General features: G+C 51.0%; 237 protein-coding genes, 1 tRNA gene, 8 pseudogenes and 1 other annotated feature (1 of these 247 only partly in view). Of the genes and pseudogenes, 96 read left to right on the top strand and 150 right to left on the bottom strand.

Going from position 1 to position 228,888, the window contains the following annotated elements; translation table 11 throughout:
* From FDX09_RS11140 to FDX09_RS11115, 6 genes are all read left to right on the top strand, one after another.
* Positions 1-1,077, top strand: partial view of an MFS transporter gene (locus FDX09_RS11140; protein ID WP_137347207.1) — the 3' portion only. Its footprint begins 144 nt before the window's first position; 1,077 of the gene's 1,221 nt are visible here — the last part of the coding sequence; its start codon lies beyond the left edge, outside the window; its stop codon occupies positions 1,075-1,077.
* 238 nt (positions 1,078-1,315) lie between these two features.
* Positions 1,316-2,551, top strand: a complete 1,236-nt coding sequence (locus tag FDX09_RS11135) for an MFS transporter (protein ID WP_038640238.1) — start codon at positions 1,316-1,318, stop codon at positions 2,549-2,551.
* Positions 2,552-2,572: 21 nt separating this feature from the next.
* Positions 2,573-3,439, top strand: a complete 867-nt coding sequence (gene ydiB / locus FDX09_RS11130; RefSeq protein WP_069324249.1) for a quinate/shikimate dehydrogenase — start codon at positions 2,573-2,575, stop codon at positions 3,437-3,439.
* Between the two features lie 36 nt (positions 3,440-3,475).
* The gene (aroD, locus tag FDX09_RS11125; protein ID WP_085049445.1) at positions 3,476-4,234 is read left to right on the top strand and encodes a type I 3-dehydroquinate dehydratase; all 759 of its coding nucleotides are present in this window, start codon (positions 3,476-3,478) and stop codon (positions 4,232-4,234) included.
* 157 nt (positions 4,235-4,391) lie between these two features.
* The gene (locus FDX09_RS11120) at positions 4,392-5,987 is read left to right on the top strand and encodes an acyl CoA:acetate/3-ketoacid CoA transferase (protein ID WP_137347206.1); all 1,596 of its coding nucleotides are present in this window, start codon (positions 4,392-4,394) and stop codon (positions 5,985-5,987) included.
* 13 nt (positions 5,988-6,000) lie between these two features.
* Positions 6,001-7,152 (top strand): acyl-CoA dehydrogenase, encoded by a 1,152-nt coding sequence (locus tag FDX09_RS11115; RefSeq protein ID WP_038640230.1) that lies wholly within the window; start codon positions 6,001-6,003, stop codon positions 7,150-7,152.
* A 54-nt stretch (positions 7,153-7,206) separates the two neighbouring features.
* Here the strand turns inward: FDX09_RS11115 and FDX09_RS11110 are convergent, their stop codons facing one another.
* Positions 7,207-8,097, bottom strand: a complete 891-nt coding sequence (locus tag FDX09_RS11110; protein ID WP_038640228.1) for an AraC family transcriptional regulator — start codon at positions 8,095-8,097, stop codon at positions 7,207-7,209.
* A gap of 474 nt (positions 8,098-8,571) precedes the next feature.
* Between FDX09_RS11110 and FDX09_RS11105 the strand changes: the two genes are divergently transcribed.
* From FDX09_RS11105 to fadK, 5 genes are all read left to right on the top strand, one after another.
* Positions 8,572-9,336 (top strand): electron transfer flavoprotein, encoded by a 765-nt coding sequence (locus FDX09_RS11105; RefSeq protein ID WP_137347205.1) that lies wholly within the window; start codon positions 8,572-8,574, stop codon positions 9,334-9,336.
* Between the two features lie 21 nt (positions 9,337-9,357).
* Positions 9,358-10,293, top strand: a complete 936-nt coding sequence (locus tag FDX09_RS11100) for an electron transfer flavoprotein subunit alpha (RefSeq protein WP_137347204.1) — start codon at positions 9,358-9,360, stop codon at positions 10,291-10,293.
* A 55-nt stretch (positions 10,294-10,348) separates the two neighbouring features.
* The gene (locus FDX09_RS11095; protein WP_085049450.1) at positions 10,349-11,638 is read left to right on the top strand and encodes an FAD-dependent oxidoreductase; all 1,290 of its coding nucleotides are present in this window, start codon (positions 10,349-10,351) and stop codon (positions 11,636-11,638) included.
* A complete protein-coding gene (locus FDX09_RS11090) occupies positions 11,635-11,928 on the top strand; it encodes a ferredoxin (protein ID WP_038640220.1) in 294 nt (97 codons plus the stop codon). The genes FDX09_RS11095 and FDX09_RS11090 overlap by 4 nt, the downstream gene beginning before the upstream one ends.
* Positions 11,929-12,009: 81 nt before the next feature.
* Positions 12,010-13,647, top strand: a complete 1,638-nt coding sequence (fadK, locus tag FDX09_RS11085) for a medium-chain fatty-acid--CoA ligase (RefSeq protein WP_137347203.1) — start codon at positions 12,010-12,012, stop codon at positions 13,645-13,647.
* A gap of 67 nt (positions 13,648-13,714) precedes the next feature.
* On the opposite strand, the gene ppsA is transcribed toward fadK, so the two are convergent.
* A complete protein-coding gene (ppsA, locus tag FDX09_RS11080) occupies positions 13,715-16,093 on the bottom strand; it encodes a phosphoenolpyruvate synthase (protein WP_042308787.1) in 2,379 nt (792 codons plus the stop codon).
* Positions 16,094-16,421: 328 nt separating this feature from the next.
* On the opposite strand from ppsA, the gene ppsR reads away from it, so the two are divergent.
* From ppsR to FDX09_RS11040, 8 genes are all read left to right on the top strand, one after another.
* Positions 16,422-17,255 carry a posphoenolpyruvate synthetase regulatory kinase/phosphorylase PpsR gene (gene ppsR, locus FDX09_RS11075; RefSeq protein ID WP_038640212.1) on the top strand — a complete coding sequence of 278 codons (834 nt, stop codon included), beginning with the start codon at positions 16,422-16,424 and terminating at the stop codon, positions 17,253-17,255.
* A gap of 126 nt (positions 17,256-17,381) precedes the next feature.
* On the top strand, positions 17,382-18,428 hold the full coding sequence (gene aroH, locus FDX09_RS11070; protein ID WP_038640209.1) for a 3-deoxy-7-phosphoheptulonate synthase AroH: 1,047 nt from the start codon (positions 17,382-17,384) through the stop codon (positions 18,426-18,428).
* A 170-nt stretch (positions 18,429-18,598) separates the two neighbouring features.
* A complete protein-coding gene (gene hemP / locus FDX09_RS11065) occupies positions 18,599-18,787 on the top strand; it encodes a hemin uptake protein HemP (RefSeq protein WP_038640207.1) in 189 nt (62 codons plus the stop codon).
* Positions 18,788-18,861: 74 nt separating this feature from the next.
* The gene (locus tag FDX09_RS11060) at positions 18,862-20,847 is read left to right on the top strand and encodes a TonB-dependent hemoglobin/transferrin/lactoferrin family receptor (protein ID WP_137347202.1); all 1,986 of its coding nucleotides are present in this window, start codon (positions 18,862-18,864) and stop codon (positions 20,845-20,847) included.
* 47 nt (positions 20,848-20,894) lie between these two features.
* Positions 20,895-21,926 (top strand): ChuX/HutX family heme-like substrate-binding protein, encoded by a 1,032-nt coding sequence (locus tag FDX09_RS11055; protein WP_137347201.1) that lies wholly within the window; start codon positions 20,895-20,897, stop codon positions 21,924-21,926.
* Positions 21,923-22,744 carry a hemin ABC transporter substrate-binding protein gene (locus FDX09_RS11050; protein WP_087856698.1) on the top strand — a complete coding sequence of 274 codons (822 nt, stop codon included), beginning with the start codon at positions 21,923-21,925 and terminating at the stop codon, positions 22,742-22,744. The genes FDX09_RS11055 and FDX09_RS11050 overlap by 4 nt, the downstream gene beginning before the upstream one ends.
* The gene (locus FDX09_RS11045; RefSeq protein WP_085049456.1) at positions 22,744-23,736 is read left to right on the top strand and encodes an iron ABC transporter permease; all 993 of its coding nucleotides are present in this window, start codon (positions 22,744-22,746) and stop codon (positions 23,734-23,736) included. Before FDX09_RS11050 ends, FDX09_RS11045 begins: the two co-directional genes overlap by 1 nt.
* Complete coding sequence (locus tag FDX09_RS11040) at positions 23,729-24,508, top strand: heme ABC transporter ATP-binding protein (RefSeq protein WP_137347200.1); 780 nt, start codon at positions 23,729-23,731, stop codon at positions 24,506-24,508. The genes FDX09_RS11045 and FDX09_RS11040 overlap by 8 nt, the downstream gene beginning before the upstream one ends.
* Here the strand turns inward: FDX09_RS11040 and selO are convergent.
* From selO to thrS, 14 genes are all read right to left on the bottom strand, one after another.
* Positions 24,505-25,947, bottom strand: a complete 1,443-nt coding sequence (selO, locus tag FDX09_RS11035) for a protein adenylyltransferase SelO (protein WP_137347199.1) — start codon at positions 25,945-25,947, stop codon at positions 24,505-24,507. The two genes, FDX09_RS11040 and selO, sit on opposite strands and share 4 nt — an antisense overlap.
* Positions 25,948-26,008: 61 nt before the next feature.
* Entirely contained in the window at positions 26,009-26,722 is a 714-nt protein-coding gene (locus FDX09_RS11030; RefSeq protein WP_087856700.1) for an EAL domain-containing protein, read from the bottom strand.
* A 318-nt stretch (positions 26,723-27,040) separates the two neighbouring features.
* Positions 27,041-27,505, bottom strand: coding sequence for an NlpC/P60 family protein (locus tag FDX09_RS11025; RefSeq protein WP_038640189.1), 465 nt, complete (start codon positions 27,503-27,505; stop codon positions 27,041-27,043).
* 77 nt (positions 27,506-27,582) lie between these two features.
* Positions 27,583-28,332, bottom strand: coding sequence for a vitamin B12 ABC transporter ATP-binding protein BtuD (btuD, locus tag FDX09_RS11020; protein ID WP_137347198.1), 750 nt, complete (start codon positions 28,330-28,332; stop codon positions 27,583-27,585).
* Positions 28,332-28,883 (bottom strand): glutathione peroxidase, encoded by a 552-nt coding sequence (locus tag FDX09_RS11015; protein WP_038640185.1) that lies wholly within the window; start codon positions 28,881-28,883, stop codon positions 28,332-28,334. The genes btuD and FDX09_RS11015 overlap by 1 nt, the downstream gene beginning before the upstream one ends.
* Before the next feature lie 60 nt (positions 28,884-28,943).
* Positions 28,944-29,924 carry a vitamin B12 ABC transporter permease BtuC gene (gene btuC, locus FDX09_RS11010; RefSeq protein WP_042308812.1) on the bottom strand — a complete coding sequence of 327 codons (981 nt, stop codon included), beginning with the start codon at positions 29,922-29,924 and terminating at the stop codon, positions 28,944-28,946.
* Positions 29,925-30,079: 155 nt separating this feature from the next.
* Positions 30,080-30,379, bottom strand: coding sequence for an integration host factor subunit alpha (gene ihfA, locus FDX09_RS11005; RefSeq protein WP_003030571.1), 300 nt, complete (start codon positions 30,377-30,379; stop codon positions 30,080-30,082).
* Positions 30,380-30,383: 4 nt separating this feature from the next.
* The gene (pheT, locus tag FDX09_RS11000; RefSeq protein WP_137347197.1) at positions 30,384-32,771 is read right to left on the bottom strand and encodes a phenylalanine--tRNA ligase subunit beta; all 2,388 of its coding nucleotides are present in this window, start codon (positions 32,769-32,771) and stop codon (positions 30,384-30,386) included.
* Between the two features lie 15 nt (positions 32,772-32,786).
* Positions 32,787-33,770: a phenylalanine--tRNA ligase subunit alpha gene (pheS, locus tag FDX09_RS10995; protein WP_003832580.1), complete on the bottom strand. Its 984-nt coding sequence runs from the start codon at positions 33,768-33,770 to the stop codon at positions 32,787-32,789.
* 165 nt (positions 33,771-33,935) lie between these two features.
* Positions 33,936-34,060 (bottom strand) — a sequence feature (Phe leader region).
* On the bottom strand, positions 34,011-34,055 hold the full coding sequence (gene pheM, locus FDX09_RS23675) for a pheST operon leader peptide PheM (RefSeq protein WP_001386830.1): 45 nt from the start codon (positions 34,053-34,055) through the stop codon (positions 34,011-34,013). (Overlaps the previous feature by 45 nt.)
* 119 nt (positions 34,061-34,179) lie before the next feature.
* Positions 34,180-34,536, bottom strand: coding sequence for a 50S ribosomal protein L20 (rplT, locus tag FDX09_RS10985; protein ID WP_003030578.1), 357 nt, complete (start codon positions 34,534-34,536; stop codon positions 34,180-34,182).
* A gap of 54 nt (positions 34,537-34,590) precedes the next feature.
* The gene (gene rpmI / locus FDX09_RS10980) at positions 34,591-34,788 is read right to left on the bottom strand and encodes a 50S ribosomal protein L35 (protein ID WP_003030583.1); all 198 of its coding nucleotides are present in this window, start codon (positions 34,786-34,788) and stop codon (positions 34,591-34,593) included.
* A 96-nt stretch (positions 34,789-34,884) separates the two neighbouring features.
* Positions 34,885-35,427, bottom strand: coding sequence for a translation initiation factor IF-3 (infC, locus tag FDX09_RS10975; protein WP_048997935.1), 543 nt, complete (start codon positions 35,425-35,427; stop codon positions 34,885-34,887).
* A gap of 3 nt (positions 35,428-35,430) precedes the next feature.
* Positions 35,431-37,359, bottom strand: coding sequence for a threonine--tRNA ligase (thrS, locus tag FDX09_RS10970; protein ID WP_032939806.1), 1,929 nt, complete (start codon positions 37,357-37,359; stop codon positions 35,431-35,433).
* Between the two features lie 302 nt (positions 37,360-37,661).
* Between thrS and yniD the strand changes: the two genes are divergently transcribed.
* Positions 37,662-37,769 carry a small membrane protein YniD gene (yniD, locus tag FDX09_RS10965; RefSeq protein ID WP_087856702.1) on the top strand — a complete coding sequence of 36 codons (108 nt, stop codon included), beginning with the start codon at positions 37,662-37,664 and terminating at the stop codon, positions 37,767-37,769.
* 165 nt (positions 37,770-37,934) lie between these two features.
* On the opposite strand, the gene FDX09_RS10960 is transcribed toward yniD, so the two are convergent.
* Positions 37,935-38,693 carry a YdiY family protein gene (locus FDX09_RS10960; protein ID WP_038640176.1) on the bottom strand — a complete coding sequence of 253 codons (759 nt, stop codon included), beginning with the start codon at positions 38,691-38,693 and terminating at the stop codon, positions 37,935-37,937.
* 287 nt (positions 38,694-38,980) lie between these two features.
* Between FDX09_RS10960 and pfkB the strand changes: the two genes are divergently transcribed.
* Together pfkB and FDX09_RS10950 are read left to right on the top strand one after the other, a co-directional pair.
* Positions 38,981-39,910 carry a 6-phosphofructokinase II gene (gene pfkB / locus FDX09_RS10955; protein WP_061381454.1) on the top strand — a complete coding sequence of 310 codons (930 nt, stop codon included), beginning with the start codon at positions 38,981-38,983 and terminating at the stop codon, positions 39,908-39,910.
* A 270-nt stretch (positions 39,911-40,180) separates the two neighbouring features.
* Complete coding sequence (locus FDX09_RS10950; RefSeq protein ID WP_069324267.1) at positions 40,181-41,041, top strand: fructosamine kinase family protein; 861 nt, start codon at positions 40,181-40,183, stop codon at positions 41,039-41,041.
* Between the two features lie 56 nt (positions 41,042-41,097).
* On the opposite strand, the gene FDX09_RS10945 is transcribed toward FDX09_RS10950, so the two are convergent.
* Positions 41,098-41,634 carry a YniB family protein gene (locus tag FDX09_RS10945; protein WP_087856703.1) on the bottom strand — a complete coding sequence of 179 codons (537 nt, stop codon included), beginning with the start codon at positions 41,632-41,634 and terminating at the stop codon, positions 41,098-41,100.
* Between the two features lie 167 nt (positions 41,635-41,801).
* On the opposite strand from FDX09_RS10945, the gene hxpB reads away from it, so the two are divergent.
* The 4 genes from hxpB (at position 41,802) to tcyP (ending at position 45,581) form a co-directional block, all read left to right on the top strand.
* A complete protein-coding gene (gene hxpB / locus FDX09_RS10940) occupies positions 41,802-42,470 on the top strand; it encodes a hexitol phosphatase HxpB (protein WP_137347195.1) in 669 nt (222 codons plus the stop codon).
* 139 nt (positions 42,471-42,609) lie between these two features.
* Entirely contained in the window at positions 42,610-43,371 is a 762-nt protein-coding gene (gene kduD / locus FDX09_RS10935; RefSeq protein ID WP_137347194.1) for a 2-dehydro-3-deoxy-D-gluconate 5-dehydrogenase KduD, read from the top strand.
* 83 nt (positions 43,372-43,454) lie between these two features.
* Positions 43,455-44,054 carry a metal-dependent hydrolase gene (locus tag FDX09_RS10930; protein ID WP_087050648.1) on the top strand — a complete coding sequence of 200 codons (600 nt, stop codon included), beginning with the start codon at positions 43,455-43,457 and terminating at the stop codon, positions 44,052-44,054.
* Positions 44,055-44,189: 135 nt separating this feature from the next.
* On the top strand, positions 44,190-45,581 hold the full coding sequence (gene tcyP, locus FDX09_RS10925; RefSeq protein WP_006684833.1) for a cystine/sulfocysteine:cation symporter: 1,392 nt from the start codon (positions 44,190-44,192) through the stop codon (positions 45,579-45,581).
* A 64-nt stretch (positions 45,582-45,645) separates the two neighbouring features.
* On the opposite strand, the gene cedA is transcribed toward tcyP, so the two are convergent.
* Positions 45,646-45,909, bottom strand: a complete 264-nt coding sequence (gene cedA / locus FDX09_RS10920) for a cell division activator CedA (protein WP_071600734.1) — start codon at positions 45,907-45,909, stop codon at positions 45,646-45,648.
* Positions 45,910-46,100: 191 nt separating this feature from the next.
* Between cedA and katE the strand changes: the two genes are divergently transcribed.
* Entirely contained in the window at positions 46,101-48,359 is a 2,259-nt protein-coding gene (gene katE, locus FDX09_RS10915; RefSeq protein ID WP_087856705.1) for a catalase HPII, read from the top strand.
* Positions 48,360-48,396: 37 nt separating this feature from the next.
* Here the strand turns inward: katE and chbG are convergent, their stop codons facing one another.
* The 7 genes from chbG to osmE all read right to left on the bottom strand — a co-directional run bounded on the left by chbG (position 48,397) and on the right by osmE (position 54,309).
* Entirely contained in the window at positions 48,397-49,155 is a 759-nt protein-coding gene (gene chbG, locus FDX09_RS10910; RefSeq protein WP_038640162.1) for a chitin disaccharide deacetylase, read from the bottom strand.
* Positions 49,156-49,167: 12 nt separating this feature from the next.
* Positions 49,168-50,523 carry a 6-phospho-beta-glucosidase gene (locus FDX09_RS10905; protein ID WP_038640160.1) on the bottom strand — a complete coding sequence of 452 codons (1,356 nt, stop codon included), beginning with the start codon at positions 50,521-50,523 and terminating at the stop codon, positions 49,168-49,170.
* Positions 50,524-50,647: 124 nt separating this feature from the next.
* Positions 50,648-51,487, bottom strand: coding sequence for a transcriptional regulator ChbR (gene chbR / locus FDX09_RS10900; protein WP_003030617.1), 840 nt, complete (start codon positions 51,485-51,487; stop codon positions 50,648-50,650).
* Positions 51,488-51,500: 13 nt separating this feature from the next.
* Positions 51,501-51,848 carry a PTS N,N'-diacetylchitobiose transporter subunit IIA gene (gene chbA, locus FDX09_RS10895; protein WP_038640158.1) on the bottom strand — a complete coding sequence of 116 codons (348 nt, stop codon included), beginning with the start codon at positions 51,846-51,848 and terminating at the stop codon, positions 51,501-51,503.
* Between the two features lie 54 nt (positions 51,849-51,902).
* Entirely contained in the window at positions 51,903-53,261 is a 1,359-nt protein-coding gene (gene chbC, locus FDX09_RS10890; protein ID WP_006684840.1) for a PTS N,N'-diacetylchitobiose transporter subunit IIC, read from the bottom strand.
* 87 nt (positions 53,262-53,348) lie between these two features.
* Positions 53,349-53,669, bottom strand: a complete 321-nt coding sequence (gene chbB, locus FDX09_RS10885; protein ID WP_003030620.1) for a PTS N,N'-diacetylchitobiose transporter subunit IIB — start codon at positions 53,667-53,669, stop codon at positions 53,349-53,351.
* A gap of 301 nt (positions 53,670-53,970) precedes the next feature.
* Entirely contained in the window at positions 53,971-54,309 is a 339-nt protein-coding gene (gene osmE / locus FDX09_RS10875) for an osmotically-inducible lipoprotein OsmE (RefSeq protein WP_006684842.1), read from the bottom strand.
* Positions 54,310-54,508: 199 nt separating this feature from the next.
* Between osmE and nadE the strand changes: the two genes are divergently transcribed.
* Both nadE and cho read left to right on the top strand, forming a co-directional pair.
* Positions 54,509-55,339 carry an ammonia-dependent NAD(+) synthetase gene (nadE, locus tag FDX09_RS10870; protein ID WP_038640152.1) on the top strand — a complete coding sequence of 277 codons (831 nt, stop codon included), beginning with the start codon at positions 54,509-54,511 and terminating at the stop codon, positions 55,337-55,339.
* 126 nt (positions 55,340-55,465) lie between these two features.
* A complete protein-coding gene (cho, locus tag FDX09_RS10865) occupies positions 55,466-56,353 on the top strand; it encodes an excinuclease Cho (protein WP_069324271.1) in 888 nt (295 codons plus the stop codon).
* On the opposite strand, the gene ves is transcribed toward cho, so the two are convergent.
* The 7 genes from ves to FDX09_RS10830 all read right to left on the bottom strand — a co-directional run bounded on the left by ves (position 56,313) and on the right by FDX09_RS10830 (position 64,043).
* Positions 56,313-56,888 (bottom strand): environmental stress-induced protein Ves, encoded by a 576-nt coding sequence (ves, locus tag FDX09_RS10860; RefSeq protein WP_069324272.1) that lies wholly within the window; start codon positions 56,886-56,888, stop codon positions 56,313-56,315. The two genes, cho and ves, sit on opposite strands and share 41 nt — an antisense overlap.
* A gap of 296 nt (positions 56,889-57,184) precedes the next feature.
* The gene (spy, locus tag FDX09_RS10855) at positions 57,185-57,670 is read right to left on the bottom strand and encodes an ATP-independent periplasmic protein-refolding chaperone Spy (RefSeq protein WP_085049500.1); all 486 of its coding nucleotides are present in this window, start codon (positions 57,668-57,670) and stop codon (positions 57,185-57,187) included.
* A 348-nt stretch (positions 57,671-58,018) separates the two neighbouring features.
* Positions 58,019-58,984: a succinylglutamate desuccinylase gene (astE, locus tag FDX09_RS10850; RefSeq protein ID WP_085049501.1), complete on the bottom strand. Its 966-nt coding sequence runs from the start codon at positions 58,982-58,984 to the stop codon at positions 58,019-58,021.
* Positions 58,977-60,320: an N-succinylarginine dihydrolase gene (astB, locus tag FDX09_RS10845; RefSeq protein ID WP_137347193.1), complete on the bottom strand. Its 1,344-nt coding sequence runs from the start codon at positions 60,318-60,320 to the stop codon at positions 58,977-58,979. Before astB ends, astE begins: the two co-directional genes overlap by 8 nt.
* Positions 60,317-61,795 (bottom strand): succinylglutamate-semialdehyde dehydrogenase, encoded by a 1,479-nt coding sequence (gene astD, locus FDX09_RS10840; protein ID WP_137347192.1) that lies wholly within the window; start codon positions 61,793-61,795, stop codon positions 60,317-60,319. Before astD ends, astB begins: the two co-directional genes overlap by 4 nt.
* Entirely contained in the window at positions 61,792-62,826 is a 1,035-nt protein-coding gene (astA, locus tag FDX09_RS10835; protein WP_038640139.1) for an arginine N-succinyltransferase, read from the bottom strand. The genes astD and astA overlap by 4 nt, the downstream gene beginning before the upstream one ends.
* Positions 62,823-64,043, bottom strand: a complete 1,221-nt coding sequence (locus FDX09_RS10830) for an aspartate aminotransferase family protein (RefSeq protein ID WP_137347191.1) — start codon at positions 64,041-64,043, stop codon at positions 62,823-62,825. Before FDX09_RS10830 ends, astA begins: the two co-directional genes overlap by 4 nt.
* 444 nt (positions 64,044-64,487) lie before the next feature.
* On the opposite strand from FDX09_RS10830, the gene xthA reads away from it, so the two are divergent.
* From xthA to FDX09_RS10785, 7 genes are all read left to right on the top strand, one after another.
* Positions 64,488-65,294: an exodeoxyribonuclease III gene (xthA, locus tag FDX09_RS10815; protein WP_038640136.1), complete on the top strand. Its 807-nt coding sequence runs from the start codon at positions 64,488-64,490 to the stop codon at positions 65,292-65,294.
* Between the two features lie 223 nt (positions 65,295-65,517).
* Complete coding sequence (locus FDX09_RS10810; RefSeq protein ID WP_170973240.1) at positions 65,518-66,174, top strand: TVP38/TMEM64 family protein; 657 nt, start codon at positions 65,518-65,520, stop codon at positions 66,172-66,174.
* Positions 66,171-66,881 carry a TVP38/TMEM64 family protein gene (locus tag FDX09_RS10805; RefSeq protein ID WP_137347190.1) on the top strand — a complete coding sequence of 237 codons (711 nt, stop codon included), beginning with the start codon at positions 66,171-66,173 and terminating at the stop codon, positions 66,879-66,881. Before FDX09_RS10810 ends, FDX09_RS10805 begins: the two co-directional genes overlap by 4 nt.
* A 31-nt stretch (positions 66,882-66,912) precedes the next feature.
* Positions 66,913-68,082: an ABC transporter substrate-binding protein gene (locus FDX09_RS10800; protein ID WP_137347189.1), complete on the top strand. Its 1,170-nt coding sequence runs from the start codon at positions 66,913-66,915 to the stop codon at positions 68,080-68,082.
* Positions 68,055-69,590, top strand: coding sequence for an ABC transporter permease subunit (locus FDX09_RS10795; protein ID WP_137347188.1), 1,536 nt, complete (start codon positions 68,055-68,057; stop codon positions 69,588-69,590). The genes FDX09_RS10800 and FDX09_RS10795 overlap by 28 nt, the downstream gene beginning before the upstream one ends.
* Positions 69,590-70,222 carry an ATP-binding cassette domain-containing protein gene (locus FDX09_RS10790; protein WP_137347187.1) on the top strand — a complete coding sequence of 211 codons (633 nt, stop codon included), beginning with the start codon at positions 69,590-69,592 and terminating at the stop codon, positions 70,220-70,222. Before FDX09_RS10795 ends, FDX09_RS10790 begins: the two co-directional genes overlap by 1 nt.
* A gap of 87 nt (positions 70,223-70,309) precedes the next feature.
* Entirely contained in the window at positions 70,310-71,617 is a 1,308-nt protein-coding gene (locus FDX09_RS10785; protein ID WP_137347186.1) for a sulfurtransferase, read from the top strand.
* A gap of 44 nt (positions 71,618-71,661) precedes the next feature.
* On the opposite strand, the gene FDX09_RS10780 is transcribed toward FDX09_RS10785, so the two are convergent.
* Together FDX09_RS10780 and FDX09_RS10775 are read right to left on the bottom strand one after the other, a co-directional pair.
* On the bottom strand, positions 71,662-72,285 hold the full coding sequence (locus FDX09_RS10780; protein ID WP_137347185.1) for a CDP-alcohol phosphatidyltransferase family protein: 624 nt from the start codon (positions 72,283-72,285) through the stop codon (positions 71,662-71,664).
* On the bottom strand, positions 72,278-72,847 hold the full coding sequence (locus FDX09_RS10775; RefSeq protein WP_137347184.1) for a carboxymuconolactone decarboxylase family protein: 570 nt from the start codon (positions 72,845-72,847) through the stop codon (positions 72,278-72,280). The genes FDX09_RS10780 and FDX09_RS10775 overlap by 8 nt, the downstream gene beginning before the upstream one ends.
* A 79-nt stretch (positions 72,848-72,926) precedes the next feature.
* On the opposite strand from FDX09_RS10775, the gene FDX09_RS10770 reads away from it, so the two are divergent.
* Entirely contained in the window at positions 72,927-73,340 is a 414-nt protein-coding gene (locus tag FDX09_RS10770) for a pyrimidine (deoxy)nucleoside triphosphate diphosphatase (RefSeq protein WP_170973238.1), read from the top strand.
* On the opposite strand, the gene FDX09_RS10765 is transcribed toward FDX09_RS10770, so the two are convergent.
* Positions 73,300-73,575 carry a YnjH family protein gene (locus FDX09_RS10765; RefSeq protein ID WP_038640091.1) on the bottom strand — a complete coding sequence of 92 codons (276 nt, stop codon included), beginning with the start codon at positions 73,573-73,575 and terminating at the stop codon, positions 73,300-73,302. The genes FDX09_RS10770 and FDX09_RS10765 overlap by 41 nt on opposite strands.
* Before the next feature lie 237 nt (positions 73,576-73,812).
* Here FDX09_RS10765 and gdhA point away from each other — a divergent pair, with 237 nt between their 5' ends.
* Positions 73,813-75,156, top strand: a complete 1,344-nt coding sequence (gdhA, locus tag FDX09_RS10760) for an NADP-specific glutamate dehydrogenase (RefSeq protein ID WP_038640089.1) — start codon at positions 73,813-73,815, stop codon at positions 75,154-75,156.
* An 89-nt stretch (positions 75,157-75,245) separates the two neighbouring features.
* On the opposite strand, the gene topB is transcribed toward gdhA, so the two are convergent.
* From topB to FDX09_RS10745, 3 genes are all read right to left on the bottom strand, one after another.
* On the bottom strand, positions 75,246-77,192 hold the full coding sequence (gene topB, locus FDX09_RS10755; protein WP_137347313.1) for a DNA topoisomerase III: 1,947 nt from the start codon (positions 77,190-77,192) through the stop codon (positions 75,246-75,248).
* Positions 77,193-77,196: 4 nt separating this feature from the next.
* Positions 77,197-78,240, bottom strand: coding sequence for a selenide, water dikinase SelD (gene selD, locus FDX09_RS10750; RefSeq protein ID WP_085049511.1), 1,044 nt, complete (start codon positions 78,238-78,240; stop codon positions 77,197-77,199).
* 116 nt (positions 78,241-78,356) lie between these two features.
* Entirely contained in the window at positions 78,357-78,908 is a 552-nt protein-coding gene (locus tag FDX09_RS10745; protein WP_137347182.1) for an NAD(P)H nitroreductase, read from the bottom strand.
* A gap of 174 nt (positions 78,909-79,082) precedes the next feature.
* On the opposite strand from FDX09_RS10745, the gene sppA reads away from it, so the two are divergent.
* Positions 79,083-80,939: a signal peptide peptidase SppA gene (sppA, locus tag FDX09_RS10740; RefSeq protein ID WP_087856720.1), complete on the top strand. Its 1,857-nt coding sequence runs from the start codon at positions 79,083-79,085 to the stop codon at positions 80,937-80,939.
* On the opposite strand, the pseudogene FDX09_RS23920 reads toward sppA, so the two are convergent.
* From FDX09_RS23920 to FDX09_RS10730, 3 genes and pseudogenes are all read right to left on the bottom strand, one after another.
* Positions 80,936-81,205 (bottom strand): annotated as a pseudogene (locus tag FDX09_RS23920) (helix-turn-helix transcriptional regulator); the annotation flags it as partial. The gene sppA and the pseudogene FDX09_RS23920 overlap by 4 nt on opposite strands.
* Positions 81,206-81,217: 12 nt before the next feature.
* Positions 81,218-82,027: an AraC family transcriptional regulator gene (locus tag FDX09_RS10735; protein WP_249359995.1), complete on the bottom strand. Its 810-nt coding sequence runs from the start codon at positions 82,025-82,027 to the stop codon at positions 81,218-81,220.
* Positions 82,024-82,959, bottom strand: a complete 936-nt coding sequence (locus tag FDX09_RS10730) for a DMT family transporter (RefSeq protein WP_226809221.1) — start codon at positions 82,957-82,959, stop codon at positions 82,024-82,026. The genes FDX09_RS10735 and FDX09_RS10730 overlap by 4 nt, the downstream gene beginning before the upstream one ends.
* Positions 82,960-83,159: 200 nt before the next feature.
* Between FDX09_RS10730 and ansA the strand changes: the two genes are divergently transcribed.
* Both ansA and pncA read left to right on the top strand, forming a co-directional pair.
* Complete coding sequence (gene ansA, locus FDX09_RS10725; protein ID WP_038640081.1) at positions 83,160-84,176, top strand: asparaginase; 1,017 nt, start codon at positions 83,160-83,162, stop codon at positions 84,174-84,176.
* 8 nt (positions 84,177-84,184) lie between these two features.
* The gene (gene pncA / locus FDX09_RS10720; RefSeq protein ID WP_087856722.1) at positions 84,185-84,829 is read left to right on the top strand and encodes a bifunctional nicotinamidase/pyrazinamidase; all 645 of its coding nucleotides are present in this window, start codon (positions 84,185-84,187) and stop codon (positions 84,827-84,829) included.
* Between the two features lie 37 nt (positions 84,830-84,866).
* Here the strand turns inward: pncA and FDX09_RS10715 are convergent, their stop codons facing one another.
* The 8 genes from FDX09_RS10715 to FDX09_RS10680 all read right to left on the bottom strand — a co-directional run bounded on the left by FDX09_RS10715 (position 84,867) and on the right by FDX09_RS10680 (position 93,605).
* Entirely contained in the window at positions 84,867-86,225 is a 1,359-nt protein-coding gene (locus FDX09_RS10715) for an MFS transporter (RefSeq protein ID WP_069324290.1), read from the bottom strand.
* 140 nt (positions 86,226-86,365) lie between these two features.
* Complete coding sequence (locus tag FDX09_RS10710) at positions 86,366-87,124, bottom strand: DeoR/GlpR family DNA-binding transcription regulator (protein ID WP_032943120.1); 759 nt, start codon at positions 87,122-87,124, stop codon at positions 86,366-86,368.
* Between the two features lie 135 nt (positions 87,125-87,259).
* A complete protein-coding gene (locus FDX09_RS10705; protein WP_137347181.1) occupies positions 87,260-88,243 on the bottom strand; it encodes an aldo/keto reductase in 984 nt (327 codons plus the stop codon).
* A 9-nt stretch (positions 88,244-88,252) separates the two neighbouring features.
* On the bottom strand, positions 88,253-89,200 hold the full coding sequence (locus FDX09_RS10700) for a sugar kinase (RefSeq protein ID WP_069324292.1): 948 nt from the start codon (positions 89,198-89,200) through the stop codon (positions 88,253-88,255).
* Positions 89,201-89,204: 4 nt separating this feature from the next.
* A complete protein-coding gene (locus FDX09_RS10695) occupies positions 89,205-90,041 on the bottom strand; it encodes a ketose-bisphosphate aldolase (protein ID WP_137347180.1) in 837 nt (278 codons plus the stop codon).
* Between the two features lie 20 nt (positions 90,042-90,061).
* On the bottom strand, positions 90,062-91,105 hold the full coding sequence (locus FDX09_RS10690) for an NAD(P)-dependent alcohol dehydrogenase (protein ID WP_069324293.1): 1,044 nt from the start codon (positions 91,103-91,105) through the stop codon (positions 90,062-90,064).
* Between the two features lie 17 nt (positions 91,106-91,122).
* Positions 91,123-92,502 carry an MFS transporter gene (locus FDX09_RS10685; protein WP_137347179.1) on the bottom strand — a complete coding sequence of 460 codons (1,380 nt, stop codon included), beginning with the start codon at positions 92,500-92,502 and terminating at the stop codon, positions 91,123-91,125.
* A 26-nt stretch (positions 92,503-92,528) separates the two neighbouring features.
* Positions 92,529-93,605, bottom strand: a complete 1,077-nt coding sequence (locus tag FDX09_RS10680) for a zinc-binding dehydrogenase (RefSeq protein WP_137347178.1) — start codon at positions 93,603-93,605, stop codon at positions 92,529-92,531.
* 295 nt (positions 93,606-93,900) lie between these two features.
* Between FDX09_RS10680 and FDX09_RS10675 the strand changes: the two genes are divergently transcribed.
* On the top strand, positions 93,901-95,154 hold the full coding sequence (locus FDX09_RS10675; RefSeq protein ID WP_137347177.1) for a glycoside hydrolase family 18 protein: 1,254 nt from the start codon (positions 93,901-93,903) through the stop codon (positions 95,152-95,154).
* Between the two features lie 94 nt (positions 95,155-95,248).
* Positions 95,249-95,593 (top strand): HNH nuclease YajD, encoded by a 345-nt coding sequence (gene yajD / locus FDX09_RS10670; protein ID WP_003832478.1) that lies wholly within the window; start codon positions 95,249-95,251, stop codon positions 95,591-95,593.
* Positions 95,594-95,636: 43 nt separating this feature from the next.
* Here yajD and FDX09_RS10665 read toward each other — a convergent pair whose 3' ends face one another.
* Positions 95,637-95,912, bottom strand: coding sequence for a YeaC family protein (locus FDX09_RS10665; protein WP_137347176.1), 276 nt, complete (start codon positions 95,910-95,912; stop codon positions 95,637-95,639).
* 42 nt (positions 95,913-95,954) lie between these two features.
* A complete protein-coding gene (gene msrB, locus FDX09_RS10660) occupies positions 95,955-96,368 on the bottom strand; it encodes a peptide-methionine (R)-S-oxide reductase MsrB (RefSeq protein WP_006684886.1) in 414 nt (137 codons plus the stop codon).
* 341 nt (positions 96,369-96,709) lie between these two features.
* Between msrB and gapA the strand changes: the two genes are divergently transcribed.
* Both gapA and FDX09_RS10650 read left to right on the top strand, forming a co-directional pair.
* The gene (gene gapA, locus FDX09_RS10655; RefSeq protein ID WP_003030697.1) at positions 96,710-97,705 is read left to right on the top strand and encodes a glyceraldehyde-3-phosphate dehydrogenase; all 996 of its coding nucleotides are present in this window, start codon (positions 96,710-96,712) and stop codon (positions 97,703-97,705) included.
* A gap of 198 nt (positions 97,706-97,903) precedes the next feature.
* Entirely contained in the window at positions 97,904-98,788 is an 885-nt protein-coding gene (locus tag FDX09_RS10650; protein ID WP_085049519.1) for a D-hexose-6-phosphate mutarotase, read from the top strand.
* Positions 98,789-98,868: 80 nt separating this feature from the next.
* Here the strand turns inward: FDX09_RS10650 and FDX09_RS10645 are convergent, their stop codons facing one another.
* The 4 genes from FDX09_RS10645 to FDX09_RS10630 form a co-directional block, all read right to left on the bottom strand.
* The gene (locus tag FDX09_RS10645) at positions 98,869-99,723 is read right to left on the bottom strand and encodes an aldo/keto reductase (protein ID WP_137347175.1); all 855 of its coding nucleotides are present in this window, start codon (positions 99,721-99,723) and stop codon (positions 98,869-98,871) included.
* Positions 99,724-99,903: 180 nt separating this feature from the next.
* Positions 99,904-100,254 (bottom strand): hypothetical protein, encoded by a 351-nt coding sequence (locus FDX09_RS10640; RefSeq protein ID WP_042308899.1) that lies wholly within the window; start codon positions 100,252-100,254, stop codon positions 99,904-99,906.
* Between the two features lie 10 nt (positions 100,255-100,264).
* Positions 100,265-100,507 (bottom strand): hypothetical protein, encoded by a 243-nt coding sequence (locus FDX09_RS10635; protein ID WP_137347174.1) that lies wholly within the window; start codon positions 100,505-100,507, stop codon positions 100,265-100,267.
* Between the two features lie 572 nt (positions 100,508-101,079).
* The gene (locus FDX09_RS10630; RefSeq protein ID WP_038640047.1) at positions 101,080-101,826 is read right to left on the bottom strand and encodes a MipA/OmpV family protein; all 747 of its coding nucleotides are present in this window, start codon (positions 101,824-101,826) and stop codon (positions 101,080-101,082) included.
* A gap of 433 nt (positions 101,827-102,259) precedes the next feature.
* On the opposite strand from FDX09_RS10630, the gene yeaG reads away from it, so the two are divergent.
* The 5 genes from yeaG (at position 102,260) to FDX09_RS10605 (ending at position 108,456) form a co-directional block, all read left to right on the top strand.
* The gene (yeaG, locus tag FDX09_RS10625; RefSeq protein ID WP_038640044.1) at positions 102,260-104,194 is read left to right on the top strand and encodes a protein kinase YeaG; all 1,935 of its coding nucleotides are present in this window, start codon (positions 102,260-102,262) and stop codon (positions 104,192-104,194) included.
* Between the two features lie 202 nt (positions 104,195-104,396).
* Entirely contained in the window at positions 104,397-105,680 is a 1,284-nt protein-coding gene (locus FDX09_RS10620; RefSeq protein WP_038640041.1) for a YeaH/YhbH family protein, read from the top strand.
* Between the two features lie 154 nt (positions 105,681-105,834).
* Positions 105,835-107,325, top strand: coding sequence for a diguanylate cyclase DgcJ (gene dgcJ / locus FDX09_RS10615; RefSeq protein ID WP_137347173.1), 1,491 nt, complete (start codon positions 105,835-105,837; stop codon positions 107,323-107,325).
* Positions 107,326-107,369: 44 nt separating this feature from the next.
* On the top strand, positions 107,370-107,873 hold the full coding sequence (locus FDX09_RS10610) for a YbaK/prolyl-tRNA synthetase associated domain-containing protein (protein ID WP_038640035.1): 504 nt from the start codon (positions 107,370-107,372) through the stop codon (positions 107,871-107,873).
* 136 nt (positions 107,874-108,009) lie between these two features.
* Positions 108,010-108,456, top strand: a complete 447-nt coding sequence (locus FDX09_RS10605) for a DUF441 domain-containing protein (RefSeq protein ID WP_085049524.1) — start codon at positions 108,010-108,012, stop codon at positions 108,454-108,456.
* Here FDX09_RS10605 and FDX09_RS10600 read toward each other — a convergent pair.
* Positions 108,439-109,231 (bottom strand): annotated as a pseudogene (locus FDX09_RS10600) (helix-turn-helix transcriptional regulator); the annotation flags it as partial. The gene FDX09_RS10605 and the pseudogene FDX09_RS10600 sit on opposite strands and share 18 nt — an antisense overlap.
* 99 nt (positions 109,232-109,330) lie before the next feature.
* On the opposite strand from FDX09_RS10600, the gene FDX09_RS10595 reads away from it, so the two are divergent.
* Positions 109,331-110,518, top strand: a complete 1,188-nt coding sequence (locus FDX09_RS10595) for a CynX/NimT family MFS transporter (protein ID WP_137347172.1) — start codon at positions 109,331-109,333, stop codon at positions 110,516-110,518.
* Between the two features lie 37 nt (positions 110,519-110,555).
* Here the strand turns inward: FDX09_RS10595 and FDX09_RS10590 are convergent, their stop codons facing one another.
* A complete protein-coding gene (locus FDX09_RS10590) occupies positions 110,556-111,263 on the bottom strand; it encodes a CTP synthase (protein WP_085049526.1) in 708 nt (235 codons plus the stop codon).
* 198 nt (positions 111,264-111,461) lie between these two features.
* Between FDX09_RS10590 and FDX09_RS10585 the strand changes: the two genes are divergently transcribed.
* The gene (locus FDX09_RS10585; RefSeq protein WP_137347171.1) at positions 111,462-111,809 is read left to right on the top strand and encodes a DUF488 domain-containing protein; all 348 of its coding nucleotides are present in this window, start codon (positions 111,462-111,464) and stop codon (positions 111,807-111,809) included.
* A 7-nt stretch (positions 111,810-111,816) separates the two neighbouring features.
* Here FDX09_RS10585 and FDX09_RS10580 read toward each other — a convergent pair whose 3' ends face one another.
* On the bottom strand, positions 111,817-112,068 hold the full coding sequence (locus FDX09_RS10580; RefSeq protein WP_087857707.1) for a DUF333 domain-containing protein: 252 nt from the start codon (positions 112,066-112,068) through the stop codon (positions 111,817-111,819).
* A 186-nt stretch (positions 112,069-112,254) separates the two neighbouring features.
* Here FDX09_RS10580 and FDX09_RS10575 point away from each other — a divergent pair, with 186 nt between their 5' ends.
* Genes FDX09_RS10575 through yoaJ form a run of 3 tightly spaced genes read left to right on the top strand, consistent with a single transcriptional unit; the run spans position 112,255 to position 113,503 of the window.
* Positions 112,255-113,280: a sensor domain-containing diguanylate cyclase gene (locus tag FDX09_RS10575; protein WP_137347170.1), complete on the top strand. Its 1,026-nt coding sequence runs from the start codon at positions 112,255-112,257 to the stop codon at positions 113,278-113,280.
* Positions 113,281-113,327: 47 nt separating this feature from the next.
* Positions 113,328-113,426, top strand: a complete 99-nt coding sequence (locus FDX09_RS10570) for a YoaK family small membrane protein (protein ID WP_038640017.1) — start codon at positions 113,328-113,330, stop codon at positions 113,424-113,426.
* Positions 113,427-113,428: 2 nt separating this feature from the next.
* Positions 113,429-113,503: a protein YoaJ gene (gene yoaJ, locus FDX09_RS10565; RefSeq protein WP_099530266.1), complete on the top strand. Its 75-nt coding sequence runs from the start codon at positions 113,429-113,431 to the stop codon at positions 113,501-113,503.
* A 48-nt stretch (positions 113,504-113,551) separates the two neighbouring features.
* Here the strand turns inward: yoaJ and FDX09_RS10560 are convergent, their stop codons facing one another.
* Complete coding sequence (locus tag FDX09_RS10560) at positions 113,552-113,800, bottom strand: GlsB/YeaQ/YmgE family stress response membrane protein (RefSeq protein ID WP_005120370.1); 249 nt, start codon at positions 113,798-113,800, stop codon at positions 113,552-113,554.
* A 362-nt stretch (positions 113,801-114,162) separates the two neighbouring features.
* On the opposite strand from FDX09_RS10560, the gene fdhF reads away from it, so the two are divergent.
* Positions 114,163-116,310 (top strand): formate dehydrogenase subunit alpha, encoded by a 2,148-nt coding sequence (gene fdhF, locus FDX09_RS10555; protein ID WP_038640011.1) that lies wholly within the window; start codon positions 114,163-114,165, stop codon positions 116,308-116,310.
* A 52-nt stretch (positions 116,311-116,362) separates the two neighbouring features.
* Here the strand turns inward: fdhF and FDX09_RS10550 are convergent, their stop codons facing one another.
* From FDX09_RS10550 to FDX09_RS10505, 10 genes are all read right to left on the bottom strand, one after another.
* Positions 116,363-117,007, bottom strand: coding sequence for a hypothetical protein (locus tag FDX09_RS10550; RefSeq protein WP_085049529.1), 645 nt, complete (start codon positions 117,005-117,007; stop codon positions 116,363-116,365).
* 218 nt (positions 117,008-117,225) lie between these two features.
* A complete protein-coding gene (locus FDX09_RS10545; protein WP_003832433.1) occupies positions 117,226-117,408 on the bottom strand; it encodes a DUF1869 domain-containing protein in 183 nt (60 codons plus the stop codon).
* Between the two features lie 3 nt (positions 117,409-117,411).
* Positions 117,412-117,774 carry a DUF1971 domain-containing protein YeaR gene (gene yeaR / locus FDX09_RS10540; protein ID WP_038640001.1) on the bottom strand — a complete coding sequence of 121 codons (363 nt, stop codon included), beginning with the start codon at positions 117,772-117,774 and terminating at the stop codon, positions 117,412-117,414.
* Between the two features lie 173 nt (positions 117,775-117,947).
* Entirely contained in the window at positions 117,948-118,586 is a 639-nt protein-coding gene (leuE, locus tag FDX09_RS10535) for a leucine efflux protein LeuE (protein WP_032940118.1), read from the bottom strand.
* A gap of 138 nt (positions 118,587-118,724) precedes the next feature.
* A complete protein-coding gene (zinT, locus tag FDX09_RS10530) occupies positions 118,725-119,375 on the bottom strand; it encodes a metal-binding protein ZinT (protein WP_137347169.1) in 651 nt (216 codons plus the stop codon).
* Between the two features lie 88 nt (positions 119,376-119,463).
* On the bottom strand, positions 119,464-120,054 hold the full coding sequence (locus tag FDX09_RS10525) for an ATP-binding cassette domain-containing protein (protein ID WP_137347168.1): 591 nt from the start codon (positions 120,052-120,054) through the stop codon (positions 119,464-119,466).
* Positions 120,038-120,832 (bottom strand): ATP-binding cassette domain-containing protein, encoded by a 795-nt coding sequence (locus FDX09_RS10520; RefSeq protein ID WP_087857710.1) that lies wholly within the window; start codon positions 120,830-120,832, stop codon positions 120,038-120,040. The genes FDX09_RS10525 and FDX09_RS10520 overlap by 17 nt, the downstream gene beginning before the upstream one ends.
* On the bottom strand, positions 120,826-121,638 hold the full coding sequence (locus FDX09_RS10515; RefSeq protein ID WP_069324310.1) for an ABC transporter permease: 813 nt from the start codon (positions 121,636-121,638) through the stop codon (positions 120,826-120,828). Before FDX09_RS10515 ends, FDX09_RS10520 begins: the two co-directional genes overlap by 7 nt.
* The gene (locus tag FDX09_RS10510; RefSeq protein WP_085049564.1) at positions 121,628-122,602 is read right to left on the bottom strand and encodes an ABC transporter permease; all 975 of its coding nucleotides are present in this window, start codon (positions 122,600-122,602) and stop codon (positions 121,628-121,630) included. The genes FDX09_RS10515 and FDX09_RS10510 overlap by 11 nt, the downstream gene beginning before the upstream one ends.
* The gene (locus tag FDX09_RS10505; RefSeq protein ID WP_137347167.1) at positions 122,602-124,188 is read right to left on the bottom strand and encodes an ABC transporter substrate-binding protein; all 1,587 of its coding nucleotides are present in this window, start codon (positions 124,186-124,188) and stop codon (positions 122,602-122,604) included. Before FDX09_RS10505 ends, FDX09_RS10510 begins: the two co-directional genes overlap by 1 nt.
* 428 nt (positions 124,189-124,616) lie before the next feature.
* On the opposite strand from FDX09_RS10505, the gene FDX09_RS10500 reads away from it, so the two are divergent.
* Together FDX09_RS10500 and FDX09_RS10495 are read left to right on the top strand one after the other, a co-directional pair.
* Entirely contained in the window at positions 124,617-126,704 is a 2,088-nt protein-coding gene (locus FDX09_RS10500) for a TonB-dependent receptor (RefSeq protein WP_137347166.1), read from the top strand.
* 338 nt (positions 126,705-127,042) lie between these two features.
* Positions 127,043-127,333 (top strand): Bor family protein, encoded by a 291-nt coding sequence (locus tag FDX09_RS10495; protein ID WP_038643122.1) that lies wholly within the window; start codon positions 127,043-127,045, stop codon positions 127,331-127,333.
* A 128-nt stretch (positions 127,334-127,461) separates the two neighbouring features.
* Here the strand turns inward: FDX09_RS10495 and FDX09_RS10490 are convergent, their stop codons facing one another.
* Together FDX09_RS10490 and FDX09_RS10485 are read right to left on the bottom strand one after the other, a co-directional pair.
* On the bottom strand, positions 127,462-127,668 hold the full coding sequence (locus FDX09_RS10490; RefSeq protein ID WP_137347165.1) for a hypothetical protein: 207 nt from the start codon (positions 127,666-127,668) through the stop codon (positions 127,462-127,464).
* A 167-nt stretch (positions 127,669-127,835) separates the two neighbouring features.
* Positions 127,836-129,359: a cyclic diguanylate phosphodiesterase gene (locus FDX09_RS10485; protein WP_137347164.1), complete on the bottom strand. Its 1,524-nt coding sequence runs from the start codon at positions 129,357-129,359 to the stop codon at positions 127,836-127,838.
* 236 nt (positions 129,360-129,595) lie between these two features.
* Between FDX09_RS10485 and FDX09_RS10480 the strand changes: the two genes are divergently transcribed.
* The 4 genes from FDX09_RS10480 to yibB all read left to right on the top strand — a co-directional run bounded on the left by FDX09_RS10480 (position 129,596) and on the right by yibB (position 132,260).
* Positions 129,596-129,868, top strand: coding sequence for a hypothetical protein (locus FDX09_RS10480; RefSeq protein ID WP_085049536.1), 273 nt, complete (start codon positions 129,596-129,598; stop codon positions 129,866-129,868).
* 149 nt (positions 129,869-130,017) lie between these two features.
* The gene (locus FDX09_RS10475) at positions 130,018-130,557 is read left to right on the top strand and encodes a cytochrome b (RefSeq protein WP_087857715.1); all 540 of its coding nucleotides are present in this window, start codon (positions 130,018-130,020) and stop codon (positions 130,555-130,557) included.
* Between the two features lie 200 nt (positions 130,558-130,757).
* Positions 130,758-131,000 carry a DinI-like family protein gene (locus FDX09_RS10470; RefSeq protein WP_137347163.1) on the top strand — a complete coding sequence of 81 codons (243 nt, stop codon included), beginning with the start codon at positions 130,758-130,760 and terminating at the stop codon, positions 130,998-131,000.
* Positions 131,001-131,402: 402 nt separating this feature from the next.
* Entirely contained in the window at positions 131,403-132,260 is an 858-nt protein-coding gene (gene yibB / locus FDX09_RS10465; protein ID WP_137347162.1) for a protein YibB, read from the top strand.
* Between the two features lie 129 nt (positions 132,261-132,389).
* On the opposite strand, the gene FDX09_RS10460 is transcribed toward yibB, so the two are convergent.
* The 10 genes from FDX09_RS10460 to FDX09_RS10415 all read right to left on the bottom strand — a co-directional run bounded on the left by FDX09_RS10460 (position 132,390) and on the right by FDX09_RS10415 (position 140,173).
* Positions 132,390-133,349 (bottom strand): DUF523 and DUF1722 domain-containing protein, encoded by a 960-nt coding sequence (locus FDX09_RS10460; RefSeq protein WP_137347161.1) that lies wholly within the window; start codon positions 133,347-133,349, stop codon positions 132,390-132,392.
* A 13-nt stretch (positions 133,350-133,362) separates the two neighbouring features.
* Positions 133,363-133,893: a DUF3833 domain-containing protein gene (locus FDX09_RS10455; protein WP_137347160.1), complete on the bottom strand. Its 531-nt coding sequence runs from the start codon at positions 133,891-133,893 to the stop codon at positions 133,363-133,365.
* Positions 133,890-134,417: a hypothetical protein gene (locus FDX09_RS10450; RefSeq protein WP_137347159.1), complete on the bottom strand. Its 528-nt coding sequence runs from the start codon at positions 134,415-134,417 to the stop codon at positions 133,890-133,892. The genes FDX09_RS10455 and FDX09_RS10450 overlap by 4 nt, the downstream gene beginning before the upstream one ends.
* Complete coding sequence (locus FDX09_RS10445) at positions 134,417-134,899, bottom strand: DUF2878 domain-containing protein (protein ID WP_137347158.1); 483 nt, start codon at positions 134,897-134,899, stop codon at positions 134,417-134,419. Before FDX09_RS10445 ends, FDX09_RS10450 begins: the two co-directional genes overlap by 1 nt.
* Positions 134,896-136,116 carry a cyclopropane-fatty-acyl-phospholipid synthase family protein gene (locus FDX09_RS10440; RefSeq protein WP_137347157.1) on the bottom strand — a complete coding sequence of 407 codons (1,221 nt, stop codon included), beginning with the start codon at positions 136,114-136,116 and terminating at the stop codon, positions 134,896-134,898. Before FDX09_RS10440 ends, FDX09_RS10445 begins: the two co-directional genes overlap by 4 nt.
* Complete coding sequence (locus FDX09_RS10435; protein ID WP_069324320.1) at positions 136,113-136,835, bottom strand: DUF1365 domain-containing protein; 723 nt, start codon at positions 136,833-136,835, stop codon at positions 136,113-136,115. Before FDX09_RS10435 ends, FDX09_RS10440 begins: the two co-directional genes overlap by 4 nt.
* Before the next feature lies 1 nt (position 136,836).
* Positions 136,837-138,093: an FAD-dependent oxidoreductase gene (locus FDX09_RS10430; protein WP_137347156.1), complete on the bottom strand. Its 1,257-nt coding sequence runs from the start codon at positions 138,091-138,093 to the stop codon at positions 136,837-136,839.
* Positions 138,090-138,809, bottom strand: a complete 720-nt coding sequence (locus FDX09_RS10425) for an SDR family NAD(P)-dependent oxidoreductase (protein WP_087857722.1) — start codon at positions 138,807-138,809, stop codon at positions 138,090-138,092. Before FDX09_RS10425 ends, FDX09_RS10430 begins: the two co-directional genes overlap by 4 nt.
* Positions 138,806-139,240 carry a nuclear transport factor 2 family protein gene (locus FDX09_RS10420; protein ID WP_038639921.1) on the bottom strand — a complete coding sequence of 145 codons (435 nt, stop codon included), beginning with the start codon at positions 139,238-139,240 and terminating at the stop codon, positions 138,806-138,808. The genes FDX09_RS10425 and FDX09_RS10420 overlap by 4 nt, the downstream gene beginning before the upstream one ends.
* A 204-nt stretch (positions 139,241-139,444) precedes the next feature.
* Positions 139,445-140,173: a MerR family transcriptional regulator gene (locus FDX09_RS10415; protein ID WP_087857723.1), complete on the bottom strand. Its 729-nt coding sequence runs from the start codon at positions 140,171-140,173 to the stop codon at positions 139,445-139,447.
* Positions 140,174-140,211: 38 nt separating this feature from the next.
* On the opposite strand from FDX09_RS10415, the pseudogene FDX09_RS23915 reads away from it, so the two are divergent.
* Positions 140,212-140,367 (top strand): annotated as a pseudogene (locus FDX09_RS23915) (integrase); the annotation flags it as partial.
* A gap of 100 nt (positions 140,368-140,467) precedes the next feature.
* Here the strand turns inward: FDX09_RS23915 and icd are convergent.
* Complete coding sequence (icd, locus tag FDX09_RS10405; protein ID WP_038639915.1) at positions 140,468-141,718, bottom strand: NADP-dependent isocitrate dehydrogenase; 1,251 nt, start codon at positions 141,716-141,718, stop codon at positions 140,468-140,470.
* A 201-nt stretch (positions 141,719-141,919) separates the two neighbouring features.
* On the opposite strand from icd, the gene rluE reads away from it, so the two are divergent.
* The 8 genes from rluE to roxA all read left to right on the top strand — a co-directional run bounded on the left by rluE (position 141,920) and on the right by roxA (position 149,768).
* Entirely contained in the window at positions 141,920-142,543 is a 624-nt protein-coding gene (gene rluE / locus FDX09_RS10400; RefSeq protein WP_087857724.1) for a 23S rRNA pseudouridine(2457) synthase RluE, read from the top strand.
* A gap of 9 nt (positions 142,544-142,552) precedes the next feature.
* Positions 142,553-143,014 carry an NUDIX hydrolase gene (locus FDX09_RS10395; protein WP_038639907.1) on the top strand — a complete coding sequence of 154 codons (462 nt, stop codon included), beginning with the start codon at positions 142,553-142,555 and terminating at the stop codon, positions 143,012-143,014.
* A 53-nt stretch (positions 143,015-143,067) separates the two neighbouring features.
* The gene (gene mnmA, locus FDX09_RS10390) at positions 143,068-144,174 is read left to right on the top strand and encodes a tRNA 2-thiouridine(34) synthase MnmA (protein WP_003832402.1); all 1,107 of its coding nucleotides are present in this window, start codon (positions 143,068-143,070) and stop codon (positions 144,172-144,174) included.
* Between the two features lie 34 nt (positions 144,175-144,208).
* Positions 144,209-144,850: a high frequency lysogenization protein HflD gene (gene hflD, locus FDX09_RS10385; RefSeq protein WP_032940122.1), complete on the top strand. Its 642-nt coding sequence runs from the start codon at positions 144,209-144,211 to the stop codon at positions 144,848-144,850.
* A gap of 3 nt (positions 144,851-144,853) precedes the next feature.
* Complete coding sequence (purB, locus tag FDX09_RS10380; protein ID WP_038639900.1) at positions 144,854-146,224, top strand: adenylosuccinate lyase; 1,371 nt, start codon at positions 144,854-144,856, stop codon at positions 146,222-146,224.
* A gap of 196 nt (positions 146,225-146,420) precedes the next feature.
* Complete coding sequence (phoP, locus tag FDX09_RS10375) at positions 146,421-147,092, top strand: two-component system response regulator PhoP (RefSeq protein ID WP_042309337.1); 672 nt, start codon at positions 146,421-146,423, stop codon at positions 147,090-147,092.
* Complete coding sequence (gene phoQ / locus FDX09_RS10370) at positions 147,092-148,555, top strand: two-component system sensor histidine kinase PhoQ (protein WP_069323350.1); 1,464 nt, start codon at positions 147,092-147,094, stop codon at positions 148,553-148,555. Before phoP ends, phoQ begins: the two co-directional genes overlap by 1 nt.
* 91 nt (positions 148,556-148,646) lie before the next feature.
* Positions 148,647-149,768: a [50S ribosomal protein L16]-arginine 3-hydroxylase gene (roxA, locus tag FDX09_RS10365; protein ID WP_038639870.1), complete on the top strand. Its 1,122-nt coding sequence runs from the start codon at positions 148,647-148,649 to the stop codon at positions 149,766-149,768.
* A 96-nt stretch (positions 149,769-149,864) separates the two neighbouring features.
* Here roxA and pepT read toward each other — a convergent pair whose 3' ends face one another.
* On the bottom strand, positions 149,865-151,091 hold the full coding sequence (gene pepT, locus FDX09_RS10360) for a peptidase T (RefSeq protein WP_069323349.1): 1,227 nt from the start codon (positions 151,089-151,091) through the stop codon (positions 149,865-149,867).
* 250 nt (positions 151,092-151,341) lie between these two features.
* On the opposite strand from pepT, the gene potA reads away from it, so the two are divergent.
* On the top strand, positions 151,342-152,478 hold the full coding sequence (gene potA / locus FDX09_RS10355) for a spermidine/putrescine ABC transporter ATP-binding protein PotA (protein ID WP_038639864.1): 1,137 nt from the start codon (positions 151,342-151,344) through the stop codon (positions 152,476-152,478).
* Entirely contained in the window at positions 152,462-153,325 is an 864-nt protein-coding gene (gene potB / locus FDX09_RS10350) for a spermidine/putrescine ABC transporter permease PotB (RefSeq protein WP_137347155.1), read from the top strand. Before potA ends, potB begins: the two co-directional genes overlap by 17 nt.
* Before the next feature lie 171 nt (positions 153,326-153,496).
* Here the strand turns inward: potB and FDX09_RS10345 are convergent.
* Both FDX09_RS10345 and FDX09_RS10340 read right to left on the bottom strand, forming a co-directional pair.
* Positions 153,497-153,710: pseudogene (locus FDX09_RS10345) on the bottom strand (LexA family transcriptional regulator); the annotation flags it as partial.
* 3 nt (positions 153,711-153,713) lie between these two features.
* A complete protein-coding gene (locus FDX09_RS10340; RefSeq protein ID WP_137347154.1) occupies positions 153,714-155,273 on the bottom strand; it encodes an EAL domain-containing protein in 1,560 nt (519 codons plus the stop codon).
* 290 nt (positions 155,274-155,563) lie between these two features.
* On the opposite strand from FDX09_RS10340, the pseudogene FDX09_RS23910 reads away from it, so the two are divergent.
* Together FDX09_RS23910 and FDX09_RS10330 are read left to right on the top strand one after the other, a co-directional pair.
* Positions 155,564-155,686, top strand: a pseudogene (locus FDX09_RS23910) (DinI-like family protein); the annotation flags it as partial.
* Between the two features lie 280 nt (positions 155,687-155,966).
* Positions 155,967-156,266, top strand: a complete 300-nt coding sequence (locus FDX09_RS10330) for a putative quinol monooxygenase (RefSeq protein ID WP_137347153.1) — start codon at positions 155,967-155,969, stop codon at positions 156,264-156,266.
* 52 nt (positions 156,267-156,318) lie between these two features.
* Here FDX09_RS10330 and FDX09_RS23905 read toward each other — a convergent pair.
* Positions 156,319-156,633: pseudogene (locus FDX09_RS23905) on the bottom strand (recombinase family protein); the annotation flags it as partial.
* A gap of 323 nt (positions 156,634-156,956) precedes the next feature.
* On the opposite strand from FDX09_RS23905, the gene FDX09_RS10325 reads away from it, so the two are divergent.
* The 3 genes from FDX09_RS10325 (at position 156,957) to FDX09_RS10315 (ending at position 158,928) form a co-directional block, all read left to right on the top strand.
* Positions 156,957-157,568: a hypothetical protein gene (locus FDX09_RS10325; protein ID WP_137347152.1), complete on the top strand. Its 612-nt coding sequence runs from the start codon at positions 156,957-156,959 to the stop codon at positions 157,566-157,568.
* Between the two features lie 53 nt (positions 157,569-157,621).
* Entirely contained in the window at positions 157,622-157,909 is a 288-nt protein-coding gene (locus FDX09_RS10320; RefSeq protein WP_038641317.1) for a hypothetical protein, read from the top strand.
* Positions 157,910-158,196: 287 nt separating this feature from the next.
* A complete protein-coding gene (locus tag FDX09_RS10315; protein ID WP_038641319.1) occupies positions 158,197-158,928 on the top strand; it encodes an HNH endonuclease signature motif containing protein in 732 nt (243 codons plus the stop codon).
* Positions 158,929-159,841: 913 nt separating this feature from the next.
* On the opposite strand, the gene FDX09_RS10310 is transcribed toward FDX09_RS10315, so the two are convergent.
* The 22 genes and pseudogenes from FDX09_RS10310 to FDX09_RS10205 all read right to left on the bottom strand — a co-directional run bounded on the left by FDX09_RS10310 (position 159,842) and on the right by FDX09_RS10205 (position 180,529).
* Positions 159,842-160,426: a DUF4376 domain-containing protein gene (locus FDX09_RS10310; protein ID WP_038641321.1), complete on the bottom strand. Its 585-nt coding sequence runs from the start codon at positions 160,424-160,426 to the stop codon at positions 159,842-159,844.
* Positions 160,427-160,437: 11 nt separating this feature from the next.
* Entirely contained in the window at positions 160,438-162,405 is a 1,968-nt protein-coding gene (locus tag FDX09_RS24015; RefSeq protein ID WP_283204999.1) for a prophage tail fiber N-terminal domain-containing protein, read from the bottom strand.
* Between the two features lie 41 nt (positions 162,406-162,446).
* Positions 162,447-165,825: pseudogene (locus tag FDX09_RS10300) on the bottom strand (host specificity protein J).
* Between the two features lie 71 nt (positions 165,826-165,896).
* Positions 165,897-166,574, bottom strand: coding sequence for a tail assembly protein (locus FDX09_RS10295; RefSeq protein WP_137347151.1), 678 nt, complete (start codon positions 166,572-166,574; stop codon positions 165,897-165,899).
* Entirely contained in the window at positions 166,472-167,206 is a 735-nt protein-coding gene (locus FDX09_RS10290; RefSeq protein WP_137347150.1) for a C40 family peptidase, read from the bottom strand. Before FDX09_RS10290 ends, FDX09_RS10295 begins: the two co-directional genes overlap by 103 nt.
* A gap of 11 nt (positions 167,207-167,217) precedes the next feature.
* Positions 167,218-167,913 (bottom strand): phage minor tail protein L, encoded by a 696-nt coding sequence (locus FDX09_RS10285; RefSeq protein WP_038641325.1) that lies wholly within the window; start codon positions 167,911-167,913, stop codon positions 167,218-167,220.
* 8 nt (positions 167,914-167,921) lie between these two features.
* Positions 167,922-168,254 (bottom strand): phage tail protein, encoded by a 333-nt coding sequence (locus FDX09_RS10280; protein WP_038641327.1) that lies wholly within the window; start codon positions 168,252-168,254, stop codon positions 167,922-167,924.
* Complete coding sequence (locus tag FDX09_RS10275; protein WP_137347149.1) at positions 168,255-171,557, bottom strand: phage tail tape measure protein; 3,303 nt, start codon at positions 171,555-171,557, stop codon at positions 168,255-168,257.
* Positions 171,557-171,793 (bottom strand): hypothetical protein, encoded by a 237-nt coding sequence (locus FDX09_RS10270; protein WP_230592241.1) that lies wholly within the window; start codon positions 171,791-171,793, stop codon positions 171,557-171,559. Before FDX09_RS10270 ends, FDX09_RS10275 begins: the two co-directional genes overlap by 1 nt.
* Positions 171,794-171,807: 14 nt before the next feature.
* The gene (locus tag FDX09_RS10265) at positions 171,808-172,170 is read right to left on the bottom strand and encodes a phage tail protein (RefSeq protein ID WP_038641329.1); all 363 of its coding nucleotides are present in this window, start codon (positions 172,168-172,170) and stop codon (positions 171,808-171,810) included.
* Positions 172,171-172,231: 61 nt separating this feature from the next.
* Positions 172,232-172,714, bottom strand: a complete 483-nt coding sequence (locus FDX09_RS10260; protein WP_038641331.1) for a major tail shaft subunit — start codon at positions 172,712-172,714, stop codon at positions 172,232-172,234.
* Positions 172,715-172,747: 33 nt separating this feature from the next.
* A complete protein-coding gene (locus tag FDX09_RS10255) occupies positions 172,748-173,149 on the bottom strand; it encodes an HK97-gp10 family putative phage morphogenesis protein (protein ID WP_038641333.1) in 402 nt (133 codons plus the stop codon).
* The gene (locus tag FDX09_RS10250) at positions 173,146-173,535 is read right to left on the bottom strand and encodes a hypothetical protein (protein WP_038641335.1); all 390 of its coding nucleotides are present in this window, start codon (positions 173,533-173,535) and stop codon (positions 173,146-173,148) included. Before FDX09_RS10250 ends, FDX09_RS10255 begins: the two co-directional genes overlap by 4 nt.
* A complete protein-coding gene (locus tag FDX09_RS10245; RefSeq protein WP_003832373.1) occupies positions 173,504-173,854 on the bottom strand; it encodes a phage head closure protein in 351 nt (116 codons plus the stop codon). The genes FDX09_RS10250 and FDX09_RS10245 overlap by 32 nt, the downstream gene beginning before the upstream one ends.
* Positions 173,851-174,168 carry a head-tail connector protein gene (locus FDX09_RS10240; protein WP_003832371.1) on the bottom strand — a complete coding sequence of 106 codons (318 nt, stop codon included), beginning with the start codon at positions 174,166-174,168 and terminating at the stop codon, positions 173,851-173,853. Before FDX09_RS10240 ends, FDX09_RS10245 begins: the two co-directional genes overlap by 4 nt.
* The gene (locus tag FDX09_RS10235) at positions 174,149-174,526 is read right to left on the bottom strand and encodes a hypothetical protein (protein WP_137347148.1); all 378 of its coding nucleotides are present in this window, start codon (positions 174,524-174,526) and stop codon (positions 174,149-174,151) included. Before FDX09_RS10235 ends, FDX09_RS10240 begins: the two co-directional genes overlap by 20 nt.
* Before the next feature lie 97 nt (positions 174,527-174,623).
* The gene (locus tag FDX09_RS10230; protein ID WP_042309013.1) at positions 174,624-175,910 is read right to left on the bottom strand and encodes a phage major capsid protein; all 1,287 of its coding nucleotides are present in this window, start codon (positions 175,908-175,910) and stop codon (positions 174,624-174,626) included.
* A 73-nt stretch (positions 175,911-175,983) separates the two neighbouring features.
* Positions 175,984-176,904: a S49 family peptidase gene (locus FDX09_RS10225; RefSeq protein WP_038641339.1), complete on the bottom strand. Its 921-nt coding sequence runs from the start codon at positions 176,902-176,904 to the stop codon at positions 175,984-175,986.
* A 37-nt stretch (positions 176,905-176,941) separates the two neighbouring features.
* Positions 176,942-178,201, bottom strand: a complete 1,260-nt coding sequence (locus tag FDX09_RS10220; protein ID WP_137347147.1) for a phage portal protein — start codon at positions 178,199-178,201, stop codon at positions 176,942-176,944.
* A complete protein-coding gene (locus FDX09_RS23890) occupies positions 178,201-178,380 on the bottom strand; it encodes a hypothetical protein (protein ID WP_038641343.1) in 180 nt (59 codons plus the stop codon). Before FDX09_RS23890 ends, FDX09_RS10220 begins: the two co-directional genes overlap by 1 nt.
* A complete protein-coding gene (locus FDX09_RS10210; RefSeq protein ID WP_137347146.1) occupies positions 178,374-180,095 on the bottom strand; it encodes a terminase TerL endonuclease subunit in 1,722 nt (573 codons plus the stop codon). Before FDX09_RS10210 ends, FDX09_RS23890 begins: the two co-directional genes overlap by 7 nt.
* Positions 180,095-180,529 (bottom strand): phage terminase small subunit P27 family, encoded by a 435-nt coding sequence (locus FDX09_RS10205; RefSeq protein WP_038641346.1) that lies wholly within the window; start codon positions 180,527-180,529, stop codon positions 180,095-180,097. The genes FDX09_RS10210 and FDX09_RS10205 overlap by 1 nt, the downstream gene beginning before the upstream one ends.
* Positions 180,530-180,761: 232 nt before the next feature.
* Here FDX09_RS10205 and FDX09_RS10200 point away from each other — a divergent pair, with 232 nt between their 5' ends.
* A complete protein-coding gene (locus tag FDX09_RS10200; RefSeq protein WP_003841965.1) occupies positions 180,762-181,277 on the top strand; it encodes a hypothetical protein in 516 nt (171 codons plus the stop codon).
* Between the two features lie 135 nt (positions 181,278-181,412).
* Here FDX09_RS10200 and FDX09_RS10195 read toward each other — a convergent pair whose 3' ends face one another.
* The 9 genes from FDX09_RS10195 to FDX09_RS10155 all read right to left on the bottom strand — a co-directional run bounded on the left by FDX09_RS10195 (position 181,413) and on the right by FDX09_RS10155 (position 185,180).
* On the bottom strand, positions 181,413-181,775 hold the full coding sequence (locus FDX09_RS10195; RefSeq protein WP_003841963.1) for an HNH endonuclease signature motif containing protein: 363 nt from the start codon (positions 181,773-181,775) through the stop codon (positions 181,413-181,415).
* Between the two features lie 269 nt (positions 181,776-182,044).
* Positions 182,045-182,218, bottom strand: a complete 174-nt coding sequence (locus FDX09_RS10190) for an addiction module toxin, GnsA/GnsB family (protein ID WP_003841960.1) — start codon at positions 182,216-182,218, stop codon at positions 182,045-182,047.
* Positions 182,219-182,424: 206 nt separating this feature from the next.
* On the bottom strand, positions 182,425-182,655 hold the full coding sequence (locus FDX09_RS10185; protein WP_032941334.1) for a hypothetical protein: 231 nt from the start codon (positions 182,653-182,655) through the stop codon (positions 182,425-182,427).
* Between the two features lie 73 nt (positions 182,656-182,728).
* Positions 182,729-182,917: a cold-shock protein gene (locus tag FDX09_RS10180; RefSeq protein ID WP_072144007.1), complete on the bottom strand. Its 189-nt coding sequence runs from the start codon at positions 182,915-182,917 to the stop codon at positions 182,729-182,731.
* A gap of 10 nt (positions 182,918-182,927) precedes the next feature.
* Positions 182,928-183,140 carry a cold shock protein CspG gene (cspG, locus tag FDX09_RS10175; RefSeq protein WP_003841958.1) on the bottom strand — a complete coding sequence of 71 codons (213 nt, stop codon included), beginning with the start codon at positions 183,138-183,140 and terminating at the stop codon, positions 182,928-182,930.
* A 375-nt stretch (positions 183,141-183,515) separates the two neighbouring features.
* A complete protein-coding gene (locus tag FDX09_RS10170) occupies positions 183,516-184,043 on the bottom strand; it encodes a DUF2514 domain-containing protein (RefSeq protein WP_170973236.1) in 528 nt (175 codons plus the stop codon).
* A complete protein-coding gene (locus FDX09_RS10165) occupies positions 184,040-184,588 on the bottom strand; it encodes a lysozyme (RefSeq protein ID WP_038641350.1) in 549 nt (182 codons plus the stop codon). Before FDX09_RS10165 ends, FDX09_RS10170 begins: the two co-directional genes overlap by 4 nt.
* Positions 184,560-184,838, bottom strand: a complete 279-nt coding sequence (locus tag FDX09_RS10160) for a phage holin (RefSeq protein WP_003832349.1) — start codon at positions 184,836-184,838, stop codon at positions 184,560-184,562. The genes FDX09_RS10165 and FDX09_RS10160 overlap by 29 nt, the downstream gene beginning before the upstream one ends.
* 153 nt (positions 184,839-184,991) lie before the next feature.
* Positions 184,992-185,180 (bottom strand): hypothetical protein, encoded by a 189-nt coding sequence (locus FDX09_RS10155; RefSeq protein WP_038641352.1) that lies wholly within the window; start codon positions 185,178-185,180, stop codon positions 184,992-184,994.
* A 144-nt stretch (positions 185,181-185,324) separates the two neighbouring features.
* On the opposite strand from FDX09_RS10155, the gene FDX09_RS10150 reads away from it, so the two are divergent.
* Complete coding sequence (locus FDX09_RS10150) at positions 185,325-185,699, top strand: FlxA-like family protein (protein ID WP_050592505.1); 375 nt, start codon at positions 185,325-185,327, stop codon at positions 185,697-185,699.
* 754 nt (positions 185,700-186,453) lie between these two features.
* On the opposite strand, the gene FDX09_RS10140 is transcribed toward FDX09_RS10150, so the two are convergent.
* From FDX09_RS10140 to FDX09_RS10110, 7 genes are all read right to left on the bottom strand, one after another.
* Entirely contained in the window at positions 186,454-187,068 is a 615-nt protein-coding gene (locus tag FDX09_RS10140) for a hypothetical protein (RefSeq protein ID WP_038641354.1), read from the bottom strand.
* A gap of 13 nt (positions 187,069-187,081) precedes the next feature.
* Entirely contained in the window at positions 187,082-188,122 is a 1,041-nt protein-coding gene (locus tag FDX09_RS10135) for a DUF968 domain-containing protein (protein WP_038641355.1), read from the bottom strand.
* Positions 188,119-188,478, bottom strand: coding sequence for a RusA family crossover junction endodeoxyribonuclease (locus tag FDX09_RS10130; protein WP_038641357.1), 360 nt, complete (start codon positions 188,476-188,478; stop codon positions 188,119-188,121). Before FDX09_RS10130 ends, FDX09_RS10135 begins: the two co-directional genes overlap by 4 nt.
* Positions 188,479-188,480: 2 nt before the next feature.
* Positions 188,481-188,681, bottom strand: a complete 201-nt coding sequence (locus tag FDX09_RS10125; protein ID WP_038641358.1) for a hypothetical protein — start codon at positions 188,679-188,681, stop codon at positions 188,481-188,483.
* 129 nt (positions 188,682-188,810) lie between these two features.
* Complete coding sequence (locus tag FDX09_RS10120; RefSeq protein WP_071681812.1) at positions 188,811-189,056, bottom strand: hypothetical protein; 246 nt, start codon at positions 189,054-189,056, stop codon at positions 188,811-188,813.
* A 45-nt stretch (positions 189,057-189,101) separates the two neighbouring features.
* Positions 189,102-189,335: a DinI family protein gene (locus tag FDX09_RS10115; RefSeq protein WP_038641360.1), complete on the bottom strand. Its 234-nt coding sequence runs from the start codon at positions 189,333-189,335 to the stop codon at positions 189,102-189,104.
* 286 nt (positions 189,336-189,621) lie between these two features.
* Entirely contained in the window at positions 189,622-190,713 is a 1,092-nt protein-coding gene (locus tag FDX09_RS10110) for a permease (RefSeq protein WP_137347144.1), read from the bottom strand.
* Between the two features lie 100 nt (positions 190,714-190,813).
* Here FDX09_RS10110 and FDX09_RS10105 point away from each other — a divergent pair, with 100 nt between their 5' ends.
* Positions 190,814-191,110, top strand: coding sequence for a metalloregulator ArsR/SmtB family transcription factor (locus FDX09_RS10105; protein ID WP_038641364.1), 297 nt, complete (start codon positions 190,814-190,816; stop codon positions 191,108-191,110).
* A gap of 67 nt (positions 191,111-191,177) precedes the next feature.
* Here FDX09_RS10105 and arsC read toward each other — a convergent pair whose 3' ends face one another.
* From arsC to FDX09_RS10060, 9 genes are all read right to left on the bottom strand, one after another.
* On the bottom strand, positions 191,178-191,603 hold the full coding sequence (gene arsC, locus FDX09_RS10100; protein WP_137347143.1) for a glutaredoxin-dependent arsenate reductase: 426 nt from the start codon (positions 191,601-191,603) through the stop codon (positions 191,178-191,180).
* Positions 191,604-191,615: 12 nt separating this feature from the next.
* Positions 191,616-192,905, bottom strand: a complete 1,290-nt coding sequence (arsB, locus tag FDX09_RS10095) for an arsenite efflux transporter membrane subunit ArsB (RefSeq protein ID WP_038641369.1) — start codon at positions 192,903-192,905, stop codon at positions 191,616-191,618.
* A 46-nt stretch (positions 192,906-192,951) separates the two neighbouring features.
* Positions 192,952-194,703 (bottom strand): arsenite efflux transporter ATPase subunit ArsA, encoded by a 1,752-nt coding sequence (gene arsA / locus FDX09_RS10090; protein WP_137347142.1) that lies wholly within the window; start codon positions 194,701-194,703, stop codon positions 192,952-192,954.
* Between the two features lie 17 nt (positions 194,704-194,720).
* The gene (gene arsD / locus FDX09_RS10085) at positions 194,721-195,083 is read right to left on the bottom strand and encodes an arsenite efflux transporter metallochaperone ArsD (protein ID WP_038641374.1); all 363 of its coding nucleotides are present in this window, start codon (positions 195,081-195,083) and stop codon (positions 194,721-194,723) included.
* A gap of 47 nt (positions 195,084-195,130) precedes the next feature.
* The gene (gene arsR / locus FDX09_RS10080; RefSeq protein ID WP_038641375.1) at positions 195,131-195,484 is read right to left on the bottom strand and encodes an As(III)-sensing metalloregulatory transcriptional repressor ArsR; all 354 of its coding nucleotides are present in this window, start codon (positions 195,482-195,484) and stop codon (positions 195,131-195,133) included.
* Between the two features lie 123 nt (positions 195,485-195,607).
* Positions 195,608-196,153 (bottom strand): replication protein P, encoded by a 546-nt coding sequence (locus FDX09_RS10075; protein WP_127785720.1) that lies wholly within the window; start codon positions 196,151-196,153, stop codon positions 195,608-195,610.
* Positions 196,065-196,976, bottom strand: coding sequence for a DnaT-like ssDNA-binding domain-containing protein (locus tag FDX09_RS23885; RefSeq protein ID WP_038643236.1), 912 nt, complete (start codon positions 196,974-196,976; stop codon positions 196,065-196,067). Before FDX09_RS23885 ends, FDX09_RS10075 begins: the two co-directional genes overlap by 89 nt.
* Positions 196,977-197,228: 252 nt before the next feature.
* Positions 197,229-197,783 (bottom strand): toxin YdaT family protein, encoded by a 555-nt coding sequence (locus FDX09_RS10065; RefSeq protein WP_038643237.1) that lies wholly within the window; start codon positions 197,781-197,783, stop codon positions 197,229-197,231.
* 3 nt (positions 197,784-197,786) lie between these two features.
* Positions 197,787-197,999: a helix-turn-helix transcriptional regulator gene (locus tag FDX09_RS10060; RefSeq protein WP_003832309.1), complete on the bottom strand. Its 213-nt coding sequence runs from the start codon at positions 197,997-197,999 to the stop codon at positions 197,787-197,789.
* A 105-nt stretch (positions 198,000-198,104) separates the two neighbouring features.
* Between FDX09_RS10060 and FDX09_RS10055 the strand changes: the two genes are divergently transcribed.
* Positions 198,105-198,485, top strand: coding sequence for a helix-turn-helix domain-containing protein (locus tag FDX09_RS10055; protein ID WP_003832307.1), 381 nt, complete (start codon positions 198,105-198,107; stop codon positions 198,483-198,485).
* Between the two features lie 375 nt (positions 198,486-198,860).
* Here the strand turns inward: FDX09_RS10055 and FDX09_RS10050 are convergent, their stop codons facing one another.
* Positions 198,861-199,175 carry a hypothetical protein gene (locus tag FDX09_RS10050; RefSeq protein WP_071681809.1) on the bottom strand — a complete coding sequence of 105 codons (315 nt, stop codon included), beginning with the start codon at positions 199,173-199,175 and terminating at the stop codon, positions 198,861-198,863.
* An 84-nt stretch (positions 199,176-199,259) separates the two neighbouring features.
* Between FDX09_RS10050 and FDX09_RS23880 the strand changes: the two are divergent.
* The 8 genes and pseudogenes from FDX09_RS23880 to potD all read left to right on the top strand — a co-directional run.
* Positions 199,260-199,403, top strand: a pseudogene (locus FDX09_RS23880) (hypothetical protein); the annotation flags it as partial.
* 45 nt (positions 199,404-199,448) lie between these two features.
* Entirely contained in the window at positions 199,449-199,787 is a 339-nt protein-coding gene (locus FDX09_RS10045; protein ID WP_225624057.1) for an Rrf2 family transcriptional regulator, read from the top strand.
* Positions 199,788-199,928: 141 nt separating this feature from the next.
* Positions 199,929-202,400, top strand: a complete 2,472-nt coding sequence (locus FDX09_RS10040; protein WP_137347141.1) for an exonuclease — start codon at positions 199,929-199,931, stop codon at positions 202,398-202,400.
* 67 nt (positions 202,401-202,467) lie between these two features.
* Positions 202,468-202,731 carry an excisionase gene (locus FDX09_RS10035; RefSeq protein ID WP_115259961.1) on the top strand — a complete coding sequence of 88 codons (264 nt, stop codon included), beginning with the start codon at positions 202,468-202,470 and terminating at the stop codon, positions 202,729-202,731.
* Positions 202,706-203,824, top strand: coding sequence for a phage integrase Arm DNA-binding domain-containing protein (locus FDX09_RS10030; protein ID WP_115258738.1), 1,119 nt, complete (start codon positions 202,706-202,708; stop codon positions 203,822-203,824). The genes FDX09_RS10035 and FDX09_RS10030 overlap by 26 nt, the downstream gene beginning before the upstream one ends.
* Positions 203,803-204,012 (top strand): hypothetical protein, encoded by a 210-nt coding sequence (locus FDX09_RS10025; protein ID WP_115258739.1) that lies wholly within the window; start codon positions 203,803-203,805, stop codon positions 204,010-204,012. Before FDX09_RS10030 ends, FDX09_RS10025 begins: the two co-directional genes overlap by 22 nt.
* Positions 204,009-204,788, top strand: coding sequence for a spermidine/putrescine ABC transporter permease PotC (potC, locus tag FDX09_RS10020; RefSeq protein WP_006684943.1), 780 nt, complete (start codon positions 204,009-204,011; stop codon positions 204,786-204,788). The genes FDX09_RS10025 and potC overlap by 4 nt, the downstream gene beginning before the upstream one ends.
* A gap of 27 nt (positions 204,789-204,815) precedes the next feature.
* Positions 204,816-205,862 (top strand): spermidine/putrescine ABC transporter substrate-binding protein PotD, encoded by a 1,047-nt coding sequence (potD, locus tag FDX09_RS10015; RefSeq protein WP_121530002.1) that lies wholly within the window; start codon positions 204,816-204,818, stop codon positions 205,860-205,862.
* Between the two features lie 102 nt (positions 205,863-205,964).
* On the opposite strand, the gene cobB is transcribed toward potD, so the two are convergent.
* From cobB to lolC, 5 genes are read right to left on the bottom strand one after another with little or no spacing between them, the layout of a single operon-like run.
* Positions 205,965-206,786, bottom strand: coding sequence for a Sir2 family NAD+-dependent deacetylase (cobB, locus tag FDX09_RS10010; RefSeq protein WP_069323348.1), 822 nt, complete (start codon positions 206,784-206,786; stop codon positions 205,965-205,967).
* 15 nt (positions 206,787-206,801) lie between these two features.
* Complete coding sequence (gene nagK, locus FDX09_RS10005) at positions 206,802-207,713, bottom strand: N-acetylglucosamine kinase (protein ID WP_085048504.1); 912 nt, start codon at positions 207,711-207,713, stop codon at positions 206,802-206,804.
* Positions 207,714-207,731: 18 nt separating this feature from the next.
* Positions 207,732-208,976 carry a lipoprotein-releasing ABC transporter permease subunit LolE gene (gene lolE, locus FDX09_RS10000; protein ID WP_069323346.1) on the bottom strand — a complete coding sequence of 415 codons (1,245 nt, stop codon included), beginning with the start codon at positions 208,974-208,976 and terminating at the stop codon, positions 207,732-207,734.
* Positions 208,976-209,677, bottom strand: coding sequence for a lipoprotein-releasing ABC transporter ATP-binding protein LolD (gene lolD, locus FDX09_RS09995; protein WP_137347140.1), 702 nt, complete (start codon positions 209,675-209,677; stop codon positions 208,976-208,978). Before lolD ends, lolE begins: the two co-directional genes overlap by 1 nt.
* On the bottom strand, positions 209,670-210,869 hold the full coding sequence (lolC, locus tag FDX09_RS09990; RefSeq protein ID WP_038639847.1) for a lipoprotein-releasing ABC transporter permease subunit LolC: 1,200 nt from the start codon (positions 210,867-210,869) through the stop codon (positions 209,670-209,672). The genes lolD and lolC overlap by 8 nt, the downstream gene beginning before the upstream one ends.
* Before the next feature lie 262 nt (positions 210,870-211,131).
* Between lolC and FDX09_RS09985 the strand changes: the two genes are divergently transcribed.
* The 3 genes from FDX09_RS09985 to FDX09_RS09975 all read left to right on the top strand — a co-directional run bounded on the left by FDX09_RS09985 (position 211,132) and on the right by FDX09_RS09975 (position 216,875).
* A complete protein-coding gene (locus tag FDX09_RS09985) occupies positions 211,132-212,196 on the top strand; it encodes an acyltransferase family protein (RefSeq protein WP_137347139.1) in 1,065 nt (354 codons plus the stop codon).
* Positions 212,197-212,314: 118 nt separating this feature from the next.
* Entirely contained in the window at positions 212,315-215,761 is a 3,447-nt protein-coding gene (gene mfd / locus FDX09_RS09980) for a transcription-repair coupling factor (RefSeq protein ID WP_087857772.1), read from the top strand.
* A 148-nt stretch (positions 215,762-215,909) separates the two neighbouring features.
* Entirely contained in the window at positions 215,910-216,875 is a 966-nt protein-coding gene (locus FDX09_RS09975; RefSeq protein ID WP_137347138.1) for a L,D-transpeptidase family protein, read from the top strand.
* An 86-nt stretch (positions 216,876-216,961) separates the two neighbouring features.
* On the opposite strand, the gene bhsA is transcribed toward FDX09_RS09975, so the two are convergent.
* The gene (gene bhsA / locus FDX09_RS09970; RefSeq protein WP_137347137.1) at positions 216,962-217,219 is read right to left on the bottom strand and encodes a multiple stress resistance protein BhsA; all 258 of its coding nucleotides are present in this window, start codon (positions 217,217-217,219) and stop codon (positions 216,962-216,964) included.
* A gap of 243 nt (positions 217,220-217,462) precedes the next feature.
* On the opposite strand from bhsA, the gene comR reads away from it, so the two are divergent.
* Entirely contained in the window at positions 217,463-218,098 is a 636-nt protein-coding gene (comR, locus tag FDX09_RS09965) for a TetR family copper-responsive transcriptional repressor ComR (RefSeq protein ID WP_038639835.1), read from the top strand.
* A gap of 247 nt (positions 218,099-218,345) precedes the next feature.
* Complete coding sequence (locus tag FDX09_RS09960) at positions 218,346-220,526, top strand: TonB-dependent siderophore receptor (protein WP_038639832.1); 2,181 nt, start codon at positions 218,346-218,348, stop codon at positions 220,524-220,526.
* Between the two features lie 57 nt (positions 220,527-220,583).
* On the opposite strand, the gene FDX09_RS09955 is transcribed toward FDX09_RS09960, so the two are convergent.
* The 9 genes from FDX09_RS09955 to FDX09_RS09915 all read right to left on the bottom strand — a co-directional run bounded on the left by FDX09_RS09955 (position 220,584) and on the right by FDX09_RS09915 (position 227,140).
* Positions 220,584-221,123: a glycine zipper 2TM domain-containing protein gene (locus FDX09_RS09955; RefSeq protein ID WP_003030814.1), complete on the bottom strand. Its 540-nt coding sequence runs from the start codon at positions 221,121-221,123 to the stop codon at positions 220,584-220,586.
* 168 nt (positions 221,124-221,291) lie between these two features.
* Entirely contained in the window at positions 221,292-222,596 is a 1,305-nt protein-coding gene (gene ndh, locus FDX09_RS09950) for an NADH-quinone dehydrogenase (protein ID WP_038639829.1), read from the bottom strand.
* Between the two features lie 235 nt (positions 222,597-222,831).
* On the bottom strand, positions 222,832-223,374 hold the full coding sequence (ycfP, locus tag FDX09_RS09945; RefSeq protein WP_003030817.1) for an alpha/beta hydrolase YcfP: 543 nt from the start codon (positions 223,372-223,374) through the stop codon (positions 222,832-222,834).
* 21 nt (positions 223,375-223,395) lie between these two features.
* Positions 223,396-224,421 (bottom strand): beta-N-acetylhexosaminidase, encoded by a 1,026-nt coding sequence (nagZ, locus tag FDX09_RS09940; protein ID WP_069323339.1) that lies wholly within the window; start codon positions 224,419-224,421, stop codon positions 223,396-223,398.
* Between the two features lie 10 nt (positions 224,422-224,431).
* Complete coding sequence (gene thiK / locus FDX09_RS09935; protein WP_038639820.1) at positions 224,432-225,256, bottom strand: thiamine kinase; 825 nt, start codon at positions 225,254-225,256, stop codon at positions 224,432-224,434.
* Entirely contained in the window at positions 225,237-225,878 is a 642-nt protein-coding gene (gene lpoB / locus FDX09_RS09930) for a penicillin-binding protein activator LpoB (protein ID WP_042309113.1), read from the bottom strand. Before lpoB ends, thiK begins: the two co-directional genes overlap by 20 nt.
* 13 nt (positions 225,879-225,891) lie before the next feature.
* On the bottom strand, positions 225,892-226,266 hold the full coding sequence (locus FDX09_RS09925) for a YcfL family protein (RefSeq protein ID WP_038639814.1): 375 nt from the start codon (positions 226,264-226,266) through the stop codon (positions 225,892-225,894).
* Positions 226,267-226,268: 2 nt separating this feature from the next.
* Positions 226,269-226,628: a purine nucleoside phosphoramidase gene (gene hinT / locus FDX09_RS09920; protein ID WP_003030826.1), complete on the bottom strand. Its 360-nt coding sequence runs from the start codon at positions 226,626-226,628 to the stop codon at positions 226,269-226,271.
* Between the two features lie 436 nt (positions 226,629-227,064).
* Positions 227,065-227,140: transfer RNA gene (locus FDX09_RS09915), tRNA-Asn, on the bottom strand.
* Positions 227,141-227,300: 160 nt separating this feature from the next.
* On the opposite strand from FDX09_RS09915, the gene FDX09_RS09910 reads away from it, so the two are divergent.
* Positions 227,301-228,788, top strand: coding sequence for an EmmdR/YeeO family multidrug/toxin efflux MATE transporter (locus tag FDX09_RS09910; RefSeq protein WP_121528886.1), 1,488 nt, complete (start codon positions 227,301-227,303; stop codon positions 228,786-228,788).
* The last annotated feature ends 100 nt before the right edge of the window (positions 228,789-228,888 follow it).

The raw sequence follows: 228,888 nt of genomic DNA, 5'->3' as shown, positions 1-228,888 counted from the left end.
TCCTCGCTGGGCATCGGTCGTTTAAGTGTCTTATTAATGGCTGGCATGCTCTCCGACCGCTATGGCCGCCGACCGTTTATTATTTTCGGCATGATCTGCTACCTGATTTTCTTTGTTGGCATCATCAATACGCATAGTATTTTTATCGCCTATGCCTTTGGCTTTCTGGCGGGAATGGCCAACAGTTTTCTCGATGCCGGAACCTATCCCAGCCTGATGGAGGCGTTTCCCCGATCGCCCAGTACAGCCAATATATTAATAAAAGCCTTCGTCTCCAGCGGCCAGTTTCTGCTACCTATGATTATCAGTTTGTTGGTGTGGGCCGAGCTTTGGTTTGGCTGGTCCTTCCTGCTGGCGGCCGCCATTATGATAATCAACGGCGTGTTTTTGTTTCGCTGTCGCTTCCCGGCGCATCCAGGAAATCGAACTTCCATCAAGGCATTACCTGCTAAACGGGAAACACAACAATCTGAACATCGTTGTTCGATTCTCGATCTTGCCTGTTACACTCTGTATGGCTATATCGCCATGGCGACATTTTATCTGGTAAGCCAGTGGCTGGCGCAGTACGGACAGTTTGTTGCTGGCATGCCTTATACGTTATCTATCAAATTGTTAAGCATTTACACCTGCGGCTCTTTGCTGTGCGTATTGATTACTGCTCCACTGGCGCGCAAAGCGGAACGCGCGACATTGTTGTTGATGCTGTACACCTTTATTTCATTTATTGCGCTGCTGGTGGTTTGCCTGCACCCGACACCCTACGTGGTTATCACCTTTGCGTTTGTCATTGGATTTTCTTCAGCCGGAGGCGTGGTGCAAATCGGTTTAACGCTGATGGCGGCACGCTTTCCACATGCAAAGGGTAAAGCGACCGGCATTTACTACAGCGCGGGCAGCATTGCGACTTTCACCATTCCGCTGATCACAGCAAGAATCTCTGAGACCAGCATTGCTCATATCATGTGGTTTGATGCCGGTATCGCCGCGGTCGGTTTCCTGTTGGCGCTGTTTATTGGGTATCGCAGCCGCGCCGCATTAAAACATCAACTAAAAATGGCGACGGTCGCAGAATAACGGGGATGCAATATTGTTCATCCCTTCTGCAACATAATTGGCTGCCCTTTTAAATTATCAGCGAAAAGTCATCAGGAAGAATTAAATTCACAGTTTAAGATGCAAAATACCTGGTAAGTTAAACGCCATGCTATGTAGGTAATGTGTCTACTGAACGGTATATTAAGCACAAGGTCGCCGAAATTTAAAAATATCGTCAAGCACGAAATAATTTTAAAATCCGCAAGGAGTTGTGAAAATGTCTCAAAACAAGACCTTTAACACGCCATTTCTTCTGGCGATAATCTGTATTTATTTAAGTTATTTTCTCCACGGCATTAGCGTCATTACGCTGGCGCAAAATATGACGTCTCTCGCAGAAAAGTTCTCCACCGACAATGCCGGGATTGCCTATTTAATTTCAGGCATTGGTTTGGGGCGACTGGTGAGTATTTTATTCTTTGGTGTGCTCTCAGATAAGTTTGGCCGCCGGGCGATCATTCTGTTAGGCGCTATTCTGTATATGCTGTTTTTCTTCGGTATTCCCGCCAGCCCTAATCTGCTGATTGCCTTTATTCTGGCTGTTTGCGTTGGCGTGGCTAACTCGGCGCTGGATACCGGTGGCTATCCGGCATTAATGGAATGCTTCCCCAAAGCATCAGGATCGGCTGTTATCCTGGTTAAAGCGATGGTCTCGTTCGGGCAGATGCTCTACCCCATTGTCGTCAGCACCATGCTGCTCAACCATATCTGGTACGGCTATGCGGTCATTATCCCCGGCGTACTGTTCGTCGTTATTACCCTAATGCTGTTAAAAAGCCGCTTTCCCAGCCAGATGGTGGATGCCGGTATCGCCAAAGAGCTGCCACAGATGAACAGCAAACCGTTGGTCTGGCTGGAAGGAGTCGCTTCCGTGATGTTCGGTGTCGCGGCGTTTTCAACCTTTTACGTCATCGTGGTCTGGATGCCGAAATACGCCATGGCGTTTGCCGGCATGGCGGAAGCCGACGCCCTGAAAACGATCTCTTACTACAGTATGGGATCGTTGGTCTGCGTATTTATTTTTGCCGCCCTGCTGAAGAAAATGGTTCGACCGATATGGGCAAATGTGTTTAACGCCGCGCTGGCAACCATCACCGCAGCGGTCATCTATTTATATCCCTCTCCGCTGGTGTGTAACGCCGGTTCATTTCTGATTGGTTTCTCTGCCGCTGGCGGTATTTTACAGCTTGGCGTCTCGGTGATGTCAGAGTTTTTCCCCAGGAGCAAAGCCAAAGTCACCAGTGTTTATATGATGATGGGTGGCGTAGCCAATTTTATTATCCCATTAATCACCGGATACCTTTCTAACATTGGCCTGCAATACATCATTTTGCTGGACTTTGCATTTGCTCTGCTGGCCTTCATCACCGCCATCATCGTCTTTATTCGTTACTACCGCGTATTTGATATTCCCAAAAATGATGTGCGGTTGGGCGAACGTTATTTTCAATAAATTGTTTAGAAGGAGTATCAAATGGACGTAACTGCTAAATATGAACTGATTGGCTTAATGGCCTACCCTATCAGACATAGTCTGTCACCAGAAATGCAAAACAAGGCATTAGAAAAAGCGGGACTACCTTTTACCTACATGGCATTTGAAGTCGATAACTCAACGTTTGCCAATGCCATTGCCGGACTGAAAGCGTTGAAGATGCGCGGCACCGGGGTCTCTATGCCCAATAAGCAGTTGGCATGTGAATATGTTGATGAATTGACCCCTGCGGCCAAACTGGTCGGCGCAATCAATACCATCGTGAACGATGATGGTTACCTGCGCGGTTACAATACCGATGGCACCGGTCATATTCGCGCCATTAAAGAAAGCGGCTTCGATATTAAAGGTAAAACCATGGTACTGTTGGGCGCGGGCGGCGCATCGACAGCCATTGGCGCGCAGGCGGCCATTGAAGGCATCAAAGAAATTAAGCTGTTTAACCGTAAAGATGAATTCTTTGAAAAGGCGCAGGCATTCGCCAAACGCGTCAATGAAAACACCGATTGCGTCGTGACCGTTATCGATCTCGCCGATCGGCAAGCATTTGCCGATGCCCTCGCCAGCGCGGATATTCTGACCAACGGCACAAAAGTCGGCATGAAGCCGCTGGACAACGAATCTCTCGTGACCGACGTTTCCCTGCTGCGCCCGGAGCTGCTGGTGACTGAATGCGTTTATAACCCGCATATGACCAAATTATTGCAACAGGCGCAACTTGCGGGTTGCAAAACAATTGATGGTTACGGCATGTTGTTATGGCAAGGGGCTGAACAGTTCAAACTCTGGACCGGGAAAGATTTCCCACTGGAGTATGTGAAACAGGTTATGGGTTTTGCAGCCTGACGGGCACGCATTTGTAATATATTTAAAGGGTAATCAATGAAAACCGTAACCGTAAGAAACCTCGTGATTGGCGAGGGTGCGCCGAAGATCATTGTCTCGCTGATGGGTATAGACATCGCCACGGTAAAAAGCGAAGCGCTGGCCTATCGCGAAGCGGATTTCGACATTCTGGAATGGCGAGTTGACCATTTCAGCGATGTCTCTTCCACAGATGCCGTGCTGGAAGCGGCTCGCGCCATCCGCGATGTGATAGCGGACAAACCGCTACTTTTCACCTTCCGCAGCGCCAAAGAAGGCGGTGAACAGGCACTGTCTGTCGAAAACTATATTGCACTTAACCGTGCAGCAGTAGACAGCGGTCTGGTGGATATGATCGACCTGGAGCTTTTCACCGGTGATGAGCTGGTTAAAGCGACCGTCGAACATGCCCACGCGAAAAATGTCAGCGTGATTATGTCGAATCATGATTTCCATAAGACACCAGCCGCAGAGGAGATCATCCAGCGTCTGCGTAAAATGCAGGAACTTGGCGCGGATATTCCTAAAATCGCCCTGATGCCGCAAAACAAAACGGATGTGCTGACACTGTTGGGCGCTACGCTGGAAATGCAAGAGCGCTATGCGGACCGGCCGATAATTACCATGTCGATGGCTAAAACTGGGGTGATTTCACGTCTCTCCGGCGAGGTTTTCGGTTCAGCAGCCACCTTTGGCGCCGTGAAAAAAGCGTCGGCCCCGGGACAAATTTCGGTCGCCGATCTGCGTACTGTATTAACAATATTGCATCAGGCTTAATAGCAGAATATATCCACATCACTATTAGCAATGCCCTGCCCCAGATATTCGCTTAACCACGAATATCTGGCTGGCAGCTAGGCCTGATTAAATTAACTCACAATATTATTGTCGACTATAGCGACAGGTAGTCGCACGCATATAATCTGGAGTTTATATGAAATTTCTAAGACCAAACCGTATCGATGGTCGGGTACCTGTATTATCCGCAGCAGAAGCCATTAATTATATTCCTGATGAAGCAACACTCTGTGTATTAGGCGCAGGCGGCGGTATTCTTGAAGCAACCACATTAATTAATGCATTGGCAGAAAAATACAAAAATACGCAATCACCACGTAATTTATCATTAATTAGCCCAACGGGTTTAGGCGACCGCGCCGACCGCGGAATCAGCCCGCTGGCGCAGGAAGGTTTAGTCAAATGGGCGCTCTGCGGCCACTGGGGACAATCGCCACGAATCTCCGACCTGGCTGAGCAGAATAAAATCGCTGCCTATAACTATCCTCAGGGCGTATTGACCCAAGCTCTGCGAGCATCAGCAGCCCACCAGCCTGGCATTCTGAGTGATATCGGCATCGGTACGTTTGTCGATCCTCGCCAACAGGGCGGCAAACTGAATGAGGTGACGACCGAAGATCTGATCAAACTGGTGGAAATCGATAACAAAGAGTACCTCTATTACAAAGCCATTGCGCCAAACATCGCTTTTATTCGCGCCACGACCTGCGATAGCGAAGGCTACGCCACCTTTGAAGATGAAGTGATGTATCTCGATGCGCTGGTGATTGCTCAGGCCGTACACAACAACGGCGGCATCGTCATGATGCAGGTGCAAAAAATGGTGAAGAAAGCCACGTTGCATCCGAAAGCGGTGCGTATTCCGGGCTATCTGGTCGATATTGTGGTCATCGACCCCGACCAAACCCAACTGTACGGTGGCGCGCCGGTTAACCGTTTTATTTCCGGCGATTTTGTCCTCGATGACAGCCAGCAAACAGCCCTGCCGCTTAACCAGCGTAAACTGGTGGCCAGACGCGCGCTGTTCGAAATGCGTAAAGGCGCGGTCGGCAACGTTGGCGTGGGCATCGCCGACGGGATTGGCCTTGTCGCACGCGAAGAAGGTTGTGCCGACGATTTTATTCTGACGGTCGAAACCGGCCCGATTGGCGGCATTACGTCTCAGGGCATCGCGTTTGGCGCCAACGTCAACACCCGCGCCATTCTGGATATGACCTCCCAGTTTGACTTCTACCACGGCGGCGGGCTGGATGTGTGTTATTTAAGTTTTGCTGAAGTGGATCGGCACGGCAATGTCGGCGTACATAAATTCAATGGCAAAATCATGGGCACCGGCGGTTTTATCGATATTAGCGCCACCTCCAGGAAAATTATTTTTTGCGGCACGTTAACTGCCGGAAGTTTGAAAACGGAAGTTGCCGACGGCAAGTTAAATATCGTGCAGGAAGGTCGGGTGAAAAAATTCGTTAACGAATTACCTGAAGTCACGTTCAGTGGAAAAATTGCCCTTGAGCGTGGTCTCGATGTGCGTTACATCACCGAACGCGCTGTATTTACGTTAAAAGAAGATGGCCTCCATTTAGTTGAAATTGCGCCAGGGGTCTCCTTGCAGGAAGACATTCTCGACAAAATGGACTTCACTCCGATTATTTCCCCAGACCTGAAACTGATGGACGAAAGATTATTTATCGATGCCTCGATGGGCTTTGTATTACCCGACGCAGCCAATTAAAAGGAGTACCCTGATGGATTTTTCATTAACTGAAGAACAAGAACTGTTGCTTGCCAGCATTCGCGAACTGATTACCAGCAATTTCCCGGAAGAGTATTTCCGCACCTGCGATCAGACGGCGACTTATCCGAAGGAATTTATGCGAGCTCTTGCGGACAACGGTATTTCGATGCTGGGCGTTCCGGAAGAGTTTGGCGGCATCCCGGCTGATTACGTCACCCAGATGCTGGCGCTGATGGAAGTGTCAAAATGTGGCGCGCCCGCATTTTTGATCACCAATGGTCAGTGCATCCACAGCATGCGACGTTTTGGCTCCGCCGAGCAGCTGCGTAAAACGGCAGAAAGCACCATGGAAACGGGCGATCCAGCGTATGCGCTGGCATTAACCGAACCGGGAGCAGGCTCCGACAATAACAGCGCCACCACCAGCTATACCCGCAAAAACGGCAAGGTGTATCTCAACGGGCAAAAAACATTTATCACCGGCGCTAAAGAGTATCCGTACATGCTGGTACTGGCTCGCGACCCGGAGCCGAAAGATCCGAAGAAAGCCTTTACGCTATGGTGGGTGGATTCAAAGAAACCTGGCATTAAGGTTAACCCACTGCATAAAATCGGCTGGCACATGTTAAGCACCTGCGAAGTCTATCTTGATAACGTTGAAGTGGACGAAAGCGATATGGTCGGCGAAGAAGGCATGGGCTTCCTTAATGTAATGTACAACTTTGAAATGGAACGCCTGATCAACGCCGCGCGCAGCACGGGTTTTGCCGAATGCGCCTTCGAAGATGCCGCTCGTTACGCTAACCAACGCATCGCATTTGGTAAGCCAATTGGTCATAACCAGATGATCCAGGAAAAACTGGCTCTGATGGCAATAAAAATCGAAAACATGCGTAATATGGTGCTGAAGGTCGCCTGGCAGGCCGATCAGGAACAGTCGCTGCGCACCAGTGCGGCGCTGGCAAAACTGTATTGTGCACGTACGGCAATGGAAGTGATTGACGACGCAATTCAGATTATGGGCGGACTGGGTTACACCGATGAAGCACGCGTATCCCGATTCTGGCGCGATGTCCGCTGTGAGCGCATTGGCGGTGGTACCGATGAAATCATGATTTACGTCGCGGGTCGCCAAATCCTGAAAGATTATCAAAATAAGTAAGCGGTATAACTGACCGGATAGCGCGGATGCGCTATCCGGGACGGTGCGGGGGAATCAGACTTCAGGCATCAGGCATTCTTGCTCAGCAAGGTTATTTTTAAACTGCCTACGATAATCGCTGGGAGTACATCCCACATGCCGCTGAAAAAGTTTGGCAAAATGATCGACGTTTTCATACCCTACCCGCCACGAAATTTCCGCCAACGAGGCCTCGGTATTAGTCAGGGAAAATTTTGCCTCCGTCATTCGTCGCTGAATAACATAATTGATGGGTGAAATACGATACTCCTTGGTAAATTCATGGCAGATATAGCTCACGCTGGCGCGGAATTTTTTAGATAACTGTTCGAGAGTGATTTTTTCGCGGAAATTGTTATTTAAATAGACCAGTACATCTTTAATTAAGACATCTTTTTTAATATATCCTTGTTCAGAGCGGTAAGCATTTTTAAAGTTTTCGTAATATAACACGGTTAATGCATACGCGAATGCGTCATAAGCGGAAGAAGTCAGGTTGTTCTTGCTCTGCGGGAGCATCACCCCCAGTTCATTAAAAATACTCTTAATAACCTCTTTACCCTGACTGACGTTAATGACCGGACACGAGTGCGTCTGCAATAGCTGATTATCCTGCCAGCCTTTAAACCGGAAACCGTAGAGCGCGCAGGTGTAAGTGGTAGCCGGTGCGCTGGTATCAGATGCAACCGCATGTAATCGCCCTTGTTCAATCACCACAATGTCCCCGGCATGCGCGACATACAGCGAAGAGTCGATGATTAATCTTGCAACCCCCTTTTTAACATAGATAAGCTCCGTTTCATTATCATGAACATGATGGCCGGATTCCCAGTTAGGATCATCGCTAATGACGAATCGGGAAAGTCTCGGCGTTTTCCCCTGCTCAAAAAGGGTCTCCATGGCATTATCAAAGCAGCGTTGATACATGACAACCTCCACCTAAAGGCAGTAATTTTGCGAATAATTAATATCAGAAAGCGAAAACAATAATGATGTTATACAACGTTATTCCTTGCTGGCGAAACAAAATTATTTGCGTCGACTGCAAGATGATACCTCCGGCGCTATCTCGCTGTTCTCTACGATTATTCCCGTTTTATAAAAACTGATAAGAGTAAATGTTATTAATTCAACATTAACAATTTACATATCAGAAACAAATTAAGCGTAGAAACGATAAAAAACAGGATGCATTTCGCAATTATCCTTTCCTGGTGTGTTTGCTATTTTTTTTCTTCAGTACACAACCCCGAGCTCTCGTTTATGAAACAAGCATTCCCGCCGCACTTTTTTTTGCAAGATTGTTGGGAATGAAAACAGATTGCCCCGTCGAAAACAGTCCCCTCTCTGCCGCACACTATTTTCAGTTAATTTTCCCTACTGTGGATGACTGGAGATGCCATGAAAATAATAACCTGCTTTAAGTTGGTGCCTGAAGAACAGGACATTGTTGTTACCCCACAGCGTTCGCTTAACTTTGACCGGGCCGACGCCAAAATCAGCCAGTTTGATCTGAATGCGATTGAGGCCGCGGCGCAACTGAGTACGGAGGGTGATGAAATCGTCGCTTTAACCGTGGGCGGCTCGCTACTGCAAAATTCCAAAGTGCGTAAAGACGTGCTGTCGCGTGGACCGGACAGTTTGTTCATGGTGCAGGATCCACAGCTGGAGCATTCATTGCCCCGCGACACCGCTCAGGCGCTGGTCTGCGCGGCCAAAAATATAAATTTCGACCTGATGCTGTTCGGAGAAGGATCGGGGGATATCTACGCCCAACAGGTTGGCTTACTGGTTGGCGAACTGTTGCAACTCCCGGTGATTAGCGCCGTCAGCAACATCCAACGTAATGGCGACCGCATCGTTGTTGAGCGTACGCTGGAAGATGAAGTCGAAGTGATTGACCTGCCACTCCCCGCTGTACTCTGCGTAACCTCGGATATCAACACGCCGCGTATTCCCTCAATGAAAGCCATTCTCGGCGCGGGTAAAAAGCCCGTCACAACATGGCAAGCCAGCGATATTGGCTGGACGCCAGCGTCACCGTTAGCGGAACTGGTAAGCCTTACCGTACCGCCACAAACAGAACGTAAGCACATCATTCTGGAAAATGACTCGGCTGAAGCCATTGCCGAACTGGCGGAACACCTGAAAAAAGCCCTGAACTAAGCTCAACGGAGAGAAATTATCATGAGTAAATTAGCTAACGTATGGGTGTTCAGCGATAACGTAGAACGCTACGCAGAATTAATGGCCGGCGCGCGTCAGTGGGGTGAACACGTCCATCTTATTGTACAAGGCAGCGAACAAGCTAATCAGGTTAAACCTCTGGGTGCCGATGAGATAATCGTGCTCGAAGCCCCCTCCGGTTTACAGCGTGTTGAAAATTACGCCGAAACCATTGCAGCGCAGATGCAAGAACACGCCGGAATGCTGTTGATGCCCGCTACAAAGCGCGCGAAATCACTTGGGGCACGGTTAAGCATCCAACTCAATGCCGCGATGGTGAACGACGCAATATCGGTGACGCTTGAGGATGACACCGTGTTCGCAGAGCACCGCATGTATGGTGGTCTGGCATTCGGCAAAGAAAAAATCAAAAGCGCGCTGGCAATTATCACGCTAGCCCCAGGGGTGCTTGAACCCGTAGCGGAAAACGCATCGCACACCTGTCCTGTTGTCTCGGCAGCTTACATCGCACCGCTTCATGAAATTATGTGCAAGGAACGTCGCGCCAAATCCGTGAGCAGCGTGGACCTCAGTAAAGCCAAACGTGTGGTTGGCGTGGGGCGCGGCCTGGTTGCGCAACACGATCTGGAGATGGTGCACCAGTTGGCATCGGTACTGGGTGCAGAAGTGGGCTGTTCACGCCCGATTGCCGAAGGCGAAAACTGGATGGAGCGCGAACGCTACATTGGCGTTTCTGGTGTGTTACTGAAATCAGACCTTTACCTCACGTTAGGCATCTCAGGACAAATTCAACACATGGTCGGCGGTAACGGCGCGAAAGTCATTGTCGCTATCAATAAAGACAAAAAAGCCCCTATTTTCAATTACGCCGATTACGGCCTGGTAGGCGATATCTACAAAGTTGTTCCGGCCCTTATCGAACATCTCAGCCGCTAACCCCCCATTTAACGCACATCTCCCGCTGCTTCGCGGCGGGAAAGGAGCATAAAGCATGTCAGATGAAAAATTCGATGCCATTGTGGTCGGTGCTGGCGTGGCGGGTACAGTTGCAGGCTACGTTATGGCGCAGGCCGGACTGGACGTGCTGGTCATCGAACGCGGAAACAGTGCGGGCAGTAAAAATATGACCGGTGGGCGACTCTATGCGCATAGTCTGGAACGCATCATGCCGGGATTCGCGCAGGAAGCACCACTCGAACGTAAAGTGACCCGCGAAAAAATATCCTTCCTGACCGAAGAGAGCGCCGTAACGCTCGACTTTCATCGGGATAAAGACAACGCGCCAGCGCAGGATTCTTACACCGTGTTGCGCAACCGACTTGATCCCTGGCTGATGGAAAAAGCAGAACAGGCCGGCGCGCAGTTCATCCCCGGCGTCCGCGTTGATGCGCTGATCCGCGAAGGTAATAAGGTCACCGGCGTGCAAGCTGGTGACGATATCCTGGAAGCCAATATTGTCATCCTGGCCGATGGCGTCAACTCAATATTAGGACGGTCGCTGGGGATGGTCCCTCCCTCTTCTGCTCACCACTATGCCGTTGGCGTAAAGGAGTTGATCGGCTTACCTCCGGCTGTGATTGCAGATCGATTCAACCTCTCAGGCGATGAAGGCGCAGCCTGGCTGTTTGCTGGTTCACCGTCTGATGGACTGATGGGGGGAGGCTTTCTGTATACCAACCAGGACTCGGTCTCTCTGGGGCTGGTATGCGGGCTGGGGGATATTGCTCACGCGACGAAAAGTATTCCACAAATGCTGGAAGACTTTAAGCAACACCCGACTATTCGTCCACTGATTGCGGGAGGAGAACTGCTGGAGTATTCCGCACATATGGTACCGGAAGGCGGTCTGGCAATGGTACCCAAACTGGTTGATGACGGCGTAATGATCGTCGGCGATGCCGCGGGTTTCTGTCTGAATCTGGGTTACACGGTGCGTGGTATGGATTTAGCAATAGCCTCCGCAGAAGCTGCCGCCCAAACCGCCATTGCAGCCAAAGAACGCCAGGACTTCTCCGCCAGCAGCCTGATGGACTACAAACGCGCCCTCGAACAGGGCTGTGTGATGCGTGATTTACAGCATTTTCGCAAGATCCCGGCGCTGATGGAAAACCCGCGCCTGTTCACCCAATACCCTCGCATGGTCGCAGATATCATGAACGATATGTTCACCGTTGACGGACGCCCGAACCAACCGATTCGTAAGATGATGATGTCCCATGCGAAGAAAATTGGGTTGATGAACTTACTGAAAGACGGCATCAAGGGGGCAACTGCGCTATGAGTCAGGACAATACCGTTAACGTCGACGTCAAGCTGGGCGTCAATAAATTCAATGTCGATGAAGGTCACCCGCACATTATTCTGGCCGAACATCCCGATCTGAATGAATTTCGCAAACTGCTGAAGGCCTGTCCCGCCGGACTGTATAAGCAGGACGAGAGTGGGAATATTCATTTTGATTCTGCTGGCTGCCTGGAGTGTGGCACCTGTCGGGTGCTGTGCGGCGATACGATCCTCGAACAATGGGAGTATCCGGCAGGAACATTTGGCATTGATTTTCGCTACGGCTAACGGATTGAGCCGTTGTACCCCGGATCGGCCTCCACGGCCAATCCGGTCAGACGTATGCCGATATTATCCAGGGAATAACGAATGAGTATCACACTAACGTTTAACGCCGAACGTCGCGATGCCTGGCGACAACAAGGTTTATGGGGAGATGCTTCGCTTGGCGATTACTGGAACCAAACAGCCAGAGCCATGCCGGATAAAATCGCCGTGGTTGATAATCATGGCGCTTCATATACCTACGCCGCACTCGACAGTGCCGCCAGCAGTCTGGCGAGCTGGTTTTTAGCCTGCGGTATTCAACCCGGCGATCGCGTCGCTTTCCAGTTGCCTGGCTGGTGCGAATTTACCATTATTTATCTGGCCTGCCTGAAAACTGGAGCCGTTTCCGTCCCGTTACTACCCGCCTGGCGCGAAGCGGAGTTAGTATGGGTATTAAATAAATGTAAAGCGAAGATTTTTTTCGCACCTACCCTGTTTAAACAAACCCGGCCGGTCGATTTGATCCTCCCCTTACAAACCCAGTTACCGCATCTGCAACAGATTGTTGCCGTGGATAAACTGGCGCCGGCAACCACCTCGCAGGCACTCAGCCAACTGCTTTTAGCACCGCCGTTAAATCAAACGATTAACGTTCACGCGGATGAACTGGCAGCGGTACTGTTTACCTCCGGAACCGAGGGAATGCCGAAAGGCGTAATGTTAACCCACAACAATATCCTTGCCAGCGAACGCGCCTACTGCGCCCGTCTCAATCTCACCTGGCAAGATGTGTTTTTAATGCCCGCGCCGCTAGGACATGCTACCGGTTTTCTGCATGGCGTTACCGCACCGTTTTTAATCGGCGCACGCAGCGTGTTGTTGGATATTTTTACCCCAGACGCCTGTCTCGATCTGCTGGAGCAACAGCACTGCACCTGCGTACTCGGCGCAACGCCATTTGTCTATGACATGTTGTGTCGCATGGAAAAACGCGCCTGCGATCTCTCATCGCTACGCTTTTTTTTATGCGGAGGCACCACCATTCCGCAAAAGATTGCCCGTGACTGCCAACGGCTCGGCATTAAATTGTTAAGCATTTATGGTTCAACGGAGAGCTCGCCGCATGCGCTGGTCAATCTCGATGATTCACCTTCCCGCATGATGACAACCGACGGCTATGCTGCCGCAGGGGTCGAAATTAAAGTCGTTGATGAAGCGCGCAATACCCTGCCTGCAGGAGTAGAAGGTGAAGAGGCCTCGCGTGGCCCCAATGTTTTTATGGGCTACCTCGATGAACCCGAACTGACCGCCCGCGCGCTGGATAAAGAGGGGTGGTATTACAGTGGCGACTTATGCCGGATGGACGACGCGGGATACATCAAAATAACCGGGCGTAAAAAAGATATTATTGTGCGCGGAGGGGAAAATATCAGCAGCCGCGAGGTAGAGGATATTTTATTGCAACATCCACGCATTCATGATGCCTGCGTTGTCGCGATGCCGGACGAACGGTTAGGTGAACGGTCGTGCGCTTATGTGGTACTAAAAGCCCCGCATCATTCGCTGTCGCTGGAATCTGTCGTCGCCTTTTTTAGCCGCAAACGGGTGGCAAAGTATAAATACCCGGAGCATATCGTGGTTGTCGAGAAGTTACCTCGCACAGCGTCCGGTAAGGTACAAAAATACCAGTTGCGTCAGGATATTATTAAACGTTTGAGCATGGAGAGTATTGCAGGATAAAGTGCCGGATGGCGATGCTAACGCATCTTATCCGGCCTACGTTGAATAGGCCGGATAAGGCATAATGTTACTTGTTCAGTTCAGCCAGGCTCAGCCAGGTCTGTACGACGGTGTCCGGGTTCAGCGACAGACTGTCGATCCCCTCTTCCATCAGCCAGGCCGCGAAGTCTTCGTGGTCAGAAGGTCCCTGACCGCAAATACCCACGTATTTGCCCTGTTTCTTAGCAGCGCGAATCGCCATCGACAGTAGCGCTTTCACCGCGTCGTTACGCTCATCAAACAGTTCAGAAACCACACCCGAGTCACGGTCCAGGCCCAGCGCCAACTGCGTCATGTCGTTTGAGCCGATGGAGAAGCCATCGAAGTACTCAAGGAACTGTTCTGCCAACAGGGCGTTAGACGGGATCTCGCACATCATGATGATCTTCAGGCCATTCTCGCCGCGTTTCAGCCCCTGGCGCGCCAGCTCTTCAACCACCGCTTTCGCTTGGGCAACGGTACGTACAAACGGTACCATCACTTCAACGTTAGTCAGACCCATATCGTTACGGACACGTTTCACCGCGTCACATTCCAGTGCAAAACAGTCGCGGAAGCTGTCTGAAACGTAACGGCCCGCCCCGCGGAAGCCCAGCATCGGGTTCTCTTCGTGCGGCTCATAACGCTCACCGCCGACCAGGTTAGCATATTCGTTGGACTTAAAGTCCGACATACGCACGATGACGCGTTTCGGATAAAACGCCGCACCCAGCGTCGCGATCCCTTCCGTCAGACGGCCAACGTAGAATTCACGCGGAGAGTCGAAACCTTTCATCATGCCGCGGATTTCATTTTGTAGCTCAGGCGTCTGGTCATCAAACTCCAGCAGCGCACGAGGGTGCACGCCGATCATGCGGTTGATAATAAATTCCAGACGCGCCAGGCCGACACCTTCGTTTGGCAGGCAGGCAAAGTCAAAAGCCCGGTCCGGGTTGCCGACGTTCATCATCACCTTCAACGGCAGATCCGGCATGGTCTCCACGCTGGAGCTCTTCACGCTGAAATCAAGCATCTCAGCGTAAACATAACCGGTGTCGCCTTCGGCACAGGAGACAGTGACCTTCTCACCATCCTTCATGCGCTCGGTGGCATCGCCGCAGCCAACCACGGCAGGGATCCCCAGTTCACGGGCAATGATCGCCGCATGGCAGGTACGACCGCCACGGTTGGTCACAATCGCCGCCGCTTTCTTCATGATCGGTTCCCAGTCCGGGTCGGTCATATCAGTCACCAGTACGTCGCCGGGTTCAATACGGTTCATTTCGCTGATGTCGTGAATAACTTTGACCGGGCCGGCGCCAATGCGGTGACCGATGGCGCGACCTTCAGCAATAATTTTGCCCTGGGCGTGTAGCGTATACCGCTCCATCACCTGCCCGCGAGAACGCACGGTTTCCGGGCGAGCCTGAACAATGAACAGCTTGCCGGTATGACCGTCTTTCGCCCATTCGATGTCCATCGGACGACCGTAGTGCTTCTCGATCTGTACCGCCTGCTTCGCCAGTTCCTGCACTTCATCATTGGTCAGAGAGAAAATATCGCGTTGTTCCTGCGGCACATCCTCAATGGTCACCTGCTTACCGTGTTCCTGGGTTGGCGCGTAGACCATACGGATTTTTTTCGATCCCATGGTGCGACGAACGATCGCCGGACGGTTAGCCGCCAGAGTCGGTTTGTGCACGTAGAACTCATCCGGGTTAACGGCACCCTGCACCACCATCTCGCCCAGACCCCATGCGGAAGTGATAAACACTACCTGGTCGAAACCGGATTCGGTATCGATGGAGAACATAACGCCTGAGGACGCAAGGTCAGAGCGCACCATCCGCTGGACGCCAGCAGAAAGCGCCACGCCACGGTGGTCATAGCCCTGGTGAACACGGTAAGAGATCGCGCGGTCGTTAAACAACGAAGCAAATACGTGTTTGATAGCGACCAGGACAGCATCGAAGCCCTGGACGTTAAGGAAGGTTTCCTGCTGACCAGCAAATGACGCATCTGGCATATCTTCTGCGGTGGCGGAAGAACGCACGGCAAAAGAAGCATGGGCATCGTCTGCTGACAGCTGCGCGTAGGCATCGCGGACGGCATTTTCCAGCTCCGGCTGGAAAGGAGTGTCGATAATCCACTGGCGGATTTGTGCCCCGGCTTTCGCAAGCTCGGTAACATCATCAATATCCGTTTTATCCAGCAGCTCATAAATGCGCTGGTTTACACCGCTTTGGTCCAGAAACTGGTTAAACGCATCGGCGGTTGTTGCAAAACCATTCGGTACGGAAACTCCCATACCGGAAAGGTTAGTAATCATTTCACCCAGGGAGGCATTTTTGCCCCCAACTCTGTCTACATCATTCATGCCGAGTTGGTTATACCAAAGCACCAGCGGTGACGAGCCATTGTTGGACATCGAACAATCCTTATATATGAACGAGGTTAGGAAACTCAATTTTGCGTATTTATCTTTGCATATTTACCGCGGCGAAAAAAACGGTGAATCGTTCAAGCAACTTTATTTTTTATTTTTTAAGATTGTTTCCGCATTTGCGCAAACCCGCGAGCGACACGGGATCACCACAAAAACTACCGGTATAAACATTTGTTCCGAAAAATGAAATGCACTTTTCATTAAATATAAAAATAGCGTTTCACTTTATAAAAGTGATGGCGCAATATTCGCTTCTGGCGAATTTTAATTTATGCTTTCAGAGAATTATGTCTGCCCCAGGATGCGCAAAATGGATAATGCTGTTGATCGTCACGTTTTTTATATTTCTGATGGTACGGCCATCACCGCCGAGGTATTGGGCCACGCGGTAATGTCGCAATTTCCGGTCACTATCAACAGCATTACGCTGCCGTTTGTTGAAAACGAGAGTCGCGCGCGCGCGGTTAAAGACCAGATTGACGCCATTTACCAACAAACCGGCGTGCGTCCTCTGGTGTTTTACTCCATCGTCTTGCCGGAAATCCGCTCAATCATTCTGCAAAGCGAGGGGTTTTGTCAGGATATCGTACAGGCGCTGGTCGCTCCATTGCAGCAAGAGATGAAGCTCGACCCAACGCCGATTGCCCATCGTACCCACGGCCTGAATCCCGGCAACCTCAACAAGTACGATGCGCGTATTGCCGCTATTGATTACACCCTTGCCCATGACGATGGTATTTCGTTGCGCAACCTCGATCAGGCGCAGGTGATCCTGCTCGGTGTTTCCCGTTGCGGCAAAACCCCGACCAGTTTGTATCTGGCCATGCAGTTTGGTATCCGCGCGGCCAACTACCCCTTTATTGCCGATGATATGGATAATCTGGTGCTGCCCACATCCCTGAAGCCGCTGCAGCATAAACTGTTCGGTCTGACCATCGACCCCGAACGCCTGGCGGCGATCCGCGAAGAGCGACGAGAGAACAGCCGTTACGCCTCGCTACGCCAGTGTCGGATGGAAGTTGCCGAAGTGGAAGCGCTGTACCGGAAAAATCAGATCCCATGGTTAAACAGTACCAACTATTCGGTAGAAGAGATTGCTACCAAGATCCTCGACATTATGGGGCTGAATCGCCGCATGTACTAGAATGCTAGTGCATTGGTTCAATTTTTTGTTATTATGCTCGCCACCAGGCCGGATGAGTGTGATATTGTGATGCACATCACTTCCCGGTAGTCCTGCCGTTGAAGCAACAAATTTCTGAGACAAGTAATGAACAGAACCGATGAACTCCGTACTGCGCGTATTGACAACCTGGTCACTCCAGCAGAGCTTGCGCAGCGGCATCCTGTTTCGTCCGCCGTCGCCCGTCATGTTACGGACTCCCGACGCCGGATAGAAAAAATATTGAATGGCGAAGATCCCCGTTTGCTGGTGATCGTAGGCCCTTGCTCAATTCACGATCTCGATGCCGCCGTGGAATACGCGACGCGCCTGCAGGCGCTGCGCGAAAAGCACCAGACGCGTCTGGAAATCGTGATGCGTACCTATTTTGAAAAGCCACGCACCGTCGTGGGTTGGAAAGGCTTAATTTCCGACCCGGACCTGAACGGCAGCTACCGTGTGAACCACGGCATTGAGCTGGCGCGTAAACTGCTGCTGCAGGTCAACGAACTGGGCGTCCCCACGGCCACTGAATTTCTCGATATGGTGACCGGCCAGTTTATTGCTGATTTAATCAGTTGGGGCGCCATTGGCGCGCGCACCACCGAAAGCCAGATCCACCGCGAAATGGCGTCTGCTCTTTCCTGCCCGGTTGGGTTTAAGAACGGGACGGATGGTAATACCCGTATCGCCGTCGATGCGATTCGCGCCTCCCGCGCCAGCCATATGTTCCTCTCCCCGGATAAAACCGGCCAGATGACCATTTATCAGACCAGCGGTAATCCATACGGGCATATCATTATGCGCGGCGGTAAAAAGCCGAATTATTTTGCTGAAGATATTGCCGCCGCCTGCGATACCTTGCACGAATTTTCCCTGCCTGAGCATCTGGTCGTCGATTTCAGCCATGGTAATTGCCAGAAGCAGCATCGCCGTCAGTTGGAAGTGTGTGATGACGTATGCCAGCAAATTCGCAACGGTTCGACGGCGATTGCCGGGATCATGGCGGAAAGTTTCCTGCGTGAAGGCACGCAAAAAATCGTCAGCGGTCAGCCGCTGGTTTACGGTCAGTCGATTACCGACCCGTGCCTGAACTGGGAAGATACTGAACTACTGGTGGACAAACTCGCCTCGGCGGTTGATAGCCGTTTTTAACGCTGTACACCGGGTAACACCACGTTGCCCGGTGGTAATTCTTTGTTTTTTCCTTCATTGTTGTGCAAAAACTGTCCCCGTCACAATTATTTCACAAAAACGCTTGCCGCACATTTGCAGTTTGATGATAATGATTATCATTGTTACATTGATTGCTATTTTTAAACTCTATGTCACGTATGGATAACACAACAGCAACGCCTGCAAAAGAAAAAACACCGCCTGCCGTCGCCGCAACCGAGCGTCGCATTGACAGTAAAAGTTTGCTGGGCAAAGAAGGACGCGTGATTATAGAGCACGATGGCCAGCACTACCTGCTGCGCCAGACCCATGCTGGAAAACTCATTCTGACTAAATAAACGACACTTTTCGCCAGCCACCCAGGTGATACCCAGGCAGCCAGCGCTTTTCGATTTTCTAATGGAGAGTTGCTATGCCCCACCTGCACACCGCATCCTTGCGCCCGTCGCTCCTGGCGTTGGCGATTGTCAGTAATCTTCCCGTCGTTGCCTGGGCGGCAGTAGAGGATATGACCGTCACCGCCACCGGTAATCCCCGTAGCGCCTTTGAAGCGCCGATGATGGTCAGCGTTATCGACGCTACTGCACCTGAAAACCAGACAGCCAGCTCGGCAGCCGACCTGTTACGGAAGGTTCCGGGCCTGAGCCTTGACGGTACGGGGCGGACAAATGGTCAGGACGTCAATCTGCGCGGCTATGACCGTCGCGGCGTTCTGGTGCTGGTGGATGGCGTTCGCCAGGGAACCGATACCGGGCACCTGAACAGTACCTTCCTCGATCCGGCGCTAATCAAGCGGATTGAAGTGGTGCGCGGCCCTTCCGCACTGTTGTATGGCAGCGGCGCGCTGGGCGGCGTAATCGCCTATGACACTGCGGATGCTAAAGACTTACTGGAGGCGGGTCAGAATAGCGGTTATCGCGTGTTCGGTACCGCGGCTACCGGCGATCACAGCCTCGGTATGGGCGCCAGCGCATTTGGCCGCACCGATACCCTCGACGGGCTGCTGGCCTGGTCCAGTCGCGATCGCGGTAATTTGCGCCAGAGCGACGGCACTACCGCCCCGAACGATGAAGCGATTAACAATATGCTGGCGAAAGGCAGTTGGAAAATTGACAGCGCCCAGACGCTGGCCGGCTCGCTGCGTTATTACAACAATGATGCCCGGGAACCTAAAAATCCACAAACCAGCGCGGCGGATACCACCAGCAATCCGATGACCGATCGCTCAACCATCCAGCGCGATGCGCAACTGACCTACTCCCTCGCCCCGGCGGATAATGACTGGCTAAACGCGGATGCCCGCATCTACTGGTCCGAAGCGCGCATTAATGCACAAAACACGGACAGCACCGGCGAATTTCGCAAGCAGACCACCAAAGGCGGGAAAGTCGACAACCGTAGCCGCCTGTTTACCGATTCATTTGCTTCTCACTTACTGACCTACGGCGGTGAATACTATCGTCAGGAACAACAACCGGGCGGCGCAACCACCGGTTTCCCGGAGGCAAAAATCGATTTTAGCTCCGGCTGGCTACAGGATGAAATCACCCTGCGCGACCTGCCGGTTACGCTGCTGGGGGGGACACGGTATGACTCTTATCGCGGTAGCAGCGACGGTTATGAAGATGTCGATGCCGATAAATGGTCGTCCCGCGCTGGACTCACCGTTGCGCCTGCCGACTGGCTGATGCTTTTCGGTTCATACGCTCAGGCCTTCCGTGCTCCAACCATGGGCGAGATGTATAACGACGCGAAACACTTCTCGATTGGCCGTTTTTACACCAATTACTGGGTGCCAAACCCGAACCTGCGTCCGGAAACCAACGAAACACAGGAATACGGATTTGGCCTGCGCTTTGACGATCTGTTGATGGCGAGTGATGCGCTCGAATTTAAAGCCAGCTATTTCGACACCAAAGCCAAAGATTACATCTCCACCAGCGTCGATTTTGCCGCTGCGACGACCATGTCCTATAACGTACCCAACGCCAAAATCTGGGGCTGGGACGTGATGGCGAAATACACCGCCGATCTGTTCAGTCTCGATATGGCCTATAACCGCACGCGGGGTAAAGATACTGACACGGGCGAGTACATTTCCAGCATTAACCCGGACACCGTCACCAGCAAACTGAACGTGCCGATTGCGCACAGCGGTTTCTCCGTTGGCTGGATAGGTACATTTGCTGACCGCTCAACGCACATCAGCAGCAGCTACGCCAAACAACCCGGCTATGCGGTAAACGACTTCTACGTGAGCTATCAGGGGCAACAGGCGCTAAAAGGCATGACCACCACACTGGTCCTGGGCAACGCCTTCGACAAAGAGTACTGGTCGCCGCAGGGCATTCCGCAGGATGGCCGCAATGGCAAAATTTTCGTGAGTTATCAGTGGTAATCACTTTTCCCCGGTTCGCCGGGGCAGCAATCTGGAAGGAAGAAACAATGAATCACCACACACGCTGGCTGGAACTGAAAAAAGAAAACCCTGGCAAATACGCACGTGACATCGCGGCTATGATGCACATCAGCGAGGCAGAACTGACCTTCGCGCGCGTCGGTCATGACGCCTGGCGCTTACGTGGCGAAGTCCGCGAAATCCTCGGCGCGCTGGAAGCCGTAGGCGAAACAAAATGTATTTGCCGCAACGAATATGCGGTGCATGAGCAGGTCGGCGCCTTTACCAACCAGCACCTGAGCGGGCATGCCGGGCTGGTACTCAATCCACGCGCCCTCGATCTGCGTCTGTTCCTGAATCAATGGGCAAACGCCTTTCATATCAGAGAAACAACCGCTCACGGCGAGCGTCAGAGCATTCAGTTTTTCGACCATCAGGGTGATGCATTACTGAAGGTCTATGCCACACAAAATACCCTCGTTGAAGAATGGGCAGCGTTACTGAGCCGTTTCATCTTCACTGAAAACCCGCCACTGGCGCTGCAATCCGCTAAAAACCCTGCTCCTGCTACCGTCACCGTTGATGCACAGACCGTGGATCAAGAGTGGCGAGCCATGACCGATGTCCACCAGTTCTTCGGTCTGCTGAAACGCCACGATCTCACTCGCCAACAGGCGTTTAATCTGGTGGGCGATGATCTGGCCTGTAAAGTGACCAATGGCGCACTGGCGCAGTTACTCAATACCGCGCGTCAGGATGGTAATGAAATTATGGTGTTTGTGGGTAATCGCGGCTGCGTACAAATTTTTACCGGCGTGATAGAAAAACTGGTACCGATGAAAGGCTGGCTGAATATATTCAATCCAGCATTTACATTACATCTGCTGGAAGAAAGCGTGGCTGAAACGTGGGTAACGCGCAAACCAACCGCCGATGGACACGTTACCAGTCTGGAACTGTTTGCGGCCGATGGCACACAGATTGCCCAACTGTATGGTCAACGTACGGAAGGCGAACCGGAGCAAACGCAATGGCGCGCGCAAATTGACGCACTGACGCCGAAAGGGCTGGCCGCATGAACAAACTGCTGCTCCTGATTGCGTTGCTGCCCGTTACTGCGCTGGCGGTCCCCGAGGAAAGAGTCGTTACTCTGGGGGGCGACGTCACCGAAATTGTGTACGCGCTGGGGGCCCAGTCAACGCTTGTGGCGCGAGACAGTACCAGCCAGTGGCCTGAAGCCGCAAACGCCCTGGCTGACGTCGGCTATTTACGCCAGCTTAACGCCGAAGGGATCCTTGCCACCCGTCCGACGCTGGTCCTTGCCAGTGCGCAGGCGCAGCCTTCTCTGGCGCTAAAACAGGTCGAGCAGAGCAACGTCAGGGTTGTTACGATCCCGGCAAACAACGACCTTAACGCGATTGATGAAAAAATTCGCGTCATTGCCGAGGCGACTCACCGGGAGGCCGATGGCGAAACGTTGCGTGCAACCTTACGTCAGGAGCTGGCGGCGCTCCCGTCATCTGAACTTAACAAACGCGTCCTGTTTATTCTTAATCATGGTGGGATGACCGCCATGGCTGCAGGCCAGCAAACCGGAGCCGATGCCGCTATTCGCGCCGCCGGTTTGCGCAACGCGATGCAGGGGGTTAACCGTTATCAACCTCTTTCACAAGAAGGTGTGATTGCCAGCCAGCCGGACCTGGTGGTGATTTCACGGGAAGGTGTTAAGGCAATGGGTGGCGAGGCGAGCCTGTGGGCGCTGCCGGGGCTGGCGCAAACACCTGCGGGACGGAATAAACAGGTATTGCAGGTTGATGATATGGCACTGCTTGGCTTCAGTATCCGCACGCCGCAGGCCATTTTGCAGCTACGCGCGAAAGCAGAGCAATTGCCCTGATGTCCCGACGAATCACTTGTTCTTTGTGGGTCATGGCGCTAATGCTGGTCGTAATGACAATTTTGGCTACCGGTTTTGGCGCGTTGCGCCTGCCGGTAAGTCTGCTCTGGCGTGATGACAATGAAACTCTGCGTCAAATCTGGCTCACTATTCGCCTGCCCCGTGTTCTGCTGGCGCTGGTGATTGGCGGTTCTCTGGCGCTATCCGGCTGTGTGATGCAGGGACTGTTTCGCAACCCACTTGCCGACCCGGGATTACTCGGAATTAGCAGCGGTGCGGCCTGCGCCGTCGCCCTGTGGGTGGTACTGCCTGTCTCTTTGCCCGCGCTACTGATGCTGTATGCGCCAATGTTGGCTGCATTTGTCGGTGCACTGGCGGCAACCGTGGTGATTTTTATCCTCAGCCAACAGCGCGACGGTTCACTCTCGCGGCTGCTGCTGGTCGGTATTGCGATCAACGCGCTCTGCGGGGCGGCTGTTGGCGTTCTGTCGTGGGTCAGTAATGATGCGCAACTGCGCCAGCTGTCGCTGTGGGGGATGGGAAGTCTGGGCGCTGCGCAATGGTCCACGCTGCTGGCAGTTACCTCGCTGGCTATCCCGACGGTGCTGATCGTCTGGCGTCTGGCTTCGGCCCTGAACCTGCTGCAACTGGGCGAGGAAGAGGCGCATTATCTTGGCGTGAATGTGCGTACAATCCAGCGTATTTTACTGCTTTGCAGCGCCTTGCTGGTAGCCGCAGCGGTGGCAGTAAGCGGCGTAATTGGCTTTATCGGGCTGGTTATCCCGCATTTAATGCGTATGTGGCTCGGCGCAGACCATCGGGCCGTTATCCCCGGTTCCGTGCTGGCGGGCGCGTTTTTATTACTGATTGCCGACACGCTGGCCCGCACTTCAGTCGCGCCAGCGGAAATGCCGGTCGGTCTGTTAACCAGTCTGCTCGGCGCCCCATGGTTTTTATGGCTTATTTTTCGTCAGCGAGGATCGCATGGCTGAACATTTCGTTGCTGAAGGACTTCACTATCGCGTGGCTGGCAGGTCGGTGATTGCTGATGTATCGCTTGCCCTCGCAAAAGGTGAACTGGTGGCGCTCATCGGCCCAAACGGTGCGGGGAAATCTACCCTGCTGCGCCTGTTGACCGGTTTTCTCAAACCGATTACCGGGCGCTGCATGCTGGCGGGCAAAGCGCTGGATGAGTGGCATATGCAGACGCTGTCGCGCCATCGGGCGGTGATGCGTCAGCAAACGCAACTGGGATTTGACTGGCCGGTAGAGGCCGTTATCGCGATGGGCCGTGCGCCCTGGACCCAGCGTTCGGAACCTCGCCTTATCGCGCAGGTGATGGAGATGACCGGATGCGCGCCGTTGGCAGGTCGGCAATACGCCACGCTTTCCGGCGGCGAGCAACAGCGCGTGCAGTTAGCCCGCGCCCTGGCGCAACTCTGGTGCGACGGAGCGCCTCGCGGCTGGTTATTTCTTGATGAACCCACCTCGGCGCTGGATCTTTACCACCAGCAACATCTGCTGCGGTTACTGAAAACGCTTGTCGCTTCAGGAGAGCTGCATGTGTGTATTGTGCTTCACGATTTGAATCTGGCAGCTTTATGGGCTGACAGAATAGTGTTACTGCATAATGGCAGGCTGGCGTCGCAAGGGACGCCGGAGACCGTGTTACGGGCCGATGATCTGATGCGCTGGTACGGTGCTGAGGTTCACGTTGGCCATCATCCGGCCAACGTGTCCCCCCAGGTGTTTCTGGCGCCTTAGCTTGAACAGCTCACTTCCAGCCGTTTGCCCCACTCAGGCGGCCGGCTGACATAGTCATCATCGCGATCGACAAACGGGGTACGCAACGCCTGGTGCAGCCGATGTAGCTCGGCGTAATCTCCCTGCTCCGCCTGACTAATCGCCCGTTGCGCCAGCCAGTTGCGTAAAACCATCGCCGGGTTTGCCGCCTTCATCTGCGTTTGTCTGACATCGTCAACAACGCTGTCCTGTTCCAGGCGCGAGCGATACCGTGTGAACCAGTCGTCAAACGCCGCACGATCCACAAACTCATCGCGTAGCGGAGATAGCGCACTGTGTTGTTCCGTCAGACTGAGCATGCGAAACGTTCGCGTATAGTCGCTTCTTTCTCGCGCCATCAGGCTAAACAGTTCACTCAGCAGCTCGTTATCGTTTTTCTGCTCGCTAAAGAAGCCGAGCTTTTGCCGCATCCGTTGACCGTAACGCGTTAACAGCGCCAGTTGGTAATTGTCCAGCGCATCATTGAGCGCCTCGACCGGGATAAATGGCGACAGGGTTTGTGCCAGACGTTGCAGGTTCCACAGCGCGGCTGCAGGTTGATTATCGAAACTGTATCGTCCCTGATGATCGGAGTGGTTACAGATAAAATCCGGCACGTAGTCATCAAGAAAACCATACGGACCGTAATCCATCGTCAGCCCCAGAATAGACATGTTGTCCGTATTCATAACGCCATGCGCAAACCCTACCGCCTGCCAGTCGGCGATTAAGCTTGCGGTACGCATGACAATATCGCTAAACCACAGCTGATATTTATCGGCTTCTTCCTGCCAATGCGGCCAGTAATGACGAATCGCGAAGTCTGCAAGTTGACGGACTTTCTCCGGCTCGCGACGATAGTAAAAGTGTTCAAAATGGCCAAAGCGCATATGGCTTTGCGCCACGCGAATGAGCATCGCCCCATGCTCTACCGTTTCGCGATATACCGGCGTGTCGCTGGTGACAATCGACAATGCCCGCGTGGTGGGTATTCCCAGATAGTGCATCGCCTCGCTGGCCAGGCTTTCGCGAATGGTTGAACGCAGCACGGCGCGCCCATCCCCCATGCGGGAATAAGGCGTCAGTCCGGCACCCTTCAGGTGCCAGTCAAGCGTCGAGCCATCAGCAAGCTGTTGTTCGCCCAGCAGGATCCCACGTCCGTCACCAAGCTGACCGGCCCAAACGCCGAACTGATGTCCGCTATAAACTTGCGCTAAAGGCGACATCCCGGGAAGCAAGGATTCGCCTCCCCAAACGCCTGAACCCTCTGGAATAGTAAACAGCGCCGCAGGAATAGCCAATTGCTCAGCCAGAGCATCGTTATGCCAGATAAGATGCGCGTTTTTCAGGGGCGTAGGCGAGAGTGCTGTATAGGTTGCTGGTAATTCATCACGCCAGCGGGTGGTAAAAGACAGGGTCATAGGGCCTCCTGTCTCTAGTGTAGACTGTTAATAGCCTGTTAAACACCAGCAAATAAAAGGGTTATATCCTCGATAACGAAATTATCTGCGCGGGCGGTACCGCAGGCCACAGTCCTCCCTGCATGGCGCTGAAACCGAGGGGAAGTACTCGTGCCAACATTTCTTGCGTATCAATACCGCTAATGATGATTGACTCACAGCAGGGTGATATTTGCGCCTGGATAGCGCGCATAAATGGTTCAAATGAAATATGTGCAATCCTTTGTTGAACAAAGTTTTTATCCAACACCACACGTTTGAACAGGCCATCAAAAATTGCCCGCGTTGATATGCCGCCAGCGCCATAATTTTGCAGAATTAATGGAAATCTTGCCGCAAGTGCAGTCAGCGTTGGATTGTCTTTACCCTTGTTTAACTCTGGATAGCTTTCATTAATAGCCAGTTCCAGAAATGAAAATCGTTCAATTTGTGAAGCATATTCAGCGTCTGATAATAAAGTATGAGCAACTGCCGGGGTTAAATTAATCCAGACTGAGACTTTTCGCTGAATAAAAAAATGTTGGCACGTTTCGATTAATTCCAGTTTCTCTGTAAATAAACGACATTGTTCATCGTCCGACATCCGAGGTAAGACCAGCTCGGTTGGTATACGCACATCCCCCTGCAGGCTGGCAAAACTGGTGATGATATCTACGAATTCAAGATCGCCTTTTTCACTTCTCGCAGGAAGAAAAGACAACTCCGATTGATAAAGATTATCCAGTGAAACAATCATCGTACCAGCCCCTCTGCATAGGTGTTATCCGGCATCCTGTAGCAAAGGATGGAGAAATACGTTACTGCTGATGCAAGTAGAGGCTCTTTCATTTGTCCCTTTATAGCCAGTAAATCGAATCCTTTTTTTTAGCTTATCGTGATTATAAGCGAATATCCAGCTTTGCACTTTTTAATATCCCGGCATAAATCATATTTTTAGCAAGATACACTCGTAACACACAGGGTTATTGATCGGCTGGAAGCAGTAATAACAGTTAGCATTCAAATGAAAATGTCGAGGCTGCACAGTCGTTAGCAGCCTCGTCAGTTGTGAGGGTTAAATACGTCGAGCCTGCCAGAAGTTTTTACGCCAGTAGACATTATCCAGTGACGAGCGCATCACTCCGCGGCTGGTTGAGGCATGAATAAATTGATTATTGGTGTCGTAAATGCCGACATGCAGACCACTTTCTCCGGATCCGGTTTTAAAGAAAACCAGATCGCCTGGCAGCAAATCATCTTTATCGATTTCGGTACCAATCTTTGATTGCATGCGCGTGTCGCGCGGGAGCTGTAGATCGAATTTATCCCGCATCGTCATCAAAACAAACCCTGAGCAATCCACCCCGCTACGGCTCATACCACCATAACGATAAGGTGTGCCATGCCAGGTTTGTAGCTGGTCATTAAGACCGGCGATAACGGCGATAGAATCCGACAAATGGGCATTTGGCGCAGGAGCACGATGGCTGCTGCAGCCCGCCAAAAACAATGCTGTGATGAAAAGGAGCCAAAAGCGCATTCAGGACGAATCCTCTGGATTTTATTTTTATGCCAATTTAGCGTGGAAATTACAGGATTTTCAAGAACCCATTTAACTTAAGTGGTTGATATGAGCATTCTGTGGCCTTCGATATCCAAACGACGGAAGTTCACGCCGTAAGCCGCAGACAGATTAGCTGGTGTCAGGACCATATCACGTGAGCCACTGGCAAGCAGCTTCCCACGTTTGAGCAACCAGGCCTTATGCGCATGGCGCAAGGTATGATTGAGGTCATGGCTGCTCATCACAATCGCTATTCCCTGCAAACACAGCTGGCCCAACAACCTGTCCAGGGCGTTTTGTTGCGCGACGTCCAGGCTGTTCATCGGCTCATCCAACAGTAAAAGCTGACCGAATGGATTAGCTTGCGGGCAAATTTGCAAAATAACGGCCGCCAGGCGCACACGCTGCCACTCACCGCCGGAGAGTTGATTAACGCCACGCCCCAGCTTATCCCCCAGACCAAGCGCATCGGCGACCTCCTGTAACAGATCGGCACGCGCTTTGTCGGGTTGATGCAGCGTCAGAAAATGCCAGACCGGCATGGCAAAAGGCGGGTTTTGCTGTTGCGCAAGATAAGCACGATATTGCGCCAGCTTTGCTGCCGGCCACTCTTCAAGCGGCATGTCGCCGAAGGTGATGCTGCCCTCCCCGGTCGTCAAACCCGCCATACGCGCCAACAGCGTACTTTTCCCCGCACCGTTAGGCCCCACCAAATGCAGGATTTCCCCTGCTTTTATTTCACCAGAAAGCGGGCCGAGCCGGGTCGATTCCGCTACATCCTGTAGCTGCATCAATCGAGACATTAGTTTGCCAGCGCCTTCTTGATGCTTTGCACCAGCATCGGATCCTCAGGCGTCATATCCGGAGAGAATCGTTGCAGTACTTGCCCATCCCGTCCCACTAAAAACTTCTCAAAGTTCCACAGGATATCGTCCGGGTAGAGCGGCGCCCGGCCTTTACTGGCCATACGTTCATAGAATCCACTGTCTGCTGGCGCCACAGCCGTTGGCGCGGCATCAATCAGCTTCTGATACAGCGGATGACGCCCCTCGCCGTTGACGTCAATCTTGCTGAACATCGGGAAGGTAACGCCCCAGGTCATACTGCAGTACGTTTTTATTTCATCTTCGCTGCCCGGTTCCTGGCCCAGAAACTGATTGCAGGGAAAACCAAGCACATTGAAGCCCTGCTGATGCCAGGCTTTCTGCAGGTTCTCCAGTTGTTCGTATTGCGGCGTCAGTCCACATTTTGAAGCAACGTTGACGATTAACAGTACATTGCCGGAATACGGTTGCAGCGTAGTCGCCTCGCCGTCAATGGTCGTCACTTCGGTATTGAGGATAGTGTCTTGCATAGCATCTCCAGAACAACAGGTTGATTTTCAGTTTTTAATCATAGACCGAACCAACGCTTTCTAGCGCGCGGCTTTCAACAATAGCCAGATAAATACCGGTGCTCCCATGGTAGCCGTCACCACGCCGATGGGCAGTTCAGCCGAAGCCAACACCAAACGCGCGACAACATCAGCAAACAATAATGCGATTGCGCCAGCCAACGCGCAGCCAGGCAGGAGAACACGGTGATCGGTTAAACCACACAACCGCAAAATGTGGGGGATAACCAATCCAATAAAACCAATCGCACCCGCCAGAGCCACGCTTACGCCGACCATCCATCCTGTGGCGACCACCAGCAGATTGCGCCAGAACCATAATGGTAACCCCAGTTGGCGCGCAGAAGTTTCCCCCAGCGCCAGCATATTCATCGGCTGAGACTGACAGCAGATCCATATCAGTACGGGGATCAACGCCACCATCAGCCAGGCCTGATGCCAGTCGACGCCGCCAAAGCCCCCCATCATCCAGTACATCAGTTGTCGTAAGTCAAAAGAGGTGGAAAAATAGATGGCCCACGTCATCAACGCGCTACAGATAATGCCCAGCGCCACTCCCGCCAGCAGCAAGCGACTGGTAGACAAATGACGACGGGCAAAGCGTAACAGAATGAGAGTAATAATCAGCGCCCCGGCGATGGCACATAAGCCCAACGCCCAGCCGGGAAGCTGCCCCTGCCCGAGCAGCACAGCAGCAATGAGTCCTACACCTGCGCCGTTAGACACGCCCAGTAGACCCGGTTCCGCGAGTGGATTTTCAAAGAGGGCCTGCATTACCGCACCGGATAAAGCCAACGCAGCGCCTACCAGCAAAACGGCGAGGGTACGAGGAAAGCGGATTTGCCAGACGAACAGATCGCCGCGGGCGCTGAACCAGTCGCCGGGAGCGATCCACTGTTCTCCTGCGCACAGGCTTAAAATCGTTGCCAGTAACATCAGCACTGACAGTGACAGTATCCAGCGCACGTTTCGTCGCTGCTGTTGATGGGCGAAAGTCAGCATGTTTTCCATTCTGCTGAAAAGAGATGGGGGTGATTTTACGGTGCTGTTTCGGTAGTGAAAAGGAAAAAGGCCGCAGAGCGGCCTTTTTAGTTATATACGTCATGCTTTACGCTGCCGCTTTGATGGCAACGCAAGTGGTTTAACGAATCGTTAAATCACTCTTCTTTGGGCGTTGCGTTTTCAACCCGACTTTTTAACTTCTGTCCGGGTCTGAAGGTCACCACGCGCCGTGCTGTAATGGGAATATCTTCGCCCGTTTTCGGGTTACGTCCCGGACGTTGATTCTTATCACGCAGATCGAAGTTACCAAAACCAGAGAGTTTTACCTGCTCACCATTTTCCAGAGCACGACGAATCTCTTCGAAAAACAGCTCGACCAGTTCTTTGGCATCCCGCTTGCTAAGCCCAAGCTTATCAAACAGATATTCTGACATTTCAGCTTTTGTAAGCGCCATAGGTTCAATCCCTCAATGATGCCTGGAATCGCTCTTTTAATGCCTCTACACATTTGGCGACGGTAGCGGCAATCTCCTCTTCTTCAAGTGTACGGCTGGTATCCTGAAGGATCAGGCTGATAGCGAGGCTCTTATAGCCCTCCGCAACACCCTTACCGCGGTACACGTCAAATAAGTTTACGCCAACTACCTGATTTACGCCAACTTTCTTACACTCGGATAAAATATCCGCAGCGGGAACGTTTTCTGCCACAACGACTGCGATGTCGCGACGGTTCGCTGGGAAGCGAGAAACTTCACGCGCCTGAGGCACCACGCGGTCTGCGAGCTTGTTCCACTCCAGTTCAAACACCAGAGTGCGACCGTTCAGATCCAGTTTACGTTCCAGCTCAGGATGAACAACCCCAATGAAACCAATACGTTCACCTTTCAGATAAATCGCCGCAGACTGACCCGGATGCAGTGCTGGATTCGCTTCAGCTTTGAACTGAATGTCCGCCAGTTTGCCGGTCAAGTCGAGAACCGCTTCCAGATCGCCTTTCAAATCATAGAAATCAACGGTCTCTTTTGCCAGATTCCAGTGTTCATCATGACGATTACCGCAGATCACGCCTGCCAGCATCAGATCCTGACGGATCCCGAGGTTGGCCTGCGTATCCGGTACGAAACGTAAACCCGTTTCAAAAATACGCACCCGGTTCTGCTGACGGTTCTGGTTATACACCACCGTTGACAGCAAACCGGTCCACAGCGACAAGCGCATTGCCGACATATCAACAGAAATTGGGCTTGGCAGCAGCAGCGATTCTTCACCCGGATGCAGCAATGCCTGAATTTTCGGGTCGACAAAGCTGTAGGTGATAACTTCCTGGTAGCCTTTGTCATTCAGCATGGTTTTTACACGTTTCAGCGATAAATCCGCTTCACGATGCGTACCCATGATCAGACCTGCCTGAATTGGCGTATTCGGGATATTGTCATAACCGTAAACGCGGGCAACTTCTTCGACCAGGTCTTCTTCGATTTCCATATCGAAACGCCAGCTCGGCGCTACCGCTTTCCACTCATCCTGACCTTCCGTGACGTCACAACCCAGACGACGCAGAATATCACTCACCTGGTCATCAGCAATATGGTGTCCGATCAGACGATCCAGTTTGCTGCGGCGCAGCGTAATGGTCGCGCGTTTTGGCAGCGTCGCTTCGTTGGTTACATCAATAACTGGACCGGCTTCACCGCCGCAGATATCAATCAGCAAACGGGTTGCACGCTCCATCGCTTTGTACTGCAGCGCAGGATCGACACCACGCTCATAGCGGTGAGAAGCATCGGTGTGCAGGCCATGACGACGTGCGCGACCGGTAATAGACAACGGACTGAAGAACGCGCATTCCAGCAGGACGTTTTGCGTTTCATCATTCACGCCGGAATGTTCGCCACCAAAGATGCCGCCCATGGCCAGCGCTTTGTTATGGTCGGCAATCACCAGCGTATCCGCATGCAGTTTAGCTTCGCTGCCGTCCAGCAGAACCAGGGTTTCCCCCTCTTTTGCCATCCGGACAACAATCCCGCCTTCAATGCGGTCTTTGTCGAACGCGTGCATCGGCTGACCCAGTTCGAGCAGCACATAGTTCGTTACGTCAACCACGGCATCGATAGAGCGGATGCCGCAGCGACGCAGTTTTTCTTTCATCCACAGCGGGGTTGGCGCTTTAACGTTGATGCCTTTCACCACGCGCCCCAGATAGCGTGGGCAGGCTTCCACCGCGTCGACCTGAATCGGCAGGACATCGCTAATGGTTGCGGCTACTGGCGCCATTTCCGGTTCAACCAGCGGAGCCTGGTTCAGTACGGCAACATCACGTGCCACGCCGATGATACCCAGGCAGTCGGCGCGGTTCGGCGTAACGCTGATTTCGATAGTGTTGTCGTCAAGCTTCAGGTATTCGCGGATATCGGTGCCAATTGGCGCATCGGCGGGCAGTTCGATAATGCCGCTATGGTCGTCGGAAATACCCAGCTCGGAGAACGAGCACAGCATGCCTTCAGACGGTTCACCGCGCAGTTTCGCTGCTTTAATTTTAAAGTCGCCTGGCAGTACGGCGCCCACGGTTGCCACCGCCACTTTCAGGCCCTGACGGCAGTTCGGCGCGCCACAGACGATATCCAACAGGCGGTCACCGCCTACATTCACTTTGGTGACGCGCAGTTTGTCAGCGTTCGGGTGCTGAGCGCACTCAACCACTTCACCCACCACAACGCCGTTGAACGCGCCCGAAACAGGTTCCACACCGTCAACTTCCAGACCCGCCATCGTGATTTGGTTTGACAGCGCATCGCTATCAATCGCCGGGTTTACCCATTCGCGTAACCACAGTTCACTGAATTTCATTGTTTTATCCTGCCTTTATTTAAACTGTTTGAGGAAACGCAGATCGTTTTCGAAGAAAGAACGCAGATCGGTCACGCCATAACGCAGCATGGTCAGACGCTCCATACCCATACCGAATGCAAAGCCGGAGTAGATTTCCGGATCGATACCCACGTTGCGCAGCACGTTCGGGTGAACCATCCCGCAGCCCAGCACTTCCAGCCATTTGCCGTTTTTGCCCATCACATCAACTTCCGCAGAAGGTTCGGTGAACGGGAAGTAAGAAGGACGGAAGCGAACCTGCAGGTCTTCTTCAAAGAAGTTGCGCAGGAAATCGTGCAGCGTACCTTTCAGGTTGGTGAAGTTGATGTTGGTATCAACAATCAGCCCTTCCATCTGATGGAACATTGGGGTGTGCGTCTGATCGTAATCGTTACGGTATACGCGCCCAGGGGCGATGATACGGATCGGCGGCTGTTTTTCTTTCATGGTGCGGATCTGCACGCCGGAAGTCTGCGTACGCAGCAGACGGGTCGCGTCAAACCAGAAAGTGTCGTGATCAGCACGCGCCGGGTGATGGCCAGGAATATTCAGTGCGTCGAAGTTATGATAGTCATCTTCGATTTCCGGACCGGTCGCCACGGTAAAGCCCAGCTCACCGAAGAAGCTTTCAATACGATCGATAGTACGTGTTACCGGATGCAGACCGCCATTTTCGATACGACGTCCCGGCAGAGAGATATCGATCGTTTCTTCAGCCAGACGGGCATTCAGCGCAGCACTTTCTAATTCGGCTTTACGTGCGTTCAGCGCTTGCTGTACCTGCTCTTTGGCTTCGTTTATCACCGCACCTGCTGCCGGACGCTCTTCTGGCGGCAGCTCGCGCAGGGTTGTCATTTGAAGGGTCAAGTGCCCTTTCTTGCCCAAATATTCGACGCGGACATTGTCTAACGCGGCAACATCTGAAGCCTGGTTAATGGCGGCCGTTGCACTGGCAACCAGCTCTGCGAGATGTGACATGGTTTTCCTCGTTATGTGGCGATATTCACTAGTCGCTCGTCTATACGCAAAATCATTCAAGTTGTATCAAGGCGGCAAAAGAGCAAATCCTCAGGAGCGTACATCAGTACGTGACTGGGGTGAGCGAATGCAGCCAACACAGAGACAACTTGAAGGATGACGCGTATAAAAAAAGCCTCCACCAGGGAGGCTTTTAGGCGCTGTTTTCCGTTTCTTCTTTCACGCGCAAGCCTCCTGGATTCAGGTGCTAAAGTAAAAGAAGAAGCGGAAAATAGCAGCATTCATGCTTGCATTACCTTATGTGGTAAAAACCGGACAACCTTTATTGAAAAGGCTTACGGGTAAAATGTCAACTAATTGATTGCGCTACAATAAAAGAGAGGGAGCCAGGCTCCCTCTTTTCACCGGCTTATGCCAGAGCTGCTTTCGCTTTTTCGACCAGAGCGGTGAACGCTACTTTGTCGAATACTGCGATGTCAGCCAGGATCTTACGGTCGATTTCAACAGAGGCTTTTTTCAGGCCGTTGATGAATTTGCTGTAAGAAATACCGTTCTGACGTGCTGCTGCGTTGATACGCGCAATCCACAGTTGACGGAACTGACGCTTTTTCTGACGACGGTCACGATAAGCGTACTGACCAGCTTTGATAACAGCCTGGAAGGCAACGCGGTATACGCGAGAACGCGCACCGTAGTAGCCTTTAGCTTGTTTCAAAATTTTCTTGTGACGTGCACGGGCAACTACACCACGTTTTACGCGAGCCATATGTGCTCTCCTGTATCTATATTCTTAGTAAAAAATTAATTAAACGTTAACGGCTTATGCGTACGGCAGGCACGCGATAACCAGACCCAGATCGCCTTTAGAAACCAGGCCTTTTGGACGCAGGTGACGTTTACGCTTAGTAGATTTTTTGGTCAGAATATGACGCAGGTTTGCGTGCTTACGCTTAAATCCACCACCACCGGTTTTTTTGAAGCGCTTAGCAGCACCGCGTACGGTCTTAATTTTTGGCATTTTAATAACTTCCACTTCGCATTGTTAATAAACGAAACGTAGGCGAACAACAGCTGTGGAACCCGCAGGCTCCACAGACATTGCTACTTGAAGGCCTTACTGTTTCTTCTTAGGAGCGAGCACCATGATCATCTGACGGCCTTCGATCTTCGTAGGGAAGGATTCGACTACTGCCAGTTCACTCAGATCGTCACGGACGCGGTTGAGCACTTCCATACCGATCTGTTGGTGGGCCATCTCACGGCCGCGAAAACGCAGCGTGATCTTAGCCTTATCGCCATCTTCCAGAAAGCGTACCAGGCTGCGGAGTTTTACCTGGTAATCGCCATCGTCGGTGCCAGGACGGAATTTAATTTCCTTAACCTGGATAACTTTTTGCTTTTTCTTCTGTTCCTTAGAAGACTTACTCTTTTCATAAAGGAACTTGCCGTAGTCCATAATACGACAAACTGGCGGTTCGGCGTTAGGGCTGATTTCAACTAAATCTACTCCAGCTTCTTCAGCTTTTTCGATTGCTTCTCTCAGACTCACAATACCCAAAGCTTCGCCTTCCAGACCTGTTAAGCGAACTTCCAGGGCGCGAATCTCGCCATTAATACGATTCGGACGTGCCGTTTGAACTCGTTTTCCGCCTTTAATACCTTATTCCTCCAGTTGTTGAAGACTGCGGCTGCGAATCTCTTGTTGCAGCTTCTCAATCACTTCATTTACGTCCAGGCTGCCCAAGTCTTTGCCACGACGGGTGCGCACGGCAACTTTGCCTGCTTCAACCTCTTTGTCGCCACAGACCAACATGTAAGGGACACGACGTAAAGTGTGCTCGCGGATTTTAAAGCCAATCTTCTCATTTCTCAAGTCTGCTTTTACACGAATGCCCGCATTTTGTAGTTTCTGCGTTAATTCGTTAACGTATTCAGACTGAGAATCGGTAATGTTCATGACCACAACCTGAACCGGCGCAAGCCAGGTCGGGAAGAAGCCAGCAAACTCTTCGGTCAGAATACCGATGAAACGTTCCATCGACCCAAGAATTGCGCGGTGAATCATAACCGGCACCTGACGCTCGTTGTTTTCGCCAACATAAGAGGCGCTTAAACGGGACGGCAGAGAGAAGTCCAGCTGTACAGTACCGCACTGCCATGCACGATCGAGGCAGTCATACAGGGTAAATTCAATTTTCGGACCGTAGAATGCGCCCTCACCCAGTTGGAACTCAAACGGGATGTTGTTTTCTTCCAACGCAACGGCCAGGTCAGCTTCAGCACGGTCCCACATTTCATCGCTACCGATACGTTTTTCGGGGCGAGTGGACAGTTTGACGACGATCTTCTCGAAGCCAAAGGTGCTGTACATATCGTAGACCATACGAATACAAGCGTTAACTTCATCACGGATCTGTTCTTCAGTACAGAAGATATGCGCATCATCCTGAGTGAAGCCACGAACGCGCATCAGACCGTGCAGCGCGCCTGACGGCTCGTTACGGTGGCAGCTACCAAACTCAGCCATACGCAGCGGCAGATCGCGATAAGATTTCAGACCCTGATTAAAGATCTGTACGTGGCCCGGGCAGTTCATGGGCTTAATGCAGTATTCACGGTTCTCTGAAGACGTCGTGAACATCGCATCTTTGTAGTTATCCCAGTGACCTGTTTTTTCCCACAGCACGCGGTCCATCATGAACGGACCTTTAACTTCCTGATACTGATATTCTTTCAGTTTCGAACGAACGAAGACTTCCAGTTCACGGAAGATAGTCCAGCCATCATTGTGCCAGAACACCATACCCGGCGCTTCTTCCTGCATATGATACAGGTCAAGCTGTTTACCGATTTTACGGTGATCGCGTTTGGCGGCTTCTTCCAGACGTTGCAGGTAGGCGTTGAGGGCTTTTTTATCTGCCCATGCAGTACCATAAATACGCTGCAGCATCTTATTATTGCTGTCGCCACGCCAGTATGCCCCAGCGGTCTTCATCAGTTTGAAGTGATGGCAGAAACGCATGTTCGGCACGTGCGGGCCACGGCACATATCGACATATTCTTCATGATGGTACAAGCCAGGCTTGTCATCATGGGCAATGTTTTCATCAAGAATAGAGACTTTATAGGTCTCGCCACGCTTCACGAAGGTTTCACGCGCTTCGTACCAGCTGACTTTCTTCTTAATGACATCGTAGTTTTTCTCAGCGAGCTCGTGCATCCGCTTCTCGAGCGCGTCGACGTCTTCCTGGGTTAACGTACGGTCAAGATCGATATCGTAGTAAAAACCGTTGTCAACAACCGGTCCGATCGCCATTTTGGTGTGCGGCCAGAGTTGTTTGATCGCGTGCCCTAACAGGTGCGCACAGGAGTGACGAATGATCTCCAGACCTTCTTCATCCTTCGCGGTGATGATGGAGAGCTTCGCATCATGTTCAATCAGATCGGAAGCATCTACCAGCTCACCGTTAACACGGCCAGCAATCGTGGCTTTCGCCAGACCTGGACCGATGTCCAGCGCAACATCCATGGGGCTTACAGCGTGGTCGTAATGGCGTTGGCTGCCATCAGGAAGAGTAATAACAGGCATGTTATATCCTTATTTGCAGTGGTGCCCCACACGTAAGAGCACATACAAAGATTCAATATTTAAAATTATCAAAAAGGTGTGGGCTGATTCCCGCTTCACTCTGCGAAATATGTCACGGGTTGCCTTGGTGGCGACGCTGGACCTACGCCCTTTTTTTGATAACACCGTTGACAGTGTACACGGTGTTACGAGCCGATCAAAGCAGCAATCAACGCGCACTGTATGATGTAAATCAATTCACTGACACCCTGACGTCTTTGTTACACTTGCCGAAAGTCATCGAATATGAGCGGGAAAGAACTATGCCAACAAATCGCTTTGCGAAGAAACACTGGAAAATAGTTGTGATTCTGCTTGTTATTTGTGCGGCCATGCTGATGCTGCGTTGGGCCGCAATGATCTGGGGTTAAATTATTGGCACCGGCAGTACGGTTCCGTTTATTTATCTATTAAATAGAATTTACCTGAAAAATAGCGCGTTATTGGTACGTGGTAAAAATAAAACGTAGAGTAAATATTAAATAAACTTAACTTTAACTGGGAAAACCGGGCCAATTATTTGACCCGGCTTGTCATTACATACGATAACCGAGCGAAACAGTCGTTCGACGATCGGTATGCTCCGGCGCCGTTGCCGGCGGTTCAGAGTTCCAGGTCACGTTGTAAGCCACCTTTAACCCGAAGTGTTCATTGATGGCAACGTTCAAAGCCGTTTCAGAGTTGAGTGTCGTATCGTCAGCACCGAATACCGATACACCCTGAGTAAATTTGGTGTTATCCGTCATCTGCCACGCATACGCCCCGGACGCATAGCCCAACGGCTGCGTTTCGGTGGTGCCATCAGTGTGCTCGTCATAACGAACACCAGGACCGAATTCAAAACGGAAGCTGTGCACCGGCCCATTAAGGAACTGACGACCGTAACCTGCGGTCAGTACGTCACGCTCGCGATAACCGTTGTAGCGGTCGGTCAACCAGCTTGCCTGCCCAAAGAGATAGTCATAGTCGGTCATGTTGTAACGACTACGGCCCCCTACGGCATATTTCTCTGATGAACGCTCATCATTTGAGGAGGTGTTGCTGGCATTTCCCCACAGAGACCACGCCGTAGTTTGACCATACCAGGTCATGTTGGTGTCTGCAGTTAAAGAAGAACTTTTTGTGTTGCCTGACTGGGCGAGATATCCCGCGTTCAGGTTACCTTCAAAGGGTTTTTTCGCGCTGGAAGGATCATCCATGACAGTAAAAACGGAATCATCGGCGGCAGCATGCATTGACGCAAGCAGGCCTCCCATCAGCATGAATGCTGTGGGCACTGTCTTCAAAAGCTTCATTTATTAAGAGTCCGTACAACAAAAAAAGAGACCATAACGGTCTCGGAAACTTTCATATGGATCAATGACAAAAGACCCTTGAAAGGTAACAAATTATAAAAAGACTCGAATAACATAGCAATAAATTCTTATTTCATTTTTTGAATAAGAGCGTTCTTAAATCGATATTTTATTTATATAACTTTGACCCGATAATTTTAAATAAAGATATGAAAAATCATGTTGTTAATTACTTCACTTTCGGGATGTTAAGTGCCAGACTGAAGGCAGCCTAACAGGAGGTAAAGATGGTACGTATCTATACGTTAACACTTGCGCCCTCTCTCGATAGCGCAACAATTACTCCGCAAATCTACCCTGAGGGTAAACTTCGCTGTACCTCGCCGGTTTTTGAACCCGGTGGCGGCGGCATCAACGTCGCTCGTGCAATAGCGCATCTTGGCGGTACTGCGACGGCTATCTTCCCCGCGGGCGGGGCCACGGGAGAGCATCTTGTTGCATTGCTCGCCGACGAAAATGTTCCCGTCTCTACAGTCGAAGCCAAAGACTGGACCCGCCAAAATCTGCACGTCCACGTTGAGTCCAGCGGTGAGCAGTATCGCTTCGTTATGCCCGGGGCTGCGCTGACCGATGATGAGTTCTATCAACTTCAGGATCAGGTGCTGGAAATTGAGTCCGGCGCGCTGCTGGTGATTAGCGGCAGTTTGCCGCCTGGCGTACAACTTGAGAAGCTGACCCGACTCGTTACCTCAGCACAAAAACAGGGTATTCGCTGCATCGTCGATAGCTCAGGCGAGGCGCTAACGGCGGCGTTAGCCATCGGCAATATCGAACTGGTCAAACCCAACCTTAAAGAACTGAGCGCGCTGGTGAACCGCGAACTCACCCAACCTGATGACGTGCGTAAAGCCGCGCAGGAGATTGTGCAATCGGGTAAAGCACACCGCGTCGTGGTCTCTCTTGGGCCACAAGGGGCGCTGGGCGTTGATCGCGACACCTGCGTCCAGGTGGTTCCACCACCGGTGAAAAGTCAAAGTACCGTAGGCGCAGGCGACAGCATGGTCGGCGCCATGACGCTTAAACTGGCTGAGAACGCACCTTTTGACGATATTGTTCGTTTCGGGGTTGCCGCCGGTAGCGCAGCAACCCTGAATCAGGGGACGCGTCTGTGCGCTTTGGACGATACGCAAAAAATATATGCATACCTTGCGCAGTAATGCCACCGTCCCCCTTCTTACCAGGAAGGGGGATTTTCCGGTAAAACTGTCGGCATGGTTGTTATACGTCTATGATAAAAAATCACGTGATTACAAAGAAGTGAATCATGTGCAAACAGACGTCTCCACAACTGTGCGAGATGAAGAAGAACGACAAACATTAAGTGCCTTTCCAGCGATGACGCGTCCGTGGTGTGCGTCAGTTCGTGTTTTTTAACCGCATTCTTGCGCTAACCTTATGATCTGGCAGACAACATGGGGAGAGACATCATGTGGCAGGCTATCAGTCGTCTTTTAAGCGAGCAATTAGGTGAAGGCGAAATCGAACTGCGTAATGAACTGCCCGGCGGAGAGATCCACGCCGCATGGCATTTACGCTATGCGGGGCGCGATTTTTTCGTCAAATGCGATGAAAGAGAGCTGTTGACCGGCTTTACGGCGGAAGCCGATCAACTGGAGCTACTTTCCCGCAGTCAAACCGTATCTGTACCTAAAGTTTGGGCGGTAGGCGCAGACAGAGATTACAGTTTCCTGGTGATGGACTTCCTCCCTCCCCGTCCGCTTGACGCGCACAATGCATTTATCCTCGGCCAACAGCTTGCGCATTTGCATGAATGGAGCGATCAGCCGCAGTTCGGACTCGACTTCGACAATGCGCTCTCGACCACGCCGCAACCCAATGCCTGGCAACGTCGCTGGTCAACTTTTTTTGCCGAGCAGCGCATTGGCTGGCAACTGGAACTCGCCGCTGAAAAAGGTATTGCGTTTGGCAATATTGACGCCATTGTCGAGCATGTTCAGCAACGCCTCTCGTCCCATCAGCCGCAGCCGTCTCTCCTGCATGGGGATTTGTGGTCGGGAAACTGCGCGCTCGGCCCGAACGGTCCTTACATCTTCGACCCTGCCTGCTACTGGGGAGACAGAGAGTGCGATCTGGCAATGCTGCCGTTACATACCGAGCAGCCGCCGCAAATTTATGATGGTTATCAGTCCGTCTCGCCGCTCCCCCTGGATTTTCTTGACAGACAGCCTGTCTACCAGCTCTATACGCTGCTGAATCGGGCTATTCTGTTCGGAGGGCAGCATCTGGTTGTGGCGCAGAAAGCGATGGATAGGTTACTGGCGGCTTAACAACGCGCTTATCAGGCCTGACGTTACACAATGCGGCAGGCCTGATGTTTCAACGCTTACAAAAAGCCCAGTAATGAGAAGAAGAAGTAGCCGATGACGATAACGATCACCGGCAATATATACAGCGGAAAAATTTGTAAAAAGATCGTATGGTGCGGTACCACGATACGTGATTCAATTTGTGCGCGTGATAACCCTTCACTGCCTTTGGCCTGTTCCAGAATCAGTTGATCCTCAACACCTTCGCGTAAAAAACGCGCCTGACGGCTCATTCTTGCACCTGAATCCTGCAACGCTAAGCCGACAAAAATCAGGATGAAAATCAGCCAAAAAACGAAATTGAGTCCACTTTGAAAATCGGGTGTCGGCGAGTTATACCAAAATACGTTAAGAAAGGGGGTGTTCACCCGCATCATGTCGATCATTACATGGGCAAAATCGAGCATCACCGCATTAATCCCCTCCTGCTTTTCGCTGTGCGCATACATAAACTTCAGTACAGAAACCAGTGTTGAAATCAGCGCGGGAATGAAAATCACCCATCCCACCAGCCTTTTCAAGACGGCAATGCGTCCAGCTTGTTGATACGTCATGAGTTCCCCTTGATAAAGACGTGTCATTTTGGCCTAAGTTTACCCGTTGATAACCGTTTTCGCCTGATCTTTAAAGGCGGTATAATAGAGAATTAGCCATAATGAACGCTCAGAGCCTGTTATGACTGGCTCGAAATCCCTTTTATCACCCTAAAGGAGAGGTTGTGATGTCAACCCCGCGTCAAATTCTTGCTGCAATTTTCGATATGGATGGATTACTGGTCGATTCAGAACCGCTCTGGGATCAGGCCGAACTGGATGTGATGGCAAGTTTAGGCGTTGATATCACTCGCCGCCATGAGCTTCCCGATACCCTTGGCTTACGCATCGACATGGTGGTTGATTTGTGGTTTGCGCAGCAACCGTGGAATGGCCCCACACGTCAGGAAGTGACTGAACGTATCATCACGCGGGCTATTGCGTTAGTTGAAGAAACAAGACCGCTGCTGCCTGGCGTACGTGAAGCCGTGGCGTTGTGCAAATCGCAGGGACTTTTGGTCGGGCTGGCATCCGCATCACCGTTGCATATGCTGGAAAAAGTGCTGACCATGTTTGATCTGCGCGACAGCTTCGATGCACTGGCCTCCGCAGAGAAACTTCCCTACAGCAAACCGCACCCGCAGGTGTATCTCGATTGCGCAGCGAAACTGGGCATTGATCCTTTGAGTTGCGTTGCCCTGGAAGATTCAGTCAACGGCATGATCGCCTCGAAAGCGGCTCGCATGCGCTCTATCGTGGTGCCTGCACATGAAAATCAGGACGATCCTCGCTATGTACTGGCCGACGTAAAACTGTCCTCGCTCACCGAACTTACAGCCGTTCATCTGCGCGGCTAATCCTCTCACGGGCAATGCGAATCATTGCCCGTGAGATTGTTTTTTTAAAACAGCGTTTCATTTTTATTGTATTTCTGCTCAGCCTCTCCTATTCTTTCCGCATGGTAAAGTGTGAATGGAATGAATAATTGAGGTGAATATGATTCAGGATGCTTTTCGTCTCGCAGGTAAAGTTGCCATCGTTACCGGATGTGATACCGGCCTTGGACAAGGTATGGCACTGGCGCTGGCTGAAGCTGGCTGTGATGTGGTCGGAGTGAATCGTAAAACCCCGCATGAAACCGCAGAGAAAATTAACGCGCTCGGTCGACGTTTTATGGCGATTCAGGCCGATCTCAGCCAACAGGACGTACTCGCCAGCATTGTGACACAAACGGTGGAGGCATTTGGTCGGATCGATATTCTGGTCAATAATGCGGGCACCATACGTCGCCAGGATGCGCTGGACTTCAGCGAAAAAGACTGGGATGACGTGATGAACCTGAATCTCAAATCCGTGTTCTTTCTGTCGCAGGCCGTGGCGCGCCAGTTTGTGGCGCAGGGTAACGGTGGGAAAATAATTAATATTGCCTCAATGCTCTCATTTCAGGGCGGGATCCGCGTTCCTTCCTATACCGCATCGAAAAGCGGTGTACTGGGTATCACCCGCCTGCTGGCTAATGAATGGGCTGCACAAGGTATTAATGTCAACGCTATTGCGCCCGGCTATATGGCGACCAATAACACGCAGCAACTACGTGAAGACAGCGAGCGCAATCAGGAGATTATCGATCGTATTCCAGCCGGACGCTGGGGAAAGCCAGACGATCTGAAAGGCCCGGTCGTTTTCCTCGCAAGTTCAGCTTCTGACTATATTCATGGTTATACGCTGGCTGTGGATGGTGGTTGGCTGGCGCGGTAATGTCGCACTTGTGACAAAGGGTTACAACGTCACCTCTTCCGCCTACTGTATAAAACCCCTATACTGTATAAATCGACAGTTTATTGGGTTTTATCATGACGGCGGAAGGCCACCTTCTTTTTTCTATTGCCTGTGCGGTATTTGCCAAAAATGCCGAGCTAACGCCCGTTCTTGCGCAGGGTGACTGGTGGCATATTGTTCCTTCAGCCATTTTGACATGTCTGCTACCGGATATCGATCATCCAAAATCTCTGCTCGGACAGCGTCTGAAGTGGATATCGAAACCCATTGCCCGCGCATTTGGCCATCGCGGGTTTACGCATAGCCTGCTGGCAGTCTTTGCCCTGCTGGCCACGTTTTACCTGAAAGTCCCTGATACCTGGATAATTCCAGCTGATGCCTTACAGGGCATGGTTCTCGGTTATCTCAGCCACATTCTGGCCGACATGCTGACCCCGGCAGGCGTCCCCCTGCTTTGGCCCTGTCGCTGGCGCTTTCGCCTGCCGATCCTTGTACCGCAAAAAGGGAATCAACTGGAGCGATTCCTGTGTATGGCGCTGTTTGCCTGGGCCATCTGGATGCCACAGACCGTACAAGAAAACAGTGCAGTACGCTGGTCATCGCAAATGATAAATACGCTACAAATGCAGTTTAATCGTTTCATAACGCACCAGGTTGACTAATAAATCAGCCGAAATGTCATTTTTGGCATAAACAATTCCATTTGAATATAAGAGGCATGTCACAGTTCTGCTAATCTTGCGCCAACTGAATCACCATCGTACGGTGATCCGCATAATAAGATCAGGAGAACGGGGATGAACTTTCCATTAATCGCGAACATTATCGTGTTCGTAGTGCTGCTGTTCGTGCTGGCGCAAGCCCGTCACAAACAGTGGAGTCTGGCAAAAAAAGTACTGGTCGGTCTGGTCATGGGTGTGGTGTTCGGCCTCGCGCTGCACACCATTTATGGCTCCGACAGCCAGGTTCTTAAAGATTCCGTACAGTGGTTCAACATTGTCGGCAACGGTTACGTCCAGTTGCTGCAAATGATTGTTATGCCGCTGGTCTTTGCCTCTATTCTCAGTGCCGTTGCGCGTCTGCACAACGCCTCTCAGTTAGGTAAAATTAGCTTCCTGACCATCGGCACGCTGCTGTTTACCACGCTGATTGCCGCGCTGGTAGGTGTTCTGGTGACCAACCTGTTCGGCCTGACCGCCGAAGGTCTGGTACAAGGCGGGGCTGAAACCGCACGCCTGAATGCCATTGAAACCAATTATGTTGGCAAAGTAGCCGACCTCAGCGTTCCGCAACTGGTGCTGTCGTTCATCCCGAAAAACCCGTTTGCCGATCTGACCGGAGCGAACCCGACGTCAATTATCAGCGTGGTTATCTTCGCAGCATTCCTCGGTGTAGCCGCACTGAAACTGCTGAAAGATGACGCCCCAAAAGGCGAGCGTGTTCTGGTCGCTATCGATACCCTGCAAAGCTGGGTGATGAAGCTGGTTCGTCTGGTTATGCAGTTAACGCCGTACGGTGTTCTGGCGCTGATGACTAAAGTGGTTGCAGGCTCCAACCTGCAGGACATCATCAAGCTTGGCAGCTTCGTCGTCGCTTCGTATCTCGGTCTGGGCATTATGTTTGTGGTACACGGGATCCTGCTGGGAGTGAACGGCGTTAGCCCGCTGAAATACTTCCGCAAAGTATGGCCTGTCCTGACTTTCGCTTTCACCAGCCGTTCCAGCGCCGCATCCATCCCGCTAAATGTTGAAGCACAAACCCGTCGTCTGGGCGTACCTGAATCCATTGCCAGTTTTGCCGCCTCTTTTGGCGCCACGATTGGTCAGAACGGCTGTGCCGGCCTGTACCCGGCTATGCTGGCGGTGATGGTCGCCCCAACTGTCGGTATTAACCCGCTGGATCCCATGTGGATTGCCACGCTGGTAGGTATCGTGACCGTGAGTTCCGCAGGCGTTGCGGGTGTGGGCGGTGGCGCGACCTTTGCCGCGCTGATCGTTCTGCCTGCCATGGGTCTGCCGGTAACGCTGGTCGCGCTGCTGATCTCCGTTGAACCGCTGATTGATATGGGTCGTACGGCGCTGAACGTTAGCGGCTCCATGACTGCCGGTACGCTGACCAGCCAATGGCTGAAGCAGACCGACAAAACGATTCTGGACAGCGACGATAACGCCGAACTGGCGCATCGCTAAGCCTGTTTGCTGATAAACAAAAAACCGCCGGCGTGTCATGCTCCGGCGGTTTTTTTATATCCAGTTAATCGCTCAGTTCATTTTCCTGGCGAATCTGATTAGCCCAGCGTTGCGCTGATTCCGGAACCGTAAATGCAGGCGAACGCTGAAACGACTCCCCCATTAAGACAAAAGCGACATATTTACCGCGCAGTATCCATACGTCACGAAACGCATCCATTTTAACCGCATGCTCTGGCGGAGCAGGCTCCACACGGGGCACGTAGCTAATAACCGGACGATTTTGTTGGCGAAGAGGTTTCATAATCAGTTGTTTCACTAAAGACAAATTCTAAAAATCAGAAAACCGCTATCTTAGCCGATTTTCCCCTCCCGCGTCCTGCCTTGCGTGCGCGGTTTGCCTGTCTCATGCGCTTTACTTCCCCGGTATATTCCTGCAGGGCTGAGTGAGTGGTCTATAGTTAAAGCTTTTGACAGCAACAACGACCCTTTCAGCGATGAATACAGGAGACGAGTTTAATGTCACAGAAAGATAAGCATCCGCTCCATCACACTGCGCCGGTTCATGATGCCAGCGAGTCCAAACCCGGTCTTGATTCCCTGGCGCCAGCAGACGGTTCACATCGTCCAACGCCTGAACCCACGCCTCCGGGCATGCAACCCACCACGTCCGGCAGCTTAAAAGCGCCTGACATCAGAAGTGACAAACTCAACGCGCTGGACAGTTTTCGCAAAGGAAGCGAAGAATTTGCCCTGACCACCAATCAGGGCGTACGCATTGCAGACGATCAAAACTCGCTGCGCGCCGGAAATCGCGGGCCAACATTACTGGAAGATTTTATCCTGCGAGAAAAAATCACCCATTTTGATCACGAACGTATACCAGAACGTATCGTTCACGCTCGAGGGTCAGCCGCGCACGGTTACTTTCAGTCCTATACCGATTTAAGCGCAACGACAAAAGCCGATTTCTTGTCCGAAGAAAACAAGATAACACCCGTTTTTGTCCGTTTCTCAACAGTCCAGGGCGGCGCAGGCTCAGCGGATACGGTCAGGGATATTCGGGGATTTGCAACAAAATTTTATACTGAAGAGGGCATCTTTGATCTGGTAGGAAATAACACGCCGATCTTTTTTATTCAGGATGCACATAAATTCCCGGATTTCGTCCACGCCGTAAAACCGGAGCCACATTGGGCAATCCCACAGGGCCAAAGCGCGCATGATACCTTCTGGGATTATGTCTCATTGCAACCTGAAACCCTGCACAACGTGATGTGGGCGATGTCTGACCGGGGGATCCCGCGCAGTTATCGCACGATGGAAGGTTTTGGCATCCATACTTTTCGGCTGATTAATGCGCAGGGGAAAGCCACTTTCGTCCGCTTCCACTGGAAACCGCTGGCTGGCAAAGCTTCTTTGGTATGGGATGAAGCACAGAAACTAACGGGTCGCGATCCTGATTTCCATCGCCGCGATCTGTGGGAGGCAATTGAAGCCGGCGATTACCCAGAATACGAACTTGGCCTGCAGTTAATTCCGGAGGAAGATGAGTTTAAATTCGATTTTGACCTGCTCGACCCGACAAAACTCATCCCGGAAGAGCTGGTTCCGGTTCAGCGCGTCGGTAAAATGGTACTAAACCGCAACCCGGACAATTTCTTCGCGGAAAACGAACAGGCGGCATTTCATCCCGGTCACATCGTTCCGGGCATCGATTTTACCAATGACCCTCTGTTACAGGGCAGACTGTTCTCCTATACGGACACACAGATCAGTCGCCTGGGTGGGCCCAACTTCCATGAAATCCCGATCAATCGCCCTACCTGCCCGTACCATAACTTCCAACGCGACGGTATGCATCGCATGGATATTGATACCAATCCCGCCAACTATGAACCTAACTCCATCAATGACAACTGGCCACGAGAAACGCCGCCGGGGCCAAAACGTGGTGGATTTGAGTCGTATCAGGAGCGCATTGACGGGAATAAAATTCGTGAGCGTAGCCCCTCTTTCGGCGAATACTATGCCCACCCTCGCCTGTTCTGGCTAAGCCAGACACCAATAGAGCAACAGCATATTATTGGCGGATTCAGTTTCGAACTCAGCAAAGTGACCCGGCCTTATATTCGCGAAAGAGTGGTCGATCATTTGGCGCATATTGATACCACTCTGGCGCAGTCCGTGGCCAGCAACCTCGGTTTTGAACTGACCGAAGAGCAAACCCAGATCTCCCCTCCACCGGACGTCAACGGGTTAACCAATGCGCCTTCGCTTAGTTTATATGCGGGATCAAAAGGTGATATCAAAGGCCGCGTGGTCGCCATTCTGCTCAATGATCAGGTAAAGGCAGACGATCTGCTCACCATTATGCAGGCCCTGCAGGCGAAAGGCGTTCATGCCAGGTTGCTCTATTCCAGAATGGGTAATGTGGTTGCCGACGATGGCTCCGTCCTGACGATCGCGGGTACCTTTGCCGGCTCGCCGTCGCTGACGGTCGATGCGGTTATCGTTCCGGGTGGGAATATCGCGGATATCGCCATGAATGGCGATGCGAAATATTACCTACTGGAAGCGTATAAGCACCTGAAACCTATCGCCCTGGCTGGAGATGCTCGCCAGCTTAAAGCTGCATTGAATATCACAAATCAGAGTGAGGAAGGCGTGGTAGAAGCGGACAGTGCAGACGCACAGTTTATGGATACCTTACTGACACTGATGACTGCGCATCGTGTCTGGTCGCGAGCCGGAAAAATCGACGCGATCCCTGCCTAAAAAAATGCGGCGCATAATTGCGCCGCAAACTCAGGAATTACACGTTCAGAAAACTGCCAAGACGATAACCGCGCTCCGCAATAGCATATTTCAGTGACGAAGACGTCAGTACGTCAAGCTCAGTTAAGCGGGGGTAACAGTAGGCACTTTGACGAATAGTGTCATCGATAAAGGCTGGATGGCACATGACTTCCAGAGAGGACTCTCCCCGGTCTGCTGAGGCATCCAGCGTTTGTAAAAACAGCGCCTCAGAAATCGCTTCGCCATAAAACTCGCTGCTGAATCCCTGGGAAGAACGCAACGTGTCGGGTAAATCAGACGACTGGCACACCGCCTGACGATCGATACGCAACGCAATCCCTCGTTCGGCTGCAAAGCTCGCGACAATGGGGAAAATCTGCGGGAACATATGCACATGGTGATGGCTATCCAGATGCGTCGGTTCCCGCCCAAACAGGTCTATAAAACGCTGATACTGCGCGGCCAGCTCTTGCGAAATTTCATCCAGCGGCAAAGCATCTTCTTCTGCCATTTGCCAGATCCATTTCCCCAGCAATCCGTCACGCGTAAGGCCTGGCATTGGCGTCAACGGTCTGCCCAGCGTCAGAACAAAGTGCATCCCGACGGCAAGTGCAGGTATGTCACGACTCAGTTGTACCGCATGGTCAATCGCCGCGCCATTTACCAACGCCGTCGTCGAGGTGACCACGCCATTGCGGCAGGCTTCAACAATGCCGTAGTTTTGGCCTTTACTCAGGCCAAAATCATCCGCATTCACAATCAGTACGCGTTCCATAGCCGACCTCAGTTAGTGTTGTTCGCTTTTCAGTTTCTCAATACACCCGGCGAAATTTGGCAGCCATTGTTCATGCGCCAGAATCAATTCACGCGCCAGGACTTCAGCGTCGCGGTCAGAATGCACCAGCGGGCTAAGGTTCAGCGCCAGCAGCACATCATTTAGCTCTCCGCTCAATGCCGCATTGCTCGCCGCCACTTCAAAGCCTTTAATGGTATAGATAAGACCGAGGACTTTCTCATCAAAATGAGTAATACGTGGGTGTGGCGTGGCGCCGTTGCGTCCCAACGTGCAGGTCATTTCTACCGCCCAGTCCGCAGGAATGTTATCGACATGCCCATGGTGCGGAATGTTGACATAATGTTCGGTCTGCTTATCGTTGTAGATAGCGTTGATCACTTCACAGGCCGCGTCGGAGTAATAAGCGCCACCGCGCTGTTCCAGTTCCTTCGGCTTAACGTTCAGCTCAGGATTTTTATAGAGATCAAAAAGTTGTTTCTCAACTTTCTGTACCACCTGAGCGCGTGCCCCGCCCTTATAGTATTCACCCATCTCAATTGCCAGCATCTCTTTTGGCTTGAAGTAGTAGAGCAAGTAAGAGCACGGCAGTAGTTTCAGCGAACGAATCAGTCCTTCACTAAACGGCAGGTCAAAGATGTTCTTCACGGTAGACGCTTTCAACTCGCCCGATGCGACGCCGTCCAGCAGTTCATCAAAACGTGACACGCCGTTCACCAGCACATCTTTGATAAAGACCATATGGTTCAGACCGAACAGATCGATAGATAAATCATCGCTCTCTTTCAGCGCCAGCACATCGCTAATGAACATTTTCATGCCGACGGGAATATTACACACGCCGATGAATTTCTTAAAATTCGTATGGCGATAGACCGCTTCAGTCACCATCCCTGCCGGGTTAGTAAAGTTAATCACCCACGCATTCGGGCACAGTTCTTCCACATCTTTTACAATGTCAAAAATAACCGGAATGGTACGCAAACCTTTGAACAGACCGCCCGCACCGTTCGTTTCCTGTCCCAGATAACCGTGGCTCAGCGGGATACGCTCATCCTTCTCACGGGCTTTAAGTTGTCCTACACGCAGTTGGGTGGTAACGAAATCAGCATCTTTCAACGCTTCGCGGCGATCCAGCGTTTTATACAACTTCATCGGAACGCCAGCTTTGTCGATCATCCGCTGGCAAAGGTCAAAAATAATGTCCAGCTTCTCTTTACCACCCTCTACATCAACCAGCCACAATTCAGAAACCGGTAATTCATGATAGCGCTTAATAAAGCCTTCAAGTAACTCAGGGGTGTAGCTGCTCCCGCCACCGATAGTGACGACTTTTAATTTCTGGCTCATACGTTCTCCCTTCAGTGTCAAAACACTGACATGTATTATGCTCAACCCGTTTGTCAGGTATAGCGTGGCTGTCCCGACGCTATTTAGGGCAAGCTATAAAAAATGAGTTATTGGAAAATAATATCTACTGATTAAATTCAGTTAATTTCTTACGATAGCTATTTGGCGTAAACGACGTCAGCTTTTTAAATGTTTTAATAAACAGGCTTGGACTACTGTAACCAGACTCATAAGCAATATCCGTTACAGAATAGTTAGTCATTTCCAGCTGTTTTTTAGCAAAATTAATGCGAATTTCATTAATGATCTGCATCGGCGTTTTGCTGTAATAACGCTGGGTCGCGCGGGTCAGATACTCCTGGGATTTCGCGGACAGGTGTACCATATTTTCCAGCGCATTCTCGCTAAACTGCCGTTTATCATGCATGGTCTCGACGGTGGTTTTGAGCCACTGAGGAATATCATCCAGCACCTGCTCTTCGCGATGATGGCGCAGCCGATTAATAATATAGAAGGTGACCACTTCTACAAATTCATCGAGTCCGCTCTCACGAAAGTTCAGTGATGCAATAACCGTTTCAATGTAGGTAAGAAACGAGTTATTCGCCCGATAGACCTGCGATGCAACGAAACAAAACGGCAGCAGCGGGTGGTAGTGCTGTTCAAAAAAACGTTTACTGATACCGACGTTGAGGATCCTTGTCGCACCGAAATCATAGAAACTCTGGTGATGCGATCCCAACGGGATAAAAACAAAGTCCCCGCGCTCAAGCAATACGCGTTTACCGTTGATTTCCTGATAATAGCGTCCGGTTAAAACCAGCGTAAATTCATAGTAGTCATGTTGATGCAGCCCACTGATGCTCTCAGTTTTGTTATAGATGAACACATGGAAATTTTTGCCATTAAACAGCTGCTGTTCATAGACGGTTTTGATTTCCGGTGCGTTAATCTGTAGCTGCATTTTGCACTCCTCGCTATTTCAGCTTCTCGTGAAGTTCAATCAGTTCAGTGACCAACTCGCGCGCCAGCATCGAGGTCATCAGATGATCCTGTGCGTGGACCAGCACCAGGCTGACTTTCATTTTACCTTCGCCCTGATCGCCTTCAATCAGTTTTGTTTGCACGAGGTGCGCTTCGTTCAGCGCCAGGCGAGACTGGTCCATCATGGTCTTCGCTGCTTCAAAATCCCCCTGCTTGGCCATTTTGAGTGCGCCGTATGCCAGGCTACGCGCCTGACCAGAATTAATGATGAGCCCCATCACCACTTCTTCAAGTTCTTCTGCTTCTGACTGCGTGTCGACGATATTCTCGATATCCAACATACTTTTTTCCTCTGGTTCAGTCTGGCATGACCGCGAAGCCACGCCGGATTAAATTTAGAATTTCAATGCGTTAGCGATATCTTCTTCGCTTTCTTCTTGATCAATAACGTTCTGAGCTTTGTTGGCTACTACCACGAACGGCAGGTAAACCAGCGTTGCAATACCGAGGTTGAACAGCGCGACCAGCAGAGCGGCGACGCTACCGTTGGTGTTAAAGAACGCGCCCAAACCGGTTGGCATAGTCCACGGCGCGATGTTGGTAATCGGTGGAATAATGCCTGAGTAGTAAGCTGCCAGCGTAATCGCCGCCAGAATCGGCTGAACCAGAATGAACGGAATAAACATAACCGGGTTCATGATGATCGGCAGACCGAACAGGATAGGTTCGTTAATCTGGAAGAGACCTGACGGCAGTGCCAGCTTAGCAACCTGACGATAGTCAGGACGACGCGATGCCAGGAAGATAGCGATAATCAGACCCAGCGTTGCCCCGCTACCCCCAAGGAAAATATAGGAGTCGAGCATCGGTTTCGCCCAGACGTGGAACGTCTTACCGGCTTCCAGCGCAGCGTCTACGGAACCAAACTGTTGGTAGATAGAGATGTTTTCCAGCGCCCATGGCGTCATGATTCCGCTGTCCAGCGCGGTCAGCGCCAAAGAACCGTGAATACCAAAGAACCACAGCAGCGGAACAAAAATCACATAGGCCCAACCCACTACGCTACCCAGCGATGCCAGCGGCGTTGAAATGGAATCCATAATGATCTGATGGAAGTTGGTACCCCAGGTGTTCAGCGCCCAGGCGATGATCCCCATAATGGAGAGAATAAGAAAGCCAGGAATCAGCGCAGAGAAGGAACGCGATACGGATGTCGGTACGCTATCAGGTAATTTGATCACCCAATTACGATGGACCACAAAAGTGAACATTTCCGCGACCACCAGGCCGATAATAATACCGGAAATAATATTCGCGCCGCCCAGCCAGTTAGCGCCAACCGCATAAGCTTCACCCACGCTGTATGGCGTGACGGTCATAAATGCGGCGACAGATAACAACCCGGCAGCCAGTGAGTCGACCTTGCGTTCTTCTGCCAGCGCCATGCCGATAAAAAACGGCGCCATCAATGACATGATACCCAGCGTACCGTTATAGACGTTTCCACCAATGCCTTTCAAGCTATTCAGCGTTTCAATAGTTGAAGCATCAAGTCGAATGCCCATCGAATAAAAAAACGACCCCTCCCCAAAGCTCAGGAAAACGTTATTAATTAATACAAACATTGCCCCTGCGAGGGTTAACGGCATTAAACGAATAAAACCGTTTTTGATTGCATTAACGTGCGGCTGCTTTCCAATTTTTACAGCAAAAGGAAGGAGTACCTTTTCAAGTGAAGCAATAGCGTTACTCATAGAAAAATACCCTTAAATACCGCAATTAATAATTGCGGTGAATGTTAATGAAATAACTCTTTGACGGGAAAAATTAAAATAAAATAATTAATTTGCTGCGGCTTTTTTAATTGCTGCAACAGCAGCCTTAAGCACGCCTAAACCATCGACTTTGCCATACAGCAGCGAGTCAATCACTTCCACAGGCTTGTTGGGTAACAAACGCTGAATTTCGGGCAACATATAAGCAATTTGCGGACCTAATAACACAACATCGGCCGCTGGACCTTTTTCTCCGGCCAGCGTTTCAGGAAACGCTTCAATAATAACCGGCACTTCGTATTTTTCGGCCTGAGCACGCATCTTCGATACCAACAATGAAGTCGACATGCCCGCAGAACAAAACAGATAAATGTGTTTCTTTTCCATTAAAACGATCCTCATGTGCGATTATCTGTCAACCAGACACTCCGCAAGCCATAACCTGCATCCATGCTCTGGGTAACCTGCGTCAGCTAAATTACTTTTTTAGGTGGCTGAAACGAGTATACGGGATTGTACCGATGGATGGTATTTCCTTGACCAACTAAATTGTCTCTCCTTGACCTGTCGTTATGACCCCCCTCACATTTTATGCAAATAATTCGCGGCAATAAATAAGATCGTGCGGCACAAAAAAACCGGCGCGATGGCCGGTTGTTCAGAGTGCTCAGGCAATAAACAGTTGTTACTACTTCGCTGCCTGCGGGTCGGTGTCGTATTCTGCGCAGGTCTGGTAGCCAGAGTTAATCACATGACCAGTATCGTCTAAAGCAACGAAATAGGTTTCAGCTTTACCATCTCGTTGACCCAGGATGTAGGTCTGACAGGTCCCGCGCGCATGGATCATGCTCACTTCTGAAGAAGGCTTACCGGCAATCTGCGCGACCTGCGCCCTGCTCATCCCTTTCTTCACATCTTTCACTACGGGCTGAACAAATTGGTCTTTGGTACGATCATAGGCCGTACACCCCGCCAGCATAGTCAAAACAGCCGCTGCACCCAGAATTCCTGTTAGATTCTTGTTCATTTTTTCGTCCTCTTGTTTTTCAGCGTGTTATGTAAGCCTGGAGCACAACAACGCATTTTTCAAGCAATCAGATGATACTTAGGCCGTTTCGGAAAATTCTATTAAAACAAAATGATGTTATATCAGGCCTGCATCCCTTGTCGTTTGGGCCTCAACGCGTTAGCTTTAACATATCATTTTATTTTTCACAGGGGGTTGCATGACTCTGCAGCAAGAGATAATCAAAGCGCTTGGCGCAAAACCGCACATTAATGCAGAAGAGGAAATTCGTCGCAGCGTAGATTTCCTGAAATCATACCTGCAAACCTACCCCTTTCTGAAATCACTGGTGTTGGGCATTAGCGGCGGACAAGACTCTACCCTCGCCGGAAAACTCTGCCAAATGGCCGTTTCCGAGCTCCGCCAGGAAACGGGGAATGACGCGCTACAATTTATTGCGGTGCGTTTACCGTATGGCGTTCAGGCTGACGAGCAGGACTGCCAGGATGCCATCGCCTTTATACAACCGGACCGCGTACTCACCGTCAATATTAAAGGCGCAGTGCTGGCCAGCGAGCAGGCTTTGCGTGAGGCGGGAATTGAGCTGAGTGATTTTGTGCGCGGCAACGAAAAAGCCCGTGAACGTATGAAGGCGCAATACAGTATCGCGGGCATGACCAGCGGCGTTGTCGTGGGTACCGATCATGCAGCAGAAGCGATCACCGGTTTCTTCACTAAATATGGCGATGGCGGTACTGACATCAACCCAATATTCCGTCTGAACAAGCGCCAGGGTAAACAGCTGCTTGCTGCGCTGGGTTGCCCGGAGCATTTATATAAGAAAGCTCCCACCGCCGACCTTGAAGACGATCGCCCTTCTCTGCCGGATGAAGCCGCATTGGGCGTGAGCTATGACAACATCGACGATTATCTGGAAGGAAAAACGCTGGATGCTGAAATAGCTAAAAAAATCGAAGGTTGGTATCTGAAGACTGAGCACAAACGTCGCCCACCCATCACCGTGTTTGATGATTTCTGGAAAAAAGCATAATTTTTTCTGCCTAAGGCCGGGTAGCGCCCCTATTGCTGCTCTCCGGCCTTAGCAGCCTGATCATGCCGCTTTTTTAATCGCCCCTCAGCTGTTATACTGGATGGATAACCAGCAGCGGAGTGAAAAGTGGTACGGCGTCAATCAGCCCCTCGCCTGACATTAGAGGCAGCAGCAATTTATGAATACCCCGAGCATCTGCGCCCATTTTTGAGTGCGCTTCCCGCGGTGCCCGGCGTCTATCTGTTTCATAGCGAAAGCGACACCCTGCCGCTTTATATAGGCAAAAGCGTCAATATTCGCAGTCGCGTGTTGTCACACCTGCGTACCACGGACGAAGCGGCAATGCTGCGCCAGTCCAAACGCATTAGCTGGATTTGTACGGCTGGAGAAATTGGCGCCCTACTGTTAGAAGCGCGGCTTATCAAAGAGCAGCAGCCTCTGTTTAATAAACGGTTGCGACGCAATCGTCAGCTTTGCGCCCTGCAGCTTACCGACCAGACTGTTCAGGTTGTTTACGCACGAGATATTGATTTCTCCCATGCCCCCAATCTGTTTGGTTTGTTTGCCAATCGCCGTGCCGCGCTACAAACATTGCAAAGCATCGCCGATGAACAGCAACTGTGCTACGGCCTGTTGGGGCTGGAACCCTTGAGTCGCGGGCGCGCCTGCTTTCGCTCAGCGCTAAAGCGCTGCGCCGGAGCGTGCTGTGGGAAAGAGAGCCCGCAGGCGCATCATTCGCGCCTGCTTGAGGCGCTGGAAAGAGTACGCGTCATCTGCTGGCCGTGGAACAATGCCATTGCGCTGCAAGAAACCCGCGCTGAAATGACTCAGTACCATATCATCAATAACTGGTTTTGGCTGGGCGCCGTTGCAACGCTGGATGAGGCGACAACCCTGGCGAGAATGCCGGCTGGCTTTGACCATGATGGCTACAAAATTCTCTGCCGGCCTGTTTTGTCTGGCAAATACGACATTATTGAACTGAATCCGGAGAGTATCCCGGCATCCAGTTAATCTCGCTGAACAGCAGTTTTCCCTCGCGCTCCAACAGGCGCAGGGTGTGTTTACCGTCGTGCCAGCTCGCGCCCTGATCGGCCGTCAGCAGCTTCTCACCCAATTGCCAGGCGCCACTGATAACAAACACGACGCCGCCACGAGAACCAAAGGTCGTAAAAGTGCGATCGGCAACTCTGACTTTCGCCTGGCAAACATCTCGTCGGGTCATGATATTAAAATCCATCGACATCCGTCCTTCCGTCAGCTTTGCTTTTACTACCTTGTCACCAGCAAAAGTAAAAGGTTGATGCTGCTTCAGGGTGTGAGTGAAGATGTTCGCCTCTTCCAGGGTCACTTCACCTCCTTCCAGCAAGGTAATCACGCGTTCTACGCCCGGAAAAAGAGAAAACTCTCCGTTTGCTGCAAGGGAGGCGATACTCGCCCGCCAGTGAAAATCGCGTGTTGCTGGCGGAAAACAGCAAATCTCTCGCGTTTCTCCCGCCCCATTGCGCCACAGACTGACCGGCATTTTGCGGATATCGAAATATTCCATCACCCCTCCAGAAAGGCGTAGCACGTCAACCTGCCGTGAACAGCCAGCCATAAATCATCATTGTGATATTTACCCTGCAGAGTATCGTTATCGGCAACAGGGTTGATTTGCCTTAGTGCTGAATAGGGTATTTTGCAAAAAAATTAACGCTTCTCCTGGCGGGAAAGAAAAAACCGCCGATCCTGCCCACATCGTTAAACGTGTTGTGGACAAGAGCGGCGGTCTTGAGTTTGTTGCACACTGTGCGGCGCTGAACGCCGACACAGCATGACTGATTTAGTGTAGACGACTGGCGATTACTCGGCAGCTTCTGGCATTTTACCTTTCTGCGCCGGACGTTCTGTCAGACGCTTCTCAAAATTGGCATTAAACTGCTTTTTCTGTTCCGGCGTCAGAATGTTGTAAATCTTGTTCTGCGTTTCCATGTGCGCCAGCATGTTGGCTTTACGCTGTTCTTCCATCTTCGCAATTTGCGCTTCGGCTTTCGCTTTATCGAAGCTATCGCTGGCGATGATATCGTGCATGGCGCGGCGTTCTTCCAGCGGCGGACGCTTCATCTGATCGCGCTGGCCTTTCATAATTTCGCGAATCTGCTGTTTCTGCGCGTCGGTCAGGTTCAGGTCTTTGAACATCATGTCGTGATGCGGGGCGAACTTCCCGTTGTGATGCATCATTGGTTTGGCATCCGCTGGCGCAGTTGTTGTGGTGTCAGCAGCATGGGCCAGGTTTGCAGCGCCCAGCGCCAGGGTAGAGGCAACAAACAGAGCAGTCAGTTTACGCATAATTTCTATCCTTTCTTTCAGTTATTTTTACGACATTCATGCGATTCTTATGCAATGTGATGTCGTGTTGACGAGATTAACTTTACCGGCTTAAGCGTCAATTAATCAGAGCAACGGTAAAACAATGAAAGTGTAAAAAACAAACATTCATCGATTATGGAGAAAAAAAGAATAAATTGCGCAGAGTTGAAATAAAAAATTACAACCAGATGATTTTGAATGGATTATGAAGAACTATACCTGAACTGTGATTATTAAGAAAGCAACTTACCAGGAATAATCTGTAATAAATCTAAAGCGCACGTAAAAATAAGCCCTCAGAAATAAATCTGAGGGCGATTATATTTATCAAAATCTTTCGAGCATCAATCCGGCACGTAAACCACAGGCCACATTTGGGTTCGGAAAAAGAACGTATTCAACGTCATGGGTGACGATAAAACGTTCATTTCCGTCCTGCGCCAGTAACGTTCCCTCGGTAAAGGGGGTAAAATTGAGCGTCTGGTTATCCATGTGGAGAATAAAATCGTCGCTACGCCGCGTAATCTGCGAGACCACACGGTAGCGCAACGGAGATGTTTCTACCGTTGACACTCGCTCGCCCCGCAGCAGCTGCGCCATCGCATCTGCTGTGTGTGCAAACTGGGTCAGATCGTTTTGCCCGAACGGCAGCGCTTTACCCAGTTCCAGCGTACAGGCCAGCGCACCAAAACGTTCAGCGCTAAAATGGGTGAACGTACCGCCTGGGGTCTGATGGAAAACCAATGCCTCCAGCCCCGCATCCCCCAGCCAACCCAGAAAGTTTTCGTCCCAGGCAACATTGCGTTGTGGCAACACGCCAAAGCGCAAATGCTGTGAGCCGCGAATGGCGGTGTGAAGATCCAGATGCCAGCGCACAGGCTCTTTCGCGCGCGAGTAAAAATCTGCCAGACACAGTTCAAGCTCATGGGCTCTGTGCGTCTCTTCACTCTCGGCAAAACTCTGCCATCGGCCACCAAACATACGGTTCAGATCGCTATGACAATAACGTTTTCCCGCGGCCAGCGCCTGCGGGTTACCGAGAATGACCAGCAGCCGCCATGTTAGCGCCAGCTCACCGTTAAACAGCCTGGTCAGCAATGAATCAAGTATTTCTACCGGCGCGGTTTCATTGCCATGAATTCCCGCAGAAAGCACCAGCGACTGTTCAACCGGCGCAGTTGGTGTCAGTTCCAGTACCCCGTAACCAAGCCATTGCCAGACAAAACCGTGAATTGTGCCCTGCGTTTTCTCAGGTGCGCTACCTGCGAGCGTCAGGGCCAGAAAATTATCCATGGCTCGTTCTCTCCTGCTGGAAGGGATAAACAGAGCCGAGATTGAGCAATTGCGTCAGCGTATCCAACGCTTCACGCCCTTCGCGCAACAGCTGTGGATCCGCGAGGTCCGTTGCGACAAGGCGATCGCGATAGTAGCGGTCAACCCAGTTATTCAGCGTATTGAACAGCGTGTCGTTCATGATAACCGCCGGATTCACGGCCTGCAGCTCCTGTGGGGTAAGCACCACTCGCAGGCGTAAACAGGCCGGGCCGCCGCCGTTGGACATGCTTTCACGCAAATCAAAGACCCGCAGGTCATCGATCGGATTGTCATCTGCAAGCAAACGGCTCAGATATCGCCACACGCCAGCATGCTCCCGACACTCCTGCGGTAAAACCAGCATCATCGAACCGTCGTCACGACTCAGTAATTGGCTGTTAAACAGATAGGTCGTTACCGCATCCTGCACCGACACCTCCGCAGCCGGGACTTCCAGCGCGGTAAAACCGTCCACCTGACGGCGTAGTTGCTCTAACAACGTTTGCTGTCTGACAAACGCCTGCTGATGACAAAACAGCACCTGACGATTCGACACCGCAATCACATCGTTATGAAACACGCCAAGATCGATGACATCCGGGTTTTGCTGAGCAAAAACAAGCTGATGTGGATTGACCTGATTCAGCCGGGCTACGGCCTCGCTGGCTTCACGAGATTGTCTCGCCGGATAGCGCCTCGGCTGTGACGCATTCCCCTCTTCACGACCGTAAATAAACAGTTGTACGCCGGGATCGCCATAATCTCCACCAAGGCGGTTATGGTTTGCCGCCCCTTCATCACCGAACAACGCAACCTGAGGCAATGCGCCATGAATCGCAAAGGTATTTTCATCACGAAAAATCGAGCGTAACAGCGCTTCGGTCGTCGGCGCTTCCAGCGAACGGTGGAACTTATTATTCAGATTCGACACCGTTAAATGCACTTTCCCGTCCAGTGAATCTGCCGAAGGACAGACCGTTGCCGCATTCGCCACCCACATAGGTGATGCGGAGCTGGCGCTGGAGAGCCAGTGCGGCGCCTGACGCGCCACCTTGTCCAGAATCTGCTCATCACTGCCGCAAAAGCCCAACTGACGCAGCGCCGGGATATAGGGACGTTCATGAGGCGGGATCACCGCCTGAGGGAATCCCGCATCAGTCAGCGCTTTCATTTTTAACAAACCCTGCTTTGCCGCCAGACGAGGGTTCGACACCTGAAAACGGTGGCTGGTCGAAGCCTCATTACCAAATGACAGTCCCGCATAGTGGTGGGTGAGTCCCACCAGACCATCGAAATTGACCTCACGCGCTTTCATCGTTTATCCCCGCAAGAGAAATCCAGACCGGGGCTGAGCGCCGACGGCAGGGTTAAGGCCGGAGATTCCAGGCTCGCCATCGGCCAGGCGCAATAATCCGCGGCATACCACGCGCTCGCGCGATGGTTACCGGACGCGCCCACACCACCAAACGGTGCGGTGCTTGCCGCGCCGGTTAACGGTTTATTCCAGTTAACAATCCCGGCCCGCGCCTCCAGCAGGAGCTGATCAAACTGGCTGCGATCGGGTGAAACCAGCCCGCATGACAACCCAAAGCGGGTGTTGTTCGCCATACGAATCGCGTCATCAAAGCTGTCATAGCGCCAGACGCCGAGCAGAGGACCAAAAACCTCTTCATCGGGTACGTTTGCCACGTCGGTCAGTTCAATAATACCGGGGGTCAGCAGCGACGTTCCGGCTTTCACCATGCGTGGCGCCAGCAGCGTGCGCCCCCCCAACGACGCCAGACGTTGCCAGGCATCACAAACGTGCTGTGCGGCCTGTTCAGAAATCAGCCCGCCTAAAAACGGCTGCGGTTCCGCATCCCAGTGAGCTGGCATTAGTCGTTGGCTGACTTCCACCAGACGCGCGAGGAACGCATCCCCCTGCGCGCCGTTTTTAACCAACAGGCGACGGGCGCAGGTACAACGCTGCCCGGCGGTAACAAATGCGGATTGAATGGTCAGATGTACTGCCGCATCAATATCTTCCGGGTTCTCAATGATCAGAGGGTTGTTGCCGCCCATCTCCAGCGCAAGGATTTTTTCCGGCTGGCCGGATAACTGTCGATGCAGCTGATAACCGGTATTGGCACTGCCGGTAAACAGCAGACCATCCAGATCATCCAACGCGCTCAGCGCCTGCCCCGTTTCGCGTCCGCCCTGCACCAGATTCAGCACGCCCGGCGGCAATCCCGCCTGTTCCCACAGCTTTGTCACGGCTTCACCGGTCCACGGCGTCAACTCGCTGGGCTTGAAAATCAACGTGTTGCCCGCCAGCAGAGCCGGAACAATATGGCCATTGGGCAAATGGCCAGGGAAGTTATACGGGCCAAATACCGCCAGCACGCCGTGCGGCCGATGGCGCAACGTCGCCGCGCCATCCGGTAGTTCGCTGTGCTGCTCTCCGGTACGGGCATGGTAAGCTTTCACGGAAATAGCAATTTTATTGATCATCGCCGTCAGTTCAGTGGCGGCTTCCCAGCGCGGCTTGCCGGTTTCCCGGGCGATAATCTGGGTTAGCTCGGCTTTATTGCTTTCCAGCAATGAAGCAAATTTTTCGACAATAGCCTGACGCGCGCTAAAGGGGTGTTTAGCCCAACCGGCAAAGGCGGTGCGCGCAGCACGGCAAGCCTGCATCACCTGAGTCGCGTCGGCATCATTACCTTGCCACAGCACATCACCGCTTACCGGATTCGTTTTCACCCGACGCTCGCCAAGCCCCGTCACCCAGTCGCCGTTTATCCATAATGTCATGCTGTTTTCTCCTCTGCACAAAGACGCACAAAACGTACATGGTCGCCCGCGTGGCATTTCAGGGCGTCCAGTTGCGCCGCCGTCAGTACCAGACGTTGGGTATCCGGGTCAGCGCGAACCAACATGACGCGGAAGTTTTGATAGTTTTCATTAGCGACCAGACAGGCCGGGTAATCACCGATCGCTGGCTGACCTTCCGCCACTTCCACCAGCCTGCTTTTACGAATAGCGCGAACGCGGTCGATATCGCATTCCAGCGTCGGCCCGCCATCGAAAATGTCGACATAGTTACGGTAGCGAAATCCTTCTTTCTCCAGCACCGCCCGCGCCGGAGCGGTTTGCGGATGTACCTGACCAATTACGCTTTGCGCTTCCTCAGACAGGAAATGGGTATAAATAGGATGCTTGGGCATCAGTTCAGCAATAAAGGCTTTTTGTCCGGTGCCGCAGAGAAAATCCGCCCGGCTGAATTCCATGGAGAAAAAGCGTTTGCCGAGGCTTTCCCAGAAGGGAGAGTAACCGTGCTCATCGATTACGCCGCGCATCTCGGCCACGACCTTTTCATTAAACCGGTCACGAAATGCCGCCATAAACATAAAGCGCGATTTAGACAACAAATAGCCGTTGCCCTCTTTACGCCAGTCGGGATCGAGAAACAGAGAGCAAAGCTCGCTGCTGCCCGTGTGATCGTTACTCAGAAACAACGTCGGCAGCGCGTTATATACGTTCAGCTCTTTCGAGGCGTGCACCAGCGTGCCAACCCGATAGTTGTACCAGGGATCGTTAAGCCCTACCGCCACCTCGATGGCGCAAATCCCTGCCACGGTTCCGCTGGCGCTGTCTTCCAGTACAAAAACATAGCCTTGCTCACTTTTCGGCAACTCACCGCGCCAGGTTTGTAGCGAGCGTTCGATACGCGCCATCAGCGTGGCTTCATTGGCCGGTAGCGAAGTCAAACCACCGCCGGTCTTACCGGCCAGTTGCATCAGCGCGGTGATATCAGCGCGTTCAATAGGACGAATCACCATCATGATGAACCTCCTGCTTTAATTCGTTCGCAGGCCAGCGCAAAGCGATCCAGTCCGCTAGCAACCTCTTCTTCGCTGACGTTTAACGCTGGCGCAAAGCGCACCACGTTAGCGCCGGCGATCAGCACCATCACTCCGGCATTGGCCGCCTCTTGCGAGATGAGTTTCGCTTTCCCGGCAAATTCCGCGTTCAGTACGCAGCCGATCAGCAGGCCGAGCCCACGAATTTCACTAAACAGTCCAAAACGTTCGTTAATAGCGTTAATACGCTCCACAAACCAGTCGTGACGCTGCTTAACACCGTTGAGCATATCCGGGGTGTTAACAATCTCCAGCAGTTTGCCCGCCACCGCCGTGGCCAGCGGGTTTCCGCCGTATGTTGTACCGTGCGTACCAACCGTCATCACGCTGGCACAGTCTGCTGTCGCCAATAACGCGCCGATGGGGAAACCGCCGCCCAACGCTTTGGCTGTCGTCAGCAGGTCTGGCGTAACGCCATAGTGCATATAGGCATACAGTTCGCCGGTACGACCCACACCGGTCTGGACTTCGTCAAAAACCAGCAGCGCATTGTGGCGATCGCATAATTCACGCAGCCCCTGTAAGAAGTCATTTGTTGCCGGTACGACGCCGCCTTCCCCCTGCACCGGTTCAACGATGACCGCACAGGTGGTGTCATCAATCAGTTGGCGGGCGGAGTCGAGATCGTTATAGACGGCATGGCGGATATCCGGCGGCAGCGGCGCGAAATCTTGTGAATAAGCGGGCTGCCCTCCGGCGCTGACGGTGAACAGCGTGCGGCCATGGAAAGCATTTTTAAACGCCACGATGCCGCTCTTCTGGCTGCCAAAACGATCGTGAGCATATTTACGCGCCAGCTTTAATGCCGCTTCGTTAGCCTCCGCGCCGGAGTTACAGAAGAAAACACGCTCGGCGAAGGTGGCATCAATCAGCTTTTTCGCCAGACGCAGCACCGGCTCGTTGGTGTAGCCATTTCCCGTGTGCCAGAATTTGCTCGCCTGGTCGTTTAATGCCTCGCGCAATGCCGGATGGGCGTGCCCCAGCGCGTTAACCGCAATGCCTCCCGCGAAATCGATATACTCTTTACCCTGCTGATCCCACAGACGTGAACCTTCACCACGCACCGGAATAAAAGGAGCCGGGGCATATACGGGCATCATCCATTCATCAAAATTTTCACGCGTAATTGACAGAGACATAGCGACCTCAACGGTAAATAAAAGGTTATTTATATGTTAATAAATATAGTATTTGCGGTGTAAATGTAGATTGCAGGGTTCGTGCCAGCCAGCAAAAAAAGTGCATAAACAAAGGTCGGTGACGGAATATCAACAGGTTACAACGTGGCGATATTCACTTAATGTGCATATAAAGTGAATATGTTTGCGCACCAGGCGACTAAATAGAGGAAAAACCGCAGTTTTATTCAGTTGCCAAATATAATTCTGGAATTGTGATCGTATACGAAATTTATCGGAAATTATTGCTCTGTTCTGACGCGCTTCGCGCCAAAACGGTGCAGTTTTTGCTCCATCGTTAACACCATTGGCAATCATTGTTGGAATCAGGTGACAAGAAGCAGTCAGCCAGCGGAAATTCTGCTACCATCCTTGCACTATTCATCTTGCAAAACGGCAGCGACTATGAAATTTGTCTCTTTTAATATCAACGGCCTGCGTGCCCGTCCTCATCAACTGGCAGCCATTGTCGAAAAACACCAACCGGATGTGATTGGCTTACAGGAGACAAAAGTCCACGACGACATGTTCCCTCTCGAAGAGGTAGCAAAGCTGGGTTACAACGTCTTTTATCATGGTCAGAAAGGTCATTACGGCGTGGCGCTGCTAACGAAAGAAACGCCAATCGCAGTGCGTCGTGGCTTCCCGGACGATGGCGAAGAAGCGCAGCGTCGTATCATCATGGCGGAAATTCCCTCTCCTCTGGGCAGCATTACCGTGATCAACGGCTATTTCCCGCAGGGCGAAAGCCGTGACCACGAAACCAAATTTCCGGCCAAGGCCGCGTTTTACCAGAATCTACAAAACTATCTGGAGACTGAACTGAAACGCGACAATCCGGTCTTGATCATGGGCGATATGAACATCAGCCCAACCGATCTCGATATCGGCATTGGCGAGGAAAACCGTAAACGCTGGCTGCGTACCGGTAAATGTTCCTTCCTGCCGGAAGAGCGTGAGTGGATGGAGCGCCTGCTGGGCTGGGGCCTGGTGGATACCTATCGTCATGCTTATCCTGAAAAAAATGACCAGTTCTCGTGGTTTGATTACCGCTCCAAAGGCTTTGATGATAACCGTGGCCTGCGTATCGATCTGCTGTTAGCGAGCAACCCACTGGCGGAGCGCTGCGAAGAAACCGGCATCGACTATGAGATCCGCAGCATGGAAAAACCGTCCGATCATGCGCCGGTATGGGCAAAATTCCGCGTCTGACCTCCTGCGATTTGTCACTCTCCGGGCCTCGCCTGGAGAGTCTGTTTATTCTGTGTAAAATCAATAAATCGACGGTAATACATTGTTGTGTCCGGGAATTTATTATATCTTCGCGCGCACTTTTCGCTGACGAAAACGCTGCATTACACTCGGTTTTACAGGAGAACCCCCATGAAAAAGAAGTTCGCATAACGCAGAATATCGACTGCTGATTGTCACAGTCCTGTTCTGCGTTCTGGCGGGAGTTTTCCATTATTTCGGCCTGACCGACCTGATAACCAATTTCCATCATTTACAAAACGTCATCCGCCAAAGCGGTATGTTCGGCTATACGCTTTACATCTTGCTGTTTATCATCGCTGCGCTGTGTCTGATCCCCGGCAGTATTCTGGTGATCGTCGGCGGTGTGCTGTTTGGCCCTGTGGCAGGGACGCTTGTCTCGTTAGTGGCGGCAACCGTCGCCTCGGCGCTGTCGTTTTTGCTGGCTCGCTGGCTTGGTCGGGAACTACTGCTGAAATACGTTGGGCACACGGCGACTTTTCAGGCAATCGAGAAAGGCATTGCCCATAGCGGATTGGACTTTCTGATCCTGACCCGACTCGTACCATTGTTCCCCTATAATATTCAAAATTACGCCTATGGACTGACGGCGATTCCGTTCTGGTCATTTACGGTGATATCTGCGGTAACCACCTTGCCCGGCATCTTTATCTATACGCTGATGTCGCACGAACTGGCCAGCGAAGGCATGACTCTGGCATTTATCGGCAAACTCAGCGTTGCGGGCCTGGCGTTATTCATTCTTATTCAGGCGGCAAAAGCCTGGGCCAGATATAAACATATCGATCCGTCGTCCAGCCACGAGTGTGCAGGTAAATGACAAAGCTGAACAAAGCGCGATTAACCCACTATTACCGGGCAGGATTGATAGTTGTGCTGCTGCTCGCGCTGATGGCATGGGCGTGGATACCTGGCGTCAGTGATTTTCTCCGGGGCAGCCTGGCGGCGTTTACTACGCTGGATCAACACGCGCTCGAGAACTTCATTCGTTCGTATGGGACCCAGGCTGCGGTTGTATCGTTCTTCCTGATGATCTTACAGGCCATCGTCGCGCCGCTTCCCGCCTTTGTGATTACGTTTGCCAATGCCTCGCTGTTTGGCGCGTTTTGGGGCGGTGTACTGTCCTGGAGCAGCGCGATGGTCGGCGCAGCGCTGTGTTTTTTTATTGCCCGCGTTTTGGGTCGCAGTGCGGTGGAAAAGCTGACCGGGAAAACGGTGCTGAACAACATGGACGCTTTTTTCGAACGTTATGGCAAGCACACTATTCTCATCTGTCGCCTGTTACCTTTTGTGCCCTTCGACCCGGTAAGCTATGCCGCGGGCCTGACCTCGATTCGTTTTCGCCACTTTCTCCTCGCCACCGGCTTCGGTCAGTTACCCGCCACGATTGTCTATTCGTGGGCCGGTAGCCTGTTAACCGGCGGTACATTTTGGTTTGTTACCGGCCTGTTCATCCTGTTTGCCCTGAGCGTGGTGATTTCAGGAGCAAGAAGCCTTTACCTTGAGCGTCAACGGAAGAAAACCTGAGACATACGCCATTTTTAGCAATGGAGATATTATGCGTTACTGCTTATTGTGCCTGAGTTTGCTGCTCTGCCCGCTGGCGGCTTTTTCCCAGGACGCCAGCTGGCAGCAAATCAAAAATGACGCCCGCGGTCAGACGGTATGGTTCAACGCCTGGGGTGGCGATAACGCCGTTAATCAGTATCTCGACTGGGTTAGCGGCGAGATGAAAACGCACTATGCCATTAACCTGAAAATTGTGCGGCTGGCGGATGCCGCCGACGCCGTTAAACGCATCCAGGCCGAGGCGGCGTCCGGGCGAACAACCGGCGGATCTGTCGACTTATTGTGGGTAAACGGTGAAAACTTCCGCACATTAAAAGAAGCGGGTCTGCTGCAAACCCAGTGGGCGCAGGCGTTACCTAACTGGCGCTATGTTGATACCCGGAAACCGGTCAGTGAAGACTTTGCCATCCCCACGGAAGGGGCAGAATCGCCATGGGGCGGCGCACAGCTAACCTTCATTGCCCGGCGCGATCTCACCGCCCAGCCGCCGCAATCCCCGCAGGCGTTGCTTGAATTTGCGCAGGCACACCCTGGCACAGTTACCTACCCGCGCCCGCCAGACTTTACCGGCACGGCTTTTCTCGAGCAGTTATTGATTATGCTCACCACGGAACCGCAAGCATTGAAAGTTGCGCCCGATGCCGCCACATTCGCCAACGTTACCGCTCCGTTATGGCATTATCTTGACGCTCTACACCCTTCACTATGGCGTGAAGGCAAAGATTTTCCTCCCACGCCTGCGCGGATGGATGCGTTGCTGAATACCGGTACGTTGCGCTTATCATTGACCTTTAACCCAGCCCACGCGCAGCAAAAAATGGCCAGCGGCGAATTGCCTAAAACCAGCTATAGTTTTGGTTTCTCACAGGGCATGATCGGCAACGTGCATTTTGTCACTATTCCGGCGAATGCTCGCGCCAGCGCCGGAGCAAAAGTCGTGGCAAACTTCCTGCTTTCTCCCGAAGCGCAGTTGCGTAAAGCTGACCCTGCTATCTGGGGAGACCCTTCGGTACTTGATCCGCAAAAACTGCCCAACGAACAGCGTAACGCACTGCTGGCGTACACCCCGCAAGGACTCCCTGCCGTACTGCCGGAACCACATGCTGCCTGGATAAATGCACTGGAACAAGAATGGCTACGCCGCTACGGTACGCATTAATTCTGTTGCTGTGGGGCATCATGACGGCAGTTTATCTGCCGCTGGTGCCAGCAACGTTCTCTCTGCTAGCCCCAGCGCTTCGCACCACGCACTGGCTGGCGCTCTTTGACGATCCTCAACTCTCGCAGGCGTTGCTGGCAACAGTGGTTTCCGTAAGCCTCGCGGCTCTGGGTGCCCTGACCATTACGCTGTTGGCGATCCTCTTTTTGTGGCCTGGCGCTGGTTGGGCGCGATTGTGCACGCGCCTGCCCTTGCTGCTGGCGATCCCGCACGTCGCATTCGCGACCAGCATGCTGTTGATTTTTGCCGAAGGCGGCATGCTCTGGCAGTGGCTGCCCTTTCTCAACTCGCAACCGGACCGCTATGGGGTTGGGCTTGGCATAACGCTGGCGGTGAAAGAGAGCGCCTTTTTGTTGTGGATCCTCTCAGCCCTGCTGAGTGAAAAACAACTTTCACAGCAGGTTATCGTCCTGGATTCGCTGGGTTACAGCCGTTTGCAATGCCTGAACTGGCTGGTACTGCCCTCCATCGCCCCTGCGTTAGGCAAAGCCATGCTGGCCGTCGTGGCCTGGTCACTCTCCGTTGTGGATGTGGCCATCGTCCTTGGCCCCGGCAACCCGCCCACGCTTGCTGTGCTGAGCTGGCAATGGCTCAGCCAGGGCGATGCCGAACAACAGGCCAAAGGCGCACTCGCCAGCCTGCTGCTGGTGTTGCTGCTATTTATCTTCGCGCTGGTGGGCTATCTGTTCTGGCGTGGCTGGCGGCGCACAATTCCGGCAGTAAACGGAGTACGCCTGCGTTTTTCGTCCACAACAATCGCACGGCCGCTGGTACAACTTTTGCCCATCAGCGGAGTAGTATGCGCCCTGGTGCTGGCGCTTTCCGCCAACTCTTCATCGCTCAACAGCGACGCGCTCAGTAACAGTCTGCAACTGGGGCTCATCTCCAGCGTGCTGGGGTTACTGATGCTCTTTGCGTGGCTGGAATGGGGACCGCAAACCGGACACCGTTGGGTCTGGCTGCCCATTATCCTACCCGCGCTGCCGCTGGTCACCGGACAGTATCTGTTGGCATTATATACCGGACAAGATGGGCTGATGACGACCATCATCTGGGGCCACCTGCTGTGGGTGATGCCGTGGATGCTGTTTGTGCTCAAACCGGCGTGGCAACGCATTGACCCACGATTGATTTTGATTGCACAAACGCTGGGCTGGACACGGGGTCGCATATTTTGGCGGGTAAAATGCCCGTTGCTGTTACGCCCGGCACTGGTCGCCTTCGCGGTTGGCTTCTCGGTCAGTATTGCCCAATATATGCCAACGCTATGGTTAGGGGCCGGACGCTATCCCACCCTGACCACCGAGGCGGTGGCATTAAGCAGCGGCGGCAGCACGGCTGTTTTAGCGACACAGGCGCTATGGCAGCTTCTGTTACCGCTATTCGTTTTCGTACTGGCGGCGCTTTTCGCCGCGTGGCTCGGCCGCTTTCGACAAGGACTCCGTTAATGCTCATCGTTCAAAGCCTTTCAGTGTACCGGGGCGCGACAACGCTACTGAAAGATGTGAACTTCCAGGTTAATAAAAGTGACATTGTCACTATTATGGGACCTTCCGGTAGCGGTAAGTCTTCGCTTTTTTCGTGGATGGTCGGCGCATTGTCTCCTCAGTTTCAGGCTTCAGGCGAACTGTGGCTCAATGAACGGCGCATAGACACGCTGCCCACCGCGCAGCGCCAGATTGGCATCCTGTTCCAGGATGCGTTGCTGTTTGACCATTTCAGCGTTGGGCAGAATTTACTGCTGGCCTTACCCGCCAGCCTGCAAGGATCCGCCAGACGCCATACTGTTGAAAACGCCCTTACGCGCGCGGACCTGGCTGGATTTTATCATCGCGATCCGGCCTCGCTCTCCGGCGGCCAACGATCGCGTGTCGCCCTGCTGCGCGCCCTGCTGGCTCAGCCTCAGGCGCTGCTGCTCGATGAACCCTTTAGCAGACTGGATGCGTCGCTACGCGATACCTTTCGCCAGTGGGTCTTTACCGAGGTGCGCAAGCTGAATATTCCGGTGGTACAGGTTACGCATGACGCGCAGGATGTCCCGTCAGCAGGCCGTGTATTACAGATGGAAAACTGGGCGTGAATGTGGCGATATGCTGCGTTAACGCAAGGTTTTTACTTAACCGGCGGCACAGAATGTCGTCTTCTTTTTTCAACGTCGGGCTATTCGATGAAACGTGTTTCTCAAATGACCGCGCTGGCACTGGCTTTAGGGCTCGCTTGCGCTTCTTCCTGGGCTGCTGAAACAGCACAGACGCTCACCCTCAACCAGTTACAGCAAAAGCAAGGCGCGGCGATCGATACCCGTCAGAGCGCTTTTTACAACGGCTGGCCACAATCGCTCAATGGTCCTTCCGGACACGAACCCTCCGCACTGAATCTGTCTGCCGCCTGGCTCGACAAAATGAATGATGAACAACTCAATGCCTGGGTGAAGGCGCATCAGCTAAAAACCGATGCGCCGGTGGCGTTGTATGGTAGCGATAGCGAGATGCAGACCGTTAAATCCCGCCTGCAGAAAGTCGGTTTTAGCCATATTTCAACCCTCAGCGACGCCCTTGCGGATCCTGGCCGCCTGCAACGTCTGCCGCACTTCGAACAACTGGTTTACCCGCAGTGGCTGCACGACCTGCAGCAGGGAAAAGAAGTGACCGCTAAACCTTCGGGTGACTGGAAAGTGATTGAAGCCGCCTGGGGCGCGCCGAAGCTGTATCTGCTCAGTCATATTCCCGGTGCAGGATACATTGATACCAACGAAGTCGAGAGCGAACCACTGTGGAATAAAGTTTCCGACGCGCAACTCAAAGCCATGCTGGCAAAACATGGTATTCGCCACGACACCACGGTGATTTTATACGGTCGTGATGTCTATGCCGCCGCGCGCGTGGCGCAAATCATGTTGTATGCAGGCGTGAAAGATGTGCGTCTGCTCGACGGCGGGTGGCAAACCTGGTCAGATTCAGGTTTACCGGTGGAACGCGGAACGCCGCCGACGGTGAAAGCGGCTCCTGATTTTGGCGTTGCTATCCCTGCCCAACCACAACTAATGCTGAATACGGAACAGGCTCGCGGCCTGCTGCATCGCCAGGATGCGTCGCTGGTCAGCATCCGCTCGTGGCCTGAGTTTATTGGTACCACCAGCGGCTATAGCTACATCAAGCCAAAAGGTGAGATCGCAGGCGCACGCTGGGGCCACGCGGGGAGTGATTCCACGCATATGGAAGATTTTCATAACCCGGACGGCACCATGCGCAGCGCGGATGATATCGCCGCCATGTGGAAACAGTGGAATATCACGCCTGACCAGCAGGTTTCTTTCTACTGCGGCACCGGCTGGCGTGCTTCAGAAACGTTTATGTATGCCCGCGCGATGGGCTGGAAAAACGTCTCTGTTTACGACGGTGGCTGGTATGAGTGGAGCAGCAATCCGAAAAACCCGGTCGCCAGCGGTGAACGGGGTCCGGACAGCAGCAAGTAATATGGTCACCCTTGCCGGATAAGCGCATCCGGCAACACAAGACGTTACGCCTGACGCTGAACCGCTTTCAGCGTCACATATCCGCTCCAGATCCGAGTGAACGTCGTCATCCAGCACAGCGCGCCAAAGACCCACGCCAGCACGGCAAAAGATTCCGGGAACAAACAGCCCAAAACAAACAGCAAAATAGTCTCAGTGCCTTCGGTTAGCCCCCCCAGATAATAAAACGATTTATGCGCGTAGCCTGGGTTATCAATATCGTGTTTCGCTGCCAGGGCCGCGAAGGCGAGGAAGCTGCTGCCAGTGCCAATAAACGCAAACAACAGCCAGCCCCCAGCCAGTGCATTCTGCGCAGGTGCGGCAAGAATAAAACCAAACGGTACTAAGGCGTAAAACAGAAAATCGAGTGAGATATCGAGAAATCCTCCCGCGTCGGTTAGCCCTCTGCGCCGCGCCAGCGCCCCGTCCAGCCCGTCAAACAAGCGATTAAGCATAATGACCACCAGCGCCGCCAGATACCAGCCTAACGCCAGAAATGGCAGGGCCAACACGCCAATAGCAAAACCAACCAGCGTCAGGCCATCCGGGGTAATCGCAGGTTTATCAATAATGCCCACACAGCGATGCAACAGCGGTTTTAACCGTGGATGAAGATGACGGTCAAGCATGCGGGCGTCCTTTAAAACTGTCGCACAATCCTTGCGCAGGAATATCGAGGGCGGCATTAAAACGCGCCGAGAGATTTTGAAACGCAATCAGCGCGGTCATTTCAGTAATGACGTCATCGGTAAAATGCTGCTTCATTTGCGTTTTCAGCGCATCGTCAACCTGCGGTGGCGTGGCGGTCACCGCATCCGCATAGGCCAGCGCTATGCGCTCTTCTGCGTTAAACAGCGCTGATTCTTGCCAGTTGGCGACCTGCAAGACTTTATCCAGCGCGCCACAGCGTTCCGCCAGCCGTAAGCTGTTGGCATCAACACAGAAGGCGCAATGACATACCTGAGAAACGCGGGTCATTAACAATGCGCGCATCACCGGCGTTAAGCGCGCCTTTTTACGCTCCAGAAACCCGACAAACAGCGCCACGAGCCAGAACAGAAACGGCATCCGCCCCCACCAACGCGTGGGATGCAGCACATCGCCATAATGTTTTTTCTGCGTCGCGACGAGCGCTTGCAAACTGGAGGGAATACGCGTTAACGGACTTACCCACGAGTGAGGATCGTTCAACGATGACTCCTGAATACTTTAGATAACTCAAAGATAAATATAGTATGTTATTTTCTGCTGTTAGATCTTGATGAATATGATGAAAACCCTCGACGTGGTCGCCGCTATCATTGAACGTGATGGCAAAATTTTACTGGCTCAGCGTTCGCCGGATGCGGATCAGCCAGGCATGTGGGAATTTGCTGGCGGTAAAGTTGAGTCGGGCGAAAGTCAGCCTCAGGCTCTGGTGCGTGAACTGCGTGAAGAATTAGGCATCGACGCAGTCGTTGGGCGCTATATCGCCAGCCATCAACGTGAGGTTTCGGGCCGGCTGATTCATTTACATGCCTGGCATGTACCGTCTTTTCAGGGAGAACTGAATGCGTATGAACACCAGAATATGGTCTGGTGTTCACCCGAAGAGGCGCGGCGTTATCCGCTGGCGCCTGCCGATATCCCGCTGTTAGAAGCCTTTATTCTTTTACGCGCCGCCAGACCAGCGGATTCGTGCTGATCGTTTTATCATCGCGTTGGCACTGAAGCAGCACACCATCCGCTTTGATCACCGCCCCTTCGGAATAGTTTTGATCCTGATAAATACAGCACTGACTACAAGGCTGCGCTCGCTGCCCGCTGGAACTGAACACTTCCGGCGGCACATTCACCTGCACATCCGGGCGATAAAGCTGATTTGCCAGCGTCGCGCTGGACACCAGTACCAACGCTCCTGCCATGATTAAACGGCGCATATTCTTTCCTTTGTGACTGACAGTTATGCTCAGTATAACGGTATAAATCGGCAGAAACTTTAGTCCCGCCCGTCATCGTTTTTGGTTATGACCCACGCCGCGATATTAATTTACTTAGCGGGGTTAATTTTTTCTTGCGTCCCGTCACGCTGCTGGTGGTATAGTCAAAAACTGCAAAACACTTAACACAAATATCAAAAATATAACCATATCAATACATAAGAGGTTTTTATATCTATGGATCAGACATGTTCTCTGGAGTCGTTTCTTAACCATGTACAAAAGCGCGACCCAAACCAAACCGAGTTCGCGCAAGCCGTTCGTGAAGTGATGACGACGCTGTGGCCCTTCCTTGAGCAAAACCCACGTTATCGCCAGATGTCGCTGCTGGAGCGTCTGGTTGAGCCGGAGCGCGTGATCCAGTTCCGCGTAGTCTGGCTCGACGATCGTAATCAGGTGCAGGTTAACCGTGCGTGGCGCGTGCAGTTTAGCTCCGCCATTGGCCCATACAAAGGCGGTATGCGTTTCCACCCTTCCGTAAACCTGTCGATCCTGAAATTCCTCGGTTTCGAGCAGACCTTTAAAAATGCCCTCACCACGCTGCCGATGGGCGGGGGTAAAGGCGGGAGTGACTTCGACCCGAAAGGTAAAAGCGAAGGTGAAGTGATGCGTTTCTGCCAGGCGCTGATGACCGAGCTGTTCCGCCATTTAGGTCCCGATACCGACGTTCCGGCGGGCGATATCGGCGTGGGTGGTCGTGAAGTCGGCTTTATGGCCGGGATGATGAAAAAACTGTCCAACAACAGCGCCTGCGTCTTTACCGGTAAAGGTCTCTCTTTCGGCGGCAGCCTGATCCGCCCGGAAGCGACCGGCTATGGCCTGGTGTACTTCACCGAAGCGATGCTTAAACGTCATGGCCTCAGCTTTGAAGGCATGCGCGTGGCGGTCTCTGGCTCCGGTAACGTTGCACAATTCGCCATTGAGAAAGCCATGGAATTTGGCGCCCGGGTGGTGACCGCTTCCGACTCCAGCGGCACTGTGGTCGACGAAAGTGGATTTACCAAAGAAAAACTGGCGCGTCTGTGCGCGATCAAAGACAGCCGTGACGGTCGCGTGGCGGATTACGCCCGGGAGTTTGGCCTGACCTATCTCGAAGGCAAGCAGCCGTGGTCGGTTCCGGTCGATATCGCCCTGCCGTGCGCCACCCAGAACGAACTTGATGTCGACGCGGCGCGCGTACTGATCGCCAACGGCGTGAAAGCGGTCGCCGAAGGGGCCAACATGCCGACCACCATCGAAGCCACCGACCTGTTCCTCGAAGCGGGCGTTCTGTTCGCGCCGGGTAAAGCCGCCAACGCCGGTGGCGTAGCGACCTCCGGTCTGGAAATGGCGCAAAACGCCGCACGTCTGGGCTGGAAAGCGGAGAAAGTGGACGCGCGCCTGCACCACATCATGCTGGATATTCACCATGCCTGCGTTGAATACGGCGGCGAAAGCAAACAAACCAACTACGTACGTGGCGCCAATATCGCGGGCTTCGTGAAGGTTGCCGACGCGATGCTGGGCCAGGGTGTGATTTAATATTGTCTCTGTAGAACCGTAGGCCGGATAAGGCACGGGTGCCGCATCCGGCAAAGCCTGATGGCGCTACGCTTATCAGGCCTACAGACTTACACGCCTGCCTCTTCGGATGGCGGGCTTTTTTTCGCCGGGCGTTTACGCGGCGCGCTCTTTTTCTTATCGCCACCACTGCCACCCGGCGCGACAATTCCCCGGAAGCGCCGTACCGGCGTACTGCGCGCCTGATCGATAAGCTGATATAGCGTTCCCACCAGCGGCTGCATGAAATCCTGATAACGACACTGTTTTTCGCTGATTTGGGTCAGAATAGATTCCCAGTGCGCGGTCATATCCGGACGCGTCGCCATTTCCGGCAGAGAGTGAAACAACGCTTTTCCGGCATCGGTCGAATGGATATAGCGCCCTTTTTTCACCAGGAATCCGCGTTTAAACAGCAGCTCGATAATCCCGGCGCGCGTCGCTTCCGTACCTAATCCATCCGTGGCGCGCAGGATCTTTTTCAGATCTTTATCCTGCACAAAGCGCGCAATCCCGGTCATCGCTGACAGCAACGTCGCATCGGTAAAATGGCGTGGCGGCTGAGTCTGACGTTCAACCACTTCGCCTTTTTCGCACAGCAATTCATCGTCTTTAGCCACCACCGGCAACGGCGTCCCGTCGTTATCTTCATCGCGCTCCTTATTGCCAAGCAGCGTGCGCCATCCGGCCTCCGCCAGAAAACGCGCTTTGGCGACAAACTTGCCTTTGGCAATATCCAGCTCAATAACGCACTTGCGGAATACCGCATCCGCACAAAACTGCATCAGATACTGGCGCGCAATCAGGTTGTAAATTTTCGCTTCGTTGTCATTCAGGTTGATGGACGAACTGCGCGCGGTAGGAATGATGGCGTGGTGGGCATCCACCTTTTTATCGTCCCAGCAGCGGTTTCGCGTATCGGGATCCACCGCGGGTTGCGGAAGCAGATCCGGCGCATGAACGCTAATTGCGTTCATTACCGCATGACGTCCGGCAAAATGTTCTTCCGGCAGATAACGGCTATCCGAACGCGGATAGGTAATCAATTTATGGGTTTCATACAGTTTCTGGCAGATATCCAGAACGTTCTGCGCGCTCAAACCAAAGCGTTTCGCCGCTTCAATCTGCAACGCCGACAGCGAAAACGGCAGCGGCGCGGATTCTGATTCCCGTTTATCGTTATAGCTGGTAACGAGCGCCGGCTGGCCGTTAATACGGTTCACCACGTGTTCGGCCAGCGTACGATTCAGCAAGCGCCCTTCTTCGTCCTGATACGGCTCACATGCTTCGCTGGGCTGCCAGATAGCGGTAAACCGCTCATCGGCGGGCGTCACGATATGCGCTTTCACTTCAAAGAAATCTTTGGCGACGAAGTTTTCAATCTCTTCATCGCGACGCACAACCAGGCCGAGCACCGGCGTCTGTACGCGCCCGACCGAGAGCACACCCTGATAGCCTGCGTTTCGCCCAAGAATGGTGTAAGCACGGGTCATATTGATGCCGTACAGCCAGTCTGCCCGCGCCCGCGCCAGGGCCGACACGCACAGCGGGATGAACTCACTGTTGGCCCGCAGTCGCTCAATAGCGCGTTCGACGGCCTGCGGGTTGAGGTCGTTAATCAGACAACGTTGCACCTGCTGGCGCTTTTCGGGAGCCAGTTGCAGGTAATCCAGCACTTCATCCACCAGCAGTTGTCCTTCACGATCGGGGTCTCCCGCGTGAATAACCTCGCTGGCTTCATGTAAAAAGCGCTTGATAACGTTGAGCTGTTTGGTCACCGAAGGACGTGGCTGCAGTTGCCACTTTTCCGGGACAATCGGCAGATCGACCAGACTCCAGCGCGCATAACGGCTGTCGTAGGCGTCTGGCTGCGCCTGTTCCAGCAGGTGACCAATACACCAGGTCACCACTTGTCCGTTTCCGCATTCAATAAAGCCGTCACCTTTGCGATGCGGCTTTGGCAGCACATCGGCGATAGCGCGCGCCAGACTCGGTTTTTCGGCAATAAACAACCGCATCGAGTTAACGGATCTCAACCATGGCGCGACCGCCACGAGCTTCCACTAACTCACCAATCGCAGTGAGATCGATACCAAACTGCGCCGCTGCCGCTTTCACTTCGGCTTCCGCTTGCGGCGTTACCGCCAGCAGCAAACCGCCGGAAGTTTGCGGATCGCAGAGCAGGTCGCGAACCGGCTGCGGCATTTCACCCATCAGGTGTCCGTAGCTGGCAAAGTTACGCTGGGTACCGCCCGGCACCGCGCCCTGCGCGATGTACTCTTCAACGCCAGGAAGCTTAGGAATATCCTGGTAAACAATCTGCGCCTGAATGCCTGCGCCCTGACACATCTCGCTCAGATGTCCCAGCAGACCAAAACCGGTAACGTCGGTCATGGCTTTCACGCCCTCGATATCGGCAAATGCCGCACCGGCAATGTTCATCCGACACATCACTTCCGTCGCCAGCCCTTTGTGCTCCGGCTTCAGCAGCGATTTTTTCTCTGCGGTTGTCAGGACGCCAATGCCCAGAGGTTTGGTCAGGAACAGCTTGCATCCCGCCTCGGCGGTGCTGTTTTTCTTCACGCGTTCAGTCGGCACAACGCCGGTAACCGCAAGACCGAAGATAGGCTCCGGGGCATCGATAGAGTGACCGCCCGCCAGCGCGATACCCGCCTGACGGCAGGCAAAGCGTCCGCCTTCGGTCACTTCACGGGCGATTTCCGGCGCCAGCTTATCCAGCGGCCAGCCCAGAATAGCAATTGCCATAATCGGTTTGCCGCCCATAGCAAAAATATCGCTGATGGCGTTGGTGGCGGCAATACGGCCAAAATCAAACGGATTATCGACAATCGGCATAAAGAAATCGGTGGTGCTGATAACGCTGGTGCCATTACCCAAATCGTAGACAGCGGCGTCATCGCGGGTTTCATTACCCACGAGTAAGTTTGGATCAACGAACTTCGCCTGCTCGCTGTGCAGGATGGTTTCCAGCACTTTAGGGGAAATTTTACAACCGCAACCGGCTCCGTGGCTGTATTGCGTTAAACGAATAGCTTGCTCGCTCATGGACATCTCCTGTCATTGCAATTCGGATATGGTAGCGCTCATTCCATGATGTGGTAAGAGTGACTGTCTGAATTCAGGTGTCTTTGCTCATAATCCAGACAGTTTTGCCGTTGATATCAGAAATAACGAACAAAAGCGCTCGGATCGGCCAGGCTAATGGTCGTGGACGCTTTGAGCTGCGGCGTACCCAGATAGAGAAAACCGACGATCTTATCCTGCGGACGACAATCAAACGCTTCGCGAACTTCCGCGCTTTCCGTTAATGCGCCGCTACGCCAGATACCGCCAAAGCCCTGAGCAACAGCGGCCATCTGCATGGCCATTACCGCGCAACCGGCAGACATTTCCTGTTCCCACAGCGGAACCTTGTCGTTTTCTTCACATTTCGCGACGACGGTAATGATCAGCGGGGCGCGAAACGGCGCCGTCCGCGCTTTTTCCTGAGCTTTCTCGTCGCTGCCTGCGGCAATAGCGCCTTTTTCAAGCACGGCGCTAAAGCGCTCGCGTCCTTCGCCCTCAATGACAAAGAACTGCCACGGTTGCAGTGTTTTGTGGTCTGGCGCGCGCATTCCCGCCCGCAGAATGTTTTGCAGTTGCTCTCTCGCCGGTGCCGGTTCGACAAGACGAGAAGCGCTACGACGGGTGATGAGTAATTCGAGTGCATCCATTTGTTTAACTCCAACAATGAGATTTATTCACAAAATTAACACGTGAGCGGATTTTGTTACAGCACAGGCGGTGATTCCTGCTGACAAGTGCCCGTTGGGTCATTACGATAGCCACATCTTAACGCCTTTTTCGGGATAACCGGGTGGCGTGTTGTTAATCGGTAGGGAGAATACATGCGAACCCTGTGGCGATTTATTGCCGGATTTTTTAAATGGACATGGCGATTACTCAATTTCGTCCGTGAATTTGTGCTTAACCTGTTCTTTATCTTCTTGGTGCTTGTTGGCGTGGGGATCTGGATGCAGGTCAGTAGCAGCAACACCAGTGAACATGCTGAACGTGGCGCGCTGCTGTTGGATATCTCGGGCGTGATTGTCGACAAGCCTTCAAGCACCAGTCGCTTGAGCGCCATTGGTCGTCAACTGTTTGGCGCCAGTTCTGACCGACTGCAGGAAAACTCCCTGTTTGATATCGTGAATACCATTCGCCAGGCGAAAGATGACCGCAACATCACCGGCATCGTGATGGATTTGAAAAACTTTGCCGGGGCCGATCAGCCGTCCATGCAGTACATCGGTAAAGCGCTGCGGGAATTCCGCGACAGCGGCAAACCGGTCTTTGCCGTGGGCGATAACTTCAGCCAGGGGCAATATTACCTCGCCAGTTTTGCCAACAAAATTTACCTTTCTCCGCAGGGTTCCGTTGATCTGCACGGTTTTGCCACTAACGGTCTGTACTACAAGTCCCTGCTGGATAAACTGAAAGTCTCAACGCACGTGTTCCGCGTCGGTACCTATAAGTCTGCGGTAGAACCCTTCATCCGCGATGATATGTCCCCTGCCGCGCGCGAGGCCGATAGCCGCTGGATCGGCGAGCTGTGGCAGAACTATCTCGATACGGTAGCCGCAAACCGTCAGATCCCAGCCCAACAGGTGTTCCCCGGCGCGCAAGCGATGCTGGACGGTTTGACAAAAGTCGAGGGCGATACCGCAAAATACGCGCTCGACAACAAACTGGTGGATGCACTCGCCTCCAGCGCTGAAGTCGAAAAAATGCTGACCAAACAGTTCGGCTGGAGCAAAGCGGATAAAAACTTCCGCGCCGTCAGCTACTACGATTATTCGCTGAAAACCCCGGCGGATACCGGAGAGAGCATTGGCGTCATCTTCGCGAATGGCGCGATTATGGACGGAGAAGAAACCCCTGGGAATGTGGGCGGCGACACCACTGCCGCACAAATCCGCGAAGCGCGTCTTGATCCGAAGGTGAAAGCCATTGTTCTGCGAGTGAACAGTCCTGGCGGCAGCGTCAGCGCCTCCGAAGTGATCCGCGCTGAACTGGCTGCGGCCAAAGCAGCGGGCAAACCGGTCGTCGTGTCGATGGGCGGTATGGCGGCATCAGGCGGTTACTGGATCTCCACGCCAGCCAGTTACATTGTGGCTAACCCCAGCACACTGACCGGTTCAATCGGGATCTTTGGCGTGATCAACACCGTGGAAAACAGTCTGGATTCCATTGGCGTACATACCGACGGCGTAGCCACCTCTCCGCTGGCGGACATTTCCATTACTAAAGCGTTACCGCCTGAAGTACAGCAAATGATGCAACTGAGCATCGAGAACGGCTATAAGCGCTTTATCACGCTGGTCGCGAATGCACGTAAGACAACGCCAGAGCAGATTGACAAAATCGCTCAGGGCCACGTCTGGACCGGCCAGGATGCGAAAGCCAACGGTCTGGTCGACAGTCTGGGGGATTTTGACGACGCCGTCGCGAAAGCGGCTGAACTGGCCAAACTGAAACAATGGCACATTGAGTATTACCAGGACGAACCCACATTCGTGGATATGGTCATGGACAGTATGTCAGGTTCGGTTCGCGCCATGCTGCCCGCCGCCATTCAGGCAATGCTTCCGGCTCCGCTGGCTTCTGCGGCAAGTACGGTAAAAGCTGAAAGCGATAAGCTGGCCGCGTTTAACGATCCGCAAAACCGCTATGCGTTTTGCCTGACCTGCGCCAACGTTCGTTAACCGTCAAATGCTGCCCCGGATGGGGCAGCATTGATTCGGGTACTCCGACAATCCCCAGGCGTACAGCCAAATTCCCGACTAAACATGCGAATAAAGTGCGCGCAGTCGCTAAACCCCAGACGCAGCGCAATCTCCGTTACGCTCTCTCCAGAATTTATCAGTAGCCAATGGGCATAACGCAATCGGGCGCTACGGATAAACTCCCCCGGCGACTGAGAAAACTCAGCATTAAACAACCGGGTCAACTGCCGTGGACTCAGATTGACTTCTGCGGCAAGTCATTGGGTGGAGATAGGTTTAACCAACCCTTTCTCAATCAAAAATACGGCCTTACGTAAGCGGCTATCGCTCACATGCGTAAAGCCTATCGCTCTGGAAACCGCCACGGAAGTGCCGTCTATTCGGTTAGGCACTGACATCTGGAAAATGGCTTTTGTCGCTCTGTCGGGGCCACAGTGTCGGCGAATAAGCTCCGTCGCCAGTCCGATCGTTGAGATACCGCCCGGGCAAGTCAGTATCCCCTTTTCTTCATGGAAATCGACGCCGGTTCGGGCGGTCAACAGAGGAAATTGCGTCTTAAAATCGTTCAGATGCCAGGGATGAACCGCCGCAGTTAATCCCTGTAGAAAACCCTCCTGCGCCAGAACAAAGCTGCCCGTACAAACACCGACCAGCGGGATATTCCGCTGATGGGCAAGATGCAGATAACGCCGCGCGGCAGGGTCCGCTTTTGCCATACTGCGCAATAGCCCACCGATCACCACGATATAATCGAACTGCTCCGGGGTAACGAATGCACTATCCGGCATCATCGCCATGCCCGAACTGCTTAAAACAGGCTGTTCTGGCGTAGCGCTCATCAGACGCCAGGAACAGCGGATCTTCTGGCTGTCATCCCCCATATCCGCCGCGTGACGCAGCGCATCCGTCAACCCCGCCAGTGCCAGTAAAGGAAATTCAGGCCATAGTACAATCCCGACATTTAATTGCGGCCTGAGGGGCATCGCTGTCTGGTTCGCATCAATGGCGGTGATAATATCGCGATCCGCTTTTCCACCTGGGGGCAACGCAATGTTGTTTTTCTTCACTTCAGGCTCCGGTTTAAACCCGGGCGATGGCGCAAAATTGCCCGGGACGGTAATGACACACAAAGCAATCCTGTCAGTATCAACAGCGCCCCTACGATAAACGCAGGCTGTAGCGATTCTCCCAGAAACATCACACCGGCGATAATCCCCATCGCAGGCGTCATCAGAACCAGCGTTCCCAGCGAAGCAACATGATAATTACGCAGCAGAGTAAACCAGATTAGATAGCTTGAAAATGCGACGACCAGCGTCTGGAAAGTCAGACTAGCCATCAATGTCGAGGTCATATGTATCGTCGTTTCACCCAGCATCAAACCAATAAGCAATAACACAATACCGGTGATAGCGAGTTGATAAAACAACGTACACGATGAAGGGATGGTAGCAAGACGACTGCAGCGAATCACAACGCTGGACGTTCCCCAGGCAATGCCCGCAAACAGCCCGCACAAATCGCCTGCCAGACTCCACTGCGTATTCCCGTCATGCGCAACCCACATCACGGCGACGGCAATCCCGAAAAAGGCGATGCCCAACCCGCACCACTGCAGACGGCTCAGGCGTTCCTCAGGCAAAATAATATGTAACCCGACAGCGGAAAACAACGGCGCGGTGTACAGATAAAGCGCCATATGAGAGGCAGTCGTCAGCGTTATTCCGACAGAAACCAACACGAACTCAAGCGCAAAAAGCAGCCCAACGATAGTACCCATTCTGGCAATACTGCGCTCACGCAGGCGGCCAAATATATTATCCCGGCGGTGAAAAAGCAGTCCAATCAGCAGCGCGGCGATTGCAGAACGCAACCCCACCTGAAGAAACGGCGACATATCATCAGCCGCGGATTTAATCGCAACCTGTTGACTACCCCAGACACCGCAAATCACCACCATCAGCAAAATAGCGGCATTATCGATTCTCTTTCTGATCATTTCTCGATCCGTAAAAGTACGCGTAAAAGAAGGTCGATACTGTAGGACTGAGGGGGGAGAACCACACTGTATAATCGGGACAACGCACTGAACGTAAATGACATATTGATCAGACAACCGGTATGCGTCATTTGCGCTGTCTTTTTTCAGGAGGGACTTTATACTGCGCCTGTTCATGCACAACTTAATCTGTGACGCCCATGCAAAAGAAATCGATTTACGTTGCCTATACCGGCGGTACCATTGGTATGCAGCGCTCAGAACAGGGTTATATCCCCGTTTCTGGTCATCTTCAGCGCCAGCTGGCATTGATGCCAGAATTCCACCGCCCTGAGATGCCAGACTTCACCATCCATGAATACGATCCGCTGATGGATTCTTCCGATATGACGCCGGAAGACTGGCAGCATATTGCGGAAGACATTAAATCGCACTATGACGATTACGATGGTTTTGTCATTCTCCACGGCACCGACACCATGGCGTTTACCGCTTCGGCGCTCTCTTTCATGCTGGAGAATCTCGGCAAGCCGGTGATTGTGACAGGGTCACAAATACCACTGGCAGAATTACGCTCCGACGGACAAATTAATTTGCTGAATGCGCTCTACGTTGCAGCGAATTATCCGATTAACGAAGTGACCCTGTTCTTCAATAATCGACTGTTTCGCGGCAACCGTACTACCAAAGCGCATGCCGATGGTTTTGACGCCTTTGCCTCACCCAATCTTTCCCCTCTCCTGGAAGCGGGTATCCATATCCGTCGACTGGGAACACCACCTGCGCCACACGGTACGGGCGAACTGATTGTTCACCCTATCACGCCACAACCGATTGGCGTGGTGACTATTTACCCTGGGATTTCTGCGGATGTGGTACGCAACTTCTTGCGCCAGCCGGTTAAAGCGTTAATTTTACGCTCTTACGGCGTGGGCAATGCGCCGCAAAATAAAGAGTTTCTGCAAGAGCTTGAAGATGCCAGCTCACGCGGCATCGTGGTGGTTAACCTTACGCAGTGTATGTCCGGCAAGGTGAACATGGGGGGTTACGCGACGGGGAACGCGCTGGCGCATGCTGGCGTTATCGGCGGCGCGGATATGACGGTCGAAGCAACGCTCACCAAACTGCACTATTTGCTGAGTCAGGGGCTGGACACGCAGAGCATTCGTCAAGCAATGTCGCAAAACCTGCGTGGCGAGCTCACGCCAGACGAATAAAGGAGTTAATGCCCATGGCCCGAGCCTTACTGTTGGTCGATTTACAGAACGACTTTTGTGCCGGCGGCGCCCTCGCCGTCCCGCAAGGCGACAGCACCATCGATATTGCTAACCGCCTGATCGACTGGTGCGCCCCGCGCGGCGACACCGTCGTCGCCAGTCTGGACTGGCATCCGGCTAATCACGGTAGTTTTGCCAGCCAGCACCAGGTTGAACCTTACAGTCAGGGGCAACTGGACGGCCTGGCGCAGACGTTCTGGCCCGACCATTGCGTGCAAAACAGCGAAGGGGCAGCTCTGCATCCTTTGCTGAACCAGCGCGCGATAGCGCAAACCTTCACTAAGGGCGAAAACCCGCTGGTCGACAGTTATAGTGCGTTTTTTGATAATGGTCGTCGTCAGGCAACCGCACTGAACGCATGGCTGCTCGAACATCGCGTTGCCGAGCTCATCATCATGGGGCTGGCGACCGATTATTGCGTAAAATTTACCGTTCTGGATGCGCTCGATCTGGGTTACGCCGTCAGCGTCATTACCGACGGTTGTCGTGGCGTCAATATTCACCCCCAGGACAGTGCAAACGCCTTTATGGAAATGGCGGCGGCGGGTGCGACGTTGTATACGCTGGATGACTGGCTGGAAACCCAACCGTAAGCGACGCCGACAGGATCGCTCCTGTCGGCACGTTATTTCAGGCCAGGGTTGAAATCTCTTCCAGAGAAACTTTGCGTGTTTCGATGCCAAAGCACAACAGAATCAGTGCGCAGAGCACCAGCATAACGCCCAGCACGATAAAGACAGTGGTCGAGCCGTAGCGTGTCAACAGAATAGCGACGCCATAAGGCGTAAACACCGCGACAATCCTGCCCACCGCATTCACGAAACCCGAACCACGCAATCTCAGATGTGTTGGCCACAACTCCGGGACATATACCGCAGAGGCAAAGCAAACATACATATACAGAAAAAAGATCATCACCAACCCGTAGCTCAAAATGGCCCACTCTTCAGTTTGAATCGAATAGAAATATCCGAGCAGCGCGATAATAACGAGTAAGAATGAACCAAACAGCCTCCGTGGAAAACGATCGATAATCATCGCGGCAATAAATATTCCAACGGGCGCGCCAATCATAATTATCGCGGTCATAAAGATAGACTTCGTCACATCGATTCCCGAATTAACAAAAATCGTTGGGATCCATACTGTGATGGTATAGAGCGAAATATTCATCGCGATAAGCACAGTGATCGCCACCAGCGTACAGCGCAACATCGGCCCCTTGAACAGTAGCCAAAATGAACCACTTTCCACGCCAGAGTGCACCGCCAGGCACTGGCTCTGACAGGAGGGTAAGGTGATATTTTTCTCTGTCTCAATCTGCGACTCCACCAGTATCAGGTGTTTTTCAGCTTCACTTCTCTGTCCCTTACCAGCCAGCCAACGGGGAGATTCGATAAAGTACTTTCCGGACAGATACCAGGCCAACAGCATTGTCGCGCCACCGAGCAGAAACATCACCCGCCAGCTTAACCAGGCAATAACCACGACGCCAACAGCCGCGGACAGCATCGGCGACCAGTTACCAACAAATGACAGGCGGGCAGACCACTTTCCACGTACTGCAGGCGGAATAAATTCGGTAAACGAAGCATAGCCCACCATAATCAGCGCCCCCATTCCGATCCCCATCAGGCAACGGAAAAAAATAAGCCAGTACATGTTGGGCACAAACGTTGCCGCGCAAGCAGAGACCCCAACAATCAGCAAATTAATGCGGAATGCCTTGCGTCGACCGAGATAATCACCAATAAAGCCCCCGGTTAGCGAACCGACAAAATAGCCAAACATCAGCGCCGAGGTAAATGCTGCGTTGAGATAATTGTTAGACCAACCAGTACTGACTAATTTTGCCAATACCACATTCCCGGAATAACTGAGGAAACCGGTGACTAATAAACTAAAACTAATAATGCCAAAAATACGAAAATGAAATCGCGATAAGGGTAAACGATCTAATCTTGCACCGATAGGGTCACATTGTTCCATCTGGATGCCTCAAATTCAACTAAACAGAAAGTATGGCGATCGCGGCAGAGGTAATTTTGCCGCGCCATCCATCATCATTAGATTTTTATGGCATTATCCAGGTGCAAACTAAAATAATATCGACACGAGTAACGTTAAAATTAATAAACGAGTTGAATATTATTCTCTTTACAAAACGCAATCCACTCTGCACCCGGTGCCTTATTGGTTATAAGGTAGTTAATATGGCTAAAGTCCACGAGCTGGACGAAAGCTTTACGATCAAACTTTGAGTGATCAACCAACAGGGCCACCTCAGTCGCCTGGCGGATCATGGTTTTTTTGATTTCCGCTTCTGCTTCGTTAGAGTCAAGCGCCCCACTTTGCATATCCAGACCTTTGCAGCTCATCACCATAATATCAACATGATAGCGACTGATGATCTCCTTGGTGATCCTTCCCTGCAACGACAACGTATTCTTATTCAGCTCGCCGCCAGTAGAAACGACGTTAATTTCTGACTGCGCCAGTTCATGAAATGCTTCAGCCGAGTTGGTTAGCAGCGTCAGATCGTTTCTTTCCTTCAACAGCTTTAATAATTCCATCGCCGTACTGCTGGAGTCAGCGGCCATTGTGGTCTTATTTTTAATAAACGGTAATGCATTACGAGCAATGATCTGCTTCTCTTCAAAAAAAGACTTTGCACGTTTATAAAAATGAATATTGTCAGACAACGCGGTGGTATTAAGTACCGCACCACCATATGTTCGGGTCAAAAAACCTTCATCTTCCAGCTTCTCGAGATCGCGGCGAATTGTTTCCTCAGTTACCTGAAAGATGGAACTTAAATTAGATACCGCCACTTTCTTATCATTAGCCACCATTTGCTTAATGGCCTGAATCCTGTCTTTTGCCGCCACGATGACACCTCTGTTTCCTGCAAAGTAATAATAAGACCCTAGTATCTCACAGGCTATGTTTATTTTCAAAAGAACATGTCTGAATCACAGATTTAGTACTCTTTTACACAGAAACAGAGGTCATTGCCAGCTGGATTATTTTATATCCAACGCTTCTGCCATTTGTCTCATCAATGATGAATCGCCATCAGTCAGGGCAACGGTCAGCGCCTCGACGTTTTCGCGAACCTGTTCAGGCGCGGTCGCCCCGCTCAGTAAGGTGATTAAATCGCTTTGCTTCAAAATCCACGCCAACGCCAGCGCGGGGATCGTGCAACGGTATTTTTCACACAATGGCCGCCATTGCTCGAGCATATCAATCACCCGCAGCATATTTTCCCGTTGGAACCAGACTTTGTTGGCCCGTGCGCCGCCAGGAATATAATCCCGCGCGATTGTTCCAGTCAGTAAACCCTGTTCGAGCGGTGAATAAACCTGCACGACGATGCCATGCTGCTGACATAACGGCAACAATTCAGCTTCCAGTCCGCGATCAAGGATGCTGTACTTAGCCTGCACGATATCCAGCTCACCGTGTTTGAGATACTCCCTGATATGCCCTGCATCCACGTTGGCAGCACCGATAGATCGAATCTTGCCTTCTTTCTTAAGTGCGTTCAGCGTGTCTACGGTTTCCGCAATCGGTGTAAAACAGGGTTCGACCGATTGCCAGTGGGTCATATAGATATCAATGCTTTCTATACCCAACCTTTGCAAACTGGCATCGACCTCTTCACGAATCGACTCGGGCGTGAGGTTTTTATACAACTGGCGATCGCCCACTTTGTTAAAAAGGCTGCCTGTCCGCTCCCAGACAATGCCGCATTTAGTTTCAACCACGATATCTTTACGCGGTAACTTTTTCAGCGCCTGCCCAACAATGACTTCACTATTACCAAAGTTGTAGCCTGGAGCGGTATCAATCAGATTAATACCGCAGCGATGCGCCTCGACAATGGTATCGATACAAACCTGCAGATCGAGATCGCCGTTCCATGCCGGACCGCCACCAATGGCCCATGTCCCTAATCCCATGCGGGAAAGCATAATATCCGTACTGCCTAAAGGAATCTTTTTCATCTGCCGTTATTACCCTTCATATTCATCAAGAAGTTGTTCAACCAGCTTTCTGTTTTTTACGCCCGTTGTGGCGCCCACGCTCAGTACCGATATTGCTGCCGTTGCGTTAGCAAACAGTGCGCACTCGCGCAGCGACTTGCCTTCAAGTAACGCGGAGATAAATCCCGAGGCAAAATTATCTCCCGCGCCGATGGTGTCGATAGCGGTAATTCCTGAAACCGCCGGGACCTCCATTTTCATATCGGTACGCTTGATAAAGCAGCCTCTTTTACCGGTCTTAATCACTACCGTTTTTACGCCACAGCTCAGGAAACTGTCGGCAATTTCATCCAGCGTCTCTTTGCCGGTAAGCTGTTTTGCTTCCTCAAAATTAGGAAACAGATAGTCTACGTAGCTCAAAGCCTGGCGAATATCGTTCAGCGTTTCATTAAGTCGTGGCTTAATCATATCGGCACAAATAATTAACCGATGTGCTTTCGCCTGAGTGAAGATCGTCGTTAATGCTTCGCCGTCGAGTAGCGGGCTGTTAAAAATACTCGCCAGCGACAGCAGCTTTGCCTGAGAGAAGCGGTCAAAATCAACATCGTTTATATTCAGCTTCCACAGGCTACCATTGCGGTTGGTGACAAAGGTGCGTTCGCCATCAGCTGTAACCAAACCCACGTTAATAGAAGTATCAATATCCGCATCCTGTTTCAGACTTTGAATATCAATGTTCTCCCGACGACAGTGGTCGAGAATAAAATGACCTGCCGCATCATCCCCTACCCGACTAATTAACGCAGTACGATGCCCAAGGCGAGAAATAATAGTCGCTTCATTAATCGCGTCGCCCCCGATGGTCATCGTAATACGTTCTAACGGATAAGAATCTACATCAAAGATATTTTTACTCACTGGCTGTAAGGGGATATCAACAATTGCCGCCCCTATACAAATAACCTCGATATTATCCATATTATCATTCCGCTTTACCGTCAGAGCCAAACAGTTTGATTTTTTCCATCGCTCGCTCTTTTACTGCTTTACGAACTTCACGTTCAACATGCAGGAATGGCTGGTTCTGGTTCTCCTGCACCGCCACCATTGCCGCCTGACACAGTTCGGTATGAATATTGATTTTAGAGATGCCTAATGAGATGGCTTTTTTAATATCCGCATCGCTAATGCCGGATGCCCCGTGCAGCACCAGCGGAACAGAAACCGCTCGGCGTACGCGCTCAACCACCTCGAAATTAAGTTTCGGCTCGGAGGTATATACGCCATGCTGGTTGCCAATCGCCACCGCCAGAGAGTCACAGCCGGTACGCTCGACAAATTCCGCCGCCTGGCTCGGGTCGGTATAGTGATAACCCGCCAGCGCCTCTTCGTAGACCGTCTCATTGCCCACGTGGCCCAGCTCCGCTTCGACCGGAATGCCTAACGGATGAAAGAAGTCCACAGCCTCTTTGGTCAGACGAATATTCTCTTCAAAATCAAAGGCGGAGGCATCGCGCATCAGAGAGTTCATGCCATGAACCCAGGCGTTGTGAATAATCTCCATGCTACGTCCGTGATCCCAATGAGTAATAACCGGTACCGAGGCCTTTTTCGCCATCGAAACCATCATGTGCGAAAAATCTTCAAACGAGGTATTCCCCACAAATCCGGTGCCAAAAGAGATAATTACCGGCGATTTAGCCTCTTCTGCCGCATCAATGACCCCCATTAGCATTTCCGCATTCCACACGTTAAAGTGAGCAATCGCATAATGTTTATTCTGAGCATCGTTTTCCCAATATTTAATATCTGCCAGCATGGTGTTTCTCCCTATTTAAATTAATGGTTAATTTTAATAACGCCTTTAATAATCTCGCGTTTGTTATTGACGGATTCGTCAAACGCGCGCTGAACGTCTGCATAATCATAAATATGCGTCACCATCGACTTCACATCGAAACGCCCGGAGGAGATGGCTTCAATGGTGACCGGGTAGCGATTGGCATAGCGGAAAACAGTTTGTATTGAGACTTCACGATTAATTTTGAGGAAGTTAATCGCTGAATCGCCAGGCACCGTGCCCACGATCATGATTTTCCCACCGCGCATTACCAGATATGGCGCCTGCTTAACCGTGATGGCCGAACCGGCAGTTTCGAAAACAATGTCTGCCCCCATATCGCCGGAAAACTGTTGGCAGCAGGCAACGGTGTCCTCCTTCGCACCGTTAATCACGACCGTCGCGCCAAGCTGCCCGGCCATCGCCAGACGTTTATCCAGGACATCAACAACAGCGATGTCGGTAGCCCCCAAACATTTACAGGCTTGCAGGGTCATTAAACCAATACAGCCAGCCCCCAGAATGACGATTTTCTTGCCCGGCTTAACGTCCGCCAGCATTGCGGCATGCATCCCTACCGCCGCAGGCTCTACCAGAGCGCCTTCCATGGTGTCCATATTGTCCGGCAGCTTGTAAGTAAAGCTTTCCGGGTGGCACAGATAGTACGTTAGCGCACCGCGATAATTTGGCTGTGTGGCCATAAAATCGACGTCAGGACAGATGTTGTATTTCCCTTCCAGACAGTAGCGGCAGTGGCCACACGGCACGCCGGGTTCAATGTTGACCCGGTCGCCCGGTTTAAATTTACTAACGCGACTTCCCACTGCCACCACCGTACCGGCGCATTCATGCCCAAGACCTATTTCCTGATTGGGATCTTTCGGCGGAATAAAGGGGCCCGATTCAAAACCGTGAACATCTGAACCGCAAATACCAACATATTCAACTTTAATTAGCACTTCATGCTCTTTAGGTACCGGAATATCGGCGGCAATGATTTTCATCGTGCCCGGCGTTTTTAATATCGCTTTTGAATTTTTCATTTTATTTCCCGTCAATATTATTTGCTGGTAACGGCATCAATACCGAGACTCTCGACAGAGACGCCTTTTGTTTCAATTCCAATGGTGGCAATAGCAACAGCGACAATAATTGAGACTGCGCCCAGCAGTACAAATACGCCCGTCACGCCATAACTATTAAGTAATACAGCGACCGCATAAGGCGCGGCGATACCGCTGATACGCCCTATCGCGTTAGCAAGCCCAGACCCGCGCAGCTTCGCTTCAGTCGGCCATATCTCTGGAACATATACCGCGGAGGCATAGCAAACGTACATATACACAAAGGTAATCAGGAAGAAACCAATTAATGTGATTAGCAACATGCTGGTTTGCAGCGAATAGATATAACCCAGCACGGCAATTAACACTAATAACCCCACCCCTATCGTTTTCCTCGGAATTTTATCCATTACCAGCATGGCGATGAAAATTCCAAACGGCGCACCGAACATACTCATGGTATTTAAGACTATGGAGTCTTTCAGATTAATCCCCTGAGTCATAAATATTGTCGGTAACCAGTTAATTAAGGTGTACTGCACAACGTTCATGGCAATCAGAACAAAGGAGCCCAGAATCACCCGCTTTAATAAAACTCCCGTTAATAAAGCGGAGTACGGCACTGAACGCGGTTGTTTGTCATCATCTTCTGTCACGACCGGCGGTAGTGGCTTACCTGTCTGTCGAATGACACCGTCTTCAATGGCCCGCATCACCTGTTCAGCTTCCTGATAGCGTCCGCGAGACTCCAGCCAGCGGGGCGACTCCGGGAAACTGCGCCATGCAATAACGGTTGCAATGAGCGACAGCACAGCCGGAATCAACAACTGTACGCGCCAGTTCCATTCCGCGCTGATCAGTGGCGTTAACCCCATCGCAATCAGTGAACAGAGCGGATAAGACCAGTTGCCGATAAACGAGACCCGACTGGACCATGTGCCACGATTCCGTCCTGGCATATATTCGGTAAACCCGGCAAAAAGGGTTACCAGCAACGCGCCTAAACCAACCCCCATGACAAAACGACAGGCGATCAGAAAGGTCATATTGGGTGAAAACGCGCCAATTACCATGGATATAATATGAATCGCTTCATACAGGATAAACGCGTTTTTACGCCCGGTTTTATCACCGATAATTCCGCCACCCAGTGCACCAAGAAACATACCCGCCGTAGTAATGGCGGAAAACGTGGCGGTGGTAGAATTATCGGTCCAACCGAGTTCTTTTAGCTGCGCGAGAATTAATCCGCCAACGGCATTACTCCAGCAAACCAGTAATCCGAAGGCTACCATAGCGAACATCGACGTATGCCAGCGGCAGTCAGGCAGCCTGTCCAACCTGGCGCCGCAGTGCGGTTTTGCAATCTGTTCCATGCGATAACGTCCCTTTAATAAACATGTTATTCATCAAAGTCGTAAGTCATGATGACTTTAATCGCGGTTTTATCGACCATGGCGTCAAAACCTTCGCGCCATTGCGATAAGCCGATACGGTGAGTGATCATCGGTTTGACTTTAATCGCACCGCTCGCAAGCAGACGAATGGCGTTACGCCAGGAAGTGGAGTCGTAAGCCATATGACCAATAATGCTTTTGTTCCACGCGGTAATATCATTAATGGAGAAGTCGAGTGGTTTGAAACCCATCCCTACGCGGACAACTTCACCGTTGGGACGCAGCATTTCAATAGCTTGTTTCAGGGCAATATTGGCGCCGGAACATTCGATAACTAATCCCAGATTGTCTTTGCCGCAGATTTCCTGACAACGGGCGACCACATCTTCGCTCGAACCGTTGACGACCGCCGTCGCCCCCAACTCTTTGGCGATAGGAAAGCGCACCGCGACATCCTCTTCCAGCCCGACCATGACGATATTAACGGCCCCCATAATGCGTGCCATTTGCACGGAAAAGAGACCTAGCGGGCCAGTACCGAAAACCACCACGTCCTGACCTGGGAGAAATTTGGACTGTTGGGCGATAGATTTGTAGGCATTACAGATGGGGTCCAGGACTGCCGCCTCTTCATAATCAACACCAGGCGGGATTTCCCACAGCGCATGGCGGTGAATTTTGAGGATTTCCCCAGGAACCAGACAATATTTCGAAAACCCACCGCCCCAGGTATTGTTGTCCAGGCCTAAATTCACCTTTTCTGTACAACAAAGAAAATCACCTTGTTCGCAGGCAGGACAGACGCCGCAAACGTGCCCGCTGTTGTCAGAAACCACGCGCTGACCCACTTTCCAGTCCTTAACCTTGTCGCCGACCTGGACAATTCGACCGGCAAATTCGTGACCACGAATCGAATTAAACTGGTCGGAACCACTGTCAACGTTATAGTGCTTCATATCTGCGCCACAGATAGCAGCTGCCCTGATTTCAATCACAACGTCATCCGGACCACATACCGGCTCCGGAACATCAATCATCTTGTAGCCACCAAAGGCCTTGCCAAATCTTGCCAGTGCTTTCATTGAATTTTCCTTTGTGTTTAGTTTTGCATCAGTGGTCATCATACTTATCCATGTAATTTTTGAGGTCAACACAAAATCTTTAAAACACAGATTAAGATCTGCATTTCACAACTCAGATCACAAATAAGTGCAAAGATGTACTGAAACCTACAGAAACGTGGAGGCCGCTTCGCCTGTACGCCGTGAACCCCTTCGCATTTTTTCTGTTATGAAACGGTTAATCTGTAAGAGCTGTTTTTTTCGCCACGCCTTTCCGTGGCGTGTTTACTTGTTTAAATGTCAAAGAGGAACACCGATGAAACTATTGCCTTTGTTGGCAGCATTCCCCCTGCTCTGCGCCAGCGTTGTTTCCGCCAATTCACTGATGTCAGTTGGCTACTTTAATGGCGGTGGCGATGTCACTGCCGGTCCAGGCGGCGATATCAATAAACTGGATGTGCGCCAGATAACCCACCTCAACTATTCGTTTGGTCTTGTCTACAACAACGAGCAAGACGAAACCAATGACGCCCTAAAAGACGCCAGCAAGCTGCATCAGATTTGGCTTTCAGAGAAAGTGCAGGCTGATTTGCAGAAAATCCCGGAGCTGCGTAAGCAGAATCCGAATCTGAAAGTTCTGCTTTCTGTCGGGGGTTGGGGGGCGCGTGGATTCTCAGGCGCGGCAGCAACGAAAGAAACACGAGCGGTATTCATTCAGTCTGCGCAGGAAATTATTGAGAAATACGGTCTGGATGGCATCGACCTCGACTGGGAATATCCGGTCAATGGCGCATGGGGATTGGTCGAAAGCCAACCAACCGATCGCGCTAACTTTACCGCGCTGTTAAAAGAGCTGCGGGCAGCATTAGGGCATAAAAAGCTACTGACCATTGCCGTGGGTGCGAATGCGGAAAGTCCGAAAAGCTGGGTGGATGTGCAAGCCATTGCGCCATCACTCGACTACATCAATTTGATGACCTATGACATGGCCTACGGCACTCAATATTTCAACTCAAACCTGTATGATTCGACGAAATGGCCGACCGTCGCCGCCGCAGATAAGTACAGTGCGGATTTTGTGGTCAATAACTATCTCGCCGCCGGGTTAAAACCGAGCCAGATGAATCTGGGTATTGGTTTTTATGGACGCGTACCAAAACGCGCCGTTGAACCGGGAATTGACTGGAGCAAACCTGACGCGCAGAAGAGCCCTGCCACCCAGCCCTATTTCGAAGCAGCACAAATTGCGTTGTTCAAATCATTGGGCGTCGATCTGAGCAAAGATACCTATGTGAAGTACAACGATATCGTGGCGAAGCTGATCAACGATCCGCAGAAGCGCTTTAGCCAGCATTGGGATGATGAGGCGAAAGTACCGTGGCTGTCGGTACAGTCAGCAGACGGGAAAGCGCTCTTTGCCCTCTCCTATGAAAACCCGCGCTCGGTGGCGATCAAAGCCGACTACATCAAGAGTAAGGGGCTGGGAGGCGCCATGTTCTGGGAATACGGTGCGGATGACAACAATCAACTGGCTAAACAGTTAGCCGATTCATTGGGCATCAAACACTGATCCCAACGCCTGACACAATAGGTTATGATTACCGAATTACGCTGCGCCAATCTTTGGCGCAGCTATTCATTTTCTATTGGAGGCATGAGCTTTTATGGCTTTTATCCCTAAAAATTACGCTCGTCTGGAAGTTGGTTACCGGGAAAAAGCGCTTAAGCTCTTCCCCTGGGTCTGCGGACGCTGTTCCCGCGAGTTTGTCTATTCAAATTTGCGCGAGTTGACGGTACACCATATCGATCACGATCACTCCAATAACCCGGAAGATGGTAGCAACTGGGAAATGTTGTGCCTGTATTGTCACGATCACGAGCATTCTAAATATACGGAAGCGGACCAGTATGGTTCAACGGTGGTTGCCGGAGAAGATGCGCAGAAGGCTGTTGGCGAAGCGAAATATAATCCGTTTGCCGATCTGAAGGCGATGATGAACAAAAAATAACAGCGACTGCGGGCCCGACATCATGACTGCCGGGCCAGGATTATCAGGATTTGAACGTTGCTATAGGCTCAGGCGTAATACCAAATTCAACCTTTAGCTGCTGCTTGCTCTTCATCACCATCTCACCATTGGTATCAATCGTCATATGTTGCGCATCAATGTTGTTGCGCGCCTGCCATAACATCACCAGTTGTAAGCTGTTCTCTTTTTGTTCTGCCGTTAGCGCCACGCCATCCGGCCATTTTCCGAGTTCAACGGCGGTAGATAAGCGCAGATAAACTTCCGGCGTCATGCTGTTGATCATCTCATCAAGATTCATGTTAAATCCCCTCTCCGTAGAATAATTTGCTGAATCGTTTCTTCAACCCTTAATTTGTTCACCGTTTTCGCCATCGGTAAAGTTCAAAGAGGCTGAGTTGACACAGTAGCGCTCACCGGTAGGTTTTGGGCCATCCGGGAAGACGTGTCCCAGGTGCGCATCACAGTTCCCACAGCGGATTTCAATGCGCTGCATACCATGCGAGGTATCTTTTATGTAACGGATAGCCTCTTCGCTGACCGGCTCGTAAAAACTGGGCCAGCCGCAGCCAGAGTCATATTTTGTCTCGGAACGAAATAGCGGTTTATCGCAGATCAAACAGTGGTAGATGCCGTCACGCTTGTTATGCAGCAAACGCCCGGTAAATGGCGGTTCTGTCCCGTGATTCTGCGTCACGTAGAACTGCATTTCTGTTAAATTTTTTTTCAGTTCTTCTGGAGAAGGTTGATTAGCCATTTGCTCACATCTCACTTTATCTAAACTCACATCGCGAGACAGATTCTAACAAAACATTAACACCGGAGTGCGAACTTTTGTTCTAAACTTGATCCTTGCGAAATGGCAGCCTGCAATTCGTGATCAGAATCACGTTTTTATCTTGATTGCCCTTTAAAATTCGGGCCGCCGACCCCATGTGGTTTCAAGCCCAAAGGAAGAGTGAGGCGAGTCAGTTGCGCAAAGCTTAGGCAGCAGATTGATATGTCGCAATGATTGACACGATTCCGCTTGACGCTGCGTAAGGTTTTTGTAATTTTACAGGCAACCTTTTATTCACTAACAAATAGCTGGTGGAATATATGACTATCAAAGTAGGTATCAACGGTTTTGGCCGTATCGGTCGCATTGTTTTCCGTGCTGCTCAAGAACGCTCTGACATCGAGATCGTTGCAATCAACGACCTGTTAGACGCTGACTACATGGCTTACATGCTGAAATATGACTCCACTCACGGCCGTTTCAACGGTACCGTTGAAGTGAAAGACGGTCATCTGATCGTAAACGGTAAAAAAATCCGTGTTACCGCTGAACGTGATCCGGCTAACCTGAAATGGGACGAAGTTGGTGTTGACGTAGTAGCTGAAGCTACTGGCCTGTTCCTGACAGATGAAACCGCTCGTAAGCACATCACTGCTGGCGCGAAAAAAGTGGTTCTGACTGGTCCGTCCAAAGATAACACTCCGATGTTTGTTAAAGGCGCTAACTTTGACAAATACGAAGGTCAGGACATCGTTTCTAACGCTTCCTGCACCACTAACTGCCTGGCTCCGCTGGCTAAAGTTATCAACGACAACTTCGGCATCATCGAAGGTCTGATGACTACTGTTCACGCAACCACCGCTACTCAGAAAACCGTTGATGGCCCGTCTCACAAAGACTGGCGCGGCGGCCGCGGCGCATCCCAGAACATCATCCCGTCCTCTACCGGTGCGGCTAAAGCTGTCGGTAAAGTACTGCCAGAACTGAACGGCAAACTGACTGGTATGGCGTTCCGCGTTCCTACCCCGAACGTATCCGTTGTTGACCTGACCGTTCGTCTGGAAAAAGCTGCTTCTTACGAAGAAATTAAGAAAGCAATCAAAGCTGCTTCCGAAGGCCCGATGAAAGGCGTTCTGGGTTACACCGAAGACGACGTAGTATCTACCGATTTCAACGGTGAAGTTTGCACTTCCGTGTTCGATGCTAAAGCAGGTATCGCACTGAACGACAACTTCGTGAAACTGGTATCCTGGTACGACAACGAAACCGGCTACTCCAACAAAGTTCTGGATCTGATTGCTCACATCTCCAAATAAGTTGAGATGAAACAGTAATCTGTAAGAGCGACTATGGTCGCTCTTTTTTTTGCCTGAAGATACCCGTCATACTTCGAGTTGCAGGTGTGTTGGCTACGCTCTCTCACCCGAATCACTTACTACAGTAAGCTCATCGGGGTTCGTTCACTTGCCGCCGTCCTGCAACCCGAATTATTTAGGGTTAAAAAGGATTGCGTAATGATTAATAAAATTTTTGCACTTCCGGTAGTCGAACAAATTGCCCCGGTACTCTCCCGCCGTCAGCTTGATGAGCTTGAGGTCATTGTTGTCGATCACCCGCAGGTTAAAGCCTCTTTTGCGCTGCAGGGCGCACATCTTCTTTCCTGGAAACCAAACGGTGAAGAAGAAGTCCTGTGGTTAAGTAACAATACGCCGTTTAAAACCGGTGTTGCGCTGCGTGGCGGCGTACCGATTTGCTGGCCGTGGTTTGGCCCTGCCGCTCAGCCTGGCCTGCCGTCTCATGGTTTTGCACGTAACCTGCCCTGGACGCTGAAGGCGCATAACGAAGACGAGAAAGGTGTCGTACTGACGTTCGAACTGCAAAGCAGCGCTGAAACGCATCAGCTTTGGCCGCACGAGTTCTGCCTGCTGGCCCGTTTCAAAGTGGGCGCCACCTGCGAGATGGAGCTGGAAGCGCACGGTGAGTTTGAAACCACCTCCGCGCTGCATACCTATTTCAATGTGGGTGATATTGCGGCGGTGAAAGTCAGCGGTCTTGGCGATCGTCTGATCGATAAAGTGAATGATGCCAAAGAAGACGTACTGGCTGATGGTATCCAGACCTTCCCGGACCGTACCGATCGTGTCTATCTGAATCCGGAAGCGTGCAGCGTCATTCATGATGATGCGCTGAATCGCAATATTGACGTAATCCACCACCACCATCTGAATGTCGTGGGCTGGAACCCAGGCCCGGCGCTGTCTGTCAGCATGGGCGACATGCCGGATGACGGCTACAAAACATTTGTTTGCGTAGAAACGGCTTACGCCACGGCACCGCAGAAAACCACCGAAGAAAAACCGTCTCGTCTGGCACAAACGATTCGTGTTGCTAAGCGCTAACAGCTCTACGCACCATGCCGGATGCGGCTCACGCCTTATCCGGCCTACAAACCGCTCTCAGCCGTAGGCCATGCGGCAAATCAGGCCATATCCAGCGCCGTTTTACCTTTTGGCGCCGGATATTCCTTATCTAACTGCGTCAGCTCATCGGCAGAGAGCGTTATCTCCAGTGCCGCGGCATTCTGTTCGACATGCGCCACATTCGCGGCTTTCGGAATGGCTATCACCCCCGAAAGACGAATAACCCATGCCAGTAAAATCTGCGCAGCGCTGGCATTGTGGGCGCGCGCAATGTCATTGAGCACTGGGTTAGAAAGCAAGTTCCCCCGTAGCCGCCCTGCCTGAGCCAGCGGACTGTAGGCCATAACCGGCATCTGCTGTTGCTGGCACCATGGCAGTAAATCATATTCAATGCCGCGCGATGCTAAATGATAGAGCACCTGATTAGTTGCACAGTGTCGTCCACCCGTAACCTGCCATAATGCCTGCATATCATCGTAATCAAGATTAGAGACGCCCCAGCGGCGGATTTTGCCCTGCGCAATAAGCGTTTCCATAGCGTCAACGGTCTCAGCAAATGAAAAGTCTCCCGTCCAGTGCAACAAATAGAGATCCAGATAATCGGTTTTCAAACGACGCAGGCTGGCTTCGCAGGCGGCAATCGCTTTCTTGCCCGCGGCATTCCATGGATAAACCTTCGAAACTAAAAAAGCGCTATCACGCCGACCTGACAGCGCCTCGCCAACAACCTCTTCCGCTGCACCATCTGCGTACATTTCGGCTGTATCAATCAATCGCAGGCCAAGATCCAGCCCAGCCCGTAACGCGGCGACTTCATCCCGACGTCGGGCTGAATCCTCGCCCATGTACCATGTTCCCTGCCCAATCGCAGGAAGCGATACCTGCTCCGTAAACATCACCTGTTTCGCTGTCATCGCACCCTCCTGTGTTAATGCACCACAGTAAAGCAAAACAACAGACATGTGTCCTGTTATGGTGCACAAATTGCACCATCATAGTTTGGCGTGTCGCCCGTTAATGCGATTAAAGTAAAAGGCCCGGGATCTGATGCAGATCACGGACCTAAATAATGCAAAATTTTCACTAGCCAGCGCTTATTTCAACCGACCTAAATATTTGCCCTCTTTCATGGCGTTAATTTTTCCGTTTTTATAGACAATGACGGAAATCAAACCCGCACTGTAAGTTTGTGCATCGGCATTATTTTCATCATTTGCCGCAGGGTTGCCATTAATATATGCAATACCATCAGCGCCACGTTTAAAGTCCACGCCCAGCTTATTCACATGCACGGATGTGGTTTTGCTGGCGTGCACCGGGGCATTAGCGTCGCTGACCTGAGTTTTGTGTTCATGCTGTAATTGCTGACGATATGCTTCGCTGATAGCATAAGCAGGCGCAGCAGATGAAGCCACCAGCGCAGCGATAATAATCAATTTCTTCATGAGTTAAACCTTAGTATTTATCGTATTTGTGGTGATGGTCGGGATGGGTGCCATCAGAGCTATACAGATTTTGCGCGTTTTCCAGGGCCTGTTTTTCAGCCGCGGCATTGATTGTCGCCTGACGGTTTTGTTCGGCGATGTAGCAGGCATCGCGGCTGATCCCTTTGTTTTCGCATGCACTCATGCGTGAAGCCTCGCTGGTGCATCCAGCCAGGACCCCGCCCATCACAGCTATCATGATTAACTTTTTCATTATTTATACCAGGTTTTTACTCAAGATATCCCCGTGGCATATTTAAGGCCTTACCACGAGAGTTGCTATCACTACTTTTAAAGTTTAATGAATATCGGCAATAGGATATTTAATGTCAATTTTAATTTTTTCAGACAAATACCTAAAGGATGTAAAATAAAAACAAATGATTAATTTTTTATTTTTTCACCTGAAAGTTAACATTCGAAATAAGCCAAAATAGTTATCAGTTATCTTTATGCCACTTGAGAATAAATACCCGGCGCATCACAATACAATAAACCACAGTATTATCAATAAATTATGAACCCAGAAAACGACAACCCACAACAATAAATCATTAAGGCATGGCGATATTACCTCATGCAAAAAAACAATAGCTATCAGGCTAATCAAATGAGAGGTTTATTTTTAGTAACGGCAAAAGAAATACCTGGTTAAATAATCGTTGCGGCCAGGCGAAACATAAAACCACTATAAAAATGCAATCTCATGTTTTAGATCAATATTCATCCCCACGAAGCATAAAAAAGCCCGCATCTCTGCAGGCTTGTATTTGACACGCAATAGCATCAGAACTTGTAGGTCACACCCACCGAGAAGATGCCAGACCAGGATTTATCGACCATCGGGCTATCCTTCACTTCATCACTCAAACGCACATAACGGCCAGTGCCGTATACGTTCCAGTTGCCAAGGAAGTTATAGCTTGCAGTCAACTCCAGATATGGATCCCATCCATCGTCAGCGCTGTAGCTTTTCAGACCACTGCGGCGAGACTCGTGATTGGACACGCCATAATAATAGTCGTTGTAGTTTTCGCTGCTGTACTGCACACCGATACCCGGCGTCAAAGTCAGCGCACCGTTAGTGTAACGGTAGAGCCAGGCCAGATCCCAGATAAAGCCGTTGCTATTATCCAGGGTATCACCCGCCAGAGCGGTACGCAGGAAACCATACTGGGTGTTATGTACATACGAGAGGCCAGCCATCAGGCTGCTTTTACGCTTGTCGAGTTGGCGCAAAGCATGGCTGTCGCTGTCACCCGGCTTGAAATGCGTCGGATCATAGTACGCCATGATGGAGAGCTTATCTGCCGTATCATTCCACAGATAGTAGCCGCCACCCAGACCGTGGAACCAGACGTTATCGCCTTCATAGGTGACAACCGGAACGGGATAAACATCGCGGTCATACTGTTTGTACGGGCTGTTAATCACGCCGACACCTGCACCAACAGTCCACTGACTTTCCGCGTGTGCGGTGCTAACTGCGGTTGCGGCAAGCACGCCAAGTGCCAGAAGTTTGAGTTTGGTCACAATCCATAATTCCTTATTCAAATGTGTAGCGGTCAAAGTGTAACCGCCAATACGCTTCAGCCCAACTATTTTACGTATTAGTCCAGGAATGTAACCCCCTAATTTCTCAGCGAGTGATGACATTTTGCTTGCAGGATAGTGAACACCACATGAATCCCGCCCCATTTCTTTACATAAGATGTGCTTTTTTTGCTGATGAGTTATTGATATGCCATTGAAATTCATTTGCGCACCCAGGCAAGTTTTGCAAATGCCATCTACGCTTAATTTTAGAAGGTGTATCACCGAATACGTTGATCTCCTGACCATCAAAATGGCATGAGAGTTGCTTATTTCTTCAGCAGCGACGTCGTTCAGTTTACCTCTTCAGGGGCCTCTACTATTCATATGAACGGCTCTTAACATGTGCTAAAAAACGAAAGGACGGCATACCATGAATATATTCGATCACTATCGCCAGCGTTACGAAGCTGCCAAGGACGAAGAGTTCACGCTGCAGGAGTTTCTTACCACTTGTCGGCAAGATCGCAGTGCTTATGCCAACGCGGCAGAGCGGCTATTAATGGCTATTGGTGAGCCTGTCATGGTTGACACTGCCCACGAACCTCGTCTTTCTCGACTCTTTTCGAATCGGGTAATTGCACGCTATCCCGCTTTCGAAGAGTTTTACGGCATGGAAGATGCCATTGAGCAGATTGTTTCTTATTTGAAACATGCGGCTCAGGGGTTAGAAGAGAAGAAACAGATTCTGTATCTGTTGGGGCCTGTGGGAGGGGGGAAATCATCTCTCGCTGAGCGACTCAAGTCGCTGATGCAGAGAGTTCCGATTTATGTCCTGAGCGCCAATGGCGAACGTAGCCCGGTTAACGATCATCCGTTGTGCCTGTTTAATCCACAGGAAGATGCGCAGATCCTGGAAAAAGAGTATGGGATCCCGCGTCGCTACCTCGGGACGATCATGTCGCCATGGGCGGCGAAACGCCTGCACGAATTTGGCGGGGACATTACAAAATTCCGCGTCGTCAAAGTCTGGCCGTCTATTCTGGAGCAGATCGCTATCGCCAAAACGGAACCTGGCGATGAAAACAACCAGGATATCTCTGCGCTGGTCGGGAAAGTGGATATTCGTAAACTCGAACACCACGCCCAGAACGATCCTGATGCCTACGGTTACTCGGGGGCGTTGTGCCGCGCTAACCAGGGAATTATGGAGTTCGTAGAGATGTTTAAAGCACCGATTAAAGTGCTGCATCCTCTGCTGACCGCCACCCAGGAAGGTAACTACAACGGGACGGAAGGTATCTCTGCCCTGCCGTTTAACGGAATTATTCTTGCCCACTCGAACGAGTCCGAATGGGTGACGTTCCGCAACAACAAAAACAATGAGGCGTTCCTTGACCGTGTTTACATTGTCAAAGTGCCTTATTGCCTGCGGATCTCCGAAGAGATCAAAATTTACGAGAAATTGCTTAATCACAGTGAGCTGACCCATGCGCCTTGCGCGCCAGGCACGCTGGAAACGCTCTCCCGTTTCACCATTCTTTCTCGTCTGAAAGAACCTGAGAACTCGAGCATTTACTCGAAGATGCGCGTTTACGATGGCGAAAGTCTGAAAGATACCGATCCAAAAGCGAAATCCTATCAGGAGTATCGGGATTACGCCGGGGTCGATGAGGGAATGAACGGTCTGTCCACGCGTTTCGCGTTTAAGATCCTCTCTCGCGTCTTTAACTTTGATCATGCCGAAGTCGCGGCGAACCCGGTGCATCTGTTCTACGTACTGGAACAGCAAATCGAGCGTGAACAGTTCCCTCAGGAGCAGGCAGAACGTTATCTTGAGTTCCTGAAAGGCTACCTGATCCCTAAATATGCTGAATTTATTGGCAAAGAGATTCAGACAGCTTATCTCGAATCCTATTCCGAATACGGACAGAACATTTTCGACCGTTACGTCACCTACGCGGATTTCTGGATTCAGGATCAGGAGTACCGTGACCCGGATACCGGTCAACTGTTCGATCGCGAGTCGCTGAACGCAGAGCTGGAAAAAATTGAGAAGCCAGCGGGTATCAGTAACCCGAAAGACTTCCGTAACGAGATCGTCAACTTTGTTCTGCGCGCCAGAGCGAATAACAGCGGTCGCAATCCAAACTGGACCAGTTACGAAAAACTGCGCACGGTGATTGAGAAGAAAATGTTCTCCAATACCGAGGAGTTGCTGCCGGTTATTTCGTTCAACGCCAAAACCTCGACTGACGAGCAGAAAAAACACGACGATTTTGTCGACCGTATGATGGAAAAAGGCTACACGCGTAAACAGGTGCGTTTACTGTGCGAATGGTATTTGCGCGTACGTAAATCGTCTTAAGAGCATAAATGGCCCGGAAAATTTATCCGTTTACCGGGCCAATATTTCTTCTGTACGCGAAATCATTCAAGAGGTATCAAGGCGGCAAATGAGTGAATTCCCAGGAGCGTACATAAGTACGTGACTGGGTGAGCGAATGCAGCCAACGCGGAGACAACTTGAAGGATGAAGCGTAAGTTGGCAAATGCAGTACGGGGGGCTTATGACCTGGTTTATTGACCGGCGTCTTAACGGCAAAAACAAGAGCACGGTAAACCGCCAGCGCTTCTTACGCCGTTATAAATCGCAAATTAAACAGTCGATCTCCGAGGCCATTAACAAGCGTTCGGTGACTGATGTGGATAGCGGCGAATCTGTCTCTATTCCGACTGATGATATTAGCGAACCGATGTTTCATCAGGGGCGCGGTGGCTTGCGCCATCGTGTGCATCCGGGTAATGACCATTTTGTGCAGAATGACCGTATTGAACGTCCACAGGGCGGAGGCGGCGGTTCGGGAAGCGGACAAGGCCAGGCGAGTCAGGATGGCGAGGGTCAGGATGAATTCGTCTTCCAGATTTCTAAAGATGAATATCTCGATCTGCTGTTCGAAGATTTAGCTCTGCCAAACCTTAAACAGAATCAGCAGCGTCAGCTAACGGAGTACAAAACGCACCGGGCTGGTTTTACCTCTAACGGTGTGCCGGCCAACATCAGCGTGGTGCGCTCCCTGCAAAATTCACTGGCGCGTCGCACGGCAATGACGGCAGGTAAGCGTCGCGAACTGCATGCGCTCGAAGCGGATCTGGAGACCATCGCGAAAAGTGAACCGGCTCAGTTGCTGGAAGAGGAACGGTTACGCAAAGAAATTGCCGAACTACGGGCAAAAATCGAACGCGTGCCGTTTATCGACACCTTTGACTTACGCTACAAGAATTATGAAAAACGGCCCGATCCTTCCAGCCAGGCGGTGATGTTCTGTCTGATGGACGTCTCCGGTTCGATGGATCAGTCGACCAAAGATATGGCAAAGCGTTTTTATATTCTGCTGTATCTGTTCTTAAGCCGCACCTATAAGAACGTGGAAGTGGTTTATATTCGCCACCACACCCAGGCGAAAGAGGTAGATGAGCATGAGTTCTTCTACTCTCAGGAAACCGGGGGAACTATTGTCTCCAGCGCGCTGAAGTTAATGGATGAAGTGGTGAAAGACCGCTACGACCCTGCTCAGTGGAATATCTATGCCGCGCAGGCGTCGGATGGTGATAACTGGGCGGATGATTCACCGTTGTGTCATGAGATTCTGGCGAAAAAACTGTTGCCGGTAGTGCGATATTACAGCTATATCGAAATTACCCGCCGCGCGCACCAGACCTTATGGCGTGAATATGAACATCTGCAATCAACCTTTGAAAATTTTGCGATGCAGCATATCCGCGATCAGGATGATATTTATCCGGTATTCCGCGAACTGTTTCATAAGCAAAGTACCACCAGCAATAATTAAGTAACCACTTTCGGCCGAGGCTCAGGCTTCGGCTGATTACATTACCCTGTATCATGATCGTGACATTTTGCAATGGTTTATCCCGCCGCTTCGTTAGAGCGAATGTGGAGCATGTGGTAAAATCGCATCTCTAACCTATGGGCTGTAATTCATTATGAAGTTGCATCATAAAGCGCTCAGGCTCTTTATCTCAGTCAGCGTTGTTGTTTTGACATCTTCTTTTTTAGTTTATGAACTCATTGCCAGCGATAAGGCAATGAATGCCTATATGCGCTATATCAATGAGAAAGCCGACTCCTCCTTTCTCTATGATAAGTACACCAATCAGAGTATTGCAGCCCATCTGATGCGCACATTTTCATCCCCTAAGGGACCCGCATCTGTCGAACAACAAAAAGCGTTCTGCGATGCTTTCGATAGCGTTAACGGTACACATGGGCTCAATCTCACAGCGCATAATTATCTGCCATTACACGGTACGTTGCAGACCACCTCTACGAAATGTAACGGGCAACTTGAAGACGTATTCCTGTTACCCTCTTTTGACCGGGCGGTGAACGTCAATCGCCTGCAAAAGGATTATGGGCAGGGATTAGGGACGCTGGAGTATAAATTTCGCTACTACGTCGATCTGAAAAATAACTACGTCTATTTCTATGACCTGATCGATTCACGGAAATTTGCGATACACAACTGGACATTTTTGCAAAAAGGCTCGCTGGGAATCGATCAGAATGATATTGACGGTATTTTCACTGGTCGTACGGTGATCTCCAGTATTTATGAGGATAACCTGACCGAGAAAAAGGTGATGAGTTTTTTAACGCCGGTCTACTATGCCGGTAAGCTAAAAGGCGTGGTGATGGTGGATATTAACAAAGAAAATTTAAAAAATATCTTTTATACCAGCGACCGCCCTCTCGTCTGGCGTTTTCTTAACGTGACGCTCTCGGATATCAGCTCAGGAAAAGAGATTATTGTTCACCAAAGTGAGACCCATTTATTCCGCTACGTTCACTACGAAAAGGACATCCCTGGCGGCATACGCGTTACGTTATCTCTTGATTTTATGTACTTTATCGTCTCATCATGGAAAATATTCGCCTTTTATCTTCTGGCAACGATATTGCTGCTGAATATGGTCAGAACTCATTTTCGGTTGTATCACAACGTCACGCGGGAAAATATCAGCGATGCGATGACCGGACTCTATAACCGTAAAATTTTGACGCCGATGCTCGAACAGCGTTTGCAGCAGTTGGTCAACACGGGAACCCTCGTGACCTTTATCGCCATTGATTGCGATAAGCTTAAAGTCATTAATGACACATTGGGGCATAAGGAAGGCGATCGCATTATCACCCTTCTGGCTAAAGCCATTCAAACCTCGATTCGCAAAAGCGACTATGCCATCCGACTCGGCGGGGATGAATTTTGCATTATCCTCATCGATCATCCCAGTGAATTAACGCACCGCGTGCTGGAACGGATTCGCTACAACTTACAAATTATTGCGCAAGATATATCAATCAGCTTCTCTGCCGGGATTTATAATATGCAGCCAAACGACACCATTGATGATGCTTACAAAGCATCGGATGCCCAACTCTATCTGAACAAACAGAAAAAACGCACCGATGCGTAATCATTTTTCAGCCAGGATTTTCATTGTTGTACCAGGAGCAAGTCATGACGGAAGTGAACAAAGGTAACGCAACGCATCAGCGTTTAATTTCGTTATTATCAGAACAAGGCGCGACGTATCGCGTGGTTAGCCATGAAGCCGTCGGCAAATGTGAAGCGGTCTCTGAAATTCGCGGTACTGCACTGGGCCAGGGCGCAAAAGCGCTGGTCTGTAAAGTGAAGGGTAACGGCGTTAATCAGCATGTTCTGGCGATTCTCTCTGCCGACCAGCAGGCCGACCTGAGCCTGTTGGCCGGCCATATCGGCGGGTTGAGAGCGTCGCTCGCCAGCCCGGCGGAAGTCGATGAACTGACGGGTTGCGTATTTGGCGCCATCCCACCATTTAGTTTCCATCCGAATCTCAAACTGGTCGCCGATCCGCTGTTGTTTGAACGTTTTACTGAAATTGCGTTCAATGCCGGAATGCTGGAAAAATCCGTGATCATGGATACTGCTGATTACCTGCGAATTGCGCAACCGGAATTAATTTCGTTCCGCCGCGTTCAATAACAGCCGAGTTAGCAGTAAATAACGCCGCATCGTGCATTAGCTCAAAAAAATCATAATTATTAAATAAAGCCTGTTCCGTCACGCGTTTACGCGTACAGTAAGCAGGCTTATTTTTTCTTTTGGCAAGGAAACTACGATGTTTGATGTCACTTTGCTGATCCTCCTCGGACTGGCAGCTCTGGGCTTTGTCAGCCACAACACCACTGTCGCTGTTTCAATTCTGGTGCTGATCATCGTCCGTGTAACCCCTCTGAATACGTTCTTTCCGTGGATTGAAAAACAGGGACTGACCATCGGGATTATTATTCTGACTATCGGCGTAATGGCACCGATCGCCAGCGGAACGCTACCGCCCTCCACGCTCATTCACTCCTTTGTAAACTGGAAATCACTGGTCGCGATTGCCGTCGGCGTGGTTGTCTCCTGGCTTGGCGGGCGCGGCGTCACGCTGATGGGCAGCCAGCCCCAGCTTGTGGCCGGTTTACTGGTCGGTACGGTACTGGGCGTGGCGCTGTTTCGCGGCGTACCGGTGGGGCCGCTTATTGCAGCAGGTCTGGTCTCGTTGATTGTTGGGAAGCAGTAGCAAGTCAGCTCAGATAACGGCCTGGGGTCTGCCCCAGGCCTTTTTTGAACATCGTGATAAATGCGGTGGTTGAATCATAACCGAGCATTTGCGCGACCTGCTGCACATTATGACCATCGATCAGCGCCTGCAGCGCCAGAATCAACTGCAACTGATGACGCCAGCGGCGAAAGCTCAATCCCGTTTCCTTGACGACCAGCCGGGCAAGGTTGCGCTCACTCATCGCAAATACGTCGGCCCACTGCCCCAGCGTCTGCCATTGGGCAGGCTCTCGCGCCATTGTCGCGACCATTCTGCGGATTTTCGGATGATCGGAAACCGGTAACTGCAGTTGCTCCTGCGGCTGCTGCGGGAGTTCATCAAACAACACCTGCGTCAGTCGCTGAGTTGACGGTTCCAGTCGTTGGTCGTCCGTTTTCGACGCCAGCGAGAGAATGAGCTCCCGGCACAAGGGAGATATCTTTAGCGTACAACAACGCTCAGGCATCACGACGGCATGAGGTTCAATAAACAAGAAACACAATTGTGCGCCTACGGTTACATGGTTACTGTGCGGAATTTCACCAGGGATCCACACCGCATATTGGGGAGGTACCATCCACATGGCATTTTCGACCTCGCAGGTAATCGCGCCATGCAAAGCCAGAATCAACTGCCCCTTACGATGCTGATGCAGCGGACTAAAGAGTTCATCTTCCCGGGCCTGAATGCAGAACGCCACCGCGGCATCATGGTGAAGGTCAGGTTCATACCCATCCAATCTTAGTCCCAACATAAGAATGTCCGATTTTAGCGATAAACTGTCATTTTAGCTTGATTCACTCATGGCGTAAAAACGCTAAGGTATCGCCTCGCCTGACAAGATGAGAAAAAAATGATAAATACGCCTTCCTCCCGCGGTAAAAACGCTGCTTTGCTGATCGCGGGTATCCTGATGATTGCCACCACGCTGCGCGTTACCTTTACCGGCGCCGCCCCGCTGTTAGATGCAATTCGTGCCGACTACGGTCTGAGTACCGCCCAAACGGGACTGTTGACCACCCTTCCGCTGCTGGCCTTCGCGCTGGTATCCCCTCTGGCCGCAGCCGTTGCGCGCCGCTGGGGCATCGAACGCAGCCTGTTTGCCGCTATGCTGCTGATTTGCGCAGGTATTACGATACGCTCGCTGCCCTCACCGGGATTGCTGTTTAGCGGAACCGCTATCATCGGGTGCGGAATAGCCCTGGGAAATGTCCTGTTGCCAGGGCTGATTAAGCGTGATTATGCCCAGCATGTGGCAAAACTTACTGGCGCTTACTCGCTGACCATGGGCGCAGCGGCGGCGCTGGGTTCAGCCATGGTTGTTCCGCTGGCGTTAAATGGATTTGGCTGGCGCGGCGCACTGATGGTACTGATGGTTTTTCCGCTGCTGGCGCTGGTTATCTGGTTGCCCCAGTGTCGTCAGACGGGCAATGCCAGCCTGAGTAACTCACGCGCATTACATTCCCGTGCTATCTGGCGCTCCGGCCTCGCCTGGCAGGTGACCCTGTTTCTGGGAATCAACTCGCTTATCTATTACGTGATCATCGGCTGGTTGCCCGCCATTTTAATCAGCCACGGCTACAGCGAGGCGCAGGCCGGTTCGTTGCACGGTTTACTGCAACTGGCGACCGCCGCGCCAGGGTTATTGATTCCCCTCGTCCTGAACAGATTTAAGGATCAGCGTGCCATCGCCGCCCTGGTTTCAGTAATGTGCGCCGTTGGCGCGGCGGGATTTGCCATAATGCCCGACCAGGCTTTACTGTGGACCATTCTGTTTGGCTTTGGCTCAGGTGCGACCATGATCCTCGGCTTGACCTTCATTGGCCTGCGCGCAAGTTCCGCACATCAGGCCGCGGCGTTGTCCGGAATGGCGCAGTCTGTCGGCTATTTACTGGCCGCCTGCGGGCCGCCCTTGATGGGTAAAATTCACGACCTCAACGGTAGCTGGCTGATTCCATTAGCGGGTGTCGCCGTGTTAGCGATGCTGATGGCCATGTTTGGTCTGTGCGCTGGGCGCGATCGGGAGATCGCGAACGCATAATGTAGCGGGCAGGTTAGCTAACCTCCTGCCCGGCATTTTATCCCCGCGCCGCGCGGAGCATCGCCTGGACTAACGGCACGGGTTTTCCCGCCAGCGCGCCACGTTCATGTTGAAAGAGTGTGCCAACAAAGAAAGGATGCGTTACCAGTTCAATGGCGCGAATATCCCCGGCGTCATCCCAACCGGTCACCCGGAGATCGCCGCTCTCAAGCTCGGTGGCAAAAGCGTCCGACACACCATAGTTGCAGTGATACCCCTCCGTGATAGCATCGCGTCCATAGGCTTTCGCAATCAGCGTATTGGCCCGGAGCTCAATATCATCCGTTTTTTCAACCAACGAGCAGGTCAACGGCGCGATCACCATTCGCCCAGCGGTATCCGTTTCAGCATGCGCGGCATCACTCCAGCCCAGTACGTTTCGGGCATACTCCAGTATGGCGTGTTGGAAACCACCACAGGTGCCTAAAAATGGAATGCTGTTCTCGCGTGCGTAGCGTATCGCAATCAGCGCCCCTTCCGGGTGTCGATAGGGGCTGCCTGGCACGACCCAGATGGCATCATAGCCAATCAGGTCTTCACGGCTATTGATATCAGAAGTGGTTAGCCAGTCATAATCAGCCACTAACTCCAGCACGGCAGCAGCATCATCAATGGCAAGGGGAATCGCCTGGTGCGCCACAATATCGGGGTTGTAATCGCCCACCAGCGCAATGCGAAGCGTATCTTTTATCGGGGAAATGTCCATTAAGGTTTCCTTATGTCCAGACAATAAGAGACAACATAAGGAGCCTCAGCCTACCGACTTTTCATCGGTATCACAATCCCTTAAATTGGGAGTCCAGGCTGGCAAAATGCTATAATGGTCACGTTTTAGGATCTTATTTAACCGTCATAAAAATGATGCTAAATACCAACGCGGCGGCTTAATGGAGCGGATGAAAAGATGAATATTCAGTGTAAACGCGTGTATGACCCGGCAGAAACAAGCGATGGTTATCGCGTTCTGGTCGACCGGTTGTGGCCACGGGGGATAAAAAAGACCGACCTTGCTTTCAATGAATGGAATAAAGCGCTGACGCCGTCATCAGATTTACGTAAAGCATTCCACGCAGAGCTGATTGATTTTTCTCACTTCTCCCAGCAGTACCGTAGCGAACTGGCCCAACGGCAGCAGGAAGGGAAGCGCCTCGCAGAAATTGCCCGGCAGCAAACCTTAACGCTACTGTATGCGGCGAAGAATACTCAGCAAAACCACGCGCTGGTGCTGGCTGAATGGCTACGTCAATGCTAACAGTGGATCACTTTCCCGCTGCCGGATGATCTCTACGCCAGAGTTCCCATTCATCTATCACTTCCCCTCCGGGGAGTTTGCAGTCAGACCTTACCCCTTGCGGAGTCTGCACCGCAATCAGCGAGCCGCCCTTTTGTTCGCAATACACCGATGCCGGATTCGCCATACCAATTTTCGGCGGCATTGGCGCTTCCGGTTGTGGGGTACTACACCCTGCCAGTACCAGCATGCCGGGCAAAATAACAGACGCCAGTTTCATATCAACTCCTGCTAAGAACGTTATCCGGCAAGATTACCCCGACTCCTCATATATCTCCATGTTTTACCACCGGGTTTCAATTTTATGTTTACATTTTAACCGGGAGCACGTGTTTCATCTTTCACCTTGATGTTCTATCATGCGGGCAACGCCAGCCTTGTCATTACTCAGGAGTATTTACACCTCATGTCGGACATGATCCTCGCCAGAGTCTCACAATCCTTAGCCACGGAGCAGTCTGTTGAGAGTCTGGTTCGGCAACTTCTGGAGATGCTGGAGGTGGTGACAGAGATGGAATCAACCTATTTAACCAAGGTCGATTTAGATGCTCGCCTGCAGCATATTTTGTACGCGCGCAATAGCAAACAAATGCAGATCCCGGAAGGGCTGTCCGTCCCGTGGGATGAGACGCTATGCAAACGCGCCATCGAAGATAACTGTCTGTACAGCGACAACGTGCCCGCACGCTGGCCGGAATGCAGCGCAGCCCGTGCGCTGGAAATCACTACGTTTCTCAGCACGCCTGTTCATCTTCCGGACGGAACGTTTTACGGTACGCTCTGCGCCACCAGTCGCCGCCAGCAGGCATTGAGCGAGCGAGGTGAACAGGTGCTGAATCTGTTTGCCGGCCTGATCGCCCAGTCTATTCAAAAAGAGTCGCTGGTCGCTCAGTTACGCGAAGCCAACGCCGCGCTGATTGCGTATTCCTACACCGATGCGCTGACCGGGTTACCGAACCGGCGCTCGATTTTTGAAAATGTTGAAACCCTATTTTCGCTTGCCCGACATCTCCGGCAGAAGGTCGTCGTTGCCTATATTGATTTGGATGATTTCAAACTGATTAATGACCGCTTTGGTCATGAAGTTGGCGACCAGTTCCTGATCCAGATCGGACAGCGCCTGCTCCACGAATGCAGCGACAATGATATCCTTGGTCGACTGGGCGGTGACGAATTTTTAGTCGTTAGCCTGTCGCCGGAAGATGAAAGCGATCGGTGTGAGCGCCTGCAAAAGGTGAAAAATCAGCTGCAACAGCGCATTTGCGGCGACTATCACTTGGGCAGCGTCCATCTGTTTTATCCTGGCGCCAGCCTGGGCGTGGTGGAAATTGATCCGCATGAGACCGATGTAAACTGTGCGCTCCACATGGCAGACAGCGCAATGTACAAAGATAAAAAGCGACAGGGTAAAACCACTTTTGTCGTACATTAAGCCCTGCTATGCTGGCTCGTCTTTAAATAACTCTGGCAGATAATCCTATGCGACTCGGTATTATTTTCCCCGTCATTATTTTCATTTCCGCTGTCGTTTTCTTATCCTGGTTTTTTGTTGGCGGCTACGCTGCGCCGGGAGCATAACGATGAAAAAAACAACGCTCATTATGATTGGCGTGGCTATCATCGTGGTTCTGGGAACGGAACTGGGCTGGTGGTAACTAATAAAAAGGCCACATATCAGTGGCCTTTCCTCTCTGTATATTGAATTAGCTTTTGATCTTTCTGTAGATAAACAGCACCACGATCGCGCCGATAACCGCTACGACGAAACTGCCGAAGTTGAAACCATCAACTTTGCCAAAGCCAAAGAAGGTACTGATCCAGCCGCCAACCACCGCACCAACAACCCCCAAGATAATGGTCATAAAGAATCCGCCGCCATCTTTACCCGGCATAATCCATTTTGCCAAAATCCCCGCGATAAGACCGAAAATCACCCATGAAATAATGCCCATTATTTTCCTCACTTATGTTTTTAAGTTAACGATTGACTCGTTGTATAAAAGCATAGCATAGCGCTGAAAAATTATAATTTGTGATCGGCATCACCTGTAATTTTCATCTTTTTCTGATGTTTCATAGAGTTAGACCAACGACAAAAAGGTGATATTTATGACGCTTCTCGTCAATAGTGACGAATCGACAGTCATTCCTCTCTGCTCTCTGGGCAGCACCCCCTGCCAATGCTGGGTTTTCATTTTTGGCATGCTTTATGCTTTAACAACCCGTCACTACGACACATCGTAGCCCGTGATATCTATTCACGTGGCTTCGTCTACAATTCGCGCTATTTCAGCATTTAACAGGTCTGTTATTGATGAAAAAAATCACCAGTGTATGCCCATACTGTGGGGCCGGGTGCAAGCTCAAGCTTGTTGTTGAAAATAACAAAATCATCCGCGCCGAAGCCGCTGAGGGTGTAACGAACCAAAATCAGCTATGCCTGAAAGGCTATTATGGTTGGGACTTTCTGAACGACACCCGCCTTCTGACTCCCCGTCTGACTCGCCCGATGATCCGTTATGAAAAAGGTGGAAAATTCACTCCCGTTAGCTGGGATGAGGCCATTCGTTACACCGCTAAACGCTTATCTGAAATCAAAAATACTTATGGTCCTCGCGCCATCATGACGACAGGTTCCTCCCGGGGAACAGGCAATGAGACCAACTACGTGATGCAAAAATTCGCCCGTGGGGTGCTCAACACCAACAATGTCGACTGCTGTGCCCGTGTCTGTCACGGCCCTTCCGTTGCGGGTCTACAGGAAACGCTGGGCAATGGCGCAATGAGCAACTCCATCAGCGACATTGAAAACTCAAAATGCCTGCTCATCTTTGGTTATAACTGCGCGGACTCACACCCCATAGTGGCCCGTCGGGTGATTAAAGCTCGTCAGAACGGCGCGAAAATCATTGTTTGCGACCCTCGCCGTATTGAAACCGCCCGTATCGCCGATCAGCATTTGCAGTTAAAAAATGGCTGCAACATGGCGCTGGTCAACGCTTTTGGCCATGTGCTTATTGAAGAGCAGCTTTACGATCGCGAGTACGTGCATAAACATGCCGAAGGTCTGGAAACATACTGGGAAACCGTTAAGGACTATGCCCCTGAAGCCGTAGAACATTTAACCGGCGTCCCTGCACAACAGGTTCGTCAGGCGATGCGTACATTTGCCGCGGCGCCATCGGCAACCGTGATGTGGGGGATGGGCGTCACGCAGTTTGGCCAGGCCGTTGATGTGGTGCGTGGACTGTCGAGCCTGGCCTTACTGACCGGGAATCTGGGACGTCCAAACGTCGGCGTTGGCCCGGTACGCGGGCAAAATAACGTGCAGGGCGCATGTGATATGGGCGTACTGCCTAACCAGTTTCCGGGGTATCAGGACGTGACCGATTTTGCCGTCAGAGAGAAATTCGCCACCGCCTGGGGGATTGACGTTAATCAGATGGATGACAAGGTCGGAACGCGCATCACCGAAGTTCCGCATCTGGCGATTGAGGGCAAAATAAAAGCCTACTACATCATGGGTGAGGATCCGCTGCAAACCGAGGCTGATTTGGGGCTGGTCCGGGAAGGATTTAACGCGCTCGATTTTATCGTCGTGCAGGATATCTTCATGACCAAAACGGCAGAGATGGCCGACGTCCTGTTGCCTGCAACATCATGGGGCGAACACGGTGGTGTCTTTACCTGCGCCGATCGTGGCTTCCAGCGTTTTGAGAAAGCGATTGAACCCCACGGGGATGTTAAACGTGACTGGGAAATTATCAGTCTGTTGGCCAGCGAAATGGGCTATCCAATGCAGTATCAAAATAATCAGCAAATCTGGGATGAGATGCGCGAACTGTGCCCGCTATTCTATGGCGTGACCTATGAGAAAATGGGTGAGATGGGCCATGTTCAGTGGCCTTGTCCGGATCTCGATCACCCGGGCACACCGTATCTTTACGCACACAGCCAGTTTGATACCGCGAATGGCAAAGGCAAACTGTTTGCCGCTCCGTGGCGCGCTCCTGCTGAAGTCCCTGATGAGAACTATCCGCTGGTGTTGTGTACTGTGCGCGAGGTCGGACACTACTCCTGCCGCTCCATGACCGGCAACTGCGCGGCATTACAGGCGCTGGCTGATGAGCCAGGGTATGTTCAAATCAACACCGATGATGCAGAAAAACTGGGTATCCGTCATCGTGACCTGGTGTGGGTAAGCTCGCGCCGAGGCAAGGTCATCAGCCGTGCGGATGTATCTGAGCGTATTAATGCCGGCACAGTGTATATGACCTATCAATGGTGGATTGGCGCGTGTAATGAACTAACGCAGGATAACCTTGATCCGATCTCGAAAACGCCGGAAACCAAATATTGTGCTGTCAAAATTGAGCACATTACCGATCAGGGATGGGCGGAGAAGTATGCCGCACAAACGTACAGCGAAATGAAATCACGCTTGTGTGAGGCCATTGCGTAAATTATCGCCCTGACCGCCTGAGTCTGGCCTTCCAGACTCAGGCCTTTTCCAACTACTTCGCCAGATGCGGTTCACTGAAGCAAATAGCGGCAGACTCATGCTGTTTATCCCGCTGCATAAAACCGAGGTTCATCAGAAACAATCCCACCATAAACGGCAGTTCGTACAATTCTTCAATCAAATCGCCGTAACTGGCGTTATGCAAAAAGACAGGCGCCAGCAGGCGATGATGCTCCACTGTATCGGAAATCAAAAATGCGCAGACGGTAATCGCCAGTAGCCACAGCGGTAGGGGTTCATTACGCAAGCGCCGGGCAATATCCTGGCGTAAGTGCTTCGACAGCAGGACCGGCAGAATAATCATCGCAATTAACACGACTGAGATAGCTCTGAACAGCAGTTTAGGATGCTCCGGGAAGTAATCACGGCCCCAACTGGTGCTTCGGCCCAGTAATACCAGCCACCATACCGCCGCCCAAAGCCAAAATTGCTTCTCGCCTGCAGGACGCGATAAAGGCCGGATGTAGCAGAAAGTAAATACAGCACCAAACAATAACCATAGCGCCTGGCCATTTTCAATCCATGTGACAACCGCGCCATTGAGCAGAGGAAGATGCCAGTTTGCGGTGAACGGGATCGCGACGAGGACCAGTCCAAGAATGAATGCGGATAATGTAAGTCGGGTATTCAATTTCATAAGCGCGAAGTTCTGTATTGTTACTATTTCACGATCATAACCCCTATGAATGATCAACTATTAGCAAACGATGCGAATTTCTTAAGGTATTCTTAAGAAATCTTTTTCCGGACTGCGATCTATCCGACGCAAATAAAAAACCGCCCTGCGTTATCAAAATGCAGTGCGGTTTTCGAGTTAAGAATCAATCAGTTCAAGCGGTATCAGAAGTGAAAGCACTACCATCCGCAGACTTCATGCTCATTCTCGGTATCGTATGAACGGACGGTATTGACCAGGTCTTTGACCACTTCTGCCGCGACATCCGGAACCAATAATGTCATCGGCGCTTCGGTCTCGTAATCAACAGACACACCGTTGCTGTTATTGGTTACTGTGACGGTATAGGTTGCTTTGCCCATGATTTACTCCTTGCCAGTGCGCACGACTTTTCGTTGATTTGCACTCTCCATCAGTACTTCCGGGGCAACGAAAAAATCGATATTAAAGTAAGTGTCGTCGGTCATCACTTCGATGTTATGCCATTTTTCCGGCGGAAAAACGCCAAACTGACCGGCCTCAATAACCATCACCTCTACTGGCTCTGGGCTGTGTTCATCTGCGTAGCCGAGATATTTGACCGCCCCCTGCATAACTGACAGTCGAGGATAAACCCCGGCACGGGTGCCTTTATCAAGGTGGCGTTCGAAAATTCCGGCAGGTGCAGTTTGTTTGTTCCAGAACGGAGTTGAGCGTGTATGGATATGATTCTGTGGAATTTGAAGCATCTTTCTTCCCTTTTCCAGTCGACAACCAGCGAGTCTTATTGAACCGCTGCTGTGTACAGAGTACGCCTCAAAATATACATTTAAAATACCATTTATTGGTTATAACCATTAGCTGATATGTGTGGGGAAGAAAAGCTTAATATTGAAGCCCGCCATATTCAGCGGGCCAATGATTACGACTGAAGCGTCGCCAGACGGGCAGCAAAACCAACGAAAATCAGACCGATAAGGGAGTTACCCACCTTAGCCAACTTCTTCTTGGTACGAATGTACTGGGTCACAAACGCGCCGGAAAAAATAAGGAAACTCAGGTAGAAAAAGCTCACTATCTCAAGCGTTATAGCCAGAATAAAGAATGACAGCCCTGAGTGCGGCGCATTGACATCAATGAACTGCACGAAGAACGAAACATAAAACAGAATTGCTTTCGGATTAGTCAGGCTCAGAATTAAGGCGCGCTTAAAAATGGCGCCAAACGGGACTTCCTCAGCCGCGGCGTCGCTTGCCTTTGATTTCAGTGTGGCGTACAGGATCTTCGCACCGAGATACAGCAGATAAAAAGCGCCGAGATAACGAACGATATTAAATAAAACAGGCGTGGTTTTGATCAAGGCGGCAACACCGGCATAGGCCAAAAACATCAACACAGCATCACCGATAAACACACCGCTTGCGGCGAGATAACCGCCCTTCACTCCCCGACCAACGCTATTCTTCAACACAAATATCGTATTTGGCCCGGGAACCAGCACGATAAAAATAGCCCCCACCAGATATGTCCAGTAATTCAGAACTCCATACTCTGCAAACACGTTAACCTCTTCCTGAAAAAACACATGCACTTGCTGCAAGACAATATGCTAACGAATGCGCAAGGGGATGGAAAGAGAAGGTTGTTAATTAAAATACCCGCCACCAGCGGCGGGTATGTACCGTTAACTTAGGCCGGGTTAATGGTGCAGCATCTCATCCACCACCTCTTCGCCTTTCAACTGATAAGGATAGTAGGTAGGCCAGTTCTCCATTTCTTCGAGCAAGGCTGCCTGCGAGGTATTTCCCATAAAAATATGGAAGTGGCTTGACTTGCGCGGAGCAATGATATGATCGCTGAGCTGGACGTATTTAGGCGCTTTGCTATCAGCAGCTTTACACTCAAACAAATAACGTACACCTTTCTTGCCTGATTTATAGTGCAAGATTTTATATCCGGCATAATCGTATTTGCATGATGTAACCTGATTACCGGTATGAAATTCCATCACACCATTTTCAATGCCGATGGTGTCTACGTTAGTTGCATAGCCTTGACGGTAATAATCTTTAATATGTTCTGCCGTTTTGCTTTTATCTTTCTCCGCTTTCTTTTTGAATACCGGATCAAGTTCGCCACTGACCAGATACGGATAGACAGATTGCCACATGCCATCCCAGTCAGTCAGCGCTCTGTTCTGTACCTGATTATCATCAAACACGCCTTCTGACACCTTTTGTTCTGTTTCACTCATCGGAACACCATGGGAATGGTGACCGTGAGCCAAAACCTGACCACTGACCAAAATCATCCCCAGAGCGATTGCCAGTTTTTTAAAATGAATAGCCAAAATTTCACCCTCAAATCGTTTGCGAGTGAAATGTTATAATATAACATAACCATTTAATCAACATCGTAACTTACCGGAACGGGGAAAATCACGGCGTGGGTAGCGCTCGCGTGCAAATCTGATCAAGCAGCGCCTGCTGATGGCTGATAATCAGCATGCCTAACGAGCGACGCTGGCACTCTTCGAGCAGCAGCCCCCAGATATCTCTTTGAATGGAAGGATCGAGCTGAGCGGTAATCTCATCGGCAATAAGAAAACGGGTCCGCGGGTCCAGCGCGCGAAGTATGGCGATTCGCGCCAGTTCACCACCAGAAAGCTGTCCGGGGCGACGGGTTAGCCACTCCGGCTTGATATGCAGACGGATAAGGAGTTCCGCGCCGGGCCGCCAGGCGTCATAAACCGCATCACCGGTGCTACGCCGTGGGTTAAAAGTTAATTCCGGATGCTGCGGTACCAGTTGCACCGGGCAATATTGATGCATCGGTAGCGGCTGGTCATCGATAAGAATGTCGCCCGAGGTCGGCTTTTGCCAGCCCGCCAGCACGCGCCCCAACGTCGTTTTGCCAGTTCCGCTGGGCGCACAAATCCCAATACGCTCACCGGGGTGCAATGAGAAAGAAAGTTTTTGCCACAGCACCTTCCCTCCCTGACGAATCACGACATCACGACAGTACAGCATCGCGCACTCCAAATAATTGATTTCTTTCAGGCAGAGCCCGCCATTGACGTTGCAGATGCTCGCTAATTTCCCCGCGCAACAGCTGTTCACGACTAACATTATCCGACACGCTTCCCTGATACAGCGCGACGATGCGATCCGCATGCTGGGCCGCCAGCGTGAGATCGTGCGTCACCCATAAAACACCAGCCCCTTGCTCACATAAACCACGCAACTGCTCAAGCAGTTGATTAGCCAATGGCGCATCAAGCCAGGCGGTAATTTCGTCAGCCAGAATATAGCGGGCCTGACTCAGCGACGCGTGACAGGCCAGAACGCGTTTCGCCATACCGCCTGAAAGCTGACGCGGGAAGGCATCTAATACGCTGGTTTCCAGTTGACTACGCTGGAGCAATTTTTCTATTTTTCCGGCATTCCAGGTTTGGCCGGAGAGCTGACTTGCTCTGCGCAAATGCTTTTCAATTGAGAGCAGCGGGTTCAGGGCCTGAACGCCTTGCGGGACATAGCTGAAGGTATTGCCCCGACATTCGCGGATGTCATGACTGTTCAGCATTTTGCCATCAAGGGTTATGGCGCCGTGCAGACGCAAATTTTCCGGTAACAGATCGAGCAGACATTGCAGGAGCAGACTTTTCCCTTCACCACTTCCCCCAACTAAGGCCACCATCTGACCGGGCGCAACGTCGAAAGAGATATTCTGCAACATCGGAGACCATTTTCGCGCCCCGAACCAACGATAACGCGCCACGTCCAGCGAGACCTGTCTTAAACTCAACATATGTCACCTCGCAACCATAAACGATGCACTGCCCTCGCGAGCTGATCGAATAACATCACCAGGCTGAATAACATCAGCCCCGGAAACAGCACTAACCACCAGTCCCCATGACTGATAAACCTCAGCGCATCCGCCAGCAGCAGCCCCAGCGACGGTTCATGCGGCGCCAGTCCAAAACCGAGGAAACTCAACGCCGCGCTGTGCAGCACCGCATGAGGGAACATCAGCAATGTCCCCGTGAGCCATTGAGGTAATAATGCCGGTAAATAGTGATGTCGCCAGCAGTAAAAATGACCATGTCCCAGACGCCATGTCAGCGTCAGATAATCGCTATGGGCAACACGTTCGGCCTCTGCACGCAGAATCAGTGCGAGGCGCGGCCAGTGGGTTAGCGCCACTGCCATGATCACCCCACTTTTCCCACCGCCCAGCGTAAAACAAATCAAAATAAGCAGCAGCAGATGCGGCATCGACAGCATGGCATCAGTTATCAGACGCATAAGCACGTCCAGACGTGGATGCAGGCGTGACAACGCCGCCATCATTAACGCAATGAAGCCACTGCACAAGGCCGCGCCGATACCAATTTGCAGACTGGTTAACGCCCCCTGAAAGCAACGCACCCACAGATCGCGACCGAGGTTATCGGTGCCAAACCAGTACAGCGCATCAGGGGGCAGATGACGGGCAAGCAGATTCACATTCAACGGGTTATCCAGCGTGGCCGCGCCATAAACCGCAATGAATAGCAGACAACTAAAAGAGAGCACCAGACGAATAAGCGTCGGCGTCGGATTATAGAGCATCGGGTCGCTCCAGAGCACGGTTCAACACGTGAACAAACCAGGTAGAAAGTGAATTGCCAATAAAAACCAGCACGGTGCTAAACAAGACGATCCCCATCAGTAACGGTAGATCGCCCCGCAAGCCGGCATCAATGGTCGCCTGCCCAAGTCCAGGATAAGCAAAGACCTTTTCTGCCAGCAGCGCGCCCCCCAACAGTTCTCCCAGCGAGGCGAACTGCAGGCACAGCGCGGGCGTGATAGCGTGGCGCAGAACCTGATGGCGTAACAGTGACCAACCTTTGTCGCCCTGAGAGCGCGCAAAACGGACAAATTCGCTCTTCATTACGCTGGCGATACTTTCCCGCGTATGAAGCGTAATCTGCCCCAGCCCCAGTAAACTTAGCGCGCAAACGGGAAGCACCAGATGGCGCAGACGCTCGGTTAGTGTCGCCATATCGCTGTTGTTGCCCGGCTCCCACGCACAGCAGACCGGGAATACCGGCCAACGAACGGCAAATAACGCCAGCAGCAGCATGCCAATCCAGAAGGTCGGTAACGAGGAAAGCAGATAGCTGAGGCGACAAATTGCTTTGTCCGGCCAGCGATTCAGGTAGCGTCCGGCGACAAATCCCATTGCCGTCCCCACTATACCGGAGAGCAGCCATGCGCCGCTAAGCAGCGCAAACGAGGTAGCAAAGCGCTCCTTGATCACGCTGGCAACCGGCGCATTAAACAACATCGAGTACCCGAGATCGCCCTGCAATACCCGTATAAACCAGTTACCAAAACGCTCCCACAGCGGCTGATCCAATCCCCAGCGAGCGGCGATACGTGCATATTGTTCCGGTGGCACGTGCAGGAGATCGTTGCCAATATAAGCACGAATCGGATCGACCGGAGAAAAGCTGAGCAGCACAAAAGTGCCAGCCGCAACCAGCACTAATAACACCATCAGCCGGAGAAAATGGCCTACTACAGACTTCATCAACGGCAGGTCCAGGTCCATTCATCCAGATTATTGAGCAGTGACCAGCTCCCGTGAATTTCCGGTGCGCCTTTGCCTAAGTCAATACATGGATTTGCCAGGTAAGTGTGCTGAATATTCAATAACCATGCCCATGCGGCATCGCCCTGTACACCAGCGCCTTGCTTGCCATCCCACTCAACCTGTTGCCAGAAAGGCAGCGCTTTTTGCCAGTCCGGTGCATCAATAGCCTGTTTGAGATGCTCTTCAACGACAGAATTACTGTAGTAACCGGGGTTGTAATACTCCACGCCCGCAGCCTGATTGCTGTAATGATGGAACAGCTCCATGGGATCCAGGCTTCCCCAGCCAAACAGCGTCGGGTTGGCATGCATATGACGCTCAACGGTTTCCCAGCTTCCGGATTGCAATGATACCTGGATACCCACAGGCTCCAGCATCGCACGTACGGCTTCGGCTAAATCCCGACGCGTACTGTCACCGCTGGCATACCATAAAGTCAGGCGCGCCTCTTTGCCATCTTTCACTCGTACACCGTCTTTACCCACTTTCCAGCCGGCGTCTTCCAGAATTGTCCGTGCTTTTTCGCTGTCGCCATCTTTGAACGCGACTGACTGCCCCTGCCATGGCAGGCCCTGAACCGCGCTATAGGCGGGGATCGCATGACCTTCCATAACCTGATCGGCGAGCTGCTTACGATCAATGGCGTAATTGATGGCGCGTCTGATCGCGACATCGGCTGTAATATCGTTACCAATCGGATAACCATTGGCGTCTTTTTTACCTGCAGGAATCATCGGGAACACAATGCCCCGATTCTCCACGCTGTCGCGCACCCACAGTTTCAAATTCTGCTGCTGAGGGGCGACCGCCATCGAAGGCGCAATACGTACTAATCCCAGTTGCCCACTGCGTGCTGCGGCATAAGCGTTGTCTTCATCAAGGAAAACAAACACCAGCTTACTGAAATCATTTTTCTTACCGGCATACCAGGGATTAGCCTCCACAATCAGCTGCTGCCCAGGCTGGAAACTCACCAACCGATAAGGACCTGCGCCAATCGGATTTTTGGCGAATGTTTTTTCGTTATAAAGCTTTGCCGGAACAATCCCTAAAGATCCCAGCACATTCACAAAGGTGCTCTGCGGGCTGCTCAGCGTCACTTCGACCGTGCGGTTATCTTTCAAACTGGCATGAGCGAAGTTCCCCATGTCAATTTTTCCACCACTTTTTGCTGCTTTGTTATAAGTGAACACAACATCTTCAGCGGTTAGCGGCGACCCATCAGAAAATTTAAGGTCAGGTTTTAACGTCAGCGTCCAGGTTTTGCCGTCAGCACTGGTCACCACCTTCTCCGTCAGCAGGTTTCCCCAGCTCATATCTGCATTTTGTTTTAATAACGGCGCATGCAAAAGCAAATAGCTGCCATGACTCCAGCCCAACATTGGGTCAAACCCTTCCGTTGGCTCCGGTCCAATCGCCAGTTTTAACGTCTGACCTGCGCCCGCATTCTGCGCGGCGAGGAGTGGTGAGGTTAATGCGAGAGTTAATGCACACGTCAGGAGTGCCAGCTTGCCTTTGATCATTATTTTATCCAGATTTGCGTTATGTTTATGCCGCTTAACGATGCATTGTCGTTAAGCAGTCTCCTGGGAAAGGGATTATGGCGAAGAGAATTGGCGAAAAAAATGATGCGGCGCAGAAAAGTATGACGATTTTCTAAAATTATCATACTTTTTTCTGATACTCCGTTATGAGTACGATGTGAACCCCAGAAATTGTTTAAAATTCAACCATTCATTCAATAACATATTAATTCAATTCTAATAATTACCATTAAGACTATTGTCTTAACCACCATTCCCTTACGCTAAATCAATGACAATTTATGTATATTTATTCAAGAAAAACACCAGAAATGACAAGTTATGTAAATCCATAATGATAATTATTTGTATTATCATTTTCATCAATTATCTTACTGCCTTTGAATTTTAACAAAGGAAGTTTGACTATGCGTTTAAAACCGATTGCCTCTGTCGTTCTGTCCTGTATGGGTTTTACCAGCCCCCTGGTTTTTGCCGAAGATGTCATGGTAGTCACCGCCTCCGGTTACGAAAAGAAAATTACCAATGCAGCAGCCAGTGTTTCCGTGATTTCGCAGCAAGAGTTACAAACCAATAAATATAATGATTTAGGTGAAGCCCTGCGTTCAGTAGAGGGCGTGGATGTCGAAAGCAGCACCGGTAAAACCGGTGGTCTGGAGATCAGCATCCGTGGCATGCCTGCGAGCTATACCCTGATACTGATTGACGGTATTCGTCAAAACGGCAGCAGCGATGTAACGCCAAACGGCTTCTCTGCCATGAATACCAGCTTTATGCCCCCGCTGGCGGCAATCGATCATATCGAAGTGATCCGCGGCCCAATGTCGACGCTGTATGGCTCCGACGCAATCGGTGGCGTGGTGAACATCATTACCAAAAAAAGTACCGATAAATGGAGCACCTCCATCAATACCGGCGTTAACCTGCAAGAGAGTAATAAATGGGGTAACAGTACGGTGGCCAACTTTTGGTCCAGCGGTCCGTTAATCGCAGGCGTGCTGGATATGCAGGTTCGTGGGAGCACAACGCAGCGCCAGGGCTCAAGCGTCACCTCTTTGAGCGATACCGCCTCTACTCGCGTACCCTATCCAACTGAATCTGAGAACTATAATATCGGCACGCGCCTGGACTGGAAAACCAATGAGAACAACACGTTGTGGTTAGATCTCGACTCTGCCAGACAGCGCTATGACAATGACGATGGACAGTTGGGCAACCTGACGGGAGGTTATGATAAAACGCTGCGCTATGAGCGCAACAAAGTGACTCTCGGCCACGATACCGCTTTAACGTTCGGCACCTGGAAATCTTCCCTCGGCTGGAATGAAACCGAGAACAAAGGCCGACAACTGGTCTCCTCCGCGCTCACGCCGGAAAACGCGGGCCGTGCCGGTGATGCGCGAGAACTCAAGAACACTAACGTCATTCTGGACTCGGTGCTGCTGACGCCATTAGGTGACTCACACCTGTTAACCCTTGGTGGGGAATACTGGGATGCGCGAATGAAAGACGGTGTCGTACTGGCCAATACCGGCGAGACGTTCCACCAAAAAACGTGGGCTGCCTATGCGGAAGATGAATGGCATATTCTAGACTCACTGGCGTTAACCGCAGGTACACGTTATGAACATAATGATGTCTTTGGCGGCCACCTGAGTCCTCGCGCCTATATGGTTTGGGATGTCTCCGATGAGTGGACGCTCAAAGGCGGTGTTACTACAGGTTATAAAGCGCCCTCACTCAGCCAGTTGCATAACGGCATTAGCGGCGTAACTGCGCAAGGAACTGTTAATACTGTCGGTAACCCTGACCTCAAGCCGGAAGAAAGTATCAGCTACGAAACCGGGCTATATTATGAAAACGAGGCCGGACTGAACGCCAACATTACCGGCTTCTATACCGAATATAAAAATAAAATTGTCTCGTATTCTATCGATGATAATACCAACAGCTATACCAATAGCGGTAAGGCAAGGACCGATGGTGTTGAATTCGCCAGCACCTTCCCTCTCTGGTCGGACGTACTGAGTTTATCTCTTAACTATACCTACACACAGAGCAAGCAAAAAGATGGTGATAATAAAGGCGCACCGTTGAGCTATACCCCCAAACATATGGCTAACGCCCGCCTGAACTGGCAGGCTACAGAAGATATGAACGCTTGGTTGAGCGCCCGTTATCGCGGTAAGGCGCCACGCTTTACCGAAAATTATGAGAACCTCAGCGCGGTACAAAAGGCGGTGTATGACGACAAAGGCGCGAATTTAAAAGCCTGGACCGTTCTCGATATGGGAATGTCTTATAAGCTGACCAAAGACCTGACGCTGAATACGGCAGTCAATAACGTACTGGATAAAGACTTCAGCGAAGTTAAACTGTATCAGGTTGGTCGCAATAGCACCTACGCAGGTGACTACTATCAGACTGCACAATCCACTACCGGCTACGTAAATCCGGGTCGTAACTACTGGGTTTCGTTAAACTATCAGTTCTAATTGTAAAATGTTTTATTGGCAGGACTATCTCTGATAGTCCTGCCAATATGCAACTGATATCATTCTCGCGTACATGAATTCGATATTCCCGTCTCAACAACATTAACACACCCCTATTTTTGTGCGTGCTTAATGTTGATATTAATAAAATGTGAGTTGATACCGTAAGTTATCAACAATGACCTACAAAGCATAAACAAAAAAATTAATTATTTATCTAACTAAATAATAGATAAACAGCCAGCACAATACTGTCATGCATAAACGCTGGTCGGATATGTACCAGCGACATTAAAGAAGATCATTTTCTCACTATCCAACAGTTGAGAATGGTAAAAATGAAAAAGTTAATGATTGCGATTATTGCTGCAACAGCTTTATCCGGTTGCGCTCAGCAAACCTTTAAAATCAACAACGGTATTGCAGAAAAACCCACACAGGAAACCAGACAGAATTTTTTTATTAATGGTATTGGCCAGTCACAAACCATCGATGCAGCTTCTGTTTGCGGCGGTGCAGACAAGGTTGTTCGCACTGAAGTTCAGGAGTCGGGTATGGATGTTTTCTTGCGCATCATCACGATTGGCATCTATACCCCTCGTGAAGCCAGAGTGTATTGTTCTAAGTGATATTTTAAGCAGGTATTTTCAGGAATACCTGCTTAACTTAATTGATGGTTAATAATATTGAACATTACTGAGAGATGGTAGTACCGAGTCAATATACGCCTTAATAAAACATAAGAAAAATTAAACAATCAGTACAGAAAAACGCCCTCCTGCATCATTAAGTACATTGCCAAAACAATAGCTCCGGCGATACCGCCTAAAAACAGAACAGCGGCAATTGCTAGTTGGTCGCGGTTTGTGTACTTAGTATTACTGCGCACATCCACCATTTTCTTATGTACTACCTTCACTCCACGATTTGAATCGCGTGCCCTGGTAAATGCTATATCTGTCATGCTGTTATCCGTTTGCTGTATGTAAAAATGCAAATAACCACCACATGACTAAGGATATATTTTTTGAATAGCGCGATCTGAGATTTATCTCACGATAAAGAAAAACACAGGATTTCTACGGCCGATTCTCCCCCATTCTCACCTTTATCAACAAGATTTCTCCCGTTTTATTCGACAAAAACCTTCACTTTGGGTTTTGAAAGCAGAATAAGGATAAACTCAGTAAAAGTGACCGGTTTATAGAAGTAGTATCCTTGCAGAAAAACAATGTTGTTTTTGTTAAGATAATCAAGCTGCGCTTTCGTTTCTACTCCTTCTGCAACAATGCTTAAAGACAGCTTACGCGCCAGATCGAGTACACAATCTAAAATTCGGGTTGAGTCGGGAAGGTCATTTACCCGTCCCACAAAACTCTGATCGATCTTGATATAATCAATGTGCAGATCATGCAAGTAAGAAAGTCCAGAATAACCTGTACCAAAATCATCTAACGCAATGACAAAACCATTTTCATGTAGCGTATTAAGCCTCTGCACAAGATCATCATCCACATGCAATGGTTCTCGTTCAGTCACTTCGATCACCAAATTTAGATCATCACGACTGAAACTACCTCTGTAGCGCAGGCACTCCTCCACAAACGCAGGGGAAGTAATATGGGATGCGCTGAAGTTAATTCCGACATGGAAACCGGATGGTAATTTGCTGGCGATGGAGTTCATATTCGCAGAGACCTGCTTCATCAAGTTTTGAGTAAGCGGTACTATCAGACCTGATTTTTCGGCAACCGGAATAAAAGAGGCAGGAGAGATATATCCAGCCCTTGGGTGCTTCCATCTTGCCAGCACCTCAACACCGCGTAACGTTCCATCGCGACCATTTACGATTGGTTGATAAAAAGGCACTATCTCCCCTTTATCTATCGCTCGGCGCAACGTTTCTTCAGGGGTATCGTTCTTATTCAAATATTTATCGATAGCATACGCTACAGCTGCCGAGATCAGCAGGATGAAAATCAGTATTCCCAGACCATTAGTGACAAGCCTTTTTAAGCTAAATAATGGAGGCTGATCGAAAATAATGCTGAAGGGATACTTTGCAGAATCCACCTGACCAGACTGCGGCGCGTTCGCCTTGATGACTTTCACTTCCGCCGATGAACCGAGTACTTTGTCGCCCACCCGCAACGAATAGGACAGCCCTTTTATTGGGACATTCAATGCGCCCCGGATATGCACTCCACTTATTGTGATAATGATACTACTTGTTTGAAAATGAGTTTGGTAAAGCAGAACAGGTATCTCATTCACCGTATATTGCGCAGGGGCCAGCAGCAAATTTGTATCAGGTATAACGGGTATTTGCTTCAGCAGGATCCGATTACCAGGCAGTGAGGTGCACCAAACCTTCCCTTGCCGAATAATAATCAACGTTCGTAGATGAGGCCGAAGCGCGGCTTCAGTTCCGAGCTGATATTGGCTCTCCAGATCGCATTTCTTTTCAGCGATGCGCTTAGCTGTGCCCGTTGCCTGGAAAGCTTCATTAAGTATGTTGTCCATATTTTTCGCAGCATATCGAGCGCCCCCCAAAGCTTCCTGCGATGAGGAATACCAAAGTTGCATATTGAGAATAAAAACGCCGATTACGAACAGACATATCGCAGCAAATATCGGTAACAGTGCTTTGCGCATTCTTATATCCTGTGGCGAAAAATGAACTCGTAAAACGAACGTTGACTGGGTCAAGTTTGTCTCTACAGAGCATGGTAGACAGCAACATAAATCGCCATGGAACCAATCACATTTTTTAAATCACATCATAACATATTGATTAATAGTAAATAATCATTGAACATTTTCAGTGCAATACCAGTATTGCACCACATTTAATTTGCTATCATATGTAGGCATAACGAGGAGGTGAGCCAATGAAAATTTTTATTACTGACGATGGCGGAAATCTGATCCCTGTCGATGGAAAAAGCGTCGTCATCGAACTAAATAATGGCAAAACGATTGAGATAGCCGAGGAATACGGCAGAGACGACATTCCTGAAGGGATCAATCTTTGGGGTGGACGGGAACCGTCTCCTTCACTCCCTTTTGAGGAAATCAAAGCCAGAACTGAAAGCCTCGGCGTTTACCCATTAGCAGCCAATGCTCTACACGTTTTCCCGTACAAAATCTCGTCGAAAAATTGAATCCTGACAAACTCGCAGTGAACACCAATCAACTATCCGATCGTGTTACCCGAAGCAGACATAACAAAACCCTAATCTCTTAATGAAAATAAGGATTTGTTAAGCTTAATACGATACGGTTGTGGTGGCGTATCATTCGAGGAAAAATAATGAACAGATTCTCAAGACTTCAGATTCGCTTGCACTGGTTAACTCTGGTGTTAATCGCGATAACCTATGCCGCAATGGAATTTCGCGGTTGGTTTCCCAAAGGCAGTACCCTCTATCTGTTGATGAAAGAAACACACTATAATGCAGGGGTATTTGTCTGGTGTTTAATGATAATACGTTTAATTCTCAAACATAAGTATGACGATCCAGCGATCGTACCTACGCCACCCCAGTGGCAGAGGATATCAGCCAAATTAATGCATATCATGCTCTATGTCTCTTTTCTGGCGCTACCGTTATTAGGTATCTTGACGATGGCTTACGGCGGAAAGAGTTGGTATTTTTTAGGGCTAAACATTCCCGCTTTCTTTCATAGCAACGGTGAAATAAAGGCCGTCGTAAAAACTATTCATGAAACTTTGGCAAATGTAGGGTATTTCCTGATTGCAGCCCATGCTGGCGCGGCATTATTTCACCACGCCATACAGAAGGACAATACCCTGTTGCGAATGATGCCTGAGCATAAACACCTGAAATGATAATCTTAGAAACATAGGCACTAAAACACCAAGAAAGCATTAGTTTATTTATCAGTCATCATAATGCTTATGTTTCTTTCTCTCTCCTCATTACATTATCATCACCAGGCGACGTCAATTCGTATTGACGTCGCCCCTTGTATATCAGATAAAAACACAGTATAAGTACTGTATGTTTATACAGATAAAGGCAAGTAACAATGTTCGTGGAACTCGTTTATGACAAAAGGAATTTTGATGGTCTGCCAGGCGCAAAAGAGATCATTCTGGGCGAATTGAGAAAGAGAGTGCAGCGGATCTTTCCAGATGCTGATGTCCGGGTTAAACCGATGCTGACTCTACCAGCGATCAACACTGACGCCAGTAAGCACGAGAAAGAACAGATTAGTCGCACTGTTCAGGAAATGTTTGAAGAAGTCGATATGTGGCTGCTTTCAGATTAAATACCCTAATTTGCTGTGACTTAAATTCCTGAAAGATTGCCGGCTAACCGCCGTTATGTTCTGGCATACGACTCCGTCACGGCAACACTCATCACTGAGCAAATATCATTTGTCCTGTCCGGGCATCTTTGCTTCTGTAGCTTAATTATTCCAGATGCCGGAAGATAAACCAATAAGAAATAATAACATTATATATTATGACACTTTAAATAATAAACAGCTGCAATATATAATTTTACAGCTCGATAAATCCAATCTGTTGTTTATCATTTCAGATATCAAATTATGCTTTCCGACCCATGTTGATACTGATAGAATACCGGGATATTACAAATTGTAAAAAAATATATTGCTAATATTTTGGTGGTTTTTGGACAAATATAGAAAAGGGACTACATAGAAATGAATTCATCTATTACCATCGTTACAGCATTTTTCGATATAGGACGAGGAAACTGGACGAGTGATAAAGGTTTCTCTTCTCATCTAGAGAGAACATCTGATACCTACATCAATTATTTTAAAAACTTGTCTGAGTTAGATAATGACATGGTTATATTTACATCCTGCGATCTCAAACCAAAAATAGAAAAAATTAGAAATGGTAAACGTACTGTTGTAATCCCCTTAGATATTAATAAAAAATTCCAACACATTAAAAACAGGATTTCTCAGATCCAGAGAAATGATGAGTTTAGAAATAAGCTTGAAACTCGCCAACTAATAAACCCTGAATACTGGTCCTCAGACTACGTACTAGTTTGCAACCTGAAGACATACTTTGTAAATAAGGCAATAGAGTTAAACCTTGTAAATAATAATATGGTTGCATGGGTTGATTTTGGTTACTGTCGTAATGCGAAAGTAATAGATGGATTATCTCGCTGGGATTATCGTTTTGACGTCAACAAAGTTAACTTATTCACAGTAAAAAAAGGGTTAACTGTCAAAACGCTTCATCAGGTTTTCGATCACATGATTAATAATCGCTCTTATATTATTGGCGGTGCCATTATTGCAACACAAAATAAATGGAAAGAATTTTATGAATTGGTTTGTCAGTGCCAAATGACAACGCTTAAAAACAATATTGTGGATGATGATCAGGGTATTTTTATAATGTGCTACCATTATAAACCTCAATTAATCAAACTAAATCATCTCGGTAAGAACCGATGGTTCAATTTGTTTAAACTGTATGGCAGGAATGATTTTGTTTCTTTTTCACGAAGGTTAAAAGTAACACTTATCGGGAAATAAGATTAAATTGTAGACATACACAATACCGATAAAGGTAAAGCTGACGTCTACTATGAGCGAAGAGCGGTAATTAAAGATTCGAACACGACATAAATTATCACTCTGCTCGGTTCTGTTTATCAGTCATGATCATTTAACAGTCAGTCGCAATGCTAATTCTTGCGGGTAGGGATCAAAGTAATTCTGCGTCAGCAGATAATCGTCCGGGTATTCCGCCAGATAATGTTTCAGCAACGTCATCGGGGCCAGGATGGGCAGTAGTCCTGCGCGGTAATGAAGGATCACCTCGCGCAACTCGCCGCGCTGACGCATTGTTAACTGATTACGGAAGTACCCCTGAATGTGCATAAGCACGTTTGTGTGGTTTTTACGTGAGGCGGGTTTCTTCAGAATTGTCATTAAATTATCCCGGTAGACCGCAAAGAAAGCCTCCAGATCCTCCCATTCATGCAGTGATGCGACAAATGGGCCAATTTGCCTATATCCGGCCTGATGGTGAGCCAGCAATTGCAATTTATAACGGCTATGAAAATCCAGTAGAGCCCGCCGCGTCAGGCCATTTTTGCGCAGCATATTGAGCTCATGTAGGGCGAAAACCCTTTCGACGAAGTTTTCGCGTAGGACCGGATCGTGCAACCTCCCGTCTTCTTCTACCGGTAGCCACGGATATTTCTTCATCAGCGCGGCGGTAAACAGTCCCACCCCGTCTTTACGCCCACGATTGCCTTTATCGTCATATAAGCGCACACGTTCCATGCCACAACTGGGGGATTTTGCACAGACGATAAAACCGGACAGTGTGTCCAGCCCTGCCAGATACCGCTGGCAGAAGTCAGCCATTTCGTCGGTCACGTCTTCGTGAGGTGCGTGACTAAAACGCATGCGAATATCCCCGACGGTCGTTTGCACCAGGCGCAGCGCTGGCCGAGGGACAGGCAAACCTATCGCCATCTCCGGGCAAACAGGCTGGAAAGTCACCCACTGGGCTAGTTTCTCCATCGCAAATTCTGCCCGTTTATGCCCGCCGTCAAAGCGGACGGCAGAACCCGTTAAACAGCCGCTGATCCCAACGATGGGTTGCATTTTCATGACCTCTTCCTCACTATCGCGTTTTACGGGAGAAGAAAAGCGTCACCGTACCGACGGTGAGGCCAAATTTCTTCATCTCCGTTTTATTAAACAGATGGTTAGCATCCTGCATGTACATCCAGTCGTCAAAATTCAGCAACCAGGTTCTGCCTCTGGCTTTCACATTCATGCTGTAATGCCAGTTGAACGCGTTGCCCGCTGCTTGCCCCTTCGCCACGCCTTCAATGTCACCGGCAGTACCTTCGTAACGATCGGCGCTAACTTTACGGATATGCCACACCCGCTGCTGTTTCTCTCCATCGTCGTACACAAAGCGTTCGTTGAGGGTCAATGTGTCTCCCACCACATCGCCGTTAATATCGACATGGAAGCGACGAAGCTGTTTACCGCTGCGGTCCTGAATCATCCCCCATGCTTGCGTTTCTCCCTGAAAATACTGAAAGATATCCAGCGTCGGCTGCTGTTGCCGATAGTCGGCAATTTCAGCGCTACAACCAGCCACCTGCATCAGCAAGGGCAGGCTCAGGGCCAGTAAACGTTTCATTTTTCACCTCCAGTAAGCTGCTGACGCAGCTCAGGATATTGCGTGCGGGAACCCAGCCAGACAGAGAGAAAGTTTTCGCTGAACGCCGCCGACTGCGGTGGGCCAAGCGGGATAAAGTGCCTTTGAGCCGCTGAAGCGCGATACCAAAACTTCCCCTGCTTATCTTGCAATACAAAAGCCAGTTGCGTACCTGGCGCGACGTCTGGCCATATCTCACTCAACATGCGAAGCCAGGACTCACTCTGCGCTTCCCGCCCGAGAATACCCTGCGCTCGCCACTGTTCGCGGGTGGCATTAACCAGTTCTTGCCGTTCAATATTGCGCTGATAGGTGATAATCAGTGCTTGATCCTCTTTCAGCCCGCGATAGCGCCCATCCGGCGTGCGCAGTTGTGAGGTATAGATCGTGAATGGTCCCCATGAGAGCGTCGCATCGCCGACTTGCCGCCAGCTTAACCAGTCAGCGGCACCGGCAAAAGGCGTCGTCGCCATGACGCCCAGCAGTATCAATAAGGCAGGTTTCATTAGTGTTTCCCCATGAAAATATGAAAAAACAGCATCAACACCAGCCAGCCCGTCGCCATTAAGCCAACAACAATAAATGTTGGTTCCAGAAAAGTAATGGCCCCCAAACGCTCTCCTATCACATAGGCGATCGGCCCACCACCGGTGGCCATTATGGCCAGCAGCCATCCCGGCAAGGTAGTCGAGCAGGTAAGGTGCGTCCACAGGACAGCGAACATGAGCCAAAGCGCAACCATCCATAACGGCAACAATGCTTCGCCGTGAAAATTAATCAACCCCGTCAACGCCCACAGCGCATCCAGACCACTACCCACCGCTGCCAGCATTAACGCGTACAGACGTTGCGCAGACGGCAGCAAGAAGCAGGCCAGAATAGCCAGCCCAAGCCATAACGCCAGGCCGCGCTCACGAAATAACACCACCATGAGCCAGTACAGATCGAACCCGACAGCCAGGAAAAAGACCTGTAAATGGCGGTTCATGGACGTTCCGCCGTCAGTTGCACCACGCTGATCGTGCGGGCGTTAAAACCGGCTTCGCAGTAGCCGAAGTAGTACAGCCACATACGGCGAAAACGCTCATCAAATCCCAGTTTTTCAATGTCATGCCAGGCGTGAACAAATCCTTGTCGCCAGTGCGCAAGCGTCCGGGCGTAGTCGGGCCCCATATCGAACAGATTACGAACCACAAAGTCAGTATGCTTTGTCATCAGGCCGCTCATCGCGGTGATACTGGGTAAAAAGCCCCCTGGAAAGATATAGCGCTGAATAAAATCAACGCTTTTGCTGTATTCGCGATAGCGCTGATCCTGAATGGTAATGGCCTGAATCGCCAGTTTTCCCCCACGACGCAGTCGCGCCTGGCAGGTACGGAAAAACGTCGGCAGATAACGCTGACCAACCGCTTCGATCATTTCAACCGACACCAGTTTGTCGAATTCCCCGGTCAGGTCGCGGTAGTCGCACAGCAGGACGTTGACTCTCTCCTGTAAACCTGCGCGGGCAATCCGCGCTTTCGCCCAGGCAAACTGTTCCTGAGACAGGGTCGTGGTGGTTACACGGCAACCGTAGTGGCGGGCGGCGAATTCCGCCATCGCCCCCCAACCAGTACCAATCTCCAGCAGGTGATCATTTGCGGTCAGTGCCAGTTGCTCGCAAAGCCGCGCCATTTTGGCCTGCTGAGCCTGCGCTAAAGACTGCTCGGGGCAGGTGAATAATGCGCTGGAATAGAGTAAATCCTCATCAAGAAAGTGCGCGTAAAATGCATTGCCGAGATCGTAATGCGCGGCAATGTTTTCTCTTGCTTGTTGCCGATGGTTGCGACGCGTCCAGTGACGCAAACGCTCGGCAGGTCGGCCAAGCAGGCGAAAACCGCTTTCCAGGCGTCCCAGTAGGGTGCTGTTAAGCGCAAATATTTGCAGTAACGGCGTGAGCTGTTGCGTTTCCCACTCTCCGTCCATCCAGGCCTCAGCCGCTGCAAGACTTCCGCCTATAAGCACCCGCCAGTACACCCTGGGCGAGAGAATATGTACGTCAGCGCGTAATTCAGCTGAAACATCACCAAAATGTAAGGTCTGCTCCCCTTCCCGCACCGTGACAGAACCCTGGCGAAGGCCGCTCAGCATGCGGAAAAGAAGCCAACGCGCCACACGCAGGTTGCGCGGAACATCAGGTTCAAGCGCAAAGACGGGATCGGTCATGATCGTTCACTCCTGCTGACGGGATGGTTGTAGAGAGGGACTCGCTTGAGCCACAGGCGTAGCGCCTGCCAGTAAATCGCGAACACCGTTTTCAGCGTCATCAACGGCAGTCGTAGCAGCAACGCGCGTAAACTCGCCTGCGTCAACGGCTCGCGTTTGAGCATCAGGCTGGCATCAAAAATCTTCTCTGCCTGGTGGTTTTCGATATGCATATGCAGCGTTTTACCCGGCGGGTTAAATCGCCAGTGATAGACCATATCCATCGGGTTAAATGGCGATACATGGAACGCTTTTTCCGACGGACGCTTTTCCTGTGCGTCTACAGCGTAGTAATGTCGCTCATTCCATGGTGTATTGCGGACTTCCGCCAGTACCCAGCGCAGACGCTGTGAACGGTCATAGCAGTAGTAAAAATTGACCGGGTTAAAATGAAAACCGAAATAGCGCAGCTGTGTCAGAAGCATTACACGCCCCCCGGGATGTTCGCCCGTCAGGCAGGCAAGCTTATTCAACACGCTCTCTCTTAACGGTGCCCCCAGCGGGTAATCCGCATCATGAAAAGCGGCCGCGGCGAAGCGATTACATTTCACGCCCACGCCCGGAAGCTGTGCGAGTTCATCTAAATCGAGCCACGCCATAAACACCTGATAACTAAACTGGTGTGTTGCTGGCTGGAGGCGGCGATGGCGCAAAACACCGTGGTACAGGCAGCTGTTCATCTTAGCCCCCCTCTCCTGCGGCAATGCCGTGTACTACATCGAGCGCGCTGCGCACGCCATCCTCATGAAAGCCGTTGTACCAATAAGCCCCGCAGAACCAGGTCCGACGCAGGCCGTTGATCTCAGTGCGGCGCGCCTGCGCGCGCCAGCTGTCGGGATTAAACAATGGGTGCTCGTAGACAAAGCGTCGCCAGACGAATCGCTCGTCAATAGGGGTGTCCGGGTTGAGGGTCACGCAGAATAGCGGGCTTCCTTCGGGTAATCCCTGGAGAATATTCATGTTATAGGTGACGCAGGCGCTGGCGCGATCTTGCCCACTCAGGCGGTAATTCCAGCTTGCCCACGCGCGTTCGCGTACCGGTAACCAGCGGCGATCGCTATGCAATACGACCTCGTTACGCTGCCAGCTAATTGCGCCCAGCACGTCGCGTTCTGCGGGGGTGGCATCACCAAGCACGACCAGAGCCTGCGAAGAATGACAAGCGAAGATCACCTGATCAAACGTCTGTACTGATCCTGCCAACTGGATTTTGACGCCGCTGTCGTGACGAATAACCTGCTGAACAGGCGCATTGAGGTGCAATGCCAGACGCTCACCCAGCTTCGCCAGCATAACGCGAATGTACTCGCGCGATCCGCCTGGCACCACGAACCACTGCGGACGATGCCAGATATCCAGCAGGCCGTGGTGTTCAAAGAAGCGCAAGAACAGCGGCAACGGAAAACGGCGCATCTCCTGTAGCGAAGATGACCAGATGGCTGCGCCCATCGGCAGAATATAATGACGCGCAAAGAACGTACTGAAATGGTGCTGGTCGAGGAAGGTCTGTAGCGTGGCGTTTGCATCGACATCATTCAATGCCCGTTTAGCCAGACGATTAAAACGGACAATCTCTTTCAGCATTCCCCAAAATGCGGGTTTGAGCAGGTTCTGACGTTGGGCGAACAAGGAAGTCAGCGTATGACCGCTGTACTCCATACCGCTTTGCGTATTATGCACCGAAAAACTCATCTGCGTTTTTTGCCCCTGAATACCGAGTTCACTCAGCAAGCCCATAAAACGCGGATAAGTTCGGTCGTTGTAGACGATAAAGCCGCTATCAATTGCGAAATTCCCCTGTGGAGTCGCTATATCTACCGTCGCAGTATGGCCGCCCGGGGTCGACGCCGCTTCAAAAAGCGTCACCTGATGATGTCCGGCCAGACGCCAGGCGCAGGTTAATCCGGCAATACCACTGCCAATGATAGCAATTTTCATGAACGCACCATCCTGCGCAGCAACGCGCGCTGGAGACTCTCAGGCAGCCCGGCCAACAGACGCAGCAACACGCCAAAACCTGTCGGGAAGGCAATACTATTTTTTCCTTTCGCCAGGCCACGGCGAATAGCCTTCACCGCCTGCTCTACACTCACCTGCCCGGGCATAGGAAAATCGTTTTTACGGGTAAGCGGGGTATCAACAAATCCTGGCGAAACGACGGTCACGGCAATACCTTTTGGCTCCCAGTCCAGACGCAAACTATTGGCAAACCAGGTTAGCGCGGCTTTAGACGCACCATAGGCTTCCGCCCGTGGGAACGGCAGCCAGTGCGCCATCGAACTGACCAGCACCACGCGGTTACCGGAAGTTAACTGCGGCTGAAGCGCTGCCAGGCAGTTGATGGGGCCGTGATAATTCGCCGCCATCACCCGTTCAACCTTCCCTGCATCTATCCAGCCGTGGTCGAGATATTCGCAAGTTCCGGCACAGAGAATAACCAGTTCGGGTTTGCAGTCCGCCAACGCCTGGCGACAGGCGTCCCTGTCTGTCATATCGAACAGGCGTACTGTGATGTTGGCGTGGGATTGGCGCAGTTGTTCCAGCCTTTCGGGATTGCGGCCACAGGCAATCACGTGACAGCCGTCATCGGCCCATGATTTTGCAAGCCCGGCGCCAATCCCAGAACTTGCGCCAGTAATGAGGACAGTCATCATGCGCGCACCCTCCTTTTAACGTGGCGAACGGCCCAACCCAACAGAGGCAGATGCTCATAGAGCATCTCACCGGCATCGTAATAATCACGCTGGCGAAAAATCTTCTCGCCATGTGTCTCGACCATTGAACATCCCGGCAAAGATCGTATTTCTCCGCCAGCAATACGCGGATGCGACCAGTACATTGTCCACGTCACGGCAAACCGCCCGGTCTCACACAGTGGAGGGTCAATGGCAAAACGGCAGGCATTCACATTCGCCAGGAGATGCGAGAAATAGCGCTGAATGGCAAACAGCCCGTTATGTTCCCCGAAGGGATCGACAAGTACCGCGTGCACGTCGTACAACCCGGCAAGCGCGGGGACGGGCTGGCGATCCAAACTGGCGTAGTAATCCACAAACCTGTCGATAACGGATGGCGGTGCGCGCATAGCTCTTACCCTTGTGTGAACCACATTACGTAGACGGTATAATTAAAACTTACACAAACACTTTAATTTGTCCAAGTTTATACTAAAAAATAATTATAAATTCATTTAATTCAACAAATTAAAATTTAGTATTTTTGAAAGAATTTATTCGTAAGCCACTAAGGTAGTGGCCAATCAACACACAAGAAAGGTAATGACAGAGGATTAAAGCGGGATCACTTCGAGGGAGTTGACCTGCTGTTGCCAGAGGTCTATCTGTTTTTTGCGCGCTACGGTGAGTTTGCCGGACGTCACCAACAGCCATTTGCGATCGGGGAAAATTTCAGGCGCAAGCATCGCGGGCGGTACAGGAAGCACATCAATGCGATGTCCTTGTCCAGTGCGACCAAGCGCTTCAAGCCAGATCTCGCAGGGGTCGGTAAGATGCCAGCCTGTAATCAGGTAGTTATCGCCCGGCGCACGCTTATCCCCTTCCAGGCAAAACGAGGTGTAAGAAATAATAATACCATCGAGGATTTCACGCAGCGTTATGATAGCCGGCACGTTAGCTGATACCTGGCTTCGCAGAGGACGCAGCACCTCGCTCACCAGTTCAGGGCGGGGATATTCGCGGCCGGCATCATAAATAAGCTGGCGCAGAGATTCTATCTTCCCTTCGTTCAGGCGCTGCAGCATACTCTCTTGCAGAGCGAGCCAGTTATTCGTTCGCCGGGCACCAGGGCGGGACAGCAACGGTTTAACCTGGCTTATCGGTACGCCTTTTTTCACCCAATCGAGAATTTTAAGCGCCTGTTGGATATCGTCATCGCTATACAACCGGTGCCCACCATCCGTACGCTGTGGTTTGAGAAGTCCATAACGACGTTGCCAGGCGCGCAGCGTTGTGGCGGTTATTCCACAAAGCCGCGCAAATTCACCGATGGAATAGGACATACAGAGCACCGAATAACCAAGAATACTTTCAATATACTACGAACCACGAGCAACAATCACTTTCAGAAAGAAGATATAAAACACAAGGGATTGATATCCAGAAATTATTGGAACGTAAATCAAGAGAAATGACAGACAAATATCACGACGACAGGGGTAAGGATTGGACTGTTGTCGAAGTAAAAACAGGGTGAGCACGCCTGGTTTTTGGGGAAATGTTTTGGGGAAACAATGTTGCAGGCATAAAAAACGGGAACCTCTCGGCTCCCGTTCTCACACAACCCAGAATCTGGATTACATGTTTTCGATGATCGCGTCACCAAACTCTGAACATTTCAGCAGCTTAGCGCCGTCCATCAGACGTTCGAAATCATAAGTTACGGTCTTGGCATTGATTGCGCCTTCCATACCTTTAACGATCAGGTCAGCCGCTTCAACCCAACCCATGTGGCGCAGCATCATTTCAGCAGACAGAATGATAGAACCTGGGTTCACTTTATCCTGGCCTGCGTACTTCGGCGCAGTACCATGAGTCGCTTCGAACAGCGCACATTCGTCACCGATGTTCGCGCCCGGCGCGATACCAATACCACCCACCTGTGCTGCCAGCGCATCAGAGATGTAGTCGCCGTTCAGGTTCATACACGCAATCACATCATACTCAGCAGGGCGCAGCAGGATCTGTTGCAGGAATGCATCGGCGATAACGTCCTTAACCACGATTTCTTTGCCGGATTTCGGGTTCTTGATTTTCACCCACGGGCCGCCATCGATCAATTCACCACCGAATTCTTCACGCGCTAACTGATAACCCCAGTCTTTGAACGCGCCTTCAGTGAACTTCATTATGTTACCTTTATGTACCAGGGTAACAGAATCGCGATCGTTCGCGATGGCGTATTCAATCGCCGCACGAACCAGACGCTTAGTCCCTTCTTCAGAACACGGCTTGATACCAATGCCGCAATGTTCCGGGAAGCGAATTTTCTTCACGCCCATTTCTTCACGCAGGAATTTAATCACTTTCTCAGCGTCTGCGGAGTCCGCTTTCCACTCGATACCCGCATAGATATCTTCGGAGTTTTCACGGAAGATAACCATGTCGGTCAGTTCAGGGTGTTTTACCGGGCTTGGCGTACCCTGGTAATAACGCACCGGGCGCAGGCAGACATACAGGTCAAGTTCCTGACGCAGAGCAACGTTCAGAGAGCGAATACCGCCGCCAACTGGCGTGGTCAGAGGGCCTTTGATGGCAACACGATACTCACGAATTAGATCAAGGGTTTCAGCAGGCAGCCAGACGTCCTGACCATAAACCTGAGTGGATTTCTCGCCGGTGTAGATTTCCATCCAGGAGATTTTACGCTCGCCTTTATAGGCTTTCTTGACAGCAGCATCGACAACTTTGATCATCGGTGGGGTTACATCAACGCCGATACCGTCGCCTTCAATGAACGGGATAATCGGATTTTCAGGAACGTTGAGTTTGCCGTTTTGCAGGGTGATCTTCTTACCTTCCGCCGGAACAACTACTTTGCTTTCCATTCACCTCTCCTTCGAGCGCTTCTGGTTTGCTCGTCTGTCATCGCGCTGCATGTGCATTGGCGTCCTGCTGCACGACTGCGTTAGAGCAATTTTTTGTTAATGATTTGTAATGAGCGTGTCAATACTACCCTATTGTTCGTCGCCATGAAAGACACTCGTTCTTAGGCTATAATGCGGCAATTGATATAATCTGAAAATACCATGCAAAAAACTTCTTTTAGAAATCACCAAGTTAAGCGATTCAGCTCACGACAAGTCACTAAACAGCGTAAAGAAAGCCAGCCAAAACGCGTGGTTTTGTTCAATAAACCCTACGATGTTTTGCCACAATTTACTGACGAAGCCGGACGCAAAACGTTAAAAGATTTTATTCCCGTGCAAGGCGTGTATGCTGCGGGTCGTTTGGATCGGGACAGTGAAGGGCTTTTAGTGCTGACCAACGATGGCGCATTACAGGCGCGGTTAACGCAGCCCGGCAAGCGCACGGGGAAAATTTATTATGTTCAGGTTGAGGGAGAACCTACGCCCGAGGCGCTGGAAGCCCTGCGTACTGGCGTAACGCTCAACGATGGCCCTACACTGCCCGCAGGAATTCAAATGGTAGAAGAACCTGCCTGGCTGTGGCCGAGAAACCCGCCCATTCGTGAACGGAAGAATATTCCCACCAGTTGGCTAAAAGTCACCTTATATGAAGGCCGCAACCGTCAGGTACGTCGGATGACGGCGCATGTTGGGTTTCCTACGCTGCGCCTCATACGCTATGCCATGGGCGATTACACACTGGAAAATCTCGCTAACGGCGAATGGCGGGATGCAACTGTATAAGGAAGCTGTATGTTCAAACCACACGTCACGGTCGCCTGCATTGTGCATGCAGAAGATAAATTTTTAGTGGTTGAGGAAACCATCAACGGCAAAGCTTTGTGGAATCAACCTGCCGGGCACCTGGAAGCGGACGAAACTCTGGTGCAGGCCGCCGCTCGTGAGCTATGGGAAGAGACAGGCATCAACGCACAACCGCAGCATTTCATTCGAATGCATCAATGGATTGCGCCAGACAAAACGCCCTTTTTGCGTTTTCTGTTTTCTATCGAACTTGCCAATATGTGCGCTACTGAACCTCATGACAGTGATATAGATTGCTGTCGCTGGGTCAGCGCAGAAGAGATTCTTTCAGCGCCAAATCTGCGTTCGCCGCTGGTTGCCGAGAGCATTCTCTGTTACCAGAGTGGAGAGCGCTATCCGCTGGCAACGATCGGCGAATTTAACTGGCCGTTTACAGAGGGTGTCAAGTAAAGGGCTGCGTGCTAGAATATGCCGCCTTGAAGTTCAATGTCGTGAGTATTCCTATGTCTGAAAGCCCAAAAAAAGTGATCGTCGGCATGTCCGGCGGTGTCGATTCTTCCGTATCAGCCTGGTTGTTGCAACAACAGGGTTATCAGGTAGAAGGCCTGTTCATGAAGAACTGGGAAGAGGACGATGGTGAGGAATATTGCACAGCGGCTGCCGACCTCGCGGATGCGCAGGCTGTTTGCGACAAACTCGGCATTGAACTGCATACCGTTAACTTTGCTGCAGAATACTGGGACAACGTCTTTGAACTGTTCCTGGAAGAGTACAAAGCGGGTCGTACGCCGAACCCGGATATTCTGTGCAATAAAGAAATCAAATTTAAAGCCTTCCTTGAGTTTGCCGCCGAAGATTTAGGTGCCGATTACATCGCCACCGGTCACTACGTACGCCGCGCGGATGTCGACGGAAAAAGCCGCCTGCTGCGAGGGCTCGATGGCAATAAAGACCAGAGCTATTTCCTCTACACGCTCGGCCATGAGCAAATCGCGCAAAGCCTGTTCCCGGTTGGCGAACTGGAAAAACCACAGGTGCGTAAAATTGCCGAAGATCTCGGACTAATTACGGCCAAGAAAAAAGACTCCACCGGTATCTGTTTCATCGGCGAACGCAAGTTCCGCGAGTTTCTTGGTCGCTACCTGCCGGCTCAGCCAGGTAAAATCATCACCGTTGACGGTGAAGAGATTGGCCAGCACCAGGGGCTGATGTACCACACTCTGGGCCAACGTAAAGGTCTGGGCATTGGCGGTACAAAAGAAGGGACGGAAGATCCATGGTATGTGGTGGATAAAGACGTTGAGAACAACATTCTGGTTGTCGCTCAGGGTCACGAACACCCACGTCTGATGTCCGTTGGTCTGGTGGCGCAACAGCTGCATTGGGTCGATCGCGAACCGTTCACCGGCACCATGCGCTGCACGGTGAAAACCCGTTATCGTCAGACCGACATTCCGTGCACCGTTAAAGCGCTGGATGCTGAACGTATTGAAGTCATTTTCGACGAACCTGTCGCGGCGGTAACGCCGGGTCAGTCGGCTGTCTTTTACAATGGCGAAGTCTGCCTCGGCGGCGGAATTATCGAACAACGCCTGCCTTTGCCGGTCTAATTATTTACACATTTGATACAAGGAAGCAGTGAACGTGGCAAAGAACTATTATGACATCACCCTCGCCCTGGCAGGTATATGCCAGTCGGCACGCCTGGTGCAAGAACTGGCGCACCAGGGGCATTGTGATGCCGATGCGTTACACGTTTCGCTCAACAGTATCATCGACATGAACCCCAGCTCTACGCTTGGGGTTTTTGGCGGGAGTGAAGCTAACCTGCGACTTGGCCTTGAAACGTTGCTGGGCGTGCTCAACGCCAGCAGTCGTCAGGGGCTAAATGCGGAACTCACCCGCTACACGTTAAGCCTGATGGTACTGGAGCGTAAGCTGTCAGCTGCCAAAGGCGCTATGGACACGCTGGGAGACCGTATCAACGGCTTGCAGCGCCAGTTGGACCATTTTGATTTGCAGTCAGAAACGCTGATGAGCGCAATGGCCGGCATTTATGTTGACGTCATCAGCCCACTCGGCCCGCGTATTCAGGTTACGGGTTCTCCTGCCATCCTTCAGAGCCCGCAGGTTCAGGCCAAAGTACGCGCTTCGCTACTGGCTGGCATTCGTGCAGCAGTGCTCTGGCATCAGGTTGGTGGAGGCCGTCTGCAACTCATGTTTTCTCGTAATCGCCTGACGACTCAGGCAAAACAAATTCTTGCTCATTTAACCCCGGAGTTGTGATCTATGGAATTATCCTCACTGACCGCCGTTTCCCCTGTCGATGGACGCTACGGCGATAAAGTCAGCGCGCTGCGCGGGATTTTCAGCGAATACGGTTTGCTGAAATTCCGTGTACAGGTTGAAGTACGCTGGCTGCAAAAACTGGCCGCGCACGCAGCGATCAAGGAAGTTCCTGCTTTTGCTGCCGACGCAATCGGTTTCCTTGATGCGATCGTCGCTAACTTCAATGAAGAAGATGCTGCGCGCATCAAAACCATTGAGCGTACGACCAACCATGATGTGAAGGCAGTTGAGTATTTCCTGAAAGAAAAAGTGGCTGATATCCCGGAGCTGCATGCCGTTTCCGAGTTTATTCACTTCGCGTGTACGTCAGAAGACATCAACAACCTGTCTCACGCGCTGATGCTGAAAACCGCTCGCGACGAAGTGGTCCTGCCGTACTGGCGTAAGCTTATCGACGCAGTGAAAGATCTGTCCGTACAGTATCGCGATATCCCTCTGCTCTCCCGTACCCACGGCCAACCCGCCACCCCATCCACGCTGGGCAAAGAAATGGCGAACGTGGCCTACCGTATGGAGCGCCAGTACCGCCAGCTTAACCAGGTCGAAATTCTCGGTAAAATCAACGGCGCCGTCGGTAACTATAACGCCCACATCGCCGCTTACCCGGAAGTTGACTGGCATCAGTTCAGCGAAGAGTTTGTTACGTCGCTGGGCATCCAGTGGAACCCTTACACCACGCAGATTGAACCGCACGACTACATTGCCGAGCTGTTTGATTGCATCGCCCGTTTCAACACTATCCTGATTGACTTTGACCGCGATGTCTGGGGTTACGTGGCGCTGAACCATTTCAAACAGAAAACTATCGCCGGTGAGATCGGTTCCTCCACCATGCCGCACAAGGTTAACCCAATCGATTTCGAAAACTCCGAAGGTAACCTGGGTCTGTCTAACGCGGTTTTGCAACACCTGGCGAGCAAACTGCCGGTGTCCCGCTGGCAGCGCGACCTGACGGACTCTACCGTTCTGCGCAACCTGGGTGTCGGTATTGGCTATGCGCTGATCGCATATCAGTCCACGCTGAAGGGCGTGAGCAAACTGGAAGTCAATCGCGAGCATCTGCTTGATGAACTGGACCATAACTGGGAAGTGCTGGCCGAACCTATTCAGACCGTAATGCGTCGCTATGGCATTGAAAAACCGTACGAGAAGCTGAAAGAGCTGACGCGCGGTAAACGCGTTGACGCCGAAGGTATGAAACAGTTTATCGATGGCCTGGCCCTGCCGGAAGACGAGAAAACTCGCCTGAAAGCGATGACACCAGCCAACTATATTGGTCGCGCCATCACCATGGTTGATGAACTGAAGTAATCTGGTTTGTGCCGGACGGCGGTTTCGTCAGTTCCGGCCTCCAGTTGATGTTATATTGAAGCCGGATAAGCGTCAGCACCTTCCGGCTTTTTTAGCCAGTGATAGCCTCCCTTCCCCCGGTTTATTAAATGTTTATCCCCACGGACACATAATCAGCGTTAAACTATTCATACCTTTCACATAGGGAGTAACGATGATGCGCGTACTGGTTGTCGAGGATAATGCTTTATTACGCCACCACCTCAAGGTTCAGTTACAGGATTTAGGGCATCAGGTGGATGATGCAGAGGACGCTAAGGAAGCAGACTATTACCTTAATGAACATCTGCCGGATATCGCGATCGTTGATTTAGGGCTCCCTGATGAGGATGGCTTGTCGTTGATCCGCCGTTGGCGCAGCAATGATGTTTCACTCCCCATTCTGGTATTAACCGCCCGTGAAGGCTGGCAGGACAAGGTGGAAGTGCTCAGCGCCGGCGCCGACGATTACGTCACCAAACCGTTTCACATTGAAGAAGTGGCTGCGCGCATGCAGGCATTGATGCGTCGCAACAGCGGTCTGGCATCGCAGATTATCTCCCTTCCACCTTTTCAGGTGGACCTCTCTCGCCGCGAGTTATCCGTCAATGATGAGGTTATCAAGCTCACGGCGTTCGAATACACCATAATGGAAACACTCATCCGCAATAACGGCAAAGTGGTCAGTAAAGATTCGCTCATGCTGCAGCTTTATCCGGATGCCGAGCTGCGTGAAAGTCATACTATTGATGTTCTGATGGGACGTCTGCGCAAAAAAATACAGGCGCAATATCCTGACGACGTCATCACCACCGTGCGTGGCCAGGGATATCTTTTTGAATTGCGCTAATGAATAAACTATTGCGTCATTTTTTCCCGTTATCGCTACGGCTACGTTTTTTACTGGCAACCGCTGGCGTGGTGTTGGTGCTCTCACTGGCCTACGGCATCGTTGCCCTGGTGGGTTATAGCGTCAGCTTTGATAAAACCACGTTTCGCCTGTTGCGCGGCGAGAGCAATCTGTTCTATACCCTGGCGAAATGGGATAACGGTAAAATTAATGTCGAGTTGCCCGAAAATCTCGACATGCAAAGCCCCACAATGTCGCTGATTTATGATGAAAACGGCAAGTTGCTGTGGGCGCAGCGCAACGTCCCGTGGTTGACCCAGAGTATTCAACCCGACTGGCTTAAAACGAACGGCTTTCATGAAATTGAGGCCAATGTCGACGCCACCAGCACATTGCTGGGTGCAGATCACTCCGCCCAGCAGCAGTTAAAAGAAGTCAGAGAAGACGACGACGACGCTGAAATGACCCACTCGGTAGCGGTAAATGTCTACCCAGCCACCGCCAGAATGCCCCAACTGACCATTGTGGTTGTCGATACCATTCCTATTGAGTTAAAGCGCTCGTATATGGTCTGGAGCTGGTTTATTTATGTGCTGGTCGCTAATCTGTTGTTGGTCATCCCACTATTATGGGTGGCCGCCTGGTGGAGCCTGCGGCCTATTGAATCGCTGGCGCGTGAAGTTCGTGAGCTTGAAGAACATCATCGTGAGATGCTGAATCCCGCCACCACGCGTGAACTGACCAGTCTGGTCCGCAACCTCAACCGGCTGTTGAAAAGCGAACGTGAGCGCTACGACAAATACCGCACCACGTTAACCGATCTCACGCATAGCCTGAAGACACCGCTGGCCGTATTGCAAAGTACGATGCGCTCGATGCGTAACGAAAAAATGAACGTAAGCGACGCGGAGCCCATCATGCTCGAGCAAATCAGCCGTATTTCCCAGCAGATTGGCTATTATCTGCATCGCGCCAGCATGCGTGGCAGTAGCGCCCTTCTCAGCCGGGAACTGCATCCTGTCGCGCCGTTGCTGGATAAACTTACTTCGGCGCTGAATAAAGTGTATCAGCGTAAAGGCGTTAACATTAATCTCGACATCTCACCTGAAATCAGCTTTGTAGGCGAGCAGAACGATTTTGTCGAAGTGATGGGAAACGTGCTGGATAACGCCTGTAAATATTGTCTGGAGTTCGTCGAGATTTCAGCGCGACTATCAGAGGATCAACTGCATATTCTGGTTGAAGATGATGGCCCCGGCATTCCGCATAGCAAACGCGAAGTGGTGTTTGACCGCGGACAACGTGTCGATACGCTACGACCAGGACAAGGTGTCGGGCTGGCGGTAGCGCGTGAAATCACCGAACAGTATGACGGGCAGATTATTGCAGGTGACAGCCTGTTGGGCGGCGCGCGCATGGAAGTTATTTTTGGTCGCCAGCAGCCGGGGCAGAAAGACGAGTAATCGTCGCATGTAATAAATATGTACTGACTTCACGCTTGAGGTTAAGTATCCGTTATAATCGGTTGCAGATACCAGCCTGCGGATGCTCATTATGGAATACCAACTCACACTTAACTGGCCCGATTTTCTGGAACGCCACTGGCAAAAACGCCCGGTGGTCTTAAAACGCGGGTTTAACAACTTTATTGACCCACTCTCTCCTGACGAACTGGCTGGACTGGCAATGGAAAGCGAAGTCGACAGCCGACTCGTCAGCCACCAGGACGGTAAATGGCAGGTTAGCCACGGTCCGTTCGAAAGCTATGACCATCTTGGCGAAAACAACTGGTCGCTGCTGGTGCAGGCGGTCAATCACTGGCATGAGCCAACCGCGGCGCTGATGCGTCCGTTTCGCGAGCTGCCGGACTGGCGTATTGACGATCTGATGATCTCCTTCTCCGTACCCGGCGGCGGCGTTGGCCCGCATCTGGATCAGTACGATGTGTTTATTATTCAGGGTACCGGGCGTCGTCGCTGGCGTGTGGGCGAAAAACTACAGTTGAAGCAGCACTGCCCTCACCCGGATCTGCTGCAAGTCGACCCGTTTGAAGCCATCATTGATGAAGAGCTGGAACCCGGCGATATTCTGTATATTCCGCCAGGGTTCCCACACGAAGGCTACGCGCTGGAAAACGCCATGAACTATTCGGTGGGCTTCCGTGCGCCAAACACTCGCGAACTGATTAGCGGATTTGCCGATTACGTTTTGCAGCGTGAACTGGGCAGCACGTATTACAGCGATCCGGATCTGCCGCCACGCGATCATCCGGCTGACGTTCTGCCGCAGGAGATGGACAAGCTGCGCGAAATGATGCTGGGGCTGATTAATCAACCTGAACATTTCCAACAATGGTTTGGTGAGTTTATTTCTCAGTCTCGTCATGAACTGGATATTGCCCCGCCAGAGCCACCGTATCAGCCTGACGAAATCTACGACGCCCTGAAGCAAGGGGATGTATTAGTGCGTCTGGGTGGATTGCGTGTATTGCGCATCGGCGACGATATCTACGCCAATGGTGAGAAAATTGACTCGCCGCATCGTCCTGCCCTTGAAGCCCTTGCCAGTCATATCGTACTGACGGCCGAGAATTTTGAGGATGCGCTGGAAGATCCATCCTTCCTTGCCATGCTGGCCGCACTGGTTAACAGCGGGTATTGGTTCTTCGAAGGGTAAATCATTGTGACTGCGCCGGATGGCGCTTCGCTTATCCGGCCTACAAATATCTCATCCCGTAGGCCGGATAAGCGAAGCGCCATCCGGCATCTACATTTATTTTTGTTTCGCCGCCAGCTCCGCAATACGTACAATGACCTGCACCGCTTTTTCCATCCCTTCCAGAGTCACAAATTCATGTTTGCCATGATAGTTGTAGCCGCCGGTGAACAGATTCGGACACGGTAACCCCATAAACGACAGCTGCGCGCCGTCGGTTCCGCCACGAATAGGCTTCAGCACAGGTTCAATATCGCAATCGCGCATCGCCTTCTGGGCAATATCCAGCACGTGCGGATGCTCAATCACTTTTTCGCGCATATTGTAATAGCTGTCTTCGATCACCAGCTCGATGTAGCAGTCCGGGTGTAACCCTTTGCCAACCTTCTTGGCGATATCCATGATCTTGCGTTTACGCGCTTCAAACTGCTTGCGGTCAAAATCACGGATGATGTAGTGCATATCCGCCCGATCAACCGTCCCTTTCATGCTCGCCAGGTGATAAAAGCCTTCATAGCCTTCCGTCGTTTCCGGGCTTTCATCGGCCGGAACCTCCGCGTGAATACGCGCAGCCAGCGACAGCGCATTCACCATCACCCCTTTTGCAGTGCCCGGATGCACATTGTTGCCCACGATCTTGATATTAACCGACGCGGCGTTGAAGTTTTCAAACTCCAGCTCCCCCACGCCACCGCCGTCAACGGTATAGGCCCACTGCGCATCGAATGCCGCAACGTCGAAATGCTTCGCCCCTTTACCGACCTCTTCGTCCGGCGTAAAGGCCACGCGAATATCACCATGCGGGATCTCTTTTTGGATCAGCACTGCCAGCGCGGTCATGATTTCTGCGATGCCCGCTTTATCATCGGCGCCCAGCAATGTTTTGCCGTCTGTAGTGATTAGCGTCTGGCCCAAAAGCTGATGCAGTACCGGGAACATCACCGGCGACAGAACTTCGTCGCCAATACCTAACGCGATATCGCCCCCGCGGTAGTTTTCAACAATTTGTGGATTAACGTTTTTACCACTGCAATCCGGTGAGGTATCCACATGGGAAATAAAACCGATAGCGGGAATATTGCCAGCAACGTTAGCAGGCAACGTTGCCATCAGCGTCCCCTTTTCGCTGAGTGAAATATTGACCAGCCCCATCTCTTCGAGCTGTTGTTTGAGCAGTTGTAATAACTTCCACTGTCCTTCGGTGCTGGGTACTTGCCGCACGCCCGATTTGGATTGGGTGTCCAGCGACACGTAGTGTAAAAAACGCTCAAGTAGTTTATCCATGCAGTCACCCTCACTTTTTGTGACAACATTATCAATAAGCAATAAAAGACAAATATTGCGTCAGGTCACTTTTATCCCCGCAAGTAAGAATATTTCGCCATGACACCCACTCTGACTATAGGGCTAAGTCAGTAATTCGCAACAAGGATTGGCGATTACCATGGTTTGCCGTAGAATAACGGCCCTCATTAAGAGTCATCAAGGTGGTTAACCACAAACCCCGCATCGGTCAGCCATCCGTTGCGTTTACATGGGACAGAGTAAAAAATTGAATAAACAACCGCGTTCGCTTTCTCCACTGGTGCAATTAGCGGGAATTCGCAAAAGTTTCGATGGCAAAGAGGTGATTTCCAGCCTGGATTTGACCATCAAAAACGGCGAGTTTCTCACGCTGCTCGGCCCCTCTGGCTGCGGTAAAACAACCGTTCTTCGCCTGATTGCCGGTCTGGAAACGGTTGATTCCGGTCATATCATATTGGACAACCAGGACATCACTCACGTTCCGGCGGAAAATCGCTACGTGAACACCGTCTTCCAAAGCTATGCGTTATTTCCCCACATGACCGTGTTTGAAAATGTGGCCTTCGGTTTACGCATGCAGAAAACACCCGCTGCTGATATCCCTCCTCGTGTTACCGAAGCCCTGCGCATGGTACAACTGGAAGAATTCGCCCAACGAAAGCCGCATCAACTTTCTGGTGGACAGCAACAGCGCGTGGCGATTGCCCGTGCGGTGGTCAACAAACCTCGTTTGCTCCTGTTAGATGAATCCCTCTCTGCGCTGGACTACAAACTGCGCAAACAGATGCAGAACGAACTGAAAGCGCTGCAACGTAAGCTTGGTATCACTTTTGTTTTTGTCACGCACGACCAGGAAGAAGCGCTGACCATGTCCGACCGTATTGTGGTAATGCGCGATGGCAAGATTGAGCAAGATGGTACGCCGCGCGAAATCTACGAAGAGCCGAAAAATCTGTTTGTCGCCGGGTTTATCGGCGAAATCAATATGTTTAACGCGACGGTCATTGAGCGTCTGGACGATCAGCGCGTTCGTGCTAATGTGGAAGGTCGCGAGTGCAACATTTACGTCAACTTCGCGGTGGTGCCTGGGCAAAAACTGCACGTATTATTGCGCCCGGAAGATCTGCGCGTTGATGAGATCAACGACGATAATCATATTGAAGGTCTTATCGGCTACGTGCGTGAACGCAACTACAAAGGCATGACGCTGGAGTCGGTTGTGGAACTGGAAAATGGCAAGATGGTGATGGTCAGTGAATTCTTCAATGAAGACGATCCTGACTTCGACCACTCGCTCGACCAGAAAATGGCGATTAACTGGGTAGAAAGCTGGGAGGTCGTACTGGCTGATGAAGAACACAAGTAAATTCCAGAGTGTGGTGATCGTCACCATTGTCGGTTGGCTTGTGTTATTTGTCTTTCTGCCCAACCTGATGATCATCGGCACCAGCTTTTTGACCCGTGACGACGCTAATTTCGTCAAAATGGTCTTTACGCTGGAAAACTATACTCGCCTGCTGGATCCGCTCTATTTTGAGGTACTGGTTCACTCCCTCAATATGGCGTTGATTGCCACGCTCGCCTGTCTGGTACTCGGCTATCCGTTTGCCTGGTTTTTGGTAAAGCTGCCGGAAAAAGTGCGCCCGCTGCTGCTGTTCCTGCTGATTGTTCCGTTCTGGACCAACTCGCTTATTCGCATCTACGGACTCAAAATTTTCCTCAGTACCAAAGGCTATCTCAACGAGTTTCTGTTGTGGCTCGGCATTATTGATACCCCCATTCGCATCATGTTTACCCCCAGCGCGGTGATTATCGGCCTGGTGTACATCCTGCTACCGTTTATGGTGATGCCGCTCTACTCCAGCATTGAGAAGCTCGATAAACCGCTGCTGGAAGCCGCACGCGATTTAGGCGCCAGCAAACTTCAGACCTTTACCCGCATCATTATTCCGCTGACGATGCCGGGAATTATCGCCGGATGTCTGCTGGTTATGCTGCCGGCAATGGGGCTGTTTTACGTTTCCGATTTAATGGGCGGGGCGAAAAACCTGTTGATTGGTAACGTGATTAAAGTGCAGTTCCTGAACATTCGCGACTGGCCGTTTGGCGCAGCTACCAGCATAACGCTGACTATCGTGATGGGGCTGATGCTGCTGGTCTACTGGCGCGCCTCGCGCTTGCTGAACAAGAAGGTTAGCGACATAGACAGTTAGTTTATATTATTCAATAGGTTAACTTGCTTTTTGGCATGCTTTTTACCTTCAAGTAAACTGCATGCCAAACTCTGTAAAATCATGTAGTTGCACATGAGTTTTGGAGAACAATTTTTCGCTAATTATCCTGCTGATGATATTTGCCTACGATGGCATCTGCGGATTCTCACATCACCAGTCATCAAACTCCGCTTTCCTGGCATCATTAATGATGTACGTGATCACTCCGAATATTGCGTGTGAAGAATTGTAGCCATCACCTTCTTCTGGCAGAGCTTCCGCTCCCCGGATTAATCAGATGTGGTTGAGGATGTGTTCGGTAACGCTTGCTCCTGAATTCCCCGTCGATCGGGCATATCAGCAGTGAACCATCGCAGGAAAATACATATTAACACTCATTGACATCATTAACTAATTTTGTCAATTTATCAATAGAGAGTGGCTTCGAGTAATACCAGCCTTGGACACAGCACTCAGGGAACATTTCAGTTAAATATTTCACCTGAGTTGAAGTCTCGACACCTTCGAAAACGACTTTGTTAGTTATATCTTTAAAAATCTCCACCAATCCTGATACGATATTATTATTTACAGAGGGTTCACCAATAGAATCTGTAATTGACTTATCAATTTTAATTTCATCTATTTGTAAATTTGATAGCCAGTTTAAATTTGAATGACCAGTCCCGAAATCATCAATAGCTATTGATATACCTTTATTATTAAATAAAGAAATAACCTTTTGGAGGGAATTTATTTCCGCGCTCTGCCTTTCTGTTAACTCCATCATTATCATACCAGGTTTTATATTTGATTCATCAATCATCTGAAACACTTTTTCTTGAAATGATTCCGACAGAAGGTCTTGAGAACTAACATTAATGCTTATAAAAATATCAAATTCCTCAGAAAGAGACATGGTTTGCTTTACTACCATTCGAAATACAAAATCACTTATTCCCTGGATTAAACCATGCTTCTCTGCAATAGGGATAAAAATATCAGGAGGAATGCTACCAATATCATGATCATCCCATCTAATTAGTGCTTCCACACCAATAATTTTTCCGGTTTTTATTTTATAAATAGGTTGATACACAAGATATAATGATTCGCTTCTTATCGCATTTTTTAATCTTGAAACTAATGATTGCTTACGTGCAACTCTTTGATTATAAAAACCACCCAGAAGAACACCGGTCACAATAGATGTAAAGGAAATCAACAACATCGTTAACCAACTATCGAAACTCATCCACGGAAATTTAACTCCCCCCATGACACAGATATTATTATTTTTATTACAGCTTTGCGTGGTAATAAGTCCTAGTTGGTAGGATTTATCATGCTGAGCCTCTTCAAGAAGATCGACCTGCTCACCAAGTTTGAACAAATGAAGCGAATGATCTCTGTCACCTACAATTGCAGAAAACCCCTTCTCTTCATGGTCTGTAACAAATCTATTAAATGCAAATGGTGAAATCGTTATGGCTAATTTTTGATTGCTTAGCAAATCAGCTTTTACATTATTTTCCAGTAACACACCAAAAAACCAAGTTACATTGTCCTTTTCAACTTTTCTATCATAGATATTGAGAAGCAATGGTGCTGGCAACACTCCCCATAAAGCACTACATATGACTGCACCATTTGAAATAAATGATATATCTTTTATAAGAGCATAGGGCCATAAGGCCACTCTTAGAGCATGAAGTTGTAGTTCACTACAAGGACTATAAGCATTAAATATTTCATAACTATCATTTATTTTATCAATCTGTTGAATGAGACTAACGCTTCTATTCAAAACTCGTTCTGTATATGATGCAATCCTCTCCTTGTATATATAATACATTGAAATCTCAGACAATGAGAAAAAAATAAAAAATGAAAACATGATTGATATCACATAAGGCTTAATTCGTTTTAAATTGTGGTTATTCTTCACGCCGACCTCTTTATATGCCTGACCCTATGTAACAACATACATTCTACTATCTTTCGTGAATCAAATACATACAGTTAAAACAGATTATCGGCTAAAACAAATATTTCTTTATGTTTTTTATTAGAAAAGAACGTTATAAAATAACGCAAAACCACATCCAAGTTAGATTTGTGTTTGCATTTTAGCCAAATAAGTGGCACTTCATCTTGTATTCATAGGTCTAATGTAAAGGATGTAATTCTAAGGGAAATAAGTGTGAAACCGCGCCTTTTCCCGATACTGGTACTTGGGTAAAACCGATGATGACGCTGCCGGCGATCAACACTGACGCCAGCAAGCATGAGAAAGAACAGCTAAGCCGTACTGTTCAGGAAATGTTTGAAGAGGCTGATATGTGGCTGGTTCAGGACTGAAGCACTATTGCCCACGTACGTGGGCTTTGAGGAAAATCAGTAACTCCGCGACCAAGTCTTCAAATCAGGTTGGATACTCCATAGATAGTTGTATTAAGTGATTAGCGGTTACACGCATTTTGATGTATTAACTCAGACTTGATCTGACGGTTTTCACTGGCAGCACACAATCAAATCTGACAGGCTGCTTTGAGCGAGCAGCGGACATTCTGTTTGAAATAGCCCTTCAGGCTGGCATTATCCATCAAAAGCCCTGGACATTTTTAATGAAGGAGTTCGCATGCTAAAGGTCATTGCCGAAGATTTTATCAAACCCGAGTGCGTCGACACCGTTCTCCCTTTATACCGCGAGCTCATCGCAGCAACGAAACGAGAGCCTCTGTGTATTGCTTATGATTTGTATCGAGATGAAAAGGATCCGGGGCATTTTATTTTTATTGAAGAATGGCCTTACCGGGCGGCACTCGATGCACATTGCGCCAGCGAGCATTTCACTCGGCTTGTGCCTTTGATTGATCAATACGCGCGTAAAGCGGCGCAGTATATACTTATGGATGGTCTGGTGGACCCTGAGAGATAAGGTCCGCTTCTGGCACATAGCAACCGGTCCAGCCAAGCACTTAGAGTTATTGCTACCCTCCCTTTACCCGGAGTGTGGTTTGCCGGGTATTATTGGATCCCTGTGCGATGGCCCTAATACTAACTCCAGTGTGATTCCATATAGTAACCATAACTGACTGCTCTTCATTTAGTGCAGAAGGACGTCCAAACTGTTTACCGGCTGTTTTTACTCGCACACGTTCATGCCGCAATTAACTTTCAAATTCAGCAACAGCCGAGATAACTTGCATAGTCATTCTTCCGGCAGCGTTTGCCAGACCAATACCTTAGGGGGCCGGGCAATGAACTCGAATGTCTGACGCAGGCAGTAGTCCATTAGTTCTCCTTGGCTGTCTGTACAAAATAACTTTTATCGTATGATATTTTATGTTTCCTAAGCCATCAGATCGCAAGCAAAACCGGAGTAAGTGTAATCCGTGCTGAAGTGCTGGATAAAAACCCTACCATCTCTATCCCGGATGCAGTCAAGATGGAAGCTATTTCCAATGCTCGCTCGGTGTGCCATACGCAGCGGGTTTATTTTGACTTAACACTTAACTTTCTGATTTGTTGTAGTTACGCTATGATGATTATATTACATATATGAATACCAAAATTTCAGTTAAGTACAACAACAAGCATAATACCAATTAAAATTCGAGGGTTAACAATGAGCGTCAGAAGAGATAGCGACGGTAAATATGTGACAAGTGAACAGCCTTTTAAGCAGTATGATGAAAAGTGGCGCGCTGATAATGCTGCTACCTGGGAAGCTCCAAGCCAACCAAACCAGCCTGTTAACAACTCATGGGGTAGTATCCAGCAACCCACATCAACATCTACGTCAATGTCTTATGAAGACCAACTGGCTTTCGCCAGCGGCGCGCGAAAAGTTCTTGCCTTAGTTATTATCTGGTTTACGCTATGGGGCGTTATCTTAATACCAGGACTACAGGCTTCGCAAATGCTCATATATGCGGGTGGGCTTACCTCAATCCTGGGAAGAATAATTTTCTCGATCCTTTTCAGTGTTTATTCCATCCTGTTTGCCCCTCTTCAGTTTGCTTACCTCTTTGATGTAGACCTGGGAATGCGATTGCTCATTCAACTTGGGATGATAGTTGTACTGTCATTTCTGGTATTTAAATTCTGGCAGAAGTTAAAGAAAAAAATATTGTATAGTGTCGCTATTATTGCAGTACTGGCATATATAGCCGTTGGGCTAGTGTCACTTAATAGTGGACTTTGGGAATCATTTAAGTTTTTCCCGTATCTGAGTTAGTAGTTCCGTCTTTACCTTATTGTGGCACGTAGCATAATGAAGAAGAGAAACTGATGAAAAAATCGTTGCTGGTAATAGTTCTGCTTGGGTTAAGTGCATCGGCAGCAGCCGGGGAAGCACACTTTTGTGGCTCCCCTGAAGTTAGCGCGATCGAAACAGGGCGTCATGATGTTAATGACAGTACCGTTTTTACTTGCGGTGGAGGGATCAAAGGCACCCTGCCCGAACTAGCAAAACAGGGTTGGAAAGTTGTGCAAGTGAGCGATCAGATGGCATCATCATCTTCGTCTGATCCGAGTAAATCCACTGTCTATTCACGGTTGATAATACAGAAAGACTGACAACGCATGTTTTCTTAAGGACCAACCAAACTCCGTCAACTGGCAGAGTTTGGTTGTAACTCTGAGTTTCTAACTTGTGGTTTTCACCAGCATCGGAACCTGTTTTGCCACCTTGCTCGAAGCCACCTTCTAGTTCAGTCAAAAAACACTCTGTCTGTTTGTCTTATCTTAAATATATCTGAAATGCAGCCCAACCAATAACCCGTTTTAGTGATGTTAACTTTCCGATTTTCTGAGAAATAAAAATTGTCGGAGTAATCTATTAACCAACTAAAGAAATTGAATCAATGATGAGTTTACCTGTTCCGAAAAGAAACTTACGGATTTATGACCTGTTGATAATGGCTGGCATGTCATTAGATGACTGGCCACATGCTAATTCGCCCAACCACAACCAACGCTGGGCTTGGCTTGAAGGTGATATCGCAGTGGTTAATGTATGGACCGATAATATCCGGATATCGACCGGTCCGGAAGAGACATACATGACCAGCTACCGGGCTCGGGGCCGAGACAGGAAGGGGAAGGGAACCGATGACATTTATAAGGAGATTATTCGTCGGAGATTGCCGGTACACGTGCTGTTGAAGGTACGCAATACGAACAAGCGCATTCTTGATACAGAGCGGTGGTCTGCGGCCTACGACGATCTGACCGGCACATTAATCCTGACCCGGGGTAATGTCACTCACTACGAAGACCAGCATGGTGATTTTCGTGATGACAGCAGTGTAGAAGATTCAGAAGAAGTCCGCAGGAGCAGTGGGTTGCGACTGAAGGCGTTAAAAAGAAGCCGTGGGATTTGTGAGTATTGCGGCCAACCGGGATTTCTGACGCTCAAAGGTACACTCTTTGCTGAAGTGCATCATATTCAGCCTTTGAGCGAAGATGGTCCCGATACACTGGCTAATCTTGTTGTACTTTGTCCCAATGATCACAGGCGAGCACACCATTCAACCGAGAGCGAAAAAATGAGGATGTTTTTCAACGAGCTCCGTAATGCCTTGCCAGAAGTGTAATCAATCGGCAAGGATGCCACTCACAAAGGATTTTCTGCTCAATCGCGTGTTACTTGACTACACATTTGCATTTTACTTGGTGACAGTGTGTGATTTACAGCGGAGCAAAAAGCGGTCTCCAACCTTGTTGCATCCGCTCCTGATGAAGCGAACGAGCTGAAGGTCTGCTTTGAGCGAGAAACGGACGTTCATCTGATTATTTACATTGTGAATTTTCGAGTCGATTTCATTTCTTTCGCAGTAGAGTGTGGTTTGCACTTACCATAAATGATTGAGGAGTAACTGCGGCCAGTGTCATCAATTATCCGACAACAGCACTGGAAAGGCTCACCTGAGGCTGAGCGTTCATGCAACTGAGAGCGTTTAGGATTTACGTTAAAGTCGATCGTAATGCTAGCCCCGCTCACCCAAATGTCAGGAATTTGTTGCTTTCTTAACAAGTGACTGAGTATGTCGGCGTAGTGACGTACAATATAATGTCGCAGGCCAAAGTAGGAGTCGGCCTCTGGTGGGGTAAGAAAAAACTGCATTGTGGTTAGATTGTTATAGATAGCGAATAACTTTAACTGGCCAATAGCCCAGTATCCCCTAAAGTCGTTGTTACGACTAACAAAGCTCTTATTAAGAGCATTAGCTATTCCCTGTAGCTCAATTCGGCGTGCCACTGTTATTCTCCGATTGCTTGCCAATAACCATAATTAGCAACTGTAAACTTTACTGATACCCCAAGCCAAACTTAAGTATGTTTTTCGTGGTTATGAACCACCTTCAAGTATTAACATGCTGAGCAGTTTGCTATGTTCGCTACTGGCACAGACCTGCCTGTCACATTAGGTTCAGGTCTGTGCCATAGCTGTGTCAGGTCAAATCTGAGCTAATACAATTTAGACATTTAGAAAGGTGAACCAGCACATTACTTCCTCTCACTCCAGCCAACTGGATATCCAGCAATGGTATTAACATCTGTAAGTAACGCTACCTCCGATTTCATCTGCCTCTGCCGCTCGTGAACTCTGAAGCCGTGCATTACCATTGCCTGCAGCATCGCTGCCTCCAGCTGTTGCAGGAACTCAAAATTCACCGGAACATCGTGGTTATCCGCATCCGTCCAGAAGAATCCTTCCGGTAACTGACCTGCACTGCCAGCCATAACCACGGGCGCAAGACGCTCCTGCGATGCTTTGCCTCCATCCCATCGCTGACCATCAAATTCAAAAATAATGTTGGCGTTTTCCTGAACGTCCCGCCAGTTGCTGATTTCAGTCAGTTTCTGATTTCGTAAATCCTCCACCATCTTGTCAGTCATAATAAAAGGGGCTACAGGTCCATACTTTCCTGATTCAAGCTCGCTGTAGATACGGCGTCCATGCTCCTCAAAATCATTCTGACATGCTGTGAAAGGCAGAAACTCATCAAACTCTGCAAATTTAACCCTGCAGTTAATCGCTGTATGTTCTTTATTCGCCCACTCAGGAGCCTGAATGTCCTCAATATTCATACAATCTCCTGCTATGAAATTCGCTGAAAAAGACCGGCATAATATTGAAAATTATACCCAGATATACCATCCGATGAAGTGGTTATAACCCCACACGAACGCCATGTACCCGGCAAAGTGTATGTCTGGTTAGGACCCCAGATACAAAATGATGCTTCACGATTGCTGTTAGCTAGAATTCCACACGCCCGTAAGCTACTCCCTGCAAAATTTACACCGGGATTCAAAGGACTTCTGGATGGTTCCATCAATGCCAGCGCAAACGTACCTACAGCATGAAGAGCACCCGCTGGTGCACCTGCTGGTCCCTGCGGCCCTTGCGGCCCTTGCGGCCCTTGCGGTCCAGTTAACCCGGTATCCCCTTTGTCTCCCTTATCCCCTTTTGCGCCTGCCGGTCCCTGCGGACCTGCAGGGCCTGTTGGTCCTGTAGCCCCCGTTAGCCCGGTATCTCCTTTGTCACCCTTTTCACCTTTTGCACCTGCCGGTCCCTGCGGACCTGCAGGGCCTGTTGGTCCTGTAGCCCCCGTTAGCCCGGTATCTCCTTTGTCCCCCTTTTCCCCTTTTGCCCCTGCCGGTCCCTGCGGACCTGCAGGGCCTGTTGGTCCTGTAGCCCCCGTTAGCCCGGTGTCTCCCTTGTCACCCTTTTCGCCTTTTGCACCGGCAGGTCCCTGCGGACCAGCTGGACCAATTGGTCCTGTTGCCCCCGTTAACCCGGTGTCTCCCTTGTCACCCTTTTCACCTTTTGCACCTGCAGGCCCCTGCGGACCTGGCGGACCACTGAGGTCTTCACTTTCCTGTATCTCTTTAATGGTATCAGCGGCGGCTTTTGACGCTGCACTTCTGGCCTGTTCAGCAAGAAGCTGTGCTTCATCCCTTGCCTGTCCACTTTCTTTCTCACTGGCAGCAGCAGCCTGTGCGCTGTTCCGGGCATTCAGGGCATTTTCCTGAGCTTCATCGCGCAGCGTCAGGGCATCATCTCTGGCCTGTTCGGCTCTGGTGGCGCTCTCAGCGGCTTCATTTTTATGGTTCTCAGCCGTTTTGGCTGACTGCAGGGCTGACGCTCCACTTGAAGATGCCGATTCTGCACTGGCTGATGCCGCAGTCTCTGATTTAGCGGCCTTGTCGCTGGATTCCCTGGCATGCTGTTCACTTAGTGCTGCAGCTGCTGCGCTGTTATTACCCTGTTCTGCAGCCTGTGTAGCCGTGAGGGCGCTTTCACGCGCTGAGGTTTCAGATGCAGCTGCATTGCCCGCGTGCTCACCCGCTGTTTGTGCTGACGAGGCGGCACTTTTGGCACTTCCAGCTGCAGACTGTGCCGAAGTACCTGCCTCCTGCTGCGCTTTCTGTGCGGTATCAGCGGAAGTTTTTGCCACTCCGGCCTGTTCCGTCGCTGTCTGTGCAGACTTTGCCGCACTGTCCGCATCTGCACCGCTGGCCAGAACGTCCTGTGCTGTCTGCCGGGCAGAGTCTGTGGCAGATAGGGCAGACTCATCAGCAGCATCGGCAGAGAGCGCCGCCAGGCGCTGTGACTCTGCCGCAGCCGTTGCAGACAACGCTGTCGCGTCTTTACTCTGCTCTGCTGACTGTGCGGCCTGTTCGGCGCGTTCCCGATCCTTCTCTACCTCCTGGTACAGAGCTGCTGTGCGGTTTACCATTTCCTCAAAGCGTTTCATCACCTCCGGACGCAGGTCTGCATCCTTTGGTGCATCGAGAAACGCATTCAGGGTATCCGGCGAATCGGTCGGGGCCACGTAAATGTCGCCAGCAAGTACGGGAGGAAAACCTTCCCGCAACAGTGACACACTGTAATAACCCGGCTCAGCATCAATGCTGTAGTGACCGTCAGTGCCTGTAGGAGTGGATGAAGTCACCTCCACAACAACAGTCGCGCTGGTTTGCTTAGCACTCAGTTGAATAGTGCAGTCCTGTACGGGGTTTCCCGCACCATCTCTGAGAATGCCTGATATGAGTACCGGCATAGTACCTCCATAAAAAAACCGCCCGGAGGCGGTTTCTGTCATTAACTTATTGTTATCCCGGCTGATGACTTTTTCGTCACAATAACCAGCAGGTCACTGATTCGGGAAAATGGATAGCCGCTGCTGTTACCGTGTGTACTGACGCTGAAACTCAGCGTCATCCGTCCGCTCCCGGCAGGCATATCCAGTGTTCGCGTAAAAACGGCCGGTACACCTCTGCTTGTCTGCTTGTATATCTCCACCCCGTTTTTCCTGACAGTCAGCGTACAGTCATCCCATACGTCATTACTGGTCTGGCTGTCATACGCTGCACCCTGAAAGGTAATCCCAGGAATGGAAACCTGTCGGTCAAAAGACTGGTCATCTTCAATCACGACTGTCAGTGTCCCGTTGGCGTACCGTTTTTCACCGTTACTGGTTATGAAGTAAGGAAACTCCCTGCCCGCTGCCTTAACAATATCCCCAAGAATACGCTCGGCCCGGAGCGTCCCCTTTATGGTGCAGTTTTCCTCAATCGTCACATTGTTGAGAGCACCAGAATTCGCACTAATATGGCCGCTGATATCCGCATTACGGGCAGTCAGTTTTCCGTCAGTTCCCGCCGCTGGTGATAGTGGGAGCCGTCAGATACTTGAGGAACACCTCGTTCATAAATATCTGGTCACCCTGCATCACGAAGGCGGGAGTTTCATTGCCATTCGCCGGATTGATAAACGCGATACGGTCAGCGGCCACCAGGAACTGGCTTACCTTCCCTTCTTCCGTGTCTTCCATGCTCAGGCCCAGACCAGCCACATAGTGCTTCCCGTCTTTGGTCTGCTCTATCTTCACACCCCACATGGCATTCCATTTGCCGTTCGCGTCCTGCCATTCTTCCGAAAACTGATCCAGCCGGCTGGCGTTGTCTTCCGTCAGCTCCACCTTCTCCAGCAGCTCTTTACCCAGGTGGCTTTCGGTGATTTTCCCTTTGAAGAAATCCAGATAACCCGCCGCATCGTTGCTGGCCTGCCCTTTAGCCTCCACGAACGCCGATTTTCCGACCTGGTTCACGGCCCGGATATAGAAGTAATAATCCTTGCCGGGTTTAATATTCGCGTTTGCTGCAATCCAGTACAGCGCGGTGCCGAGATAACGCGCATCGGTTTCCACCTGGCGGATATCGGCAATCTGCGTATCTGTAAACCAGAATTCATACTGCACCGTGGGGTCATATACTGCCTGGCACGGGGTGGCGGTTATCTGGAAATAGCCGGGGGTCAGCTCAACATAAGACGGTACTGCGGGCGCGGCGATGCTGAAATCCGTGCTGGCAGGGTCACCCTGCTGGCCCTGGCTGTTCACCGCCCGTACCGTCAGGGTGTAACGTCCCGGCGTCAGGTTACGGAAAGTATGCTCCGTTTCGGTCAGGGTCAGGCTGCTGGCCAGACGGTCGCTGTTATCTTCCGCTTTCACCGTCAGGCGCAGGGAAAAGTTCACCCCCTTCACCACACGCGGGGTATCCCATCGCGCCCGCGCCTGATACTGCCCCTCCTCTGCCAGAATCTCTGTGGTCAGGTGCTGCACGGCAGGCGGCGTATTCGTGATACCGGTGTCCGGTAACGGATCAAACGTCGCCCCGTTATCCACGATGGCTTCTTTCTCCGGAACATGCTGTACGGCAGTAATAGCATACGTGCCGTCATCGTTTTCCCGTATGGCCACACAGCGAAACAGCCGCTGGCGCAGGTCCGGCAGTTTCAGCCCCCACACGCTGTACTCCGCCACGCCATCGGGTAACTGGCTGACGCTCACGCGGTCCGGAGCCGGATGTGCGGTAACTGCGACGGTAACAGGCTGGCCATTGCTGCCCACCAGGTTCAGCACCACATTGCCGCCTGCCGGTATCTCCACCTCACGGTCCAGCGTGAGCGTGCGCGTCAGGCTGTCGACCGACAGAATGCGTCCGCCCACGGTCACGCCAGCATAATCACTGTCGCAGACCTCAATGATATCGCCAGGAACATGTCGCAGCCCCTCAGCCCCTACGGAAAAATCCACCGTCTGCGTTTCCAGCAATTCGCTGGTGATGGCCCACAGTCCTGCGCGGTGCGCCTGCCCACGGCTGGTACAGGCGAACGCATCCATCTTCAGAACGTTGCGACCGTAGCGACGGATGGCAGCGTCGTTTTCCACCAGTTCGGTGGATGTTTCCCAGCCGTTGTTCGGGTCGGTGTAACGGACCTCGGCGGCATTGTGGCGCTCTTTCAGTGCGCTGAAGCTGTAGATGAACGGCGCACCATCAGCGGGCATCAACACATTACTCTGCGTATAGGTCCAGACTTTATCGGCGGGCCGGTCCTGCACAAACGTCAGGGTGCTGCCGTTCCAGACCGGCATACAGCGCATCAGGGAACAGAAGTCCCCCAGCACGTCCCACGCTTTGCGCTGGTCCGTCAGATACGCATTGCAGGTGATACGCGGCTCCGTCCCGCCGAAACCGTCAGGAACAGGCTGATCGCAGTACTGTGCAATGGCATACAGCGCCCACTTGTCCACATCGGCAACACCAATGCGGCTTCCCATGCCATAGCGCGGGTGAGTCAGCATATCCAGCACACACCAGGCCGGATTGTTCGTATATGCCGGTTTGAAAGTACCGTCCCATATCCCGGTATATGTACGTTTTAACGGATCGTAATTCGACGGCACCGGCACAATACGCCCGCGCAGGTGATAGTTTCGCGTGACCTGCTGGCTGCCAAACTGCTCCGCATCCACTTTTACCCCGATAACGGCGGTGTTCGGGTAGCACTGTTTCACATCGATGATTTCGGTATAGCCCGACCACACCGTTTTGTTCTGCAGCAGGTCTGTCGTGCTGTCATCAGTGAGGCGAAGCATGCGGACTTCAAACGGCCGGGGCGGTAAATCATCAATCACCACAGATGCCAGAAACTGCGTGGTCGTTTTCCCCGTAATGGTGATATCCCGCTCCACCTGCCACTGGCCATCCCGGCGAAACTGGATCAGCATCTGTACGCTGGTCGGGTTGCGGTCACCTTTGGTACTGGTGCTGACCAGCGACTGCACACCAAAGGTAAAGCGCAGACGGTCCAGCGTTTTGGTGGTAATGGTGCGGGTCACTGGCTCTGACTTCTTCACCTCCACACTCAGCAGGGTTTCCGCACCGGAGTCTTCGAACCCCTCCATCGCGGTCTGCTCATCCTCCCCCACGCGGTAAACCACGGTGACACCGTGAACCATCGCGTTACCTTCGCTGTCGAGGACCGGCGTTTTGTTAATTCTGACACTCTTTAGCCCGTCCACAGGACCTTCAATCGGTCCCTCGCAGATGGCATCAACTACCGTCAGCATCTGACTGGATTTCAGGTCGTCAGGAGCCTCATGCGGCGTTTTACTGCTGCCACCACCCTTACCCATAATCTGTTCCCTCTGAAACGACAAAACCGCCCGGAGGCGGTTCTATGTAAATACAAATATGCTGCAGTAAGTCAGCGACCGATGATCACCACCTGTCCCCCGCCACCTTCATCCCGTGTGCTGATTTCCTGGGAGATCGTGCGGGAACCGACCAGCATTTCACCGTATAACACCGGCAGGGCATTACCCTGCGCCACCATGTTGTCCAGTGACGAAAAATAGGTGTTCTGTCTGCCGTTGTCGGTCTGCCGGGAGGAGGGTATTTTTGCCTGGGGTGTCAGCATCTGCGCCACACCGCCCAGCATCATGGCTACCCCCATAGAAAAAAGGACCGAGGATGCCGAAATAGCACCGGCAGATAATGCGCTACCCCAAAGAGCAAGAGTTGCCCCGCCAGTTAAAAAGGATGCGCCGATTGCCACGGCACCCAGCACAACCTGGAACAGACCACCTTTTCCAGCCCCTGCCATACGCGGTACAATATGAATAATGGCCCCGTCCGGCAGTGACTCATGCAGACGGGCTGACACGCTGGTTTCATCCACATCCTGACCGGCGATGCGTATCTGATACCAGCCATCATTCATTTTCTGCCGGAAGCCCGGTATCTGCATGGCCAGCGCGTAAATGGCCTCGGCCCCCGTTTTTATACTGAGGCTGAAGCGGCGGCCAAATCGTTGTAAATCCCCGTGAAGGCAGATTCGTGCCATGCCCGGTGTCGCCATATCGAGTGTGTGCGGCGTTGCCATTTGTCGGTATACCTCTCGCGTTTACTGAGCTGTTCAGGAATATGGTGCAACAGTTCGCCGTCGCCACAATAAATTGCGGCATGGTTGGCAACCGATGAACCAAAACAGCAAATCAGGATGTCTCCGGGCTGTACCTCTGCGGCATTCACGCGGTAAAAACCGGTCGCCTCCAGATTATCCAGATAGAGATTATCTCCCTGCTTCCACCAGTCCTCCCCCCGCGCAAAATCCGGCATCTCAATCCCCGCCAGATGGTACGCATCGCGGAACAGGGTGTAACAGTCCGTCACACCATGCTCAAAAGCCCGCCCGGTGAGGAATGGCACGCAGCGAAATTTGTATATCCGGTCATCGCAGACCAGCCACCACGGCAGGCCACTCTGCACCTGCAGGCGGCGATCAACATCGCTGAGAAACGGCAGGCCATCGGGATGGCTGTGGACCAGGGCCACCACATCGCCCGCCGCCTGCGCCTGAAGGTAATCTGCCGGATCCATGCGGAAATACAGGGTCGATTCAGCGGAAAAATTCTGGCAGGGAAAATACCGCTCCCCGGCAGACGTGTTCACCACCCAGCCGCACGATTCAGCGGGCGCACACGCAGCAGCATGCGCCAGGAGTGTTTTTTTCATGGGTATATCCATCAGGAAAGACGGTTAATGGAGAGGAAACAGCCGATGCGCGGCAGGTTATTACGCAGCTCGCAGCCAGTACGGCATTTGCTGCAGGCATCTTTTTCCGGGTCTGTCGTGGGCTTGTCAAACTCGTCCGCCACAGGCGGACCGGCATAGCCACACTCATCAGAACGGTAGGTCCAGCTGCAGACATCAGCCAGCATGATCCGCGCCGGAAACACGCTACCGTCCGTTTCGGTCGGTGTGGCCAGCACAAACGTCGCCGTGGTGGCTTTCAGTTCGGATAACTGTTCTACCTTCCAGCGACTGACCACTTCCTGTTCCGGATCGGCCTCCGGGTTGCCGCCTGTAAAGTTCACCGCATCGAGAAAACGGGCGTATACAACATGCCTTACCACCGTGGCCCCGACGAGGCTCTGCATATCTGCCGCAAGTCCCGTAACCATGCCAAACAGGTTCGACACTGCCAGCGTCGGGCGGGCGGAAGTTCCTTTCCCCACCAGGTCGAATCCGGTTCCCTGTATCGGGTAAACGTCATACTTCCGGCCCTGCCAGGTGACCGGCTCGCCCTTCTCGTTCGCTTCATTTGAAAAATAGTAACGCTGGCCACCAAAGGCCGTCAGGTCGATTTCCCACAAATCAATGCGGGCCGACTGCTCGGTTTTCGTGGTTTCGTTGAGGGTGTTCAGAGGTATATCCTGCATAAGGATCCTTAAGCAATGACCTGCTCAAATTTACAGCTGAAATCAGAATACGTGACGTTGTCCGTAACAGACCATTCCCGGCAGACAACTTTAATCGTGCGGTTGTATTTTGGCGGTCGCCACAAAAAGGCTTTATATCCTCCGTGCTCGGTCAGAAACGCTTCAAGTGCGGTGCGGGAATTGACCGACGTGATACGGAAAACAGGCTGGAAATTAATTAACTGATGGTTAAGTCCGGTCGGGCGACGTTGCTCATAGCCATCCCCAAATTTAATGGTTGTCACCGAAGGGGAAACAGAAGACTGCATCCCCTCCCTGGGTGCCCAATGAAAGGTTTTCACTTATCCTCCCGCCAGCATGCCGCCATCGCGGCCCTGAGTTCTCAGGATACTCATGACACGCGTGTCGACCATTTTGACCAGCATCTGCGATGCCTGCGGCCCTATCTGCCCGTTTTGCCCGTCATTCTGAATGGTAATGTGATACTCAGGTGAATAAACAATCCCACCATTCATACCACCACCAGAGGAACCCGGGTCACCCAGCGCCCTGACACCCAGTGTACCGTCAGTCGTTTTTGCCAGAGGCATAATGGCTTCCGGACCTGCTTCACCAAACACGCCTGCCCCCTTTGCAAAAGCAAACAGGGTCGGGCTGTCATAGATGCCGTTACTGTAGGCACTTAATGAAGGTGAATCATAAACACCGCCTTTCTCGTTAAAACTAAAACTGCTGCCAAAACTGCTGATGGCCGTGCCGGTACTCGCGCTGGCTGCGCCGCCAAAAAGACTGCCGCCGATGCCCATAATGGATTTCAGGATGGTGTTGGTAATCAGCGCCTGCGTTGCCATATCGACAAGGTTTTTAATCACCGACTGAGTCAGGGAGGAAAATAACCCACTCATCCCGTCCCGGAGTGATTGGGTGTTTACCAGCATGCCGGTCAGCATGTTGGTGGAACGCTCCTGGGTGGTCTCTAACATGCCAATAGCGAGGCTGTTCAGGTTTCCCTGCGACTTATACAGCTCCACCGCCGTCTGGTACTGCGCATCAGCGGAATCTTTATCCGCCTTTTGCTTCAGCAGTTCGTACTGCTCTTTGTTGATTGCATCATTCTGGTAAAACGCCTGCAGCAGTGACTGACGCTCGGCCAGTTGATTGCGCAGTTCTGCCAGCGGATCAACCGTCCCGGCGATATCAATCAGAGGGGCAGACATTGCCGCTGCCTGTGCCTGTAACAGTTCGCGGGCCGTACTTTGTGCCAGCGTGATTCTGGCCGTCTGGTATTCCTTTTCATCCAGAAGACGGGCATCCAGGAGCGACTTCAGCTCCTGGCTCGCTTCGCGCTCTTTCGTAAGAGTTGCTCTGGCTGGCGCATACTGTTCTGCCAGTTCGAGGCGCTGTTTCTGATAGTTTTCAGCATTCAGCAGCAGCGTCTTCTGAATATCAGCCTCGCTGGCTCCGTCAGCGCGGGCGGCTTCAAGAAGTTTTCTGGCGCTTTCCTGCTCCTGCAGGTTGATACGTCCGAGACTGGAGGCATGCGCCGCTTCGATTTCACGCCGCAGTTGCTCATACTGGTTAACCTTCGACTTTTGCCCCTTACCAGTATCCCCGCCTTCCCCAGTCCAGGGGGTATCAGGTTTATCACTCCCTGTTTCATTCCCTGGTTTATCCGGCTTCGGTGTGGGATCGGTTTTCCCTGATTTAGCGTATTCTATGGCCTCTTTGACAATTTTTTGCCGTTCTTTGAGGAGTTTTAACCCCTGCTCAACGGCATCCAGATCCCCTTTGTAGCGGGTTTTATCGTTCTGTACGCCTTTAAGTTGTCCGAACGGATCGAAGCCACTCAATCCATCAATACGGCTTTCCGCATCCTGAATTTCTTTAATCAGTTTATTTCGCTGAATAACCTGATTCTCAAACTGTTCATCAATGTCCAACTGCTTCACGTTGAGCTGGTTAAGCGACAGTTTTTTTAGCTCTTCATTCGTTTCAACAACAGCATTTTTCAGGTCAATCGCTGACTGACGGGCATTTTTCGCCTGATTATGGAAATAGAGCAACGCCGAACCGGCCAGCATCGCTGCGCCCACTGGACCGCCCACCAGTGCCAGCGCCCCTCTGGCCATACCTACTGCTGCAGAGGCCGCGCGGGCTGAAACGGAAAGCTGTTTATTGGCGGCATTCAGCTGGCTCTTTGCCTGGGTGGAAAGCAGTGTCTGCTCGGTTTCCTGGCGGATTAAGCGGTTAAACTCGCTCTGGTAACTCACGTTAAGGCCAAATTGTCTGGCGCTTTTCTCCATTTCCCGATAACGCCCGAATTCTGCGTTATTCTGTGCCAGCGTAGCGGCGGTACTTTCCAGCGTTTTTCGCGCCATATCGGCCTGCGCCATCGCGCTGGCCCTGACTGCCTGCTGCTGCTCAACCCAGGCACCGATGTTCCCCCTGATACCTGCCGTCAGTTTTGTCGCCAGAACAGGAATCAGTGTATACAGCGCAACGTTGGCGACCGTATTAAAATTATCCGTCAGGCCATTAATGGCATCGGTAACGGTCTGAACACCACTGCGCAGCGGGCCGTTTCCGCTCTGTCCTACCTTAATAATCAGACCTTCAAAAGCAGAAGTCAGGCTGAGAAGATCGCCGTTCAGGTTATTTACCCTGATTTCGGCCTGCTCATGCGCGGTCTGCGTACCGGTCAGGGCGGCAGTCAGCGACTCCACCTTCTCGCGGTTCTGAACCAGGATAGATGCCGCGCTGAGGTTTTCCACCCCGAACAGCTTCACGGCCTGCCTGGTTGACAGGTTTTTTCCCGCCAGGTTCTCCAGCGCCTGGCTCAGCCCGACAACAGAAGGCTTCAGGGTCTTATCGGTTCCCTTCTCCAGATTCAGGATCACGTTACGCAGCGCGGTCCCGGCTTCGCCACCTTTCACTTCGCGCTCTGCCAGTACCTGTATGGCGGCATTGAGGGTTTCAAAACCCACGCCAGCCTGTGCCGCTGCTACCCCGCCATTTTTAATCGCGGCAGCAGTATCGGCTATCTCCGATGAGCCAAATTTCGCGCCAGCAGCCAGCACGTTGATATACAGGTCCGCTTCACTGGCTCCCGCCCCAAACTGGTTTAATGACAGGGCCAGCGTTCGGGTGGCATCCGGAAGCGTCGTCCCTGCCGCCTGGGCCAGCGTTAACGCGCTTTTGGTCGCCGCTGTCAGCCCCGCAGAGGTACTCAGCAGTTCAGGCTTTGCCGAAGCCATCAGTTTAATGGCCTCGGCGGCCTGTGATGCGCTGTATTCCGTTGAGCGGCCCATTTCCTGCGCCGCCTGATCGTACAGTTTCATCTGCGCACTGGTGGCACCGGTGATAGCCTGCAAATCCGACAACGACTGGCTGTACTGCCGCGTGGTGCTGATAATGGTGCCCAGCGATAACCCCGCCCCGGCAAAACCTGCCAGCCTGCCAGCCAGCCCTGATACCGAAGCAGAAACACGCTTATAGGCATCCTCCGTCTTTTTCGCATCAGCCCGGGCATTGCGGTTAAACTGGCGTGACTGACTCTCAGCGCTGCCGTAGGCGCTCATCAGCTGCGATTTAAAGTTCGCTGCATTCAGATGCAGCCCAACGGCAAGAGAGGCAACGTCACCCATTACATTAATACCTTCATGACTGCCGCACACTGCGCATCCAGACTCGGATTCACAGCGGCGGTGGTGGATTTAACAGGGGGCGGGTTATTGTCAGAACCTTCTGGCGAAGGCTTTTTGAAAATGCCCTGTTTGAGGAAGAAAGCACGCCAGTGGAAAAGCGTGTCAGCCGGAAGCGCCGCAATTTTTGACGGGTCAGGCTCGCCCCAGCGGTCGGCCAGCCAGAAAATCAGCTCCAACCAGGGCGAGTCACTCAGTTTTTTTCGGCGGTTTCCAGCTTACCGATGGCGTGCTTTTTCACTTTGTCGATGGCATCCAGAAGCACAACGTTATCGTGTGCCGCCAGCAGCTCCTTCGCCGTGGGTTTGTCTTTGGCTTTAATCGGCGAGCCGTCAGGTTGAACCAGACTGTCGATAACAATCTGTACGCTCAGCTCAGACGCCATGCGGGCATTGCCAGAGGCCTGCGCCTCGATGAGTGCATCTTCATGATCAATAAGCTCAGCCGCCGTCAGCCGACGCAGGTAAACCTTTGTGCCTAAAATTTCAGTTTCAGTAGGCGTGGATTTCGTTTTGAGCAGTGCATTTTTCAGTGCGGAGAGGCTAAATTCAGACATGGTGTATCCTGTTTTTCAGACGAAAAAAAACGCCCGGAGGCGGTGTGTTACGGGAAACGGATTACGCTCCGGCATCTGGCGCCGGGGCGGCGATCCCCCATTTAATGTTGTTTTGCTTACCCTGCACTGTAATCTGGATAACTTCACTGGCAGGCGCTGTGATTTCGTTCATCTGCCAGCCTGAAAGCGCGAGGATCATTGAGGCCGTTCGTTTGTTCGGCAGCTCAATATAAAACTGAACGGTCTTACGCTGCTCTGCAGCATTGAGGAACGCGGTGAAATCCTCGTTTCCCGGGTCGTCAATGAATCCCAGCGATTTCTCCGGCCCTTCCGGAAGGTCGGATATTGACTGCTTACTCTTGTCCAGCAGGGTGGTACAGTCGACAAATCCTCCCGTCTGACCTGTCGCGCCCAGCGCCTTACAGTTAATCAGGGGTTTGAGTGCCGCCACGGCGGCGTTTACTTCGCCAAACTTCACCACCGTCCCGGCAGGAAGCATTGCGTACTCAGGGGATGATTTTGGCGTGTTATTTTCATCAGCCATAATGATTCTCTCTTAAATAGTGGGCAGCGGTTGCTACCTGTTCTGAATGCCATTGCGGATTTCTACGGTCAGAATGCGCAGAACCTTCTGGACGTTGTAATCCAGTGCCGGACGGATGAACGGATCGGCAACCTGTTTAACCGTCCCGAACTCCTGGGCCAGCGCTTTCATGTAATGCTTTTTGCTGGGGCCAACCCGAAGGATTACCACCGTATTTCCGCGACCTTTCCGGGTGGAAGAGCGAATTTTGATGGAATCACGCATATGCTCTGCAGAGGACGCCTCGTCGAAGCCGGCATGTTGCTTCATGTCTTCTTCCACCACTTTCAGCGCCTCACGCCCTGCATCACGTAACACCTTCGTGCCGACCTTTTCACCGAGCGCAGTAAGCTGCCGCTCCAGTTCGTCCAGCCCTTTTACGTCCATAGTGATCATGGTGAGGCGTCCCGGTAGTGAAAGGTAAAATCCCGCACGAGCCGGTACTGAATATTGCCGCTGGTCAGCACCGTTTTACTCTGCTGTATTCCACCACGGACCACATTCTGCACGGGAAAACCCTCCAGCTGGCCATGCACGATAGCGGTCCATTCCGCGCTGATTTTCTTATCCAGCTGTAACAGGCGGGTGTAGTCATTAAGCAGATGAATCGCTATCTGGAAGCGGCCCGCAATCAGACCTGTGCGCAACAGTCCGGCGTACAGCTCCGGATCGGAAATACACTGGTAAGTAATCCCCTCCTGCAGCTCATCAGGCAGGAGCAGAGGATAAACATCCAGCCCGCTCAGGCGTTCAAGTGCTGTCTTTAATGCCAGCTCGATCATGACGTGCGTCTGCCTCCCCTGTGATGATGATGCGGTCCGCAAGACGTTCGACGTTACGAACGGTATAAACCCGGTCAGACGTCGTTATTTTCCAGTCGATATCAATATTCAGGTTCGGATGAGTGGTAAAAAGACACGTTTCAACAACCTGCTGTTGATCCAGTGTGCGGACCTTTCTGCCCGATACCAGCTCGCGCTTCGCCCAGGCTTTCCCGGTCGCGACCAGTTGTTCCGGCAGATGTTCACCCAGCGGCCCCCGGCCGGATTGCATATACCCAATCGAAAGACGGCAGGTCATTTCTTCCGGCTTCAGGCTCATACCGTGTTCTCCTGCAACGGGAAAAGAAGGTGCCGGACCGCAGCCGTCTCCAGCCACTGACCAGTGAAACCATTCAGATACGCATCCCCGACCAGATACTGCATGGCCAGCTGGATATCTTCATCCGCCACAAAACCGCGTACCCCTTCCGGCAGCGCCTGCAGTTCGTCATCGCTTCCCACCAGTTTGCAGTAGTAGTCACGCTCAATACTCTTCTGCGCTGCCGCCACCATTTTAGTGAGCATGTCGTCATGCTCCGTGAAATCCGGCTCCAGACGGAGCTGGGTTTTCACATCATCCAATGTCAGTATCATGGTCATCGGCTCCCTTGCGGGGACTCAGCGCCTTTTCCGCATCTTCTGGCCATACCGCAACATGGCGTTCAACCAGTTTCTCTGCGTACTCAGCATCAAAACAGGCCGTATCACCGCGTGAATAACGATGATAGGGTCCCAGGAAAAAAACCGCTTTCCGCGCCACTTCTGCTCCCGTCAGGCCCGTGGCCCCGTTTGTTTCACTTCCGGTCAGATCAACACCTGTATCACCTGAACCCGCTGCAGTATTCTGACCACCATCCCCGTCCACTGTATTTTCCGGCGTCAGTTCATCCGGCTTTTTCACATCACCGGATGCAGCCGCCGCTGCCGCTGCTTTTGCCGCTTTCGTCGTCATCGTTTTGCTCCTGAAAAGAAAAACCCCGCTGCTGCGGGCCTGGGGAATTACGTGCTTTTACGCTGTGCGACCGTGGTCGCACAGCGTGCAGGACCGGTTAAAACAGCACTTTTGTCCCGAGAACAAGACCTTCCGGATGACGGAAGCCGATATCGTGCTCCGTCACCACGCGGATCAACGACTGGTTACGGGAGAACGCGGAAACCAGATTGCCATCCCCGTCCTGGTAGGAGGCTTCCTGCGAGAACGACACCTTCATGTTGCCGTCTTCACCGATAACCACATCATTAAAGTCAGCGAAGTAAATTTCCGACTCTTTGCCTGCGTCACCGAGGTTTGCCGGGATAGCGCTGGTACGCTGAATCTGAAATCCCTTCAGGATCCCCTGCGCCATTTCCGGGTAGACCTTGTTACCATTACCGTCGCGCAGACCGAACAGTTTCATGTAGGTACGGTTCGACATACCCCAGCCGCAGCTGATCATGTTGCTGTTACCGTCCATAGCCATCAGGATGATGCTGTCGAGATAGGTATCAATCGTCTGCAGATTAACCTCTGCAGCAGCTTCCCACGGCAGCAGGCGGTTCCACTCAGTTGCCCGCGCTTTCATACCGACAGGCGTATCACCAGTACCGTCATCGCGCATAAAGGCTTTATCTTCACGAACAGAAATCGCGGTCAGAATATCCTGCAGGACCAGCTGCTCTACGTTGTAGCCAGCACGACCAATCAGCTGGTTGGAGATTGGCACCATCGCAATCATGGTTTTCGCAGTGAGTTTCACATCATCAAAGCGGGCTTCTGATACTTTCGCATCCTTGCCTTCCCCGGTGTAGCTCGCCGTCGCACCACCGGCCAGACGCGGCAGCGCCATATTGCCGTTCGGCAGCGGAATGGAGCGCGCGCCCAGCTTACGAACGATAGTGCGATCGCGCAGCAGTTCGATCACCTCGCTGTGCAGGTTTTGCGGAATAAGAACGCCACCTGACGCGGCGGCAGTGTTGATGGCCATCGAGACAGACTGGTCATTCAGTTCTTCAGCTGCAAATTTTGCAGCGTCCTGAACGTTACCCTGTGCTGCCGCAATCGACATCACCAGACGGGTCATGCCTGCGCCGGTATATTGCTTTGGCTCTGCCTTAATGCTGATACCAGGAGCCTGCTGTGTGGCTTTAACCGGTTTGGCGACAAGCGCTGCAGCACGTTCAGCCGCTTCCAGACGCTCAATCTTGGCGCTGATATCCGTGAACTGCTGCTGCAGGCTGGCAAATTCGGTTAACTGCTCCGCTGTCAGCGTACCGCCACCAGTTTCTACTGCCGCCAGTACCTGAACCTTCTGATTAATACCCGCACGTTCACGACGCAATTCTTCAATATGATCCATGTTTTTTCTCTCTTTTTGGCATAAAAAAAGCAGCCTGTTGGCTGCTTTCTGGTAATGACGCGTTAGCGCCGGGTTACATTCTGGTTTGCAGGTCCATCGCGGCTGCCTGCAACTTTATGGAAGTGGTTTGTTGAGGTTGTTTGTACTTTGCCGCAATGGCATTAATCGCGGACTGAGGATCCGAAACTTCATCAGCAAGACCAGCAGAAATGGCATCAGCGCCGAAGTAAAGTCCCGCCTGGGTATCGATTACGGACTGCTGTTTAAGGCCACGGTACTCAGCAACAGAGGAGATAAATGTCTCGTACATATCGTCGAGCATTTTGTTGAACATCGTCAGAGCCGATTCACTCAACGCGGCATGTGACGTGCCATTATTCTTGTTATCTCCCCGGTAGAGTGCAGTAAATTTTACGCCCATGATCTCTTCCAGCTTTGACGTATCAAGGTGCTCCATGATCACCCCGATAGAGCCAACGCCACTGGTCTGACTGGCGACAATCTTGCTGCAGGCCGACGCGATAAAATACGCGGCAGAGAAGGCATTAAAGTTCACAATAGCGGTGATCGGTTTCGTTTCTCGCGACTGATAAATATAATCAGCCAGCTCTTTGCACCCAGATGCTAAACCGCCGCCGGAATTAATATCCAAAACGATTTCACTGATGGATGGGTCATTTAATGCCGAATGCAGCTGGCTGCGGATTCGCTCATAGCTTGTCAGTTCGGTACACATCGCTGTAATTTGCCCTCGCCGGGGGACCAGTATCCCGTGAACAGGTATCACAGCAATACCACTGGCTGGCTGAAGCTCTTCCGGGGATGGCGAATCATCCGGATTTAGCGCCATCGTAATGACCGGATCCGTCACAGTTCCCTGAATACGGGGAAGCAATACCGCCTTCACGGCGTCCATCGTCTGTTGTGTAGCGTAATGAGGAACGCCAAAGACCATCTCTGCCAGATGCGGCAGATTAATTAATTTTGTTGTCATGAGAATATACCAGGTCAGCCCGCAGCGCGGGGGATAATCAGGCTCTGGCCAGAATAGTTTCGATTTCTGCCAGTTGTTTAGCTGTTGGCTCGTTATTGCCAGGTAAGATTTGTTTACTGTCGACCATATTCAGAGGCGTCAGGTATTTATCCCCTCCGGCGATAGGTGGAAGGTTCTCCATGCGGCGAATGTCGTTAACCGATAACCAGCCCCACTGGCGGCCTAAGGCATAAGATTCATAGCGTGACTTCTGATCCCCGCGCAGCGGGCCAGAAACATTGAATTCAATGTACAGATCACCGCGCTCGCTGGGTAAAAGCAGATCGCGCATTAATGCGCCTTCATGACGCTTCAGCCAGGCCAACAGCGTGTACATCACAAACTGCAGCCCCTGGTGCTCAATGTTGTTATTTGTGGCTTTCGCCAGCATCTGCACCATATGAGGCGGGATTTTATAGAGCCGGCACACTTCCTCCACGCCCCATTGACGGGACTGTAACAGCTGCGCTTTCTCATTATCCTGAGATAGCTGTTTGTAGCTCATCCCTTCCTGAAGCAATGCAACAGAGAATGCGTTCCTGACGCCGGAATACCTGTCCGTCCACTTTGCCAGCAGTCTGTCTATTGCATCCTGGTTTTTGATTGTCGCAGCTTCTTTTGGACGCTCAATAACACCGCTCATCGTCGTACCTCGACGAAAAACCTGAGCAGCATGTTCCTCCACAGCCAGGTTTAACCCAAGTACATCCGCATTTGTCTGGATTGGAGAACTGCCGATATAACCGTCGAGCGAAAATACTTTCACATGATGAATCATGCGCATTGGCAACGTTTCGCCAATTTCGGGGAGTTCATAATAGGGCATCCCGTCTGGCCCTTTCAGGACGATGACTTTTTGGGGATTAACCGGGATTAATTCCCTCGGGAAACCTTTCCCGTCCCTGTCGATAATCGAGTAACAATTGCCCTCCAGCCCTAACAAGCCCTGTTGTTGCTCAAAATACTCGAAAGAGGTGTCCTTTTTATTAGGCTGGGAATGTACAAGATCATAAACGGGGTGGTCAGTAGCTCGCTTACGGGCTCCGTTAGCACCTCGTCTGTAAAGCTCACACGGCAGTTGCGCTACAGATTCAGCCAGAAGAGTTACACATGCCCGAACAGCTGATAATGCCATCGCAGTTTCAGGAGTTATGATTATCCCAGCCTTACTCTGACTCGAACTCACTCCTCCCAGCATGGTTTCCCAGAATCCACTTCCTGATCGCGATTTACCCCGAAACATCTGGGGGATAAACATTACTCACCCCCTGGTTTGTGAAATCCTGTAGATAAGGATCTCGCAATTAAAAACGACCACAGCAGACAAATCAAACCGCCAGTAATAAAGCCGACGGAGGGTGAAATAAGCCAGGCACCGGTCGACAATAAGCCGACTCCAACGAGGCCGAGAATAAAACTCAGGACTGTGATTAACATGTAATATCTTCCTCATCATAAGCCGATTTACTTACTGTACTGTTCTGCATGGCCCGTCCGATCCCCATAAGTAATCCTACAGCACCATCAATTTTGTTTTGCTTCCCCTCCTTGCCGGGGCGGACAATATCATCGCTTCCAGGCAAATAACGCCCAATAACATTCTGGATGCACCAGTTCATGATAGGGTTGCCGTCATGATGAAAACGTCCTGATGCCAGCGCGGCCTCAATTTCACGCATAGGGTCACTCATGTTGGTGAAGTTTTGCCTGATCTCAACTGGCTCCAGCCCCTCCTCTTCAAGCATGTGTCGTAATGATGTTGCACCGTAAGGATCAATAGGACACTGAACGATTTTTACACGCTGACGTAATTGAAGGATTGACTCAAAAATAAGCCGATAGTCCACTTCCGCACCTTCTGTCGGTATCAGAACCTCTTGTTTAACAAATGACTGATAGCGGTCAGAAGTGGTTTTCAATGTGGGATCTGGTGAGTAAACCGTATCTTCAGGCACCCAGAACATCGGACTTACACAGTAGAAATGCGTAATACCATCCACTTCCCGTCTGAATACTGGTACGACCGCATTCAGGTCAACCTTGGACGCAAGATCTATCCCCAACCAGCAATCTTCATCGGCGAAATCAGACAACTTGAGACTATTGTCCGCTGCAGCCATCCATTTTTGCAGATCATAGAAAACCGTCTTGGCACTTACCCACCGGTTAAAATGCTTGGTAAGAATTTTGTTCGTCTGGCTGGGGTTAGATATTCCAAGCAATTGCTTTGCGCGCAGGAAGTGTTCTTTTACGGAAATGCCAAAGTTTGGATTTGCTTTGATTAATGCTTCAGGTTTTGTCCAGTCGTCATCATCATCAAGACCGTAAATAATACCGAAAATCGTTTCGTTTTCTTCTCCCACCCGATTCCGGCGTAGAATTTCCACCACCTGAGCACGTTTCTCATAACACGGAGAAGTAATGTCATAACCCGCAGTTGTAATGATCAGAGTGATAGGTTGTTCCCTTGCCCCCATTCCTGTTGTCATAGTCGTATAAAGAGTATCTGTTTGGTGCTCGTGATATTCATCAATAATTGCACATGAAGGGGAATCGCCGTCACCAGGATCGCCGATGACTGGCGCAAAAACAGAGCCATCCGGACGGGTCATTTTCTTTGCCCAGGGTTTGACTGAGTATTTTTGTCGCAATGCAGGGAGTTTTTTTACCATTTGTAAAGCGGGAGAGAAGACTTTCCAGGCCTGTTTTTCTGTAGTGGCGCCACAGTACACTTCTGCACCATGTTCTCCATCAGCGCAAAACATATAATTACCAACGGCAGCTGCAATTGCAGACTTCCCATTTTTCCTGGGAACCTCAATATATATTTCAGAAAAACGGCGGAATCCGGACTTCTTATTAACCCAACCAAATGGCACACCAAGAGCAAACTTTTGCCAGGGCTCAAATTCTATGCGTAGTTTCTTCCTGGCCCATTCACCAGCCGTATGAGGCATCTTCTGAGCAAAGCGCAAAAATCGCTCGGCCTTGTTTTTATCAAACCGGTAAGGCCAGGCAGGATCCTTCGCACGTTCCAAATCATCAAGGTGCCGTTGACAGGCAAGCACAGTTAACTGACAAGCAAGGATCTTCCCGCCAACAACGTCTCTTGCATACTGGTTCGCTGCATTGACGTTCGGATATGTAGCCATCAGTCAAACTCATCAAATTCATTCCCGTCATCGTCAGGAGCATTTCTGCCACTGGTCATTCTGATACGGCTGAGCGGATCTAACCCCAGAAGTGAGCCCAGACGGGCAATCTGGGAAACTGAATCATTTCGGACGTTAACTGCAGGATGTTTTTTTAATCCTCCCATTTCACTTTCAGTTGTCAGCCCTGAAGCCAGTAATTTTTCAGCTTCAAGCATGAGATGGAAGGCATTGCAGTAGGCTAAAAGTAAGGGGGCATCTTCAAGTTCAAATACGCCTCTTTCGATCAGGATTTTGCTCTGGGTCTTCCACATTCTTATAGCAGCCTCCCCCATTAACTCTGCAGGAGGTGCAATTCGGGTTAATTTACTTTTTTGCCCGGTGGGTAAGATGGGTTTTCTCCCCCCTCCAGACGATCGAATTCCACCAGCCATAACTCCTCTTTTAATAGGTGAAACCTACCGGAAAAAAGATCCTTATTTATGACGTGCAAAAATGGCCTTCAGGCGGCAGTCCTGAAGCGCGAAAGGGGGCAGGGATTTGATCCCCCCTCCCCCTTGAAGATGACAGCAAGAAAGCATGCAAAAGCAGATACTGGTCATCCATCAGGATGTTCAGCATAGTGTCTTCAGTTAATCTCAATAAATAAACGATGGAGTCTAAGAAATGGATAAAACTAGAAAATATGATAGAGCCTTACAACTTGAGATCCTCAACGCTCTTATAGATTGTGCTCCCAACTCTTTAAACAAGGCACAGGAGCGAGACCTCATTGAGAAGTTTGATAACTATGATCACTTTGTGGCGTGCATGCTATATCTTGAAATGCATAGTCTTGTTTCTACACCCTTCGTACGCAGCGAAACCATGGCTGGCGTTGATTTTATTTTCAACGCCCCATACTGCAACATTACAGAGAAAGGAATTGATTTTCTTCTTGATGATGGCGGCTTAAGTGCGATCCTTAAGGTTCAAACCGTTCGGTTACACAATGACACGATTGTTGCCCTTGAGGATATAATCCGTGTCGCAAATATATCTGAAGATCAGAAGAAGGGATTGATTTCAAAACTCCGAGAGCTTCCGGGAGACGCCATAAAACATTTGACCCTACAGTTACTGACTCAGGGGGTTCTGAATCTGCCGAACGCACTTCGACTAATTCAAACAACCCTCCAGTAGGGCTAAACTCGTCAGAGGGGCGAATTAACTCAAATTTGCCCCATCCCAGTGTTTTACTTAAAAACACCCAAAATTCCTTCCGGGTATCTGCATGAATGTAGAAACTGTTCTTATGCATTACAGCAGTGAATATTATCATCGAATACGTTCTCTTGCTGTCTTTGCTCTGTGGCATTCCCAGCACAACGACTCAAGGTTGGAATCGTCATCAGTACCGCCATGAGCTTTTGGGATTATGTGGTCAACGCTGGTCGCTTTCTTCGCTATCTTCTGCCGGCGATGGTTCTGACACAGGAATTGATCACGCTGTAGGATACGCTCCCGTATGATTTCCCAGGACCGCCCATAACCACGTTCTTGTCTGCTCTTTCCTGCCTGATAACTCCGCCAGCCGTCACCAGCATGCTGCTGTCGGTGTTGGTCACAATATCCGCTGACATCATTGGTGATTGCCGCACACCCTTTGTGTCGGCATGGGCGTTTAGCGCGTGCTGGCATCGGTATAATCCTGTTTATTAGATACAAATTTTTTAGTATGAGGAAAGAAAACGGAAACGGTCGTTAGCTGAATTTTTTCATAAATAGAAAGAGCCTCTGCGATTGTCGCCCGTTACAGCCGAGCTCGCCAGAAGGCCCCGTTAAAAGGAAGGCAGAAAATCTATTCATAGAAGCGAAGGCTTTGACAACGTTCTTAATTTTATGACAGAAATAAAAAAGCATTACCTTGAAAGGTAATGCTTTTTCACTCGAATTGAGTCTTATAACTATTAAATTAATGTAATTTTAATATCATAGCTTTCAAGCCCAGTCATTTTTTCACGGGCAGTAAACTGGATGTCGGAAACTTCTTTTCCTGTCTTTTTTTTGAGTTCAATAATTTTTTTCGTAATGAATTCAGAAATATCCGCTTCAGTTTTTCTTTTTAAATCTTCAACGTTCATTGTTTACCTCTCTTGATCTCTAACATATCCACGCAAGGCATGTTACATTCCCCATGGAGCACTTTTAAAAGCGCTGACATGCTTAAAAGATAGAATGGAAAGACCCAATAATCAAGAGGTTGCAGTACAATCCTCATACAATAATAGCTCACAAACCACACAAACCGCTGAGCTGAAATCTGGGTCGATAACGAAACCATCAGATATCATTTCAAAAGCTTCGATGCTGCTTCGAGAATCTCTTCGGAACTGACATCACGATCGGAGGCTACATAAACTATTTTATGGTCTCCTGTCAGAGATGGAAATCCCGCAGACATCACGGGTAGATGAGCTTTTTCCCCATTAGGAAACTCACGCATTATCGTTGTAATACCCTTCATTACGGATACAACTACTGCTGGTTCGGAGTTAAAAAAAACAATTACTTTTTTCATAATTATACCGTGATGGTTCTTACATAAATGAACGGTTAAGCATACAAAAAAGGCTCCATAAGGAGCCTGAAATTTATTTTCTAAAATCTAACGAAGTCTGACTAGAACGAATGTATAGTGCAACATTATCAAATGTTATCATTGTTGATTTGCAAAAAATACATTTTGCTCCGAAAGGATTTTTTTCAGTAACATCAAAGCTTGACGTTCTGTACTGAGATCCGTGACAACACGGGCATCTGAAGTGAATATTGTTAGTAATAACAGTACCCTTATACAGCCACGACATTAACTGCTGAGGGGCCTTTAGGTCCCTGTTCAACACTAAATTCTACTTCCTGATTCTCATTCAGTGTCTTGAAATCATTGCTCTGGATAGCAGAGAAGTGTACAAACACATCTTTACTGCCATCTTTAGGGGTGATAAACCCAAAACCTTTTTCAGGATTGAACCATTTAACTAAACCAGTCATTTTATTAGACATAATAATTACCTTAATTGAGTGAGCCCTTGGGCAGAATGGTCCGAAAAAAAATTATCAGAGAGAAAAGCTAACAAGGAAATCTCAACAGGAACAAGAAATAAAATTATTACAGTGACTGCTTCAGATAAATTCGTAACAAACCAGAGATTCATTAACGCATGATTAACCAAACATAGCAAGGTTTAGTTTTGTAAGTAAATCACCCATGATTTTGAACATAAAAATTATTTTAAATGGCTAAAATTGAAAATTATGCCATGCTGCTTAAGACCTTTATCTATCACCCTAAGTTGTCAGGGATTTTTGACTCACGGATGAGTCGTATTTCATTCATTGGACAATTCAAATGTAGTACCTATAAAAAGTACTAACCTCTTAATTTTTCGCTTTATTCAGCATATTTCTATGCGGTCCACTATTAGTATTCCTTATGGCCCCATAAATGCTTTCACAAGTCAATCCGGCATTGAAGCGGTCGTCAGCAATCTCAGCATAATATTTAGCTTCTGCTGCAATACTTCCGAGCATGTCGGCAAGCATTGTGGCGTCGGCTCCGGCTGTTTTGCTTCTGGCGGAAGCGGCAATATTTGTGGTGTGCTTTGCGGCGTCCAGGTGGATGGCAAGTTTGGTTGCTTCGTTGCGCAACTGGCTAACAGTAACAGACAGACTAGCAGCAGTAGCAGCTGCTTTAGCGGCTTGTGCTTGTGCATCTTTAACGGCCTCATCACGGGCAATAATTCGCCCCTGTTCAATAATGCGGGCGACAATTTGGACATTAGCTTCCTGAGAGGATTCAGCGCTGTCGCGTTCCGCCCATTTCTTCTGCCAGCCACGGTCGCTCCAGACGCTTCCGGCAAGAAACGCACCGGCCACCAGCAGCAACACAGCAAATATTTTATTCACTGGTCTATCCCCCAGCACGTCAGCGCACTTTCTTGATCCCGTCGCTCTACCTGACCGTAACAGCCATTTTTCTGACCTTTTGTCAGGCGACAATCGCGTCCGCCGTCTTTAATCCACCAGCGGATCGCTTCACAGGCTCCTTTTCGGTCGCCAGCATTGATCCGTTTGTAGAAAGTGGAAGGGAAGCATTTTCCGGGACCGATGTTATAAGGGCAGAAAGAAGCGATACCCGCTTTCTGAGGTTCACTCAGCGGGACTTGGATATTTTTCTCTACCCACGCCAGCGCCTTGTCGCGTTCTATGGCGTTCACCTGGGCGCATTTCTCAGCAGACAGCTTCATGCCCTGAACTACCGGCTTACCATCAACCATCGTGGCGCCACGGCAAATGGTCCAGAGTCCGCCACCGTCGCGATATGCCGTAAGGCTATTACCCTCTTTCTCATTAAGAAACTGATCGAGAATCACAGGAGCGGAAGCCCCGGCGAGAATCAAACCAACGACCGCTGCACTCAGTTTATTCTTCAGCTTTTGTGACATTGCCATTAAGCCGGTCCTCCCTTTCCTTTTTCCTGTAATACCAGTTCACAGCACAGGTGATAACAGTGCATGCGATCCCGACAATAATTGCCCAGTCGCTCAGGCTTAACCCTGCAATTCTGTCGGCCAACATCCAGGACACCTCTTTTGCTGTTTTTGCAGTTTCGGCATATGCCTTCGCTGATACACCGCAGCCGGTCAGCGTGGTGCCTGTTCCATATGAAAGTCTGCTGTAAATGGTGCTCATTCTGGTCATAGCCTCACCTCCGATTTTTCGGATGGCGCTTTGTGTGATTAAAGGGTAAGGCTACACGGGCTGGATTTATCAACAAAGCACGTAGCGGATGATTCCCGTGAGCCTGAAATGAAAAAGGCCGCCATGCGGCAGCCCCTAAGTAAAATAGATTGTTTACATTGGTGGAGTAAGAGGACCTACTAACACCTCTGCTTCACCATTATGGCAAATGTCATCGCCTCTGGTCAGATGCCAGACACCTGTGATTGTTTTACCCGATTCCAGATCATCAACAGTGTCATTCGTGTAGTACGCTACCTGTACAACTCCGACATGCTGAATCCAGTAATACCCTTCTTTCATAAACTCCTCCGCGATACTCAGCAGATAGTATAGAGCAGCACAAATAATGCTGTGGTGCAGGAAGCCACAACTTAACCTTTGCTAATAAAGTAATTTCGAAAGATGACGATAATGGGTAATAAATGTAAGGCCGGAGGAACCACCATGAGCATGACAGTTAGCACTTTGGGTCAGGACATACTGCAAAGCACAGTAAAACAAGCACCTTCAAGTACTGGCAACTCTGTTTCACAACAAATTCAAAACCTGAAAAAACAAATTGGTGAGTTGACAAAAGAACTCAGCGCCATGGGTTCAAAAATAAATGAAGTAACCTCCGAAGATGAGGCAAAACTGCTTAAACAGCAGATGGAGATGATTCAAAGGCAAATCGAGTCTATATATGCAAAAATTGCTCAATTACAAAAACAAGAAGCAGAAAAAAACCAAATGGCATCGGGAGCATTACCTACGGTAAGTGACAAATCAAGTTCGAACGTTGCAGGGAATAATACTAAAAATATTGATGTCTACGTTTAGCAGTTGCCCCCCTCTCATTTTTCCTCTGAGCTAGAAACGAAAAAGCATTGGAGCATTGTGAGAACTTGTTTTCAAGTTAACGATTTCAGCTCGGCGATATGACAGGGGTACTGGTGCAATGCACCTCGCGAATACCCCTGTCGTATCGCCGGAAAGCAAAAACCCCGCGCTGGCGGGGTTCTCGTTATATTCAAATTGTTCGCTTTTCGTCGCTGCCATCGTGGCGCAGCTCTGCCAAGCATGAATTAATTATTCACTTTGTTGGCCCGTTTTCAAACGTTTTTACATCACAAAGCACTTATAGCTAATTTCCATCAACGTTTTGTACGAATATCACTCAACAAATGAGATATTCGTTACAAAACGATCGTTTTGGACGATCGATAAATGAAAATCGATCTGTAATACCAATTTTAATTGTGTGGTTATCGCACGTAGACTCAGGGCCAAACCTAATAAATGGAATTATCATAAGCCTTTATCACTACTTGGCCATATATATCGCGGGCTTCATCGCAATGTTTGCTTTGTTAGTTCGTGGGGATCGAGTACACGGCCTCGAGTTTGACCTGGCTGATACGTTGATAACCTCCTTTCTATGGCCCTTCTATTCTGTGGCTATTATCTGTATTGAGATTTATGAGCGGTTTTAACAGAATCGTTGCTAATAACCAGCTACCCCGGCTACTAACCGGGTTTTTTGTTTCGGATTACTGACTCATCAGTCTCCCGCTCAGTTGCTCTTTTAGTATGATCAACCATCCTCTAACCCAGCTCTCATCTGGTTACGAACCGCAAGGAATGTTTTTGCTCTGAATATTTCCAGGCACCATCGCACGCGTTTTCTCGCCTCCCCGTCGGTTAACCATGGCGCAATCGCCTGCAGTTCGCGGGTTATGTCTGAGATTTTTTTTCGGGTGGTGTAATACTGAAGACCAACGACATAAACCGGATCGTTTATATCCAGTGCCTGCAGTACGCATTGTTCAACAAAATCGACATCATCATTATGCAAAGCTTCATCAATCACACTGGCAGTTGACTGTGGCCAGAGAATGCTATGTGCCCTGTTCATCGCCTGCTGTCCACGGAATCCCTCTTCACGAGCCTGATTCAACGCTGCGGTGAAGCGTTCTAACGCCTTATCTGACCAGTTCCGTCCCTTAAGCACATTCCAGCACGCGTGTCCTCGCGGCATACGTGGTGCTGTTTTTCCTCCCACACCTTCCCCCCAGGTAGTGAGCAAGGATTTAATCCATCCGGACTGGATCCCCGTAAGAAGGATACATTTACCCAGCCAGCTTTTACGCGGCGCAGCAGCTGCTTTACCAAGTGCTTCAAAATGATTGCGGCGTTGACGTGGTGTCATCCTGTTCTTCTCCTTACGCCAGAACGCCAAGCCCATAAGCCCGGTCCAGCACTCTGATTATCATTACCGGCTGAGGAACAAATTTTTGCTCAAACTTCACCGGGTCGTTATGTAGTTCTGTATGGCACTGACGACATAAAGGGATCGCGAAAATATCATGCGCCTTCGTTGCCATCCCTCCCTGCCCCCAGCCAATTAAATGGTGTGGGTCGTCGGATGGTTTGCCGCAGCATTCGCAGGGCTGTGTTTTAATCCATGCAAGATATCTGGGGTTCGCCCAACGGATCCTCTTCGGACGTTTCATATAGGTTTGCGGGGACTCGGGATCTACCAGGACACCGACTACGGGTTTAATCGCTGGAACTTGCGCTGGTGGCATGTTCACGGTTACTGCGTTGGCTCTGGCTGTAATGATGCTGGTGGCGGTTACACCCGGTTCGATATCGCATTCACGCATGACTGACTGATGTTCTTCCGAAGGAATACGAAGCGCCCGGCTGGCTGCTGATTCGGGAATTGCGTCGGTAGCACCCATACGAACAGCCCACCAGCAAAGCTCCGCCAGCGACAGTTCTCTGGAAGGGTCCAGATTCAGCGCCACCATTATGCTGTTAATAATCCAGTTAATAACATTACGTCTCGCCAGCTCTGAAAGTTGTTCGCTGTAGTGGTCACGCAAATGGTTATCACAATGTCCACACAGGAGAACCGATCCAGGTTCATGACGCAGAGTGGTTAGCTCGTGATAATGGTAATCGCTGTGTGGCCACTGGCAGCAGCTACCGCCATAACGCAGAAGCCAGTAATCAAGACCACTAAAACCACCAGCAGCCTTTATAACTTTTTCATCCAGGAAGAACGGCCACAGGGACTCGTCACTGGCCAGCGGCTGGCGAACGTCAGGAACACGGCCAGCAGGCAACCTTTCCATGCTTGCCGGCTGGCTTTCCACCAGCACACGTTCACAACTGAATAATGACATCAGCTCACTGCCCGGTTTGAGCAGTACAATTCCAAGCTCACGCGCAACCACCGGCTTCAGCAGCGCCCTCATTCTGCAATCTCCCCGATAATTATTTGTCCCTTCTCTCCCCATAATTTAGTGACGCGTGAATCCCAGATGTGAGCATCATCTTCGTAAATGGCATCCATCAGGGCTTTCACCATATTGTCGAAATCAGGTTTAGCCTGATGTGGTTTACCGTTTAACTCAGCTCGTTTCTTTTTGCTCCAGCTCGCTGGCATCGGAAGCATAAAGGTGACATGCGAACCGCTTTCCGGCAGCTCAACACCCTGCAGACGAACTTCATCACAGAAAGCCCGGTAACGCAGAACCTCAGGACGCTTTTTCCATTTGTCAGCGCGCGTCATTCGGGGCTTGCCCATTGGGGTGATATCGTAGACTTTCACATTCACCTCCAGATCCGCTGTTGCCAGGTTCTGTCCTGGCGAGGAGGCTTAGATGCTTCCGGCAAGAACGCGCTGATCGTCCAGTGAATAAAGTCATTATCCAGACTACGCTCGGTCTTAATCTGCTTTGCTTTATAGCTGGCTTCCAGTTCGTCAGCCTGCTCAGTGGTGAGATGTGTATGTTGAAACCAGCTTTTCTTCATAACGCACCTCTGGATGCGGCAAAAAGAAAATCGCTGGCGTTGGTTAACGTCAGTATGAGGGATTGCTTGAATTGATCTTGCGCCATGGGGCTTTTCTCCTGTGGCGCAGCAGGTATAGGTTGTTCAGGCCTATGACGGGAGTGTAACAGATTTTTGGGTAACGCGATAACCAGCCCTTTCCAGCATCTGGGTAAACAACGTAGGTGTACCAATAATTTCATTATCCTGAAGAGGCATGAAAGACACCATGCTACCGCGACGGTACATCAGGGCGCGCTCACACTCAGGAAATGATTGCAGCCTGGCAACGATGACTCCATCGTGACATCTGATGACTGCGTAGCCTTTTTTGGGCAATCCTAATTTTTCTTTCACTTAAACTCCCCCATGCAAACGGGATAAAAGTAACACCCAAAATAATTAATAAAACCAGTCGTCAGCACTTTCCCAGGTTTCCTGGAGGATAGTCTCAATTTTCTTTTTATCTTCCTTGTCACCACCAAACACACTTAAACCATCGGAGCCTGCACGTCGTATGCTCAAGCTGCAATTCTCATAGTGGTTTCCCAACCTTTTAAGCAATTCTTTCTCCAGCGCCGGAACTGCTCCCTTTGGAAGTTCTTTAGTACGATCAATGGTTAGTTCAACTTTCATATTAGCCTCCACTGCATATACTGTATATTTGTACAGTACACCGATACATTGAAATGATCAATGACTTAAGAGCACAAATTGTTAACCTTAGCCTATAAATGAGATGCAAAAAAAACCCGCCGAAGCGGGTTCAATCCAATGAGGACTTGTTGTTTTGACACCATTGTAAGTATTGAGATATCAACGTCCTTAAATTTGGATAACTGCTTTGATTGGGATTGATTGCGCAACTTTCATATGCTCGTCTCCCCCTGCAACTTTTTCAGGTTCTGTCTAACATACCCAATCAAAATAACAACTGTGTCAGGTATCCCATAATAATCGCCATGCCCAAAATAACGGTCAGAAATGCAGCAATCAAGGGTGTTTTGAACATTGATTTAAGCAGTATTACTTCCGTCAGACTAGCTCCTGCGCTACCAATAATCAGAGCCATTACTGCTCCCGTTCCCATGCCTTTATCCATCAAGACTGATGCCAACGGAATTACTGCCTCAGCACGTATATACAACGGTATTCCAATAATTGCACTTAGTGGAATCGCAAACGGATTATCATTCCCAGCATGAGCAGCAATCCACTCTGCAGGTATAAAACCGTAGATAAACGACCCTATAACAATACCTAACATCATATAAGGTAATACATCTTTAAATTGAGTCCAGGCATCCTGAAATGCCAGTCGTATCGCACCAGGCTCTCTTACTACACTTTTCGGGAAGAATTGTTTATTTGTTTGGCCCGTCTCGCAGCTCAATTCACAATTTGTGCCCCGAAATGCTGAGAAACTCTTAAACGTTTCTTGTGGTTTAGAACAACTATTAGCCCCTATGTCCTGTTGATTTGATACAGAGCAGCAAGCTGAAACACTCTGTAGTTTAGTTTCAGGAGTTTTTCCACTGCTAACACCACAACAGCTAGCCAGCGGTTTTGATGTTTCGACAATATGTCGGTCAAAACCAAGCACATCTAACAAAATACTTGCCAGTACGGAAACTGTTGCAGCTATAACAGCGTATAGCAGGGTAACTTTCCAACCAAAAGTAACCCACATCAGACCAGTGATTATCGGGTTAAGCAGAGGTGAAACAAACAAGAATGTAAGTGTTGGACCGAAGCCTGCTTTTGCTGATAACAGTCCGCGTAACATGGGAATTGTAGAGCAGCTGCAAAACGGTGTTACAGCTCCTAACAGCGATGCAAGTATGTAACCTCTCCCCTTTCTCGCCCCTAACATTCTTTGAATCTTTTGGTCCGGAATTTTTTGCCTGATAAGGCTAACACCCGCACTAATCAGAAAAAAAAGCGCAGACAACTCGACAGCAAGAAACAAGAACATCTCTGCCGCGTTAGTAAACATAGAAATCCAGCTATTCATGAAACCCCCTATAAACCATATTTCTAGAATAATCGAATTATTGAGGTTAGATCAACATATTTCTGGTATTATCGAAATATCAATAGATGAGGAAGGTACCATGCAACTAGAAGAAGTAGCTAAAGCTATGAAAGAATTAGGACATCCAACACGTTTGTTTATTTTCAAACACCTTGTTAAAGCCGGTGAACAAGGTTTACCTGTAGGTGATCTACAAAAACAACTTGCGATTCCATCTTCAACACTGAGTCATCATATATCCGCTCTTGTTTCCGTAGGTCTGGTCAAACAAAATCGCGAAAGCCGCTCCTTAATCTGCGTTTCTCAATATGACAAGTTAGAGTCGATTATTGATTTTCTACGCGAAGAATGTTGCATCAACAGTCCAAAGATTTAAATCGAGGCAATCCATTGTTTTTATTTGATAAAGGAGCCGCCTAAATAACAGGCGGCTCTCCTGTCGCTTATTTCAATTTTTTGCCTGCATCATCAACGACTTTCTCGCCATCTTCCTTGGCGAAAGCCCCTTTCTGAGCATCAGGAAGGATATCCAGAACAACTTCAGAAGGACGGCACAGTTTGGTTCCCAGCGGTGTTACCACGATGGGGCGATTAATCAGGATCGGATGCTGCAACATAAAGTTAATTAACTGGTCGTCAGTAAATTTATCTTCGGCAAGACCCAGTTCCTCATATGGCTCGACGTTCTTACGTAGTAACGCCCGGACGGAAATGCCCATATCAGCAATGAGTTTGACCAGCTCATCGCGTGAAGGTGGAGTCTCAAGGTAAAGAATAATGGTCGGCTCATTACCGCTGTTGCGGATCATCTCAAGCGTGTTACGCGACGTGCCGCAGGCAGGATTGTGATAAATGGTGATGTTGCTCATATCAGTATCTCATTACAAAGTGAAAGAGAGACGTAGCGCCAGCGCTGCCAGCGTTACAAACAGCACAGGCAGAGTCATGATAATCCCGGTGCGGAAATAGTATCCCCACGTGATGGTCATATTCTTCTGTGAAAGTACATGTAGCCAGAGCAGCGTTGCCAGGCTACCAATAGGTGTGATTTTCGGCCCCAGATCGCAGCCAATCACGTTGGCATAAATCATCGCCTCTTTGATGACGCCGGTTGCGGTACTGCCATCAATAGAAAGAGCGCCAACCAGCACGGTAGGCATGTTGTTCATGATGGAAGACAGGAAAGCCGTCAGGAAGCCAGTACCCAGCGTCGCGGCCCAGAGTCCTTTATCAGCCAGCACGTTCAGAACACCTGAAAGATATTCGGTTAGCCCTGCGTTGCGCAGACCGTAAACTACCAGGTACATCCCCAATGAGAAGATGACGATCTGCCAGGGTGCACCATGTAGCACTTTACCAGTGTTAATGGCATGGCCTCGTTTCGCCACTGCAAACAGAATTATCGCCCCAACCGCTGCAATCGCACTAACGGGAATACCGAGCGGCTCGAGGACGAAGAAACCAACAAGCAGGAGAATCAGAACTATCCAGCCAGTGCGGAATGTAGCCGTATCTTTTATTGCCTCTGTTGGTTTCTTTAGGAGGGCCAGATCGTAAGTTGGCGGGATGTCCTTGCGGAAAAACAGATGCAGCATAATTAGTGTGGCAATAATGGCGGCGATATCGACCGGTACCATCACCGATGCATATTCGGTGAATCCCAGACCAAAGAAGTCCGCCGAAACAATATTCACCAGGTTCGACACGATAAGCGGCAGGCTGGCAGTATCGGCAATAAACCCGGCTGCCATGACGAATGCCAGCGTGGTACCTTTGCTGAATCCTAATGCCAGCAGCATAGCAATAACGATTGGTGTCAAAATAAGTGCCGCACCATCGTTGGCAAACAGTGCCGCCACCGCTGCGCCGAGCAGGACGATATAGGTAAAGAGCAAACGGCCACGACCGTTACCCCAGCGTGAAACATGCAATGCCGCCCATTCGAAAAAGCCTGATTCATCGAGCAGCAGGCTGATGATAATCACCGCAATAAAGGTCGCTGTCGCGTTCCAGACGATATTCCACACCACCGGAATATCGCCTATATGCACAACGCCAGAAATCAAAGCCAGGCCCGCGCCCAGCGTTGCACTCCAGCCGATCCCTAATCCTTTCGGTTGACAGATAACCAAGACAATGGTCAGGACAAAAATAGCGCCTGCCAGTAACATACACCCTCCTGACAGGGCGGATCTGCCGCCCTGTATAAACAAAAAATTAACTCGCCAACTCTCTGAGTTTTTCAATACCTGTTGGCTCAGAAGCCAGTACCGGAACGAGCGCTATATGGTCAGCGTGCTGATTCTTAACAGCCTCAATCTGAGGCTGTTCCTGCTGAGCGCGCTGGCAAAGCAACGGAGAACGCGTATCCGCGATGGAAAGGCTGTTATTGATAATCCAGCCCCATGGATGAATCCCCGCTCTTTCAAGGTCAGCCTGTAGGCTTGCCGCTTCCAGTACCGGTGTGGTTTCAGGCAGAGTGACCAGCAGAACTTTGGTTCGTTCCGGATCCTGAAGCTGCATCATTGGGGTAGTAAAATGACCTTTCTCCCCCATTTTTTTGGCAATCTCTCGGTGGTAAGCCCCGGTAGCATCCAGCAACAACAGCGTGTGCCCAGTGGGAGCTGTATCCATGACAACAAACCGCTTACCTGCTTCACGAATCACTCGGGAAAAAGCCTGGAACACGGCAATTTCTTCAGTACAGGGAGAACGTAAATCTTCTTCCAATAGCCGTTTCCCTGCTTCGTCCAGATCTTTTCCCTTCGTCTCAAGAACATGCTGGCGATAGCGTTCGGTTTCATCGTGAGGGTTGATGCGGCTGACCTGCAGGTTTTTGAGGCTGCCGTTCAGCGTTGTACTCAGGTGCGCAGCGGGATCAGAGGTGGTGAGATGCACGTCATATCCCATGTCTGCCAGCCTTACGGCGATGGCAGCAGCCATCGTGGTTTTCCCTACACCACCTTTGCCCATCAACATAATCAGGCCATGTTCACTGCGGGCGATATCATCGACCAGGTCAGAGAGCGATAAGTTTTCAGGCGTGTACAGGACGTTCGGTACCGGGAGCGGTAATGCATCAAAACGGGTATCCAGCAACCCCTTCAACGCAGACACACCAACCATATTTACTGGCTGGAGTAATAAGGTATCTCTCGGTAGCTCAGATAAACCAGCAGGAAGATTTGCCAGTGCTTCCTGCTCCCGTTGCCATATCGCAGCAGCCAGCGCGTCATGTTCAGCTTCGGCTTTAGGCAGCACACCATTAATAACCAGGTACTGGTTTTTCAGGCCAATTGCGGCCAGTTCTTCATGGGTGCGGGCTACTTCCTGCAGCGTAGATTTTTGCAGTCGTGCAACCAGAACCAGGCGGGTACGTTCAGGATCGGACAACGCCTCTACCGCATGAGCATACTGCTCACGCTGCTTTTCCAGCCCGGCCATTGGGCCAAGACAGGAAGCACCATCCGGATTACTTTCAATGAAACTACTCCAGGCACCGGGAAGCTGGAGAAGGCGAATCGTGTGGCCCGTCGGCGCTGTATCAAAAATGATGTGATCGAAGCGGGTCAGCAGGGAAGCGTCTGTCAATAAGCCGGTGAACTCATCAAACGCCGCAATCTCAGTCGTACAGGCTCCTGAAAGCTGCTCGCTGATACTGTTAACAACGTCTTCAGGCAGAAGACCTTTGATAGGATCAACGATTCTGGAGCGGTATTGTTGGGCAGCTTCCTGAGGGTCAATCTCCAGAGCGGAAAGTCCAGTAACTGCTGTCACAGAGCGAATGGTGTTACCGATAGCCTGGTCGAATACCTGACCGACATTGGAGGCTGGATCTGTACTGACCAGCAAAACCCGCTTACCTTGTTCGGCAAGGCGGATAGCCGTCGCGCAGGAAATGGACGTTTTTCCTACGCCACCCTTGCCAGTAAAAAACAGGTAAGGCGGGATATTCTGTAAGAATTTCATATGTCCTCCTGACATATTCAGCAACAGGAAGTATTACCACCACAGCAGCTGGTGGGAGCTAACCCTACCTTCTCCAGCGGAATACCGAACCAGCGAGCCAGCTCAGCGCGTTTTGGGTATCGCCCAGCCATCACCGTTTCACCGTCCAACAGCAGTAGCGGAAGCCCTTCTGCTCCAGATGCTTCGAGGAATACTTTCGCTTTCTCATTATGAACAAAGCTCATGGGCTGCTGCGCCAGGTTATAACGTTCAACCTGTACGCCACGTCCTTTCAGCCACTGCACATCAGCAGAGAAATCAACCAGAACCTGATCGACATCTGAGCCACATACGCCGGTACTGCAGCACATTGCCGGGTCAAACACCGTTAACGTCTTCATTCTGAATACCTCACATTCGAAAAATCATATATGTTCAGGCAAATTTTTTAGATGCAAACAGCCTTACCGCTACCAAAGCAGTTTGCCGATGCCAGCTTACGGGCGATGGCCTGTACGTCGTCCTGTTGGCTTAACCAAGCCTGCTCAATTACCTGAGCAGCCCATGACGGAATATGCGGAGATAAGCGGTAGTGAACCCACTTGCCCTGCTTGCGATCCAGTAATAATCCACTTTCCCGGAGCATTGCCAGATGACGGGAGATCTTGGGCTGCGACTGATCCAGCGCCGTACAGAGATCGCACACGCATAGCTCTCCCATTTCTCTAAGCAGCAACACGATGCCCAGCCGAGTTTCATCGGAAAGGTTTTTGAAGAGTTGTAGAGAAGTTAGTTCAGCCATTTTAGTCTCCTGAATTCTCTCCGTAGTTTCCTGCAATAGTTGAGTGTCGTCAACCATCACATTCGAAAATTCGAATACGATGGCTATGTGGTTTTAATATCAGATTTACTGATTGTTCATTATTCAATTTGTTAATCCTGCCGCTTTTCGACGCCTGTATTCATCTATCAGTAATTGTGCTGGCGTTGGTCCTGCCGGATGGCGCGGCGCTTCCAGTTGACGTCGAATTGGTGGGACACTTAGTCCATTACCAACATGCTTCGACCACTTCGTGAGTAACTTTTCTGCCAGTCGTTTCAGCTCCCCCTCTGTCATTTGTCGTTCTACGCCCGTTCTGCGCATTTCAATGCAGATGTGATACAGCACGGGCTGAGGCCATGGATATTTATCGCTTCCTGAATACCGATATGACTCATTGCGCCAGCGCCGGTATTCCGTCATAACCTGCTCCGATTTCAGTCCGAATGGATTCGCCCCACTCTCTGAAACCAGAGAAACAAACTCAGCCAGGTCAGGCGGCCATGTATTTCCCATCGCGCAGCGCTCCATGCATTGCTGACAGACCAGCCGAATTTGAGGTTCAGTCATCGAACCTATCTGGGCTATCCAGATAGGCGAAGGCTCCGCCCCGTTCTTCTGGGTCCATCGGTTCGAATACACCTCCCCCATGACCTGCCACAGTCGCCAGGCTGTTTCCGTCGCCATCAAGTCCATTCCTGCGGCGCCACTCTGCGTGTGCTGACTGAATTTGCTGAACTGCCCGGGATGCTGTTGGTTCTGATCCTGCTCCCACATGACTGTTACCTCCGGTTTCTGGTTTTACCTGCGTTCTCACCCGGGCTACATGTCGGGCAAATTTTTGTTCCCACTGGATTTGAGTAAAAACTTTCCCTTCCGACTCCCAATACGCGGTGAATTCTGCGAGTTCAGTCAGAAGGTAATCTGGTTCAGGCAGGGGGATACCCCACGATGCAGCGCGCTGTCGGAAGTCTCTGGAGGGAAGCCAGCTATCTGTCATGCTGAATTTCCCGATCGGTTCATCAACACCGTCCAGGTATCGGGGCATGACCGGGGATGGCGGTTCATCCCCATTCGGATTTTTCATCGCGCCCGCGTTAAGAGAGGGGTTTAAGATCTGTTTACTGCTAACTGCTTTCTGGATACCTGATGGCAAAGGTTTAGCCAAAGACTTAGCCTTATCCTTAGGCAAAGCGAAAGCCTTATCAAAAGCCGTCCCCATAGCGTCAGAAACCCCGTAGCAGGCGGCTTTGAGAGCTTCATATGCTTTATCTTTCAGTGAACATTCAGGCAGTAATTCAAACGATCTTGCCCATGATTTGATCACGTTCACTGATGCTGGAGGGTTATGTTTCACCGCGTTAGGCAACCAAAAAACTCTGGCTTTAAGGTCGGCTTCCACCATACCTAACGCTATGGCTTCGCCTAAGGCTAAGTCGAAGGCTTCGACATCCCAGTTTAATTCTTCGGCCATAGCCGCCCTTCCCGCCTTATACAGCCCGGGTATAATCCCCGTGAATGGGCCTGTAAGCAGGTAAATAAACAGACTCTGCCCACTTGGCGGGAGTGGTGATAAGGCTCGAAATTTAGGATCATCCCACATGGTGATCTTCACCTTACGGTAAGGCTCGTTACTAGCCTTACTCTTAGGCATGGCCTTAGCCAAAGGATTAGGCATACTTCACCCCGCGAGTTGCAGTAATAATGGTCATTGGTCAAAACTCGATTAAAACAATTGCGGCGCTACGGCGCTTATACTCGCCAGTAGTGGTCCCGCCGCGTCAGCAGGTAACATGTTGAACAATGCGATTGCCGCCTCACGAATTTCCTTCTCGAGCTTTTGTAATGGCGCGCCGATTAATTTCGCATGGTGTGCCTCACTGCACTCTTTGATTGCGTTCGCCACCAGCTCTGCTTCTGTGCTCGCATTACTTAACCCGTGCTTTCTGGCGATCTGAACTGGCATAGCAGCAATAATTGAACCTGACAGCTGCATAACGTAAGCCGTGTACTTTTCCGAACCGCCCTCGTTTTTCAGGTATCGGAATAAATTCTGTTTATTAACAGCAATTCCCCGTCCATCTGCTTTGGCCCACTCTTCAGCCACCAGCTGAGTGATCCGTTCCTGTGCCTGTCCTGGTAATGTCGATTCCCATTCACGAACGGCGGCCAATATGGCACGGTGCTGAATGCCGTCACGGCGCTGGGGTTTAAATTGATTTTGCGATTTCACCGGAGCGGCTACTCGTGGTTTATTATGGGTATAAGCTACTGATTGCATCATTCAGACCTCGCTTTGTGGCGGAAATACACTATCAAGAGAGCAGGTGCGCCCTAACTCGTTAAGCTTCTCCACAATCAATCTGCATTCCGGTAGGCCTGGTTGGCGTGTTCCGTTCTCATAATTTGAGAGCCTTGACTGACGCCACCCGAATAATTTGGCTAATTGCTCTTGAGTTAAACCGAGCGCTTGCCGTTCTTTGGCGATGTTGTTCATCTTGTCCTCACATATAGTGTTTAGCTGAATTAAACACACAATGTGTTAGATAGTCAAGACGAAACGTTCTTTGAGCGTTAACACGTAACGTGGTAAAAATCAGTAATGAATATAAACACTGCAATTGCCGCCAGACTGAAGCAACTACGCGAACAGAAAAATATGTCGCAATCTAAACTCGCAGAGTTATGTGGGTGGGCTCAGTCACGCATCGGGAACTATGAAGCAGGTCGCCGCAATGTTGGCGTTGACGACGCTATAACGATATCTAAAGCTCTCGGCATTAGCCCGGCTGAGCTAATGTTTGGTGATGATCACGCCGAATCATGGTTAACGCCAAAACATCGTAAGTTGATTACTCTTTTTGACCAGTTGCCGGAGTCTGAACAAGACAGAATGATCGATACCTTTCAATTACGGCTGAAAGAAATTGATGAGTATGTTGAGAAATACCTTCGGGGACGATTAAAGCCAACTGACGACTAAGCTACAATTTTCAGCACTCTAACCAGCCTCCTTGGCTGGTTTTTTTATGCCTTTCCCACTCCCTTTTCCCATATCGTTATCATCAACACCACCTTAAACACATGCTGTGTTGACTTTTAAACACATTTAGAGTTTAAATATAAACACATTTTGAAAAACGTCATCGAGGCAGGACGCCCACGAAGTAGTTGCCGGCGGCATACGAATCACCGGATGAGATGGCGAACATTAATGCGCAGCAGTCAGTACCGTTCCGCTTGCCAGCGATAAGGCTAAATGAAGAACCCCCTGTATCACTGTTACTGGACACAGGGACAGAATGTTGAGGGAAACATTATGAGGATCGAAATAACTAAAGTTGGAGGCAAGGTTTGCTTAGTCATATCCCCTATCAAGTTCTCTGTCGCGGATCGCATAGCTACTGCCATGGAAAACAGCGAAATCGTTGCAGCTCTTGGTGCTTATTTCACAGCCATTGGAGAGGCACCAAACGGAGAACTCGTTGGGCTCTATCTCTATTTTAATAACTTGGATACCGCTACGTTCGTAACGCTCAATCATTTGATTGAAACGGATGAGCCAGTCCCGATAGTCATCAGGTAATACCCACGAATCGGTCAGAACTTCTTTACAGGAATCATACTGTGCGCGGTTCTTGAACCAAAAAACACTTATTGGTCGAGCGGCCATTTTTATGTCCTTGCTGGCTAGATGGGAAATACCAGCTTACCACCGAGCCTGAAATGGAGAAATGACCGGTAAAACAAGGAAACCAAAATGATTGATTTTGCGCGTAAACCAGTGCGGTGTCAGGCCGTACATCTAAATCGCATTGAAGTAATCATTCGACTGTTTTGCTACATGCTCGCCCAGAAGGGCGACCCGTCTGCCGACCAACAGACTGCAGTTCGTTCATAACGAGTTTGACCAATGGCTGTTGCCAGCATCAGTAAGGAAGTGACTATGGAATTTGGAATGAAACGTGTGGTGGCATCTGTTCAGGTGGTTGCCATCCTCAACAGGATTTACAACGGCAGCCCTGTTTCCGTCGCATCTATCAGTAAAGAATCAAAGCTGTCTGTGTCTTACCTCGAGCAGATTTTCTCGAAGCTGCGCAGAAGTGAAATCGTCACCAGCCAGCGTGGCGCTGGTGGCGGGTACCACCTTAGCAAAGCAAACCCCAGCGTGGCTGACGTCGTTCGCGCCGTTACTCACACGCCTGATTCATTTGAGCCCGTGCTGAATGCTCTGGAGTGGGTCCCCGTCGCACAGCTGGCGCAGGGAAAATCCCCTACCCCATAAAGCACAAAACCCGCGCAAGGCGGGTTAAGTACCCGGTCAGCCGACCAAAGCTTTCCGGAACGAGTTTTGACCAATAACCACTACCTTAGGCGGCGATCATCAGCTGCCGGGTATCTTACAATCCTATGGAGCCCGAACGCAATGTTAACGTATGCGTATCTTATTAAAGCCAAAGCGAAAGCAACTGAGGCAAAAAACCTGTTTTGCTGGTTCTCTGCGAAATCAGATTCCCGTGCAGAACGCGAAATACTCAATATTCTCGAAGACAACGATATTGCCGTCGGTCGTGGCGCCGACTATCAATTACCTGTCCGCACCAACTGGTTTGTTGTTGACGATCTTCCTGAGGAAAACACACTTGATGACACATGGTGCGATCATTACGAACTGGCAGAAGACCAGCAAACGTGGCAACTGAAACAGAAGCCGGATAATGAAAATCTGGAGGCTTCCAGCCAGCAAAAACCTGAAACCTCCAGTGCCAATGTACCCACCAGCGATGCGCCAGCATTGCTCCGCCCCATATCTCGCCTGCGCCTGTCTCAGCGGCTGATTGCGCACCTGTTAAATGACGGTGAAGAGAAGGAAATCAGTGAAGCACGGCACGTCCAGATCGGGCAAATGGTACTGGACGAAAATGATCTCTATGTACAAAACCTGTTACTGGCCATTGCGAATGTGCGGTCGGTGAAAGAACTTTCTGCTCATGTTGAGTGGAAGCTGGCAAATGCAATAAAAGAAGTCTTTGACCGTGAGCAGGTCTATACCGTTGCTTCATTTGAGCAATTTATTTCCGAATGGATTGAAGAACCAGAAAAGCGGGCTCTTACCGTTCAGGAGTGGGTTAATGATAAGAAAGCACGAGTTGCGGGTGATGAACATGCCACTCCACCTGTAACGCCAGAGCTTATTACCGTTGCGACTCTGCCGCTACGCCAGCGCCTCTTAGCTCAGTTTATTTCTGAAGAATATGCTTACCATATTGATACTGAGCAGAAGAAAACCATTCAGGAACTCGAGCTGGATGTAGATAACAGCTATGTGCAGAACCTGCTGCTTGCCGCCGAGAATGTAGAACCATTCAGGAAAGCGCCAGAGATCGATATCTGGAAGATCGTCAGCGCGCTGAAAACCGTTTTTCCGGTTGATGGAAAACGAGTTGATCTGGTCACCGTTATTCAGTTCTTTAAGGCCTGGTTCAACACTGAACACATTGACCGTGGGCTGCTGGTTAAAGAGTGGTGTAAAGGCAATCGCGTGTCGCAGATTCAGCGCACTGACTCCGGAACCAACGCTGGCGGCAGCAATGGGACCGATCGCAACCCGGAACTTGTCCACACGCTGGACACTCTGGACATTGATATTGCGCTGGCCACACTTCCAATGGATTTCAACATCTACGATATTCCTGGTGGCGTTTTCCGTCGTGCAAAAGAGGTCATTGCTAAAAACGAAAGCCCGTTCAAAGAGTGGTCCGTCGCCCTGCGCAAACGTGCTGGCATCCTGGATTATTCCCGTGCTGCTATTTTCGCGCTTATTCGCAGTGCAGAAGAAAACGCTCACCATTTCCCAGAGCTGCTGAGCCGTTACATCAATAAGAACCTGACTGAAACCGACCACCAGCACCCAACTGAAGAAACCCTGGCGGCAGCCGGTCACGTGCCAGAAAAAAGTTGGGAAAACGAGATTAACGAGAAAGTCACAGCTGAACAGAAGGCAGGAGTTGAACAACCAGAAATCGCCAACATGGGCAACGGCATGTTCTCCATCGATGGCCTGATGGGGAACCAGCAAGCGCCAGCGCTTTCTGTCGTAGACCAGGTACGCCAGCGTGCCGTCGAGGATAAGTTACATCATACCCATACAGAGGAAGCCACCAGCGATGTGCAGATGGAAGAAACTGACAACAACGAAATCAAAGCTAATCCTGAAGTGTCTCAGAGCGAAACAGCAGTTTTGCCAGTTAAAAGCGCTGATGCAACTGGTGACGCGTCAGCTTCCCTGAATAATGAACCCGTTCACCATATTGAAACGGATCCCCTGAACGCTTTCTATACTCACCTGATGGTTGATATGGAAACCATGGGCAACGGTCCTGATGCCCCAATAGTCTCTATCGGCGCTGTATTTTTTGATCCTTCAACTGGTAACACTGGCGCCGAGTTTTACCAGGTTGTCAGTCTTGAATCATCGATGTTGTTTGGGATGAAACCGGATGCGTCGACGATTCAGTGGTGGTTGAAACAATCATCTGAAGCCCGCTCTGCCATTCTTGTTGATGAAGCTATGGGGCTGCGTGAATCCCTTGAACTTCTGGCTGACTTTATTGCTGAAAATGCTGCTAACGGTAGTCACACCGTTCAGATGTGGGGTAATGGATGCTCCTTTGATAACGTAATTCTTCGCCGCGCATACGCGTTAACAGATACCCCCTTCGCTGTTCCGTTCTGGAATGACAGGGACGTAAGGACCATTGTTGAACTGGGCAAATCTGTCGGTATCAACCCACGCCACGACATCCCGTTTGAAGGTGATCTGCATAATGCGCTTTCTGACGCCCGGCATCAGGTCAAATACGTCTCTGCAATCTGGCAACGTCTGACCGCAAACTGATTATTGAATATCAACCAATGCCAGCTGTTGCGCGTATCGTAATAGCTGGCTATCGCGAGTGATGGCTATGAGTGAACAATTTCTGATACCGCTGACAGAATGGAAAGCCGGTCGCTTTGGTTTTGTAATTACCAATACCACGCTGGTGAAATACGGCAAGCTGGGCTACATAAACCCGAAACCGGAAAAAATTTGCGGGCGCTGGTGTGTAGATCGCAATGCAGTTTATGTCGGCCCCGGCGCTGTCGGCGTGGTGCCAGAAATTCATGATGACGATGATGACGCGCTAAAGGAGATCCTCAATCATGTCGCCAAGGCCACGAAAAAATAGCATCTCCATTCCCGGGCTTTATGCCCGGTTTGATCGCCGAACCGACAAAACCTATTACCAATATAAAAACCCAGTAACCGGAAAATTTCACGGACTCGGAACCGATAAAACCAAAGCAGAAAAAATAGCGGTCATCGCCAATCAGCGACTGGCTGCGGCAGAAGCTGATTATTTCCTGAAAAAAATCGATGAAAAGCCATCATTAAATAAGGCGCGCGGGATCAGTTTAAAGGCGTGGATTGTTCGCTATGAAAAAGTGCAGCGCACACGTGTAGACAACGGTGATCTGTCAGAAACCCGACTCAAAGAAAAAATGAGGATGGCTAATCTTTTGGTTGGTCGACTTGGTAATCATCCGTTGCGTAGTCTGGAAGTCAGGGATTTTTCCCTGATACTGGAGGAATGGCTCGATAAGGGGCAGGCCAGCACAGCGCTAAACAATCGCGTGGTGTGGGTGGATATTTACCGCGAAGCACAGCATGCCGGTGAAGTTCCTCCTGGCTGGAATCCTCCGGAGGCGACGCGAAAACCGGTACCGAAAGTGACCCGGGCACGACTCAGCATCGAGGACTGGCGGGCCATATTCAATGTTACCCCTGAAGGGCATTACAACAGGAACGCCATGCTTCTCGCCCTAGTTACCGGCCAGCGAAGAGAGGATATTGTCAGAATGAAATTTTCTGATGTGTGGGACGGTCATTTGCATGTCATTCAGGGTAAAACAGGTATGCGCCTGGCGTTACCCCTGTCACTTCATTGCGATGCAGTGGGCATGACGCTCAAAGAGGTCATTGCCGGTTGTCGCAACAAGATTGTTAGCCCTTACCTGGTTCACAGCCGATTGCAGAAAAAAGGCCAGCCAATGAGCAAAGACAACCTGTCAGATTATTTTGCGGATGCCCGGGATCTTGCGGGAATTAAGCCACCAGCGGGGAAAACGCCAACGACATTCCACGAGCAACGCTCGCTAGCCGAACGACTGTACCGCGCGCAAGGGATCGACACCAAAACGCTGCTGGGCCATAAAGTGCAGGCAACAACAGATCGCTATAACGACACTCGTGGACAGGAATGGCTAAAGCTAGTCATTTAAATGGGCATTTTTTTCCGATCACCTGGAAAATTGTTGTAAAATTCGCGGCCTTAGTGAGGGCCGCTTATTTTTTGGCTGTCTCTTTTGGTGGGAAGTTTTGGAGAGATTTTGGAGAAGAGAAAAAGTTGATTATTTTCAATGCTCTGAAAGCGTCACACCTTCTGAACAAGAAGGTAGAACTCGAATGATCGGTCGACTGCTTCGTGGCGGTTTTATGACCGCTATCTACGCGTATCTGTATATTCCAATCATTATTTTGATTGTGAACTCCTTTAACAGCTCGCGCTTTGGCATCAACTGGCAAGGTTTTACTACCAAGTGGTACGGTCTGCTGGTGAACAACGACAGCCTGCTGCAGGCGGCGCAACACTCCCTGACGATGGCAGTGCTCTCCGCTACGTTTGCCACGCTGATCGGTTCACTCACCGCGGTCGCGCTTTATCGCTACCGTTTTCGCGGGAAACCCTTTGTCAGCGGCATGCTGTTTGTGGTGATGATGTCGCCCGATATCGTAATGGCGATTTCGCTGCTGGTTCTGTTTATGTTAATTGGCATTCAGCTCGGCTTCTGGTCGCTGCTGTTTTCGCATATTACCTTCTGTCTGCCTTTTGTGGTGGTGACGGTCTATTCACGTCTGAAAGGCTTTGATGTGCGAATGCTGGAAGCGGCAAAAGATTTGGGCGCCAGTGAAGTGACTATCCTGCGCAAGATCATTCTGCCGCTGGCAATGCCTGCGGTGGCCGCAGGCTGGTTGCTAAGCTTTACGCTGTCGATGGATGACGTCGTTGTTTCATCCTTCGTCACCGGGCCGGGTTATGAAATTTTGCCCTTAAAAATCTACTCAATGGTAAAAGTCGGCGTATCACCCGAGGTGAACGCACTGGCGACCATTTTGTTGGTTCTGTCGCTGGTTATGGTGATCGCCAGCCAGCTTATTGCACGTGATAAAACCAAGGGCCGCTAAGGCCCTTAATTCAGGGGACGTTAAATGATGAAAAAATGGTCACGCCACCTGCTCGCGGCGGGTGCTCTGGCACTGGGCATGAGCGCCGCTCACGCGAATGACAACAACACGCTCTATTTCTATAACTGGACTGAGTATGTGCCGCCAGGACTGCTGGAGCAGTTCACCAAAGAGACCGGCATTAAGGTTATCTATTCGACCTATGAGTCGAATGAAACCATGTACGCCAAGCTCAAAACCTATAAAGACGGTGCGTACGATCTGGTGGTTCCGTCTACCTATTACGTCGATAAAATGCGTAAAGAAGGCATGATCCAGAAGATCGACAAGTCGACGTTGACCAATTTTCACAACCTCGATCCGGAAATGCTCAACAAGCCGTTTGACCCCAACAATGACTACTCCATTCCGTATATCTGGGGTGCGACGGCCATAGGCGTCAACAGCGATGCCATCGACCCGAAAACCGTAACCAGTTGGGCCGACCTGTGGAAACCGGAGTACAAAGGTAGCCTGTTGTTAACCGATGACGCGCGTGAAGTCTTCCAGATGGCGCTGCGCAAGCTGGGGTATTCCGGCAATACCACCGATCCAAAAGAGATTGAAGCCGCCTATAACGAGTTGAAGAAGCTGATGCCTAACGTCGCGGCATTTAACTCTGACAACCCGGCCAACCCGTATATGGAAGGCGAAGTCAATCTGGGGATGGTGTGGAACGGCTCCGCATATGTCGCGCGCCAGGCGGGTACGCCGCTGGAGGTGGTGTGGCCGAAGGAAGGGGGTATTTTCTGGATGGACAGTCTGTCTATTCCGGCTAATGCGAAAAACAAAGAAGGTGCGCTGAAGCTGATTAACTTCCTGCTGCGCCCGGACGTGGCGAAAGAAGTCGCAGAAACTATCGGTTATCCAACGCCAAACCTGGCGGCACGTAAGCTGCTGAGCCCGGAAGTGGCGAACGATAAAACGCTCTACCCTGATGCTGATACCATCAATAAAGGGGAATGGCAAAATGACGTCGGCTCCGCCAGCGCCATTTATGAAGAGTATTATCAGAAGCTGAAAGCAGGACGCTAATTCAGCGTTGTAAGGAATGCCCGATGGCGCTACGCTTATCGGGCCTACATCAATACGAAGCGTAGGCCCGATAAGGCATTTGCCGCCATCCGGCAAAAAAAATCACAGCCCTTTCAATAACTTCTCAACAAACTCAGGCACCACCTGGCTTGCCGGACCGTAATGCTTCTCTTCGAATTCGCTTCCCACCTGGCTCGGCTCGAGATTTAACTCTACCGTATGCGCTCCATGCAGCCGCGCCTCATGCACAAAACCCGCGGCCGGGTAAACATGGCCTGATGTGCCAATGGCAATAAACACATCCGCCATTGCCAGCGCCATATAAATTTCATCCATTCCCAGCGGCATTTCGCCAAACCACACGACGTGCGGTCGCAGCGGAGCCGGGAACTGGCAGCAATGGCATTTGTCTTCCGCAGTCACATCGCCCGTCCACTCCAGAATCTGTCCGCTTTGCGAACAGCGAACCTTGAGCAGTTCGCCGTGCATATGGATGACATTCTGGCTGCCCGCGCGTTCATGCAGGTTATCAATATTCTGCGTCACCAGTAAAAAACGGTCACCCAGCTCGGCTTCAAGTTTTGCCAGCGCGATATGCGCCGCGTTGGGCTGGATTTCTGGTTGCTGCAATTGATGACGACGGGCGTTATAAAACGACTGAACCAGTTCCGGGTTGCGACTAAACCCTTCCGGAGTCGCAACGTCTTCGACCCGATGTTCTTCCCAAAGACCATCCGTCGCGCGGAAGGTTCGAATACCTGACTCGGCAGAAATCCCCGCTCCCGTCAGTACCAGCACTCTTGGTTTTTCCATCAATTCAGGCACCACTCTGTCTCTGAAAAAGATTCGTTGACGCAGGCGATCGCGCAAATGGCGTTTATTTTTACGAAAGCGGCTTAACCGATGACTCCGACGCGACAGCATAACAACCTCTTTGTATTAATCGGTAAGATGTAAAAAAGCGGCCCCGCGCATTCCACCCGCATCACCGTGCCGCGCCTGCTCAATACGCGGCACTCGGGCAACCGGCAGCAGATGGCGTGGCAATCTGTCCGCCAGTTGCGTCGTAATAGCGGAAAAATTCGACAAACCACCACCAATCACCACTAAATCAGGATCAACGATGGTCAGGATATTCCCCAAACAGACTGCCAGTAAATCCAGATAACGTTCAACATGGGCGCGCGCTTGCTCATCCCCCTGCTCCCACAGCGCGATAATTTCACGGGCATCCAGCGGTTGATGGTAGTAATGCTGATACAACCACGCAAATCCACCGCCGGAGAGATAGCTTTCAATACAGCCCAATTGACCGCATCCGCAGCGGCGCAGTGGGAAATCAAATCCCATCAGCGTCAGCGCATCGACAGGCAAACGAATATGACCAAACTCACCGGTGATATAGCTGCGTCCGGTGATAGATTTACCGTTAAGCACCAGTCCACCGCCGACACCGGTGCCGAGGATTAACCCCATAACCAGCGGATACTGAGTGAACTCGTCGTCCCAGGCTTCAGAGAGGGCAAAACAGTTGGCATCGTTGTCCAGGCGAACATCGCGGTCAAGGCGGGCGCTGAGATCGGCACGGAGCGGTTTACCACTGGCGGCAGGCACATTGGCCGCGTACAGCGTACCGTCTTCTGTTTCCGGCATGCCAGGAATGCCGATACCCACCGAACCTTTGACGCCGAATCGCTGGTCCGCTTCCATTACCAGATTGCAGACCGCATTAAGGAAAGCTTCATAGCTGTCGCGAGGCGTAGGGACGCGTGTTTCCCATTGCAAACGGCGTTGGTTATCAAATACTCCCAGCGCAATTTTGGTCCCGCCGATGTCAAATCCGTAATACATCACCGCTCCTTCTTATTGTTATTGGCCGCTAAGTACTCTCGCAGGATCAATATTGCTGGCGCGACGCGCCGGATACCAACTCGCCAAAAGACTCAGCACTAATGCTGTCACCAGCACGTAGATCACATCCAGCCAGTGTAATTCCGATGGCAGGAAGTCAATGAAATAGATATCACCAGACAGGAACTGATGGCCGATAAGCGCCTCGATGCCATTGATGATCGGCGTCAACTGCAGCGAGACAACCACCCCGATGACGACGCCTATCAGACTACCGAACAAACCCGCCAGCAGGCCGTACCAGACAAAAATGGCACGGATCAAACCATCTTTAGCCCCCAGGGTTCTTAATACCGCAATATCACCGCTTTTGTCTTTTACCGCCATCACTAACGTGGAAACGATATTAAAACAGGCCACGCCAATCACCAGCACCATCGCCAGATACATGATGGCGCGGATCATCTGGATATCTCGATACATATAGCCGTAGGTGCCAATCCAGCTCTTAATATAAACATAGTTATTGGTGACTTCACCCGCGTCACGTACCAGTTTATTGGCGTTAAAGACGTCGTTAACTTTTAGCGCGATCCCGGAAACGCTGGATCCCATATCCAGGTATTGCTGCGCGTCTTCCATGGGGATCATGGCAAAGCTGTGATCGAGCTGACCGCTCAGCTGCAAAATGCCAGTCACGTGCAAACGCACGCGTTTAGGCTGCTGTAACTTATGGTCCGCACTGGCGTTAGGGATCATAATCGATACCCAGTCGCCCTGCTTCACCTTCAGCGCATCGGCAATCCCCTTACCAATGATGATTTGCTGCTCACCGGCTTTGAAATTATCCCAGGCGTGGTTCTGCACGAACGATGGCAGCGCGCTTAAACGCTGCTCCTGTTTCGGGTCAACGCCCTTCACCTGCACCGCGCGTAGATTCGCCCCACTCTCCACCAGTCCGGTAAAGTTGATATAGGGCGCTGCGGCGACAATACCAGGCACTTTCTGTACTTTATCGAGCGCTTCCTGCCAGTTGTTCCACGGCTGGTTGACGGCCTCAATTTCACCGTGCGGGACCACGGCCAGAATACGGTTGTTCAACTCACGCTCAAAGCCATTCATGGCGCTTAACCCGACGATCAACACCGCCACACCCAACGCGATGCCAACGGTAGAAATCACCGAAATCAGCGAGACCATACCGCCGCGCCGCCGACCTCGGCTAAAACGCAGGCCAATCAATAACGATAAAGGCGAAGCCATTACTCTGCTCCCATCAGGCTCAGTTCAGCCGTCAGGCGACCATCGCGCATTTCAAGCTGGCGGCTCATGCGCTTCGCCAACTGCAGATCGTGCGTCACCACCAGAAATGCCGTGCCCTGAGAGCGGTTAAGCTCCCCCAGAAGCTCGAAAATGCTGTCCGCGTTGCGCGCATCAAGGTTACCCGTTGGTTCATCCGCCAGCACCAGACGAGGATTATTCACCAGCGCACGGGCAATCGCCACGCGCTGACGCTCGCCGCCCGACAGTTCAGACGGGCGATGGCCGGCACGATGGTCCAGCCCTACCGCTTTCAGCATATCGCGCGCGCGCGCGGTGATTTCAGCCGGTTTTTTCTTGCCAATCAGCAGCGGCATCGCCACGTTTTCCAGCGCGGTAAAGTCCGGTAGCAGATGGTGGAACTGGTAAATAAAGCCCAGCTTCTGATTGCGCAGCTCCGCCTTCGCCGCAGACGAGAGTTTGCTCATCGGCTGACCGTTAAAAATGACGTCGCCGGAAGTTGGCGTATCCAGCCCACCTAACAGATGGAGCAGCGTACTCTTACCGGAGCCGGAGCTGCCGACAATCGCCATCATCTCGCCTTCGCCAACGCAAAAACTGACATCGTGCAGGACATCAGTCTGCACTGTGCCTTCCTGATAGCGTTTGCACAGGTTGTCGCATTGCAACAGGATCTTATTCATAACGTAAAGCCTCAGCGGGTTGAGTGGCGGCAGCGCGCCAGGAAGGATAAAGCGTAGACAGCAGCGCGATGGCCATCGCCACCAGCGCAATGACGATAACCTGCAGCGGCTCGATGGCGACCGGCAGCGCAGCGCCATCCAGAAGCACGCCGATAATGGGCATCAGGTTGTTCAGTTGACTGGCGAGCAATGCGCCCAGCCCTGCGCCCAGCAGCGCGCCGATAATCCCGGCACTGGCCCCCTGAACCATAAACACCATCATTATCTGCCGCGGCGTTAGCCCCTGAGTTTGTAGAATCGCCACTTCCCCTTGCTTCTCCATTACCATCAGACCCAGCGAGGTAATAATATTAAAAGCCGCCACCGCCACGATCAGACTGAGCAGCAGCCCCATCATGTTTTTCTCCATACGCACGGCCTGGAATAATTCCCCTTTACGCTCGCGCCAGTCCTGCCATTTGGTACCTTGCGGCAGCGTTTGCTGGCTCAACGTGTCAACCTTTAACGGCTCGTTCAACCACAAACGCCAGCCGGTGATATTACCCACCGGGTAGCGCATCAGGCGTGACGCATCCTGAATGTTGGTCAGCATCTGGTAGCCGTCGACTTCGCTGTTAGCGGCAAAGGTGCCGATCACCGTAAACAGACGCTGGCTAGGCAGACGCCCCATCGGCGTAAACTGACTGGCGGACGGCACCATTACGCGAATTTGATCGCCACGGTTAACGCCCAACTGCCCGGCAAGCTGCTCACCGAGGATGACATTATACTTACCCGGTTGCAGATCTGTTTGCTTCACATTGACCAGATACGGCGTGAGCGGATCTTTTTGCGCCGGGTCGATACCCAGCATTACGCCAACCGCCACGCTACGCGCACTTTGCAGCACCACATCACCCGTTGTTATGGGTGCAACGCGGTTGACGCCGTTCAACACCACCGCTTTTTCCGGCAGTTGCTGCGGGTTTAAGGAACCCTGTTCAGACGAGAGAACAGCCTGGGGCATCAGGCCAAGGATATTGTTTTGCAGCTCGCGCTCGAAACCGTTCATCACTGACAACACTGTGACCAGCGCCATTACCCCGAGAGTAATGCCGATGGTGGAGAGCCAGGAAACGAAGCGACCGAAGCGATCTGCTGCACGCCCGCGCATATAACGCAGGCCGATGAATAGAGCGACAGGTTGGTACATGAAATCCGTCTGGTTGCTGTTAGCAAAGTCACGAGTATATAAGCGAAAGCGGAATGGGTAAATGACTGAACCGTAAGTGTTCGTCAGCACTATTCCTAAAAGGATAGATAAATCAATTCGCTGTAGATACCCCTCCCCCCTTCAGTCCGGGTCCCTGATCTTTATCCTAAAAAAAACAAAATGCAGACAGTTACGCATTACAGCGTACAGCGGGTTGCGCAGGATGGCAGGCTATAGCAAACAATATGGGTACGCTGTCTCAATGAATAAAAAAGAATTATGGATTAATCAAATCAAAGGGTTATGCATTTGCCTGGTGGTAATATATCACTCAGTCATTACGTTTTACCCACACCTCACCACCTTTCAGTATCCGCTTTCAGAGATGCTGAGCAAATGCTGGATTTACCTCAATCTGTACCTGGCGCCGTTTCGTATGCCGGTATTTTTCTTTATTTCGGGCTATTTAATCCGCCGCTACATCGATAGCGTACCCTGGACAACCTGTGTGGATAAACGGATCTGGAGTATTGCCTGGGTACTGGTGCTATGGGGAGTCGTGCAATGGCTGGCGTTAGTCTCGCTCAATAACTGGTTGGCTCCGCAACGCGATCTGAGTCATGCCGCCAACGCCGCGTATGCCGGTTCAATCGCTGGCTTTACCCACGGGATGCTGACCGCCAGCACCAGCTTGTGGTATCTGTATGCGCTGATTGTCTATTTTGTGCTGTGTAAGATGTTCAACCGCTGGGCGTTACCGCTGTTGGCGCTGTTTGTCGTGCTGAGCGTGGCGATCAATTTTTTCCCCACGCCGTGGTGGGGAATGAACAGCGTGATTCGCAATCTGCCCTGGTACAGCCTCGGCGCCTGGTTTGGCGCAACGCTGATGGTATGGATCAAAGAGGTGCCTCTGCGCCGCCATACGCTCATATTTATGGTTAGCTTAATGGCCGCTGTGGTCGCGTGGCTGGCAAATATTTCGCTACTGCTTTCCCTCCTGTCTATTGTACTAATCATGAAGCTGTTTTATCAGTTCGAGCAGCGCTTTGGTATGCGCGCATCCAGCCCGTTAAGCGTGATTGGATCCAATACTATCGCCATCTATACCACCCACCGTATTTTGGTTGAGCTGTTCAGCTTAACGCTAATCCCCAAAATCAATCATGCCGCCTGGCCTGCGTACGGCGAGTTGCTCCTGCTGCTGGTTTATCCCTTCGCCTGCCTGCTGTTGTGCACTCTGTTTGGCTTGCTGGTGCGTAAGATTTCGCAAAAAACCATTGCCGACTTGCTCTTTTCTCCACCGTCTTTATCGACGGCCTCGCGCTAATTTCAACGCGCTTTTTGCCCCCATCAGGGGGCGAATCAATTTGCTTATGAGAAACGATCACGGATAATAAAGAACATTGCTTATCAGATGTATATCTAAACGAGATCCTGACAACCGAATGCCTGAACAACATCGTTACACGCTCCCGGCCAGCGCTTCCGACCAGCGCCAGTTAGGCGAACTGACCGGCGCAGCTTGCGCGACGCTGGTCGCTGAAATTGCTGAACGTCATGCGGGTCCTGTCGTACTGATCGCGCCGGACATGCAAAATGCCCTGCGACTGCATGATGAAATTCGTCAGTTTACCGACCAGATGGTAATGAACCTGGCGGACTGGGAAACGCTGCCCTACGATAGCTTTTCCCCTCATCAGGAGATTATCTCCTCGCGGCTTTCCACGCTGTATCAACTCCCCGCGATGCAGCGCGGTGTACTGATTGTGCCAGTGAACACGCTGATGCAGCGCGTCTGTCCGCACAGCTATCTGCATGGTCATGCGTTGGTGATGAAAAAAGGTCAGCGGCTTTCGCGCGACGCCCTGCGCGAACAACTGGACAGCGCGGGCTACCGTCATGTTGATCAGGTGATGGAGCACGGCGAATACGCCACGCGCGGCGCATTGTTGGATCTGTTCCCCATGGGCAGCGAATTACCTTATCGACTGGATTTCTTTGATGATGAAATCGACAGTCTGCGTCTGTTTGATACCGACACCCAGCGCACACTGGAAGAAGTCGACGCCATTAATTTGCTGCCCGCGCATGAATTCCCGACCGATAAAACGGCGATTGAGCTGTTCCGCAGCCAGTGGCGCGATACCTTTGAAGTTAAACGCGACGCCGAACATATTTACCAGCAGGTCAGCAAAGGCACGTTACCTGCCGGGATCGAATACTGGCAGCCATTGTTTTTCAGCGAGCCGCTGCCCCCCCTGTTCAGCTATTTCCCCGCCAATACGTTATTGGTCAATACGGGCGATATCGAGACCAGTGCGGAGCGCTTCCAGGCTGATACCCTGTCGCGTTTTGAGAACCGGGGTGTTGATCCGATGCGCCCGCTTCTGCCGCCACATTCGCTGTGGCTGCGCGTAGATGAGCTGTTCTCCGAACTTAAACGCTGGCCCCGTGTTCAACTGAAAACTGAGACTCTGGCGAACAAAGCCGCGAATACTAACCTCGGCTTCCAGAAGTTGCCAGATATCGCGGTTCAGGCGCAGCAAAAAGCGCCGTTAGATGCGTTACGTAAATTCCTTGAAGGCTTCACCGGCCCGGTGATTTTCTCCGTTGAAAGCGAAGGTCGCCGCGAAGCGCTTGGCGAACTGCTCGCCCGTATCAAAATCGCGCCGAAGCGCATATTGCGTCTCGACGAAGCCGTCGACAATGGTCGCTATCTGATGATTGGCGCAGCCGAACACGGCTTCATTGATAGCAAACGCAACCTGGCGCTGATTTGCGAAAGCGATCTGCTCGGGGAGCGCGTGGCGCGCCGCCGCCAGGATTCTCGTCGCACCATCAATCCTGATACGTTAATTCGTAACCTCGCCGAACTGCATCCCGGTCAACCGGTGGTGCACCTGGAGCACGGCGTTGGCCGTTATGCCGGGATGACCACGCTGGAAGCGGGCGGTATCACCGGCGAGTACCTGATGCTCACCTACGCCAACGACGCCAAACTGTACGTGCCTGTGTCATCGTTGCACCTGATCAGCCGTTACGCTGGCGGCGCGGAAGAAAATGCCCCGCTACATAAACTGGGCGGCGATGCCTGGTCTCGTGCCCGCCAGAAAGCTGCTGAGAAGGTGCGCGATGTCGCGGCAGAACTATTGGATATCTATGCTCAGCGGGCGGCGAAAGAAGGCTTTGCCTTTAAGCATGATCGTGAGCAGTACCAACTGTTTTGCGACAGTTTCCCGTTTGAAACTACGCCCGATCAGGCGCAGGCGATCAACGCGGTGCTCAGCGATATGTGCCAGCCGCTGGCTATGGACCGCCTGGTGTGTGGCGACGTCGGCTTTGGTAAAACCGAAGTCGCGATGCGCGCCGCCTTCCTCGCCGTAGAGAACCACAAGCAGGTGGCCGTGCTGGTTCCGACTACCCTGCTCGCTCAGCAGCACTTCGACAACTTCCGTGATCGCTTTGCCAACTGGCCGGTACGTATTGAAATGCTGTCCCGTTTCCGTAGCGCCAAAGAGCAAGCGCAGATTCTGGAGCAGGTGGCCGAAGGGAAAATCGATATTCTCATTGGCACCCACAAACTGCTGCAAGCGGACGTGAAGCTGAAAGATCTTGGTCTGTTGATTGTCGATGAAGAGCACCGTTTTGGCGTTCGTCATAAAGAGCGCATCAAAGCAATGCGCGCGGATGTCGATATCCTGACGCTGACGGCAACGCCTATTCCGCGTACGCTCAATATGGCGATGAGCGGCATGCGCGATCTGTCGATCATCGCCACGCCTCCTGCCCGTCGTCTGGCGGTGAAAACCTTTGTGCGTGAATATGACAATCTGGTGGTTCGCGAGGCTATCCTGCGTGAAGTTCTGCGCGGGGGGCAAGTTTATTATCTGTTTAACGACGTCGAAAATATCCAGAAAACCGCTGACAGATTAGCGGAACTGGTGCCGGAAGCGCGTATTGGTATCGGCCATGGTCAAATGCGCGAGCGCGAACTGGAACGCGTGATGAACGATTTCCACCATCAGCGCTTTAACGTGCTGGTGTGCACCACCATTATCGAAACCGGGATCGACATCCCGACCGCCAACACCATTATCATCGAACGCGCCGATCACTTTGGTTTGGCGCAATTACACCAGTTGCGCGGCCGTGTGGGACGTTCACACCATCAGGCGTACGCCTGGCTGCTAACGCCGCATCCAAAAGCGATGACCACCGACGCGCAAAAGCGCCTGGAAGCCATCGCCTCGCTGGAAGATTTGGGCGCTGGCTTTGCGCTGGCGACCCACGACCTTGAAATTCGCGGCGCCGGGGAACTGCTGGGTGAAGATCAGAGTGGTTCCATGGAAAGCATCGGCTTCTCGCTGTATATGGAGCTGCTGGAAAATGCTGTCGATGCGCTCAAAGAGGGACGCGAACCGTCGCTGGAAGATCTCACCAGCCAGCAAACCGAAGTTGAACTGCGCATGCCGTCACTGCTGCCGGATGACTATATTCCCGATGTCAACACGCGACTGTCGTTCTACAAACGTATTGCCAGTGCGAAAGGCGAAAACGAGTTGGAAGAAATTAAGGTCGAGCTGATAGACCGTTTTGGTCTGCTGCCCGACCCGGCCCGTACGTTGCTGGATATTGCCCGGTTACGCCAACAGGCGCAGAAACTGGGCATCAGAAAGCTTGAAGGCAATGAAAAAGGCGGCACGATTGAGTTTGCAGAGAAAAACCACGTTAACCCGGTGTGGCTGATTGGTTTACTGCAAAAACAGCCGCAGCACTTCCGTCTGGACGGTCCAACCCGGCTGAAATTTATGCAGGATCTGGGCGAGCGTAAAACGCGAATCGACTGGGTACGCCAGTTTATGCGCCAACTTGAAGAAAACGCCGTAGCATAGTGAGCAGGCCGGGAGCGCACATAACGCTCCCGGCCTGTGAATTTACAAACTCTTTGCACTTCCCTGCACTTCCCGACACAGCAAACGGCCATAATTCTTGTTTACTTTTACATAATAAAAACCACGTAAAAACAATGGATTTATGGTGATGTTAAACAATAAACGACTCTCTCGCTGGTTAGCGTTTTTTACGCTTGCAGCGACCTTCGCGTTAGCATTTCCGGCTCAGGCAAACACCTGGCCGCTGCCGCCGCCGGGAAGCCGTCTGGTGGGACAGAATGCCGTTCACGTTGTCGAAGACAATGGCGGTTCTCTCGAAGCTATTGCGAAAAAATACAACGTTGGCTTTTTAGCGCTGCTGCAGGCCAACCCCGGCGTTGATCCTTTCGTGCCTCGTCCTGGCAGCGTTTTGACTATCCCATTGCAAACCCTGTTACCGGATGCGCCGCGCGAAGGTATTGTCATCAACCTCGCCGAACTGCGTCTTTATTATTACCAGCCGGGGACAAATTCGGTGACCGTATATCCTATTGGCATTGGCCAGTTAGGTGGTGATACGCTGACGCCCACCATGGTAACCACCATTTCCGATAAACGCGCTAATCCCACCTGGACGCCTACGGCAAATATCCGCGCGCGCTATAAAGCAAACGGCATCGATCTTCCTGCCGTTGTCCCTGCCGGGCCAGATAACCCGATGGGCCATCACGCAATTCGCTTAGCCGCATACGGCGGTGTTTATCTGCTGCACGGCACCAATGCTGACTTTGGTATCGGTATGCGTGTCAGTTCCGGTTGTATTCGTCTGCGCGACGGTGATATTGAAACCCTGTTCCGTCAAGTGAAGCCAGGAACCAAAGTCAATATCATTAACACGCCGATCAAAGCCTCAGTCGAACCTAACGGCATGCGGCTGGTGGAAGTGCCCCAGCCGCTGTCAGAAAAGATCAATGATGACCCGCAACTGCTGCCGATCGTGTTGAACGCCGCAATGCAAACCTTTAAGAATGCGGCGCAAACGGACCCTGCCGTCATGGAACATGCGATGGAGATTCGCTCAGGCATGCCGGTCGATGTCACCCGTCATCACGACGTGGCTCAACAACCGATGTAAACATTACCCATAAAAAAACCCCCGCTGGATTTTATTCCGCGGGGGTTTTTTATTTAACTCGCAGTGGCATTACGATGGGTTAAATCTTATTTGTAGATAACGGCAGTCCCGTGAAGGGTGTTAGGACCGGTAACGGATGTAATACGGAAAGACTTCGCGCCCATCTCATCCGCTTTCTGCGCCAGTTGATCTTCCAGAGAACCTAAGTTCGTCCCCGCATTTGCAGAGATAGTACCAACTTTCTGTTGACCTGCAGGCGTGCCCTGAACTTCAACAGCGGCGAAGCTGGCAAATGACAGTGAGCTAAGAACAGCAGCAACAAACAGAGTTTTTACGTTTTTCATAATAGTGACCTTTTGCAGATGAATGGGTGTCGTAATGATTAACTTAACGATCGATAGTTAAATCATAGATGTGATCCAGGTCACACGTCAACATTTTTTTATAATGATCGTTATATAAAAGATAAAGACCTTATTTTTCATGCTAATAGCTATAAATTATTTTTATCGCTAATCCGCTGGAGTGTGGCGGGGAATATTTTTATAATGATTATTCAATAAAGCCAACAAAGGTACATCGGCGCCATGACAACTGAAACGACAGGTTGTGCAAAAAAAAGCCGTGGCCGACCAAAAGTGTTCGACAGGGAAGCCGCGCTTGATAAGGCCATGACACTCTTCTGGCAGCACGGATATGAAGCGACATCGCTCGCCGATCTCGTGGAAGCAACGGGTGCGAAAGCGCCCACGCTGTATGCGGAGTTTACCAACAAGGAAGGGTTGTTTCGTGCCGTGCTGGACCGCTATATAACTCGCTTCGCGGCGAAACACGAAGCTCAGCTGTTTTGCGAAGAAAAAAGCCTTCAGTCAGCACTGGAAGACTATTTCACCGCCATAGCGACCTGCTTTACCAGTAAAGATACTCCGGCAGGATGTTTTATGATTAATACGTCCGCGACGCTGGCGGCCTCTTCCCGCGAGATCGCCCACACGGTGAAATCACGCCATGCGATGCAGGAACAGACGCTTACCCAGTTCCTTCGTCAGCGCCAGCAGCGTGACGAAATTCCGGCCCACTGCGACGTGCAAAAGCTGGCCGAATATCTGAACTGCATTTTACAGGGTATGTCGATTAGCGCCCGCGAAGGCGCATCATTTGAGAAACTGATGCAGATCGCACACACCACCCTACGGCTGTGGCCCGAACTCATCAAAGCTTAACCCTCTCCTCTCTCTTCCACGAACAGATGACACCGCCGGGGGCTAAAAGCCCTCGGTTTTTTGTACCAATAACCCTTCATTCCTTATTGTTTTCATCGCATTAGCAGATCTTTTTTAAAAAATGTATTGATAACGACAATTATTATCAGCAATATTCGCATTTGTTTTAACACCTGTTTCCCAATGTAACTATCGGTTTCTCTACCGCAATAACAAAAACAGACCGACTTTTTTAAAAGGAATACAAATGCATAAGCGTCTCTGGGTGCTCAATCCGCTCTTATTATCCTTAACCCTACCGGCTATCGCAGCGGAGGAAGAGAATCTCATCGTCAGCGCTAACCGCAGCCAACGCACCGTGGCAGAAATGGCGCAAACGACCTGGGTTATTGAAGGAAGCGAAATTGAACAGCAAGTTCAGGGTGGTAAAGAGTTCAAGGATGTTCTTGCTCAGTTAATCCCCGGAATTGATGTCAGCAGTCAGGGACGAACCAATTACGGCATGAACATGCGCGGTCGCGCCATCGTAGTATTGATAGACGGTGTCCGTCTGAATTCCTCCCGTACCGACAGCCGTCAACTTGACTCCATTGACCCGTTTAACATTGCTCATATTGAAGTCATCTCAGGCGCAACATCCTTGTATGGCGGAGGAAGTACCGGCGGTTTGATCAACATCGTCACCAAAAAAGGTCAGCCTGAGCGTGAAGTCGAACTCGAACTGGGCAGTAAAAGCGGGTTTAATAACAGTAACGATCATGACGAACGCGTCGCCGCCGCGGTGAGTGGAGGAACCGATCGTGCATCCGGTCGTATGTCCGTCGCGTATCAACGGTTTGGCGGTTGGTATGACGGCAACCACGATGCTCTGCTGCTGGATAACACCCAAACCGGCCTGCAGCATTCCGATCGTCTGGACGTGATGGGCACCGGGACGATTGAGCTGGATGATAACCGTCAATTACAACTGGTTACCCAGTACTACAAGAGCCAGGGGGATGAAGATTACGGGCTGGATCTCGGCGAGAACATGTCCGCCGTGACCGGAAACGGTAAAGCTTATACCAGCAGCGGACTGAACTCCGATCGTATTCCCGGCACCGAGCGTCATCTGATCAGTCTGCAATATTCCGATGCAGACTTCTTTGGTCAGAACCTGGTCAGTCAAATCTATTACCGCGACGAATCGCTAAAATTCTACCCCTTCCCTACGCTGAGCAAAGGCAAGGTCACCAGTTTCTCCGCCTCACAGCAGGATACCGACCAGTTCGGTGCCAAAATTACCCTCAACAGCCAGGTGATGGATGACTGGGAACTGACGTGGGGTATCGATGCGGATCATGAAACCTTCGATTCCAATCAGAAATTCTTCGATCTGGCTTACTCTCTGCCCTCCGGTGGCATGGACAACCGTACCGCTTATACTACCGGGCGTTATCCTGGTTACAGCATCACCAACTTCGCGCCTTTCCTGCAAAACAGCTATGACATAAACGATATCTTCACTCTCAGTGGCGGCGTACGCTATCAATGGACCGAAAACAGGGTTGATGATTTCGTTGGCTATGCCCAACAGCAGGGAATCGCGACGGGCCTTGCAAACTCCGCCGATACCATTCCGGGCGGCAAAACCGATTACGATAACTTCCTGTTTAACGCCGGGATCCTCGCCCACCTGACTGAGCGCCAGCAAACCTGGTTTAACTTCTCTCAAGGCGTTGAGCTTCCGGATCCGGGGAAATATTACGGTAACGGCACCTATTCTCTGGTTGGCGATCATTATCAACTTCTGCGCAGCGTCAACGTGGCGGATTCTCGCCTGGAAGGGATTAAAGTTAACTCGTACGAGCTGGGATGGCGTTACACGGGCGATAACCTGCGCACGCAACTGGCTGCTTATTACTCCACTTCGGATAAATCGATCGTTATCAACCGCAGTGATATGACCATAAACGTACAGCCCGACGATCGTCGGATTTATGGTCTGGAAGGTGCGGTAGATTATTTCATCGCCGATACTGACTGGAGTCTGGGCGGCAACTTCAACGTCATTAAATCCGAAGTGAAACAAAACGGTAAATGGCAGAAATGGGATGTCACTCTGGCTTCACCATCTAAAGCAACCGCATGGGTCGGCTGGGCGCCTGAACCGTGGTCGCTGCGTGTACAGAGCCAGCAAACATTTGATCTGAGTGACGCCAGCGGCAATAAGCTGGACGGCTATAACACCATGGACTTTATCGGCAGCTACCAGCTCCCGTTAGGTAAGCTGACCTTCAGCGTGGAAAACCTGCTGAATGAAGAGTACACCACGCTATGGGGACAGCGTGCGCCACTGCTGTACAGCCCAACTTATGGCAGCCCGTCACTGTATGAATACAAGGGCCGGGGTCGTACCTTTGGTCTGAACTACGCCTTAACCTTCTGATAAAAAAAGCCCCCCAGCCTGAGCGAATGGGGGGCTAATGTTCAGGATAATGCTATTTTACGCTTTGTTATTCAGTACCAACTGTCCGTTGTTATCCAACGGAATTTGCGCGCCGGGGTCCTTATCCATACGAATTTTCCCCTGCTGATCGCCAATTTTGTACGTCACGTCGTAGCCCAGCATTTTTTCTGATTTGTCATACACCGTTTTACAGCGCTGCTGCGTGGTGGTGTACGTATCGTTTTCTTGCATCGAACCCTGGATCTGGTTACCGGCATAGCCGCCGCCTAATGCACCGGCCACGGTGGCAATATCTTTACCGCGTCCGCCACCAAACTGATGGCCGATAACACCGCCAGCTACGGCACCCAGCACAGAACCCGCGATACGGTTTTCATCTTGCACCGGCTTGCGGTGCGTGACCGTCACGTTCCGACACTCCTGACGTGGCGTTTTTACCGATTCTTTAATCGGTGTTGCAGAGACAACTTGTGCATACTGTGGGCCACGCTCGAAAACGTTAAGACTGGCCACCGCTGCAACACCCAGCGCAGCAGCTACGCCAATCCCTATACCCGCCAACATTGATTTATTCACGGGACTTCCTCCTTTTTTGCTATTAGCAACAACTTTGCAACAGAAGGTAAGGAATGCCAATCAGATTACGGATGAAAATAGCGGAAGGCAGGGATAAAGCGAGATGATTCAGAGAACTCTGAAGGAAGGCGTCGGATGCGTGAAATTGTCCGACGCCTGAGGTCAATATTAATGCAGTTTCAGACGCGGACGAATCACCCGGTTAATACTGCCGACCAGCATCATCAGGCCGGTTTTGAAGTAACCATGCAGCGCAATCTGATGCATACGATACAGTGAGATGTAGACAAAGCGCGCAATACGGCCTTCTACCATCATTGAACCGCGCGTGAGGTTGCCCATCAGGCTACCGACGGTAGAGAAGTTAGAAAGCGAGACCAGAGAACCGTGATCTTTGTACTGATACGCTTTCAACGGCTTGCCGTTCATCTGCGCCAGGATATTGTTCATCGCGCAGGTCGCCATCTGGTGCGCAGCCTGAGCGCGCGGCGGCACAAATCCACCTTCCGGACGCGCGCAGGAAGCGCAGTCGCCAATCGCATACACGTCAGGATCGCGTGTGCTTTGCAGCGTCGGCTCAACCACCAGTTGGTTAATCCGGTTCGTTTCCAGACCGCCAATATCCTTCATAAAGTCTGGCGCTTTGATCCCTGCGGCCCACACCATCAGGTCAGCCTCAATGTATTCGCCATCTTTGGTATGCAACCCGCCTTCGTCAGCGCTGGTAACCATCGTCTGCGTCAGTACGCGTACGCCCAGTTTAGTTAATTCATTGTGCGCGGCGCTGGAAATCCGCGGCGGCAATGCCGGCAGGATACGCTCACCGGCTTCAACCAACGTAACGTTCAGCGCGTCATTGGTCAGTCCTTTATAGCCATAACTGTGCAGCTGTTTAACCGCATTGTGCAGTTCCGCGGAGAGTTCAACCCCCGTCGCGCCGCCGCCGACAATGGCAATATTCACTTTACCGTTAACGCCCAGATTCGCGGAATACTTGAGGAACAGATTCAGCATCTCCTGGTGGAAACGACGCGCCTGATGCGGGTTATCAAGGAAAATACAGTTCTCTTTGACGCCCGGCGTGTTGAAATCGTTGGACGTACTGCCCAGCGCCATCACCAGCGTGTCATACGGCACTTTACGCTCAGGAACCAGCAGATCGCCCTTCTCATCGCGCAGCTCAGCGATAGTAATGGTCTTCGCTTCGCGATCGATATCAACCACCGAGCCCAACTGGAACTGGAAGCCATGGTTACGGGCATGCGCCAGATAGCTCAGCGCATCAACACCTTCATCCAGAGAACCGGTCGCCACTTCATGCAGTAACGGTTTCCATAAATGGCTGTGGTTTCTGTCCACCAGCGTAATTTTGGCCTTTTTCTTACGCCCCAGCTTTTTACCTAGCTGCGTCGCCATTTCCAGTCCGCCAGCACCGCCGCCGACAATCACGATCCTTTTCAATGGTGTAGTCAACGTGACCCCCTCAAATTTATTAACCAATTGTTAATTAAAAGTTATTGGCATAGCCTTTAATTAACAACAAGTTACGATAATGAAAATGTCCTTCGAGAGTGAGAATAACACGAACGGTGCATTGGTCATACCAAAATTGATGTGCATCAAGTTTTGATGCTGAAAAGATAGACAACCCGAAGGTTAAGGACAAAAAAACCAGCCCGAAAGCTGGTTTTTTAGACGCTCATCAGGCTTAACCTAACGTCTTGAACGCCTTAATGCGCTGCAAATGCGGGGAGATATTTTTAAACTTATGCGTCTGCTCTTCGTCCCAGACGATCTCATAAAAGTGATGCAGCTCTTCTGACGAGCGCTGACTGTTCAGTGCTTCATCATGGCGAGAGAGGATCACCAGGCAACGATCGCGGTTCTTTTCACGAAAATTGGTCACGCATTTTGTCGCAATGTCAGCATACTCTTCAGGTCTGTCGATTTTCCCTTCCATATTCTCATATGGGAACAGGTTAGGATTAAATACCACCTGACGAATATCACACAGGAAACCAATGCGTTCTGCCCAATATCCCCCCAGCCCGACGCCACAAATCAGCGGACGGTCGTCCACATTAAGCTGCAACATTTTGTCCACTTCTTTCAGCAGATGCTGCATATCATGTTTAGGATGCCGTGTACTGTAGCTAATCAGCCTGACATCCGGGTCGATAAATTGCAGCTGCAACACCTTCTCGTGGTTGCCCGGACTATTAGAGTCAAAACCGTGTAAATAGATAATCATCGCATCCTCGCCAAACGTGCGTTAATGACCTGCTTTCTCTTCCTGCCAGCGCTCATGAAGCTGGTTGAGCTGGGCGCTTACCGTCTTCCAGCGTGTCGAGTCCATCAGTTCCTGACGTGAAAATGAACCTTTATGATACAAACGTGTAACACGTTCTGCATTGATCGGCGACAGATTATCTAACACACTGACCGCTCCCTTACGATTATTGCAGACCAGGATCATATCGCAACCAGCATCCAGCGATGCCTGCCCACGCTCGGCGTAGCTTCCCATAATCGCCGCACCCTCCATCGACAGATCGTCAGAGAAAATAACGCCGTCGAAGCCAAGCTCCTGACGCAGTACCGTCTTCAACCAGTGAGGCGAACCACTCGCCGGACGCGGATCAACATCGCTGTAGATAACGTGCGCAGGCATAATGGCATCGAGTTTGTTTTCCGTAATTAACGTCCGGAACACGGACATATCCTTCGCACGAATCTCAGCTTCTGAACGTGGATCGGTTGGCGTTTCTTTGTGCGAATCCGCCGTCACAGCTCCATGCCCGGGGAAGTGTTTACCGGTGGTCTTCATGCCAGCGGCATGCATACCGTCAATGAAGCGGGTCGCCATCGCCAACGCTTTCAGCGGATCGGCATGGTAAGAGCGCTCGCCGATCGCTGCGCTGATATGTCCCACGTCCAGAACCGGTGCAAAGCTAATATCAATATCCATGGCGATCATTTCGCTGGCCATCAGCCACCCCGCGTCCTGAGCCAGTTTGCCGCCCTCTTCCAGACCGTGTAGCGCGGCAAAGGATTGCGCCGCAGGCAGGCGGGTAAAACCTTCGCGAAAACGCTGCACGCGTCCGCCTTCCTGATCAACCGCCACGACCAAATGATTACGTGACGCGCTACGGATCTGACGCACTAACTCACGCAACTGTTCCGGGTCATGATAATTTCGGGTAAAGAGAATCAACCCACCTACCAGCGGATGCGCCAGAATCTCTCGCTCTTCAGCGTCCAGCTCATACCCTTCGACATCCAACATTACTGGGCCCACACTGCTCTCCTCATCCTTTCATTGTTAGCTGCCGCCAGGTTTCATCGGCCAGCCTGATAAATTGTTGATCGCCGGTTTGTCGCCAGCGATACTCAAACCACCCCGCTTTTAGCATGATTACCCAGGGTCGCCATCGCCTGACCTGTCGCCACAAAACGGTTGGCTCAATGCGTGCTCGTCGGCCATAGGCGCTGACCAGCTGTTGGTGCTGGAGTTCATCACTGACCCACACCGCTGCCAGCTCGAGGGCGATATCGCCGTCTCCGGCATATTCCCAGTCAATCAGCCGCAACCCTGACGGCCCGCGCACGATGTTGTCACCGTGGACATCCATATGCAGCGGCCCCAGCCGCAAAGGTCGGGGCTCGCCGCTTTTTCTTAGCCGCTTCAGCGCTCGTAACCAATGTGGTGTACGACGCGCCGGATCACCGCACTGCCAGTACTGTTCGAGTAACGGCAGCAGACTGATTCGCCAGCCCAGTCGGGGTTGCTGATGCAGATAATACAATAAGTCAGCAAGTTCGTCGGCGTCCGGTAATCTGGATTCTACCTTACCCTGAAAAAAGTCGACTGCCATCCAGCCACGCGTATAAAAACGAGGTCGGGGCGCAAGATTTTCCGGTAGGTGTTTTAAGGCATGATATTGGCGCAGAAAATGCGATTCAGGCGCGTCGGGGTCGTGATGACAGCGCAGCACTAAACGGTGGGTCTGATATTCGATAATGCAGCTCCCGCCGCTCAGGCCGTGGTGGCTGGCTACGACGGGATGATACTGCGGAAAGTAGCGCGACAGCACTTCATCGCGCGTCAGTCTGTTATTGTTGCTGAACGGCACCTTTACCTGACCAGATTATCTCGCCAGTTTGTACCAGCATTAATTGCATTTGCAGTGCCGGCGAATTGACGTTGCCAGATGCGCTGGAGTAGAGCACATACTGCGCACCAACGTTACGGGCAATACCAATCGCTTTGCTGCGCGTTCCAAGGCTATCGTTCGGCGACAGACCTAACTGCTGCTTGGCGACAGCCAGTTGCTGGGCGGAAACCAGGGTAAATTTGCCGTTATTCGCCAGCGCGTTACGTAAGGTTTCAGTCGCTTCGCCAGCGTTCAACGAGCCGTTGGTACGATTATTCACGCTATCAACCAGCAGAACACCACCCGCTTTGACACCATCGGCCTGCAGCATTTTACCTACCATCGGCTGCATTGCGCTGTTCCAGTCGTAGTGACGTTGGCGCGGTGTTGGCTGCGCCGTTTGATCCTCGTGTTCGATCGGACCCGGCTGCTGCGGTATACCTGGCACCGTTGGTACTACTGGTACTGGCTGTTGCGGCTGCGCGGGCTGTTCCGGTACCGGCTTCACTTCCTCTACCGGCGCGGGTTCACGTTGAGCCACACACCCAGAAAGAAACATCGCCAGCGCGGCAAGCAATGCGTAGCGATTCATTTTGATCATCAAGATTCACCCCTTACAAATATAGATAAAGTCTAACCTTGTGCGCCCCCAGATAATTGGCGCTGCCGTACAGTGTGACCGACGAATGAGCCGGGATAGTCACGCTGCGTGGCGCTTCCAGAGGGTGCATCTCCAACCCTCTGGCGTCATACCAGTAAAACCGATAATGCACGGTGACGGATTCTTGTCTTTCGTTATAGAGTCGCGAGGATGCTGAGGCCTGAATATCAGATGTTGTTAACACGGGCTGTTCTGCGGTTATGCCCGCCGCCAGAATCGTTGATTCCATCACCAGAGACTGTTCATCACTGACCGGAATTTCGGGGTGTGAGCGACAGCCTGCCAGCAACAGCAAGCCCAGTGAAAGTGCAATGCATCCTCTGGTCATGCTTAAAGACCTTTATGTGCGAGCATTGGACCAAGCGCACGTCCACCCAACAGGTGCATATGAATGTGATACACCTCCTGGCCGCCGTGACGATTGGTATTCATGATTAAACGGTATCCATCCGCAGCAATACCTTCCTGCTCCGCGATTTTCGCCGCAACAGTAATCATTCGGCCCAGCGCCTGCTCATGTTCTGCCGTCACATCGTTGACGGTGGGGATCAGGATATTAGGGATGATCAGAATATGCGTAGGTGCCTGAGGGGAAATATCACGAAACGCTGTGACCAGTTCATCCTGGTACACGATATCCGATGGAATTTCACGACGGATAATTTTGCTGAATATAGTTTCTTCTGCCACGACGTTTTCCTTTTTCATTAACAGCCCAAGCGTTATGCCATGCTACGCCGGGTAACACTGCGAGTATAGAGTATGAGCGAGTTACTCACGCTCTTTCAACTTTAACCCTCGATTTTTTAAGCAAAAACCCTGGTCAGCGCCGCTCTTATAACCATTTCCCTATGCTATCGCTTAAGCATAGTACTGAAACGATGCTTCATTTGTGCCGTATCATCTGTATGCGTATGGAATGTTAGTGGTTATAGAGAATCTCAATGATTCTCCCATAGAGAGGGATTACGTGGAGCAATCAACTGGCGTGCTAATCGCCGGTACTCAGTGTGGAAAAACAACACTGTATAACTCAACTCAAAAAGCAGCTCGCCAGGTAACTGCGCCTGGCAGCCAAACAAAGGCAAAAAAGCCCGCTTAGTTTCCTAAGCAGGCTTTTTAAATTTGGCTCCTCTGACTGGACTCGAACCAGTGACATACGGATTAACAGTCCGCCGTTCTACCGACTGAACTACAGAGGAATCGTTGTGGAGGCTAATCTTAGCGGCGAAATTTTTTTTGTCAAACCCCATTTTCCTGAATAACGCTCAATTGATGCTTCTCTCGACAGTTTGTTGCATTTGCAGACATTTTAAATGGAAAAAACTTTGCAGCTTTTTGGATTCTCCCTCATCATTTGAAATGAGGTTTCAACTTTCTTCTTTAAGGTCCACTTTGAACGTCTCCGCTGCCTTACGTCAGGTCGCTTCCCGCACGCCCTGGTATGCCAAACGCAAGAGTTATAAAGTTCTCTTTTGGCGCGAAATCACTCCGCTGGCGGTCCCTATTTTTCTGGAAAACACCTGTGTGCTGTTAATGGGTGTCCTGAGTACCTTCCTGGTGAGCTGGTTGGGAAAAGAAGCGATGGCAGGTGTCGGTCTCGCCGACAGTTTCAATATGGTTATCATGGCTTTTTTCGCCGCCATCGATCTGGGTACCACGGTGGTAGTCGCCTTTAGCCTGGGAAAACGAGATCGGCGCAGGGCCAGAGCTGCTGCCAGACAATCGCTGGTGATCATGACGATTTTTGCAACCGTGCTGGCTGCAGTCATTCACTATTTTGGTCAACAGATTATTGACGTTGTCGCAGGTGAAGCAACGCCAGACGTTAAGGCTTTGGCACTTACCTATCTGGAGCTAACTGTGCTCAGCTACCCGGCGGCAGCTATTGCGTTAATCGGTAGTGGTGCCCTACGCGGTGCGGGCAATACCAAAATACCGCTGTTGATTAATGGCGGCATGAATATTCTGAATATCGTCATCAGCAGTATCCTGATCTACGGGATTTTTTCCTGGCAAGGACTGGGATTCGTGGGGGCCGGCCTCGGACTAACCATTTCACGCTACATAGGTGCGATCGCTATTATTTGGGTACTGATGATTGGTTTTAATCCGGCGTTACGTATCACTTTCAAAAGTTATTTTAAGCCACTCAACCTCGCCATTATCTGGGAGGTGATGGGGATCGGTATTCCAGCCAGCATCGAGTCAGTGCTGTTTAATGGCGGTAAACTGTTAACGCAGATGTTTGTCTCAGGAATGGGCACCAGCGTAATTGCCGGAAACTTCATTGCATTTTCTATCGCCGCGCTCATCAACCTACCGGGAAATGCTTTAGGCTCTGCGTCGACAATCATCACCGGCAGGCGTTTGGGTAACGGCCAGATTGCCCAAGCCGAAATCCAGTTACGTCATGTATTCTGGCTGTCGACCATCGGTTTAACTGCCATTGCCTGGCTAACCGCCCCTTTTGCTGGCGTAATGGCCTCGTTTTATACCCAGGATCAGGACGTAAAAGAGGTCATAGTCATTCTGATTTGGCTCAATGCGGCATTTATGCCGATATGGGCAGCCTCCTGGGTATTACCTGCTGGGTTTAAAGGCGCACGCGATGCCCGTTTCGCAATGTGGGTATCTATGCTGGGCATGTGGGGCTGTCGCGTTGTGGTAGGTTACACCCTGGGGATCGTTTTAGGATGGGGCGTAGTCGGCGTCTGGTTAGGGATGTTCTTCGACTGGGCCGTACGCGCCGCATTATTTTACTGGCGTATGGTGACCGGCCGCTGGCTATGGAAATACCCGCGGCCCGAACAGGAAAAGTGCATAAAACAACCTGTTGCGCCTGAATAATCGGCGAAATGGGGAATATTTCGGCAAACGATTGAATTTATCGATTCAGGCTTTGACATCGCTGAGTGGTGTCGCTAATATGCGCCTCGTTCACACGATT

The organism is Citrobacter sp. wls717 (assembly GCF_005280955.1).
GTDB classification, from domain to species: domain Bacteria; phylum Pseudomonadota; class Gammaproteobacteria; order Enterobacterales; family Enterobacteriaceae; genus Citrobacter; species Citrobacter werkmanii.
Note: the sequence above shows the minus strand (reverse complement) of the source record. Positions and strands in the feature narration are given on the sequence as shown.

Excerpts from the sequence above, each read along its gene's own strand:
- FDX09_RS11135 (WP_038640238.1), top strand. The coding sequence starts at position 1,316 with ATGTCTCAAAACAAGACCTTTAACACGCCATTTCTTCTGGCGATAATC.
- ydiB (WP_069324249.1), top strand. The coding sequence starts at position 2,573 with ATGGACGTAACTGCTAAATATGAACTGATTGGCTTAATGGCCTACCCT.
- aroD (WP_085049445.1), top strand. The coding sequence starts at position 3,476 with ATGAAAACCGTAACCGTAAGAAACCTCGTGATTGGCGAGGGTGCGCCG.
- FDX09_RS11120 (WP_137347206.1), top strand. The coding sequence starts at position 4,392 with ATGAAATTTCTAAGACCAAACCGTATCGATGGTCGGGTACCTGTATTA.
- FDX09_RS11115 (WP_038640230.1), top strand. The coding sequence starts at position 6,001 with ATGGATTTTTCATTAACTGAAGAACAAGAACTGTTGCTTGCCAGCATT.
- FDX09_RS11110 (WP_038640228.1), bottom strand. The coding sequence starts at position 8,097 with ATGTATCAACGCTGCTTTGATAATGCCATGGAGACCCTTTTTGAGCAG.
- FDX09_RS11105 (WP_137347205.1), top strand. The coding sequence starts at position 8,572 with ATGAAAATAATAACCTGCTTTAAGTTGGTGCCTGAAGAACAGGACATT.
- FDX09_RS11100 (WP_137347204.1), top strand. The coding sequence starts at position 9,358 with ATGAGTAAATTAGCTAACGTATGGGTGTTCAGCGATAACGTAGAACGC.
- FDX09_RS11095 (WP_085049450.1), top strand. The coding sequence starts at position 10,349 with ATGTCAGATGAAAAATTCGATGCCATTGTGGTCGGTGCTGGCGTGGCG.
- FDX09_RS11090 (WP_038640220.1), top strand. The coding sequence starts at position 11,635 with ATGAGTCAGGACAATACCGTTAACGTCGACGTCAAGCTGGGCGTCAAT.
- fadK (WP_137347203.1), top strand. The coding sequence starts at position 12,010 with ATGAGTATCACACTAACGTTTAACGCCGAACGTCGCGATGCCTGGCGA.
- ppsA (WP_042308787.1), bottom strand. The coding sequence starts at position 16,093 with ATGTCCAACAATGGCTCGTCACCGCTGGTGCTTTGGTATAACCAACTC.
- ppsR (WP_038640212.1), top strand. The coding sequence starts at position 16,422 with ATGGATAATGCTGTTGATCGTCACGTTTTTTATATTTCTGATGGTACG.
- aroH (WP_038640209.1), top strand. The coding sequence starts at position 17,382 with ATGAACAGAACCGATGAACTCCGTACTGCGCGTATTGACAACCTGGTC.
- hemP (WP_038640207.1), top strand. The coding sequence starts at position 18,599 with ATGTCACGTATGGATAACACAACAGCAACGCCTGCAAAAGAAAAAACA.
- FDX09_RS11060 (WP_137347202.1), top strand. The coding sequence starts at position 18,862 with ATGCCCCACCTGCACACCGCATCCTTGCGCCCGTCGCTCCTGGCGTTG.
- FDX09_RS11055 (WP_137347201.1), top strand. The coding sequence starts at position 20,895 with ATGAATCACCACACACGCTGGCTGGAACTGAAAAAAGAAAACCCTGGC.
- FDX09_RS11050 (WP_087856698.1), top strand. The coding sequence starts at position 21,923 with ATGAACAAACTGCTGCTCCTGATTGCGTTGCTGCCCGTTACTGCGCTG.
- FDX09_RS11045 (WP_085049456.1), top strand. The coding sequence starts at position 22,744 with ATGTCCCGACGAATCACTTGTTCTTTGTGGGTCATGGCGCTAATGCTG.
- FDX09_RS11040 (WP_137347200.1), top strand. The coding sequence starts at position 23,729 with ATGGCTGAACATTTCGTTGCTGAAGGACTTCACTATCGCGTGGCTGGC.
- selO (WP_137347199.1), bottom strand. The coding sequence starts at position 25,947 with ATGACCCTGTCTTTTACCACCCGCTGGCGTGATGAATTACCAGCAACC.
- FDX09_RS11030 (WP_087856700.1), bottom strand. The coding sequence starts at position 26,722 with ATGATTGTTTCACTGGATAATCTTTATCAATCGGAGTTGTCTTTTCTT.
- FDX09_RS11025 (WP_038640189.1), bottom strand. The coding sequence starts at position 27,505 with ATGCGCTTTTGGCTCCTTTTCATCACAGCATTGTTTTTGGCGGGCTGC.
- btuD (WP_137347198.1), bottom strand. The coding sequence starts at position 28,332 with ATGTCTCGATTGATGCAGCTACAGGATGTAGCGGAATCGACCCGGCTC.
- FDX09_RS11015 (WP_038640185.1), bottom strand. The coding sequence starts at position 28,883 with ATGCAAGACACTATCCTCAATACCGAAGTGACGACCATTGACGGCGAG.
- btuC (WP_042308812.1), bottom strand. The coding sequence starts at position 29,924 with ATGCTGACTTTCGCCCATCAACAGCAGCGACGAAACGTGCGCTGGATA.
- ihfA (WP_003030571.1), bottom strand. The coding sequence starts at position 30,379 with ATGGCGCTTACAAAAGCTGAAATGTCAGAATATCTGTTTGATAAGCTT.
- pheT (WP_137347197.1), bottom strand. The coding sequence starts at position 32,771 with ATGAAATTCAGTGAACTGTGGTTACGCGAATGGGTAAACCCGGCGATT.
- pheS (WP_003832580.1), bottom strand. The coding sequence starts at position 33,770 with ATGTCACATCTCGCAGAGCTGGTTGCCAGTGCAACGGCCGCCATTAAC.
- rplT (WP_003030578.1), bottom strand. The coding sequence starts at position 34,536 with ATGGCTCGCGTAAAACGTGGTGTAGTTGCCCGTGCACGTCACAAGAAA.
- rpmI (WP_003030583.1), bottom strand. The coding sequence starts at position 34,788 with ATGCCAAAAATTAAGACCGTACGCGGTGCTGCTAAGCGCTTCAAAAAA.
- thrS (WP_032939806.1), bottom strand. The coding sequence starts at position 37,359 with ATGCCTGTTATTACTCTTCCTGATGGCAGCCAACGCCATTACGACCAC.
- yniD (WP_087856702.1), top strand. The coding sequence starts at position 37,662 with ATGCCAACAAATCGCTTTGCGAAGAAACACTGGAAAATAGTTGTGATT.
- FDX09_RS10960 (WP_038640176.1), bottom strand. The coding sequence starts at position 38,693 with ATGAAGCTTTTGAAGACAGTGCCCACAGCATTCATGCTGATGGGAGGC.
- pfkB (WP_061381454.1), top strand. The coding sequence starts at position 38,981 with ATGGTACGTATCTATACGTTAACACTTGCGCCCTCTCTCGATAGCGCA.
- FDX09_RS10950 (WP_069324267.1), top strand. The coding sequence starts at position 40,181 with ATGTGGCAGGCTATCAGTCGTCTTTTAAGCGAGCAATTAGGTGAAGGC.
- FDX09_RS10945 (WP_087856703.1), bottom strand. The coding sequence starts at position 41,634 with ATGACGTATCAACAAGCTGGACGCATTGCCGTCTTGAAAAGGCTGGTG.
- hxpB (WP_137347195.1), top strand. The coding sequence starts at position 41,802 with ATGTCAACCCCGCGTCAAATTCTTGCTGCAATTTTCGATATGGATGGA.
- kduD (WP_137347194.1), top strand. The coding sequence starts at position 42,610 with ATGATTCAGGATGCTTTTCGTCTCGCAGGTAAAGTTGCCATCGTTACC.
- tcyP (WP_006684833.1), top strand. The coding sequence starts at position 44,190 with ATGAACTTTCCATTAATCGCGAACATTATCGTGTTCGTAGTGCTGCTG.
- katE (WP_087856705.1), top strand. The coding sequence starts at position 46,101 with ATGTCACAGAAAGATAAGCATCCGCTCCATCACACTGCGCCGGTTCAT.
- chbG (WP_038640162.1), bottom strand. The coding sequence starts at position 49,155 with ATGGAACGCGTACTGATTGTGAATGCGGATGATTTTGGCCTGAGTAAA.
- FDX09_RS10905 (WP_038640160.1), bottom strand. The coding sequence starts at position 50,523 with ATGAGCCAGAAATTAAAAGTCGTCACTATCGGTGGCGGGAGCAGCTAC.
- chbR (WP_003030617.1), bottom strand. The coding sequence starts at position 51,487 with ATGCAGCTACAGATTAACGCACCGGAAATCAAAACCGTCTATGAACAG.
- chbA (WP_038640158.1), bottom strand. The coding sequence starts at position 51,848 with ATGTTGGATATCGAGAATATCGTCGACACGCAGTCAGAAGCAGAAGAA.
- chbC (WP_006684840.1), bottom strand. The coding sequence starts at position 53,261 with ATGAGTAACGCTATTGCTTCACTTGAAAAGGTACTCCTTCCTTTTGCT.
- chbB (WP_003030620.1), bottom strand. The coding sequence starts at position 53,669 with ATGGAAAAGAAACACATTTATCTGTTTTGTTCTGCGGGCATGTCGACT.
- osmE (WP_006684842.1), bottom strand. The coding sequence starts at position 54,309 with ATGAACAAGAATCTAACAGGAATTCTGGGTGCAGCGGCTGTTTTGACT.
- nadE (WP_038640152.1), top strand. The coding sequence starts at position 54,509 with ATGACTCTGCAGCAAGAGATAATCAAAGCGCTTGGCGCAAAACCGCAC.
- ves (WP_069324272.1), bottom strand. The coding sequence starts at position 56,888 with ATGGAATATTTCGATATCCGCAAAATGCCGGTCAGTCTGTGGCGCAAT.
- spy (WP_085049500.1), bottom strand. The coding sequence starts at position 57,670 with ATGCGTAAACTGACTGCTCTGTTTGTTGCCTCTACCCTGGCGCTGGGC.
- astE (WP_085049501.1), bottom strand. The coding sequence starts at position 58,984 with ATGGATAATTTTCTGGCCCTGACGCTCGCAGGTAGCGCACCTGAGAAA.
- astB (WP_137347193.1), bottom strand. The coding sequence starts at position 60,320 with ATGAAAGCGCGTGAGGTCAATTTCGATGGTCTGGTGGGACTCACCCAC.
- astD (WP_137347192.1), bottom strand. The coding sequence starts at position 61,795 with ATGACATTATGGATAAACGGCGACTGGGTGACGGGGCTTGGCGAGCGT.
- astA (WP_038640139.1), bottom strand. The coding sequence starts at position 62,826 with ATGATGGTGATTCGTCCTATTGAACGCGCTGATATCACCGCGCTGATG.
- FDX09_RS10830 (WP_137347191.1), bottom strand. The coding sequence starts at position 64,043 with ATGTCTCTGTCAATTACGCGTGAAAATTTTGATGAATGGATGATGCCC.
- xthA (WP_038640136.1), top strand. The coding sequence starts at position 64,488 with ATGAAATTTGTCTCTTTTAATATCAACGGCCTGCGTGCCCGTCCTCAT.
- FDX09_RS10805 (WP_137347190.1), top strand. The coding sequence starts at position 66,171 with ATGACAAAGCTGAACAAAGCGCGATTAACCCACTATTACCGGGCAGGA.
- FDX09_RS10800 (WP_137347189.1), top strand. The coding sequence starts at position 66,913 with ATGCGTTACTGCTTATTGTGCCTGAGTTTGCTGCTCTGCCCGCTGGCG.
- FDX09_RS10795 (WP_137347188.1), top strand. The coding sequence starts at position 68,055 with ATGGCTACGCCGCTACGGTACGCATTAATTCTGTTGCTGTGGGGCATC.
- FDX09_RS10790 (WP_137347187.1), top strand. The coding sequence starts at position 69,590 with ATGCTCATCGTTCAAAGCCTTTCAGTGTACCGGGGCGCGACAACGCTA.
- FDX09_RS10785 (WP_137347186.1), top strand. The coding sequence starts at position 70,310 with ATGAAACGTGTTTCTCAAATGACCGCGCTGGCACTGGCTTTAGGGCTC.
- FDX09_RS10780 (WP_137347185.1), bottom strand. The coding sequence starts at position 72,285 with ATGCTTGACCGTCATCTTCATCCACGGTTAAAACCGCTGTTGCATCGC.
- FDX09_RS10770 (WP_170973238.1), top strand. The coding sequence starts at position 72,927 with ATGAAAACCCTCGACGTGGTCGCCGCTATCATTGAACGTGATGGCAAA.
- FDX09_RS10765 (WP_038640091.1), bottom strand. The coding sequence starts at position 73,575 with ATGCGCCGTTTAATCATGGCAGGAGCGTTGGTACTGGTGTCCAGCGCG.
- gdhA (WP_038640089.1), top strand. The coding sequence starts at position 73,813 with ATGGATCAGACATGTTCTCTGGAGTCGTTTCTTAACCATGTACAAAAG.
- topB (WP_137347313.1), bottom strand. The coding sequence starts at position 77,192 with ATGCGGTTGTTTATTGCCGAAAAACCGAGTCTGGCGCGCGCTATCGCC.
- selD (WP_085049511.1), bottom strand. The coding sequence starts at position 78,240 with ATGAGCGAGCAAGCTATTCGTTTAACGCAATACAGCCACGGAGCCGGT.
- FDX09_RS10745 (WP_137347182.1), bottom strand. The coding sequence starts at position 78,908 with ATGGATGCACTCGAATTACTCATCACCCGTCGTAGCGCTTCTCGTCTT.
- sppA (WP_087856720.1), top strand. The coding sequence starts at position 79,083 with ATGCGAACCCTGTGGCGATTTATTGCCGGATTTTTTAAATGGACATGG.
- FDX09_RS10730 (WP_226809221.1), bottom strand. The coding sequence starts at position 82,959 with ATGATCAGAAAGAGAATCGATAATGCCGCTATTTTGCTGATGGTGGTG.
- ansA (WP_038640081.1), top strand. The coding sequence starts at position 83,160 with ATGCAAAAGAAATCGATTTACGTTGCCTATACCGGCGGTACCATTGGT.
- pncA (WP_087856722.1), top strand. The coding sequence starts at position 84,185 with ATGCCCATGGCCCGAGCCTTACTGTTGGTCGATTTACAGAACGACTTT.
- FDX09_RS10715 (WP_069324290.1), bottom strand. The coding sequence starts at position 86,225 with ATGGAACAATGTGACCCTATCGGTGCAAGATTAGATCGTTTACCCTTA.
- FDX09_RS10705 (WP_137347181.1), bottom strand. The coding sequence starts at position 88,243 with ATGAAAAAGATTCCTTTAGGCAGTACGGATATTATGCTTTCCCGCATG.
- FDX09_RS10700 (WP_069324292.1), bottom strand. The coding sequence starts at position 89,200 with ATGGATAATATCGAGGTTATTTGTATAGGGGCGGCAATTGTTGATATC.
- FDX09_RS10695 (WP_137347180.1), bottom strand. The coding sequence starts at position 90,041 with ATGCTGGCAGATATTAAATATTGGGAAAACGATGCTCAGAATAAACAT.
- FDX09_RS10690 (WP_069324293.1), bottom strand. The coding sequence starts at position 91,105 with ATGAAAAATTCAAAAGCGATATTAAAAACGCCGGGCACGATGAAAATC.
- FDX09_RS10685 (WP_137347179.1), bottom strand. The coding sequence starts at position 92,502 with ATGGAACAGATTGCAAAACCGCACTGCGGCGCCAGGTTGGACAGGCTG.
- FDX09_RS10680 (WP_137347178.1), bottom strand. The coding sequence starts at position 93,605 with ATGAAAGCACTGGCAAGATTTGGCAAGGCCTTTGGTGGCTACAAGATG.
- FDX09_RS10675 (WP_137347177.1), top strand. The coding sequence starts at position 93,901 with ATGAAACTATTGCCTTTGTTGGCAGCATTCCCCCTGCTCTGCGCCAGC.
- yajD (WP_003832478.1), top strand. The coding sequence starts at position 95,249 with ATGGCTTTTATCCCTAAAAATTACGCTCGTCTGGAAGTTGGTTACCGG.
- FDX09_RS10665 (WP_137347176.1), bottom strand. The coding sequence starts at position 95,912 with ATGAATCTTGATGAGATGATCAACAGCATGACGCCGGAAGTTTATCTG.
- msrB (WP_006684886.1), bottom strand. The coding sequence starts at position 96,368 with ATGGCTAATCAACCTTCTCCAGAAGAACTGAAAAAAAATTTAACAGAA.
- gapA (WP_003030697.1), top strand. The coding sequence starts at position 96,710 with ATGACTATCAAAGTAGGTATCAACGGTTTTGGCCGTATCGGTCGCATT.
- FDX09_RS10650 (WP_085049519.1), top strand. The coding sequence starts at position 97,904 with ATGATTAATAAAATTTTTGCACTTCCGGTAGTCGAACAAATTGCCCCG.
- FDX09_RS10645 (WP_137347175.1), bottom strand. The coding sequence starts at position 99,723 with ATGACAGCGAAACAGGTGATGTTTACGGAGCAGGTATCGCTTCCTGCG.
- FDX09_RS10640 (WP_042308899.1), bottom strand. The coding sequence starts at position 100,254 with ATGAAGAAATTGATTATTATCGCTGCGCTGGTGGCTTCATCTGCTGCG.
- FDX09_RS10635 (WP_137347174.1), bottom strand. The coding sequence starts at position 100,507 with ATGAAAAAGTTAATCATGATAGCTGTGATGGGCGGGGTCCTGGCTGGA.
- yeaG (WP_038640044.1), top strand. The coding sequence starts at position 102,260 with ATGAATATATTCGATCACTATCGCCAGCGTTACGAAGCTGCCAAGGAC.
- FDX09_RS10620 (WP_038640041.1), top strand. The coding sequence starts at position 104,397 with ATGACCTGGTTTATTGACCGGCGTCTTAACGGCAAAAACAAGAGCACG.
- dgcJ (WP_137347173.1), top strand. The coding sequence starts at position 105,835 with ATGAAGTTGCATCATAAAGCGCTCAGGCTCTTTATCTCAGTCAGCGTT.
- FDX09_RS10610 (WP_038640035.1), top strand. The coding sequence starts at position 107,370 with ATGACGGAAGTGAACAAAGGTAACGCAACGCATCAGCGTTTAATTTCG.
- FDX09_RS10605 (WP_085049524.1), top strand. The coding sequence starts at position 108,010 with ATGTTTGATGTCACTTTGCTGATCCTCCTCGGACTGGCAGCTCTGGGC.
- FDX09_RS10595 (WP_137347172.1), top strand. The coding sequence starts at position 109,331 with ATGATAAATACGCCTTCCTCCCGCGGTAAAAACGCTGCTTTGCTGATC.
- FDX09_RS10590 (WP_085049526.1), bottom strand. The coding sequence starts at position 111,263 with ATGGACATTTCCCCGATAAAAGATACGCTTCGCATTGCGCTGGTGGGC.
- FDX09_RS10585 (WP_137347171.1), top strand. The coding sequence starts at position 111,462 with ATGAATATTCAGTGTAAACGCGTGTATGACCCGGCAGAAACAAGCGAT.
- FDX09_RS10580 (WP_087857707.1), bottom strand. The coding sequence starts at position 112,068 with ATGAAACTGGCGTCTGTTATTTTGCCCGGCATGCTGGTACTGGCAGGG.
- FDX09_RS10575 (WP_137347170.1), top strand. The coding sequence starts at position 112,255 with ATGTCGGACATGATCCTCGCCAGAGTCTCACAATCCTTAGCCACGGAG.
- FDX09_RS10570 (WP_038640017.1), top strand. The coding sequence starts at position 113,328 with ATGCGACTCGGTATTATTTTCCCCGTCATTATTTTCATTTCCGCTGTC.
- FDX09_RS10560 (WP_005120370.1), bottom strand. The coding sequence starts at position 113,800 with ATGGGCATTATTTCATGGGTGATTTTCGGTCTTATCGCGGGGATTTTG.
- fdhF (WP_038640011.1), top strand. The coding sequence starts at position 114,163 with ATGAAAAAAATCACCAGTGTATGCCCATACTGTGGGGCCGGGTGCAAG.
- FDX09_RS10550 (WP_085049529.1), bottom strand. The coding sequence starts at position 117,007 with ATGAAATTGAATACCCGACTTACATTATCCGCATTCATTCTTGGACTG.
- FDX09_RS10545 (WP_003832433.1), bottom strand. The coding sequence starts at position 117,408 with ATGGGCAAAGCAACCTATACCGTCACAGTAACCAATAACAGCAACGGT.
- yeaR (WP_038640001.1), bottom strand. The coding sequence starts at position 117,774 with ATGCTTCAAATTCCACAGAATCATATCCATACACGCTCAACTCCGTTC.
- FDX09_RS10525 (WP_137347168.1), bottom strand. The coding sequence starts at position 120,054 with ATGCTGTACTGTCGTGATGTCGTGATTCGTCAGGGAGGGAAGGTGCTG.
- FDX09_RS10520 (WP_087857710.1), bottom strand. The coding sequence starts at position 120,832 with ATGTTGAGTTTAAGACAGGTCTCGCTGGACGTGGCGCGTTATCGTTGG.
- FDX09_RS10515 (WP_069324310.1), bottom strand. The coding sequence starts at position 121,638 with ATGCTCTATAATCCGACGCCGACGCTTATTCGTCTGGTGCTCTCTTTT.
- FDX09_RS10510 (WP_085049564.1), bottom strand. The coding sequence starts at position 122,602 with ATGAAGTCTGTAGTAGGCCATTTTCTCCGGCTGATGGTGTTATTAGTG.
- FDX09_RS10505 (WP_137347167.1), bottom strand. The coding sequence starts at position 124,188 with ATGATCAAAGGCAAGCTGGCACTCCTGACGTGTGCATTAACTCTCGCA.
- FDX09_RS10500 (WP_137347166.1), top strand. The coding sequence starts at position 124,617 with ATGCGTTTAAAACCGATTGCCTCTGTCGTTCTGTCCTGTATGGGTTTT.
- FDX09_RS10495 (WP_038643122.1), top strand. The coding sequence starts at position 127,043 with ATGAAAAAGTTAATGATTGCGATTATTGCTGCAACAGCTTTATCCGGT.
- FDX09_RS10490 (WP_137347165.1), bottom strand. The coding sequence starts at position 127,668 with ATGACAGATATAGCATTTACCAGGGCACGCGATTCAAATCGTGGAGTG.
- FDX09_RS10485 (WP_137347164.1), bottom strand. The coding sequence starts at position 129,359 with ATGCGCAAAGCACTGTTACCGATATTTGCTGCGATATGTCTGTTCGTA.
- FDX09_RS10480 (WP_085049536.1), top strand. The coding sequence starts at position 129,596 with ATGAAAATTTTTATTACTGACGATGGCGGAAATCTGATCCCTGTCGAT.
- FDX09_RS10475 (WP_087857715.1), top strand. The coding sequence starts at position 130,018 with ATGAACAGATTCTCAAGACTTCAGATTCGCTTGCACTGGTTAACTCTG.
- FDX09_RS10470 (WP_137347163.1), top strand. The coding sequence starts at position 130,758 with ATGTTCGTGGAACTCGTTTATGACAAAAGGAATTTTGATGGTCTGCCA.
- yibB (WP_137347162.1), top strand. The coding sequence starts at position 131,403 with ATGAATTCATCTATTACCATCGTTACAGCATTTTTCGATATAGGACGA.
- FDX09_RS10460 (WP_137347161.1), bottom strand. The coding sequence starts at position 133,349 with ATGAAAATGCAACCCATCGTTGGGATCAGCGGCTGTTTAACGGGTTCT.
- FDX09_RS10455 (WP_137347160.1), bottom strand. The coding sequence starts at position 133,893 with ATGAAACGTTTACTGGCCCTGAGCCTGCCCTTGCTGATGCAGGTGGCT.
- FDX09_RS10450 (WP_137347159.1), bottom strand. The coding sequence starts at position 134,417 with ATGAAACCTGCCTTATTGATACTGCTGGGCGTCATGGCGACGACGCCT.
- FDX09_RS10445 (WP_137347158.1), bottom strand. The coding sequence starts at position 134,899 with ATGAACCGCCATTTACAGGTCTTTTTCCTGGCTGTCGGGTTCGATCTG.
- FDX09_RS10440 (WP_137347157.1), bottom strand. The coding sequence starts at position 136,116 with ATGACCGATCCCGTCTTTGCGCTTGAACCTGATGTTCCGCGCAACCTG.
- FDX09_RS10435 (WP_069324320.1), bottom strand. The coding sequence starts at position 136,835 with ATGAACAGCTGCCTGTACCACGGTGTTTTGCGCCATCGCCGCCTCCAG.
- FDX09_RS10430 (WP_137347156.1), bottom strand. The coding sequence starts at position 138,093 with ATGAAAATTGCTATCATTGGCAGTGGTATTGCCGGATTAACCTGCGCC.
- FDX09_RS10425 (WP_087857722.1), bottom strand. The coding sequence starts at position 138,809 with ATGATGACTGTCCTCATTACTGGCGCAAGTTCTGGGATTGGCGCCGGG.
- FDX09_RS10420 (WP_038639921.1), bottom strand. The coding sequence starts at position 139,240 with ATGCGCGCACCGCCATCCGTTATCGACAGGTTTGTGGATTACTACGCC.
- FDX09_RS10415 (WP_087857723.1), bottom strand. The coding sequence starts at position 140,173 with ATGTCCTATTCCATCGGTGAATTTGCGCGGCTTTGTGGAATAACCGCC.
- icd (WP_038639915.1), bottom strand. The coding sequence starts at position 141,718 with ATGGAAAGCAAAGTAGTTGTTCCGGCGGAAGGTAAGAAGATCACCCTG.
- rluE (WP_087857724.1), top strand. The coding sequence starts at position 141,920 with ATGCAAAAAACTTCTTTTAGAAATCACCAAGTTAAGCGATTCAGCTCA.
- FDX09_RS10395 (WP_038639907.1), top strand. The coding sequence starts at position 142,553 with ATGTTCAAACCACACGTCACGGTCGCCTGCATTGTGCATGCAGAAGAT.
- mnmA (WP_003832402.1), top strand. The coding sequence starts at position 143,068 with ATGTCTGAAAGCCCAAAAAAAGTGATCGTCGGCATGTCCGGCGGTGTC.
- purB (WP_038639900.1), top strand. The coding sequence starts at position 144,854 with ATGGAATTATCCTCACTGACCGCCGTTTCCCCTGTCGATGGACGCTAC.
- phoP (WP_042309337.1), top strand. The coding sequence starts at position 146,421 with ATGCGCGTACTGGTTGTCGAGGATAATGCTTTATTACGCCACCACCTC.
- phoQ (WP_069323350.1), top strand. The coding sequence starts at position 147,092 with ATGAATAAACTATTGCGTCATTTTTTCCCGTTATCGCTACGGCTACGT.
- roxA (WP_038639870.1), top strand. The coding sequence starts at position 148,647 with ATGGAATACCAACTCACACTTAACTGGCCCGATTTTCTGGAACGCCAC.
- pepT (WP_069323349.1), bottom strand. The coding sequence starts at position 151,091 with ATGGATAAACTACTTGAGCGTTTTTTACACTACGTGTCGCTGGACACC.
- potA (WP_038639864.1), top strand. The coding sequence starts at position 151,342 with ATGGGACAGAGTAAAAAATTGAATAAACAACCGCGTTCGCTTTCTCCA.
- potB (WP_137347155.1), top strand. The coding sequence starts at position 152,462 with ATGAAGAACACAAGTAAATTCCAGAGTGTGGTGATCGTCACCATTGTC.
- FDX09_RS10330 (WP_137347153.1), top strand. The coding sequence starts at position 155,967 with ATGCTAAAGGTCATTGCCGAAGATTTTATCAAACCCGAGTGCGTCGAC.
- FDX09_RS10325 (WP_137347152.1), top strand. The coding sequence starts at position 156,957 with ATGAGCGTCAGAAGAGATAGCGACGGTAAATATGTGACAAGTGAACAG.
- FDX09_RS10320 (WP_038641317.1), top strand. The coding sequence starts at position 157,622 with ATGAAAAAATCGTTGCTGGTAATAGTTCTGCTTGGGTTAAGTGCATCG.
- FDX09_RS10315 (WP_038641319.1), top strand. The coding sequence starts at position 158,197 with ATGATGAGTTTACCTGTTCCGAAAAGAAACTTACGGATTTATGACCTG.
- FDX09_RS10310 (WP_038641321.1), bottom strand. The coding sequence starts at position 160,426 with ATGAATATTGAGGACATTCAGGCTCCTGAGTGGGCGAATAAAGAACAT.
- FDX09_RS24015 (WP_283204999.1), bottom strand. The coding sequence starts at position 162,405 with ATGCCGGTACTCATATCAGGCATTCTCAGAGATGGTGCGGGAAACCCC.
- FDX09_RS10295 (WP_137347151.1), bottom strand. The coding sequence starts at position 166,574 with ATGGCAACGCCGCACACACTCGATATGGCGACACCGGGCATGGCACGA.
- FDX09_RS10290 (WP_137347150.1), bottom strand. The coding sequence starts at position 167,206 with ATGAAAAAAACACTCCTGGCGCATGCTGCTGCGTGTGCGCCCGCTGAA.
- FDX09_RS10285 (WP_038641325.1), bottom strand. The coding sequence starts at position 167,913 with ATGCAGGATATACCTCTGAACACCCTCAACGAAACCACGAAAACCGAG.
- FDX09_RS10275 (WP_137347149.1), bottom strand. The coding sequence starts at position 171,557 with ATGGGTGACGTTGCCTCTCTTGCCGTTGGGCTGCATCTGAATGCAGCG.
- FDX09_RS10265 (WP_038641329.1), bottom strand. The coding sequence starts at position 172,170 with ATGTCTGAATTTAGCCTCTCCGCACTGAAAAATGCACTGCTCAAAACG.
- FDX09_RS10260 (WP_038641331.1), bottom strand. The coding sequence starts at position 172,714 with ATGGCTGATGAAAATAACACGCCAAAATCATCCCCTGAGTACGCAATG.
- FDX09_RS10255 (WP_038641333.1), bottom strand. The coding sequence starts at position 173,149 with ATGATCACTATGGACGTAAAAGGGCTGGACGAACTGGAGCGGCAGCTT.
- FDX09_RS10250 (WP_038641335.1), bottom strand. The coding sequence starts at position 173,535 with ATGATCGAGCTGGCATTAAAGACAGCACTTGAACGCCTGAGCGGGCTG.
- FDX09_RS10245 (WP_003832373.1), bottom strand. The coding sequence starts at position 173,854 with ATGAGCCTGAAGCCGGAAGAAATGACCTGCCGTCTTTCGATTGGGTAT.
- FDX09_RS10240 (WP_003832371.1), bottom strand. The coding sequence starts at position 174,168 with ATGATACTGACATTGGATGATGTGAAAACCCAGCTCCGTCTGGAGCCG.
- FDX09_RS10235 (WP_137347148.1), bottom strand. The coding sequence starts at position 174,526 with ATGACGACGAAAGCGGCAAAAGCAGCGGCAGCGGCGGCTGCATCCGGT.
- FDX09_RS10230 (WP_042309013.1), bottom strand. The coding sequence starts at position 175,910 with ATGGATCATATTGAAGAATTGCGTCGTGAACGTGCGGGTATTAATCAG.
- FDX09_RS10225 (WP_038641339.1), bottom strand. The coding sequence starts at position 176,904 with ATGACAACAAAATTAATTAATCTGCCGCATCTGGCAGAGATGGTCTTT.
- FDX09_RS10220 (WP_137347147.1), bottom strand. The coding sequence starts at position 178,201 with ATGTTTATCCCCCAGATGTTTCGGGGTAAATCGCGATCAGGAAGTGGA.
- FDX09_RS23890 (WP_038641343.1), bottom strand. The coding sequence starts at position 178,380 with ATGTTAATCACAGTCCTGAGTTTTATTCTCGGCCTCGTTGGAGTCGGC.
- FDX09_RS10210 (WP_137347146.1), bottom strand. The coding sequence starts at position 180,095 with ATGGCTACATATCCGAACGTCAATGCAGCGAACCAGTATGCAAGAGAC.
- FDX09_RS10205 (WP_038641346.1), bottom strand. The coding sequence starts at position 180,529 with ATGGCTGGTGGAATTCGATCGTCTGGAGGGGGGAGAAAACCCATCTTA.
- FDX09_RS10200 (WP_003841965.1), top strand. The coding sequence starts at position 180,762 with ATGGATAAAACTAGAAAATATGATAGAGCCTTACAACTTGAGATCCTC.
- FDX09_RS10195 (WP_003841963.1), bottom strand. The coding sequence starts at position 181,775 with ATGCCAGCACGCGCTAAACGCCCATGCCGACACAAAGGGTGTGCGGCA.
- FDX09_RS10190 (WP_003841960.1), bottom strand. The coding sequence starts at position 182,218 with ATGAACGTTGAAGATTTAAAAAGAAAAACTGAAGCGGATATTTCTGAA.
- FDX09_RS10185 (WP_032941334.1), bottom strand. The coding sequence starts at position 182,655 with ATGAAAAAAGTAATTGTTTTTTTTAACTCCGAACCAGCAGTAGTTGTA.
- cspG (WP_003841958.1), bottom strand. The coding sequence starts at position 183,140 with ATGTCTAATAAAATGACTGGTTTAGTTAAATGGTTCAATCCTGAAAAA.
- FDX09_RS10165 (WP_038641350.1), bottom strand. The coding sequence starts at position 184,588 with ATGGCAATGTCACAAAAGCTGAAGAATAAACTGAGTGCAGCGGTCGTT.
- FDX09_RS10160 (WP_003832349.1), bottom strand. The coding sequence starts at position 184,838 with ATGACCAGAATGAGCACCATTTACAGCAGACTTTCATATGGAACAGGC.
- FDX09_RS10155 (WP_038641352.1), bottom strand. The coding sequence starts at position 185,180 with ATGAAAGAAGGGTATTACTGGATTCAGCATGTCGGAGTTGTACAGGTA.
- FDX09_RS10150 (WP_050592505.1), top strand. The coding sequence starts at position 185,325 with ATGAGCATGACAGTTAGCACTTTGGGTCAGGACATACTGCAAAGCACA.
- FDX09_RS10140 (WP_038641354.1), bottom strand. The coding sequence starts at position 187,068 with ATGACACCACGTCAACGCCGCAATCATTTTGAAGCACTTGGTAAAGCA.
- FDX09_RS10135 (WP_038641355.1), bottom strand. The coding sequence starts at position 188,122 with ATGAGGGCGCTGCTGAAGCCGGTGGTTGCGCGTGAGCTTGGAATTGTA.
- FDX09_RS10125 (WP_038641358.1), bottom strand. The coding sequence starts at position 188,681 with ATGAAGAAAAGCTGGTTTCAACATACACATCTCACCACTGAGCAGGCT.
- FDX09_RS10115 (WP_038641360.1), bottom strand. The coding sequence starts at position 189,335 with ATGAAAGTTGAACTAACCATTGATCGTACTAAAGAACTTCCAAAGGGA.
- FDX09_RS10110 (WP_137347144.1), bottom strand. The coding sequence starts at position 190,713 with ATGAATAGCTGGATTTCTATGTTTACTAACGCGGCAGAGATGTTCTTG.
- FDX09_RS10105 (WP_038641364.1), top strand. The coding sequence starts at position 190,814 with ATGCAACTAGAAGAAGTAGCTAAAGCTATGAAAGAATTAGGACATCCA.
- arsC (WP_137347143.1), bottom strand. The coding sequence starts at position 191,603 with ATGAGCAACATCACCATTTATCACAATCCTGCCTGCGGCACGTCGCGT.
- arsB (WP_038641369.1), bottom strand. The coding sequence starts at position 192,905 with ATGTTACTGGCAGGCGCTATTTTTGTCCTGACCATTGTCTTGGTTATC.
- arsA (WP_137347142.1), bottom strand. The coding sequence starts at position 194,703 with ATGAAATTCTTACAGAATATCCCGCCTTACCTGTTTTTTACTGGCAAG.
- arsD (WP_038641374.1), bottom strand. The coding sequence starts at position 195,083 with ATGAAGACGTTAACGGTGTTTGACCCGGCAATGTGCTGCAGTACCGGC.
- arsR (WP_038641375.1), bottom strand. The coding sequence starts at position 195,484 with ATGGCTGAACTAACTTCTCTACAACTCTTCAAAAACCTTTCCGATGAA.
- FDX09_RS10075 (WP_127785720.1), bottom strand. The coding sequence starts at position 196,153 with ATGGGGGAGGTGTATTCGAACCGATGGACCCAGAAGAACGGGGCGGAG.
- FDX09_RS23885 (WP_038643236.1), bottom strand. The coding sequence starts at position 196,976 with ATGGCCGAAGAATTAAACTGGGATGTCGAAGCCTTCGACTTAGCCTTA.
- FDX09_RS10065 (WP_038643237.1), bottom strand. The coding sequence starts at position 197,783 with ATGCAATCAGTAGCTTATACCCATAATAAACCACGAGTAGCCGCTCCG.
- FDX09_RS10060 (WP_003832309.1), bottom strand. The coding sequence starts at position 197,999 with ATGAACAACATCGCCAAAGAACGGCAAGCGCTCGGTTTAACTCAAGAG.
- FDX09_RS10055 (WP_003832307.1), top strand. The coding sequence starts at position 198,105 with ATGAATATAAACACTGCAATTGCCGCCAGACTGAAGCAACTACGCGAA.
- FDX09_RS10050 (WP_071681809.1), bottom strand. The coding sequence starts at position 199,175 with ATGGCCGCTCGACCAATAAGTGTTTTTTGGTTCAAGAACCGCGCACAG.
- FDX09_RS10045 (WP_225624057.1), top strand. The coding sequence starts at position 199,449 with ATGGAATTTGGAATGAAACGTGTGGTGGCATCTGTTCAGGTGGTTGCC.
- FDX09_RS10040 (WP_137347141.1), top strand. The coding sequence starts at position 199,929 with ATGTTAACGTATGCGTATCTTATTAAAGCCAAAGCGAAAGCAACTGAG.
- FDX09_RS10035 (WP_115259961.1), top strand. The coding sequence starts at position 202,468 with ATGAGTGAACAATTTCTGATACCGCTGACAGAATGGAAAGCCGGTCGC.
- FDX09_RS10030 (WP_115258738.1), top strand. The coding sequence starts at position 202,706 with ATGTCGCCAAGGCCACGAAAAAATAGCATCTCCATTCCCGGGCTTTAT.
- FDX09_RS10025 (WP_115258739.1), top strand. The coding sequence starts at position 203,803 with ATGGCTAAAGCTAGTCATTTAAATGGGCATTTTTTTCCGATCACCTGG.
- potC (WP_006684943.1), top strand. The coding sequence starts at position 204,009 with ATGATCGGTCGACTGCTTCGTGGCGGTTTTATGACCGCTATCTACGCG.
- potD (WP_121530002.1), top strand. The coding sequence starts at position 204,816 with ATGAAAAAATGGTCACGCCACCTGCTCGCGGCGGGTGCTCTGGCACTG.
- cobB (WP_069323348.1), bottom strand. The coding sequence starts at position 206,786 with ATGCTGTCGCGTCGGAGTCATCGGTTAAGCCGCTTTCGTAAAAATAAA.
- nagK (WP_085048504.1), bottom strand. The coding sequence starts at position 207,713 with ATGTATTACGGATTTGACATCGGCGGGACCAAAATTGCGCTGGGAGTA.
- lolE (WP_069323346.1), bottom strand. The coding sequence starts at position 208,976 with ATGGCTTCGCCTTTATCGTTATTGATTGGCCTGCGTTTTAGCCGAGGT.
- lolD (WP_137347140.1), bottom strand. The coding sequence starts at position 209,677 with ATGAATAAGATCCTGTTGCAATGCGACAACCTGTGCAAACGCTATCAG.
- lolC (WP_038639847.1), bottom strand. The coding sequence starts at position 210,869 with ATGTACCAACCTGTCGCTCTATTCATCGGCCTGCGTTATATGCGCGGG.
- FDX09_RS09985 (WP_137347139.1), top strand. The coding sequence starts at position 211,132 with ATGAATAAAAAAGAATTATGGATTAATCAAATCAAAGGGTTATGCATT.
- mfd (WP_087857772.1), top strand. The coding sequence starts at position 212,315 with ATGCCTGAACAACATCGTTACACGCTCCCGGCCAGCGCTTCCGACCAG.
- FDX09_RS09975 (WP_137347138.1), top strand. The coding sequence starts at position 215,910 with ATGTTAAACAATAAACGACTCTCTCGCTGGTTAGCGTTTTTTACGCTT.
- bhsA (WP_137347137.1), bottom strand. The coding sequence starts at position 217,219 with ATGAAAAACGTAAAAACTCTGTTTGTTGCTGCTGTTCTTAGCTCACTG.
- comR (WP_038639835.1), top strand. The coding sequence starts at position 217,463 with ATGACAACTGAAACGACAGGTTGTGCAAAAAAAAGCCGTGGCCGACCA.
- FDX09_RS09960 (WP_038639832.1), top strand. The coding sequence starts at position 218,346 with ATGCATAAGCGTCTCTGGGTGCTCAATCCGCTCTTATTATCCTTAACC.
- ycfP (WP_003030817.1), bottom strand. The coding sequence starts at position 223,374 with ATGATTATCTATTTACACGGTTTTGACTCTAATAGTCCGGGCAACCAC.
- lpoB (WP_042309113.1), bottom strand. The coding sequence starts at position 225,878 with ATGATCAAAATGAATCGCTACGCATTGCTTGCCGCGCTGGCGATGTTT.
- FDX09_RS09925 (WP_038639814.1), bottom strand. The coding sequence starts at position 226,266 with ATGACCAGAGGATGCATTGCACTTTCACTGGGCTTGCTGTTGCTGGCA.
- FDX09_RS09910 (WP_121528886.1), top strand. The coding sequence starts at position 227,301 with ATGAGGTTTCAACTTTCTTCTTTAAGGTCCACTTTGAACGTCTCCGCT.